The sequence below is a fragment of the Nonomuraea sediminis genome, assembly GCF_018531495.1.
Taxonomy (GTDB): Bacteria; Actinomycetota; Actinomycetes; order Streptosporangiales; family Streptosporangiaceae; genus Nonomuraea; species Nonomuraea sediminis.
In genome coordinates this window covers 1-226,826 of record NZ_JAHDTI010000011.1, presented here as the reverse complement: position 1 = coordinate 226,826, position 226,826 = coordinate 1, and the positions used below count along the sequence as shown (strand labels likewise).

Below are 226,826 nucleotides of genomic sequence, written 5' to 3'. Positions count from 1 at the left end.
CATCCCAGTCACGTACGACAGGTAGCCGGGCACCAGCGGCAGGCAGCACGGCGACACGAACGTGATCGCCCCCGCCGCCAGCGCGATCGGCACCGCGATCAGCAGCGACCCCGAGGTGACCAATTCAGAGACCGGCATCCCTATCTCCTATTATGCTTAGTAGATGCTGAGACTCTATACGCCTGGGGAGACGGGGTGCGAAAGACCCTCGCCGTACTGGCACTGACAGCCGCCTGCGCCGCCCAGCCGGCGGGCGTACAGGTGGCCGCGACCACCGTGTCGTCAAAAGTGCTGCTGCAGGAGGACAGATCGGTCACCCCGTCGTTGCGGGGGGCCGACCTGGAAGGCCGGCCGTTCGACGTGGCCGGGCTGCGCGGCAAGCTGGTCGTTGTCAACTACTGGGGATCGTGGTGCGCGCCATGCCGCAAGGAGACGCCGGACCTGGTGCGGGCGGCCGGGCGGGCGGCGCCGCTGGGGGTGGCCTTCGCCGGGGTCAACATCCGCGACAACAAGGACTCCGCGCGCGCCTTCGCCCGCGAGCTCGGCGTGCCGTACCCGAGCCTGTTCGACCCGGGCATGGCCAGCGCGCTCGGGTTCGGCGCGATGGCGCCGCGAGCGCTGCCCGCCACCTACGTGCTGGACCGGCAGGGGCGGGTGGCGGCGTTCTTCTTCGGCGCGGTCACGGAGCCGAGCCTGATGGCCGTCCTGCGCGGGCTGGCCGGCGATGCGCGCTAGTCGCGCCAGGCGGGCAGGCGGACGACGACCTCGAGCCCGCTCGGCTCGGCGTCCCTGAGCTCGGCCGCGCCGCCGATGCTGTCGAGCAGCGAGGCGGCGATGGCCAGGCCGAGCCCGGAGCCCTCCCGGTCGGCCGAGGTGGAGCCGCGCCAGAAGCGTTCCCAGGCGCGCGCCTTCTCCTCCGCGGACATGCCGGGGCCCTGATCGGCCACGTGGATCGCGGTGCCGTTCGTCCGGACGCGCACGACGCTGCCCGGTGGCGCGTGCTCGATGGCGTTGTCGACCAGCACGTCGAGCACCTGCCCCAGCGCGTCGGGCGCGGAGGAGACCGCGACCTCGGGTCCGCTCACCTCCACCCGCACCTGCCTGACCAGGGCCGCGGGCCGCCAGGCCGCCACCCGTTCGCCGGCCAGCGCGCGCAGCTCCACCCTGACCATCCGGGTGATCCTGCCCTCGGCCTGGGCCAGGCGCAGCAGCGCGTCCAGGATCCCGCCGAAGCGTTCGGCCTCGGCCGCGGCCCTGGCCACCTCGGGGTCGGGGGCGGTCTCCTGCAGGTTCTCCAACCGCAGCCGGAGCGCGGTGAGCGGGTTTCGCAGCTGGTGGGAGGCGTCGGCGGTGAAGTTCTGGTGCGCGCGCAGCACGGTGACCAGCCTGCCCGCCATCGTGTTGAACGCCTGGGCCAGGCTCCGCAGCTCGGCGGGCCCGTCGTCGGCGGGCGCCCGCACCTCGTAGTCGCCGCCCGCGATCGCCTTGGCCGCCCGGTCCAGGCTGCGCACGGGCCGCAGCACCCACCGGGTGAACGGCGCGGCCAGCAACGCCGCGGCCGCCATGCCCAGCAGCAGCGCCGCCACCAGGACGAGCAGCGTCCTGACCGCTCCTGCCCTGACGTCGCCGGTCGGCGAGATCATCACCACCGCGCCGAGCACGCCGGTCTCCGCCGTCACCGGCTCGGCCAGGAACAGCGGCAGCGCCCGCACGTTGATCGGGTAGTCCACGAAGTCGGAGCGATCCCCCTGCAGCGCCCGCCGCAGCCGCTCGGGGTCTGTGATGGTCACGCTGCCCGTGGCGGAGATGATCCGGCCGGTTCTGTCCACGACCGCGATCCGCGCGCCGGTCTGCGCCTGATAGGCGCGCATGTCCCGCTCGAGCGCGCCCCGCTGCCCGCCGGTCGTCAGCACCGGCACCGCCTGTACGGCGAGCCGCGCCGCCTCCCGCAGCCGGGTGTTGGCCAGGTGGTGGAAGTCGTTCATGGTGAAGGTGAACCACAGCGGGATCTCCAGCGCGATCAGCAGCAGCGCCGTGAGCGACATGTAGGTCAGGACCAGGCGGCGCCGCATCGTCAGTCGCCGGGCTCGACCAGCCGGAACCCCACCCCGCGGACCGTCTCGATCCACGCCGGGTCGCCCAGCTTGGCCCTCAGCGAGCCGACGTGGACGTCGAGCGTGCGGGTGGAGCCGAACCAGTTCTCGTCCCACACCGCGTCCATGATCTCCTCGCGGGTCCGCAACGCCCCGTCGTCCTCGGCCAGGAAGGCGAGCAGGTCGAACTCCCTGCGGGTGAGGTCCAGCTCGGCGCCGTCGAGCGTGGCCCTGCGGGTCCTGGTGTCCACCCAGAGCCTGCCCTGCGGCGTCTCACCCTCCCGCGGCTGTTCCGTTCTGGCGGCCCGCCGGGTGACGGCCTGGATCCTGGCCAGCAGTTCGCGGAAGCCGTACGGCTTGACCACGTAGTCGTCGGCGCCGACCTGCAGGCCCATGACCCGATCGATCTCCTCCGAGCGGGCCGTCAGCACGATGATCGGGACCTCGGACATGGCGCGCAGCCTGCGGCAGACCTCGATCCCGTCGAGGTCGGGTAACCCCAGGTCGAGGAGCACCAGGTCCGCCTTGGCCGCCACCAGCGCCGCCGTGCCCGTGGCGACGTGCTCGACGTCGTGGCCGTGCCGCTCCAGCCCCGCTTTGAGCGGCTCCGCCACGTGGGCGTCGTCTTCCACCAACAGGATCCGCACCCCAGACTCCTCAGACAGAAAACTAATTCCCATAGTAGGAAATATCTTGACTGACGCCAAGACTCCCCAGATTTCCGCCAGCTCGGGCTACGCTCCCGGCACTACTATGAAAAATAGTAGTTAGTATCTCCCCATGTCCTACCCCCGCACTCCGGCCGCGTCGCTGCGCGTGATGGAGCTCCGCGACGTCCCGGCCGTGGCCCGCCTGCACGAGGCCGACCTGGCGCAGGGCTTCTTCGTCCAGCTCGGCGAGAGGTTTCTGCGGCGCTACCACCGGACCTTTCTCACCAGTCCCGCCGCGGTCTCGCTGGTCGCGGAGGTCGGCGGCGAACCGGCCGGGTTCCTGGTGGGCTCGACCGACACCGTCGTGCACCACCGGCACGTGATCGAGCTGGACCGCTGGCGGCTGGCCCGCTCGGGCGCGGCCTCGCTGCTCATGCGGCCCGGCCTGACGGCCAGATTCGTCCGCACCCGGGCACAGCGGTACGCCCGCGGCATCCGGCGGGCCTCGATGGAACCGCCCGCCCGGCACGTCCGAACCGGCATCCTCAACCACATCGCGGTACGCGGCGACATGCGCCGCTTGGGCCTCGGGAGTCTCCTGGTGTCCGCCTTCACCGACATCGCCAAGGCCCACGGCGTGGCGGAGCTCCGGCTGCAGACCGCCGCGGACAATCTCGCCGCCCAGTCCTTCTACGCCGACCTCGGCTGGAAGCGGCAGGAGGAGATCCACGACTCGGACGGCCGCCCCTGGGTGCCCTTTGTCCTGAACCTCCGTTGACCACTCACTACGATGAGCAATAGGAGGAGTGGACTATCCTGGGCCTCATGACGCGAGCGCACCGGCTGGGACTCCTGGTCCTGCTGCTGCTCGGCATCGTCACCATGCACGGACTGGGACACATGGGAGCCCACGACGCCGGGACCTCCGTATCCCACATGGCCGCCCCGCAGCTGACCGATCCCGGAGCCGGCGGCCACGAGACCCTGGCGGCGCAGGGGCAGGCCTGGGGCTGGGTGTGCCTGGCGATGCTCGGGATCGCGGTGCTCTGGCGCTTCCTACGGTCATCCGTCGTACTGGTTCCGCCCAGACAGCCGGGCGCGCGGGCCGCCGCGTTCCCGCGCGCGCGGGCGGTGCGCGGACCTCCCGATCGCTCGACCGTGCTGCGGATCTAGAACGGCCCGCTCCGAGCCGTCCATCCACGCATGAGTCAAGCGAGGCACTTCATGAACATCGATCGACGCACCCTGCTCAGGACCGGGGGCGGGCTGCTCGGCACAGCCGTGCTCACGGCCTGCGGCAGCCGTACTCCCTCGGGACCGGCGTTCGTCAGGCCGGACGGACCGCAGGTGCGCGCGGCCGAGCAGGCCAGGCGCCCGGGCACGGTCAGGGACTTCCGGCTGGTCGCCACCGAGAGCGAGGTGGACCTCGGCGGCGTCACCACGCGGACCTGGACGTACGACGGGCGGCTGCCCGGCGCGGAGATCCGCGTCAACGCCGGCGAGGTGATCCGGGCGCGGCTGGCCAACCGGCTTCCCGCCGGGACCACGGTCCACTGGCACGGGCTTGCCCTGCGCAACGACGCCGACGGCGTCCCGGGCGTGACCCAGCAGCCGATCAGCACCGGGTCCGAGTACGTCTACGAGTTCACCGCGCCGGATCCCGGCACGTACTGGTTCCACCCGCACCAGGGAACGCAGCAGGACCGCGGGCTGTACGCGCCACTGATCGTGGAGGACCCGCGTGAGCCTCTCAGCTATGACGCCGAGTGGGTCGTCGTCCTCGACGACTGGCTCGACGGCATCACAGGCGAGCCCGACGAGGTCCTGGCCGAGCTGACCCGCGGGATGGGCGCAATGCCAGGCATGTCTCCGGGCATGTCAGACATGTCGGGGATGCCCGGCATGTCGCCGTCGCCCGGGGCGAGCTCGCCGTCGGGGATGAAGCACATGCTGATGGGCGCGACGAGCCTGCTGCTCGGCGGGGACGCAGGGGACGTCCGCTATCCGCACTTCCTCGTCAACGGCCGCATCCCCACCCGGCTGGCGACCTTCAACGCCAAACCCGGCGCCCGCCTGCGCATCCGGCTCATCAACGCAGGCGGCGACACCGCCTTCCGCGTCGCCCTGGCCGGTCACCGGATGACGGTCACGCACACCGACGGCTTCGCCGTACAGCACAAGCGGACCGACTCGCTGCTGATCGGCATGGGCGAACGCTACGACGTCCTGGTCACGCTCAAGGACGGCGTCTTCCCCCTGGTCGCGCTGGCCGAGGGCAAGCAGGCCGTGGCCCGCGCCCTGATCCGCACCAGCAGGTCGGCCACGGCCCCCGGCCCGGCGGCCCGCCCCCGCGAGCTGGACTCCGACCCCATCACCTACGACGCGCTGCTGCCCCAGGCCCCGGTACGGCTGGCGGACAGGCGCCCCGACAGGACCGTCAGGCTGGAGCTGACCGGCACGATGATGTCCTACAACTGGGCCATCAACGGCAGGAAGTACGACCCCGAGGCGATCACCCCGATCCGCCAGGGCGAGCGGGTCCGCCTGTCCTTCGTCAACCGGACCTCCATGTGGCACCCCATGCACCTGCACGGCCACACCTTCGCCCTGCCGTCGGGCATCAGGAAGGACACCGCGATCGTCCTGCCGAACTCCACCCTGGACGTCGACTTCGACGCCGGCAACCCGGGCATCTGGATGATCCACTGCCACAACGTCTACCACGCGGAATCCGGGATGATGACGCTCCTCGGCTACAGCTGAACGAAGGTCGTCGGTTACAGTGCCTTCAGAATCCGTCGAATGTCCTGGCAACGACGAACTTTTCTGAGGTGAAGGTCATGATCGACCGTACTCGGCTGGCGGAGCTGCTCGACCGGGAGCGGGACCTGTTCCGCCGTCGCAACCCGCGCTCGGCCGCCGCCTACGAGCAGGCCCGCGAGCACCTGTTCGGGGGCGTGCCGATGACCTGGATGAACAAGACGGCGGCCGGGTTCCCGCTCTACCTCGCCGAGGCCCGCGGCGCCCGGGTCACCGACGTCGACGGGCACGAGTACGTCGATCTGTGCCTGGGCGACACCGGGGCCATGGCGGGCCACTCCCCCGAGCCCACCGTCCGGGCGGTGAGCGAGCAGTTCGGCGGGCGTGGCGGTGCGACCGTGATGATGCCGACGGAGGACGCCGCCTGGGTGGGGGCGGAGCTCGCGCGCCGGTTCGGCCTGCCGTACTGGAGCTTCTCACTGACCGCGACCGACGCGAACCGGTGGGCGATCAGGCTCGCGCGCGCGATCACCGGGCGGCCGAAGATCCTGGTCTACAGCTACTGCTACCACGGGTCCGTGGACGAGGTGCTGCTGGTGGTCGATCAGGACGGCGAGCAGGTGTCGCGTGAGGGCAACGTGGGCGCGCCCGTCGATCCGAGGGTCACCACGCGGGTCGTGGAGTTCAACGATCTGGAGGCGCTGGAGCGGGAGCTGGCGCACGGCGACGTGGCGGTCGTGCTGATGGAGCCGGCCCTGACCAACATCGGCATCGTGCTGCCCGAGCCCGGCTACCTGCGCGGCGTGCGGGAGCTGACCCGCGCGTACGGCACGCTGCTGATCAACGACGAGACCCACACCTTCTCCGCAGGCCCCGGCGGGTGCACGCAGGCCTGGGACCTGGATCCCGACATCGTGACGATCGGCAAGGCCATCGGCGGCGGCATCCCCACCGGCGCCTACGGACTGTCCGCTGAGGTCGCGGCGAAGGTCGAGGCGATGCCGGGGCTCGACCTGGTCGACGTGGGCGGCGTCGGCGGCACCCTGGCGGGCAACGCGCTCTCGGTCGCGGCCATGCGCGCCACGCTCGAGCAGGTGCTGACCGACGAGGCGTTCGCCGGCATGATCGAGCTGGCCATCCGCTTCACCCGGGGCGTCCAGGCCGTGATCGACGAGCACCGGCTGCCGTGGTCGGTCACCCAGCTCGGCGCCCGGTCCGAGTACCGCTTCGCCAGCCCCGCCCCCCGCAACGGCGGGGAGTCCAACGCCGTCGCCGACGCCGACCTCGACGACTACCTCCACGCGTACCTGGCCAACCGGGGCGTGCTGCTCACGCCCTTCCACAACATGGCGCTGATGTGCCCTGCCACCACGGCGGCCGACGTCGACCGGCACCACGAGGTCTTCGCCGAGGCCGTGCGGGATCTGGTCGGATGAGGCTGGACGAGATCGACCGGATCCTGCTGCGCGAGCTGCAGCAGGACGGCCGGGCCTCCTACACGGCGCTGTCGGAGGCCACCGGCCTGTCCGCGCCCGCCGTACGTCAGCGGGTGCAGCGGCTGCGGGACGAGGGCGTGGTCCAGATCGTCGGCGTCACGGATCCGATGGCGCTCGGCCTGCCGGTCATGGCCCTGGTCGGCGTGCGGACCGACGGCGACGTCCACGCCGTGGCCGACCGGATCAGCGCCCTGCCAGGCGTCATCTACGTCGTGCTGACCGCGGGTTCCTTCGACCTGTTCGTGGAGATCGTCTGCAAGGAGCCCGCCGAACTGCTGGCCGTGCTCAACGACCACATCAAACGCGTCGAAGGCGTGACCCGCGCCGAGGCCTTCACCTACTTCGGCATCCACACCCACCGCTTCGCCTGGCCCTTGGGCGACTAGCGGCGAACCTCACGCGGGAACACCCGGCAGTTGGTGTGGAGGTACCGGGCGGCTCCGTCGTTGAAGTCGTAGATCGCCACGGTCTGGGTGTCCTCGAGCGGGTCGTCCGAGGGCATCAGGAAATGGGTCTCGCTGACGGGGAGCAGCTCGTAGGTGACGCGTTCCGGTTTGCCGAGGAATCTCGCCTGCATGGGGTCCATGCCGAGGGTGAGCTGGAGCCTGCCGCCATCGGCCGTCACCTCGTAGCGGGCGCCGGGACGTTCGTAGACGCCTTCGTACCTGGACGGGTCCAGGTTCAGGGCCGGGTCGGGGGCCGGCAGGCCGGGGACCGTGGGGGCGCCGTAGCCGGGCAGGATCTCGTTGAAGACCTTCTTGTAGAAGCTCTCTCGCGGCCCTGCGTTGGTCATCATCGTGATGGCGAGGTTGGACTCCGGGAGGATCCGCAGGCGGGCGTTCTGGCCGACCGTGCTGCCGTCGTGGGCGTAGACGGTCTCGCCGTGCCAGTCGCACACGATGAGGCCCAGAGCCCATTGCGGGCCGAACATGTACGGGTCCGGTACGGCGACGCGGGAATGCGTCATCTCGCGGATGGCCTCGGCGGAGACGATCCGCGTGCCGTTGCGCGCCTTGCCGTCGTTGAGGAGGACGTGTGCGAGCTCGAGGACGTCCCCGACCGTGGAGTTGATGTTGCCGCCGGGGCCGAAGGCGCGCGGCAGGTAGCCCAGGGGTGAGACGAACGGGCCCTCGTCGAGGGAGCGGATCAGGTGGCCCGTGGCGGCCCGGTCCTGGTCCACGTCCTCGTGCCGGGTGGTCGTGCCGGCCAGTTCCAGCGGGTCGAAGAGCCGGTCCTTCATGACGTCGTCCCACCGCTTGCCGTCGATCACCTCCATGATGCGGGCGAGGATCGCGTAGCCCAGGGCGGCGCTGTAACCGTGGGTGTGTCCCAGGGCGTGGACCTGGGGCGCACCCGCGATGTTCGCGACCATGCGCTCGCAGACGTCGTCGTCCTCGCCGGCGTCGCCGTACTCCTCCTCTATGCCGTTGGTGTGATTGAGGAGGTGCCGGGGCGTGACCGCGGCGGTGACCTCGGGGTCGGCGACCTTGAAGCCGGGGAGGTAGGTCCGCACCGGCTCGTCCAGGTCGGCTCCGCCCTCGTCGACGAGTTGCATGAAGGCCAGGGCGGTCCAGGTCTTGGTCATGGAGCCGCACTGGTAGACGGTGTCGGTCGTCGCGGGCTCCCCCGTGGAGACGTCCTTGACGCCGACGGCCGTTTCGGTGATCTCTCCGTCGTGCAGGACGCCGATCGCGGCGCTCGGGATCCGGTACTCCGCGAGGAGGTCGGAGATGTCCATGGCTACTTCGGGAGCCCGACGGCGTTGGCGGCGTCCGCTTCGAAGAACTCCGTCGTGGCGAAGGCGCTCGCGTGCCCCTCGAAGAAGCTTCGTACGGCGTCGAGCGAGTCGTGGACGATGACGTTCACCGCCTTGGTGCCGTCGGTGCTCGCCACGGCCAGCTTCCACTTCGCGCCCTTGGGCAGCCGGCCGTGCGCCCCCTTCAGCGAACTCCAGAACCCGTCCTGGTCGGAGACCGCGGAAATCGCCATCACATGCATTGTCGTGCCCTTCCTGCCTTCGCGAACTTTCCGAACGAGTGAAGGCTACGTTGCGTTTTAAATATCGTCAACGACAATTTCTCTCAATAGCGCCATTCACCTGGACTTTTGGTGCAGAAAATTGCAACAGCCTTGTCAGTAAACGCAATTAGGTCGTTGCAATGTACTGTTGGTTAACGCACACTGGGCCACGAGAGGAGGCGAGCCGATGCCTGGAGGCAGGCTGACCCAAGACGATCGCCGGCAGATCGCGGCGTGGCTGTCCGCAGGGCTGGGATACGCCGAGATCGCCCGGCGGCTCGGCAGGCCGACCTCCACGATCAGCCGCGAGGTGGCGCGCAACAGCGGCCCGAGCGGCTATCTGGCGGACCGCGCCCAGCAGGCAGCCGGACGGCGTGCCCGCCGGAGCAGGCCTCGCCAGTCACCGGCCGAGGTGTGGCCGGCCGAGTCGGTGCGCGACTTCGTGGAGAGCTTCGCGACCCTACTGGCCGCGACAGGCCTTCCCCGGATGCCCGCCCGGGTGTTCGTCTGCCTGCTCACCTCCGAGTCGGGCAGCCTCGCGGTCGTCGAGCTGGTGCGCCGGCTCCAGGTCAGCCCGGCGTCGGTGTCCAAGGCCATCGGCTACCTCGAAGCCATGGAGCTGGTCGGACGCCGGTCGGACGGCGGGCGCCGCGAGCGCTACCTCATCGACGACGACGTCTGGGTCCGGGCCTGGCGCGCCGACACCGGCGCCCACGCCCGGCTCGCCGAGGCTGCCCGGCACGGCATCGAACTCTTCGGCCCCGGCACGCCCGCCGGGACCCGGCTCGGCCAGATGGGGCAGTTCTTCGCCCGCGTCAGCCGGCAGATGAACGGCAGCGCCCTCGCCGATTCCGTCGTCCAGGACGCGCTCACGGTCGTGGCCGCCCTCGTCCACGCCGCCCGCCCTCTCTCCGAGGACGACCTCGCCACCGCCCTGGCCTGGCCCGGCGAGCGCACCGCCGAAGCCTTGAACGCGATCGACCGGCACCCCGCCATCGCCGATCCCCTCGCCCTCAAGCGCGCCGAATCCGGCACGTACACCGTCAGCCCAAGGCCGGATCGTCTGAGCAGCGCCCAGCGCAAAGTATTGGAACAAAGCGTTCCGTTCTGATAGAGTGAAGTCAGAAGGAAGACCGCTTCTGCGAAGGGCCACATCATGATCCCCGAGGGCTACACGACCGTCACTCCCTGGATCGTCACCAAGGACACCGCAGCTGTCATCGACTTCATCACGGAGGCGTTCGACGCCGAGGAGCTCAGCCGCGTCGAGGTGGACGGCGTGATCGGCCACGCCGAGGCCCGCATCGGCGACGCCGTCGTGATGCTGTTCGACTCCCCCTTGCCCGTGGAGACCCCGGCCCTTCTCCGCCTCTTCGTCGCCGACGCGGACGAGGTCGTACGGCGTGCCGTACAGGCAGGCGCCGTCGTGGTCACCGAGCCGACCGAGCTGTTCTGGGGCGACAAGGTCGGCCGCGTCCGCGACCCGCTCGGCAACATCTGGTGGATCCAGCAGCGCCTCACCGACCTGACCCCCGAGCAGATCGCAACCCGCGCGGAGGACCCCAAGTACGCCGAGGCGATGACCTACGTCCAGTCCTCCCTCGCAACGGCCCTCCCCGCCTGACCCGAAACAGGCGCATCGCGGCCTTTCTGGCGTACGGCGCGAGACGCCGCTCGTGCACGCTTTCGCGCAGGTGGCCTGCGTGATGTAACCGGCGCTACATTTGCAGGTGTGATGCGGTGGCCGAGCCAGTGATCCAGACGCTGCATGGGACAGCCTTGAAGCGGCGGATGTGGCCGCTGTACGCGGCGGGTTTCACCACCGCGTTCGGCGCGCACGGCATCGCGGCCAACCTCGGCGGTTTCTCGCACGACGCGGTGACCTCGCTGATGGTCCTGGGCGGCCTGCTGGCGCTGTACGACGGGGCCGAGCTCCTGCTCAAGCCGGTCTTCGGCACGCTGGCCGACAGGATCGGCGCACGCCCTGTCATGATCGGCGGGCTGCTCGCCTTCGCCGCCGCCTCGACCGTCTACGTCGTCGCCGACAGCCCCGGCTGGCTGTGGGCGGCCCGCCTGGGTCAGGGCGCCGCCGCCTCGGCCTTCTCCCCCGCCGCCTCCGCCCTGGTCGCCCGCCTCAACCCGGCGGCCACGCACGGCAGGGCGTTCGGCTCGTACGGCTTCTACAAGTCGATCGGCTACACCCTCGGCCCGCTGCTCGGCGGGGTCCTGGTGTGGGCGGGCGGGCTGTGGCTGCTGTTCCTCGTGCTGGCCGTGCTCGGCGTGGCGGTCGCCGCCTGGGCCGTCTTCGAGGTGCCCGCCCTCGCGCCGCTGCCCAAGCAGCGCCAGACCGTCCTCGACCTGGTGCGCCGCCTGGTCGATCCGGTCTTCCTCGGGCCGACCGCGGCGCTGGCCGCGGCGGCCGCGGCGCTGTCGGTCGGCGTCGGGTTCCTGCCCGTCACCGGGGCGGCCGCCGGGCTCGGCACGATCGCCACGGGAGCCGCGGTCTCCGTCTTGGCGGCCAGCGCGGCCCTGGTCCAGCCCTTCGCGGGCCGCGCGCTGGACGCCGGCCGCCTCGCCACCGGCGGCGGCATCCTCACCGGGCTGCTGGTCACCGCGGCAGGTCTCGGCTGCGCCGTACTGCCTGGTCTGGCCGGCCTGCTGTCGGCGGCCGTCCTGATCGGCACGGGGACGGGCCTGATCACGCCTCTCGGCTTCGCCGCGCTGGCCGCCTCGTCGCCCGCGGAGCGCATCGGCCAGACCATGGGCAGCGCCGAACTGGGCCGCGAGCTGGGCGACGCCGGCGGCCCGCTGCTCGTCGCCGCGGTCGCCACGCTGTCCACCCTCGCGTACGGCTACGCCGCCCTCGCGGCCCTGCTCACCTTCGTCCCCCTGCTCGTCCTCGCCCTCCGCCGCCGAACGAAGATCACCGGCTGACGCTCCGAACAACGGAGTGGCCCCTATCAGGGCCACTCCGTCTACACCTGCGACAGGGCGGGGCGTGGAAGCGCGTCAGACCAGGAGTTTCTCCTTGGCTCGCTGGAACTCCTCGTCGTTGAGCACGCCTTTGTCGTGGAGGGAGGCGAGGGCGGCGAGCTGCTCGGCCGGACCTTTCTCCTCCTGCGCCGCGTTGCGGACGTAGGCGCGGAAGTCGGCCTCGTTCTGCCGCGCCCGCTCCACGTCCCGCATGGTCATCGACTTGCCTCTGGCGATCACGTACACGAGCACGCCGAGGAACGGAAGGATGATGACGAAGACGATCCAGGCGGCCTTCGCCCAGCCGTTCAAGTCATCGCTGCGGAAGATGTCGGTGATGATCCTGAAGAGCAGGAAGAACCAGAGAATCCACAGGAAGATGACGAACGTCGTCCAGATGATGTCCAGCAGCGGATAATCGGTCATGGCCACCTCTCGAACTGGAAGGCGGTGCCGCGGCGCCGCATGAAGCCAGCACCCCGGCGCGTTGGTGCCTATGCCACGCCGCGCCTCATCAGAATACGCTGAGCTGCGTAAAAGCCGGTTCACAACTTCTTGGCATTAACAGGGGTCCCCCTGATCGCACAGATCAGAGGGACCCCTGTTATGGCGTGTCAGGCGGGGCGGTTGTACTGCTTGGGAAGCTTCATACCGCGCGTGGCCATGAGGTTCCTGAGGCGGTCGGGGTAGTCGGTGATGATGCCGTCCACGCCGTCGTCGATGAGCTTGTTGAGCGTGGGCTCGTCGTCGATGGTCCAGGGGATGACCTTGATGCCCAGGTCGTGGGCCTCGTCGACCATGGTCTTGGTGACGTAGGGGACGTAGCCGGGGTCGGTCACCTTGCCGTTCTGCGGGAAGCCGTGCACGGGCGAGAAGGCGGCCGCGCCGAACGACTTGACGGCCTTGAGCGGGTCACCGCCGAAGTCGTCGATGTCGATGCCGCCCAGCCACGGCGAGGCGCCCGGCTTGCCGGTCTGCAGGAAGTCGTAGTTGGTCAGCGCCACCAGCGGCAGCTTCGGCTCCAGCTCGCGCATCCGCATCAGCGAGCCCCAGTCGAAGCTCTGGATCGTGACCTGGTTCATGATCTTGGCCTTGCGGATCTCCCCCAGCGTTACCTGCACGAACTGCTCGCGCGGCGCGGTCTCCTGCGGGGCTCCCGCCTCGACCTTGGTCTCCACGTTCAGCATCACCTGGTGCGCCTTGTAGCTGTTGACCAGGTCGAACACCTCGCTCAGCAGCGGCATCCGAGCACCCGGGGCGGCCCGCTGGCCGGGGAACTCGGCCAGGGTCTGCGACCCGCAGTCCATGGTGCGGATCTGGGCGAGGGTGAGCGTGTTGATGAACTTGCCGACGTAGGGGTACTCAGGATCACCCGGTACGGCGGGCGCCGTGTCACGGCACTTGCGGGGGCTGATCTTCCGGTCGTGGGTGACCACGGCCTGGCCGTCCTCGGTGATCTGGACGTCCAGCTCCAGCGTGGACACGCCCAGCTCGAGCGCGTTGGCGAAGCCCGCGAGCGTGCTCTCCACCACCAGGCCCAGCCCGCCGCGGTGTGCCTGCAGGTCGAGCGTGTGCCGGGAGTTGTCGTGGAAGTCGTCGGCGACCGCCGCCGTGGGGGTGGCGGCGACGAGGGCGAGGCCGATCGCCAGCGGTAAGAAGCGCATGTGCAAGTCCTTTCTTAGGACGTACACGTTCCCGCCCCCGCGCGGACAGCAGACGGCCGCCAGCTGATCGAACGGCGAACCTTTCCGGACCGGACCGTAGCCCGGCGACGTCGCTTTCTCATGCGCCTGCTCAACTTAATCAATGGACATGGTCGACAACCAGATCGTGAACATCGCGCTCCCCACCATCCAGCGCGACCTGCACGCCCTGCCCTCGGCGTTGCAGTGGACCGCCACCGGATACACGCTGGCCTTCGCCCTGTCCCTGATCAGCGGCGGCCGGCTGGGCGACCGTTTCGGCCACCGCGCCCTGTTCGTGATCGGCACCGCCGGGTTCGGCGCGGCCTCCCTGGCCGCGGGCGCCGCCCCCGGCATGGCGGTGCTGCTGACCGCCAGGGTGGCGCAGGGCGTCTTCGCCGGCCTGATGGTGCCGCAGGTGCTCTCCTTCATCCACGCCGAGTTCCCCGAGCAGGAGCGGGGGAAGGCGATGGGGTTCTACGGGATGACCTTCCCGCTCGGCGGCCTGGCCGGCCCGCTGCTCGGCGGGTTGCTCACCCAGGCCGACCTGTTCGGCTGGCAGTGGCGCACCATCTTCTTCATCAACGTGCCGATCGCGCTGATCGCCTGCCTCGGAGCCGCGCTCGTCATGCCCGCGCCCCCCGGACCAGGCCGCGGCAGCACCGACCTCGCCGGCGTCCTGGTGCTCGCCGCCGCGTTGCTCGCCCTGCTCTACCCGCTGGTGCAGGGTCGTGAGCTGGGCTGGCCGGCCTGGGCGTTCCTGCTGATGGCCGCCGCGCTCCCGCTGCTGGCCCTGTTCTTCGCGATGCAGCGGAGCCTGGAGCGGCGCGGGCAGGAGCCGTTGATCCGCCCCGGCCTCTTCCGCGGCCGCGCCGTGTCGGTCGGCCTGCTCGTCATGCTGATCTTCTACTGCGGGATGGGCGCGTTCTTCGTCCTGACGCTGCACCTGCAGGACGGCCTGCACTACTCGCCGCTGAAGACCGCCCTGACCATGCTGCCCGCGACGGTGGGCATCGTGGCCGGCAACGGCGTCGGCATGCCGATGGCGCCCAGGCTGGGCCGCAGGCTGCCCATGATCGGCTTGACGGTGTTCCTGCTCGGCACGGCCGCGATGATCGTCGTGGTGACCCGGTTCGGGGCCGGCCTCACTCCCTGGCAGCTGGCCGTCCCCGTCCTGCTGTACGGTGCCGGGCTCGGCCTGGGCGCTTCCTCGCTCATGCTGATCACCCTCACCGGGGCGGGCACGGCCGACACCGGGGCCGTCTCCGGTGTGGTGAACACCGTCATGCAACTCGGCGCGGCCGCGGGGCCCGCCACGGTCGGCACCGTGTTCTTCGCCGGTCTGGCCGCCGGCGGCGACTCCGTGGACGCCACGCGGACCAGCCTGCTCATCGGCCTCGCCCTGTTCGCCGTCGCCCTGCTGGCCTGCTTCCTGCTCCCCCGCGCGACCACGCCGACCCCGGTCGCCGCCCAGGCGGACAGCCGCGCGACCACGAACAGCTGATGCCCACCGGGCCGCGGGTGGCCGGTGTCGGAGACTGGATCTCGTTCGGGATCTCTCCGTCCCGGTGGTCGAGGGCGAGACGTACACGTTCTTCTAGGGAGGAAGCATGCGGTTCCGCGATCAGGTGGTCGCCGTCACGGGCGCCGCCGGTGGCATCGGGCGGGTGCTCGTCGACCGGTTCACCGCCGAGGGCGCGGTCGTCGCGGGGAGCGACATCGCGGGGGCATCCGGGGTGGACGTCACCGATCGCGCCGCGGTCCGCGAGTGGGTGGCGCAGGTCGAGCAGCGTCACGGGCCGATCGACGTGCTGGTCAACAACGCGGCCGTCACCAGGGACGCCGACTTCGTCGACCTGCCTGAGGAGCAGTGGCACCGCGAGATCGACGTCGCGCTCACCGGCGCGTTCCTGTGCGCGCAGGCCGTACTGCCCTCCATGATCGCCCGCGAGCGGGGCGTCATCGTCAACATCTCGTCGGTGAACGCGGTCTCCTACTTCGGCAACGAGGCCTACAGCGCGGCCAAGGCCGGGCTGCTCAGCCTCACGCGCAGCCTCGCGGTCAAGTACGGCAGGCACGGCGTCCGGTGCAACGCGGTGCTGCCCGGCACCATCCGCACGCCGATCTGGGACGAGCGCGTGGCCGTGGCGCCCGACATCCTCGACCGGCTCGCCGACTGGTACCCGCTCGGCCGGGTCGGCACCCCGGACGACGTCGCCTCGGCTGTGCTGTTCCTGGCCTCCGCCGACGCCGCCTGGATCACCGGAGTCGCGCTGCCGGTCGACGGCGGCCTGCTCGCAGGCAACCGGGCGATGACCGAACAGGTGGTGATCGCGTGATGCCAGATGTCGTCGCCGAACCTTTGCCGGTGATCAACAGTCGTAAGAGGGAACGTGACCCCGTTCCCGAAGGAGTCGGCATCCGGTGTCAGGCAGCGCGAACGAGGTGGGTACGTGACATCGGCCCTGCTCGACGGAGACCCTGACCGGATCGGCGACTACTGGCTCGCCGGGCGGCTGGGCGCCGGAGGCCAGGGGCTGGTCTACGAGGCGTACGACCCCGAAGGCCGGCGGGTGGCGGTCAAGGTGCTGCACGGCGACGCCATGGCCGACCCGGAGCTGCGGGTCCGCTTCCGCAAGGAGGCCACCGCCGCCCGTCGCGTCGCCTCGTTCTGCACCGCCCGGGTGCTGGCCGTGGAGCTGGAAGGGGCCCGGCCGTACCTCGTCAGCGAGTACGTCGAGGGGCCCAGCCTGCGGCAGGCGGTCATGGGCGGACGCCGTTTCGCCGGTGACGATCTGCACCGCCTGGCCACCGCGGTGGCCACGGGGCTGGCCGCCATCCACGACGCGGGCGTGATACACCGCGACCTCAAGCCGGACAACGTGCTGCTCGGCCCGGACGGTCCCCGGATCATCGACTTCGGCCTGGCCCGCACCCCCGAGATGTCCCTCACCGCGACCGGTCCCGTGGCGGGCACGCCCGCCTACATGGCGCCGGAGATCCTCACCGGCCGGCGGGCCGACGCGATGGCGGACGTCTTCGCCTGGGGCGCGATCATCGTGTTCGCGTCCGGCGGCGCCGATCCGTTCACCGCGGAGAACCTCGGCGCGGTGATGCACCGGGTGCTGACCACCGACCCCGACCTCGGCGACCTGCCTGACACCCTGCGCCCGCTGGTGGCATCGGCCCTCGCCAAGGACCCCGCGGCCAGGCCGACCGCGCACCGGCTCCTTCTCGGCCTCGTCTCCGGCTTCCACGGGTCCTCGGCCGAACTGCTGGCCGTCGGCAGCGCCGAGGCCGGCCTGCTCGAGGGCGGCGGCGCGGACGACCCGGCGCTCGGCGCGCTGGCGGAGGACGCCTACGGGCTGGTCGATCCCGCGGACCGCGACCTGGTGCCCGACCTGTTCCTGAGGCTGGTGGGCGTCGGCGCCGCGGGCGAGCTCACCCTGCGGCGGCTGCCCGAGGAGGAGTTGCTCGAGGGAAGGACGCCGCGGGAGCAGGCCGCTCTCGACCGCGTCCTGCGGCTGTTCGACTACCTGCTCACCCGCAGGGACGACGGCGACGGCAGCGGCGACCTCCTGCTCGCCCGGCCGGCCCTGGTGCACGCCTGGCCGCGGCTGCGGGACTGGGTGGCCGACGAACGCGAGGGCCTGGCCTCCCACGACGCGATCCGCACGGCGGCCAGGCACTGGGACAGCCACGGGCAGCGCCAAGCCGACCTGCTGCATGGCAGCCGACTGGAGACGGCGCTCGGCTGGGCCGCCACCGGACGCCGCCACCTGGTTCTCAACCTGCTCGAACGCGCCTTCCTCGACGCCTGCGCAACCGCCGCCCGCCACCGCGTCAGACGCCGCGGCATGGTGACCGTCACCCTCGCGGCGCTGCTCGTCCTGGCCCTGACCGGCGGTGTGGTCTCCGTACGGCAGGGCCGTACGGTCGCTGCCCAGCGCGACAGGACGCTCGCCGAACAGGTGGCCGGGCAGGCCGACACCATGCGCCTCACCGAGCCGGTGCGGGCGATGCTGCTGAGCGTGGCCGCCTGGCGGCTCGCACCGCGGCTGAAGACCCGAGCCTCCCTGCACAGCGCCTGGGCACAGCGCCAGCGGGCCGCCTTCACCGACCCTGACACCGGCGGCGAGGTCGTGCACCAGATCAGCAGGGACGGGCGCAGGTTCGTCAGCGTGACACCGTCGGGCGTGAAGGTCTTCGGCCTGCCGGGCGGCAGGCAGATCGGCGGCTGGAGGGACCTGAGGATCGGCGGGGAGAGATTCCTGGGCGCGAGCCTCAGCCCGAACGGCAGGCTTCTCGCGGTGGCCGCCGGGCACACCATCCGGGTGTGGGACATGAGCACCGGCAGGCCCACCGGGGCAGAGCACGCCATCGCCGGCGCGGCGCTGCTCCACCTGTTCCACTCGGTCGAGTGGGTCGACGACGGCCGGTACATCCTGTTGGACGGGACCCACGACGGCGCGCTGTGGGACACGCGGACAGGCGTGACCTGGTCTCCTCCCTTCGCGACGCTGAGCGCGAGCATCGACCCGGCAGGCCACCTGCTGGCCGTCGCCGACGACGAGGGACGCTTCCGTCTGCTGCGGCTTCCCGCGGGCAGCCCTGTCAGCCGATGGCACGACTCCGGCGTCTGCGACGACGGCCACGCGCGCGCGGTCGCCTTCAGCCCTGACGGGCACACGCTGGCCTGCGCGACCACCTCCGACATCTCCCTCGTCGACGTGCGCACCGGCCGCTCACTCCTGCGTGGGGCACCGACACCATCGTGGGACTCCGGCGGCGGCCTGCTCCTGTTCAGCCCTGACGGGCGCTATCTCGTGGCGGGAGGCGACAGCCTCGACCTCATCCGCGTGTCCGACGGCCGGACTCTGCCGGCCGGCAGGACCGCGTTCGACGCGGCCGGCTTCGACGGGACGACCCTGCGCTACCTCGCCGACGACACGGCCGTGAGCCTCGACATCTCCGACCTGGTCAGCCCCGCACGGTTGCCGGGCCTTACCCCCGAGACGGCGGCGTTCAGCCCCGACGGCCGGTTCCTGGCCACCTACCAGCGGGAGCCCCGGTCACTGGCACTCTGGGACGTCGCGACGCGACGCCAGGTGGGCTCCCTGCCGCTGCGGGCCGGCGAGGAGGTCGACCAGCCGGCGTTCAGCGGCGACGGCAGGCTTCTTGCGGCGCTCGACGGCCCGGAGTCCGACACGGTGCGGTTGTGGGACGTCGCCCGCCACGACCAGGTGGCCACGATCACCATCCCCGGAGGCGGTCACGCCAGATCCCTGGCCCTGACCGCGGACGGGTCGTTCCTCGTGATCAACGCCGCCGTATCCCTGGCGCCGGGCAGCCAGGCGGGCCGGTCGCTGGTGTGGGACGTCCACCGGGCCCGCTGGGGCAGGACGATCGACTTCCCCGAGGGCGCCGGCCGCGTCATGTCCCTGCCCGGCAGCCCGATGGGCGCGGTGATGGACGGCGCGACGACCCGCCTGGTCGACGCGTTGAACGGACACCCGGTGAGCCCGCCGCTCGGCCCTGGAGGCCTGACAGGCCGAGCGGAGCTGCTCGCCGTCACCTCCGACGGGATGACGGCGGCCATCGGCGGCCCCCTCGACCAGCTCGCGTTCTGGGATGTCCGCACAGGAAGGCGGCACGGTCCCGTCTTCCGCGCGGCCCCCGGAGTCGACGGCCTGCTGTTCACCCACCGGGGAGACGTGGCGGCCTCGCTCGGCCACGACCGCACCGTACAGCTGTGGGACGTCACGGCCCCCCGCAAACTGGGCGCGGCGGTCACCGGCGAGCAGCAGGACGTCCTCGCGGCCGCCTTCAGCCCCGACGGCTCGATCCTGCGCACCATCGACCAGGCAGGCGTCCTGATGGACATCCCGATCGATCCCGGGCGGGTGGCCGACGCCGTGTGCGCCCGGGCCGGCCGTACCCTGACCGAGCCTGAATGGAGGCATTACCTCCCGGACGTCCCCTACCAGGACCCCTGCCCCGCCCTTGCCCGCTGAGAGTGGTGCCGTTCTGCGCGTCGGGCGCGGAAACGAGGAAGAATCTCAGCGATGAGCATCTCACCCGCCCAGCTGCGCGACCTGGCCAGTCGCGCCGACGCGCTCCGCGCCGAGGCTCGTGCCCTGTACGCGAGCCTGCCCGCAGAATCGCCCGAGCGCGCCCATCTCCAGGCGGCGCACCAGGCGACCGATTGGCTGCAACGGGCAGGCGAGGACCTGCAGCGCGCGGCCGAGGACCTGGCCCGGTTCCGCGCCCTGCAGGAGTGCGGCTTCCCGTGGGGTGTCTGCCCCGAGCACGGCAACACGCTGTCCTTCATGGTCAACGTGACCACGTGCCGGGTGTGCGGCCGTACCTGGGACAACGACCGGCGTAGCCAGAAGTGCCGCGAACCGGTGACGTGGAAGGTGACCGACCCGGTGGGGACGGAGACGCTGATGTGCAACGGGCACGTCCTCGGCGCCCGCGCGGCCACCAACGGCGCCACCTTCACGCGCCTGGACGTCGCGCAGCAGTAGGTCTGTCAGGCTTCGGCCCAGGCCAGGAGGCCGCCGAGGACCGCGATGATCGCGTTGATGGCGACGGTCACCGAGACGCGCAGCATCATGCCCAGGTAACGGAGCAGCATCGCCGCGCCGAGGTTGAACCTGGCGACCGCCCAGAGGGCGACCATGGCGCCGAACTGCGCGATGGAGAACGCGAACGCGGCCCAGTAGACCTGGTCGAGGCGCCGGACGACGGTGTGCAGCGACGAGGCGATCTGCTCGGCCTGGTTCGCGAAGGCCATCCCGTCGTCGACGAACGCGGCGAACCGTTTCTGTGCCGCCGTGCTCGCATCGCCCACCCAGTCGGGGAACAGTGCCTCGCGGATGGCCGGCATCCACTGCTGGAACATCGTCCGCGTCGCGGCCGCGATGCCGTACCAGATGCCGATCGCGTTGTCGATCAGATCGTCCGACATGATGACGGCGTTGGCGGTCCACAGGATGGACGCGGCGGTGGCGGCGATCGTGAAGGACCTGGTCATCCGGAGGACCTCGTCGGTCCGCTGGCTCAGCATGGCGAGCCTGGAGATCTTGTCCTCGGCGGCGGCCTGCTTGTCCAGTGTGGCCAGCACGGCACGGTCCATGCTGTTGCCGAAGTCGTTGAACCTGGACTCCGCCAGGATGGCGTCCTCGGGAGACATCGCACGCCGGAAGAGATCCAGTTCCATGTCCGCGCCCCACACCTTGGTGGCCTGCTCGAGGGCCGTGTCGACCTCGGCGCTCACGGATCTCCCGGCGGCACGCGCCGCGTCCAGCTTCTTCTTCGCCGCCCAGCGCAACCCGTACCGGGCCAGCCAGGACCCGGAGAACATCCCCGTGAGCCAGCCTTCGGCCAGAGATCCGCCCGATGGAGTGGTGCTCGAGACCACCTCGAAGTTGGCGGATTCGGCCGAGACATAGGCCACCGCGTTGCTCCGCAGCGTCTCGGCCATCGTGGCCGCCGACTTGCACAGGGATTCCATCAGGTGGTCGGCGGCGTCGCAGCGGCCGTTGTACCGGGCGCAGGCGGGCGCCCCCACGACCCCCAGCGCCATGGAGGGCAGCCGCCCGTGCTGTTCGAGCACCCTTCGCAGCTCGGTGAGCCGCTCGGACACCAGGTCCATGCCGACCGACATCTTCGCCAAGTGCGTCGCGTTCGTCTGCAGCGATCTGTCGCCCACGCCGTCCCCCGGTGTCTCGTCCCGCCCTAGGGCGCGACAAACTACCCGGTCCATGATCAGCCCAGACCATGCTCCGCCGCCCATGAGGTGACCGGGGGATGAACAGTGCGCGAATCCGACACTCAGTGAAATTTTCCGGTTGTCAGGAAAATTCTTGTGTGAGTATATTGGGGGCATGCAGGAGTCGCGGCGTGAGCGGAAGAAGCGCCTGACCAGACAGCGGATCGTCATGGCGGCGATCAGGCTGTTCGAGGAGCAGGGCTACGAGCAGACCACGATCGGGCAGATCGCGGCGGCGGCGGACGTCGATCCCAAGACGTTCTCCAACTACTTCCGCAGCAAGGACGACGTCCTGTTCGTCGACGCCGAGCGCGACTTCGACGTGCTGCTCGAGGCGATCGCGAGGCGCCGGCCGGAGGAGAGCCCCGGCGAGGTGCTGGGCAGGATGGTCCAGGAGTACGCCGCCTACCGCCGGCCCTTGGTCCCCGACAGGGAGCCCAAGGAGCTGTCGGCCACCTCCCGGCTCATGCTGACCACGCCCGCGCTTCAGGCGAAGGGGCTGTACCTGCTGCTCGAGGCGCAGCAGCGGATCGCCGGCGAGCTGCTGAAGGCGTTCCCCGGCCGGCTCGACCCGATCACCGCGGCCGCGATGACCGGGGCCCTGATCGGCGCCATCCAGCAGGCGACGCTGGCCAGCGTCCAGCTCGGCCGGACGCAGGACGAGATGTGGGAGGCCTCAAGGCGCGCCCTCGACGTCGCCATGCACGGCCTGCTCTCGGTACGGCAGGCCACCGAAGAACCCCTCTGACCAGAAAGGAACCCGCCCATCATGGGGGACAGCCACCGGGAGATCGCCCGCGAAGCGCGACGCGACATGCGGGAAGGCCGCCAGGCGATCGCGGCGCGGCAGCGCGCCCGCCTGGCCGGGATGGTGGCCTACGTCCGCGCCCGCTCGCCGTACTACCGCGAGCTGTACCAGGACCTGCCCGACGACGTGGACGACCCCGCATCGCTCCCGGTCACGAGTAAGAAGTTGCTGATGGCCCGCTTCGACGACTGGGTCACCGACCGCGAGGTGACGCGGGAGCGGGTCCAGGAGTTCGTGGCCGACCCCGACCTCGTGGGGCACCGGTTCCTGGGCAGGTACATGGTCGCGACGACCTCGGGCACGAGCGGTCTGCGCGGCCTGTTCGTGCTGGACGAGCGGAGCATGGCCGTGCACACCGCCGTGGGGTCGCGCGCGAGCGGCGCTCTGGGCGTGGGCGGCGCCCTGCGCGCCCTGGCCCGCGGCGGTCGTACCGCGATCGTGACCGCGCCCGGCGGCCACTTCTCCACCGTCGCCTCGGCGGCCTGGTTCCGCAGGGAGAGGCCCATGATGGGCAGGATCCTGCGGGTCTTCTCGATCAACCAGCCGCTGGCGGACCTGGTCGCCGAGCTCAACCGGTACAACCCCGCCAGCCTGACCGGCTTCCTGAGCATGCTCATGCTGCTGGCGCGGGAGCAGGAGGCCGGACGCCTGCGCATCCACCCGGCGATGGTCATCCCGGGCGGCGAGACGGCGACCCCGGAGTCCCTCGAGCTGCTCACCAGCGCGTTCCGCGCCAAGGTCCGTGCGGCCTACGCCGCCACGGAGTGCGGTTTCCTCAGCTACGGCTGCGGGCAGGGCTGGTACCACGTCAACAGCGACTGGGCCGTGGTCGAACCGGTCGACGCCGACCATCAGCCCGTCCCACCGGGCGAGCCGTCGCACACCGTCCTGGTGAGCAACCTGGCCAACCGGGTCCAGCCGATCCTGCGCTACGACCTCGGCGACAGCGTCGTGCTCCGCCCCGACCCCTGCCCGTGCGGCAGCATCCTTCCCGCCATCCGCGTGCAGGGCCGCGCCGCCGACCTGCTCACCTTCCCCACGGGCGGCGGCATCTCGCCCATGCTGTTCGGCACGCTGCTCGACCGGGCCCCAGGTGTCGAGCGCTTCCAGCTCGTCCAGACCGCGCCCGCCACGCTGCGCGTGCGCCTGCAGACCGCGAACGGCGCCGACGCCGACCGCGTGTGGCAGACGGTGCGGGCGCAGATCACCCACCTGCTCACCGAGCACAAGGTCACCGACGTGACGCTCGAACTCGCCGACGAGGCGCCGCAGCAGTCGCCGGGCGGCAAATTCCGGAGGATCATCCCGCTCGTCAGTCCTTGATCCGTTTCATGGTGAGGTGGGAGTCGACCCGGGAGACCGCGGGCAGCGGCAGGATCTGCTCGCTGAGGAACTTCTCGTAGGCGACCGGATCGGCGACCGCCACGCGGATGTAGTAGTCGGGGCGGCCGAACATGCGACGGAACTCCACGACCTCCTCCAGCGCCGCGATCCGGGATTCGAAGTCCTCCACGGTCTGCAGGTTGTTGACCGCGATCTCCACCGAGACGACCACCTCCATGGCGCGGCCCAGGGCCCCGGGTGAGATCTGGGCCCGGTATCCGGCGATCACACCGGCGTCCTCCAGCCGCTTGACCCTGCGCAGGCACGGCGGGGGCGTCAGTCCGACCCGGCGGGCCAGCTCCACGTTTGGCAACCGGCCATCCTGAGCCAGTTGAAACAATATTTCACGATCTATGTGATCCAGAGTAATTGAATTGCTCATCAGCCCTCCTCACGACAATTCTTGAAACCATATTATGCGTCATACGCACTAAAATTGCCTCGCATGAGTGCAATGCGAGCGGCGGCGGCCGACACCGCCTCGGTGGGGCTGAGCCTGGTCCCCCTCGGGGTCAGCTTCGGCGTGCTGGTGGTGCACACCGGGCTGGCCTGGTGGTGGGCCACGGTGTTCACCGCCGTGATCTACGCGGGGTCGCTGGAGTTCCTGCTGCTCGGCCTGGTCGCCGCGGTGACGCCGCTGGGTCAGATCGCGGTGACGGCGCTGCTGGTGAACCTCAGGCACGTCTTCTACGGCCTGTCGTTCCCGCTGTCCCGGGTCCGGCCCCTCGGCCGCGTCTACGCCACCTTCGCGCTGACCGATGAGGCCTACGCCCTGACCACCGGAGAGGACGCCCGCTCGTGGAGCAGCGCCCGCATCCTGTGGATGCAGGTGCTGTGCCAGGGCTACTGGGTCGGTGGGGCCACGCTCGGCGCGCTCGCCGGATCCCTCGTCCCGGTCACCCTGCACGGGCTGGACTTCGCGCTGACGGCGCTGTTCGTGGTCCTGACGATCGACGCCTGGCGCGCCCAGCGCGACCTGCCCACTCCCCTGCTGGCCGGGGCGAGCTTCGCGGTCGCCGCGCTCCTGGCGCCCGGGCAGCTGCTGCCGGTCGCGATGGGCCTGTTCACCGCGAGCCTGCTCATCAGGTACGGCCTGCGCCGCCGAACCGCCGCACCGCAACCCGCGTCAGCCGGGGAGGGGTGACGATCCCGTGCCCACCCCGCTCTACCTGGCCGCGACCGTGGCCGTCAGCGCCGGCGTCACCTGGGGACTGCGTGCCCTGCCCTTCGCGGTGCTGGCCCCGCTGCGCCGTTCGGAGGTCCTGGGCTACCTCGCCCGCCACATGCCCACCGGCATCATGCTGATCCTCGCCCTGTACACCCTGCGCGACTTCCGCCCCGCCGCGCTGCCGGCCATGGCGCCCACCGTCCTGGCCCTGGCGGCCGCGATCGGGCTGCACCTGAAGACCCGCAACGCCGTGATCAGCGTGCTCGGCGCGACCGCCCTGCACGTGGTGCTGTCGACCGTCTGGCAGGCCTGAGACTCTTTATACGCGCCGAATATACTCTCAGAGTATAGTCCCCTTTCATGAGCGTTCCCCTTGCGCTGCTCGGCCTGCTCGAACGGGAGCCGAGTCACGGCTACGACCTGAAGCGCGACTACGACACCTTCCTCGGTGGAGGCAAGTCCCTGCCCTTCGGGCAGGTGTACTCCACGCTCGCCCGCCTGGCCAGGGACGGCAAGGTCACCGCCGGGCAGAGCGAGCCGGGCGACGGCCCCGACCGCAAGCGCTATGCCATCACCCCGATGGGCACGAGCGAGGTCGAGGCGTGGCTGGCCGAGCCCGTCGCGGCCGAGCCGTACCTGCAGACCGTGCTGTTCACCAAGGTCGTGCTGGCGCTGATGCTGGGCCGCGACGCGGCCGGCTACCTGGACGCCCAGCGCGCGGCGCACCTGCGCCGCATGCGGGAGCTGACCGACGTCAAGCGCGAGGGCGTGCTGATCGAGGTGCTCCTCGCCGACCACGCCCTGTTCCGGCTGGAGGCCGACCTGCGGTGGATCGACGTCACCCAGAGCCGGCTCGGGGCGCTGGCGGCGGCGGTGCGCGACCGATGATCGTCAACGCACTGCTGCGGGCCGAGGGGATCAGCCGCTCCTTCGGCAGCACGCCCGCGCTGCGGGAGGCCAGCCTGTCGGTGACGGCGGGTGAGGTGCTTGCCGTCATGGGGCCGAGCGGCTCGGGCAAGTCGACGCTGCTGCACTGCCTGGCCGGGATCTTCACCCCCGACGGCGGCCAGGTGTGGTTCGACGACCGGCGGCTCGACACGCTGGACGACGGCCGCCGCAGCGAGCTGCGGCGCACCGCGTTCGGTTTCGTCTTCCAGTTCGGCCAGCTGGTGCCCGAGCTGACGGTGGCCGACAACGTGGCCCTTCCGCTGCTGCTCGGCCGTACCAAGCGCAAGGAGGCCTACGCGCGGGCCGCGTCCTGGCTGGAGCGGCTGGAGCTGGACGGGCTGGGCGGCCGCCGTACCGGGGAGCTGTCCGGCGGGCAGGCGCAGCGGGTGGCGATCGCCCGAGCGCTGGTGACGCGGCCGCGGGTCGTCTTCGCCGACGAGCCGACCGGCGCGCTCGACTCGCTCACCGGCGAGCATGTGATGGAGCTGCTGGTGACCCTGGCCCGCGACGAGGGCGCCGCCGTGATCGTGGTGACGCACGACGCCCGGGTGGCCGCCTGCGCCGACCGGGAGATCGTCGTGCGCGACGGCAGGGTGACCGACCCGTACGCCGGCGGGACCGTCCGATGATCCTGCTGGGGCTGCGGCTGTCGCTGCGCAGCGGCAGGGAGACGGCGGCCAGGATGGCGCTGATCGTGGCCGGGGTGGCGACCGGCGTCGCGGTGCTGCTGGCGACGCTGTCGCTGTTCAACGCCTTCCAGTCCGCCGTCGGCCGTCCCTGCTGGGAGTGCACGCGGGGCACGGCGCCCAGCGGCTGGGCGCTGGACCCCAGCGCCGACGGCGCGCTGTGGAACCTCCGCGAGGACTACTACGCGGGCCGGACGATCAAGCGGCTTGACGCGGCCGCGCTCGGCGACCGGGCGCCGGTCATCCCCGGCCTGTCCCGCATGCCGGGCCCGGGCCAGTACTACGTCTCCCCCGCGCTGGCCAGGCTGCTCGACTCGGCGCCGCGCGAGCAGCTCGCCGACCGCTTCCCAGGGACGCGGGCGGGCCTGATCGGCCAGGCCGCGCTGTCCGGGCCGGACGAGCTGGTCGTCGTGGTCGGGCGGACACCGCAGCAGGTCGCCGCCATGATCGGCACCCGGCAGGTCGACACGGTCGCCACCGAGCCCGCGGTCGACGAGAGCGCGGACGTCTACCGGTTCGGCTTCGGCATCGCCGCGATCGGGCTGATCGTCCCGCTGCTGGTGCTGGTGGGCACCGCCACCCGGCTGGCCGCCGCCCGCCGCGAGACGCGCTTCGCCGCGATCAGGCTGGTCGGCGCCACCTCCCGGCAGGTCAACGTGCTGGCCGCGGTGGACGCCGCGCTCGGCGCGCTGCTCGGCGCCCTGGTGGGCGTCGCCGTCTTCCAGCCGGTACGGCCGGCCGTCGCCGGGATCCGGATCACCGGCGCGCGCTTCTTCCCCGAGACCGCCGCCCCGAGCCCGTGGCAGTACGCGGCCGTGCTCGCAGGCGTCCCGCTCGTGGCCGCCTGCGCCGCCCTGTGGTCGCTGCGCCGGGTACGGATCTCGCCGCTCGGCGTGGCCAGGAAGGCGGTCCCGGCGCCGCCGAGGGCGTGGCGGGTGATCCCGCTCCTGGCGGGGCTCGGGCTGTTCGCGGGCCCGGCGTTCAAGAACGGCAAGCCGGAGGCCCTGTGGGCCGACGTGGCTATCGCGCTCATCATGGTGGGGCTGGTGCTGGCGGGGCCGTGGCTGACGATGCTGGCCGCGCGCGTGACCGCCCGGCTGACCCGCGGCGCGGCGACGCTGCTGGCGGCGCAGCGCCTGGCGGCCGACCCGAAGGCCGCCTTCAGGTCGGTGAGCGGGCTGGTGCTCGCGGTGTTCATCGGGACGACGATCGCGGCGCTCGTCCCCGCGGTGGTCGCCGGGCAGCAGGTGGTGGCCGGGGGCGCGCTCAACAACGTGCTGGGCGCCACGCTCTCCCGTCCGGGAATCCCCGGCCTGTCGCCGCGGGCGGGATCGGACCTGCTCGCCCGGCTGCGCGCCTACCCGGGCGTGGACGTGCTGCCGATCTATGCCAGAGCGGACCTGGAGGGCCTCCGCCCGTCGCCCGACGGGCCGCCGCCCGCGACCTCCGTCGTCGAATGCCAGAGCCTGGCCCGCTTCCCCGTGCTCGGCCGGTGCCCCGCGGGCGCGCGGGCCGTGCTGGGCCGCTTCGACCGCCTCGTCGGCGCCGACAACCCCCTCACCATCGACAAGCTCATACCGCTGGCGGGACCCGACAGCCAGTCCGCCTCCGACACCGGGCTCGACCTGATGGCCGTCATGATCCGCACCGGCGACACGGCGACGCTGGAGCGGCTGCGCACCCTGCTGTCCGGCTACACGGCCGGGGCGCCGATGACCTTCGCCGAGGTCGCCCAGGTCAGGGCGGACCTGTACACCCGGGCGGAGAACGTCGCGCTGGCCATGGTCGCGCTCACCCTGGTCGCCGGCGCCTGCAGCCTCGTCGTGGCGGTCGGCGGCGGGCTGGTGGAGCGCAGGCAGCCGTTCACCCTGCTGCGCCTGGCGGGCACGCCCACGCGAACCCTGGCCGCGGTGGTGCTGCTGGAGTCGGCGCTGCCGCTCGTGCTGGCCGCCGTGCTCGCCGCCGGCGCCGGCTTCGCGGTGGCCGAGCCGGTCATCGGCCAGCTCGCGATGAAGGGCGCCTCCCTGGCGATGCCGGGGCCGGTCTACTTCGCGGCAGTCGGCGGCGGCCTGGCCGCCTCCCTGCTGGTGATCCTCACGGCTCTGCCGCTGCTCAGGCGCATGACCGCGCCCGACAACGCGCGTTTCGAATAGGAGTGGCGATGAAGCTGATCGTGATCGTGCTGACCCTGGTGGCCGCCGTCGTCGTGGGCGTGCGCACCGGCGGGCCTGCCCTGGCGGACGACGGCCGCTACTCCGCCCAGATCCGCCGCACCGAGTACGGCCTGCCGCACGTGTCGGCCAAGGACTACGGCGGGCTCGGATTCGGCTACGGGTACGCCTTCGCGCAGGACAACCTGTGCGTGCTGGCCTCGTGGGTGGTGACGCTGCGAGGCGAGCGTTCCAGGTACTTCGGCCCGCAGGCGCGGTCCGACGACCCGGTCCGCCCGGTGGCGAACCTGGTCAGCGACGTCTACTACAAGAGCGTCGACGACTCGGGCGTCGTGCGGCGGCTGCTGGCCCAGCCGCCGCCGCTGGGCCCGAGCGACGAACTGCGCCGCCTCGTCGACGGCTACGCCGCCGGGTACAACCGCTACCTGGAGGAGACCGGGGCGACGAACCTGCCTGATCCCACCTGCCGGGGCAAGGCGTGGGTCGGCCCGATCACCGCCACCGACGTCTGGAACAACCTGCTCGACCTCGACCGCATGGTCAGCAGCTCCCAGTTCAAGGAGCAGATCGTCGGCGAAGCCGCCCCCGAGGGGCCGCAGCGCAAGCCGTCCGCGGGCAGCAACGCCTGGGCGCTCGGCCGCCAGGCCGGCCGCGACGGCCACGGCATGCTGCTGGCCGACCCGCACTTCCCGTGGAACGGGATCCGCCGCTTCTACCAGGTGCAGCTCACCATTCCCGGCGTGCTCGACGTCTCCGGCGCCAGCCTGTACGGCACGCCGGTCGTCCAGATCGGCCACAACGCGGACGTGGCCTGGACCCATACCGTGTCCCACGCCCAGCGTTTCAGCCTCTACCGGCTCCAGCTCGTGGCGGGTGACCGTACCAGCTATCTGGTGGACGGCCACGCGGAGCCGATGGGCCGTCAGGAGGTGCAGGTCACCCTGCAGGACGGCACCGTCGCCGGGCACACGCTGTTCACCTCGCGCTACGGGCCGGTGCTCGCGGCGGGGCACACCGGTGAGGTCGCCTACGCGCTGGCCGACGCCAACGCGGCCAACCTGCGCGCGGCCGACGAGTGGCTGGCGATCGCCAGGGCGCGGAACCTCACCGAGCTGCGCGCGGCGCAGGCCGCCCATCAGGGCATGCCGTTCGTGCACACGCTGGCCACCGACGCCGGCGGGACCGCCTACTTCGCCGACACCTCGATGGTCCCGCACGTGACCGACGACCAGGCGGAGCGCTGCGCCGAGCCCTCCCCGCTCCCGGGACTGGAGGAGTACGTCCTGGACGGGTCGACCTCGGCGTGCCTGTGGGGCAGGGATCGTGACGCCGTCGTGCCCGGGGTCTTCGGTCCTGCGGCCCAGCCGAGGCTGACCCGCGCCGACTACGTGGCCAACTCCAACAACACCGCCTGGATGACGAACCCGTCGGCGCCGCTGACCGGCTACCCGCGCGTGTGGGGCAAGCCGCGCACCGAGCTGGAGCCGCGACCCCGCGTCAGCCTGGACATGATCGCCAGGCGGCTGTCAGGCACCGACGGGCTCGGCGATCCCGGTTTCACGCTGGAGACGCTGCAGGCCACCGTGCGGGCCAAGCGCAACCTCACCTTCGAGCTGATGCGCCGCGACCTGCTGAAGCTGTGCCGTACCGATGAGCTGACCACGTCCGACGGCAAGCAGGTGGACGTGCGCGAGGCCTGCCGGACGCTGGGGAGCTGGGACGGGCGCGCCACCCTGGACGGCCAGGGCGCCATCCTCTGGCGCGAGTTCTTCACCGGGCTGGAGCGTCCCACGAGGCCGGGAGATCCCGTCTTCAGCCCTTGGCGCGTGCCGTTCGACCCCGCGCACCCGCTGACCACCCCTCGGGGGCTCAAGCACGACGATCCGGTCGTACGGCAGGCCCTTGCCGATGCCGTGCTCCGCTTCCAGACCAACCGGATCCCGCCGACCCTCACCCCTGGCCAGGCGCAACGCTACCAGTCGATCCCGATTCCCGGCTGCACCGAGGGGGAGGGCTGCTTCGACAGGGTGCGCATGCGCGGGCCGCTCGGCGCCGACGGGCGCTATCCGGAGGTGGACACGGGTTCCAGCTTCATGATGGCCGTCGAGCTCACCCCCGCGGGTCCCCGGACGCGCACCGTCCTCACCTATTCGCTGTCCGCCAACCCCGCCTCGCCGCACCACACCGACCAGACGTCGCTGTTCTCCCGCGGCCAGTGGGTCACCGAACGGTTCACGCCCGCCGAGATCGCCGCCGACCCCCACGTGAGCGTCACCGAGGTGCACGGGTGAGGAAGTCGAGCAGGATCTGGCGGCTGGTCTGCGAGGTGATGCTGCCGTAGGCGTCGTCGAAGGCGTGTTCCGCGAACGGCAGGACCTCGAGCGTGGTGTCGACGCCGCGGGCGCGCAGCGCGCCGGCGAGAGCCCTGATCGTCGAGGGGCGGACGCCGCGGTCGCGGTCACCCACGACGAGCAGCGTCGGTTGCAGGCCGGGCCCGACCTGCGTGCTGACGGACACCTCGCGGTAGCGCTCGGGGAAGCGCCGCGGCGTCCCGCCGGTGAACATCTCCGCGGCTTCGCGGCTGCGGTCCAGGTCGGCCTGCCACATCTGGACGACGTCGGTGCCGGGGTAGAAGCCGACCACGGACGCCGGGGGCTCAGGGGTGGGTCCGTCGGCGGCTCGCAGGGTGCCGTTCTTCAGGCGGTAGGCGGTGTTCATGGCGAGCGTGCCGCCGGCGGACATGCCTCCCAGGGAGATCCGCGAGGCGTCCAGGCCGTACGCTCCGGCGTGGTCCCGCACCCAGCGCAGCGCGGAGACCAGGTCCTGTGGCGCCTTGTCCCAGGTGTGCCGTTCGGGGGTGGCCAGGCGGTAGTCGACGGCGAAGACGGCGACGCCGTGGTCGGCCAGCCAGCGGCCCGTCCCCCGCAGGTCGCTCTTGTCGAAGGTGTGGAAGCCGCCGGCGTGCGCGAGCACGACGGCGGGCGCCTTCCCTGCCGGGTTCCTGGGCAGGTACACGTCCGCCTTCAACGTCTCGCCGCCGTGGATCGCGTAGGTCTGTGTGGTGTCCGGCACGGTGTCCGGATAGGCGAGCTCGCTGAAGACCTCGCCGAGGGTCAGGCTCGCCCCGGCCTCGCGCGCGGCGGCGACCTGGACGCCGCAGATGACCAGCGCGGCCACGGCCGACAGCGCCGTGATCGCGGCCAGTGCCCGGCCCCAGCGAACCAGGCCGCCGCGCAGGACCGGCACCGACAGGGCGAGTCCGGCCAGCGCGAGGAGCGCCAGGTGCACGGGGAACTGGCCGCCGAGCACCGGGCCGATCACCCCCACCTTCGGGATCGCCGGCAGGTAAGCGCCCAGCATGATCGCCGCGGTCAGGAAGGCCAGCGCGGACGCGAGCAGGGCCACGATGACGAGCGCGGTTCTCTTGACCCAGTGCATGGGTTCTCCTGTGAGCTGGAAGGGACGCGAACGCCTCGACCTTCGCGCCGCCACCCGGTGTCACGCGTCCCCGGGCAGAGCCAACTTCCGGCGTAGCTCCCCCGGGGGACGCCTGCCGACGCCGCGGCCCCCTACCTTCGTGGTGAACGAGGGGGAGCCGCCATGTCCGACAATGACCACGTGTCCGAGCCGTTCCCGCGGAGCCTGCGGGCAGACCTGCTCACCGTGCGGCCGAACCCGATGCCCCCGATGGCCTGGCCCCGCGCCCTTCGGTGGCTTCCGCACGTCCTGGTCGTACTCGGCGCCGCGGCCCTGTCGGCCACCGGGGACGACGACGACGCCAGGGTCCTGGCCGCCGCGCACGCGGCCGCCATCGTGGTGGCGCTGCGCCGGCCCGCCCTGGCGTGGTGGCTCTCGCTGGGATTCGTCGTGGGCATCGCCGCCAGCCATCCGCCGACGCCCGACAACCAGCTGTGGGCATGGCTCGTGCACGCCAGTGTGATCTTCCTGCTCACGCTGCGGGTACGGCCGGCCTCGGCAGCCGTGGCCGCGGGCGTGAGCGCGCTCGTCGCCGTGGCGCTGAAGCTGGCGGGCTGCCCCGTCGGGTCCTGGCAGCTCGTCCTCGGCGCCGTCGCGTCCTTCGCCGTGGCGCTGCTCCTCGGCGCGGTAGGCCGGGGCCGTCGCGAGGACCGGGCCCGCCTCACCGCGCAGATCGCGGCCACGGCGCAGGAGCGGGCCCGCCGTACCGTCCTGGAGGAACGTACGCGCATCGCCCGCGAGCTGCACGACGTGGTCGCCCACCACATGTCGGTCATCTCCATCAAGGCCGAGGCCGCGCCCTACCGCGTCCAGGACCCGCCCGCGGAGCTGGTCGCCGAGTTCGCCGCGATCCGGGCCGGGGCCGTGCAGGGGCTGAACGAGCTCCGGCATCTGCTGGGCGTGCTGCGTTCGGACGCCTCCGGCGACGGCCCGGCCACGGCGCCGCAGCCATCGCTGGCCCAGCTCGACGCGCTGCTGGCGAACGTGCGCGCCGCCGGGCTGACGGTCACCGCCCGCGTCGACGGCACGCCCAGGCCGCTGTCTCCCGGGGTGGAGCTGTCGGCGTACCGGATCGTCCAGGAGGCGCTGAGCAACGTGCTGCGCCACGCGCCCGGGGCCGCGGCCGAGGTCGGCATCGCCTACCGTGGAGCCGCGCTGCGGCTGCGCGTGGCCAACGGGCCTGCGGCACGGACCGCCCGGCCGTCGCCCGGCTCCGGGCACGGCGTCACCGGCATGCGGGAACGCGCCGCCATGCTGGGCGGTGAGCTGGCCGCCGGCCGTACCCCCGACGGCGGCTACGAGATCAGCGCGGTGCTGCCCGCACCGGCCACGGAAGAGGACACCAGCCCATGACGATCCGCGTGATAGTCGCCGACGACCAGGCCATGATCCGGGAAGCCTTCTCGGTCCTGCTCGGCGCGCAGCCCGGCATCGAGGTCGTGGCCACCGCCGTGGACGGCGCCGACGCCGTGTCCCGCGTCGAGGAGCTCGCGCCCGACGTGATCGTGATGGACATCCGGATGCCGGTGCTCAACGGCATCGAGGCCACCCGGCGCATCGCCGGACGCCCTGATTCGGACACCAAGATCCTCGTGCTGACCACCTTCGACCTCGACGAATACGTCTACGAGGCGCTCCGGGCGGGAGCCAGCGGCTTCCTGCTCAAGGACGCCTCCGCCGAGCAGCTCGCCGAGGCCGTCCGCGTGGTCGCCCGCGGCCAGGCGCTCCTGTCACCGGACATCACCAAGCGGCTCATCACCGAGTTCGCCCGGCTCGGCACCACCGCCAGGCCGCCGACCGGCGTGAGCATCGACGCGCTCACCGGCCGGGAGACCGAGGTGCTCGCCCTGGTCGCCCAGGGCCTGTCCAACGCCGAGATCGCCGCGACACTGGTCGTGGCCGAGGAGACCGTCAAGACGCACGTCGGCCGGATCCTGCACAAGCTGCACCTGCGCGACCGCACGCAGGCCGCCGTCTTCGCCTACGAGTCAGGCCTGGTCAGACCCGGTACTCCGCCGCGCTGACCTGGCTCGTGCGCACGGCGACGCCCGCCGCGACGAGGAGCACCGCCACGAAGAGCGGGCCTCTCGGGACCATGGCCAGGTTGTGCAGCAGTCCCGCGATGACGGTGAACTGGGCTGCGGCCAGCCGTACCCATGGGGCGCCGGGTGTTTGCGCGGCCATCAGAAGCAGCACGAGCAGAGCGGGAACGTAGGCGGGGATCTGCTGGTAGTCTGAACCGGTCTGCGTCAGGTAGACGCCCAAGATGTCCACGACGACGAGCAGCGTGGCGGCAGCGCCGAGCGCGAGCGGCAGCCGTGTCTCACCCGCCCGCAGGCGTTGGATCGTACGCGTCAGGAACAGCGCGAGGAACAGCGCGGCGGTCACGAACACCCACAGCCAGCCGGGCTTCTCGCCGGGGTCGTCGATCAGGTCGTGATGGTTCTGGAGATCGACGAAGATCGCCAGGAGCGCGAGTAACGCGCCGGCCAGCCCGATCGCTTTCCAGCGACGCCCCTGTTGGGCCAGGGCCGTCTCCACGAGCACGACCGCCAGGATCAGCGCGCAGGCCACGACCGTGATCGCCAGGTTCCCGATCGGCAGGTTCAGCTCGAAGCTCCGCAGGACTCCCCCGTCGCGGAAATAGGTGGCGAACACCCCCAGGTGGACCGCTGCCAGGCCGGCCGACGCCCCGAGGCTCGCCGCACGCCAGGCGCCTTCCCGCAACAGCCCGACCGCCAGCGAGGCCGCGAACAGGGACCACATCCAGACCGCGGAGTCGCCCGCGACCGGCAACCCCATGCCGGATATCTCGATGGGGCCGATCAGCAACAGCAGCCCTGAGAGCACCGCCAACGCCCGCAGGGTTCGCTTGCCTTGCCCAGGCACTGCCGCCGGGACCTTGGGCGTGCTCGCCGCCGTGGGCTCCGCGGCCGGGCTCGCACCCGAGCGTTCCGCCGCCTGAACGGGCTCCGGGCTCGAGCCGGTGGTGATGGGCGCGTCGGCAGCGGTGTCCGCCTGCTCGCCGCCTGTCGTCACGGCATGGGCGGCTACTTCGGGCACGACGGGGGCAGCAGGTGCGGGCGGAGCCGATGGGGTCCCTGAGGACGGCGGCTGGGTGGGCCGCTCAAGTGCCTTGGCGGCCGCGGCCGACACGCTGCGGCTGTCGTCGCGGGTCAGCTCCTCCAGGGCGAGCCGCGCCGCCAGCGCCAGCCCGGCATGCCTGCTGCGCCGCAACCGGTCGAGTTCCCCGACCGCCCCTGACCTGATCTTGGGTAGCGGGTGGTCGATCGCCTCCTGCAGCTCAGGGGGCAGCGGCGCGGGCCGGTCCACGGGTCTGCTCCGGCGCGCGATGACCAGGTCGCCCTGCACGTCGTACGTCCATTTGCCCGGCGTCTGGTGGGGCGTGGTGGCCCGCACCCTTTCGTAGACGTAGTCGTACAGCTCGTGAATGCCCACGTAGCCGTCCTGGTCGCGGTCGGCCTCCCCCGTCCCGAGCCCCTCCACCAGGGCGCTGGTGAACACCGAGGGGGATGACTCCCGGCTGTCGGCCAGGTCGGGCCCGTCGAAGGCGTACTCCATGGCGTTGGACGCGGTGATCACGACGCGGCCGCGCCCGCCGAACTGCTCCTCGACGTGGACGTCCACTCCGGCCCTGGGGAGCGCGCCGCGGGCGAAGGCGCCCGCGTAGCAGCAGTCGAGCAGCAACACGATCCGGCGGCTCCGGCTACGGCTCATCCGCCGGTTGACGAACTCGGCCGACACGGCCGTCGCGCCGAGCCGGTTGAGCTTGGTGGTGGGGGTGGCGAAGTACAGCTCGCCGCTGTCGTCCTTGACCCCGTGCCCGGAGAAGTGCAGCAGGAGCAGGTCGTCGGGATCGCGGTCGGCGAAGAACTCCTCCACCGCCTCGTTGACGACGGGGGTGGGCTCGTTGACCATCGTCCGTACGGCGAAGCCACCGATGGCCGGGTCGCCGAGCACCCTGGCCAGGGCCTCGGCATCGAGCGCGGGCGCGCGCAGCCGTCTGAGCCCGGGATCCTGGTACTGGTCGCCGGCCACGATCAGCGCGGTCCGCCTGCCCGCCGGCGGCGTCGGCGTGCTCTGCCGCCGCCGCAGCCACACCTCGGTCAGGCGGCGCTGCTCACCGGCGTCGACGCCGGTCAGCTCGAGCACGTCCCCCTCGATCTCGAGCTTGACCGCCCGGCTCCTGTTGCGGGTGAGCCAGGCGGTGACGGCCTCCACGATGGCCGCCAGCAACTCGGTGCCGGCGAGCGCGATCACCAGCCCGCCGACGGTGAACGAAAGGACGGCCCTCGAACCCTCGGGCCCGTGGCCCGCGTCGGACGGTGTCACCAGCACATCGAGCTGCAGCAACTCATCGCGCAGCCGGGCCGTGACCTCGTCCAGCTCCTGCGCGTCGGCGGAGTCGTCCATCACTCGCAGGTGTAACGGAACTGTCTCACTCACCGTGACCGCCTCAAGACAGACCTGGATGGAGTCGACCGCATTCTAAGCACCGGTGCGTCCTGGTGCCATACGACGATCAGGTGGTGCGCAGGAGGGAGACCAGGTCGTCCCAGCGGGACATGAGCAGGCCGAGGGCGGCGCCGAAGACGGCGACGACCGCGGCGAGCGGCGGGTCGAGGGGGCCGCCGGCGAAGGAGGCGGCCAGGCCGGCGAGGGCGACCGCGATGAGGACGAGGTTGCGGGTCACGTGCTGGGCGCCGAGAGGGGTCTCCGAGGGGCCGAAGCAGCGGCAGGGGACGGCGGCGCCCCGCCGGATGACCCTGACGACGGCGAGGGTGAGGCAGGCCAGCAGCCCGGCGGCGAGGGCGAACGCCGCGGTTCCGGCCCAGCGGACGGGGACCGCGGCGAGCACGACGATGGAGGCCTCGGCGACGGCGGTCGCGACCGCGGCCGCCGCGGCCCGGGAGGGGGCCACCACGGACATCGCGTGGATCGACTGGACGAAGGCGCCCCAGGCCTTGCGGCCGGAGATCTTGCCCGCCAGGGCGAGGGCGAAGACCGTCAGCAGGAGCAGTCGGCTCGCCATGTCGACGTACGGCACGGCCGCTATCTACCCACACCCCGACGAATCCGGCAAGATCCCCGAATTGCCCGCGTGATCTCGTTACGCTCGACGGGTCCACAGAGCAAAGGTGGTGGACCGTCGTGCTGATCCGGTTGCTCGGCCCGGTGGAGGTGGAGCGCTCGGGCCAGGCCCACCCCGTGCGGCCGCCGCAGGTCGCGCTTGCCCTCGCCGCGCTGGCCTGGGACGTCGGCCGGGTCGTGCCGGTCGAGTCGCTGCTGGCCCGCGTCTGGGGTGAGCAGGTTCCGCAGGGCGCACGGCGCACCCTGTACACGGTCATCACGCGGATCCGCCGTGACGTGCTGGCGGACGACGGCGCCGTCGTGGGGCGCGTCGGTGGCTACCTGCTCGACGTGGACGAGTCCGCCGTGGACGTGCTGCTGTTCCGTCGCCTGGCCGAGCAGGCGCCGGCCGTACAGGATCCCGCGCCGCCGCTGACGGAGGCGCTGGCGCTGTGGCGGGGCGATCCGCTGACGGGGCTGCCGGGCGAGTGGGCCGAGCGGGCCCGGCAGCGCCTGCGCGACGAGCGCAAGGAGACGCTGCTGCGCTGGGCCCGTACGGTGACCGGCCGCGACGCCGCGGCGGCGGTGGCGGCGCTGTCGCCGCTGGCCGAGGAGTACCCGCTGGACGAGCTGGTGGCCGCCGCGCTGATCGAGGCGCTGCACGCGTGGGGGCGGACCGCCGAGGCGCTGGCGCACTTCGCCCGCGTGCGCGGGACGCTGGCCGAGGAGCTGGGCGTCGAGCCGGGCACCTCGTTGCAGCGCGTCCATCGGACGCTGCTGCGCTCCGGCGACGCGACCGAGGCCTTACGCCTGGTTCCCGCCCAGCTGCCGCTGGGTCTGCGGCACTTCGTCGGGCGAACCCCTGAGCTCGACAGGCTGGCCGCGATCGGGACGGCGACCGGCGCGGTCTGCGCGATCTCCGGGCCGCCCGGGGTGGGCAAGTCGTCGCTGGCGCTGCACTGGGCTCACCTGCACCGCGATCGCTTCCCCGACGGGCAGCTGCACGCCGAGCTCGGCTCGGTCGACGCGTCGGTGGTCCTGCCCCGCTTCCTCGGCGCGCTCGGGGTCCCCGAGGCCCAGGTGCCGGAGGGCGTGGACGCGCAGATCGGGCTCTACCGCAGCGTGCTGGCCTGCCGCCGAGTCCTCGTGATGCTCGACGACGCCCGCGACGCCGCCCAGGTCCGCCCGCTGCTGGCCGCCGCGCCGGGCTGCCTGACGCTGGTCACCAGCCGTTCCGAACTGTCGGGGCTGGCGGTCACGGCGGGCGCGCACCTGGTGCGGCTCGACGTGCTGCCCGACGACGACGCCCGCCGCCTGCTGACGGCGTGGCTCGGCGAGTCGCGTCCCGCGGCGGAACCGCAGGCCACCGCGCGGATCATCGGGCGGTGCGGTCGGCTGCCGCTCGCGCTGGCGATCGTGGCGGCGCAACTGGCGCAGCACGCCCGCCTGCCGCTGGCCGAGGTCGCCGCCGACCTGGAGCGGGCCGGGGCGGATCTGGGGCCGTTCGCCGGTGGCGACCCCGCGATCGACCTGCGCGGGGTGTTCGGGCGGTCCTACCGTGACCTGCCCGCGCCCGCGGCCCTGCTGTTCCGCCGCCTCGGCCTGCACCCGGGCCCGCACGTGCCCCTGCCGGCCGCGGCGAGCCTGGCCGCCGCGCCGCTCGACCGCGCGCGGGAGCTGTCCGCGCACCTCGCCCGCGCCAACCTGGTCGAGCTGCGCCCGCCCGGCCGCCTGCACCTGCACGACTTGCTGCGCGTGTACGCCGCGGAGCAGGCCCGCGCCGCCGACAGCAGGCCGGTACGGCGGGCCGCGACGCGCCGGCTGCTGGACTACTACCTGCACTCGGCCTGCGCCGCGAACGCCATCTGCTACCCGCACCGCGACAACCTGGACCTGGAGCCGCCGGCCCGCGGCACTGCGGTCGAGCGCTTCGCCGGGCAGGAGCAGGCCCTGCGCTGGTACGCCGACGAGTCACCGGCGCTCCCCGCGTTGCTGGCCGAGGCGACCGCGGCCGGTTTCGACCGGCACGCCTGGCAGCTGGCGTGGGCGTTCGCGGAGTTCATGCAGCGCCGCGGCCGCTGGGAGGAGATCGTGCGCGTCCACGAGGTGGCGCTGGAGGCGGCGGCACGGCTCGGCGACCGGCTGGCTCGCGCCCGCTGCCACAACAGCGTCGCCCGCGCCCACGCCAGGCTCGGCCGCGACCGCGAGGCGGTCGAGCACTTCCGGCACGCGATCGAGCTGCACGGGGACCTCGGCGAGCCGATGCTGGAGGCGCACGTCCACCTCGGGCTGACCGTGACGCTGTCGCCACCGGGTGAGGCGCTGGTGCACGCGCTGCGCGCGCTTGAGCTGTTCCGCCAGGCCGGCGACGCGGTCGGTGAGGCGCGGGCGTTGAACAACGCCGGCTGGCTGCGCGCCCAGCTCGGCGACTACGACGCGGCGCTGTCCGACTGCCGCCGGGCCCAGCAGATCCTGGCCGACCTCGGATACGCCCAGGGCGAGGGCCACGCCTGGGACAGCGTGGCGCACGTGCTCGAACTCAAGGGCGACCTCGCGGGCGCGGTGGCGTGCTTCGAGCGGGCGGCGGAGCTGCTGCACGGCTGCGACGACCTGCACGCGGCCGCGGAGACGCTGGTCCGCCTGGGCGAGACGCACCTGCGCGCCGGTGACGTCGCCGCCGCGCGCCAGGCGTGGAAGCAGGCGGTGGAGTACTACGAAGCCGTGGGCGACGCGCGGGCGGACGAGGTCCGCGAACGCGTCGCCGCGGCCCGTTAAGAAATCATTGAGAAACCGATCACACCTCTGCCGCAGGCTGCGACGTGCACCGGGCGGGCGCGGGCCCGCCGGGACGACCGAAAGGAAAGGTTCGATGCGCGTCGTGACCAGAATGGCCGACCGGCTCCTCGAGCTGATCGCGCCGCACACCGTGGCCAGGGCGACCGACTGCGACTGGCAGTGCTGCGGCTATGGCTACGCGAAGTACTGCTGCTACTACCCCAACGGCCACGTCTCGTGCGGCTCCTGCCAGAAGTACTGGCGCTGCTGATCGCGTTCCTGACCGCTGCCCGGGCCCGGGCAGCGGTCACCTTTCTCCCCGGAGGTGTGTTGTGGCCTACTTGATCGCCATCGTGGTCCTCGTCGGCGTCCTGTGCCTGCTCGACCTGGTGCTGACCCTGGGCGTGGTCCGGCGGCTAAAAGAGCACACGAAGCTGGTGGACGCCCTCTACGAGATCGTCGGCACGATGGGCGCTCCTGCCGGTCCCGCCGTTGGCGAGGTCGTCGGCGAGTTCGACGCCGCGACCGTGGACGGGACCCGGGTGACCCGCGACCAGCTGCCCGACCAGGCGGTGGTCGCGTTCTTGTCGCCCGATTGCCGGGGGTGCCGTGAGCAGCTTCCCGCGTTCACCGCCTGGGCAGCCGACCAGGACCGGCCGCGGGTGTTCGTGGTGGTCGACAGCCAGTCGGCGGACACCGCGGAGCTGGTCGCGACGCTGGCGCCGGTCGCGCAGGTGATCGCAGGCGAGGCGGGCGAGCCCGTCGGCAAGGCGTTCGGCGTGCAGACATTCCCCACCTTCTTCCAGGTGGCCGCGGGCGGCAAACTGCTCGCGATGGCACCCGAGATCTCCCGGCTGGCGGCCGGGGCGCCGGCGTGAACGAGCGCCGACCGGAAGGGCTGGCGCGATGCGCGGTCCGTGCCGCCGCGCTGGTGTGGCGGTCGGCGCCGCTCCACGTGCTCGGCTACCTGGCCGTCACCCTGGTGGGCGCCGCCACCCCGATCGCCGTGGCCTGGCTGACCAGAGCCGTCCTGGACGGGATAGCCCAGCGCCAGACCGGCGCACTGCTGGCGCTGGCGGTGACGATCGCGGTGGTGACCACGGCGGCCGCGGCCGCCTCGCATGCCGGGCAGTACCTGCGCGCCGAGGTGGACCGCCGCGCGGCGCTACGCGGCAAGGACGAACTGTTCGCCGCACTCTCCCGCTTCACCGGCCTTTCCCGCTTCGAAAGCCCGGCCTTCCTGGACCGGCTGCGCCTGGCCCAGCAGAGCGCGAGCAACCCCGGCAGACTGGTCGACACCGCGCTGTCAGCGGCCCGCAGCATCGTGACCGTCGCCGGGTTCGTCGCCTCCCTAGCCCTGGTCAACGCCGCGTTCACCGCCCTGGTCGTGCTGTCGGCGCTGCCCGCACTGCTGATCGAACTGCGGCTGTCGCGGCAGCGGGCCGCGATGCTGTGGCGGATCGGCCCGGCCGAACGGCGCGAGATGTTCTACGCCAACCTGATGTCCACCGCCGACGCCGCCAAGGAGATCCGCCTGTTCGACCTCGGCGCGTTCCTGCGGCTGCGGATGCTGGCCGAACTGCGCACCGCCAACACCGCCCGCCGCCGGCTGGACCGGCGCGAACTGCTCATCCAGGCAAGCCTGGCCGGCTCCTCGGCCATCGTGGCCGGCGGCGGCCTGGTCTGGGCGATCGCGGCCGCCGGGCAGGGCCGGCTCAGCGTCGGCGACGTGGCGATGTTCGTGGCCGCCATCGCCGGTGTCCAGGCCGCGCTGACCGGCACGGTGTCGGCCGGGGTGATGGCCTATGAGCACCTGCTGACCTTCCACCACCACCTCACCATCGTCGACGACGAGCCCGACCTGCCCGCGCCGGACCACCCTCGGGCGCTGCCGCCGCTGCGGCGCGGCATCGAGCTGCGCGACGTCTGGTTCCGCTACGGCGACGACCATCCGTGGATCCTGCGCGGCGTGGACCTGTTCATCGCGCACGGGCAGACCGTCGCGCTGGTCGGGCGTAACGGCGCCGGCAAGAGCACGCTGGTCAAGCTGCTGTGCCGCTTCTACGACCCGACCCGCGGCGCGATCGTGTGGGACGGCGTCGACATCCGCCAGGTGCCGCCCGAGACGCTGCGCGCCCGCCTCGGCGCCGTCTTCCAGGACTTCGTGGCCTACGAGCTGACCGCGGCCGACAACATCGCGGTCGGCGACCTGCCCGCCGCCGACGACCCGGCGCGCCTGGAGCGGGCGGCGCGGGAGGCCGGCGTGCACGAGGCCGTCGCCGCCCTGCCGTACGGCTATCGCACCATGCTCAGCCGCGGCTTCGACCCCGAGGAGGAAGGCGAGTCCGGGGTGCTGCTGTCCGGCGGGCAATGGCAGCGGCTGGCGCTGGCCAGGGCGTTCCTGCGCCGCGACCGGGATCTGATGATCCTCGACGAGCCCAGCGCCGGCCTCGACCCCGAAGCCGAGTACGAGGTACACGCCCAGCTCGCCCGGCTACGGTCCGGGCGCACCAGCGTGGTCATCTCCCACCGGCTCGGCGCGGTCCGCGACGCCGACCGGATCGTGGTGCTGGCCGACGGCGTCGTCGCCGAGGCGGGCACACACGCCGCGCTGCTGGCCGAGGGCGGCACCTACGCCCAGCTGTTCACCCGGCAGGCCACCGGCTACCGCGACACCACCGAGCCGACAGCAGCCTCGCGGTGATCGGCGCCCTGATCGCGCTCGCCCTTACGGCTGTGCTCGTCGTCGGGTGGCTGCGCCGGCGCTACCTGGTGGTGACCGTGGACGGGGAGAGCATGCTGCCCACCTACCGGCCGGGCGAGCGCGTGCTCGTCCGGCGCACGCCACCCGATTCCCTGCACACCGGTCAGGTCGTCGTGCTCAGCGGATTCACCCGGCCGGGAGAGCTGCCCGTGCCGGGGCCCCGCTGGATCATCAAGCGCGTCGCCGCCGTCCCCGGCGACCCGATCCCCCGCGAGACGGTGCCCGCCCTGCGGAGTGCCCCTGGGACGCGGGTCCCGGCCGGTCGGCTGGTCGTCCTGGGTGACAATCCAGACCGCTCCCACGACTCCCGCCACGCCGGTTATCTCACGGCGGACCGCCTGTTCGGCGTGGTCCTGCGGAAGGTCGAACAGCGCCGCGTGCCTGGTCAGTGAGGCAGGGCCGCCTGGTCGAAGAGATCGGGCCTGTGCCTGCGCACCCAGTCGCCCATCGGACCGCCTTCCCACAGCGGATCGACGACGCCGAGCGGGATGCCGATCTCGTGCAGCCCCGTCTCAGGGTCGACGGGCACCCGGGTCAGGTGGGTCCACAGCCAGTGCGGGGCACCGGGCGGGATCTCGTAGTAGCCCAAGCCGACCAGGCCGACGCACTGCCTGGCCCCGGTGCGCACGGAGATCCGGTCTCCCCTGGTGACGGTGCGGGGGCTGGGCACCCGGGTCTCCACCACGCCGATGCGTTCGATGTGCCGCCAGGCGAGCTGGACGCGGCCCCCGTAGCCGTCCTTCATCTCCACGCCCTGGATGGAGAACCGCGCGGTCGTGGTCCGGGCGATCCGCCGTCGCCTGTTCAGCCGTGCTCCCGCGACGACCGCCGTGGCGGTGGCTCCCAGCGCGGACACGATCAATCCGACATGCGGGTGGCCGACCAGAACAAGGATCGCGCATAAGGGCATCGACAGCACGAGGGGCACGAGAGACCCGGCCACCGTCGCGAGAGAGAACGCATTCTTCATGCGAAACTCGTCCACGACCCGAGCCTACGCGCCGGGACGGCCGCTCACTTCGAGTCCGCGGCCTGCTTCTTGGCGCGCCATTCGGGGGCGAGGACCGACCAGACCTCCATGTCGTGGCGCTTACCCCGGTAGAAGTAGCTCTCCCTGAGCACGCCGTCCCTGGTCATGCCGAGGCGGCGGGCGACCGCGATGCTCGGCTCGTTGGCCGCCGCGGCCACCCATTCCACGCGGTGGATGCCGCGCTCCTCGATCGCCCAGTCGATGATCACGCGCGCCGCCCTGGTCACCAGGCCCTTGCCCGCGGCCGACGGTTCGAGCCAGCAGCCGGCCTCGGCGCTGCCGCGCTGGATGTCCATCGTCCTGAACAGGACGCCGCCGACCAGCTTGCCGCCGGTCCAGATGCCGCAGATCCGGCCCGTGTCGGTGGCCGCCTTGTCCGCGTACGACCGCAGGTAGGCGCGGCTCGACTCCAGGTCGGTGACGACGTCCGGCAGGCTGATGTACTGGCCGATGAACTCCCGTCCCCGGTCCATGTTGGCCAGGAACTCCTCGGCGTGCCACGGCTCGAGCGGCCGCAGCTCGGCACCGTCGTCACCCAGCGAAATCGCGAACATCATGCCCCTTCATCACGAACCTCAATCAACGCCCCATCCTGCCGTACGCCGAAGATCTGCAGATACCGGGTCACCGCGCCCTTTGCCGGTCGCGCAGGTCACGCCAGCCGATCAGGGTGATCTCCTCCTCCGCCAATGCCCGCCGTACCTCGGGGTCGGTGAAGACGCGCAGCTCCATGGCGCGCTTGGCGTGGTGCGGCATGATGTGCCGCAGCTCGTCGGTGTCCTCGAACGGGTGGATGTAGATCTCGGTCACGCCTGGACGCAGAGCACGGATCAGCTCGATCATCTCGGCCTTGAAGCTTTCGTACGTCTCCCCCTCCTTCTGGTGGAAGGACAGGGTCCAGAGCCGGTCGAGGATCACCACGCCGGCCGCGTCCGCCCTGGCGGCGGCCGCCTCCGCGAAGGGTTCGAGCTCGGGCGGCAGCCCCATGCCGTCCAGCGTGCGCGGCAGCCGGAACGGCAGGCCGTAGGCGGCGCAGACCCCGAGCGCCTCGGTGAGGAAGTCGCGGCCGGTGGCCAGGCCGTACAGGCTGCCCATGTGGTTGTCGGCGTGCGAGGGGTCCAGGCCGAGCGCGATCGCCCGGTCGAGCTGCGCGATCAGCTCGACGCGCACGTCCTCGGGGTCGGCCTGCTCCTCGACGCTCTTGCTGTCGGCGTGGAAGTAGCCGGCCGCGTCGCGCAGCGTCGTGCCCGTGGTCAGCGGGCTCCATCGGTAGCCTTCCCACTCGCTCGTCAGCGTCAGGTGCACGCCCACGTCGTAGCCGCCGCGGCTGGCGGTGGCGATCGCGTCGGGCGCCCACGGGCACGGGGTCATCACGGTGGCCGAGCTGATGGCGCCCGCTTCGAGCAGGGACGTGATGCCGGTGTTGGCAGCGCGGCACATGCCGTAGTCGTCGGCGTTGATGATCAGCTGTCTCATGGGGCGTCTTTAACCCACGAGCGGCATACCTGTAAAGAGGCGTATGTTGATCAACATAGGCTATGTTTACTAGCCATTGGTCTGTCGGACGGCACGCCTGGTTAGATGGGCGGCATGGCCACGCGACGTACCGAGATGACGCGGGAGAGCCGCAGGCTCCTGATGCAGGCCGCCGCCGAGCTCTTCGCCGAGCGGGGATACCGGCAGACGAGCTTCGCCGAGATCGCCGACAAGGCGGGCATCAGCCGCGGCTCCATCCCCTGGCATTTCGGCAACAAGCTGGGCCTGCTCGAAGCGGTCGTCGACGACCAACTCCAGGCGGTCATGGCCGGCTTCACGCTGTCCGGGGAGAAGGGCCTCGACGGGTCGCTGGACCAGGCGCTGGCCTTCATCCGCCTGCCCGCCACGCGCCTGTTCATCACGCTGCTCGCCGAGGCCGCGGAGGTGGACTCCCCGATCCGCGAGCACTACGCGCGGCTGCACGCCACGCTCCGCCTGGGGGTACGGGCCTCGATCTCGGAGGCGGCGCTCCCCCCGGGGACCACGCCGGAGTCGGTCGCGGTCCTGCTGGTGGGAGCCGTCATCGGCGTACACGCCCAGTGGCGGGTCGCACCCGAAGCCGTGGACCTCGACGCCGTCCACGCCACGGCCCACGCCCTGACGACGACACTGCTCGGAAAGCCCTGACGCGTGCGCTCACCAGGCCTTGGCGAGTTCGACGAGGCGGTCTCTGACCAGCGTGACGTGCGGCAGGGGGCGGGTGCCCGCCCGCTGGACCACGAAGGCGGTGTTGATCGGCGGGTCGTCGGGCTCGAGCAGCGCCACCAGGGCACCCGAGGCCAGCTCGGCCGCGCACAGGTAGCGCGGCAGGACGGTGATGCCCACGCCCGCCACCACCGCGGCCATGACCCCGCGCAGGTCGGGGATGACCACGGCGGGCGGCTCCGTCAGCCGGACACCGAAGACATGGCGCCAGTAGCGGCGCAGGATCGGCAGGTCCTCGGCGAAGCTGACCAGCGGCGCCGCGCGCAGCACCGCCTGGTCGCCGCCGAGCGCGGCCCACGAGGGAGCGGCCACCAGCACGAACTCCTCGTCCATGACGGGCTCGGCGAGCAGGGCCCTGCCGCGGGGCCGGATCGACGACAGCACCAGGTCGAACCGCCCGGCGCGCAGGCCCTCGAGCAGTTCCTCGGCCAGCCCGACGCTGACGCGCAGCCGTACGCCCTGCGCCGTCAGCGGGGCCAGCGCCGGCATGACCAGCGTCGCGAGCGCGTCCGCGGGGCCGGCGAGGTGGACGGGCGGCTGCGGCGCGGGCACGCCGGCGTCGCGGCCCAGTACGCCGTCCAGCGCGTCGAGCGGGCCGGCCACCTCGGCCGCCAGGGCGTCCGCCACGGCCGTGGGGGCGACGCCGCGCGGCAGCCGTTCGAACAGCTGCCGGCCGAGCTGCTCTTCGAGGGCCCGGATCTGGGTGGTCACCGTCGGCTGCGACAGCCGCACGAGCTGGGCGGCCGCGGTGAACGAACCGGTCCGGTGCACCGCGAGGAACGTCCGCAGCAGGTCCAGCGAGCCATTGGCATTCTTATCGGCCACACCGCAAGGGTATCGATCGACCCATAGAAATACCTATGTCAGGTAACGGCCCGCCTATTGGACGCCCGGGGTGAGGGCTTCCTACGTTGACGGTGACATCCTGATCTGGGGGGAAACACATGTCGAAGATCCTTTTTGTGGTGACCGGCGCCGACCACTGGACGCTCAAGGACGGCACCAAGCATCCGACCGGCTTCTGGGCCGAGGAGTTCGCCACGCCCTACGAAGCGTTCACCAAGGACGGCCATGAGGTCGTCGTCGCCACGCCAGGCGGCGTCCAGCCGGTGCCCGACCAGGCCAGCCTCACGCCCGAGATCCACCTGCCCGAGATCACACCGATCCGGCTCGAGGACGTACGACCGGCCGACTACGACGCCGTCTTCTATCCCGGCGGCCACGGCCCGATGGAGGACCTGGCCGTCAACGCCGATTCGGGCAGGCTCATCGCCGACACGCTCGCCTCCGGCAAGCCGCTCGGCGTGGTGTGCCACGGCCCGGCCGCGCTGCTGGCCACGCCCCAGGGCACCGTCGCCGGCTACGAGCTGACCGGCTTCACCAACGCCGAGGAACGCATCGGCGGCCTGGCGGACCGGGCCAAGTGGCTGCTGCAGGACCGCCTGGAGGACCTCGGCGCGGACTTCCAGGAGGGAGAGCCGTGGGCGCCGCACGTGGTGGTCGACCGCAACCTGGTCACCGGCCAGAACCCGGCCTCCTCAGGACCGCTGGCCGCCGAGCTGCTCGAGATGCTCGACTGAAGGAGGACTGCCATGCCCGTCTCCAGCCGTGAGTGGCGCCTGATCGCGCGTCCCGTCGGCGAGCCGACGCCCGCCGACTTCGAACTGGCCCAGGTCCAGGTGCCCGATCCGGGCCCAGGGCAGGTGCTCGTCCGCAACACGTGGCTGTCCGTCGACCCCTACATGCGGGGCCGGATGAACGACGTCCCCTCGTACGTGCCGCCGTTCGTCCTCGGCGAGGCGATGACCGGCGGGGCCGTGGGCGAGGTCGTCGCCTCCGAGGCGTCCGAGGTGCCCGTCGGCACGACCGTCCAGCACTTCCAGGGATGGCGCGAGTACGCCCTGGTCGACGCGGACGCCGTCCAGCCCGTCGACACCGGCCTCGCGCCCGCCGAGGCCTTCCTCGGCGTGCTCGGCGGCACCGGGCTGACCGCCTACGCCGGCCTGGTGGAGGTCGCCCCGGTCGAGGACGGCGACGTGGTCTTCGTCTCCGGCGCGGGCGGCGCGGTCGGCTCCATCGCCGGCCAGATCGCCAGGCACCTGGGCGCCAGCAGGGTCATCGGCTCCGCCGGCGGCCCGGAGAAGGTGCGGCGGCTGCTCGACGACTTCGGCTACGACGCCGCCATCGACTACCGCCAGGGCGACCTGCCCGGCCAGCTGGCCGCGGCCGCTCCCGACGGAGTCGACGTGTACTTCGACAACGTCGGCGGCGATCACCTGCAGGCCGCGATCGGCCAGATGAAGCGGTTCGGCCGGATCGCCCTGTGCGGCGCCATCTCCGGCTACAACACCACCTCGCCGCCGCCGGGGCCGGACAACCTGCCGCTGGCCATCGGCAAGCGCCTGACCCTGCGCGGCTTCATCGTCGGCGACCACGTCCACCTGGCTCCCGAGTACATCCAGCAGGCCTCCCGATGGCTGCGGGACGGCGGGCTGCACGCCGAGGAGACCGTGGTCAAGGGCATCGAGCACGCCGTGGACGCCTTCCTGTCGATGATGCGCGGCGCCAACACCGGAAAGATGCTCGTCCAGGTCTAGCGTCGTTGATCACCGCCTGTTCGCACCAGGCCCCGAGGTGTGTGAGGGACGGGGCGGCCCGCTGCGGACCTCACCTGTGGTCGCGCAGGAAAGCGGAGATGTCGGTGCGGGTCGGGTAGTTCCGCAGGGGCGACGTCTCGCCCTGGAGGAAGGCCGTGATGACGGCGGCGGCGCGCTGGTTGTTGTCGTCGAGTCCGTTCCACATGTGGTGCCCGACACCGGGCATGTATTGGGTCCGCTCGATGGCGGGGTCGGCAGCAAGGATGGCGGTCTCCCATTGGCGTACCTGTGACGAGCACTCGGCGATCATCAGCATCGCGGGGGTGCGGGAGCGATTCAGCTCGGAGGCGATGGAGGGTGAGTCCTTGATCGTCTGCATGATGCGGAGGCTCGCGGCGGTGCTGAAGGAGAAGTTCTCCGCGGTGTTCTCGGCAGGGATGCGGCCCGCGTCCCGCGCGCAGTAGGCGGAGGCGGTGTCGCTGCCGAGATCGGCGGCCTTGAACGCGTTGACACCTTCGGCCTGCGTGATCAGGCCGGTGTCGGGCGGGAGGAGCCCGAGTTGGATGAGGCCGAGCGCGACGGCGTACCGGGGGAAGCGGGTCGCCCGCGGTCCGGTCGGGGCCGGTGCGAGGCCACGCGCGGAGGGTCGTCCCTGCTGCCCACTGATCAGCGCGGTGGGGCCGTCCATGGGGCCGGGCTCGGCGATGATCGCCCGGTGCACGTGGAGGGCGACGTCCGGGGTGGCCAGGGCCCGGGTGAGCACGACCGCGCCCGAGGAGAATCCGAGGACGTCGACCGGGCCCTTGTTCAGGCGATCGATGAAGGCGGCGAGGTCGCGTACGGACCGGGAGATCGTGTACTGCTCCATGGGCAGCAGGTCGCTGCGTCCGCCGCCGGGCTGCTCGTAGGCGTACACGTCGTAGCCCTGTCCGGCCAGGAGCCGCAGGAATCGGTGGTCGAGCACGGAGATGGAGCGGACGGGTCCGCCGTGGAGGTACACGAGCGGTGTGGGGTGCCGGGGGGTGCCGTCGGCGGGGGGATAGTGGTAGACGGCGACCCGGCTTCCCGTGCTCAGGCTCCAGTGTCTCGTCGCGACGAATGGCAGGTCGGGCGGATACTGCCGGGTCGTGGGGGCAGTGGGGACGCAGACCGACGCCGTGAGCACGGCGGCGACGATCACCGGCGCGGAGGGCCACAGGCGGCCCGGCCAGGTACGGCCGCGGCCTCGCCACAGTGCGGCGATGATTCCGACTCCGAAGGTGGTCAGCCAGGCGGCGATCCCCGAGCGGGCGCCGTCCGTCAGGACGATCAAGGCGAGGAACAGCCCAGTCAGCCCCACGACGGCGAGCACGGCGAGGATCAGGCGGCCGATGAGGCGGAGGGGAGCGGTGAAAGGCATCGACAGTTTCCAAACGCTGTTTCAAAACGACGTTTGGAAACGCTACCAGCTCGGCTAGGCTGGTCGTCGTGGGAAGGCCGAGAACCAACGACGACACCGTGAAGGACCGCCTCATCGAGTCCGCGACCGAGATGTTCGCGACCCGTCCACGGGAGTCGATCACCGTCCGCGCCCTGGCCGCCGCCGCCGGGACCGCGACCGCCGCGGTCTACTCGCTGTTCGACGGCAAGGACGGGCTGATCGCCGAAGTGCGCGACAGAGCGGTCGCCGGGCTGTCCCAGGAGCTGTCGTCGGTGGCGTCCTCCGATGATCCCCTCGCCGACCTCTACGCGCTCGCGGTCGCGTACCGGCGGTGGGGACGTGAGCACTGCCACCTCTACACGGTGTTGTTCGGCGGCGTGCAGAGCTTCGACCCGTCCGGCGACGTGGGTGCCGCAGATCCCGTCAGGCCGCTCATCGAGGCGATAGATCGCGCTCTGTCGGCTTCCGCGCTCTCGGGCGACGCGACCTCCATCGCGCTCTCACTCTGGGTGACCCTGCACGGGCTGGTGACGCTTGAGCTGGCCGGGGCCCTCGACACCGCCACGGCCGAGACCACGTTCCGCTCGACGATCCCCGCCACGCTCCGCGGCTGGACCGTACACGCCTAGCGACATCTCCGATGGCATGCTGCCAAGGCCGCTTGCCGTACTGACATGTGCAAGCGCCTCAGACAGTCCAGCTGCCCCGAAGAGGGTCTTGACCAATTCAAATGAATGGTCGTTTAATTCGAGTATGGGACGCATTGCGGGCGTCTCCGCTGCCGAGACCCGCGAGCGGCTGCTACAGGCGGCCGCCGAGGTCTTCGCGGAGCGAGGCTATGAGGGCACCCGGGTGGCCGACATCGCGGCCGCCGCGGGTGTGAGCAACGGCGCGCTGTACGCGCACTTCTCCTCCAAGGCCGAGTTGCTAGCGGCCGCGTTGGAGGCGCACGGCAGGCCGGTCCTCGCCGACCTGCTGGCCGCCGATCCGAGCCGGTCGATCATGGACGTGCTGTTCATCGTCGGGCGGTGCCTGCCGCACGGCGACGACGACCACGGCCGGCTCGTCGTGGAGGCCCTGGTGGCGGCCACGCGCGATGAGGAGGTCGCCCGGCGCGTGCGCGGACACTTCGGCGAGAAGGCCGAATGGCTGACCTCGCTGGTGCGCACCGCCCAGGCCGGGGACGAGATCGACCGGACGCTGGCGCCCGACGCGATCGCGCACTTCTGCCTCCTGCTGGCCATGGGCAGCTCACTGGTGACCCAGGACCTGCACCCGGTCGGCGACGAGGGGTGGACGGCCCTGATCGCCCGCGTCCTGTCCGCGCTTGCCCCAACGGAGGCGACGAAACAGTAAGGAAGCAGGCAGTGAAGGTACACATCGATTCCGAACGGTGCCACGGGCACGGCCGCTGCTACGACCTGTCCCCCGGCCTGTTCGCCGAGGACGACGAGGGCTACGGCCAGGTTCTGGGCGACGGGTCCGTGTCGCAGGGCAACGAACCGGCCGCGCGCCGGGCGATGGCCAACTGTCCCGAACGCGCGATCGACCTGGATGGAGTGGCGCGATGACGGTGGACGAGCGTTTCGGCCAGAGCTTCGAGGATGAGCGCGCGAACCGCATGCTCACCGGCTACCGCAACGAGATCAACACCGATCCGGTCGCCGACTGGGCGACCGACTTCTCCCATGTCGACCCCGACTACGCGGCCGACCCCTACCCCATACAGGACGACCTGCGGGGACGCTGTCCCATCGCGCACACCGAGCGGTTCGGCGGCATGTGGTTCCCGACCCGGTACGAGGACGTGACGGCGATCGCCTACGACACCGACCGCTTCACCTCCCGGGCGATCATCGTGGGCAACGTCCGGCCTCCGCACGAACTGGCGCCGATCGGCGGCGCTCCCCCGATCTCCTCCGACCCGCCCTTCCACCACGACGCCCGCAAGCTGCTGCTGCCGGCCTTCACCAAGACCCAGGTCGCCAGGTACGAGCCGTCGACCAGGGCGCTGTGCCACGAGCTGATCGACGCCTTCGAGGGCCGGGACCTGGTGGACGCGGCCCGCGAGTACGCGCAGCTGATCCCGATGCGGGTCATCTCCGACATGCTCGGGTTCCCGCAGGAGGACTGGCCGAAGTTCCGCGAGTTCGTCGAGGGCGCGCTGGAGAGCATCAACGCGCCGCAGGAGGAGCGCATCGAGCGCTTCACCAAGATGTCGGACTACCTGCTCGCCCAGGTCCGCGACCACATCGACAACCCCCGCGACGACCTGACCAGCTACCTGATCAACGCCGAGCTGTACGGGCAGAAGCTGGATCCCGTGCACATCATGGGCACGATGAACCTGCTGCTGATCGCCGGCATCGACACCACATGGAGCGCGATCGGCGCCTCGCTGTGGCACCTGGCCAAGACGCCCGCCGACCGCGAGCGGCTGGTCGCCGAGCCGGAGCTGCTGCCGACGGCGATGGAGGAGTTCCTGCGCGCCTACGCCCCGGTCACGATGGCGCGGCTGGTGCGGGAGGACATGCACTGGCACGGCGTGGACATGAAGGCCGACGACTGGGTCCTGGTCCCCTTCCCCGCAGCCAACCGCGACCCTGAGCAGTTCGAGCGCGCTGACGAGGTCGTCATCGACCGCGAGGTCAACCGGCACGTGGCCTTCGGCCTGGGCATCCACCGGTGCGTCGGCTCCCACCTGGCCCGCATGGAGCTGCGGGTGGCCCTGGAGGCGTGGCTCGAGCGCATCCCGGCCTTCACCCTGGCCGACCCCTCCGAGGTGACCTGGGCGGCCAGCCAGGTCCGCGGCCCCCGGAGCCTGCCGCTGCACATCGGCTGATCACAGCCGCTCACCTTCACGGGTGAGCGGCTGTCTTCATCGGGCGAGGGTGTCGAGGAGCACGTAGAGCGCGTCAAGCACGAGCGTCACCCCGGCGGCCAGCGCGACGGTGAGACTGCCGAAGCGCGAACGACGCCGCTCCGCGCGCAGGTGCAGCAGCGCCTGCCGGTTGAGCGTGTAGAGCGTCAGCGCGGCCACGAACAACGCCCCGTTCATCGGCCCCACGCTCAACAGGGCGGCCAGTACGGCGAGCCCCGACAGCAGCGCCAGCGCCGACTCGAGCAGCTGGGCGGGCACCCTGCGCACCCCGATCCGCCGGTCGGAGGACCACACCCCGAACCGCGAGCACGTCGGCCGCCCCACGCAGCAGCCGGTGAGGAAGCACCCCAGCCTGCCGACAGCCATGCCGTACAGCAGGGCGGGCGCGGTGGTGTCGAAGTAGCCGCCCACGTCGGACCCGCGCAGGAGCAGCAGCGCGGGAGCCGCCACGATCACCCCGAGCACGAACCCCTGGACGGCCCAGCCTTCGGCGATCCGCCGGATGATCCAGCCGTCGCGCGGGCCCTCCTTCCTGCGCAGGATCAGGTACCAGGCCTTGCCTCCGATCACGCCGGCCAGGATGGACAGCAGCGAGACCGACAGCGGGCCGTCCACGCGCACGCCGAGCCTGGTGATCAGCACCGACTGCAGGACCAGCGCGAGGACCGCGCCGAGCAGGACGCAGATCAGCCAGCTGCCGGGCAGCAGCCCCGGCGGCCGGTACAGCGGGGCAAGGCGGGTCCTGACCGGGCCCTGCGGTGCGGGGAGGACCCGCCAGCGCGCCCACGACCAGCCCGCCCTGTGCACCGGAGTCCGCTGCCCGACCAGGTGGGCGCTCACCTCCCACTCCCCCGAGGTGACGCGGTCGACCTTGGAGGTGACGGCCACGGGACCGCTCCCGCCGACGACCTCGACGGTCTCCTCGCGCGAGAAGCGGTCCGTCGGCTGTTCCCTGCCGGTCAGCCCGAGCCGCCGCCCCGACAGCCGCAGCGTGACCCGCCCCGATTCGACCGGTTCGAACCAGTGCGTGATGGCGACGACCTCCTGCAGCTGCTGCTCGAACTCCGCATCGGGCGGTCGTTCCACGGGGGCGGGAGGGAGCACGAGCTCCTTGCGCGGCAACGGCACCGCGTTCGGGGGAAGGTGGAGCGCCCCGGCGAGGGCGCCCTGGGTCGGCTTCTGCTGGCGCCCGCGCGCCTTCTTCTTTGCCACACAGACATACTATGCAACTTAGTAGATAGGTTCGCCGAGTACGGCGCAGAGCCTGGCGACCTCCTCCTCGGTGTTGTAGTAGTGCACGGAAGCGCGTACCAGCTCCCCGAGCCCGCGATCGGTCATGTCCAGCAGCGTCGAGGGCGCGCGTGACACGTTGACGTTGATCGACCGGGCCGTGAGCCGTGCCTTGAGCTCGTCGGCGGGCCTGCCGTCCAGCGTGAAGGTGACGATGCCGCAGCGCTCGGCCCCCTGGTCGCGCACCTGGCAGCCGGGCAGGTCCGACAGCCGTTCCCGCAGGTGGTCCGCCAGGGCGTAGACCCGGTCCCTGATGTCGTCCAGGCCCCAGGCCAGCGCCTCGTCGATGGCCCCGCCCAGGCCGAGGCGGGCGGCCACGCCGTACTCCCAGCTCTCGAAGCGGCGCGCGCCCGGCTGCACCTCGTAGTGGCCCGGCGCGACCCAGCGGGCCGCGTGCAGGTCGAGGAAGGGCGGGTCGAGCCGGTCGAGCGCGGACCGCCGGACGTAGAGCAGGCCCGTGCCGCGCGGGGCGCGCAGGTACTTGCGGCCGGTGGTGGACAGCAGGTCGCAGCCGATGCGCGCGACGTCGACCGGCAGCTGGCCCACCGACTGGCAGGCGTCGAGCAGGTACAGCGCGCCGACCTCGGCCGCGACCTTGCCCACCTCGGCGGCCGGGTTGACCAGGCCGCCGTTGGTGGGGACGTGGGTGAGCGAGATGAGCCTGACCCGCTCGTCGGCCATGTCGCGCAGCGCGTCGACGGAGATCTGGCCGAGGCCGTCGTTGGGCACGACGTCCACGCGCACGCCGTGCCGCTCGGCGACCTGCAGGTAGGCGATGAAGTTGCTGGCGTACTCGGCCTTGCTGGTCAGGATGCGGTCGCCCCGGCGCCAGGGGATCGCGTAGAAGGCCAGGTCCCAGGCGCGGGTGGCGCTGTCGACGAGCGCGATCTCGTCGGGCGAGCAGTTCAGCAGCCTGGCCGCGGAGGAGTAGACCGCGGCGAGACGGTCGGCGGCCCGCGCCGCCGCCTCGTATCCGCCGATGTCCGCTTCCAGCAGTAGATGGTCGACGACCGCGGACAGCACCCCCTGCGAGGGCAGGGACGCCCCCGCGTTGTTGAAATGGGCGACATTTCCGACGCCGGGCGTCGCCTCCCGGGCCTTGGCGACGTCGATCACGAGGCCACCAGCCGCAGGAAGGCCCGCACCCGCGGATGATCCGGCGAGGTGAAGAAGTCCGACGGCGGCCCCTGCGAGATCACCGTGCCGCCGTCCATGAACACCACCCGGTCGGCCACCTCCCGCGCGAACGCGGTCTCGTGCGTGACCACCACCATCGTCATCCCCTCCCGCGCGAGCTCGCGCATCACCTGGAGCACCTCGGCGTGCAGCTCGGGGTCGAGCGCCGAGGTCGGCTCGTCGAACAGGATCACCTCGGGCTCCATGGCCAGCGCCCTGGCGATCGCGACCCGCTGTTTCTGGCCGCCCGACAGCTTGGCCGGGTAGCAGTCGCACTTGTCGGCCAGCCCGACCCTTTCCAGCAGCTCCCTTGCCCTGGCCGCCGCCTCGGCACGCGCGACCCGCCGTACGGACACCGGGCCTTCCATGACGTTCTGCAGCGCGGTCAGGTGCGGGAAGAGGTTGAACTGCTGGAAGACCATGGCGGTACGGCGGCGCAGCTCGCGGACCTGCTTGGCCGGCAGGCGCCCGCCGCAGGCCAGCGAGGTGCCGCAGACGCTGACCGTGCCCGCCTCCGGCTCCTCGAGCAGGTTGAGGCAGCGGATGAGCGTGGTCTTGCCGGAACCCGACGGGCCCATGACCACGACCACCTCGCCCCGCGCGACGTCCAGGTCGACGCCGTTGAGCACCCGCAGGTCGTCGAAGCTCTTGCGCAGCCCGCGAACACTGACGATCATGCGTAGGCCCTCCTCATCCGCTTCTCCAGCACCTGCTGGCCGAGCTGCAGCAGCGTGTTGACCATCCAGTACAGGAGGCCGACCAACAGCAGCGCCTCCATGTAGCGGAAGGTCGAGGTGCCGATGCCCTCGGCCACCCTGGTCAGCTCGACGACGGTGACCGCCGAGGCGAGCGAGGTGTCCTTCATCAGCGCCACGAACCTGCTGCCGACGGCCGGGGTGGCGATCCTGATCGCCTGCGGGAAGATGATCCTGCGCAGGGTCCGCCAGTACGGCATCGCCATCGAGGCGGCCGCCTCCCACTGCCCCTTGTCCACGCCGAGCACCCCCGCACGGAAGTTCTCGCTCAGGTAGGCGGCGCTGAACAGGGTGAAGGCGATGATCGCCGACGGGATGGGGGGAATCTCCAGCCCGAGCTGCGGCAGCCCGAAGTAGACGATCATGATCTGGATGAGCAGCGGCGTGCCGCGGAAGATCGACACGTAGGCGGCGGCCAGCGCCCGCAAGGCGCGGCTGCCCGAGATCCGGGCGAGGGTGACCAGGCCTCCGACGGCGCTGCCGAGGACGAACGAGACCACGCCCAGCATGATCGTGACGCCGAGCCCGGTGAGCAGGTCGGGCAGGAAGTCGGCCAGGAGGTCCATCAGACCCCCTTGAGCTGCTCGGCCATGTCCAGGCCGCCGAGCCACTTCCTGGAGATCGCGGTCAGGGTTCCGTCGGACATCATGTCGCCGAGCGCCTTGTCGACGGCCTGTTTGAAGGCGGTGGATCCCTTGGCGAAGGAGATGCCGTTGACCTCCGACTCCAGCAGCGGGCCCGCCGGCTTGACGGCCAGGCCGTTCTTCTGCGCGAGGAAGGCGCCCTGGAAGCGGGAGACCAGCGCCGCGTCGGCCCGCCCCCTGCCCACCTCGGTCAGGCCGAGGGTCGCGTTGTCGTAGGTCTTGATGTCGGCCTCGGGGATCGACTTCTTGGCGAAGGCGGCCTGGGTGGTCCCGGCGGTGACCGCGACCTTCTTGCCCTTCAGGTCGGCGACGCCGGTGATGGGCGAGCCGTCGGCCACGAAGATGGAGATGCCGTTGACCTCGTAGGGGCGGGAGAAGTCGACCTGCTTCTTCCGTTCGTCGGTGATGGTCTGGCCGGAGATGACCGCGTCGAACCTGCCTGCCTGGACGCCGGCGATGAAGCTCTGGAAGTTCGACGGGACGAACTCCACCTTCGCGATGCCCAGCCGCTTGGCCAGCTCGTTGGCCACGTCCACGTCGTAGCCGGCGGGCTTGCCGTCCTCCAGGAAGTTCCACGGCGGGTTGGCCTGGGTCTGCGCGATGCGGATGACGCCCGCTTCCTTGACTCGTTGCAGGAGGTCGCCCTTCGCCTGGCCGGATCCGCATCCGGCGACCGCGACGACCAGGACGATGAGGAATAGTGGGGAACGGACCATGGCTGGACCCTTCATACCTCTGGGGGGTACTTGCTTCGGCCAACCGTCTCTCCAGCGGACGTTTACGTCAAGTACCCCCAAGGGGTAATTTTCGGGCAAGCCCTATTTAGGCATGTCTGCCGCGATCATGGGTGCAGCTCCTTGACGATTCCGGCGAACTCCGCGGGAAAGTTCGCTCCTCCGGTACGGGTGAGGCCGCCCACCTCGGCGCCACGCACCCAGATCCGGCGCCGCCGTACGGTCAGCGACAGCGTGAGCCCGAGCGTGGCGGCCACCGCGGAGGCCAGCGCGAGCGGCCGGAACGGGTCGTAGGCGATCTGCAGCGTGATCCACTTGCGCAGGCCGGTGAACTGGACGGATCCCACGCCGCCGGGCAGCGCGAGCCGCTCCCCCGGCGCGAGCGGCCGGACGGACCCCATCAGGACCGGCTTCAGCCTGTCGGCGGTGAGCTGGTAGACCGACTGCGGCCTGCCCGAACCCATCCCCAGGTCGCCGGTGAAGGCGGCGTAGACCTGCACCACCGGGTTGGCGGCGCCGGGAAAGACGGAGACACCGTTCAGCTCGGTGGGCAGGAACCTGGCCAGGATGCCCAGTTGCGTGGGCCGGGCGTCGGGCACCTTGATCACGCAGCCGGAGGTGAACGTGCGCAACTGCTCCACCAGGCACGGCACCGGGCCGTCGAAGGCCACCTGGCCGCGGCCGTCGAGCACCTTGAACACCGGCGCGTAGCCATTGCCCAGCAGGTAGGTCATCGTGCCGTTGACGTCGAGCGGCTCGTTGACCTTGAGCGTGAAGTCCCGCGGCGCCGCGCCCGGCCGATCGGTGACCTTGAGCCTGGCAGCGTAGTCGGTCGCCTGCCCCCTCTTGTCGCCCTGGGCGATGTAGGAGACCTCGAACCGGTCGAGCGTGATGGTGAAGGGCTCAAGGCCGCCCACCCGCGTGCCCGGGATGTACCTGTCGAAGCCGGACACGGTGTTGGCGAACTGGTTGCCCTCGACCAGCAGCACGTTGCCGCGGTAGCCGTACGTGCCGCCGAGTCCGAAGGCGATCAGCAGCCCGACCAGCGAGAGGTGGAAGATCAGGTTGCCCGTCTCCCCCGCGCGGCCCTTCTCGGCCGCCAGCCATCCGGGACCCTCGACCACGCGGAACCGCCGCCTCCTGAGGAGCTTCACCGCTCCCGCCAGATCCGCCTCGGCCGCGAGCTCGGCGTGGTGGGGCAGCCTGCCGAGATTGCGCGGCGCCGGCGGCGGTTTCCTCCTGAGCTCTTTGGCGTGCGCCAGCGCGCGCGGGACGAGGCAGCCGATCAGCGACACGAAAAGCAGCAGGTAGACGGCGGCGAACCAGGGGGCCTTGAACACGTCGAACAACCACAGCCGGTCCAGCCACCTGGCGAGCTCCGGGTCGGCGGCGAACCGCTGGGCGACCATCGGGTCCGAAACTCCCCGTTGCGGTACCAGCGAGCCGGGCACCGACGCCAGCGCGAACAGGAACAGCAGCACCAGCGCCGTCCGCATGGACGTCAGCGTGCGCCAGAACCATCTACTAAATGCCATAGTAGATAAAGGTATCGACGAACCCTCAAGGGGTGATTATTGGGTGGCATCCGCTCTTGGGTGGTGGTTAGCCTGAGGGTCCGTCTACTTGTCGAGAGGGTGTTTTATGTTCCTGCCCGCGCCGAGCGTGCCTCGCCGTACCGCGTAACCGTTCGGTCCTGACCGTCGAGGTCGCTCGGCCTGCTCTTGCTGTCATGTACGGATTTCTCAGCAAGGAGCAACCCGGGTGTCCAACACCAACAACACCCTGAAGATCGGCACCTTCACCTGCGTACGGTGCGGTCTTACCGTGTCCGGCTTCGCCGCCGACGGCACGAGGCGTAACCACTGCCCGTCGTGCCTGCACTCCCTGCACGTCACCGACCACGTCGAGGGCGGGCCGAGCGAGTGCCACGGCCGGATGACGCCAATCGCCATCGCGGTGCTGCGCACCGGCGACTGGATGGTCATCCACCGCTGCGTGCGCTGCGACGAGCTCACGTCGAACCCGGTCTGTTCGGACGACAACCAGCTCATTCTCATGCGCATGGCGGTACGGCCGCTGGCCGAGCCGCCGTTCCCGCTCGAAGTGTTCGGCGCGCTGTGATGCCACGTCGAAGCAAGCCACGCAGGCAACGCAAGGACAACCGGACAACCGACTTCCGGTGCGTCGGCTGCCGGCTGCAGGTGTCCATGGACGCGCCGGGCACGGCGCACCGCAACCACTGCCCGAACTGCCTGACCAGCCTGCACGTCGACCGGCGCGTTCCCGGTGACCGCGCCTCGGACTGCCACGGCCGGATGGAGGCACTGGGCATGTCCGTGCGGCCGGACGGCGAGTGGATGATCATCCACGAATGCCTGTCCTGCGGCGAGCTCAGCGCCAACCGCATCGCGGGTGACGACAACGCGCTGGCCGTCCTGCGGCTGGCGCTCAAACCGCTCAGGGACACCAGCATCGCCGGCCGCGCGCTGCTCACCCTGTGAACCGTGGCCCCGGGGACACCCCCGGGGCCACGATAGGGTCCATTCCGGACGTACCACTTCCGGATTGGCGGACGCATGAGTCCAACGGCAAGGGCGCTCGTCGCCCTGGAGGTGATCCAGGCCGTCCCCGGCATCACCGCGGACCGGCTCGCCGGCAAGCTCGGCGTCACCGAGCGGGCCGCCCGCCGCTACGTCGGCATCCTGCGCGAGGCCGGCATCCCGGTCGAGGCCACCCGCGGGCCGTACGGCGGCTACCGGCTCGGCCGCGGCCTGCGGCTCCCGCCGCTGATGTTCAGCGGCGCCGAGGCGCTCGGGCTGGTGATGGCCGTGCTCGACGGCCACCACGACGCGGGCGATCCCACCGACCCGGTCGGCAGCGCGCTCGGCAAGATCGTGCGGGCCCTGCCGGAGCAGGTGGCCGCCCAGGCCGAAGCGGTACGGCGGGCCACCGCGCCCGCCCCCGACCGCGCCGCCGCCCGCCCGGACCCCGCGGCCGCCGCCGCCCTGGTGCAGGCCTCCTCCGACCAGCGGCGGGTGCGCCTGGAGTACCGCTCCGAGGTGGGGACGGAACGCGTCATCGAGGCCGACCCGTGGGCGGTCGTCGTCCGCCACGGCCGGTGGTACCTGCTGTGCCACTCCCACACCTCGAACGCGCGGCGGGCCTACCGGATCGACCGCGTCCACGCTGTGGAGCCGCTGGAGGACACCTTCGTCCCGCCCGTCGGCCTGGACGCCGTCGCCGAGCTCGAGGACCACCTGGCCGTCGGCTGGGAGTACGAGGTCGAGGTCATCATCGACGCGCCCGCCGACACCGTGGCCCGCTGCCTGCCCAGAGCCGCGGGACGGCTCGAACCCGTCGACGCCACAACCACCCGCCTCGTCGGCAGCACCAGCAACCCGGCGTGGTACGCCGAGCAGCTCGCCACCATCCACGCGCCGTTCCGCATCGTCGGCTGCCCCGAACTCCAGCGCGCCGCGCGCGCCCTCGGGCAGCGCCTGCTGGACTCCTGCCCTTGAGCCCTTGAGCCCTTGAGCCCTTGAGCCCTTGAGCCGCGGTACGGCCGGCGCCGGCCGTACCGCGGGTCAGTCGAGCATGGCGGCGGTCACCGCGGGGCCGTGGCGTTCCGCCCAGTCGGCGAGGGCGAAGATCGGGACCAGCAGGTCCCGCCCGGCGGGGGTCAGCCCGTACTCGACGCGGGGCGGCGCCTCGGCGTAGCGGCGGCGTTCGACCAGCGTGAGCCGCTCCATGCGGCGCAGGGTCTGGGTGAGGACCTTCTGGCTGACCCCGCCGATCTGTTTGCGCAGGTCGCCGGGGCGCATCGGGCCGTCGCGGAGCATGTAGACGATCACCGGAAGCCAGCTGCTCGCGAACAGGTCCGTGGCCAGGCGCGCGGGGCAGTCTGCCTCGAACGCGCCGTACGGGGTGAACTCCGGGGCGGTCTGTGCGGGCATGCGGCGATTCTTCCCGTTCCGTTGCGAACCTGGAGGTGCCTTTCGGCCTCCCTACTGTGCTGACCCGAGGCGCGGTGCGGCAAGCCCGCGCGATTTCAGCCAGATGAGGAGTCGGGTCGACGATGCGTGTGGGAATTCTCGGTGCGGGAGCGATGGCGGTGGCGCTCGGCGGCGGCTGGGCGACGGCCGGGCACGAGGTGCTGGTCGGCGCGCGGGATCAGGACAGGGCGGGCAAGGCCGCCGGGAGCATCGGGGCGGGCGCCCGGGCGGGCACGCTGCGCGAGGCGGCCGGGTTCGGCGAGGCGGTGCTGCTGGCCGTTCCCGCGGCCGCGGTGGCGGACGTCCTGGCGGCGTGCGGCGGCGCGCTCGACGGGCGGACGGTCATCGACTGTACCAACGCCTTCCAGCCGGACCAGGCGGCGCCGGGCGGGGTGATGGCGTTCGTGCTGTCGGAGGAGGCGGTCGCGGAGAAGGTGGCCGCGCTGGCGCCGGAGGCGCGCGTGGTGAAGGCGTTCAACCTGTGCGCCGCGGAGGTGTGGGCGGCCTCGGAGGTCCGCCTGTTCGAGGGGCGGCGGCTGGCCGTACCGCTGTGCGGCGACGACGCGGTCGCGCTGGACCTGACCGCCGGGCTGGCCACCGACCTCGGCCTGCACCCGGTGCGCGCCGGCGGGCTGAACCGGGCCAGGTATCTGGAGGCCACCTCGGTGTTCGTGGTCAGCCTCTGGTTCGCCGGTCACGACGCCCGCGCGATGTTCCCGCCGCTGGAGCACACCTTCGCGGAGGCGGACTGACGTTTGGGTGGTTTGCGGCGCTGGGATACTCGATGGCGTGTCTTCGGCTATCCCGGCGAAGCGGCTCGTCAGGCGCGGGCGGCCCGGCTACGACCTCGAGTCGTTGCTGGCCGTCGCCGTGACCGTGTTCAACGAGCGCGGATATGAGGCCACCAGCATGGAGGCGGTGGCCAAGCGGCTCGGCATCACCAAGTCGGCGATCTACCACCATGTCGGCAGCAAGGAAGAGCTGCTCGGGCTGGCCGTCGACCGGGCGCTCGACGGGCTCTTCGAGGCCGCCGACGAGGCGCGGGCCTCGCCGGGGCGGGCGATCGACCGGCTGGAGTCGCTGGTCGACCGCAGCGTGCACGTGCTGGTCGAGCGGCTGCCGTTCGTCACACTGCTGCTGCGGGTCCGCGGCAACACCGAGGTGGAGGTGCGGGCGCTGAACCGCCGGCGCGAGTTCGACCACCTGATCGCCGACCTCATGCGGCAGGCGCAGGAGGAGGGCGACCTGGCCTCCGGGGTGGATCCCGACCTCGGGGCGCGGCTGCTGTTCGGCATGGTCAACTCCCTGATCGAGTGGTACCGCCCGTCGCGCCACATCGACGCCGACGCCCTGGCCGACGCCGTCTGCCGCACCGCCTTCCACGGCCTGCGCGCCTGACCGATCACAACGGCCTTCAGCCGGTCGAGGCGGGGCGGGGGTCCTGCACGGCCGGTTCGGGGACGGGTGGCTTCCGGTGGCGGGCGGCGGCGGGGGTCATGAGGAGGACGAGCAGCCCGCAGCCGGCGACGAGCAGCCAGCCGGGCCGTGACGCCTCAGCGAGACGCGCGGGCGAGACGTCGGCCACGATGCTGCCCGCGACGGCGATGCCGAGCGCCGAGCCGAGCTGGCGGGCCGTGGAGGTGATCCCGGCGGCGACGCCGGCGCGGGCGGGCGGCAGGCCGCTGACCGCGGTGTTGGTGATCGGCGCGTTCGCGAACCCGAACCCGATGCCGACGAGCAGGTAGGCGAGCGCCAGCCACCGGACGTCGGTCTGATCCCCGATGCCCACGAGGCAGAGCCCGCCGGCCGCGATGAACCCCCCGGCGAGCATCAGCGGCGGCCGCGCTCCGAACCGCCCGACGAGGATCCCGGAAAGCGGCGCGCACACGGTCGCCGCGACGGCCATCGGGAGCGTGACGACCCCCACGGCCACCGGGCTCATGCCCCGGGAATGCTGGAGGTAGAGGGTGTTGAGCAGCAAGGTCGCGCTGAGGGCGATGAACACCACGACCGCCCCGACGACGGCGGCGACGAAGGGCGGCCGACGGAACAGCAGCGGATCCACCAGCGGCTCGGCCCGACGCGACTCGACCCACCCGAAGGCGGCCGCGGCCACGGCGACGGCCAGGTAGCCGGTGAGAGCCGCGGGCGAGCCCCACCCGAGATGCGGCCCCTCGATCAGCACCGCGACCGAGCAGCCGACCACGACGATCAGCAGCGACTGACCCGGGCCGTCGAGCCGGCGCGGCCGCTCCGCGCGGGACTCGGGGACGAAGAGCGCGGTCAGCACCAGCGCCACGGCGACGACCGGCACGTTGATCCAGAAGACCGACCGCCAGCCGAGAGCCGAGACGAGAGCGCCGCCCACGAGGGGCCCCGCCGCCATGCTGACGCCGAAGACGGCCGCCCACACGCCGATCGCGCGCGCCCGCTCCTTCGGCTCGGTGATCACGTTGACGACGATCGCGAGCGCCACCGGGCTGAGCATCGACCCGCCGACGCCCTGCACCGCGCGGGCCGCGACCAGCACACCGATGCTCGGCGCGAGCGCGCACGCCACGGACGCGACGGCGAAGACGACCAGCCCGATCCGGAACACGCGTCGCCGTCCGATGCGGTCGGCCAGCGCGCCGGACGAGATCAGCAGGCCGGCCAGCACGATCGTGTAGGCGTCGACCGTCCATTCCAGGCCGCGGGTCCCGACGTGCAGGCCGGCGCCGATCGACGGCAGGCCGACGTTCACGATGGTGGTGTCCAGTCCGACCAGGAACAGGCTCAGGCAGCAGATCGCCAGCACCGTCCAGCGCCTTTCCGCGCCCATGGTCACTCCTTCACAGATGTAGGTGGAATCGGACACCCAATGTCGGGCCTGGGACAGCAGGTCCGGTAGGAAATTTGCAAGAACCGCAAAAGACCGGGGCAAACTAGTAGATATGGACGCAGAACTGGAGCAGACGCTGGCCGCCATCGGGCCGCGGCTGCGCGCACTGCGCCGCGACCGCGGCATGACCCTCGAGGCACTGTCGGCCGCGACCGGCATCTCGGTGAGCGGCCTGTCGCGGATCGAGTCCGGCAAGAGACGCCCGACCCTCGAACTGCTCATCCCGCTCGCGCGGGCACACCGTGTGGCGCTCGATCAGCTCATCGCCGCCCCGTCGACCGGCGACCCGCGGGTTCACCTGACCCCGAAACGGCACCGCCGCAACGGGAGCGCCCTCGTGCCGCTGACGCAGTACCCGGGACGTCTGCAGGTCTTCAAGCAGGTGATCGCGCCCGAGCCGCGCAGGCTCGTCGCCCACACCGGCTACGAATGGCTCTTCGTCCTGGCCGGCGAGCTGCTGCTCGTCCTCGGAGAGCGCGAGCTGACGCTGCGTCCCGGCGAGGTTGCCGAGTTCGACACGGCCCAGCCGCACTGGTTCGGCCCCAGCGGCGACCGCCCCGTCGAGATCCTGCACATCCACGGCCCGCAGGGCGACAAGGCCCGGGTCCGTGCGCACCTCGACTGAGCAGCGTATGAGGCCGTTGCGGGAGCTTCGGACCTCCCTGGGCAGATAAAGGTCTTGTTGCGCCTCTTGACGGCTCCGCAGAAGCGTTGGTGCAATGTCACACCTCACTACAAGCGAGGAGCCGCACATGCGTGCCATCCCTCTGAAGTCTTTCGCGGCGCTCGCCGTCCTTGCTGTCCTGGCGACCGGATGCGGTCAGGGTCTGCTCGGCGGCGGTGACAAGGGAGGCGACAAGGAAGCCCCGATCGTCCTCGGCATGCTGATCCCGCAGTCGGGCAGCGAGGCCGCCATCGGTCCCTATATGAGTAACGCGGCGCAGCTCGCGATCGACGAGATCAACGCCAAGGGCGGCGTGCTCGGACGCAAGCTGGAGCTGAAGACCGCCGACGACGCCTGTGACGCGCAGTCGGCCACGGCCGGCGCCAACAAGCTGGTGACCGAGGGCGTGAACGTCTCGGTGGGCGGCTACTGCTCCGGCGCCACCCTGCCCACGCTGCCGATCTTCGGCAAGTCGAACATCCCGATGATCATCCCGGCGGCCAACTCCCAGGAGCTGGTCGACCAGAAGCTCAAGCACGTCTTCCTGATCAACGGGACCGGCTCCCAGCAGGCGGCCGCGGCCCAGAAGTGGATCGCCAAGCAGGGCGGCACGAAGGTCGCGCTGATGCACGACAACACCAGCTACTCCAAGGACATCGCGCTGCGCACCCAGGCGCTGCTCGGCGCCCAGGCCGTGACCGTCGAGGCGGTGACGCCCAAGGAGAGCGACTACAGCGCCAACATCACCAACGTGCTGGCCAAGAAGCCCGACTTCATCTACTGGACCGGCTACTTCCAGGAGGGCGGGCTCATCATCCGCCAGCTCCGCCAGGCCGGCTACAAGGGCTCGATCATCGTCGGCGACGGTTCGGTCTCGGCGAAGCTGGCCGAGATCGCCGGAGGCGACGCCGCCGAGGGCGTCTACGCCACGATGACCCAGACCCCCGACACCATCGAGGGCGCCCAGGGATGGATCGAGGCGTACAAGAAGAAGTTCAACGCCGCGCCCGGCCCCTACTCCAACCAGGCCTACGACGCCGTACGGCTGGCCGCGGAGGCGATCAAGAACGCGGGCGGCACCGACGGCGCCAAGGTCATCGCCGCGCTCGAGGCGATGGACGGGTTCCAGATGTTCTCCGGGCCGCTGAAGTTCACGCCCGAGCACACGCTGTCCAACGGGGGCTTCCAGATCCTCGTCGTCAAGAACGGCGCCTTCACCCTGCAGGACTCGCTCAAATGACGCAGCTCGTCTGGAACGGCCTGTTCGTCGGATCGTTCTACGCCCTGGTGGCCTTGGGCTACAGCATGGTCTACGGGATCATCAAGCTGCTCAACTTCGCCCACGGCGACCTGTACATGCTCGGCGCGTTCACCGGCTTCGCCGTTCTCGGCGCCGTCGGTGGCGTGCCGCAGGCGATGGCGCTGCCGGTGCTGCTGGCCGTACTCCTGGTCACGATGGGAGTCACCGGCCTGGCCGGGGTGGCGCTCGAGCGGGTCGCCTACCGGCCGCTGCGCCGGGCGCCCCGCCTGTCGCTGCTGATCACCGCGGTGGGCGCGTCCTTCGCCCTGGAGTACGGCATGCGCGCCGGCGCCGGCGCCGACCCGCAGGTCTACCCGGTACGGCTCGGCGGCACGTCGCTGCACGTGCTCGGGGCCACCCTGACGCTGCAGCAGTTGGTGCTGATCGGCGTCGCCGTGCTGCTCATGGCCGGGCTGAACCTGCTGGTCACCAGGACCCGTGAGGGCCGGGCCATGCGGGCCATCGCGCTCGACCCGCGCACCAGTTCGCTGATGGGCATCGACGTGAACGCGGTGATCTCCAGGACCTTCTTCCTCGGCTCGGCCCTGGCCGGGGCCGCCGGGGTGATGGCCGGGGCCTACTACGGGAAGATCGACTTCCTGATGGGCTTCCTGATCGGGCTCAAGGCGTTCACCGCCGCGGTGATCGGCGGCATCGGCAACATGACCGGCACCATGCTGGGCGGCCTGCTGCTCGGGCTGCTGGAGTCGTTCGGCACGTTCTGGCTGGGCGGCGAGTGGCGCGACGTGTTCGCCTTCGGGGTGCTGATCCTGTTCCTGACCGTGCGGCCGACCGGGCTGCTCGGCGAGCGCGTCACGGAGCGCGTATGACGACGACCCAGACCCGCCGCGTCGGCACGGACAAGCCGCCCACGCTGGCCTCGCGGCTGATGAGCAACAGGTGGGCCGGACTGGCCGGTGTGCTGATCGCGGTTCTCGCGCCGTTCGTCATCGCCACGCCGTACGCGCTGTCGGTGATGACCAGCGCTGCCATCTTCGTGATGCTGGCGGCCGGGCTGAACATCGTGGTCGGCTACTGCGGCCTGCTCGACCTGGGGTATGTCGCCTTCTTCGCGGTCGGCGCGTACACCAGCGGGGTGCTGGCCACCAGGCTCCACCTGCCCCTGGTGGCGACCGTGCCCGCGGTGCTGGTGGTCACGGTGATCGCCGGCATCGTCATCGGAGCGCCCACCCTGCGGCTGCGCAGCGACTATCTGGCGATCGTGACCCTCGGCTTCGGCGAGATCATCCGGATCACGGCCAACAACCTGGACGTCACCGGCGGCCCGTCGGGCATCTACGGCATTCCCGGCCTGGCCGGCAATCCGGTGGTCTTCTACTACGTGACCGTGGCCGTCGTCTGCGTGGCCGTGCTCGGCGCGGCGCGGCTGGGCAGGTCCCGGCTGGGCCGGGCCTGGCGGTTCGTCCGCGAGGACGAGGACGCCGCCGAGGCCATGGGGGTGCACACCTACCGGGTCAAGCTCGCCGCCTACATCGCCGGGGCGATCTGGGGCGGCCTGGCCGGGGTGCTGTTCGCCGCCCAGCTGTCGGCGATCTCCCCGACGAGCTTCACGTTCCTGCAGTCCGCGCTGGTCCTGATGGCCGTCGTGCTGGGCGGCATGGGCTCCATCCCCGGCGTCGTCGTCGGCGCCATCGTGATCAGCCTGCTCCCCGAGGTGCTGCGCGACCTGGCCGACTACCGCTTCTTCCTGTTCGGGATCCTGCTCATCGTCGTCATGCTCCTGCGCCCGCAGGGCCTGTGGCCGGCCCGATCGAAGGAGACGGTCAAATGAGCCTGCTGAGTGTCGAGGACCTGCGCCTGTCCTTCGGCGGGCTGGTGGCCATCGACGGGCTGAGCTTCTCGGTGAACGAGGCGGAGATCATCTCCGTCATCGGGCCCAACGGCGCGGGCAAGACCTCGGCCTTCAACTGCACCACCGGCTTCTACAAGCCGACGGCCGGCCGGATCACCTTCAGGGACAGCAGCATCCGCGGGCTGCGGCCCTCGGCCGTGGCCCAGCTCGGCATCTCGCGCACCTTCCAGAATCTGCGCCTGTTCGGCGAGCTGTCGGTGCTGGACAACGTGCGGGCCGGAGCGCATCTGTGGCTCAAGCAGAACATCTTCGACGCGCTGCTGCACACGCCGCGCTACCGCCGCTCTGAACGTGAGTGCACCGAGCAGGCCAACCACTGGCTCGACTTCGTCGGCCTGCGCGGCGACCGGTACGGCGCGGCCCGCAACCTGCCCTACGGCGAGCAGCGCCGTACCGAGATCGCCAGGGCACTGGCACGCCGTCCCGACCTGCTCCTGCTGGACGAGCCCGCGGCCGGGCTCAACCACGCGGAGAAGGCGGAGATGCTCGACCTGATCAGGCGCATCCAGGCCCTGGGCGTCGCCATCGTCCTCATCGAACACGACATGGGGCTGGTCATGGAGGTATCGGAACGCGTGGTCGTGCTCAACTTCGGCCGCAAGATCGCCGACGGCCGTCCCGATGACGTCCGTCGCGACCCTGCCGTCATCGAGGCCTACCTCGGGAGCGACGCCGATGCTTGAGATCCGCGGACTCGATGTCCACTACGACGGCATCCACGCCCTGCGCGGCCTGTCGCTCACCGTCGAACCCGGCGAGATCGTCGCCCTGCTCGGCAACAACGGCGCCGGCAAGACCACCACGCTGTCGGCCGTCTCGGGGCTGGTGCGGTCCAGCGACGGCTTCGTCACCTTCGACGGCAAGGAGGTCACGCGCGACAAGCCGCACCGGATCGCCGCCCGCGGCCTGGTGCACGTCCCTGAGGGGCGCAGGATCTTCAGCACGCTCACCGTCCACGAGAACCTGCAGCTCGGCGGCTACCTGGTCCGCGACCAGGCGGAGATCCGCAGGCGGATCGACCACGTCTACGAGCTGCTGCCCCGGCTGGCCGAGCGGCGCGCCCAGCAGGGCGGCACGCTGTCCGGCGGCGAGCAGCAGATGCTGGCGATCGGCCGGGCCCTGGTCACGGGACCCCGCATGCTGCTCCTGGACGAGCCGTCGATGGGGCTGGCCCCGCTGGTGGTCGCCTCGGTCATGAAGCTCATCGCGGACATCAACCGGGAAGGCGTCTCGGTCCTGCTGGTGGAGCAGAACGCCACCGCCGCGCTGCGGATCGCACACCGGGGATACGTGATCGAGAACGGCACCTGCGTCCTGGACGGCCCCGCCGGCGAGCTCCGCGAGGATCCGCGCGTGGCCGAGGCGTACCTGGGCGGCGTCTGACGCGGCGATGACACCTTCTTGATCGCATCCGGCGATTACCGTCACCGGAAGCCGAGCAGGTCGCCGGAGGACCACGTTCCCGGTGGATGCAGAAGGTGACGCCATGCCCAAATACATGATCCAGGCCACCTACACGGCGGAGGGCCTGAAAGGAGTCCTGCGAGACGGCGGGACCGCGCGACGCCAGGCGGTGGACCGCATGGTGAGCAGCCTCGGCGGCACGGTCGAGCAGATGTACTTCGCGTTCGGGGACAACGACGTCTTCCTCCTGGTCGACCTGCCCAGCAATGCCGACTCGGCCGCCCTGAGCCTCACCGTTTCCGCGGCGGGCGGAGTGCGGACGAAGACCTCGGTGCTCCTGACGACGGAGGAGATCGACGAAGCCGCGAGAAAGCAGGTGGATTACCAGGCCCCTGGCGCGTGACAGCGGCCCCCTTGCCTACTGACCGAATGGTCGGTAGAAAAAGGGGGTCTTCTGCCGTGTTGGAGGGGCTATGTCCGAGGTGTTCCTGGTTGGTGGAGTCCGCACGCCGCAAGGAAACGCTGGCCGGAGGCCGCGCCGACGATCTGGCCGCCCTGGTGGTCCGTGAAGCGGTCGCGCGAAGCGGCGTGCCGGGCACGCCGACAGCGACGCCTTCGCGCTGCGCAGCCACCAGCGCGCCGTCGCGGCCATCGACGCGGGCCGGTTCGAGGCGGAGCTCGTGCCCGTCGGGGACGTGCGCGTCGACGAGGGGCCGCGTCTGATCTCAGCTCCCCGGCGACAACGGGTTCTCAAGCGCCATCCGGGCGCGTTACCATAACTGACCGAATGGACAGTCAGTAATTCGGGAAGGGGCAGCTCCTATGACCGCTCTACGCAGCTACGTATCCGGGGCCTGGCACACGCCCCCGGACGAGGGCGCGCCGGTGCACGACGCGGTGACCGGCGAGCAGATCGCCCGCGTCTCCTCGACCGGCGTGGACTTCGCCGCGGCGCTGGCCTACGGCCGCCGCCAGGGCGCCGAGCTGCGCCGCCTGACCTTCCACCAGCGGGCCGCCCTGCTGAAGGCGCTGGGCTCCCACCTACGCGAGCACCGCGACGAGCTGTACGCGCTCGAGGCCCGCGCCGGCGCGACCAAGGGCGACGCGTGGATCGACGTCGACGGCGGGATCGGCACGCTGCTGTCCTACTCGAGCAAGGGCCGGCGCGAGCTGCCCAACGCGGACACCCTCGTGGAGGGCGAGCCGGAGGTGCTCGGCCGGGGCGGCACGTTCGCCGGCCGCCACCTGCTCACGCCGCTGCGGGGCGTCGCCGTGCAGATCAACGCCTTCAACTTCCCCGTCTGGGGGCCGCTGGAGAAGCTCGCCCCGGCGTTCGTGGCCGGGGTGCCCAGCCTGATCAAGCCCGCGAGCCAGACCGCGTACCTGACCGCGCGGCTGGTGGAGCTGATCGTGGAGTCCGGCATCCTGCCCGAGGGCTCGGTGCAGCTCGTCTGCGGGGACGTGGGCGACCTGTTCGAGCACCTGACCGAGCAGGACCTGGTGGGGTTCACCGGGTCGGCGTCGACCGCGCGCCGGCTGCGGACGCACCCGGCGGTGGTGGAGCGCGCCGTACGGTTCAACGCCGAGGCCGACTCGCTGAACTGCTCGATCCTGGGCCCCGACGGGGACGTCGACCTGTACGCGGCGCAGCTGGTGACCGAGATGACCGCCAAGGCCGGGCAGAAGTGCACGGCGATCCGCCGCGCGTTCGTCCCGCGCGAGCGCCTGGCGGAGGTGACCGAAGCGGTGCGCGCCCGCCTGGAGCAGGTCGTGGTCGGCGCGCCGCTGGCCGAGGGCGTGACGATGGGGCCGCTGGTCAGCCTGCGCCAGCGCGAGGAGGTGCGCGCCGCGGTGAAGGCGCTCGGCGGCGAGCTGCTGTTCGGCGACCTCGACCAGGTGCGGGTGGTGGGCGCGGACGCGCAGGCCGGCGCGTTCATGTCGCCGATCCTGCTGGCGGGCGACCCCGACAGGGCCGAGCCGCACGAGATCGAGGCGTTCGGGCCGGTCAGCATGCTCATGCCGTACGGCTCGGCCGAGCAGGCCGTCGACTACGCCGCCCGGGGACGCGGCAGCCTGGTCGGGTCCATCGTCACCGAGGATCCCGGCTTCGCCCGTGAGGTCGTGCTCGGGCTGGCGCCCTGGCACGGCAGGCTGCTGGTGCTCGACCGGACGGACGCCAAGGAGTCGACCGGCCACGGTTCGCCGCTGCCGATGCTGGTGCACGGCGGTCCCGGCCGCGCGGGCGGCGGCGAGGAGCTGGGAGGCGTGCGGGCGGTCAAGCACCACATGCAGCGCACCGCGCTGCAGGGCTCCCCCGACGTGCTCACGGCCGTGACCGGCGTGTGGACGCCGGGAGCCAGCCGCTCCGAGGACGTGCACCCCTTCCGCAAGAGCCTGGCCGAGCTGCGCATCGGCGACACGGTCACCGCGGGGCCGAGGCGGGTCACCGACGAGGACGTGGCGCACTTCGCCGAGTTCACCGGCGACACCTTCTACGCCCACACCGACGAGGCGGCCGCCGCCGCCAACCCGCTGTTCGGCGGCATCGTGGCGCACGGCTACCTGGTCGTCTCCTTCGCCGCCGGGCTGTTCGTGGCGCCCGAGCCCGGCCCGGTGCTGGCCAACTACGGGCTGGAGAACCTGCGGTTCCTCACCCCGGTCAAGCCGGGCGACGAGCTGACGGTGACGCTGACGGCCAAGCAGATCAGCCCGCGCGAGAACGCCGACTACGGCGAGGTCCGCTGGGACACCGACGTCACCAACCAGAACGGCGAGTCGGTCGCCAAGTACGACGTCCTGACCCTGGTCGCCAAGGAGGCGAGGTGAGCACGTTCGACGAGGTGATCGCGGCGGACCGGCGGGTCGAGCCGCGCGACGACATGCCCGACGGCTACCGGAAGACCATGATCCGGCAGATCGCCCAGCACGCCCACTCCGAGATCATCGGCATGCAGCCCGAGGGCGAGTGGATCACCAGGGCCCCGTCGCTGCGGCGCAAGGCGATCCTGCTGGCCAAGGTCCAGGACGAGGCCGGGCACGGCCTGTACCTGTATTCGGCCGCCGAGACCCTCGGGGTGGACCGCACCGACCTGACCGAGCGGCTCATCAGTGGCCGCCAGAAGTACTCCTCGATCTTCAACTACCCCACGCTCACCTTCGCCGACGTCGGGGTGATCGGCTGGCTGGTGGACGGCGCCGCGATCTGCAACCAGGTGCCGCTGTGCCGCAGCTCCTACGGCCCGTACGCGCGCGCCATGATCCGCATCTGCAAGGAGGAGTCCTTCCACCAGCGCCAGGGCTACGAGCTGCTGATGACCATGATGCGGGGCACCGAGGCGCAGCGCGCCATGGTGCAGGACGCGGTGGACCGCTGGTGGTGGCCGTCGCTGATGATGTTCGGCCCGCCCGACGGCGACTCGCCCAACAGCGCGCAGTCCATGGCGTGGAAGATCAAGCGGCACAGCAACGACGAGCTGCGCCAGCGCTTCGTGGACATGACCGTCCCCCAGGCCGAGCGGCTCGGCGTCACGCTGCCGGATCCCGAGCTGCGCTGGAACCAGGAGCGCGGGCACCACGACTTCGGCACCCCCGACTGGGACGAGCTGCGGCGGGTCATCTCCGGCGGCGGCCCCTGCAACGCCGAGCGGATCGCCCGCCGGCAGGCCGCGCACGAGGAGGGCGCCTGGGTCCGCGAGGCCGCCGAGGCGTACGCGGCCAAGCACGAACGGAGGCGAGTGGCATGACCTGGCCGCTGTACGAGGTGTTCATCCGGGGCAAGCGGGGACTCAACCACGTCCACGTCGGCTCGCTGCACGCGCCCGACGACGAGTCGGCGCTGCACAACGCCCGCGACCTGTACACGCGCCGCAACGAGGGCGTGAGCATCTGGGTCGTCCGCTCGGCCGACATCATCGCCTCCAGCCCGGACGAGAAGGACGCCTTCTTCGAGCCGAGCGGCGACAAGGTCTACCGGCACCCGACCTTCTACGCCATCCCCGACGACGTCCCGCACATCTAGGGAGTGGTGAGGTGAGCTTCGACAACGCCTACGAGGCCCTGGACCAGGACGGCGGCGCCCACTGGGCCTTCGGGACCGGCTTCGCCGACCCGCTGGCGGGCATCCCCGCGCCCCCGGCGGGTCCGGAGCTGGCGGCCCGCTGCCTGGCCCTGGGCGACGACGCGCTGATCATGTCGCACCGCGTCCAGCAGTGGTGCACCCGCGCCCCCGAGCTGGAGGACGAGGTCGCCCTGGCCAACATCGCCCTCGACCTGCTCGGCCAGGCCAGGCTGCTGCTGTCGCGCACCGGCGGGGACGAGGACGCGCTGGCCTTCCTGCGCGATCCCGCCGAGTTCCGCAGCGTCGCCCTGGTCGAGGCCCCCCACGGGGACTTCGCCGACCTGATCGCCCGGCTCCTGGTCTTCTCCACCTGGCGGCTGGCGCTCCTGCGCCGCCTGGCGGACGACGCCGACGAGCTGCTGTCCGCCATCGCGGCCAAGGGCGTCAAGGAGGTCACCTACCACCGCGACTACGCCGCCCGCTGGACGCTGCGGCTCGGTGACGGCACCGACCACTCGCACGCCCGCGCGCAGCAGGCCGTGGACGCCCTGTGGCCGCTGGTCGGCGGGCTGTTCACCGACGACGAGATCGGCCTGGACCCGGCTGCGCTGCGCGCCGAGTTCGACGCCGTCATCGCCGAGGTGCTGCACGCCGCCACCCTGACCGTCCCCGCCGACGCCCCCGGTGAGCCGGTACGGCGGGGCCGCCACGATCCCGCGCTCGCCTCCCTGCTGGAGGAGATGCAGGGCGTCGCCCGAGCACTGCCGGGTGCGACGTGGTGAGGGCCGCGGAGGTCGCGGCGGCAGTCGTGGATCCGGAACTGCCCCAGCTCACGCTCGCCGAGCTGGGCGTGCTCCGCGACGTCAAGGAGGACGCGGGCCGCGTGACCGTGTGGATCACGCCGACGTACACGGCCTGCCCCGCGCTGGGCGCCATGCGCGACGATCTGGTGCGCCGGCTCGGCGAGGCGGGTTACGACGAGGTCGACGTGCGGGTGGCGCTCTCCCCCGCGTGGAGCTCCGACTGGATCAGCGAGTCGGGCCGCCGCAAGCTCGCCGAGGCCGGGATCGCTCCCCCGGGTCCCGCGCCGCACCGCGCGGGGCCGATCCCGCTCACGCTCGGGCCGTCGCGGCGGGCGAACTGCCCGCAGTGCGGCTCGGCCGACACGCTTGAGCTTTCCGAGTTCGGCTCCACGGCCTGCCGCGCGTTGCGCCGCTGCCGCTCATGTGGCGAAACCTTCGACCACTTCAAGGAGATCTGACCATGGGCGCCTCCTCCCACCCGCTGCGCGTGGACGCCGTCGAACGGCTGTGCGCCGACGCCGTCGCCGTGACCTTCGCGATTCCCGACGAGCTGGCCGAGCTGTACGCCTTCCGCCCAGGCCAGTCGCTGACCCTGCGCCGCATCGTGGACGGCAGGGACGAGCGCCGCTCCTACTCCATCTGCTCCCCCGCGGGCGGGTCGCCGCGCGTCGGCGTCCGCGAGGTGCCCGGCGGGCTGTTCTCCGGCTGGCTGACCCGCCAGGTGCGTCCCGGCGACGAGATCGAGGTGCTGCCGCCGAGCGGCTCCTTCACCGCCGAATTGCTGCCCGGCGAACGCCACGTGCTGATCGCGGCGGGCTCGGGGATCACCCCCATCCTGTCGCTGGCCGCCTCGGCGCTGGCCGTACCCGACACCCGGGTGACCCTGCTGTACGGCAACCGCACCAGCCAGAGCGTGATGTTCGCCGACGAGCTCGCCGACCTCAAGGACGCCCATCCCGAGCGGCTCGAGCTGGTCCACGTGCTGTCGCGCGAGCCGCGCGACGCCGAGCTGTTCAGCGGCCGGCTCGACGCCGACCGGCTGGCCACGCTGGTCCGGCGGCTGATCCCGGTCGAGGAGGTCGACCACTGGTGGCTGTGCGGCCCGCACGGCATGGTCGTCGACGGCATGGCGGTGCTGGCCGAGCTGGGCGTCCCGCGCGAGCGCGTGCACCGCGAGCTGTTCTACGTCGAGGAGGAGCCGCCCCCGCCGCACACCCACGCCGAACCGGCGAGCGGGAGTCCCGCCGCCACGGTCACGCTGGTCCTGGACGGGCGCAAGAGCGTGGTGGAGCTGCCCGCCGGCACCACCGTCCTGGACGGGGCGCAACGGGTGCGGCCCGACCTGCCCTTCGCCTGCAAGGGCGGCGTGTGCGGCACGTGCAGGGCCAGGGTCGTGGACGGCGAGGTGCGCATGCGGCGCAACTTCGCGCTCGACCCGGCCGAGCTGGAGGCCGGATTCGTCCTCACCTGCCAGTCCGAACCCGTCTCCGGCACCGTCACGGTCGACTACGACGCGTAGCCGTACTCCCGCCGAGCAGCATGTCGTCGTTCGACTCGTCGAAGATGAGATGCGTGCGGGTGCTCAGCACCCCGGGGATGGAGTGCAGGTCGTTGAGCACCAGGTCGCGCAGCTCGCCCTGACCGGCCACCCGGACCAGGGCGAGCACGTCGAAGTCCCCGCCGATCAGGGCGAAGTTCAGTATGCCGGATACTTCACGCAGCCTTGCGCTCACCTCGCGCCAGGAGTTCTGCTCGATGCGCAGCGTCACGTACGCCGACGTGGTCAGCCCGATCATGGCCGGATCCAGCCGCACGGAGAACCCGCGCACCACGCCGTCGGTGATGAGCCTGTCGAGCCTGCTGTAGGCGCTCGCGCGGGAGATGTGCAGGCGCTCGGCCAGCGACCTGACCGACAGGCGGGCGTCCCTGGACAGCTCGGTGATGATCTTCCGGTCGACGTCGTCGAGCTCGACGGTCACTTGGCCTTCCCTCTTCATGAAATCAGTCCATTCGTCTGGCATTTCACAATATGTCTAGACATATAGCAGCTCAGGGCGGACTGTATCTGACAAACAGCCACGAGAGGAGGCATGCCGTGGTGGCGAAACCCGGAACCGAGCTTCTGCCCTCAGCACTGCCCGTGCAGCTCGTCGACGAGCACGGCGACCGCGCCCCCAGATCCAGGGCCCAGGGGTACGGCATGCCGCCGGCCGAGGCGCTGCTGGCCGCGCACCGGGCCCTGGTGATCGGCCGCCGCTTCGACCGGCAGGCCACCAGCCTGGTCAAGCAGGGCCGGCTGGCGGTCTACCCGTCCTCGCACGGCCAGGAGGCCAGCCAGGTCGGCGCGGTGCTCGCCGTACGCGGCACGGATTGGGTGTTCCCCACCTACCGCGAGAGCGTCGCCCTGGTGACGCGCGGCATCGACCCGGTCGAGGTGCTGACGCTGCTGCGCGGCGACTGGCACTGCGGCTACGACCCGCGCGCCCACCGCACCGCTCCCCAGTGCACGCCGCTGGCCACCCAGTCCCTGCACGCCGTCGGCGCCGCCTACGCCGCCCGCGCCCGCGGCCTGGACGAGGTCGCGCTGGCCTTCCTCGGCGACGGCGCCACCAGCGAGGGCGACTTCCACGAGGCGATGAACTTCGCCGCCGTCTTCCAGGCCCCGGTCGTCTTCTTCGTGCAGAACAACGGGTACGCCATCTCGGTGCCGCTGGCCCGCCAGAGCGCCGCCCCCTCGCTGGCGCACAAGGCCGTCGGGTACGGCGTGCCGGGTGTGAGCGTGGACGGCAACGACGTGGCAGCCGTGCTCGCCGTGGTCGGCAAGGCCGTGGAACGCGCCAGGAGCGGCGGCGGCCCCACGCTCGTCGAGGCGCACACCTACCGCATCGAGGCCCACACCAACGCCGACGACGCCACCCGCTACCGGCCCGACGGCGAGGTCGCCGCCTGGCTGGAACGCGACCCGCTGGACCGCATCACCGCCTACCTGCGCGCCGCCGGGCTCCTGACCTCCGTGGAGGAGATCGACGCCGAGGCCGAGGCGGTCGCCGCCGACCTGCGCGCCCGCCTGTCCGGCGAGCCGGCGGTCGCCCCCGAGGATCTGTTCGCCCACGTCTACGCCGCCCCCACCCCCCAGCTGCGAGAGCAGGCCGCGCGACTGCTGGCCGAACTCGGTGAGGAGGACCGGTGACCACCGTCACCTTCGCCCAGGCCGTCAACGCCGCGCTCGCCGACGCCATCGAGGCCGACGAGAGCGTCCTGGTCTTCGGCGAGGACGTCGGGCCGCTGGGCGGCGTCTTCCGCGTCACCGACGGGCTCACCGCCAAGTACGGCGAGCAGCGCTGCTTCGACACCCCGCTCGCCGAGTCGGGGATCGTGGGGATGGCCGTCGGCATGGCCATGAACGGGCTGCGCCCGGTCGTGGAGATGCAGTTCGACGCGTTCGCCTATCCGGCCTTCGAGCAGATCGCCAGCCACGTCGCCAAGATGCGCAACCGCACCCGCGGCGCGCTCACCCTGCCCATGGTGATCCGCGTCCCCTACGCGGGCGGCATCGGCGGCGTCGAGCACCACAGCGACTCCTCCGAGGCCTACTACGCGCACACGCCCGGCCTGACGGTCGTGGCCCCCGCCACGCCCTCCGACGCCTACAGCCTGCTCCGCGAGGCCGTCGACTCCCCCGACCCGGTCGTGTTCCTGGAGCCCAAGCGGCTCTACTGGAGCAAGGAGGAGGTCACACTGCCGGTGCGCACCGCACCCTTCGGCACGGCCGCCGTCCGCAGGGCGGGCCAGGACGCCACGCTGGTCGCCTACGGACCTGCGGTGCCCGTCGCGCTGGAGGCCGCGCAGGCCGCCGCCGCGGAGGGCTGGTCTCTCGAGGTCGTCGACCTGCGCACCATCGTGCCTTTCGACGAGGCCACCGTGTTCGCCAGCGTCCGCAAGACGGGCCGTGCCGTGGTCGTCGCCGAGGCGCAGGGCTTCGCCAGCGTCTCCTCCGAGATCGCCGCCCGCATCGGGGAACGCTGCTTCCACTCCCTCGAGGCGCCCGTGCGCCGCGTCACCGGGCTGGACATCCCCTACCCGCCGCCCAAGCTCGAGCACCATCACCTGCCCAGCGTCGACCGCGTCCTGGACGCCGTCGCCACCCTGCAGTGGGAGGACGCGTGACCACCAGCCAGTTCACCCTGCCGGACCTGGGCGAGGGCCTCACGGAGGCGGAGATCGTCCGCTGGCTGGTCAAGGTCGGCGACCAGGTCACGGTCGACCAGCCCATCGTCGAGGTCGAAACCGCCAAGGCCACGGTCGAACTCCCCACCCCCTACGCCGGCGTCGTCACCGCCCAGCCGGCGGCCGAGGGCGACGTCGTGGCCGTGGGCGCGCCCATCATCACCATCACCGACGCGGCAGCGGCCCGCTACATCGAGGAGGAGCGCGCGGGATCCGGCAACGTCCTGGTCGGCTACGGCACCAGCGCCACCGGCCGCGCCCGGCGCGTCCCCCGCCGCCCCGCCACCGCGGGCACCGGCAAGCCGCTGGTCATCTCCCCGGTCGTCCGTCGCCTGGCCCGCGAGAACGCCGTCGACCTCACCACTCTCACCGGCAGCGCCCCCGGCGGCGTCATCACCCGGGCCGACGTCACCAATGCCATCACCGCCTCCCAGGCGACCCTGCCCGAGGAACCCGCTCCCCAGGCGAGCGCACCGCTCCCGCTGCCGGTCCTCGAGCGCATCCCGCTGCGAGGCGCCCGCAGGGCCGCCGCCGAGCTGTTCACGCGCAGCCGCCGTGAGATCCCCGAAGCCACGACCTGGGTCGACGTCGACGCCACCGAACTCGTCCAGCTCCGCCGGACGCTCAACGCCAAGCGACCCATCGGCCTGCTGGCCCTCATTGCCCGCTTCGTCATCGCCGGGCTGGCCCGGCACCCCGTCCTCAACAGCCGGGTGGACACCGAAGCAGGCGAGATCCTCGTCCTGGACGGCGTCAACCTCGGCTTCGCCGCCCAGACGGACCACGGCCTGGTCGTCCCCGTCATCAAGGACGCGCACAGACTCAGCGCCGCGGCCCTCCACGACGAGCTGACCCGCCTGACGGCCGCCGCCCGCGACGGCGCCCTGACCCCGGCCGACCTCACCGGGGGCACCTTCACCCTCAACAACTACGGGGTCTTCGGCGTGGACGGCGCCGCCCCCATCATCAACCACCCGGAAACCGCCATCCTCGGCCTGGGCCGCATCATCGACCGCCCCTGGGCCGTCGACGGCACCCTGGCGGTCCGCAAGATCGCCCAGCTCTCCTTCGCCTTCGACCACCGGGTCTGCGACGGCGGCACCGCGGCCTCCTTCCTCCGCTTCATGGCCGACTCCATCGAGGACCCCCAGCAAGCCCTGACCACGCTGTAGCCGAGGCAGAGCGAGACGACTCGAGCCAATGGTGAATCCTTTTGGGGGGTGATGCCCTCTTATGGGGTGATGGCCATGTTTGGAAGGAAGATGTGGAATGACCTCGCGCCGACGACAAGGACGCCGACGTGGCTGAGTGGGCGAGCACGCAGCTGATCGAGGCCGCGCAGGCCGGTGATCGCGAGTCGATCACCGCGGTGGTCCACGGTGCCCACACCCACGTGCGGCGCTTCGCCGAGCACCTGTGCGCGTCCCCGCAGGATGCCGAGGACGCCGCGCAGGAGGCGCTGATCATCCTCTACCGGAAGATCGGCACGCTGCGGGCAACGGGCGCGCTGGCCTCCTGGATGTTCAGGATCGTCAAGAACGAGTGCCTGCGCCGCACCCGGCTGCTGCTCGACGGCGGTCACGAGGACGTCGCCAGTCTGGTGACGTCGGCAGAGGACGAGGTCATCCGCCGGCTGGAAGCCGAGTTCGTCGCGCAGGCGATCAGGGAGCTGCCTGAGGTTCAGCGCAGAGTGCTGATCCTGCGGGACATCCTGGGCTATCCGGGGCGAAGGGTCGCCGAGATGCTCGGCCTGAGCACCGCCGCGATGAAGTCCCAGCTCCACCGGGCCCGCAGCGCGGTCCGGCTCAGCCTGACCCGCCCTTCCTGAGCAGGCCGCGTTTCCACACCCAGTTCGAAGGGGAGCTTCGCCATGCTTGAAAACGGATCGCCCATGCCCGACGTGGTGCTCGAGGACACCGAGGGCCGGACCGTCCGCCTGTCCGAATACCGGGGAGATCATGCCGTGCTGGTCTACTTCATGCGGTCGGCGTCATGCCCGGTCTGCAACCAGCACATCAAGGACCTCGTCCGGCGCCGCGACGAGCTCGCGGCCGACAACGTCAAGATCCTCGTCGCGGTTCCGGAGGACCGCCAGGAGGCGGCCGCGTGGAAGGACAAGCGTCAGATCCCGTTCCGCGTGCTCGTCGGCCGCCGCGGCACCCCGCACGAGATGGTCGGCCTGAGCAGGAAGGCCTTCGGCTCGATGCAGCAGTCGGGCAGCATCCTCGTCGACGCGGCCGGCATCGTCCGCCACGCCCACGGCGCCACCATGCCCACCGGCGCCTACGACAAGAAGGGGATCACCGCCGCCGTGCAGGCTCTCCGCTCCCGCGTATGAGACCGCGGCCCAGGGTGCGGTCCAGGGCGATTCGGGTGAGCCAGCCGAGGGCCGCGGTGAAAAGCGGAGGCCAGACAATCGGGCCGAAGCTGTAGCCGACCGCCACTACCAGGGGGATCCAGAGACGGTGGACCGCCTGGTAGGGCAGGCCCGGCGGGCGGATCCCCGCCAGCCTGGACGCGTCGGGGAGGGCGAAGAACAGCAGCGCGGCGGCGGTGGTCGGCAGGCCGTACTTGACGCTCTCGAAGACCGCGAAGGCGGCCAGGAACAGGGCGAGCGCTCCCCAGGCGACACGTCTGGCGATCTCGGTCTTCACCCACGACAGCGTAGGGGAACATGCGGCTGGTTCAGTTGTCGCGGTGGGCGGACAGGTGGAGCGCGAGGCGGGTCCTGTCGCGTAGGCCGAGCTTGCGCAGGATGCTGGAGACGTGGTTCTTCACCGTGCCCTCGGTGATGACCAGGCGGGCGGCGATCTCCCTGTTGGACGCCCCGGCCCCGACCAGCCGGGCGACCTCCTGCTCGCGCGCCGACAGCCGCTCGCCGCCGGGGACCGGGCGGCCGCGCCGCACGTCGGCCACCAGCCGCGCGGCGACCGGCGGGTCGAGCACGACCTCGCCGCGGTGGGCCTTGCCGATGGCGTCGACCAGTTCCTGCGGTGAGCAGTCCTTGAGCAGGTATCCGCGGGCGCCGGCGCGCAGCGCGCCGAAGATGTACTCGTCCTCGTCGAAGGTGCTGAGCACGATCGCCGCCACCTCGGGATGCTCCGCCGTCAAACGGGCGATCAGCTCCACCCCGTCCATCCCCGGCATCCTGGCGTCGACCAGCGCCACGTCGGGACGGCACGCGGGCACCCGCCGCAGCGCCTCGTGCCCGTCGGCCGCCTCGCCGGCCACCTCGATCCCGTCCTCGATCTCCAGCAGCTTGCGCAGCCCCTGCCGCATCAGGATCTGGTCGTCCACCAGCAGCACCCGGATCATGACCGCGCCACCGGCAGCTCGGCCCGCACCTCGAACCCGCCGCCCGCCGCGTTCCCCGCGTGCACGGCGCCGCCCAGCGCCTTGGCCCGCTCGTCCAGCGAGGCGAGCCCGAAGCCCGGCCCGCCTCCTGCCGAGCCCCTGCCGTCGTCGCCGACCACCAGCACCACCTTGTCACGGTCGAAGGTGAGCCTGCCGTGCACGCGGGAGGCGCAGGCGTGGCGCAGCGCGTTGGTCAGTCCCTCCTGCAGCGTCCGGTACAGCACCAGCTCCGCGTCGGGGTCGAGTCGGCGCTCGGTGCCCTCCACCTCGAAGCTGACCTGCACGCCTGTGCCGTCGAACGAGCCCGCCAGGCGTTCCAACGCGGCGCTGCCGATGTGCCCGTCCAGTGCCAGCGGGCGCAGCGCCCTGACCCAGCGTCTGGCCTCGGCCATGGCTTCGGCGGTCAGCTGTTTGGCCTGCCGTACCTCGTCCCAGGCGTCGGAGGGGCGCAGGTCGCGGAAGCGTTCGGCGTTCTCCAGGCCCATCTTGATCACGGTGAGGTGGTGCCCGATGGAGTCGTGCATGTCCCTGGCCATGCGGGCGCGTTCCTCGGCCACGGCCAGTTCGCGGACGCGGTCGAGCAGGCCCTGCGCCTCCTCGCGGCGGCGGCGCGCCTCCAGCACCGCAGAGGCCATCCCCAGGACGAACGCTCCGAGGAAGGTGATGGGCACGAGCTGCGCCACGGCGTCGCCCCATCCCCGGCCCGGCGGCACCAGCGCCAGCGGGAAGGTGGCGGCCAGGACGATCCCGAGGACCGTGGCGGCGACCCGCATGCCGTACAGGAAGGGCCAGGTTGGCGATGGAGATCAGGATGATCGGCCCATGCGTCCCTCCCGACCCGGTCAGCCCCAGCGTGATCGCGGCGAGCAGGAACGGGACGGCCAGAAGCTTGCGCCTGCCCGCGGCGGGGTTCCACGGCAGCAGCAGCCAGAGAGCCGCGACGAGCACCATGTCGACGGCGAACGCCACGGTGAAGATCGGCAGCTTCTCCCTGGTCAGGCCGTCGACCGCGGTGGCGGCGAACACCACCCAGAACACCACGTCGAACAGCACGGGGCGGGCGGGGTCGCGCAGGAGGGCCATGCTTGGCACCCTACGGCGATCTTCAGGTCACGGACATCCCGCTCGGGTCACCATGACTTTGGTCATGCCGGGTTCTATCCCGGGCTCGATGTGCGCGCGGGTCGATCTTCGTAGCGTTCCGGGGTATGAAATCCACGTTGATCTCCGCGATCGTTACGGTCGCCGGGCTGTTCGCGTCGATCATCTGCGGGAGCCTGCCCGCCTCGCTCCTGTTCGAGCGCACCAACCTGGTGCGGGAGCCGCTGGCCGCACTCGGCGTCACGTCCCTGGCCGTCCTGCTCGTCTGGCTGGTCAGGCGCTACCTCGCCCACCGCCCCTGGCAGGGCCTGCACCTCACCCGCTCCTGGTCCGCGCTGCCCAAGGCGCTGCTCGGCCTGGGCGCGGCCATGGCCGCGGTCATCGCGGCCAACGCCCTCTCGGCGGCCCTCGGGGTCGCCACGTGGCCACCGGCTCCGGAGCCGTCGAAGCTGCTGGCGCTCCCGCTGGTCATCGCGACCATCGTCCTCGGCCAGGCCTTCCCCGAGGAGCTCTGGTTCCGCGGCCACCTCTTCGACATGCTGTCGGAGCGCTTCTCTCCCCGGGCGGTCCTCGTGATCAGCTCGGTGGCCTTCGGCTCCATCCACATCTTCTCCCAGAGCTCGGCCCAGGGCCTCGCGGAAAGGCTCATCTTCGTCGCGCAGGCCATGACCCTCGGCCTCGCCTGCGGTGCTGCCCGGTCCCGCACCGGCACGCTGTGGGCGGCGATCGGCTTCCACACCGGGTTCCACATCGGGTACCGGCTGCTTCCCGTCCAGCCGACCAACTTCGGCGTGCAGCTCGTCATCCTGGCCGCCACCACGACCGTGGTCGCCCTCCTCTTCCTCCTCAAGCGCCGCGCACCGAGTCCGATCTCACTGACACATATGTGAACATTGTCGGCTTGTCATACATCCAAGCTCCTGTGACTCTTGTGACGGGTGATCCGGCGCGGATCGGTGGGTACTGGCTGGCCGGGCGATTGGGCGCGGGCGGCCAGGGGGTCGTGTACGAGGGCTACGACGCGGCCGGGCACCGGGTGGCGATCAAGATGTTGCACGGCGCCGACGTGGGGTTGCTCGAGCGTGAGGTCATCGCGGCGCGCCGCGTGTCGTCCTTCTGCACGGCCGGGCTCATCGACGCCGATCTCACCGGGCCCAGGCCGTACCTGGTCAGCGAGTACGTCGAAGGGCCCAGCCTGGGGCAGGCCGTACGGGAGGGCAGGGCCTTCGACGGCGGCGAGCTGCACCGGCTGGCGACCGGCGTCGCGACCGCGCTGACCGCGATCCACGACGCGGGCGTGATCCACCGGGACATGAAGCCGGACAACGTGCTGCTGGGGCCCGACGGCCCGCGGGTGATCGACTTCGGGCTGGCGCGGACGCTGGAGATGTCGCTGACCGCGACCGGCCTGATCTCCGGGACACCCACCTACATGGCGCCGGAGGTGTTCACCGGCGAGCGGGCGGGGGCGCCCGCGGACGTGTTCGCCTGGGGCGGGATCGTGCTGTTCGCCGCGACCGGCAGGGACCCGTTCAAGGCCGAGACGCTCGGCGCGGTCATGCACCAGGTGATGTCGGTCGAGCCGGATCTGACCGTCCTGCCGGAGTCGCTGCGCCAGCTGGTGCACGCCGCGCTGCGCAAGGACCCGCTGAGCCGCCCCACCGCGCGCGCCCTGCTGCTCGCGCTGATCAGCGGCGACGGGCACCTCGACACCGCGCGCCTGCTCGAGGAGGGCAGCCGCGCCTCGCAGCTGAACACGCAGGGGCACGATCCCGGCCTCGGCCCGCTGGCCGAGGAGGCCTACGGCATGCTCGGCCCCGCCGACCGCGAGCTGGCCGCGCAGGTGTTCCTGCGGCTGGTCACGGTCGACGACGAGGGCGACATCGCCGTACGGCGGGCCAGGCTGAGCGAGTTCGCCGAGGCCGAGGGCGTGCTGCGGGTGTTCGGCTACCTGCTGGAGACCAGCGGCGAGGAGGTACGGCTGGCCAGGCCCGCGTTACCGCACGCCTGGCCCCGGTTCCGCCGCTGGATCGAGACGAACAGGGACGGCCTGGCCGCCCACCGCGACATCCTGACCGCGGCACGCCGCTGGGACGACGGCGGCAGGCGCGACGGCGACCTGTACGCCGGCCGGTCGCTGGAGCACGCCCTGCAGTGGGCCGCCACCGCCCGCCGGGACATCACCTTGGCCAGGGTGGAGCGCGACTTCCTCGACGCGGGCGCGGCGCTGGGACGGCGCAGGGCGCGCAGGAACCGGCTGGTGTCGGTGAGCCTGGCGGCGTTACTCGTGGTCGCGCTGGCCGCGACCGGGGTGGCGATCTGGCAGGGCAAGCTGGCCAACGACCGGTTCCGCGTCTCGGAGGCGGCCAGGATCGCGGCGGCGGCCGGCACCGTCAGGGCCACGGACCCGCGCCTGGGCGCCCTGCTCAGCGTGGCGGCCTGGCGGCTCGATCCGACCCCCGAGACGCGCAAGGCGATGAACGACTCCCTGGCCCAGCGCGAGACCGCGATGTTCCACGACCCGTCCACCGATCCGGGCACGATCCGCACGCTCAGCGCCGACGGCCGGACGCTGGTCAGCGTCAGCGGCGGCGAGGCCCGTTTCTGGGACGTGGTGACCGGGCGCCAGTCCGGCACGGTGAAGCTGCAGGTCAAAGGCTCGCCGCTGGACGTGACGCTCAGCCCGTCCGGCGCGCTGCTCGCGGTCCTGACGAACCGGGAGGTGCGCACCTGGGACGTGAGGACGGGCAGGCAGGGCCGGGTCTGGCCGCTGCGCAAGCCGATCGCGGGCGATCAGACCGACGTGGTGGCCGTCAGGTTCGGCACGGTCGACCGCTACGTGGTGCTGCAGCAGGACAGCGACTTCACGCTCTGGGACCTGCGGACCGGCGGGACCACTCCGATGGGCGGCTTCTGGAACGGCGCGATGACCCCCGACGGGTCCGCCGTCTACATGCACTACCGGGACAACGACACGATCGGCAGGTTCGCGCTGCCCGGCATGAAGGTCACCGCGTCCAGGCGGACACAGGAGCCGTGCAAGAGCTGTGCCGATCCGCTGGCGGTGACCAAGAAGGGTTTGGTGCTCGAGGTGCTGCCACGAGGGCGGCTCGGGCTGAGCGGGAAGGACCCGTTCCTGGACGGGACGTTGATAGACGTCGGTCCACACCAGTGGAACCAGGGCCGGGTGGTGCTCAGCCCGGACGAGAAGCTGCTCGCCTCGGCCACGGAGAAGCAGATCCAGGTGTGGGGCGACGGGGTGCTGCTCGCCACGCTCACCATGGCGACCTCGTCGGATTCCATCGATTCGGTGGCCGAGTCCATGTGGCCCCAGCCGAGATTCGACTCCGGCGGGAAGGTGCTGCGCTACCTGAGCGAGGACCGGGTGTTCTCCCTGGACGTGTCGGCGCTGTCCGCCCCCGCCCATCCCGACATCACCACGGAGGCGGTCAGCCCTGACGGCACGCGGAGCGTGGTGGTGAAGAGTGAGGACTCGGCCGACTACGCCTACTTCGACAGCGGCGGACGCCGTCACCTGCTGCTGGGCGGATCCGAGGAGACGATCTCCATCAACGGAATCGAGTTCAGCCCCGACGGCAGGCAGTTCGGGATCAGCACCTTCGAGATCTCCGAGAACGGGCCCAAGGACGTCCAGAACACGACCCGGCTGCGCATCCACGATGCCACCACCAGGAAGGAGATCAAGCAGCTCCCGTTCGACGGCACCGCCTGGTTGCGGCGTTTCAGCCCCGACGGCGGCAAGGTTGCGATGATCCTCGAGACGTCGGACGACTCATCCAAGGTCACGCTCCAACTGTGGGACTGGCGGGCGGGCCGCGCCCTGTGGTCGGTCAAGACCCGAGGCCTGGCGGACGTGGTCTTCAACCGCGACGGGACCAGGATGGCGGTGCTCGGCGAGCAGCCCGCGCTGCTTGACGCCGCGACGGGGAAACCCTCCGGCGCCGGTTTCCAGGGCACCGGCCGGGTGACCAAGCTGGTCCACGCCGCCTTCACGGGGTCGGGGGAGCTGGTCACCGCCGACAACCACGGGCGGCTCACCGTCTGGAACCGTCAGGGCTCGCCCAGGCTCGTCGTCAACGGCCCGACAGGCGCTCCCGACGAACTGGCTGTCTCACCGGTGGAGGACCTGGCCGCCGTCGTGGGCTCCGACGGCCGGGTTCGTCTCTACGACCTGGCGCTCGGCCGGCCGGTCGGCGCGCTGCCCGCCGAGCGGGGCTCCGTCCGGCTCGCCGCCTTCACCGCCAACGGTACCCGGCTGCTCACCTTCGACGATCTCGGAGGGCGCCACGAGCACCTCGTCACGCCGTCCGCCGTGGCCGACGCGCTGTGCCGGCGCTTCGCGCGCCCCCTCAGTGAGCAGGAGTGGTCCGCCAATGTGCCCGACCTGCCCGCGGTGGAGGTCTGCGCGTGATCCCCAGCCATCAGGTCATGGAGTCCAGCGACGCGCGCACCTGGGCGAGCAGTTCGGGCGGCAGCGGGGCGTAGCCGAGCAGCGACAGGTTGGACTGGCCCGCGTTCCCGGCGGCGTAGCCCAGGAAGCCGCGCAGCAGCGGAGGCGAGCCCTTCGAGCAGACGATCTCGTAGGTGAGCATCACCATCGGGTACGCCCCCGGCTTCTTCACCGAGGAGTCGAGCTTGACCGCCAGGTCACCGCCCGTGCCGACGACCCGGGCGCCGGCCACGCTCGCGCTCGCGCTCTCCGGCGACAGCTCGACGTACTCGCCGGCGGCGTTCTTCACCTTCGCCATGCGCAGCTGGGCCGCGCTGGCGTAGCCGTACTCCACGTAGCCGATCGAGTGGTCGCTGGTCTTCACCGCGTCCGTCATCTGGGCCGACCCCACGACACCCTCGCCTCCGGGCGCGAGCCACGTCGTCGAGGGCTTGTACGGCCAGCCGCCCACCTGCCGGAGGAAGCGGGTCAGGTTCTTGCTCGTGCCGGAGTCGTCGATCCGGTGGAAGACCCTGATGCCGGCGTGGGGCAGGTTGGCGCCGGGGTTGTCGTGGGCGATCGCGTGGTCGTCCCACCTGGTGATCTTCCCGCTGAAGACGCCGGTGATGGTGCCGGGAGACAGCTTCAGATCGGGCATGTCCAGGTTGTAGACCAACGCGATCGGGCTCACCACCATGGGCAGGTGGAACGCCCGGCCGGCGCACCGCTTGTCGGCCTGCAGCCGCTGCTCGGAGCTCATCACGAAGTCGGAGCCCGCGAAGGTGGCGTGACCCCGGATGAAGTTGCGCACGCCTTCACCCGAGCCGACGGGCTGGTACACGATGTTCGCCCCGGGGACGATCCTGGCGAACCCCGCCCGCCAGGCGTCGATCGCGCTGAGTTGTGCCGTCGAGCCCGAGCCGATGATCGTCGCGGCCTGCCCCGGCAGTGGGGACGCGCTCCGCTCCTCGACGGTGCCGCACGCGGCCAGCGCGACTGCCACCAGCAGGGCAGCCGCGCCGGCCGCAGTCGCGTTTCCCACATCTCAGACGCTATGAACGCGCGGTGATGAGTTCCCGCATCTACCGGCAAAGCAGACAAGAAGGAACGGTCCCCAACCGGTCAAGTCACCGGCGTCAGGCTCGAGCTCAGGCGGCTTCGAAGACGCCGGCAGTTGATGCATTGACGCGCGCTCCTCGGGCTGAAGCCCGGGGATTCTGGCCTGTGCCGCTGCCGTTCATGCGTGGTTGCCGACGATGATCAAGCGGTAGTCGGCTCTGCGAAGAGCGGCGAGCGCTGGCCGGACATCGGCGTAGAGGTCTGCCTCCTCGATGCGTTCGCCGAGCCCGGCGGCTTCGCGTGCGGCGTACTCGGCCTCGAGATCGATCCCCGGTCGAAGAAGTCGGAGAGCGTCAGCGTTGTCACGGCCTTGAGCGACGACGATCGCGGACAGGGTATGTCTGGGGACGTCGAGCCAGTCGGCCCAAGATGCCCAATAGCGGTCGTCGCGCAGAATGGTCTCGCCCACGTCGAAGGCGACGGCCCTAAAGCCTATGGGTCAGTGCGGCTGCCTACCGGACGCCTGGAAATGAAGTGCCCTGGGGCAGGGTCCACTGAGGCATGGTGCGTGACCATCCTCGCCAGGGAAACCTTCATCGGGTCGCTGTCAGGTCGCGCAGGCGCGCTACGCGCCCGCCTCCTGGGTGGGCACCAGACGGGCGGCGGTCCAGGTGGGTAACGGGCGGGCTCGTGAAAGGACGTCTGAGCGAAGCGAAGGCATTCAGGGGTCGAGCTTCAGCTCGACCGGGAGGACGCGCGAGCGGAGCGAGCACCTTGGAGCAGGGTGGGGTCCAGATGGACTACAGGGTAGCCACGACAACGGGTGGGTCTCAGAAGAACGTCTGAGCGAAGCGAAGGCCTTTTGTGGGCAGGGCCCAGCGCGAAGGTGACGATCACCGAGCCCGCCATGCCAGTGATCATGGATAGGAACAGCGGCGGCGCGTGCCCGCACGCCCTGGGTGATCAGCGCAGGTCGCAGAGCGGCAGGGTGCCCTCGGCGGTGGCGCAGGGGCGGAAGCCCGACTCGGTGAGGTGGCCCCTGGCCAGCGGGTGATTGTGCGCGAAGGCGAGGAAATCGGCGGCGAGCGAGCCCGGCTGCGGCTTGGCGCGCGTGTAGAGGTATTCGACGGTCCAGAACGGGTAGCCGGACTCGACGGCGGTCGAGGCGTCGAAGGCGCGCCCGTCCAGCGTGAGCGCGGTGATGGTGCCGGCCCTGCGGGCCTCGGCCAGCGACTGCGCGTCGGCGTAGCCGATCGCCCCCGGGGTGGTGCTGACCTGCTGGATGACCTTGGCGTTGTCGCCGCGCTCGCACCGGATGATCGGCACACCAGCGTTGCGGTCCCTGGTCAGGCATTCGCTGGAGGACAGCACGTTCTCGCCGGTGCCGAGCACGCGCTGCTCGTACAGTTGCCTGGTGCCGGAATCGCCGCCGCGGCTGACGATCCTGATCGGCAGCGGGTCTCCGCCGCGGATCCGCCGCCAGTCGTTGACCGCGCCGCTGTTGATCCGCTGCAGGTCCTTCACGCTCAGCGTGGTGACGCCCACGCCGCTGTTGACCACCACGTAGTAGACGACGATCGCCAGTTTCTCCGCGTACAGGTTGGCGTAGTCCCTGCTCCTCCCGTCCGAAAGCGCCACCAGGTCGCCGGAGCCCGCCGTGGCCACGTCGCGGACGCCGCCGAGCGAGCCGTTGGCGTTGGTGGTGATCGTGGCGTCCCCGCAGGCTTTCATGTACTCCTCGGCGACGGCGCGCATGGCGTCCATGAACACGCTCGACCCCTCGATCCGCAGCGTCCCCGAGGCGCAGGCGACCGTCTTGTCCCTGGGCTGGGCGAGCTGGCTGAGCACGAGCAGCGCGGTGAGCACAATGACCAGGGCGCCGCTGACCCGGGGCAGCGTGACGCGCCGCGTCCGGCCCTCGTCCTTGATCATGCCGGTGTCCCTGAGCTTGCCGGTGTGCTCGACGACCTTGGTGATCTCCTCGCCGGTCGGGTCCTCCTCGCGCAGCACCACGACCAGCTTGGCGCGCTGTCCCCGCTTGAGCGCCAGGTCCTCCATGCGGACCCCGTGCCAGGCGGGTTCGGGGTTGTCCTGCTGCGCCTGGCCGCCGAGCAGCCAGCGGGCCATCCGCTCCCCCAACCGGCCGCGCACGGTCTGCAGGCTGTCGGGCGATGGCCTGTTGGCGGTGGTGAAGAAGCGCAGCCCGTTGCGCAGCCGGGTGCGCAGGTGATCGGTGGTGGCCTCGGACACGCGGGCGTTCCACACGACCCGGCCGCCGAAGGTGAACGACAGCGGCCTGTCGAAGTCGTCATCGTCGATGTCGTAGCTGCCGCTGTTGCGGATGCGGATGACGACGATGCTCATCCGCTCGAGCAGCGTGGTGAGCCGGCGCAGCTGCGGCGGGTCCGATTCGGCGGGCTCGTACTTCTCGGGGCCCAGCCCGATCTTGGAGTTGTACAGCACGCGGAAGCTGATCCGCTTACGCCGCACCAGCAGCCGGTCGACGAATGGCGTGACCAGCAACAGGATGATCCCGAACAGGACCGGACCGACTCCCCCGAGAAAATCGACCAGCTCCCCCAGCAGCTGTAACGCAGCCACCTCTCAATTCTCCCGGTATCCCAACAAACCAAGGCGATAACCGCGGATCATTCACACGGAATTCAGCCCCCGGACACGTGAAGCCGAGCTGAAGCCACACCTACGTAGCGTCTGCGTGACATCGGCAACATCGTGCAAGACGAGCATTGAGGAATCGTCTCGACCCTTTCCCCGGTGGAGGGGACAGCCTGCATCGCCTGTTACGACGTGCTCGACCTGACGCCCATCAACTCCATCGTCCTGAACCGTCCGTGACCGCCGTGCACGGCTAGGAGGAGGTGGCCGGGCGGGCGCGGACGTGCATGCGTTCGCCCTGGCTGCCGAACAGGGTCAGGATCTCCACCGGCCGGGGGTCCGCGCTGGTGAAGGCGTGCGGGACGTGGGTGTCGAACTCGGCCGCTTCACCGGGCGTGAGCACGACCTCCTTGTCGGCCAGCATGAGCCTCAGCCGGCCGGACATCACGTAGAGCCAGTCGTAGCCCTCGTGCACGCGCAGCTCGCCGATGGGCTCCTGCGGGATGATCATCTTGTATGCCTGGATGCCGCCGAGCCGCCGGGTCAGCGGGATGATCGTCCTGCCGTTGCGCTTCAAGGGCCGCAGGTGGACCCGCGGGTCGCCCGTCTCCGGCGCGCCGACCAGCTCGTCGAGCGGCACGCCGTACGCCTTGGCCAGGGGCAGCAGCAGCTCCAGCGTCGGCCTGCGCAGCCCGGACTCCAGCCGCGACAGCGTGCTGACCGAGATCCCGGTCGTCTCGCTCAGCTGGTTCAGCGTGGTTCCCGCGGCCACCCGCAGCGCCCGCAGCCGCGGCCCGACCGCCGTCAGCACGTCCTCGAATTCGTCGTCCACCTTGCCAAGGTAGCAAAACCGCCTTGCCAATCTACACGAACTGCTCCTTACGCGCCGTGACATGGCCGTCGTGGCTATGACACGGCGCGCGGGAGGAAGGTGACCGGGATCAGAACGCCGCGAAGCGGTGCAGGCGTTCGCCGATCCTGTAGTAGAGGTTGCCGTAGGAGTCCGTGGCCAGGCCGTCCATGCCGCCGGCCGTCAGCAGCACGGTCATCGCCTTGGTCGCCTTGTCGATCTTGAAGAGCTGGTCGCCGATCGAGCCGTAGACGCTCGCCGGGTCCTGCTTGATCGTCACCAGGTTCGCGTCGCGCCAGGCGCGCGCCGTGTCCTTCGTGTAGTCGACGGTGAACAGTTGCTTCACCGTGGGCCACGTGTCCGAGGCCGGGTCGTACACGAACAGCCAGCCCTCGGCGAAGCCCCAGATCTTGCCGTCCACCTCGGCGACGGCGGTGATCGCCTGGCGGTTGACGATGGCGGCGGGCAGCGGGTGCGGCGTCACCGCGTCCGTGGCGGGGTCGTAGTCGAACAGCGTGGCCGAGGCGCCGGGCGCCAGGACCGGGGTGACGCCGAGCGCGCCGCGGGTCGAGGTGCCGCCGTAGACCTTGCCGCCCGAGTAGGCGAGCGAGACCACGGCCTGGTCGCGCACCACGCACAGGGTCCTGCCCGCGCTGCCGGGTTTCCAGATGTTGAGCGCGCCGCTGCGCTTGCCGTACTTGGGGACCGTGCCCATGTAGATCGTGCCGTCGGGCGATCCCGCCAGGGCGTAGGGGCGGTCCTGCGGGGGCGGGTCGTCGCCGTCGGCGCAGTCGTCGGCCTTGTTCCCCGCGTGGCCGCCCTCGTAGAGCTTCGTGGGCGGCCACGGGCCCGCCGGGTCGTACTGGTAGAGCCTGGCCGAGGGGTAGGTGCCGAAGTAGAGCTTGCCGTTGATGGTCTTCATGCTGTCGGTCTGGGTCAGGCCGGCGAGCGTCTCCCTGTCGGGCCGGGTGTCGTCGGCGTCGCCGCGGAGCGGGTCGTAGATGCCGGTGCCGCCGGTCAGGTAGCCGCCGGTGTAGATCTTGCCGTCGGGTCCCGCGCCGAGCGCGTTGATCGCCGCGGGCAGCACCGGCGTGCCCTGCACGAGGTGGGTGGTCGCCTGGCCGGTCGCGGGCGTGTACTTGAAGATCTTGGTGCCCTCGGGGGACGCGCCCAGGCCGACGAGCGTGCCGCCGACCCAGCCGTAGCCGGTGACGTCGAGGCCGGGCTGGACCGTGGTCTGCTGCCAGGTCCTGGCGGCCAGGTCGTAGGAGCACAGGTAGCCGTCCCTGACGAACCACACCTTGCCGTCGCGGGCGTCGGAGATGTGCAGGTCGACGTCGGTGATCGTGGCGTCGGTGGTGGCGCGGTAGGTGCCGTCGGCGTTCTTGATCACGTTCAGGACGAGCAGCGTGCGGTCGACCCAGGCGAACAGCCGCCCGCCCGTCCAGGTGACACCGCCGACCATGGAGTTGACCGCGTACGCCGGGGGCAGCAGGTCGGAGCGGTCGCCGGTCACGTTGTCGAACCTGATGAGCGCGGCGTTGGTTCCGACGCCCAGGTAGCTGGCGTTGGCGACGGGGTCGTGCGCGATGCTGCGCACGTACTCCACGGTCCCCCACACCGGGGACGCGATCGAGGTGAACTTCCCGTTGTCGTACTTGAAGTACTGGCCGCCGTTGTAGCTGCCGCCGTAGATCTTGCCGTTGGCGCCCGGCGCCAGGCCGAAGATGACGGAGTAGCCGCCCTCGGCCCTGCCCAGGTCGGTCACCGCCGACTGGCCGGGGACGTAGCTGTAGAGCTTGGAGTTGGGATAGGTGCCCAGGTAGACGGTGCCTTCGGTGGACGTGGTCGCGGCCCAGCCGCCCACGGTGGGCGAGCTTGCCGTGTCGGGGATCGTGATCTTCTTCGTCACCGTCTCACTGGCCACGTCGATGACGGCCAGCTGCGGGTTGGTGTCGGCGGTTCCCGTGTACAGGCCGTAGGCCTGGTCGCCGGCGAACGTGGTGGCGTTCGGCACCGAGCTCTCCAGCTGCACGCCGAGGTCGGTGTCGGCCTTGGAGATCAGGATGTCGTCCCAGTAGGCCGTGCCCTGGTTGCCGACGCCGGAGTAGACGAGCGCCGAGACCGACGTCGTCCCGACCGGTGCGGTCCCGGCGGCCTGCACGTCCGTCCAGCCGCCGGTGGGTCCCGCGACGTGGGTGTAACCGCTGCCCAGCACCTGCCCCGACGAGCCGTGGAAGCGGACGTAGAGGTCGGCGCTCCCGGTGTCCACCCAGACCTTGGCGTAGACCACGTAGCGGGTGTTCGCGGTGGCGGCCAGGCCAGGTGTGCTCTCCAGTCCGTAGGCCTTGCCGTCGTCGGCGTCGGCGATCCGGGCGCTGGTCCGGCCCTGCCAGGTGACGGCCGCCGTGCCGCCTGGACTGTGCGAGCTGGTCCAGCCGGACAGACCCTGGTCGAACCCGCCGTTCGCGATCTTCAGGTCTGCCGCCAGCACCGGGATGGCCGGTACGGCGAGCAGCGCGAGAACCAGGGCGAGGGCTAACGGGATCCGCATGAGGCACCTCCAATCGATTTTGGCCCAGACCGTAACTTTTCAATCGTCGAGAGTCAACGGAACTTTATTATTTCGGACCCGTCCGAAATCTATAGGAGCTTGGACGGAACATCGTGCCGCCCGTCATTCCGGGTAACGGTTGAAGAACGAACGGTGGCCGGTGCCCGACTGGTGTACCACGATGGGACCGTGACAGGGATATCCCTCATACGCCGCCCTCGCGTGCGCAAGGGGCCCTATGCGGCTCGGGCCGTGACCGAGCTGCGTTCCTGGCCCGCGTTAGCGGCTCGCGACAGGCGCGGCGGCGTCACCTTCTCCGTCGACGGCACCGAGATCCTGCGCCTGGCCGGCGACGACCGCGTCCAGCTCCGGCTCACCATCCCGGCCATCGACCGGCTCCAGCCCCTGCTGGAGGCCTCCGGCCAGGTCAGCGCCTGCGCCGACAAGGCGTGGGTGGCGATGAAGATCGAGGCCGAGCCCGACCTCGATCTGCTGCTGACGCTGACCAGCGTCGCCATCAAGGCCAACACCACCTGAGCCGCACGCTCACGAGTGGTGCCCGGGGCGCAGGCGGGAGCGGGCGTCCCGGGTCCAGGAGCCCAGCACCATGAGCGTCTTGGTGCCCGTGACGTTGCCCGTCCTGCGCAGGTGGTCGATGACCTGCTGCAGGTGATCCAGGTCCCGCACCCTGACCCGGACCAGCGCGTCCGGGTCGCCGGCGATGGTGAAGACCGCCTGCACCTCCGCGACCTCGGTGGCGGTCCTGACGATCTCGCTGACCGGGGTCGTGCCCGCGTACCGCAGCTCGGTGAAGGCCTCGATCCCCCAGCCCAGCTTGGCGTAGTCGATCTCCACGGTGAACCCGGTGATCACACCGATCTCCTTGAGCCGGTCCACGCGCCGCTTGACCGCCGCCACCGACAACCCGATCTCACCGGCCATCTCGGAGAACGTCCTGCGCCCGTCGTCGCGCAGCAACGACAGGATCCGGTGGTCAAGGTCATCGATGTCGGGCATGGGAGAACTCCTCGTGTCGGCGAACCAGACACTAGCGAAATGCCCCGTTGCCGCAAAGAGTTTGCGTCTTTGTCATGATTTCTCGTCACATACTTGCGTTCAACCGGGCAGGCTTGTTCTCCTGAGATCCCCCCAACCAGGAGGTCCAGGTGAGCGTGTCGCTCGATGACAGGTATACGGCCGTCGACGGCAGAGTGCTGATCTCCGGCATCCAGGCACTGGTCCGGCTCACGCTGGAGCAGCGCCGCCTGGACCAGGAGCGCGGGCTGAACACCCGCGTGTTCGTCTCCGGCTACCCGGGCTCCCCGCTGGCCGGCGTCGACCTCGAGATGCGCCGCGCCGGCCGGTATCTCGACGAGGCGGGCGTCGTGCTCAAGCCCGGACTCAACGAGGAGCTGGCCGCCACCGCCGTCGCGGGCACCCAGCTGCTCGGCAGGCTCCCCGGCCACCGCCACGACGGCGTGACCGGCTTCTGGTACGGCAAGGCCCCCGGCCTCGACCGCGCCGCCGACGCCATCCGCCACGGCAACATGGCAGGCACGGCCGCGCTCGGCGGCGCGGTCGCCTGGATCGGCGACGACCCCGGCAGCAAGTCCTCGACCGTGCCGAGCGCGAGCGAGCAGATGTGCCAGAGCATGTACATGCCGCTGCTCGCGCCCTCCTCGGTCGCCGAGATCATCGAGTACGGCCTGCACGCCGTCGCCCTGTCGCGCCGCAGCGGCCTCTGGGTGGGGCTGAAGATCGTGGCCGACATCGCCGACGCCTCGGCCACCGTCGACCTGGCCGCGCTGCGCGAGTCCATCCCCGCGCCCGACCACGCCGAACGCGAGCTCTCCCCCGCCCTGGTCGGCCCCGCGTCGCTCGATGCGGAGCACGACGTGCTCACCCGCCGCCTGGAGCTGGCCCGCGCCTACGCCCACGAGCACGGCCTCAACCGCGTCACCTTCGAACCGCGCCACCCCACCCTCGGCATCGTGGCCTCCGGAATGTCCTACGCCGTGCTGCGGCGTGCTCTGTCGGATCTGGGGCTGGACGAGCCCGCGATGGAGGAGCTCGGGATCCGGCTGATCAAGCTCGGCATGCCGTACCCGCTGAGCAACGAGGCCATCGCGGCGATGACCGGCGACCTGAAGCGCGTGCTGGTCGTCGAGGACAAGGTGCCGTTCCTGGAGGGTCAGCTCAAGCAGGCCCTGTACGGCAGGCCGGACGTGCCCGACGTGATCGGCAGGGAGCTGCTGCCCGCCCGGGGAACGCTGGGCGCCGACGACGTGGCCAAGGCGCTGGCCGCGCTGCTGCCGATCGAGGCCAAGCCGCGGCGCAGGCGCGTCTCGCTGCCGCTGGTCGCGGCCCGCACGCCGTACTTCTGTTCGGGCTGCCCGCACAACCTCTCCACCCGCACCGACGACAGCACGCTGGTCGGCGTCGGCATCGGCTGCCACGCCATGATCGCGCTGGACGGCGCGGGGCGCGGCAACCAGGTCGGCATCACGCAGATGGGCGGCGAGGGCGCGCAGTGGATCGGGCTGTCGCCGTTCACCGAGGACCGGCACTTCGTGCAGAACCTGGGCGACGGCACCTTCCACCACTCCGGCTCGCTGGCCATCAGGGCCGCCGTGGCCGCCGGGGTGACGATGACCTACAAGCTGCTCTACAACGACGCGGTCGCCATGACCGGCGGCCAGCCCGCCGAGGGCCGGCTCGACGTGGCGGCGCTCACCCGGTCGCTGGCTCTGGAAGGCGTGCGCCGCATCATCGTCACCACGCCCGAGCCCGGGGACTACCGCGGCGTCCGGCTGGCGGAGATCGCCACGGTCCGGCACCGCGACGACCTGGCCGAGGCCGAGCGCGAGCTGGCCGCGGTCGACGGCGTGACCGTGCTCGTGCACGACGACCGGTGCGCCGCCGAGGAGCGCCGCCTGCGCAAGCGCGGCAAGCTGCCCACCCCTACCGCGAAGGTCGTGGTGAACGAGCGGGTCTGCGAGGGCTGCGGCGATTGCGGCACCGCCTCCACCTGCCTGTCCGTGCAGCCGGTCGAGACTGAGTTCGGCCGCAAGACCCGCATCCACCAGCCCTCGTGCAACTCCGACCTGAGCTGCCTGAAGGGCGACTGCCCCTCGTTCCTGCTGGTCGAGCCGGGCGTACGGCGGGCCAGGGCGGTCCCGGAGCTGCCGGTGACCCTGGTCGAGCCGGTCAGGCCCGACGAGGCGCTGATCCGGATGCCCGGCATCGGCGGCACCGGCGTCGTCACGGTCTCGCAGATCCTGCAGATGGCGGCCCACCTCGACGGGCTGCACGCCGCCGGGCTCGAGCAGACCGGGCTGGCCCAGAAGGGCGGGCCCGTCGTCAGCGACGTGCGCATCTCCAAGGACCCGATCACCGCCTCCGTGCGCGCCACGAACGGGACCGCGGACGCGCTGATCGGGTTCGACCTGCTCGGCGCGGCCGCCGAGGCCAACCTGGCCGTCGCCTCGCCGTCGCGCACGGTCGCGGTGGTGAGCACCGGCCTGGTGCCGACCGCCGCCATGGTCACCGGCCGCTCCGCGACGGGCACCCCCTCGGGCGCGCTGGACCGGATCGAGTCGGCGACCCGCGACCAGCTCTTCGTGGACGCGCACGCGCTGTCCGAGGCGCTGTTCGACGACCACATGCCGGCCAACATGGTGCTGGTGGGCGCCGCCTACCAGTTCGGGTGCGTGCCGGTCTCCGCCGAGGCGATCGAGCGGGCCGTCCAGCTCAACGGGGCCTCCGTCGAGCGGAACCTGGCCGCGTTCCGCTGGGGGCGTGCCGCGGTCGTGGACCTCGACGCCGTCATGCGGGCCGCGGGGCTGACCCCGCAGGTGAGCGACTCCTTCGACGACGTGGTCGCGACGCGGACCGCCGACCTGACCGGCTTCCAGAACCTCGCCTACGCCGAGAGCTACGCCTCCGACGTGCGGCGGGTCGCGTCGCTCGCCATCGAGAAGGCGGGTGAGGAGGCCGGGTCGCGGATCGCGCTGGCCTACGCCAAGGGGCTGCACAAGCTGATGGCCTACAAGGACGAGTACGAGGTGGCGCGGCTCCACCTCGACCCGGCCGAGAAGGAGCGGCGCGAGCGGGACTTCGGCCCCGACGCCGTCGTGTCGGTGCTGCTGCACCCGCCGGTGCTGCGCGCCCTCGGCATGAAGCGCAAGATCCGGCTGCGGCGCTCGGCCGGCGTGCTGTTCCGCGGGCTGCGGGCGGCCCGCGGGCTGCGCGGGACGTCGCTGGACGTCTTCGGGTACGCCAAGGTCCGCAGGGTCGAGCGGGCCCTGATCGCCGAGTACCGTGCGCTGGTGGCCGACGCCCTGACCAGGCTCGAGGCGTCCACCGCCGACACGGTGACGTCGATCGCGGAGCTCCCCGAGCTCGTCCGCGGGTACGAGGACATCAAGCTGGCCCGGGTCGAGGAGTTCCGCACCCGCGCCGCGGCGCTGAAGGACTCGCTGCACACCTGAGTACCCCCAACCCACCTGGGCCACCTCCGTCCCGACGCCGCCCACGGCGCTGACACCAACCCACCGCCGTACAACGGTCAGGCGCCCGATCACGGCGACCGGTGGGCGGCGCCGGGACGATCCCGGAGGCCGTTGCGGCGGGGCACCGTCCCCGACTCGCCGGCAGCGCCGGTCGCGGGCCCTCAGCCGGAGTACGGCGGGCGGCCGGTGGCCGTGGCTCGCCGTACAGTCCTCGAAGAGACCGCTACCGAGTCGTGGCCTGGTACCAGTCGAGGATCTGCTCGCCGGTTCGGAAGGCGACGTCGTCGTGGGCGCGGATGTGCTGCAGGGCCTGCTCGAAGTACTTCAAGCGGTGCGGCGCGCCCATGATGTACGGGTGCACGACCAGCGCCATGACGCGGGCCGAGTCGGCCGAGTCGCGGTAGAGCTGGTCGAACTGGTCGGCCGCCCGCTGGAAGTACTCGCGGGCCGGATGGTGCTGGATCAGCATCATCGCCACGTCGTTGCACTCCTGGGTGTAGGGGATGTTGACGATCGGCGAGGTCCTGGTGGCCAGCTCGACGGGCTGGTCGTCGAGCACCCAGTCGCAGACGTACTCGTAGCCCTCCTCGACCAGGATGTCGGGAGTCTCCCAGGTCTCGGTGAGCCCGGGCCCGAGCCAGCCGCGCGGCCTGACGCCGGTGGCGAGCTCGATCGCCTCGGTCGTGGCCTTGATGTCGGCCCGCTCGTCGTCGACCTTCTGCATGTTCTTCTGGGTGAAGCCGTGGCCGATGAACTCCCAGCCGCGGTCTCTGGCGGCCTGGGCGATCTGCGGGTAGTGCGTGATGGCCTGGCCATTGATCGCCAGCGTGGCCGTCACGCCCTGCCGGTCGAGCGCCTGGAGCATGCGCCAGAAGCCGACGCGGTTGCCGTACTCGTGCCAGGCCCAGTTGGGCACGTCGGGAGCGGGGATGCCGCCGGCGGGCGGGGTGAGCACGGTGCGCGGCATCGGGTCGGTGTCGGACCAGGTTTCCACGTTGACGATGACCCACACCACCATGCGCTGCCCCTCGGGCAGCAGCAGCGGTGCACGGCCCGCGATGGGGTCGTAGTCAAGCCGTTCGCTGGGACGCAAGGTCTTCTCCTTCGACGATGGTGACCGTCAGGGTGGGCAGGCCGGTGATCTCGACCTGGATGCGGTCGCCGGGGTTCACCGCCGCGACGCCCGCGGGGGTGCCGGTGTAGATGAGGTCGCCGGGCATGAGCCGGTAGGAATGCGACAGGTGGCTGATGATCTCCTCGACGTTCCAGATCATCAGGCCCAGGTCGGTGTGCTGGCGCGGCTCCCCGTTGACGCTGAGCCGCAGCTCACCGGCGGGAGGCCGGAGGCCGGGCAAGATCGGGCCGCAGGGCGCCGAGTGGTCGAACGACTTGCCGGCCTCCCACGGGTGCGCCCGGTCGCGGCACTCGCGCTGCCGGTCGCGCCTGGTCAGGTCGATGCCCGCGGCGTAGCCGTACACGTGATCCGCGGCCTGCTCGGGGCGGACGGCGAAGGCGGGCGCGCCGATGGCGACGACCAGTTCGCCCTCGAAGTGGAGGTCGCCGGTCATGGGCGGATAGGGCACGCCGGACCCGTCGGGGACCACGGCGTCGGCCGGCTTCTGGAAGAAGAACGGGTCGTCGCGCTCGTCGCCTTCGCGCATCTCCCTGATGTGGTCGAGGTAGTTGCGCCCGACGCAGTACACGCGGCGGACGGGGAAGGCTTCGGTCGTGCCGCTCACGGGGAGCGCGACCTGGGTGGGTTGCCAGAGCATCAGAGGTCCTCGGAGGTGACGGTCTTGCTGAACAGGTGGGGGCGGAGGGCCAGGGCGAGCAGGGCGCCGAGCAGTGAGACGCCGCCGATCTGGATCAGGCCCGCCGTCACCCAGCCGCCGAGGGAGATCAGGCTGCTGAACAGCAGGCCCGCCACGCCCGCGGCGACGTAGATGCAGGTGACGAAGAGTCCGGCCGCGCGGCTGACGATCTCGCCGGAGGCGGACTTGACCAGGTAGCCGGCCGTGGCGACGTACAGGCCGCTGCTGGCGAACAGCCCGAACAGGAACGAGAACGTGCCCTGCCAGGCGGTCGAGCCGGGACCGAGGAACAGCGCGCACGCGCACACCGCCACGCCCACGTTCAGCGCGGGCAGCACGATCCTGGGGCTGAACCGGTCGGCCAGGTAGCCGCCGACCGGCGAGGCGAAGGCCGCCAGCCCGGACAGCCCGATGACGAACCCGGCTCCGCCCGGGGTGAAGCCGAGCTGGCCACGCAGGTAGCTGGCGTACATGCCGATGTAGGCGAAGTCGGCCAGGCCGAACAGCGCGGTGATGGCCGCCAGCACCATCGGGTTGTGCGAGAGCAGCCGCGGCGCGCCGCCCACGTTGCGGGTCGCGCTCTCCGCCGGGTCGATCTCGGTCAGTCCCGGCGACACCAGCGCCAGGATGGCCAGCGCCAGCGCGACGCCGATCGCGCCGAAGGCGAGCATCGGGGCGCGCCAGGTGCCGTAGGACTCGAGGAAGCCGCTGCCCAGGGCGGGGCCGATGATCGAACCGGCCGCGAAGGCCATGTTGACGCTGCCGATCGCCACGCCGCGGCGGGCCGGGAAGGCGCTCGAGGCCACCGCGATGATCATGGCGAGCTGCAGCGCCTCGCCGACGCCGGACAGCACCCGCCACACCAGCATGTCGGCGAACCCGATCGACACCGTGGTCAGCGCCGTCGCCAGGGAGAACAGCAGGGTGCCCGCGACGATCGTGCGCTTGCGCCCGAGCGTCCGCTGGAGGAAACCGGCGGGAAGCCCCGCCAGCCCCATCCCGATGGCGAACACGGTGGACTGCAACCCTGCGGCCTCGAGGCTGAAGCCGTACTCGGCACGGACCTCGACGAGCAGGACGGGGAAGACCATGCGGTCCATCGCGTTGACCGCGTAGGCCAGCAGGAGCAGGCCGAACATCGCGACCGCGAGCTTGGGTGCGAGCGTTGGTCTGGACGGGGGTGAGAAGGGAACGGGGGTGGTGGTCATGGCAGACTCCCTTCGCCTGCGTCGGTTGGCGACTGTGGCCAGTCGCCGGCTGCCGCGGCTCTGCTCAGGAGGGCGTCGCGGCGGATCGTGGCCATGCGGACGGGGTCCTGCTCGTCGTCGGCGAGCAGGAGCCTGCCGTGCCGCTTGAGGATGCGACCGTCGGCGATGACGGTGTCGATGTTGTCGATCTGGCCCGTGTAGACGAGCGCCTCGACCGGGTCTCCCGAGGGGAGCAGGTTGACGTCGGTGGCGCGCAGGACCACGACGTCCGCGCGTTTGCCGGGGGTGATCGAGCCGACGCGGTCGTCGAGCCCGAGGTCCCTGGCGCCGTCGAGCGTGGCCATCCGGAGGAGGCGGCGTGGCGTGACCGCGGCTGAGCCGGTGCGGGCGGCCTCCACCGAGATGATCGCGCGCAGGTGGCCGAGAATGTCGGCGCTGGTCGGCATCGCCAGCGTGTCCAGCGAGAGCGACACCCGCACGCCCGCCTCCAGCAGCTCGGTGACCAGCGGGAAGCCCATGGTCCGCAGCTCGGTCATCGGGCTCAGCGACACGCGGGTGCGGGTGCGCGCCAGCGCCTCGATGTCGCGAGCGCCGGCGTGCACGGCGTGGATGACCTGCACGTCCTCGCCCAGCAGGCCGAGCTCCTCCAGCCGGGTCAGGCCGCACTCGCGGCAGCCCTCCTCGCGCAGGCACCGGTCGCAGTGCATGGTGATCGGCATGCCCAGCTCGCGGGCCGCCGCCCACTCCCGCTCGTACACCTCGGGCGGCGTCCGGTACGGCCCGCGCAGCGCGACCCCGAAGTCCAGCCGCCCGTCGAGCCGGTCGGCGGGCCAGCGCTCGCGGAGCCTGGCCAGGTCGTCCAGGTCGTTCGTGCTCGTGGCGGGCGCGGAGTCGGGCGGGCCGTAGGAGAAGCGCCCGCGCAGCCCCGAGTCGAGGTGGGCGCGGATGTTGGCGTCGGCGTCCTGCGGGCCGCGGACGTTGTGGTCGAAGTTGTGCACCGTGGTGATGCCGCCGCTGACGGCCTCCGCCAGCCCGAACCGGGCGGCCCAGTAGAAGTCGTCCAGCTCGAAGTGGGGCGCGAGCGCCCGCTTGACCGTGAAGTAGTCGGCCCCCGGCCGATCCCCCACCGTGCCCCGCAGCAGCGAGTTCCACAAGTGCCAGTGCGTGTCCACGAACCCCGGCAGCGTCACCGTGCCGGTCGCGTCGACCACCTCCACGCCGTCGGCTTCGAGCTCGCCGTACGGCCTGCCGCCCCCGCCACCCGCGTGCCCGCCGCCCGGCTCGCGCTCGCCGTACGAGCTCGGGCCGTGCGGCGTGACGGCGGCGATCAGGCCGTCGCGGATGAGGACGTCGGCGCTCGGGAGATCGCCGAGCTCGGGGTCCATCGAGATCAGGTGGGTCCCCGCGAGGAGGAGGTCGGATCGTGGGCGCATCGTCACCCCAGGTGGTGCGGACTTCGGTTGCGTCTAAGTATGCATTGCATGCAATGCATGTCAAGGGCGGCTTGCATGCAGCGTATACTCGACGCATGCCCGATTCCCAGCCAGGCAGTGCCCACGCGGTCTACACAGCCCTGCGCCACCGCTTCTCCGACGGCGAATACGCGCCCGGCCAGCGGTTGACCGAGGCGGCGCTGGCCTCCGACCTGGGGGTGAGCCGCACTCCCGTGCGCGAGGCGATCGGCAGGCTGCTGGCCGAGGGGCTGGTCATCCCCGCCGCCCGCGGCGTCGCCGTCGCCGCACTGAGTCCCCTCGAGGCGGCGCACCTGTTCGTGCTGCGCGCCGAGCTCGAGTCCCTGGCCGCCGGCCTGGCCGCCGAGCGCCAGGCGGCGGGCCAGCTGGCCCCCGCCGAGGTGGACGCCCTCGACAAGGCGGTCGACCAGGTCGAGAAGGCGGTGCGCACCCGCGACGCCCGCGCCTCCGCCCGGGCCAACCTCGCCCTCCACCGCGCCATCGGCTCCGCCGCGGGCAACCCCTTCCTGGAGGACACGCTCCACCGGGTGTGGGACCGCATCGCCGTGACCACCGTCGCCAACCTGGACGACCCGCACTGGGCGGGCGCGATCACCGACCAGCACCGCGCGATCGTGACCGCCATCCGGCGCGGCGACGCCAAGGCCGCCAGATCCGCCGCCAAGTCCCACATCGAGGCCGCCGCCCGCGCCTACAAACCCGCCCCCTAGCCACCCCACGACCAGGATCGATCAGTACGGCACCCCGCGCCCGCCGTCGAGCACCACAGCGTCAGCGCGACGGCGCCCAGCACGGCGGGCACCGGCGCAGCCAGCATGACTACGGCAGCGTCACTACGGCAGCGCCCAGCGCGGCAGGCGCCACCGCGCCAGCCTTAACACAGCGGTGCCCGGCACGGCAGGCATCACCGCCGCCAGTGTTACTACGGCAGCGTCACTACGGCAGCGCCCAGCGCGGCGGCACCATCTCGGCAGCGCTGGCACCCTCCGCCCGCGCAGCCAGGGGGCCCAGGGTGGGGAAGATCTCCCGCAAGAGGCGACCAGCACGCGGAGAACTCCTCGCCCGTAAGGCGCCAGCACGCGGGGACACGCTGCGCATGGGCGCAGGCGCGGGGGCGCAGGCGCGGGGGCACGACGCCCTCGTCCAGGGCCTCACCGGGAGTATTGCGCAGCTCCGGGCGGCTAGCAGGCCGACCCGCCGCCTGGCAGCGACATCGCTCCCTGGTCGGCGAAGGCTCCGGTTGAGGATGCATCGGATGCGCGGCGGGCCGAAGTCCCGCGATCCGCTGGAGGAAGCCGGAAAGCGGAGCTTACGGGGTGGGATCGGCGGGCTGTGACGGCCAGGTGCGGAGGGCGGTGTCGAGGGTGTCCAGGATCCGGGTCCAGGACGCGTCGGCGGCACGCGGGTGGTGGCGGAACCCGCCCGAGAGCTCCAGGCTCACGAAGCCGTGGAAGGCGCTGCCGAGCAGCCGGACCGCGTCGGTCTGGTCGGGCTCGGCCAGCGAGTAGCCGCGCAGGATCGCCCGCATCATGTCCGAATGCCTGCGGGCCGCGCTCGCCCGCGCGGTCTCCGGGTCGAGCTCGATCTGCGCCGCCGCGTACCTGCCCGGATGCTCCCTGGCATAGTCACGGTAGGCGTCGGCGAAGGCGACCAGCGCGTCCTTGCCCGCCCGCCCCGCCAGCGCCGCCGCGGCCCGGTCGGCGAGCTCGGCCAGCGCCAGTACGGCCACCCGCACCCGCAGCTCGTGGGCGTTCCTGATGTGGGAGTACAGGCTCGCGTCCTTCACGCCGAACCTGCGCGCGACCTCCGAGACCGTCACGCTGTCCAGCCCCACCTCGTCGGCCAGCTCGGCCGCCGCCTCGGCCAGCCGCTCGACGGTCACCCCGGCGCGCGCCATGGAAACATCCCCTTACCTAGGACTCCTAGGAATATACATAATAGTTTGCGGTTCGCCTATGACGAACATAGCTTGATAGCTATGAGAGCAATCACCGAGGGCGAGATCCGCGCCAGTTTCGTCAACTGCACCAAGGGCGAGGCCAAACGCCTCGCCGTACCCAGGGATCTGGCCACCCGGCCATGGGACGACCTGGATTTCCTCGGCTGGCAGGACCTCGCCTCACCCGGCCGCGCCTACCTGATCGCCGAGCATGACGACCGGCTGGTCGGCGTGGCGCTGCGACGGACCCCGCCGCGTGCCGAACTCGCACGACGAAGCATGTGCTCCCTCTGCCTGACCACCCACACCGGCGACGGCGTGTCGCTGATGACCGCCCGCCGCTCCGCGGGCAACAGCGACTCCGTGGGCGCCTACATCTGCACCGACCTGGCCTGCTCGCTCTACCTGCGCGGCAAGAAGGACGCAGGGCCGGGCGGGAGGATGCACGAGTCGCTCACGCTCGAGGAGAAGATCGGCAGGACCGAGGTCAACGTGGCCGAGTTCCTGCGGAAGGTGAGATCGTCATCCTGATGTCGTGCTCCGCCCAGAGGACGAACCGCTCGACCGGTACGACGGGGTGGTCCTCGACCGGCGCGAAGGTGAAGCGCTTGAGCAGCACGGCGAGCACGAGCTGCGCCTCCAGCGTGGCCAGCGAGGCGCCCTCGCAGCTGCGCGGCCCGAAGCCAAAGGGCAGGTAGGCCAGCCGCGGCCGACCCGCCACCTGGGAGGGATCGAACCGCGAGGGGTCGAAGCGCGAAGGGTCCGGCCAGATGCGGGGATTCATGTGGATCGCCCAGATGGGCACGAAGATCGTGGTCCCCGCGGGGATCTCGTGGCCGGCGAGCTCGAGCGGCTCGGTGGTCTCCCTGGCGCCGTAGGGGCCGGGCGGGTAGCGGCGCATCGACTCCTTGAGCGCCAGATCGAGCTCACGCAGCGCGGCCAGATCGGCGTACCCGGGCACGTCGGGCACCCCCGCCAGCTCCGCCCGGATGCGCGCCACGACCTCCGGATGGGACGCCAGCAGGTAGAGCGTCCACGAGATGGCCACCCCGGTCGTGTGATGGGCGGCCAGCATCATCGACAGCACGCTGTCGCGCACCCGCGCGGGCGGCTCCCCCGCCTCGGCGAGCAGCGTGATCAGGTCGGGCCTGTCCGACGGCCGCCGCTCGGACAGCACCGTGTCGACCGCGCTCCGCAGGAACGCCAGGCCCTCCTCTGCCCTGCCCTCCTGGTACGGCAGGCCGTACAGCTTGCCGAGGTATTCCGACAGCACCTCCTCGAAGGCCCGGACGACGCGCCCGGCGAGGTCACCGGAGTCCATGTCCATGCCCAGCGCGTACTGGCAGATCATGCGCAGCGACAGCTCGCTGAGCTCCTTCTGCAGAGCGACCGGCCCGGGCGCGGCGGCCGCCCAGCGGTCGGCCAGGTCGGTGGCCAGGCGCGCGAAGGCGTCGTAGTGCGCCTCGTGCGAGCGGCGTCCGGCCAGCGCCGACAGCACCACCCTGCGCCAGGGCGTGTGCTCCTCGGCGGGCATGACCTGCAGGTTGCCCGTCTCGAAGAGCGGGGAGAGGAACTCGAACAGCTTCTCAGGCCGCTTGTTCACCCGCGCGACGCGCTCGAGCAGGACGGGGTCGGCGACGGACACCAGGCGGGAGCCGGGCAAGCGGAACTCGGCCACGTCGCCGTAGTCGCGGTGCAGGGCGAGCTGAAAGGCGTGCAGGCCTCCGGCGGCGGCGATGTCGTCGAGGTTGTCGCCCGCGGCGGACGGCGGTGGGCCCGGGATCGGCATGAAGATCACCCTCCTCCAGAGTCCCACACGCCGCTCTGGAAGCCAATCCCGGTGTTTCCGCACAGGCGGAATGTCGGTGCGTCCGAGGGCGTGCCCGCCGCAGACTCGGCCATACCTGATCCGCGGTGCACCTGCCCGCGGACGAATGTCCAGACAGGAGACAACAGATGAGCGACATGCGGCGCAACCGGTGGCGCGTCGCCACCGCGGCGGCTGCCGCGCTGGCGGCGGGCGCGCTGCTGGCGGGCAATGTCGGCACGGCCGAGGCGGTGCCGCCGGAGGTGGTCAGCCGGTGGGACAACGACGTCCTGCACGCCAACTCCATCGGCGCCTCGGCGGTGCTGGGGCTTCCCTCGGGCGGGCCGTACACGATCACCGCGAAGCTCTCCGCCGAGAACCTGGGCGCGACAGCGATCCAGAACTACGCGTGCCAGCTCAGCGCGGAGGAAGGCGCCGACACCGACTCCACGTCGGTCACGCTGGCGCCCAACAGCCGGCAGGCGATGGTCGTGCACGTGGTCCACAACTTCACCGGCACCAGGCAGTTCATCTTCGCCTGCACCAAGCCGGCGGGCAGCCCGCAGGTGCGGATCACGCAGCTGAAGATCACCGCGATCAAGGTCAACGCGCTGGACAACCAGCCCATCGCCATCGGCTGACGCACCACGGCCTCGGCCGCACCTGAGGCCCTTTACAAAGTAGATTCCATGGGTTCCGGCGGCTTGCGCGAGAGCAGCTCGACCAGCCCGAGCACGAGCAGCGTCAGTACGGCGAGCAGCAACACCACCTTGCCCGTCGGGTGGTCCCAGAACACGAAGACCAGGGCCGCGACCGCGACCACGCCCGCCCGGACGGGACCGCGGTAGCGGTAGAGCCACAGCCCGAAGCGCCCGGTGTTGACCTTGCCGCCGATGTGCCCGCTCAGGAACCGGCGGGTGGCCACCGCGGTGGTCGAGGGTCCTGTGAAGAACGCGCCGACGGCGATCACCACGCCGAGCACCAGTATCGTGCGCAGCCCCTGACGCAGGAAGCGGACCAGGGTGTCGTAGACGGTGGCGGCGGCCGCGGTGTTGAGGCCGTGCGCGGCCGCCGAATTGAGATAGGCGGCTCTGACCAGCAGGAGCCCCGCCGCGAGCACCAGCATGCCGACCGCGATCCCGACGCCGGTGCCCAGCACCGCCCTGCGGTGGTTCCTGGCGATATAGATGCCCAGGGCCAGCAGGATCAGCGTCAGGATGGGCAGCGCCCACTGCAGCGCGAGCAGCCAGCTGTAGAGGGTCTGCCACCTGACCAGGTCGGGCGACTGGAACAGCTCGAAGGTGGGGTGGAGCTCGGGGATGGACGCGGCGATGCCCAGCCCGGAGGCGACCAGTTTCTGCTTGACCTTGTCGATGATCGGCCCGAGGTCGACACTGACGGTGTTGCCGGTGACCTTGAGCACCGCGCTGCCCTGGCCGGACAGAACCGCGTTGAGCTGGGTGTGCGCGACGCGGTTGGCGTCGACCCACACGCTCTGGAACTGGTCGCTCGCCACCACCTTGCCGACGGCGTCGCGGACGAACCCCTGCACCCCGCCGTTGATCGCCCCGGAAAGCCCGTCGACCTTCTCCCCGATCTTGGGCGGCAGCGCGCCGCCGAGCCTCTTCACCAGGGAGGGGACGTCGAGCGCCTTCATGACGGCGGCGGTGACCCGGTCGGTGGCCGCGGCCTGCACGGTGGGGTCGCTGGCGAGCGGCGTGACGTTCTCCACGTAGCGGGCGGTGTCGGCGACCTGGTTGGCCGCCCAGTAGGCCACCCCCGACACCGGCAGCAGCACGCACCCCAGCGTGATCAGTACCGCGGACACCCAGGCGCGCCAGCGCCCCTTCGCGCGGCGTTCGCGCAGCGCGGCCATCTCGCCGCGCAGCCGCTCCAGCTCCGCCCGTTCCTCACCGCTCAGCTCATCGGACACTCGCCTCGCCCATCCCCCGAAGTCCTGAACGGGACGTTCCCGGCTTATGGCGATGTGTACGGCAAGCGTTGGCCAAGCTATCCCAGCGTCTTCGTGGGGAAGCCCGCTACGCGGATCGCGGCATCAGCCCTCCAGCTCGCGCGCGACCTCGGCCCGGTAGGCGCGCAGCTCGCCCAGGAGCCGCCCCTGCTCGCCCGGGTCGAGCGCGGCCAGCGCCTCCTGCAGCGCAAGCGCCCTGTCCACCAGCGACAGCGCCTCCTGCGCGGTGGGGACGCTGTCGGCCAGCGCCATGAGCACGCTGATCAGCTCGGGCAGCAGCCCCTGCTCCCCCGCGGCCAGCGGCTCGAGCAGTTCGAGCGCCGTGCGCAGATGCGGGACGGCGGACTCCCGATCGCCCAGGTCGAGCAGGCAGTAGCCCAGGTTCTGCTCGACCTCGATCCGCTCGAGCTCCAGCATCGGGTTCGCGACCTGGGCGAACAGCGAGGCGGACTCGCTGAGCACGGGCAGGGCCTCCCGCGGGCGCTCCAGCTCCATCAGGCAGAAGCCGAGCTGCCGCTCCGCGCTGGCCAGCATCGGGGCCGCGTCGGCCCCGAAGGCCCTGAAGAGCTCGACCGACTCGGCGACCATGGCGGCCGCGGCCTCCAGATCGCCCTCCTGAGCCAGCTCGGCCCCGCGCACGCACAACGCCTGTGCGAGCTGGAACTCCAGCCCGGGTACGGCGCGCAGCGAGGTCACGGCCTCGACGGTCAGCTCGCCGGCCGGCTCGCCGAGCTGCGTCAGCGCGAACAGCCGCACGCTCAGCGCGGTCGCGTACGACCCGGCCAGCACGGCGGACGCCTGCGGGGTCCCCGCGCCCAGCACGCGCAGCATCTCGATGCCCTCGGCCGCTCCCTCCGCGGCGGCGGCCGCGTCCCCCAGCCCCAGCCGGGCCTGGGCCAGCAAGACCACGGCGGAGGCGTGCGGGAGGGCGAAGGCGAGCATCGGATCCGCCGAACCGAACAACTCGGCGGCCCTGGCCAGCGCGGCGACCGCCTCGTCCAGCCGCGCCAGCTGCAACAACGCGGTGCCGCGGACGAAATGGACCTGGGCCGTGGCCACCCTGCCCGCGGCATGCTCGCCGGGCGACGGCATCGCCAGCGACCGATCCGCGGACTCCAACGCCAGGTCCGGCCTGCCGAGCAGCACGTGACAGCTGGCCATGGCCGTCAGCGCGGCGGCGACCAGCGGCTGGGCGAAGACGTTGCCCGAGGCGATGCGTTCCGCCTCGGCCAGCCGTTCGAGCGCCTCCTGCGGGCGGCCCAGTTCGTTCAGGCTGACCCCCTCGCAGAAGTAGGAGCGCGCCATGATGCCGGCCACCAGCGGATTGTCGTGCGGATGGTGGCCCAGGACCTGGCGCGCGGCCACGGCGGGCTCGATGGCCTCGGCGACGCTTCCCGCCATCATGCGGCTCAGCCCGAGGGTGGTCATCGCCTCGGCCAGGATGACGTCGATGCCCGCCGTGGTGAGCGACGGGTCGATGAGCAGGTCGATGGCCTGTTCTGCCAGGGGCACCGCCTCCTGCGGGCGTAGGTTCGCCTGGAGCGCCGCGGCCAGCATCGCCAGGCCGATGCCGCGGTCGGTCCTGACCACGCTGTCGGTGTCGGCGAGGTCGTCGATGGCCTCCAGCGCCTCACGAGCGCGTTCGATGCCCTCCTCGGGGCGCTGCAGGTGCATGGCCCACTGGCTCATGGTCGTCAGTCCCCAGCTGAGCAGCGTGGGCTCGTCCATGTCGTGGGCTCGGTAGAGCTCCACGGCTCTGGCGGCCAGGTCGTAGCCTTCCTGGATGCGGCCGACGGTGCCGACCGAGTTGCTCAGCACCACCAGCGCCTGAGCGTGGTCCTTCATCCGCTCGGGCCGGGATCGCGCGAGGGCCGCGGTGATCTCGACGGCCTGCTCGGCCATGTCGAGGGTGGCGGCGGGGCCGCCGGTGGCGGTGACCAGGGTGCCCAGCATGGTCAGGGCCAGCGCGTGCCCCTCGAGTTCGTGCGGGTCGGACCTGCTCAGCTCGGCGAACAGCTCGGCCGAGTCGCGCAGGACCGGCAGGGCCTCGTCGGGGCTGCCCAGCTCCGCCAGGTAGGTGCCCAGGGCCAGCTCGGCGTTGGCCAGCATGCTCCGCTCGTCGAGCTGCCGGTAGAGCGGCACGACCCGTCGCAGCGCGGCGACGGCCTCGGCCGGGCGCCCTGCCTCGACCTGGAGGTCGGCCAGCTGCTCCAGCGCATCGGCCAGGCCCATCGTGGGCAGATCCGCGTGGCAGTCGACCGACTCGGCCGTGTTCGCCAGGGCCGCCTCCAGGTTTCCCACGCGGTGGTGGGCCTTGCCGAGCAGGCGCAGGCCGAGGGCCAGCCGTTCGCGCAGGTCGGGGTTGGCGTGGATGAAGCGGCGCAGCAACGCCACGCTCTCGGCCGCGGGGACGACCGCGACCTCGAGCTCGCCCAGGTTGGTCAGCACCTCCGACACCGCCCGCAGGACCTCGGCGAAGTCCTCGGCCGCGTACAGCGCCTGGTTCCTGGCCAGGCGGGGCGCGAGCAGCGGCATCAGGGCGTTGCGGAGCACGTCGGGGGTGTGCTCGGCCAGGCCAGGGCACAGCCGCCCGGCCAGCAGCAGCATCGAGCCGTACCGGTCGCGGGTGTCAGGGCTCGCGCCGGTGAGCGGCCGGTAGCCGTCGCGCACGGCGGGCAGCGGCCTGTCGACCCGCAGGTCCCGCTCGAGGTGGCCGAACGCCTCGCTCACCGTGTCGAGCAGGTGGTGTCCCCTGCCGTCCAGGTAGACGTTGAGGGCCTGCCGGTAGACGCGCACCGCGGTGCGCTGGTCGCCGCGGTCGGCGCGGAAGGAGGCGAGGTTGAGCAGCGGGTCGAGCTCGCCCGACGCGGCCGCGTCGATCAGCAGCCCGTCCGCCCGTTCCGGGTCCAGGCCCCGCATGGCCAGGCAGGTGCCCAGGTTGTAGCGGGCCCGCGCCAGCCGTACCGCGTCCAACCGCTCCGCCAGCGCCAGCGCGCGTTCGGCCGCGTCCTGGGCGGCCGGCAGTTCGTTGCACGCGGCGCGGTAGGCGGCCAGGTCGGTGAGCGCGTCGGCCAGCTCGGCCCCCGCCAGCGAGCCGTTGGAGACCGCCAGTTCGGTGATCGAGCAGCGCAGCCTGGCCAGCGCGCCGGACGGCGGCACGGGCGGGCGCGGCACCCTGGCCGCCGCCTCGGCCAGCTCCGCTCCGGGGGAGAGCAGCAGCGCCGCCTCGAGCAGGCCGGGCAGCTGCGAGTACGGCTCGGCCGCCGCCGTGTCCACCAGCTCGTCCAGCCGGGCGACGAGCAGCCCGCGCAGGGCCTCCTGCGCGTTGGCGCGCTGCGGCGCCGCCAGCCGGAGCACGTCGAACAGCTGCGCCAGATGGGCGCCCGTGCACGCCGGATGGTCGTGCACCGCCAGCACCAGGCGGGCCAGCTCCGGAGTGGTGTCGAGCAGCTGCTCGGCGACCGGGTCGGGCTTGAGCGGCGCCAGCGCGGGCTCGCCGGGGAACACCTCGGCGAGCCAGCCGGAGATGCGCCTGCGCCGGCCCTGCTCGCTGCCTTCCAGCCCGGGCAGGGCCGCGAGCAGGTCGGCCGCCTCCTCGCGGGTCGGCGCCGTCAGCGTGACCAGCGCCGCCGCCTGCTGCACGTCCTCCTCACCCAGGTCCGCGATGTGGTGCGCGGGCAGCCGCCCCTCCCATCTGCGCCACTCCCTGTCCAGGAAGTCCTGCAGCAGCGCCTGCGGCGTGCGCCGCACCTCGCCGCTCAACACGGCCAGATGCACCAGCAGCGGGCTGGTCTCCGGCAGCCCCTCGTACGGCATGCCGCCGCCGAAGGCCCGCGCGGCCGCTTCGGCGTGCCGCCGCACGTCCTCGGGGCCGAGACCGCCGTCGCCGAGCGCGATGGTGGTCCTGGTCGACCTGCGCAGCAGGCCGTCGGTGTCGCGGTTCAGCTTGCGCCACCAGGTCACCTCGTCGGCGGCGGGCGAGCGGTCGACCAGCAGCAGCCGCAGCCTCGGCCCGCGCACCCGCGAACCGAGCCGCTTGATCAGCGCGATGACCGGGTCGGTGAGCCTGTCGGGGTAGTCGGCGACCAGCAGCGTCGGCCACACCAGCTCGACGCGCACGCCCGAGGTGAGGTCGGCGGTCAGTCCCCGCGCGTCGGCGAACCCGGCCGACCAGCCCCGGCCGGCCATCTCCACGCAGAGCTGGGCGCCCAGCCTGGTCTTGCCCGCGCCGCCCGCGCCCGACACGGTGGCCGCGCTGAACAGGCCCGACCCGGCGCACCAGGCGACCAGGTCGTGCAGCTCACGCTCGCGGCCGACGAAGGCGACCCGGCCGTGCCTGGCCTGGATCAGCTGGTAGTCGGGGGCGTCGGCGGCCGGCGGCAGGTACGGGGGTTCCAGGTAGCGGCCGTTGTCCAGCTCGGTGACGGTGCCCCTGTCCTCGACGTCCTCCACCTCCACCGCGCCCACCAGGCGCGCGAACGCCTCCTCCTCCAGCAGGCGCCTGACCGGCAGGGCGTGCAGGCGGGCGCTGCCGTACATCACCGGGTCGGCGATCACCACGCCGAGCTGCACCCGCCCGGGGCCGAACACGGCCGCGCCGGACATGCCGCGCCAGCCCGACTCGCCGGCCAGCGGCTTGGCGGACACGACGTCGATGTCGTAGCGCTGCGCGCGTTCGGTGCTGATCGTGCCCGTCATGGTCTCGATCGGGCGGGACCCGTCGGGCTCCGCCTGTGCCTTGGGGTAACCACACGCCGTGCACGGCACGCCAAGACCTTTGACCCTGCCCCAGCGCAGCGCCCCCTTGTCTGGCGCGTCCCGCCACGGCGCCGTGGAGACCCTGACCAGGGCGGCGTCGAGCATGCCGTCCGTGCCGCGCCAGGCCACCTCGGCCGTCATCCAGCCGTCGTCGCCCTGCCGCCTGACCTGGCACGCCGGGCCGTCCGCCAGGACGTGCGCGGCCGTCAGCACCAGATCGTCGCCGATCGCGTAACCGGAGCCGTAGCCGCCGTCCGCGTAGACCTCGACAACTCGCCCTGAGCGCTCAGTCACCCCTACATCTTCGGGCGTAATCGGCCGCGCGCAATGAGTATGCCCCTACTCAATCGTGATCTCCTGGGTTACGTTGCCCGGCATGAGGCTTGTCTCCGCGCTCACCGCCCTTTCCGCTGCCTGCCTGCTCGCCGCGCCGCTTCCCGCGCACGCGGCCACGCCGTCGCCGCGCTGGCAGCTCACCGACACCGGCGTCACCGCGCGCTTCCGCGGGCTGGCGCCGGTCAGCAGGGACGTGGTGTGGGCCGCGGGGACGTCGGGGACCGTGCTGCGGACCGCCGACGGCGGACGCAGCTGGCAGAACGTCTCACCGCCCGGGGCGGAGGCGCTGCAGTTCCGCGACGTGGAGGCCTTCTCGCCGCGGAGCGCGGTGGTGCTGTCGGTGGGCGACGGCGGCGACTCGCGGATCTACCGGACCGAGGACGCCGGCCGTACCTGGAGCGAGGCCTTCAGTAACGACGAGCCCGCGGCCTTCTACGACTGCCTCTCCTTCTTCGACCGTCGCCACGGCCTGGCCGTGAGCGACCCCGTCGACGGGCGCTTCCGGCTGCTGTCGACCTCAGACGGCGGGCGGAGCTGGCAGGTGCTGCCGTCGGCCGGGATGCCCGACGCGCTGCCCGGTGAGGCGGCGTTCGCGGCCAGCGGCCAGTGCCTGGTGACCTCGGGGCGGGAGGCTTGGCTGGCGACCGGGGGCGCGGAGCGCTCACGCGTCTTCCGCTCCGCCGACCGCGGGCTGACCTGGACGGTCACCGACACGCCCATCCCCGCCGCGGACCCGGCCAAGGGCGTCTTCGCGCTGGCCTTCCGCGATCCGCGCCACGGCGTCGCGGTCGGCGGCGACTACCGGCCAGGCCAGGCCTCTCCCTCCGCCGGGGCGACCACGTCGGACGGCGGAGCCACGTGGCAGCCGTCGACGGCGCCGCCGCCCGCGTACCGGTCGGGGGTGGCGTGGCTGCCCTTCGCCGCCGTCGCCGTCGGGCCTACCGGCAGCGACATCACCTTCACGGGTGGGCGCGAGTGGCGCACCTTCGATTCCGGGTCCTTCGACACGGTGTCGTGCACGCGGGACCTCGCCTGCTGGGCCTCCGGCGAGCAGGGCCGCATCGCCCGCCTCACCTTCGACCACCCCTGACCCCACCCGCGGTCGCGATCTCTGAATGTGTACGGCTACCTGACGCCGCGTGGGCGGAACTGGATGCTGATGCGCGGGCCCGTGGGGCGCGACAGCTTGGGGATGGCGTGCTCCCAGGTGCGCTGGCAGCTGCCGCCCATGACGATGAGGTCGCCGTGGCCGAGCTCGCGACGGATCGACGGCCCGCCCCCGCGGGGCCGTAGCAGCAGCGGGCGCGGCGTGCCCACCGACACGATGGCCACCATCGTGTCCTCGGTGCTGCCGCGTCCGATCGTGTCGCCGTGCCACGCGACGCTGTCGCGGCCGTCGCGGTAGAGGCACAGGCCCGCCGTACGGAAAGGCTCACCGAGCTCGGCCGCGTAGTGCTCGTTGAGCAGCCGCCGCGCCTCCTCGAGCGCGGGATGCGGCAGCGGCTCGCCCTCGTCGTAGAAGCACAGCAGCCGCGGCACGTCGACCACCCGGTCGTACATCCGCCGCCGCTCGGCCCGCCACGGCACCTCATCGAGCAGCCGATCGAACAGCGCGTCGGCGCCGGCCATCCACTCCGGCCTGACGTCGATCCAGGCACCGCCGGACAGGTCCGTCCGCCGCACCGACTCCCCAAGCCCGCGCGGCCACGGCTCCTCGTCCAGCCCCAGCAATGATGCTTGGAATACAGCCGTCATACCCGCGATCCTAGCGCATCTTTCAAACACCTTTTCGAGCTTCATTTTGCCGGAGGCCCGTGCCAGTGTGTGAGTTGGCGTGGACCTCATACCCGCACCGTGAGGTTGCGGCCCACAGCACAACCACGACGAAGGAGCACGCCATGCTCACCACCCAGTACGTGCCGGGATCCGTCTGCATGATCGACTACGGCAGCCCAGACGTCCCGGCCACCGCCGCGTTCTACTCGGGCACGCTCGGCTGGAGCCATCACCCGGTCGGAGAGGGTTACGGCTTCTTCGAGGTCGACGGCAAGCAGGTCGCCGGGCTCGGCCGGCTCACCGAGGAGGGCGCCACCCCCGCCTGGATGGTCTACTTCCACACCGCCGACACCGACGCCACGGCCAAGGCCGTCGAGCAGGCCGGCGGCACCGTGCGCGTCCCGCCGGAGGACGTCATGACCGAGGGGCGCACCGCCCAGTTCACCGACCCGGCGGGCGCGGAGTTCGCGGTCTGGCAGCCGGGCGACTTCCGCGGCCTCGGCATGGTCACCGAGCCCGGCTCGCTGGGGTGGGTGGAGCTCTACGTCGCGGACCCGGCCGCCATCCAGGCCTTCTACCGCTCGGTCTTCGTCTGGCGCATCGAGGACATGCCGATGGGCGACCTGTCCTATCCCGTCATCTCCCCCGCCGAGGGCGACGAGCAGTCAGGACAGGGCGGCATCGTCCAGCTCCAGCCCGGCGACCGCGCGCACTGGCTGCCGTACTTCGAGGTCCCCGACTGCGACGCCGCGGCGGCCCGCGCCCAGGACCTCGGCGGCACGGTCCGCGTCCCGGCGGGCGACATCGAGGGCGTCGGCCGCATGGCCTTCCTCTCCGACCCCCACGGCGCCCCCTTCGCCATCATCACCAGCACAACCCCCTGATCCCGTACGGCAAGCCACCCCCGCCCCGTGGGCGCGCACGTAATCCCACCCGCGCCCACAGCCCGGACCCCGCCGCACTACCGTGGCGGGGTTCGGTAGGCGCGAACTCACTAACGCGCGGCCGGCCGTACAGCATCGTGCCCACACGACTCACACGCGCGGTCATGTGCGTTCGTCGTCCGGTCGCGCAAGGACCTCGCTCACCAGAAGCGGCTGCGACTCCGACACGGTCACCGAGACCCACACCTACGACGACGGAGACCGGCTGGCCGACTCCGGATACACCGACGACGCCCAGGGACGCACCACCGCGACGCCTACCGGGCTGACGATCGACCGCGCGACTCATGCCCGCACAACTCGCGCCCAGGCGGCTCATGGGCGCGAGTCATGGCCGCGCGGCTCATGCCCGCGCGACGCAGGGGCGCAGCTCATGCGTGCACGACTCACGCGCGCGAGGTCATGGGCGCACGACTCGTGCCCACGCGGCTCGTGGGCGCGAATCATGGGCGCGCGACTCATGCCCGCACAACTCGCGCCCAGGCGGCTCGTGGGCGCGAGTCATGGGTGCGCGGCTCATGCCCCGCGACTCAGGGGCGCGACTCACGCGTGCGCGACTCACGCGCACGAGGTCATGGGCGCACAACTTGTGCCCACGCGGCTCATGGGCGCGGCTCGTGCCCGCGCGGCTCGCGCCTGCGCGGGCTGTGCGTGTGTGAGTATGTCTGTGAACTTGTCAGTCCGACGTGGGTGGTGCCGGCTCGGCCGAGGGCGCGCCCTGCCGCGATGAGTTCCGGCCGGGTCGCGGGTCTGTACTGGTGACCGTCGTAGAAGGTCTTACGACGCCCGGTGCGAGACACCACGGAGAACACCATGACGACCACACCGAATAACCCGACCACCGCACTACCCGGCCGCCCGCCCATCGTCGACCTGGCCACCTGGCAGGCCGCCCGCGACGAGCTCCTGGTCCGCGAGAAGGCCCACACCCGCGAGGGCGACGCCATCGCCACGGCCCGCCGCCGGCTGCCGATGGTGGAGTTCGACGGGACGGTCGAGGTCGTCGGACCCGACGGCCCGGTCCCGTTCCTGGACCTGTTCCAGGGCCGCGACGAGCTCGTGGTCTACAAGCACATGTGGTACGACGGCGCGCCGCACCAGGGGCAGTGCGAGGGCTGCACCACCACGGCCTGGCACCTGAAGGACGCCGTCTACCTCAACGCCCGCGGCGTCTCCTTCGCCATCCTGACCACGGGCCCATGGGACGAGGTGGCCTCCTACGTCGAGTTCATGGGCTACACCCAGCCCTGGTACTCGGTGCGAGACGTGGACGCGCCGGTCGGCGGCCCCATGGGGCACCTCACCTGCTTCCTGCGCGACGGCGACCGCGTGTTCCTCACCTACTCCACGACGGGCCGCGGCAACGAGCCGGCCAACGGGTCCTTCGCCCTGCTCGACATGACGCCCTACGGCCGCGGCGAGACGTGGGAGGACAACCCCGAGGGCTGGCCCGAGGGACGCGGCCCATGTTGGTACTGGCGCTCGGACGCGAACGGGAACGCCACCTGGGGCCCGACCAGCCGCCCCGTCGCGCAGTGGACCCGCCCCGGCGCAACCTCCGTGGAAACCCTCGGCCGACACGACCACCACCACTGACACCTTCGCCGACGGCCCCGGCAAAGGTGTTCGGCGCCAGGCGGAACCTCCGGACGACGCCAGAGTCCGCCCACACCTCCGGACGATGCGAGAGTCCGCCCGCGCCTCCGGCCGGCGAACGGTTCACCCGGAAGATGAAGAGCTCCTGGGAGGAGAGTCGTTGCCCAGGCCAGCCTCGCCTACCAGGCAGCACGACACGGGCAGCACGGTGTGGACAGCACGGCGTGGGCGGGCGTGGGAACGGGGGCCGAATCGGTGCGGAGGTCGACGCCGCGCGGGGGCCAGGTGGGGTGAGTGGGGAGCGGTGAGGGGTTGGCGTGTAACGTCTTGGGTATGTTTTGGCGTTACATGGTTGGGGCGGTGACGGCTCGGACCGGGGATGAGATGTCGGGGCCTGCGTTGCTGATCGCGGGGTTGGCCGTTACCGGGTCGCCGGTGGTGGCGTCGTGGCTGTTGGCTGGGTTGACCGTGTCGTCGGCGGTGGGCGGGATCGTGTTGGGGGCCGTACTTGACCGGGTGCGGCGGCCGGGGCGGGCGTTGGCCTGGTGCCTGGGGGGTTATGCGGTCGGGTTGGGGGTGATTCTGGCGGGGCTGGGGCGTGTGCCTGCGGCGGTGCTGGTCGGGGTGGCGGTGGTGGCGGGGTTGCTGGGGCCCGCGCTGACCGGCGGGTGGACGGCGCAGGTGCCGCAGGTGGCGCCTGGGGCGCGGCTGGCCAGGGCCAATGCGCTCGATTCGATGAGTTACAACCTGGCCGGGCTCGCGGGGCCCGCGCTGGCGGGGTTGGCGGCGACGGCGGTGGGCGCTTACGGCGCGGTGGGGATCTCGGTGGGTCTGGTGTTGCTTGCCGTACTGCCTGCTTGGACGTTGCCCGTCAACCCGCGGCCGAGGGCGGCGGCCGTGCGAGTGCGGGATCTGACCGAGGGGGTGCGGGCGATCCTGGTGAGCCGGGCGCTGCTGCGGACCACGGTGGCGTCGATGGTGTCCTTCGCGGGGATGGCCATGCTGGTGGTGTCGGCGCCCGTGCTGGGGATCCGGTTCGGGGCCGGGGCCGGGTTCGGCGGGTTGCTGCTTGCGGTGGTGGCGTTGTTCGCGCTGGCGGCGAACGGGCTGCTGGCAGGTCCGCTGCGACGCCTGGCCGGGCGCCCGGACGCGGTGCTGGTGGGTTCGACGCTGGTGCTCGGCTTGGGCCTGGCGATCACTGCCGTGGCGGGAGCGACCGCGGCGGTGACGACTGCGGCGGGTGCCGGCTCGGTGGGTGGTGGCTGGTGGGGTGTGGGGTGGGCTGTGGTGGGGGTTGTGGTGGTGGGGGTTGCCTCGGGGCCTCAGTTGACGGCGGTGATGGCCGTTCGGCATCGGGAGGCGCCTGAGCAGGCGCGGGGGCAGGTGTTCACCACTGGGGCGAGTTTGAAGATCACGTCGTTCGCGGTGGGGTCGGCGGTGGCGGGACCGCTGGTGGCGTGGTCGCCGCCGTGGGCGCTGGTGACCGGGGCGGTGCTCCAGGTGGTCGCCATCGCGGCGTTCTGGCTGCTGTCGCCCGGCGGGCCGTCCCGCAACACGGCGGAGGCGGTCGAGCGCGCGGGCAGGATGGGTTAACGAGGGCAGGATGCGCGCTCGAGCAGCACAAGCGCACGGGCGTCGCGGGCGGACGCGCGGGTCGGGCGAGCGCGCGGGTGGGGAGTAGGGGTGGGGTTAGGTGGGGGTGCGGGCGCGGTGGGCGGCTACGCGTTCGCGGGTGGCGCAGCGGGGGGTGCAGTAGCGTTGCGGGCTGCCGCCTCCGAGGTCGAGGTACGGCTTGCGGCAGCCGGCCGAGGCGCAGAGGCCGCCGGGCACGCGCTGGTGTTCGGCCAGCAGGACGGACAGCGCGAGCGCCGAGGAGGACAGGAACCACTCCCCCCAGGGCGCCTCGTCGGAGCTGTCGGCGTGCAGGTGCCAGGCGGTGCCCTCGTGGCTGGTCAGCCGCGGCGGGTGGGCGAGCATCCGGTTGAGCAGCGAGGCGGCGCCGGACACGGAGGAGGCGCCGAAGACCTCCTCGAGCCTGACGGCCGCCGAGCGCAGGTCCTCCACGTCGGAGGAGGTCAGCACGGGGGACGGTTCGCCGTGGGAGCGCAGGACGCGGGCGACCGACCCGGGCGTGGGCGTGGCGTGCAGCAGCTCCACGCAGAGGTCGACGGCCCGCCGCGCCATGTCCTTGGTCGAGTGGACTCGCACAGAGTGAACCGGCACAAGGGCAGCGTACGCGGCGGGCCGTACGGCGGGACCTCAACCCCCGCAGGCGGCGAAGACGAACGTGTCCTTCAGGAAGGAGTACTTGTCCCTGACCTTGACCGCACCGGTCTCGGTGTCGATCTGGACGATCGTCATCTTGGTCGCCTTGTTCTCCGGGTACTGGGCCAGGTGCAGCGTGACCTGCGTGTCACCGGTCCAGTCGATCATGAACAGGTCCCCGGCGGGCAGCTTGATGCTCCTGCGCGCCGTCACCTGCTCGCTGTCCATGTCGTAGAGCACGAGCTGCTTCTTCCCGCTCATCACGACGCTCGCCACGGTCTTGCCGTCGCCCGACAGCGCCTCGGGGGCGTTGGCGGAGATGATCTGCGGCGGCGTGTTGCGCAGCTGCTGCTGGCCGTGGTCGTCGTAGACGGCCAGGTCGGTCACCGACTCGTCGCCCTCGGCGCTGGTGAGCACCTCGTCGCCGTCGGCGCTGAAGCCCATCAGTGTCTCGGCGCCGGGCACGGTGCCCAGCCGCTCACCGCTGGCGGTGTCGAAGATCCGGGTCGGCTTGGGCTTGTCGCCGCCGATGACGACCGCCAGCTTGGCGCCGTCGTCGGACAGCTGCAGCGTCACGTTGTACTGCGCGACCCGCGGCACGGAGTTCTTGGCCAGCAGCTTGACCCCGCCGCCAAGGGTCCGTACGGCCAGCCGCCCCGACGTGGTGAAGTACGCCAGGCGCTGCCCGTTGCCGCTGACGGCGATCGGGGCGGCCTGCCACACCGAGGACTTGCCGTTGGCCTCCAGCGCGACGGTCTGGGCGTCGGGCAGCGAGCTCATCATGCCGCTGTGCATGACCAGCCGCCATTTGCCGCACGGCTTCATCTCGCCGTCCTTGGAGGCCTTGCACCCCTTGATCGAGGCGTAGCGGATGCTGTCGTGGCCATGGTGGGGCGCGGCCTGTGCGGCCGTGGGCGCGGCCAGCAGTCCTGCGACGCCTGCCGCGACGGCCGCGGCGATCTTGAGCTTCATGTCCTTCACTCCCCGGCCGTGAAGTAGGTGTACCTGTGCTTGCTGATGGAGAACTTGTCGGCCTGGGTCACGTGGCCGCTCTCCGGGTCGACGGTGAGCACCCGTACCACCGCCGGCTTCCCGTCGTCGCCGCTGGAGACGATGGCCCGCAGCTGGCCGTCGGCCGTCCAGTAGGCGCGGTACGGCGTGCTGCCCGGCTTGAGCGCCAGGTCGACGCCCTGCGTCAGGTCGCCGGTCTCGACGTCGTACATGCGCAGCCGCGGCGGCTTGTTCCTGTCGGTGTTGCCGGAGACGAACACCGCGACGGTCTTGCCGTCGGCGGCGAGCGCGTCGGCGGCGGCGTTGGCCACGACCTGCGGCGGCGTCTTCTTGATCGTGGTGCCGTCGAGCCGGTGCACGATGATCTGCGCGGTGTTGTCCGTCGGGTAGCGCATGGCCAGCACCTCGTCGCCGTCGGCGCTGAAGCCGACCGGCCCCTCGGCGCCGGGTAGCTTGACCGTCTTGCCCGTGGCCACCGTGTACACCAGGGTGGGCAGCGTGCGCCCGTCCTCGGTGGAGTCCACCAGCACCCGGTCCCCCGCCGGTGACACGTACAGCACGATCGAGTCGGTGCCGCGCGCGGTCAGCGCCTTGGGCAGCGCGGTGGCCGCTCCCCCAGCGGCCTTCCGCACGACCAGGCGGTGGTCGCTCGCGCGCTCGTAGACGATCGTGCCGCCGTCGGCGCTGACGGCGAACATGCCGTTGTCGTAGATCTTGTTGCCCTTGACGTCGACCCTGGTGGCCGAGGCGTCGCGGACCTCGCGCTTGCTGCCGTCGCGCATGAGCAGCTGCCAGTGCCCGCACGGGTAGCTGGTGTCGTCCTTCTTGTTGGTGCAGGACTTGATCCAGGCGGCCCGCACGGTGGCTGGGCCGCTCTGGGCGTCGGCGGCGCTGGGTGCCAGCCCCAGCCCGCCGATGACCGCCGTCGCCAGGAGCGCGGCGGCCGCTGAGGTGTGCCTCATCGGTGTGTTCCTTTCACTCACACCGTTAGACCCGTGCCTGCCGTGACCGGTTGATCACAGGTCGGCCACGATGCGGGCGAATTCCGGTCATCACCCCTAGCCGAGCTCGGCGAGGTCCTCCGCGGTCAGCTTGAGCGCGCCGGCGGCGAGGTTCTCCTCCAGGTGGGCCAGGGAGCCGGTGCCGGGGATCAGCAGGATGTTCGGGGAGCGGGCGAGCAGCCAGGCCAGGGCCACCTGCGGCACGGTCGCGCCGTGGCGGGCGGCGACGGCCTCCAGGTGCCGGGCGGTGAGCGGCTGGAAGCCGCCGACGGGGAAGTAGGGCACGTACGCGATGCCCGCCTCGGCGCAGACGTCGACGATCGGATCGTCGTCGCGCCGGGACACGTTGTAGAGGTTCTGCACGCAGGCGATCGGCGCGATCGCGCGGGCCTGGGCCAGCTCTTCCGCGGTCACGTTGGAGACGCCGAGGTGGCGGATCAGGCCCTCCTCGCGCAGCGCGAGCAGCGTTTCCAGCGACGCGGCCAGGGACGCCTGGGACCGGTCGAGGTCGCCCATCCGCAGGTTGACCACGTCGAGGCGGTCGACGCCGAGCGAGCGGAGGTTCGCCTCCACGCCGCGGCGCAGGCCGTCGGGGGTGAGGCCGTTCTTCCCCTCGGCGGGCAGGGCGATGTCGGAGCCCTCGACCAGCGCCCCGACCTTGGTCACGATCACCAGGTCGTCCGGGTAGGGGTGCAGCGCCTGCCTGATCAGCTCGTTGGCCGCCACCCCGCCGCGGGAGTAGTAGTTGGAGGTGTCGATGTGGTTGACGCCGAGTTCAACGGCGCGGCGCAGGATGGCCAGCGCCGTGTCGTGTGCCGGCGCCTCGCCGCGCGGCCAGCCGGTCAGCTTCATCGCGCCGTAGCCGATCCTGGCGACGTTCAGGTCGCCGCCCAAGGCCCATCGTTCGTTCGTCACGATCACCCACCCTAGAGCTCAGGGAAGCGGGCGGCGGCCGGGGAAGCCCAGCTCCGTGCGGTGGTACCAGCCGAGCTCGGTCTCGCCCTCGACCCAGCACAGCCGCACCGACACCCCGTCGAGGACGGACGGGAAGTCGACCAGGACGGGGGCGATGCCCTTGACCTCGATGCCCTGGCCGATCCAACTGCTGAGCGTCTCCTCGATGCGGGCCTCGATCGCCTTCATCTCGGCCAGGCCGCCGAGCGCGGAAGAGCCCTCGTTCTCCCGGTCGTAGGCGATCTCGGCCAGGTCGGCGCGGGCGGCGATCAGCTCGCGGGCGTCCTCGATGACCGCGGGCAGGAGCGCACGCGCCTCGTCGAGCGTGAAGATCCGGTCCATGACGGCACGTTAGCGGTTCGGGTCGTAGGCGTGGATGAGGAGCCGTTCCGCGTCGTCGAGATAGGCCTCGAGGAAGGGGGCCGCCTCCTCGGCGCGCCCGGCCTCGAGCAGCTCGAGCAGGGCGCGGTTGCGCTCGACGAAGGGCTCGTGCAGCAGGCGCGGGTTCTCCATGACGTGGAAGACCAGGCGCAGCTCGGCGAGCAGCTGCCGCATCGCCTCGTCCAGGCGCGGGCTGCCGTTGGCCGCGACCAGCGCCTGGTGGAAGCGGATGTTGGCGGTGCCGACGCCCTGCCAGTCGTCGCCGGCGGCGGCCTGCTCGGCCTCGGCCACCGCCCTGCGGAGCCTGCCCAGCGCCTCCTCGGGCACCTTCCTGCGTACGGCGGCGCCCTCGATCACCCGGCGCACCCGGTACAGGTCGCGCACGTCGTCGGCCGACAGCTTCCTGACGAACACGCCGCGGTTGAGCCGGTGCTCCAGCAGCTGCTCGTGGCCCAGCAGGCGGAACGCCTCGCGCAGCGTGTTGCGCGAGACCTCGAGCACCTTGGCGATGGCCTCCTCCGACAGCTGCTGCCCCGGCTTGAAGAAGCCCTCCATGATGCGGTCGCGCAGGATGTCGGCCACGCGCTCGGCGGTGCTCGTCCGGCCGAGGCGTGACCGGTCGTGCTGCAGGTCCGCGACGACGTTGTCCACGCCTCAAAGGAATCATCCAACAAACCTCTTGTCGAATTGTTCAACAATATCTACGTTGGTGGGACACCCCCTTCCATAAGGAGCGATGGGATGTCAGGCTCCCCCACGCAGACCCGGCGGGTGATCCTCGCCAGCCTGATCGGCACGTCGCTGGAGTGGTACGACTTCTTCCTCTACACCACGGCCGCGACGCTGGTCTTCGGCAAGCTGTTCTTCCCGACGTTCGACCCGCTCAACGCCACGCTGCTGGCGCTGACCACCAACGCGGTGGCCTTCGTCGCCAGGCCCCTCGGCGGCATCGTCTTCGGCCACTTCGGCGACCGGTCGGGGCGCAAGACCGTGCTGGTCGTGACGCTGCTCGTGATGGGTTTGTCCACCTTCCTCATCGGCCTGCTGCCCGGATACGCCTCCATCGGCGTGGCCGCGCCGGTCCTGCTCGCCGTACTCAGGTTCGTCCAGGGCCTCGGCCTGGGCGGCGAGTGGGGCGGCGCGGTCATCATGTCGCTGGAGCACGGCGACGAGCGGCGGCGCGGCTTCAACGCCAGCTGGCCGCAGGTCGGCGTGCCCGCGGGCTACGTGCTGGCCACCGGGCTGCTGACGATCATGTCGTTCGCGCAGTCGGACTCGGCGTTCCTGTCGTGGGGCTGGCGGATCCCGTTCCTGCTGTCGGGCGTGCTCGTGCTGGTCGGGCTCTGGGTGCGGCTGCGCGTCACCGAGTCGCCGCTGTTCGCCGAGCTGCCGCGGAAGTCCAGGATGCCGCTGCTGGAGGTGCTGCGCACGCACCCGCGGGCGCTGCTGTCGGCCTTCGCCGCGCGCATCGGCGTGGACGTGGCCTTCTACACCTTCACCGCCTACATCCTCGTCTACGTCACCACCTCGCTGAAGCTGCCCCGCTCGTTCGGGCTGAACGCGGTGCTGATCGGCTCGGCGCTGCAGCTGGTGCTGATCCCGCTGTTCGGGGTGCTGTCGGACAGGGTGGGCAGGCGGCCCGTCTACCTGGCCGGGGTGATCGGCGCGGCCATCTGGGTGTTCGCCTTCTTCCCGCTGCTCGACACGAAGTCGTTCCCGATGATCGCGCTGGCCGCTATCGTCGCGCTGATCGCGCACGCCGCGATGTACGGCCCGCAGGCCGCCTTCATCGCCGAGCTGTTCAGCACCCGCCTGCGCTACAGCGGCGCGTCGATGGGCTACCAGGTGGCCGGCATCGTGGGCGGCGCGCTGGCGCCGATCATCGCGCTGAAGCTGTTCTCCATCTACGGCACCACGCTGGCGGTGTCGGTGTACGTGGTGGTCGCGCTGGCGGTCACCGCCCTGGGGCTGGCCATCGCGCCGGAGACCCGCGACGTCGATCTCGCCGCGGAGCCCTTTTCCGTCCGGGACTGATCCCGGCAGACCCGCGAAAGGATGGCGGGCGGCGGCTGCCACCGCCGCCCGTCCGGGAGGCATCCATGCGCATCACGTTAATGATCATCGCGGCGATCGTCGCGATCCCCCTGCTGATCGGGGGCGTCCGAGGGCTCGAGAGCGCCGACGCCGGAGTGGTCGCCGTCGTGCGTGACGGGGGTCCGCTCGACGACAACCGGGTCCGCCAGGTCATCGACCCCGGCTCGGGCCTGGAGTGGACCGGGATGTGGTCGTCTATCCACCGGTATCCCGCCCAGCAGCGCTTCTACACGATCACCGCCGATCCCAAGCGTGCCAGCCGGCTGGGTGTGGACGTGGTGACCGTACCGAGCAGTGACGGGGTGAACCTGGGCATCGAGGGCACCCTGTACTTCACGCTCAACCTCGACCACGAGACTCTCAAGCGCTTCGACGACAAGTACGGCACGCGCACCTTCCGCTCGCAGAACGACGAGTCGCTGTACGCCTGGGACGGCGACGACGGCTGGTCGGCCTTCTTCGGGCAGGCGGTCCGCCCGGTGATCGACAACGCGCTGCGCACCGAGATCGGCGCGATGCGCTGCAACGAGCTGATGCCGTCCTGCTCGCTGCTGCAGAGCGCCTCGCTCAAGCCGCTCGACAGCAACACCAACATCGCCAGGGTGCAGAACGCGGTCAACACCGCGCTGGCCCGCGACCTGCCGCAGACGCTGGGCGGCGACTTCCTGACCGGGATGCACTTCACGCTGGCCAAGGTGTCGTTGCCCGCCGAGGTGCAGCAGGCGGTCGACAGGTCGCTGGCCGCCAGCGCGGCCGTGTCCGAGGCCCAGGCGAAGGTCGCCCAGGCCAGGGCGGAGGCGGACGCCAACCGCGCCCGCCAGGACGGCTACGACAAGTGCCCGGCGTGCGCCGAGATCGACAAGCTGCGCTCGCTCCCCCAGGGCATCACGGTGTACGCCCCGGGGAACCCGCAGTCGGTGGTCATCCCTTCGAAGTGATCATCGTGGCGCCCGCCGTACGCCATCTGCCCTTGAAGGCGACCATGGAGGCCAGGAAGACCGCCTGGCCCACCAGGCCGACGAGCAGCCAGGTGTGCCAGCCGCCCACGACCACGACGCGGGGTGCGACGACGAGCAGGACCACGATCATGACGCGGACCACCATGCCCCAGATGCCCAGCGCCGCGCCCTGCAGGCGGGAGTCGACGTCCTCGGCGTTCTCGGAGAAGTTGGCCATCCACGGAACGTAGGCGACGCCCATGAACAGGAACAGGAAGGCGTAGACGAGCGTGACGTGGGCGGAGGAGACCTCGGTGCCGATGATCGCGATGTAGTAGGCCAGCATCCCGATCGTGAGGACCGTGCCCACGGCCGTGAACGGCTTGCGCAGCTGGAGCCTGTCGGTGACCCGGCCGACCACGATCACCGCCAGCGCGTTGAGCACCAGCCCGAGCGCCACGATGCCGTTGGCCTGGGCGGTGGTGACCTTGAAGGCGTCGGTCAGGATGGTCTGGCCGAAGATGGCGAAGGTCCAGTAGAGGATCTGCCATCCGGTGTTGCCGAAGACGTGCGCCCACAGGTGCGGGTGTTTGAAGAGCTCCCTGACCTTGCCAGGGTCGATCTTCTCCTCGGCGCTGACCTCCGATTCGGCCTGCATGACCTGGGCGCGCAGCGCGGCGGACGGTTCGGCGATCTGCCAGATGATCACGGCGCAGAGCACCAGCGAGACGATGCCCATGATGATCGCCTGCGACTGCCAGCGGTTGCCGAACATCGGCAGTGTGACGCTGGCGATCAGCGAGGCCAGGAACGAGGCGCCGACCGGGCCCCAGGTCCAGAAGGCGAAGGCCTGTGCGCGGCCCAGGCGCGGGGAGAAGTCACGCACCAGCGAGGCGGTGATCGTGATCCCGGCGCCCTCGATGAACAGCATGAGGCAGCGGACGGCGAACAGGCCGCCGCTGGTGCTCACGGTGGCCAGCAGGAAGTTGCAGGCCGCGGTGACGGTGAGGGTGGGGACGAGGATCGTCACGCGGCCCCAGCGGTCCGACAGGATGCCGCCGAATGCCGCCGACAGGCCGCCCACCAGCACGGAGGTGGCCGCGATCAGGCCGTAGACCGTGAGCGACATGCTCAGGTCCTTCAGCAGCAGGGGAAGGATCGTGGCGATCGTGGTCTCGAAGTTGGCCACCAGGCTGGCCAGGACGGCGACGGCCAGCAGGCGGATCCGGCGACTACCGACCGGGTACACGCTCAGTTCGCGGACATAGAACGGCTTCATGCCCATCCTCCGGGGACGGTCCTTGATTGTCGCTCTAGAACGCGTTTCTAGTTGCTCCACACTCGCCGCTTTTATGCGGGTATGTCAACGTCTTCCGGCATCACGATGTGATCTCGGCCACACCCGGCGCGTTGTGATTGAATCGCCGCCGATTCCTCGAACACCGCATCGCGAATACGCATAAACTGCGCGCCTGTGAGCCTGCCTGTACGTCAACGTTCCCCCAGGCCCGGCGGCGGTCGCCACCGGGCACCGGTGCCCACGTCCCTGCCGCCGGACGCGCCCATGCTCGTCCTGGCCGCGCCGGGCAGCGTCGAGGGAGTGGCCGCCGAGATCGCCGCCGTCGTCCGGGTCGATAACCCGCAGATCGAGGTCCGGTTGTCAAGCTTGGCCGAGCTGGCCGGGACTCTGCCCGCCGGCCGGGACGCCGTCGTGGTCCCGCTGGTGACCTGGGCGGACCCGATGGTCATGGCGGAGATAGGCAAGGCCGTGGCCGCCAGCGGCTCCGGCGCGGTGGTGACCGAGCCGCTCGGGCCGCACCCGCTGCTCGCGGAGGCGCTGCACATCAGGCTGGCCGAACGCGGCCTGGCCAGGGCCGACAGGGTCCGCCTGCTGAACGTCTCCAGCCCCGTCGACGCCGTCATCCTCGGTACGGCCGGCGGCGAGCAGGCCGTCGGCGCCGTCCAGCCCACCGCCGTGCTGCTGGCCTCCCGGCTCACGCTGCCCGTCGTGGCGGCCTCGCTCGACAGCGAGCCGGGCGTCGCCGTGGCGGCACAGCGCCTGCGCGCCGCGGGCGCGCAACGCCTGGCCATCGCCCCCTGCCTGATCGGCCACGAGGCGCCCGAGGGCATCGTGGCCGAGGCGGCCGCCTCGATCGACGCGGGGCACGCCGAACCCCTCGGCGCGCACGGCGCGATCGCAGAACTTGTCGCGCGAGCTTACGGCAGTCAACTGGCGACTTGACATCTCTTGTAGAGATCGCTGAAGTAGCGTTACCTTCTGCCCATGCGTAGCGTCCACGTCAACGGTTCCCGCCTCGGCCTCCGCGACGTCACCGAGGCGGACGTGGCCGCGCTGCACGCCGTCTACGGCGACCCGGCCGTCACCGAGCACATGCCCTTCGCCCCGCGCACGCTCGACGAGGTCGACCGGATCATCCGTGACGCCATGGAGGCGGCGCGCGCCGACCCGCGCCGCCTCTACGTGCTCGCGGTCACCGACGCCGGCTTCGGCGACGTGATCGGCGTCGCCCGGCTGCACATCGAGGCCGATCATCCGCACAGCGCCGAGATCGGCCTCGGCCTGCGGCCCGACCAGTGGGGCCGCGGCATCGGCACCGACCTCATCAAGCTGCTGCTGTCGTTCGGCTTCCGGCAGGTGGGCCTGCACCGCATCTGGGGCGCCCGCTCACCTGCCAACCTCCCTGCCCAGCTCGCGATGCTCACGGCGGGCATGGTCGAGGAAGGCCGCATCCGCCACCACGTCCTCACCCCCGCGGGCTGGCGCGACTCCATCGTGCACAGCGCCATCGCCGACGACTGGGTCTCCTACTAAAGGCGCGCGTGCGAGGTGATGTCCGCACTGAAGTCGTCGATCATGGTGGCGGTGACCGTGGGGCGGCACTGGCCGATCGCCTCGAGGTAGTCGGTGGTGCTGGCGCCGGCGGGGACGTCGAGGGCGCGCGGGGTGGCGAAGTCGCGCTCGAAGGCCGTCTGCGCCGCCGTACGGGCCGCGTGCTCGATGTCGGCGGGGGTGAACAGCTCGCTCGCCTCGACCAGCGTGTCCAGGTCCACGTCGGCGCGGCCGTCGGAGTAGCGGGCCCAGATCGCCCGGCGGGCGACGGCGTCTGGGGTGCCGATCGGGACCACGTAGTCGAAGCGGCCGGGCCGCAGGAACGCCGGGTCGAGCGAGCTGATGGAGTTGGTGGCGCACACCAGCAGCCGCTCGTCCCGCTCGCGGAAACCGGGGATCAGCTTGAGCAGCTCGTTGGTGATGCTGTGGCTGCCCGCCTCCGGGCGCTCTCCCCTGACCGCGGCGATCTCCTCGACCTCGTCGATGAACACCAGCACCCGCTCGAGCTCGGCGATCCGCCCGAACGCGGTCCGCAGCGCCGCCGCCAGGTTGCCGTCGTCGGCCAGCCTGGAGGGCAGCAGCTCGACGAACGGCCAGCCGAGCCGTGAGGCGATCGCCCTGGCGAAGGTGGTCTTGCCGGTGCCGGGCGGGCCGAACAGGGCGATGGCCCGCGGCGGGCGCACGCCGTGCCGGGCGGCGCGCTCGGGCTCGGCCAGCGGCAGCACGATGCGCCGCTCGATCAGGTCCTTCTCCACCTCCATGCCGGCGACCTTGTCCCACAGGTCGCCGGGCAGCAGCCGCCCGCCCAGCTCGGCGAGCAGGGCGCCGCCGGCGACGGCGGGCTCGGTCTTCTCGAAGTAGGCCACGGCAGGCCGCCGGGTGTAGCCGGCGTTCACCAGGCCCTCGCCGAGCAGTTCCTCCTCGGGCAGTACGTAGGCGATGCGCCGCACCCGCGCGTCCACCAGCCGCCGCTCCAGTTCTCTCAGCAGCGCGCTGGCCAGCCCGCGCCCCCGCCAGGCTCCGGCGATCGCGATCCGCATCACCCAGGCCCGCTCGCCGGTCACCTGCGCGAGCGCGGCGCCGATCGGCGTGCCCCGGTGCACGGCCACCACGGCGGGTTGGCGCGAGGTCAGCGCGCCGATGCACTCGGCCAGCGAGAACACCGACTCCTGCCCGAGCCCGGCGGTCGTGTCGATCAGATGGACGACGGCCGCCAGGTCGTCCTCACGGTAGTCGTGGATGAGCCAGTTCACCGTTACCGTCTCCTCGCCTCAGGGACTTTGGACGGTAGACGAGATAGAGCAGACAGTCCCGCACCGATGCGGACAAATCTCAAGCAGAAGTCTGTACGGCCCGCAGTAGAGACATTGACGCCCGCCTCATACGGCGCGACAATTCCTAACAGCGTTAGGAGAACCGATGCGCGATAGGAAAGCCGAACGCCATCAGAGCACTCGGGCGGAGATCCTCGCCGTGGCGTGGAAGCTGGCCGCGACCGAGGGCCTGGCCGGCCTGACGCTGCGCGACGTAGCCCGCGAGGTGGGGATGCGGGCTCCGTCGCTGTACTCCTACTTCGCCGCCAAGCACGCGATCTACGACGCGATGTTCGCCCAGGGCTGCCGGGAGTACCTCGAGGGGCACGCCAAACTGTGCTTCACCGGCGACCCGCTGACCGACATCAAGATCGGGATGCGGTTCTTCGTCGGGTTCTGCACCGCCAACCCGGTCCGCTACCAGCTGCTCTTCCAGCGGACGATCCCCGGCTTCGAGCCGACGCCCGAGACGTTCGCGCTGTCCGTGGCGGGGCTCGGCAAGATGCGCGACAAGCTGGCCGAGTTCGGCATCACCGATCCGGCCGCACTGGATCTGCTGACGGCCATCGGCACGGGCCTGACCGACCAGCAGATCTCCAACGACCCCGGCGGGGACCGCTGGACCCGCCTGGTCGACGAGGCCATGGAGATGTACTACGCGCACATCTCCGATCGCCTGAAGGCGAGTGATCAAGGATGACCTTCACCAGGGAGCAGGCCGCCATGCTGATGGCGGCGGAGAACGCCCGGTTCGTCGAGGTGGCGCGCGCGCTCAGCGCCGAGGACTGGTCCAAGCCCACCGGCTGCCCGGCGTGGGACGTGCGGGCGATGGCCGGGCACGTGCTGGGCATGATGGAGTTCACCACGTCGGTCAGGGAGTTCGTCCACGTGGTCCGCACCGGCGGCAAGGTCGCGGGCGACCGGCCGGTGATCGACGGCATGACCGAGGTCCAGGTGGCCGAGCGCGCCCACCTGTCCACCGCCGACCTGCTCGAACGGCTGGCGGACGCGGCACCGCGGGGCGCCAGGTCACGGCGCCGCCTGCCGGCTCCGCTGCGGATGATGCCGATGCCGCAGGAGGTCGACGGGGTGCGCGAGACGTGGCGCCTGGGCTACCTCTTCGACACGATCCTGACGCGCGACACCTGGATGCACCGGGTGGACGTCTGCCGGGCGACCGGCCACGAGCTTCTGCTCACCGCCGATCACGACGGGTTGATCGTGGCCGACGTCGTCGAGGAATGGGCCCGTCGGCACGGTCGGCCGTACCGGCTGGTGCTCCAGGGGACGGCGGGCGGCAAGTTCGGCACGTCCGGGGAGGAGCACGTGCTGGACGCCGTGGAGTTCTGCCGGATCCTGTCGGGGAGGGGCACGGGCGAGGGGCTGCTCAGCCGGCACGTCCCGTTCTGACCCAGCCCTTCAGCACCTCCTCGGCCACCTGGCGCGGCTCGTGCGTGCTCTGGACCACGTAGTCCTCGACGCCGGCCCGCTCTAGGACGCGCTCGAGCTCGCCCGAACGGCCGAGGTGCCAGCGCAGCCCCTCGCCGTCGCCGTCGTGCCTGCGCCTCAGCCGGCTGCGCACCTCCTCCAGCGGGGCGCGCAGCCAGCAGACGCTCAGCGGGACGCCCAGCGCCTGCTCGTAGGCGCGCCGCTCGTCCGCCGACTCGATCACGCCCGCCAGGACGAGCCTGGTCACGCCGGTGTCGAGGAAGTTGGCGGCCACGGCCCGCAGGTTGCTCACCGTGATCGCCGAGTTGAACGGGTCGCCCTCCGGCTTCGGCCAGGACCGCCGCAGCCAGTCGACGTCGATGACGGCGTTGGGCACGCCCTCCTCGGCCAGCAGGTCACCTGCCGTCTCGGCGACGGTGGTCTTCCCGACCCCCACGGTCCCGTTGATCAGCAGCGCCCACGACATCCGCCGATCCTACCGACGTTCAAGGGGAGGCCAGGTCCCGGTGGATTGTCGGTGGCGGGCCCTACGATGAGCCTCCTCACGGAGGGATACTTGCTCATGCTCGACTCGCTGATCGTGCCGCTGTTCGTCACCACCGACCTGCCGCCCGAGGCCGACCTGGCCGAGTTCGGCAGCCTGCTGGCCGAGACCGCCCGCACGCTCGGCTTCGACGCGTTCCTCGCGGGCAAGGTCTTCTGGCTCGACCGGCCCATCCTCCCCCGCCAGCGCCCGGCCGCCGACATCGAGCTCCGCTTCGCCGGCATGCTCGGCTACCTGGCGGCCTCGGGCGCCGGCCACACGCCCGCCTCGGTCGTCGCGGACGTCCGCGCGGCCATCGCGGCCGCCGTCCGGTCCCGCTACGGCGACGTGGGCGCGCCACCCGCCGTCTTCGCCATCCGCGACCGCGACGTCCGCGAACGCACCCCCGACGACGCCCTCTACGTCGACACCCGCGACGCCACCCCCGACCTCATCACCGCCACCCGCGTCTATCTCTGATTCTTTCTGCTGTACGGCAAGCCGCCCCTCCGCCGCCCGGGTCTACCTCTGGTTCTCCCTGCTGTACGGCAAGCCGCCCCTCCCCCACCCGCCGCACTTCGGCCGGGCCCTGTCCAGGGAGACGCTCCTCCGGCGGAGGTGGTCACCCGCCGCTACGACGCACCCCACCCACGTCCCCGGGCCCGGTGACCCGCCGTACAAACGCGCCGATGACCGCCGTACACCGTCTCGCCGACCCGGCGCGGTGGGCGTTTCCGTTGTGCGGTGCGGGTTGGTTGCTCGCCGTACGGGGGTAGGTGTGCGGCGTATAGTCGGGTCGGTAGAGACCTCCCCCCGTGAGGCCGCGGTGCGTGCCGCGCCGGAAACGAGGGGTTATGGCTCACGTCGCGGTGGCGTTGACCGTCAACGGCGTCTACCAGCAGCTCGACCTTGACTCCCGGGTGACCCTGCTGGACGCGTTGCGCGACGGGCTGGGGCTGACCGGCACCAAGAAGGGATGCGACCAGGGCGCCTGCGGCGCGTGCACCGTGATGGCCGACGGCAAGCGGATCCTGTCGTGCCTGACGCTGGCCGCGCAGTGCGAGGGCAGGGCGATCACCACCGTCGAGGGTCTCGCGCCCGACGGCATCCCGCATCCGGTGCAGGAGGCCTTCGTCCGCCACGACGCCTTCCAGTGCGGCTACTGCACCTCCGGGCAGATCATGTCGGCGGTGTGCCTGCTGGCGGAGGGCCGAGCGGGATCCGACGCGGACATCCGCGAGTTCATGAGCGGCAACCTGTGCCGGTGCGGCGCCTATCCCAACATCGTCGCGGCGATCCGCGAGGTGTCGGCGGCGGGTGGCGGCCATGCGTGAGTTCGAGTACGTCAGGGCGGGCGAGATAGGCCAGGCCGTGGCGGCGGTGAGCGCCGACCCGGCAGCGTCCTATCTGGCCGGCGGCACGACCCAGCTGGACCTGATGAAGGACGGCGTCCTGGCGCCCGACCGGCTGGTCGACATCACCCGGCTGCCGCTCGGCGGCATCACCCGCGACGGCGACGTGCTGCGGGTGGGCGCGCTGACCACGATGGAGGAACTGGCCGCCGACCCCACGGTCGCCGGACGCCTGCCGTTCCTGCGTGAGGCGCTGCTGCTCGGCGCGTCGGTGCAGCTGCGGAACATGGCGACGATCGGCGGGAACCTGTTGCAGCGCACCCGCTGCCGCTACTTCCGCGACCCGGCCGTCCCCGCGTGCAACAAGCGGCGCCGCGGCTCCGGGTGTGCCGCGGTGCAGGGGGTCGCCAGGATGCACGCGATCCTGGGCGCGAGCGAGCACTGCATCGCGTTGCACGCCTCCGACATGGCGGTGCCGCTGATGGCGCTGGACGCGGTCGTGCACCTGCGCGGACCCGACGGAGAGCGCTCGATCCCGCTGACGGAGTTCTACCGGATTCCAGGGGACACCCCGGACGTGGAGAACGTGCTCAGGCACGGCGAGCTGATCACCGCCGTGGAGATCCCGCTGCTCGCGCCGGACGCGCGCTCCACCTATCTCAAGGTCCGCGACAGGGTCTCCTACGAGTTCGCGCTCACCTCCGCGGCGGTGGCCGTACGGCTCGACGGCGGCGTGATCGGCGAGGCGCGGGTCGCCCTCGGCGGCGTCGGCACGATTCCCTGGCGCGCTCCCGAGGCCGAGCAGGTCCTGCGCGGGGCGCCCGCGAGCCCGGAGGTCTTCGCCGCGGCGGCCGAGGCCGCCATCGCGGACCCGTTCACCGTGCCGGGCACCGCCTTCAAGGTCGAACTGGCCAAACGCACCTTGGTGCGCGCCCTGCGGACCGTCGCCGGAGGTGCGTCATGACCACCGTCGAGCAGATCGGCCTGGTCGGTGAGGGGGTGGATCGTGTCGACGGCCCGCTGAAGGTCACCGGCGCCGCGGACTACCCCAACGACTTCAGCTACCCCGACCTGGCGCACGCCGCGCTCGTGCGCAGCACCGTGGCCGCCGGGCGGATCACCCGGCTCGACATCAGCGCCGCCCAGACCTCCCCCGGCGTGCTGGCGGTCATCACCCATCGGAACGCGCCCGTGCTGGGACGCGCGCCCGACACGTTCCTGTCGGCCCCGCCGACGCCGTTGCAGGACGACAGGATCCACTACCACGGCCAGTACGTGGCGATGGTGGTGGCGGGCACCGCCGAGGAGGCGACGGCCGCGGCCCGGCTGATCGAGGCGGACTACGAGAAGACCGAGCCCATCCTGGATATCCACGACCCCAGGGCGGAGCTGATCACCGACCCGTGGGGGCTGGACGCCAGTCGCGGTGACGCCGAGGCCGCCCTGGCCTCGGCCGAGGTGCGGTTCGAGGCGACCTACACCACGGCGGGCAACGCCAACAGCCCCATGGGGCTGTTCACGACCGTGGCCGCCTGGGACGGCGACGCCCTCACCGTCCACGACTCCACGCAGTGGCCCGGCAGCCTGCGCACGGCGCTCGCGCGGGTGTTCGCCGTCCCGGAGAGCGGGGTGCGGGTGCTCGCGCCGTTCGTCGGCGGCGGGTTCGGCGCGGGGCTGCGCACGTGGCCGCACGTCATCCTGGCGGCGCTGGCCGCGCGCACGGTGGGGCGGCCGGTCAAGCTCGTGCTGACCCGCCCGGAGATGTTCACCGGCATCGGCCACCGCACGGAAACGGTGCAGCGCCTCAGGATCGGCGCCACCCGCGACGGACGGCTGGTGGCGCTCGACCACGAGAGCACCACGACGCTGCAGATGGAGGGGAACAACCTCGAACCGTGCGCGACCGTCTCGGAGTCCGCCTACGCCTGCCCCAACGTCTCCACGCGTGACCGGCAGGTCCGGCTGAACATCACCTGGTGCAACTCGATGCGCGCGCCCGGCGACGCCCAGGGCAACTTCGCGCTCGAGTCGGCCATGGACGAGCTGTCCTACACGCTCGGCATCGACCCGATCGAGCTGCGGCTGCGCAACTACGCCGACGTCCACCCGCAACTGGGCCTGCCGTGGTCGAGCAACGCCCTGCGCGAGTGCTACGAGGTCGGCGCCGACCTGTTCGGCTGGTCGCGCCGCCGGCCCGAGCCCGGCTCGATGCGCGACGGCGACTGGCTGATCGGGTACGGCATGGCCGGCGTCTCCTTCTTCTGGTACCAGGCGCCGTGTACGGCGAGCGCGACGCTCCGCAAGGACGGGACGGCCCTGGTGCGCAGCGCGGTGACCGACATCGGGACAGGCACCTGGACGGTGATGACCCAGCTGTCAGCCGAGCTCCTCGGGCTGGACCTGGAACGCGTCACCTTCGAGCTCGGCGACAGCGACCTGCCGCCGGGAGCGCAGGCGGGCGGCTCCGGACTGACGGCCGGCCTGGGCAACGCGGTCCACGCCGCCTGCCGCAACCTGGTGCAGGCGTTCCTGGACACCGTCCGCGACGATCCCACCTCGCCGCTGGCGGGATGCGCCCTCGACGAGGTCGGAGTCGACGGCGGCAGGATCCACCGCACCGGGTCGCCGGAGCGCGGGGAGTCCTACACCGACATCCTCGCCGCGCACGGGCTCGCGGAGCTGACCGCCGACGGCGCCAGCACCCCGAACGACCCGCAGGAGCTGGGCCTGGCGCCCGCGGGGCCCTTCGGCGCGCGGTTCGTGGAGGTGCGGGTCGACCCGGAGCTCGGGCTGCTGCGGTTGGCCAGGGTCGTCTCGGCGATCGACGCCGGCCGGATACTGAACGAGAAGACGGCCACCAGCCAGATCATCGGCGGCACGGTCGGCGGCATCGGGATGGCCATGTTCGAGGAGATCGTCACCGATCCCGGGTCCGGGCGCATCACCAACGCCACGTTCGGCGACTACCTGATCCCGGTCAACGCCGACGTTCCCGACATGCAGGTGGTCTTCGTCGGCCGGCCCGACAGGTTCAACCCGATCGGGGTCAAGGGGGTCGGCGAGATCGGCCTCGTCGGCATCGGCGCCGCCATCGCCAACGCCGTCCACCACGCCACGGGCCGACGCATCCGCTCCCTGCCCATCACGATCGACCGGCTCCTCTGACCACCCGCCGTGCACCACCTCGCCGACCCGGCGCGGGCTGGATCGGCGAGGTGGTGGGTGGTTCAAGGGAGGGGGGTGAGCTCCAGGTAGGAGACGGCGGGCATGGGGAGGTCGAACTCGAGGGGTTCGCCGGGGGCGAGGTTTCTGGGGGGTTCGAGTTCGTCGAGGGTGTTGGCCGCGTGGAGGGCGGGCCACTGGCCGGCGGCGGGCCAGTCGGCCTGGTCGCTCATCGCGTCCCAGACGGGCTTGATGTTGGAGTGGGTCTCGTCGATGCGGTGGTGGGTGACGCGGTAGGCGCCGTCGACGGTCAGGGAGATCCGCCGGTTCAGTTCGGGGGCGCCGGAGGCCTGGGACTGGTTGAGGGTGCCGTTCCAGAGGAGGATGCCGAGGCGGCCGTCCGGATGGCGGGTCGCCCAGGCTTCCACGCCGGCGACGTCGCCCGACAGTTCGGTCACCAGCTCCGTCGCGCCGAGGCGGCCGGCCAGGGTGAGGGCGTGGAAGCGGGGCTTGCGCAGGTTGCCGACCGTGAGGAGGCCGAAGCCGCCGTGGAAGAGCCTGGGCGGGCGGCCGAGCTCCTCGAAGTGGTCGGAGGCCACCCAGTGCGACAGCGCCTCGACCCGCCCTGCGGCCGACTTCATGCCGTGCAGGAGGAAGGTGGCGCCGAAGACGCCGTCGCCGATGCCGTGGAAGTGGGTGGGGGTGGGTCCCCATTCGGTCCACCAGATGGGCGTGCCGGGCATGCCGTACCGCTCGAGCGTGGGACGCCAGTCGAGCGGCGCGTTGCCGTAGGTGTGGGTGGAGACGAAGTCGAGCGCGGCGCCCGACTCGGCGATGTGCGCGAGGAGTTCCTCCATCCAGCCGTTGGCCGCCGACGCGGGGCCGCCGACGCGCAGGCGCGGGTGGACGTTCTTCACGGCGGCGGAGGTGACGTCGTAGAGGAGGAAGTAGTCGGCCGGGGTGCCGGACCAGAACACCGCGAGGTTGGCCTCGTTCCACACCTCGAAGGACCAGTGGTCGATGAGCTCCTGGATGCCGTACCGGTCCACCAGGTGCTCGACCAGGGCCCTGACCAGGTCGCTCCACGCCTCGAAGTCCTTGGGCGGTGAGATGATCGCCTCGTAGGCGAAGACGGTCTTGGCGGGGTCGGCGGCCAGGTCGCGCGGCATGAAGCCGAGCTCCACGACCGGCCGCAGCCCGAGGCCCACGACGGTGTCGTAGACCTGGTCGACCTTGGTGAAGTCGTAGACCGCCTTGCCGTCGACCTCCCGGTAGACGCCCAGGTCGTCGCAGAGGATGCCGTGGGCGCGCACGGTCTCGACGCCGAACTCGTCCCGCATGATCCGCAGCGCCTCGGTGAGCTCGGCGCCGATGGGCCGCCCGCCTGTCTCCTCCCGCGACAGCAGGTACGACAGGTGCTCCGATCCGATCATGTAGGACCACGGCCGGTGCACGGGTCCGGACTCCTCCCCGGAAACCCTCACCGAGACCGCGCCCGACGAGTCCGACGCGGAGGCGGTGACCGCGGCGGACAACGGCCCCGCGACGTCCATCGCCGCGATCGCCGCCACCGCGTAGGAACCCCCCGGCCCGGTGTCGACGAACCGGCACGAGGGCACCGCGGGCACGTCCACGTCCCGCTGCGTGATCGGTGACCCGTCGCGGTGCACCAGGTAGCCGATGGCGCCGGGCACCGGTTCCCAGGTCAGCGTCACGCACCCGCCCCCGGGCTCGGCGCGCAGACCCGCGGGCGCGGTCAGCGCGACCTCGGCGGCGGGCGACACATCCCCGGAGGCCTGGTTGATCCGTGCCTGCCAGTCGCGGCGTGCGGCGTCAGCCGTACTCATCAATGAGCTTCCCATTCCTCGATTTCCATGACGGGTCGCAGCTTCGCCTCGACGTCGGAGCTGCCGAAATAGCGGTGCAGGTTGTCCCCGGCCAGCACGTTGCCCAGCGCGGCCATGACCATCCCCTGGTCGAGCGCGAGATACCACTTCGACACCGCCCCCGAGCGGACCGCGACGGAGTCGTAGAAGCCGCCGGGCCCGTAGGCCCCCAGGTTCGAGCGGATCTTCGCCAGGTTCTCCAGCGCCTGCTTCCTCGCGTACGGCAGGGCCAGGAAGGAGGCGTGGGGAGTCACCACCCCGTCGCCGTAGGAGGCCGGGTCGGGCTGGGCCGGGCGGCAGCCCTCGTAGCCGGGATCGGTGGTGGTGCGCTCCTCGTCGGAGGTGTAGCCGTCGGACTGCATGCCGAGCGGGTCCACGCCGTACTCGCGGTAGCCGCCGCGCGGGTCGTTGGCGGGCGAGAAGCCCCAGTAGCCGTATCCGGCCTCGTCGAGGCCGTGCGCGATCTGGGCCTTGACGAACACCGGGTGGTTGCGGCCCCACGACCTGGGCGCCCAGCGGGCCTCGGGGACCACCAGGTCGGGCATGAGTTCCTCGAACATGGAGCCGCCCCAGTTGGGGACGTACCGCATGCCGCGGTAGCCGTAGGTGCCCTCCCAGACCTTGATGCCCAGGTACTCCTTCCACGAGCCGACCGGCTTCTGATCCTGCCACGCCCAATCACAGGCGTTATCAGGAAATGTCCGATAAAGGCCGTAGTAGTGCTCCTTCGGGAGCTGGCCCAGGGCGATGCCGATGTAGGTGCCGATCCGGGTCTCGCTCGGCGAGCCGTAGGTGTGGCAGGTGGAGTAGACCGTGGTCCCCGTCCCCGCGTAGTCGGTGGGGATCGAGCACCCGGCGGGCTTGACCGGCCAGAACCCGCCGCGCAACAGCCCGGTGCCCGCGTCGGGCCTGGCCGCGGCGTCGTAGTAGGCCTTGAAGTTCATCGAGCCGAGCAGCTTCCCCGCGCGCGGGGCGTAGCCGGGCATGGCGTTGCGGACCATCATCAGGGAGGCCGCCAGCCATCCGTTGTCGACGCTGGAGGCGAACAGGTCGACCGGATTACCGTTGTCCGGCCAGGTGCGGACCAGTTGGAGGGTGGCCGGGTCGTACCAGTTGTAGTACTGCCCGGTGGGCGCGTCGCGCTCCATCCGCTCCAGCGCGGCCAGCACCTTCCCGACCCGCTCCCGGGCGTCGGACGGGCGGATGAGCCCGAGGTCGCGGGCGGTGAGCGTGCTCCAGACGTAGGCGGCGATGTTGGTGGGCGAGGTGACCTTGGCACGGGTCCTCAGGTCTCCGGTGACCTTGTCGGCGGGGATGCCGGTGGCCGGCTCGACCATGGCCGCCATGGACCGCCACGTGTCGGCGGCATAGCCGTACAGCGTGGAATTTCCCGAAATATCGGTGGTTGTCAGGGTTAAGGCGAGCAGGCCGGAGATCACGCGCATGGGGGATGCTCCTCACTTGATGCCGGTGGTGGCGATGCCCTGGACGAAGAAGCGCTGCAGGAAGACGAAGAGGAACAGGATCGGCGCGATCACCACGACCGACCCGGCGACCAGCAGGTTGTAGTGGGTGCCCTCGTGACCGTTGAGGATGTTGAGCGCGACGGGCAGCGTGTACATGTCCTCGCTCTGGGCCACCACGGCGGGCCAGAGGAAGTTGTTCCACGCGCCCAGGAAGGTGATCAGCCCGAGCGTGGCCAGCGCGGGCCCGCACAGCGGCAGGATGATCCTGAAGAAGATCCGGAACTCCCGCGCGCCGTCGACCCTGGCCGCCTGGATGAGCTCGTCGGGCAGGTCGGAGATGAACTGCCGCATCATGAACACGCCGAGCGGCCCGACCATGGTCGGCAGGATGATCCCGAGGAAGGTGTTGACCATCCCCAGCTTCGCGATCAGCACGAACTGCGGGGTCATCACCACGATCCCCGGGATCGCCAGCTGGATCAGCACCAGCGCGAAGGCCGCGTTCTTGCCGCGGAAGGGCAGCTTGGCGAAGGCGTAGCCGACCATCGAGCAGAACAGCAGGTTGCTGCCCACCAGCACCAGCGCGACGATCAGGCTGTTGAGGAAGGCGTGGCCGATGTTGACCCGCTGGAACAGCTCGGCGAAGTTGTCCAGCGTGAACGTGCTCGGCCACAGCGTCGGCGGGTCGCGCCTGATCTCCGACTCGGGCTTGACCGAGCTGAGCGCCGTCCACAGGAACGGCCCGGCGACCAGCAGCAGCCCCGCGCTCAGCCCCGTGTAGACGGCCGCCCGCTGGCGGCGGGTCCGCTTCACGCGCTCCTCCTTCCGAGCCTGAGCTGCAGTACGGCGAGCGCCACGATCACCACGAACAGCAGGCTCGACGCGGCGCCCGCGTAGCCGTAGTTGCCGACTCCGAACTGGTCGAAGATGGCCAGCGAGGCCGACAGCGTGGAGTTCAGCGGCCCGCCCTTGGTCATGACCAGCGGCTCCTCCATGAACTGCATGAAGCCCACCGAGCTGTAGACCGTGCAGAACAGCAGCACGGGCCTGATGGACGGCACGGTCACGGCGGTGAAGCGCGCCCACCGCCCGGCGCCGTCCACCTCGGCCGCCTCATACAGCTCCCGCGGGATCGACTGCAGCGCGGCAAGCAGCACGACCATGTTGAAGCCGAAGCTGCGCCAGGCGGTCATCACGATGATCGACGGCAGCGCCGTGCTCTCGCTCTGCAGCCAGTCGTAGCCGCCGCTGCCGACGATGCCGAGCAGCCGGTTGACCAGCCCGGCCTCGGGCTCGAGCAGGAACTTCCAGGCCACCGCGATGCCGATGATGCTGGTGATGTTGGGCAGGTAGTAGCCGAGCCGGAAGAACGCGGCGGGCAGCCGCGCGATGCCCGAGTTCAGCATCACCGCCGCGCCCAGCCCCAGCCCGATCGTCAGCGGCAGCGCCGTCACCACGAACACCACGGTGTTGAGCGCCGCCCGCCGCATCGCGCCGTCGTGCATCAGGCGCAGGTAGTTCTCCACCCCGACCAGGTTCACACCGAGCGGGTCGGTGACGTCCGTGCTGCGCATGTCGGTGAAGCTCATCCCGATCCCGACCAGCAGCGGGCCGAGATAGAACACCACGAACATCACCACGAACGGCAGCACGAAGATCCAGCCGATCCGCAGGTTGCCGCGCGACACTACAGACCGGTGCCGATCGCGCTCGCCTGCGCCTGGATCGCCTTGGCCGTCTGCTCGGGCGTCGACCTGCCCTTGGCCAGCTTCTCCAGCTCGGTCTCGATGACCTTGGCCACCTGCTCCCAGGTCGGGAACGGCGGCGGCGTCTTGGCGTCCTTCAGCTGCTCGCCGAACACCTTCAGCTGCCTGTCCGCGCTCAGCTCGGGCTCCTGCCAAGCCGACTGTACGGCGGGCAGCGATTTGACCGTGGTGTACCACTTGGCCTGCACCTTGGGCTCGGTCAGCCACTGCAGGAACTTCCAGGCGGCGTCCCTGTTCCCGGCCTTCTTGAACACCACCAGGTCGGACCCGCCGACGAAGCTGGTGGCGCTGACCGGGCCCTTCGGGTAGGGCGCGACGTCGAACTTGTCCTTGAAGCCCGCGCCGCCGTCGTTGTCGAGCACGCCGACCATCCATGGCCCTGAGACGAAGCCGCCGACCTCGCCCTTGATGAAGGTCTGCGGGAAGGCGCCGTCGGGGGTGTCGTTGGGGGCGAGCTTCTCGGTGAACAGGGAGGCGTACTGCTTGAGCGCGGTAACGGCTTGCGGCGTGTCGAAGGTGTAGGCGCCGTCCTTGACGATCTCGCCGCCCGCCTGCCAGATCAGCGGCAGCAGCTCCTGCCAGGATCCGGCGGTGTAGCCCTGGTTGAAGCCCTTCTTGGCGCCGCCCTTGTCCTGCAGGGCCTTGATGAACGTCTTCCACTCCGCCCACGTCGCCGGAGGTTTGACGCCCGCCTTCTCGGCCTGGTCGGTGCGGTAGTACAGGACGCGGGTCTCGACGTACCAGGGGATGCCCCAGGCCGTGCCGTTCACGTCGACGGTCTGCCAGGCGCCGGGGAAGAACGCGGCGCGGTCGAAGAGATTGCCGGGCGTCGGGTCGAGCGCGCCGGTCTTGGAGAACTCGCCGGCCCAGGTGGAGCCGATCATGCTGACGTCCGGGGTGGCGTTGCCCGCGATCGCGGAGGTGATCTTGTCGTGCGCGACGTCCCAGCCCATCGTGGCCACGTTGATCTTGACGCCGGGGTTGGCGGCCTCGAAGTCCTTGGCGAACGCGCCGAGCGCCTTGCCCTCCTCGCCGATCGCCCAGACGCTGACCTCGCCGGAGACCTTGCCGGTCGTGACGTCCTTGGCCTGCTCCGGCGCCTTGTCGGCGCTCCTTCCGCAGGCGCTCACGACCAGGGCCAGCGCGAGCAGGCCCACCGCGGTGGTCTTCATGGGGATTCCTCCTGGGGGTGTTTACCGCAACTGGCACGGATCACCAGTTCGGTGGACAGCACGAGGTTCTTGGGGGTGTCGCGGACACCGGTGATCAGCTCGTCGAGGGCGCGGGCGGCCCGTGCTCCCAGTTCGCGCATGGGCTGGCGGATGGTGGTCAGCGCCGGGCGGGCGTGGCGGGCGGCCATGATGTCGTCCCATCCGGTCACCGCCAGGTCATCGGGTACGGCCAGGCCGAGCTCCTCGGCCGCCAGCAGCGCGCCCAGGGCGACCTCGTCGTCGGAGCAGACAAGGACCTGGGGCCTCCGGGTTCCTACGTTGCCCGCCGTACCTTGCCCGGATGCCGTCGGTCCGGCGTGGCCTGCCGTACCTTTTCGGGATTTAAGGAGCTTTAGTGCGGCGTCGTAGCCGCACTCGACCGTGTACTCGGCCGTGGGGACGGCCTCGATCGCGCTGCCGAGGACCGAGCGGACGCCCTGCCAGCGCTCGTCGACGTCGTCGCCGGTGACCATGGGGGCGCCGAGGAAGGCGAAGCGCTCGTAGCCGTGGCCCAGCAGGTGGCGGGCGAGCCTCGTCGCGCTCCCCGTGTTCTCGCTGCGCAGCGTGTCGGCCCCGGCCAGCGGCTCGCGGGAGACGAACACCAGGCGCATGCCCACCTGCACCAGCTCGGCGACCAGGGGGTCGGGCGCGGTGTGCCCGAAGATCAGCATGCCGTCGACGCGGCCGGCCAGGTCCTTGATCAGGTCGTTGACGTTGGAGCGGCCCTTGGTCGACAGGATCACCACCGAGCGGCCCAGCTCCGAGGCGACCTCCTCGTAGCCGAGCAGGACCTCGGTGTAGTAGGGGCCGGCGAGGTTGGGGAAGACGATGCCGTTGGCGGCGTGCCGGCCCTCGGCCAGGCTCACGCCCAGGCGGCTCGGGGTGAAGTTGAGCTCCTCGACCGCCTTCATGACCTTCTCGCGCGTCTTGGCCGCCACGGGTCCGGTGCCGCGCAGCGCCCTGGACACGGTCGCGATCGAGACGCCGGCCCGCTGGGCCACCTCGTAGATGGTCACGTCCATCGGCTACTCCCTGTTTTCTGTAAGCGCTTCCACTCCTCGATGTGTAAGCGCTTACAGAAAGGCAGTGTGCCAGGCTCGTTAAGTTCTCGTACAGACCCCGGCGAGTAACGGTGAGGTCACACCGGTGCGGGGTACCAGCCTTCACATGCTCTACGGCAAAGAACACGTCCAGCGATACCGCGAGACGGACGGCGAAGAGGGCCACGACTGGCGCGGCACGACCGTCCTCCTGCTGACCACCACGGGCCGCAAGTCGGGCCGCCCGTACACGACACCGCTCATCTACCAGCGCCACGGCGACGACTACGTCATCGTGGCCTCCAAGGGCGGGGCCCCGGAGGACCCGGACTGGTACCTCAACCTGAAGGACGACCCCGAGGTCGAGGTCCAGGTCCGCGGCCAGCGCTTCCAGGCCCACTCCCGCACGGCGACGTCGGAGGAGAGGCGCGACCTCTGGCCCCTGATGACCAATACCTGGCCCAGCTACAACGACTACCAACGCAAGACCACCCGCGAAATCCCAGTAGTAGTCCTCGAACCCCGCACCTAACTCCACCCCTCCCCCCACCTCCGCATGGTCCGCGTGTCAGTTGCGCAACCGTTCGGCGCGAGCGGCGACGCCGGGCGGGGTGGGAAGCCTCCCAAGCGCACCGGGCAAGACGCCGCACACCCCCAGCGAACGATCGCAACCCACCGCCGCGACTGCCCCGCGCCGGGTCGGCGAGACGGTGTACGGCGGTGGTCGGCGCGCCGTACGGCGACCGACCCACCACGCGCCGGGTCGGCGAGACGATGTACGGCGGTCACCGGCGCGCCGTACGGCGGGCATCCGAACCGATGGGCTGCCAGGTAGGGCGTCACGCGATGCGGCCAGGCCCCGGGGCGCGCATCGGGGCGGCGGGGTTATGTGGGCCCTTCGAGTCAAGTGGGTAGAGGCATCCGCGGGTTCCCGCGAGGGCGGGTAAAGGGACGTCAAAGCCATGCTCTAGCGTGATCGCCATGAAGGCGGCTCGGTATCTGTGCCGGCTGGCTTGGGCGCAGAAGGGCCGGGTCGCGCTGGGCGCGACGCTGGGAACCCTCTGGATGGCGGGCCTGACGCTCCCGCCGTACCTGCTGTCCAGGGCGATCGACGACGACCTGGCGCCCGGCTGGGTGCTGGCGCTGCTCGGCGCGGGCCTGGTCAACGCCTGGCTGGCGATGTTGCGGCACCGCACGATGACCAAGATCAGGATGGACGCCAACTTCCGCACCGTGCGCGCCCTGGTCGAGCAGATCAACAAGCTGGGCGCCGACCTGCCCAAGCGCGCTTCGACGGGCGATGTGGTGACGATCGGCATCGGCGACGTCATCGCCATCGCCGCCTCGCTGACGGTGACCGGCCCCGGCGTGGGCGCGGTGATCAGCTACGGCGTGGTGGCGGCGTTGCTGCTGCGGGTCTCCGTGGTGCTGGCCGTGGTGGTGCTGCTGGGCGTGCCGCTGCTGGCGATCCTGCTCGGCCCGCTGCTCGGGCGGCTGATGAAGGTGCAGAACGGCTACCGCGAGGCCCAGGGCAGGCTGACCACCCGCCTGGTCGACCTGATCGAGGGGCTGCGGGTGCTCAACGCCTTCGGCGGCAAGGGCACCTACGCCGAGCGGTACCGTGCCGACTCGGCGAGCCTGCGCGAGCAGGGCTACCGGGTGGCGTCGCTGACGAGCTGGATCGGCGCGCTGGGCACCGGATTGCCCGCCCTGTTCCTGGCCGCCGTCACCTGGCTGGGCGCCCGGCTGGCCGCCGAGGGGGCGATCACGGTGGGCGAACTGGTCGGGGTGTACGGGTACATCGCCGTGCTGGTGGTGCCGGTCTCCTTCTTCATCGAGGGCAGCTTCCAGATCAGCCACGGCCTGGTCGCCGCCCGCCAGGTCACCCGCTTCCTCGCGCTGCGCGCCGAGGAGCGACTGCGCGCCGCGGAGCCCGCCGGTCTTGAGGTCGCGCCGGGGAGCCTGGTGGGGCTGGTCAGCGCCCGGCCCGAGGAGAGCGTGGCGCTGCTCGAAGGGCTGGGCGGGTTCGACGGCACCTCCCTGATCGCCGACCACGACGCCGCCCTGTTCGCGGGCACGCTGCGCGAGGTCCTCCAGGGCCGGGGCGAGGCGGACGACGAGGCCGTCCATCGGGCCGTGCACGTCGCCGCGGCGCAGGACGTGGTCGCCGGGCTGAGCCACGGGCTCGACTCGATGATCGAACCCGGTGGCCGCAACCTGTCGGGTGGCCAGCTTCAGCGGGTGCGCCTGGCCCGGGCGCTGCTGGCCGAGCCCGAGGTGCTGCTGGCCGTGGAGCCCACCTCCGCACTGGACGCGCACACCGAGTCCCTCCTCGCGGGGCGGCTCCGTACGGCACGCGCCGGCCGTACGACGGTCGTGGCCACCACCTCGTCGCTGCTGCTCGCCCAGGCCGACCAGGTGCTGTTCATCGAGGACGGGCGGGTGGCCGTCTGCGGCACCCACCGCGAGCTGATGGAGTCCACCCCCGCCTACCGATCGGTGCTCGCATGAACCGCGACCTGCCCGTCGCCGACCGCCGGCAGGTACGGCGGGCCGCCCTGCGCCTGGCCATGCGCGACGTGCCGGGCTTCACCGCGACGCTGCTGCTCAACAGCCTGGCGGCGGCCGCCGCGCTGGTCAGCCCGTGGTTGCTGGGCCGCATCGTCGACGCCGTCAGCGCCGGAGGCACGGTCGACCTGCTCGCCGCGATCGCCGTGGGCGCGGCGCTGGCCCAGCTGGTCCTGTCCAGGTACGCCGAGAAGATCGGCACCCGCTTCAGCGAGCGGGTCCAGGAACACATCCGCGCCGAACTCCTGGACCGCGTGCTGGCCCTGCCCGCCGCCACGGTCGAGCACATCCGCACCGGCGACCTGACCGCCCGCGGAACCACCGACGTGGCCGTCGTCGGCCGCACCCTGCGCGACGCCGCCCCCGCGATCCTCGTCTCGAGCCTGCAGGCGCTCTTCCTGATCGTCGCCGTCTTCCTGGTAGACCCGGTCCTGGGCGCCTGCGGCCTGCTCGCGCTTGCAGGCATCGTGGCCGCCTCCCGCTGGTACCTTCGCCGCGCCCGCCCCGCCTACCTGGAGGAAGGCGCCGCCCGTTCGGAGCTGGCCGAGCACCTGGCCGCCAACACCGCGGGCGCCCGTACCATCGAGGCCCTGGGCCTGCAGGCCAAGCGCACGCGGGCGGCGGAACGGGTGATCGAGCGCAGCCGGGTCGCCCAGCTGCGGACCCTCTTCCTGCGCAGCGTGCTCTGGCCCTCGGTGGAGGTCTCCTCGCTCCTGCCGCCCGTGCTGGTGCTGCTGCTCGGCGGGGTGCTCCTGGACCGCGGCCAGGTCACGCTGGGCGCGGTCGTCACCTGCGTGCTCTACCTGCGCCAGCTCGGCCAGCCGATCGAGACGATCCTGATCTGGCTGGAGCAGCTGCAGAGCAGCGGCGCCTCCTTCGCCAGGATCGAGGGCCTCGCGACGCCCGCGCGGGAGGAGGTCGCCGCCGCGGCGCCGCAGGGCGACCGCATCGAGGCGCGCGGCGTGCACTTCGCCTACGAAGGCGGCGACGACGTGGTGACCGGCGTCGATCTGACCGTACGGCCCGGCGAGCGCCTGGCCGTCGTCGGCCCCTCGGGAGCCGGCAAGTCCACCCTGGGCAAGCTGCTGGCCGGCATCGACCGCCCCCGCCTGGGCACGGTCACCGTCGGCTCGGTGCCCGTCGCCGACCTCTCCCCCGCCCAGCTCCGCGAGCACGTCGTCCTGGTCACCCAGGAACAGCACCTGTTCCTCGGCACTGTCCGCGACAACCTGCTGCTGGCAGATCCGACGGCCGGCGACGACCGCCTGAGCAAGGCGCTGGCGGCGGTCGGCGCCGACTGGGTCGCCTCGCTCGACGACGAGCTGGGGTCCCAGTCGTCCGGCGCCACCCTCGGCCCGGACCGGGTCCAGCAGCTCGCCCTGGCCAGGGTCATCCTGGCCGACCCGCACACCGTCATCCTCGACGAGGCCACCGCCATGCTCGACCCCGGTACGGCCAGGCGCGCCGAACGCTCGCTCGCCGCCGTCCTGGAGGGGCGGACCGTCATCGCGATCGTCCACCGCCTGCACACGGCCCGCGACGCCGACCGGGTGGTGGTCATGGACAGCGGCCGGGTGGTGGAGGTCGGAGCCCACGACGAGCTGGTCACGGCGGGCGGGGTGTACGAGGCGCTGTGGAGGTCGTGGCACGGCTCGCGGAGCGTCGCCGAACACGACTCTCCGCCGCGCTGACTGGTGAAGCCGGGAGACGGTCAGACCTCGGCGCCGGAGAATCGGGAGCCGGCCTTCCCATGACCCCGCTCAACTTCGAACAGTCGTTATGGGGCGGCGGGGATGACCGTGGTGACGACCTTGCGGACGGTGGTGGTTTCGGGGGTTGGGGCCGCGCGGTCGGCGTAGAGCAGGTGGGCGGCGCCGATCAACGTGGGCGCGAGTGTGTCGACGTCCGCGTCCGCCGGGATGCGTCCCAGGTCACGTTCGGCCGCCAGGTAGGAGGCGATCATCGCGGCGGCCTCGGTCATGAGCGGGACCCCGGTCGGCCTGGCCTGCCGTAGCCGGGCGCGCAGTTCGTCGCGGAAGATGACGAGGCTGACGATCGCCACGGCGACCGGCCCGAACAGGTCCATCAGCGCGCGGGTGAGGTTGTCGGCGACCGTACCGGTGCCGGCGGACCGGCGCAGGGCGGCGGACTGGCCGTCGATCCTGGCGATGCGGTCGAGCACGAGGTCGGCGAGGAAGGCGTCGAAGTCGGCGAAGTGCCGGTGCAGGACGCCCTTGGCGACGCCCGCCTCGGCAGTGACCGCCCGGCTGGTCAGCGCGTTGGGGCCGTCCCTGAGCAGGACGCGTTCTGCGGCGTCGAACAGTTGCTCACGCGGTTCGCGGATGTGTACTCCTGTTGGCACTGCGCATTCCTCGCTCGGCGGAACCCGATTGACAGTGGGCACTTGCCCACTAAAGTGGGCGCATGACCACTATACCGTCGCGTTCCTCCGGGAACGAGCCGCACAAGGCCAGGCAGATGGCCGAATCCTTCGGCGTGGACGCCGAGCGCTACGACCGGACCCGCCAGCCGTACCCCGACGCCATGGTGCGGCGGATCGCCGCCGCCAGCCCGGGCCCTGACCTCCTCGACGTGGGCGCCGGCACCGGCATAGCGGCCCGGCAGTTCGAGGCGGCCGGCTGCAAGGTGCTGGGCGTCGAGCCCGACGAGCGGATGGCCGGCTTCGCGCGTCGCGGCGGACTCGAGGTCGAGGTGGCGACGTTCGAGGCCTGGGACCCGGCCGGCCGTACCTTCGACGCGGTCATCGCCGCCACGGCCTGGCACTGGGTGGACCCGGTCGCGGGGGCGGCCAAGGCGGCCCAGGTGCTGCGCCCCGGCGGCCGGCTGGCGGCGTTCTGGCACGTGTTCGAGACCCCGCCCGCCGTGATGGAGGCCTTCGCCGCCGTCTACCGGCGGCTGCTCCCCGACTCGCCGTTCAAGGCCCCGCAGTCGAAGTCGGCCATGGACGGCTACCAGCCGATCCTCACCAAGGCCGCCGAAGGCATCCGCGAGGCGGGCGGCTTCACCGAACCGGAGCAGTGGCACTTCGACTGGGAACGCACCTACACCCGAGACGAGTGGCTGGACCAGATGCCCACCTCCGGCATCCTCACCCAGCTCCCACCGGACAAACTCTCGGAGATCCTGCAGGCCACCGGCACGGCCATCGACGCCATGGGCGGCACCTTCACCATGCCCTACACCACAGTGGTCCTCACCACCACCACCTGACCCACCCCTCGACCCACCGCCCTCCCCGCGCCGCCGTACAACAGCCGTCTACGCACCGGTACGGCAAGCACCCCAAGCGCCCCTGCATGGCGGGCACCCCAGCACGTCGCCCGCACCTCCGTGCCGGGACGGCGAGACGATCCACGGCGGTCATCGGCGCGCCCGTACGGCGAGCACCCCAACAACACCCCACGACGGCCAACGCACCACACGACCGGAACGCCCACCGCGCGCCGGAACGGCGAGACGATGCGCGGGCGTTGTCGGCGCGCCCTTACGGCGGGCAACCCGGTCCCGCGCAACGACCAACCCCAGCACACCGCACAACACGAACGCCCACCCCACGCACCCCACCCCGGGACGGCCAGACGATGTGCGGCCGTAGTCAGCGTGGCCGTACGGCGGGCGACTCAAGAACGCCGCGCAATGGCCAGCGCGCCGCATGACCGGAAGGCTCACCCCGCGCCGGGGCGGCGAGACGGTGTGTGGGCGTTGTCGGCGCGCTTGTACGGCGGACCGCTGGGGGCCCGGGAGGTGGGTGAGGGGCGGCGCGTGGCGGTGGGTGGCCGGTGCTGCTGGAGGAGCGTCTTCCTGGACAGGGGCCAGCCGTAGTGCGGCGGGTGGCGGAGGGGGTGGCTTGCCGTACGGAAGGGGCGTCTTCTGCGGGCGTATGGCAGGGACGTCTTCAGCGGCTGTGGGGATCGGTGCGTGAGGCGGCTGGCGTGGGCGTTCAGGTGGGTCTCTGGGGCTTGGGACGCGGTGGAGGGGGTGGGGTTGGTAGAACTCGGGGTATGCGGGTTGTGGTGTTGGCCGATACGCATGGGCCGCGGCGGTGGAAGGGGTGTCCGGCGGCGGTTGCGGAGCTGTTGCGGGGGGCCGACCTGATTTTGCATGCGGGGGACGTGTGTGTGCCGGGCGTGATCGAGGAGCTGCGGCGGTTCGCGCCTGTGCTGGTTGTGCAGGGTAATAATGACGTGCCTGAGCTGGGGGCGCCGGAGACGGTGGAGGTGGAGCTCGAAGGGCTGCGCGTTGCGATGATCCACGACAGTGGGCCTGCCAAGGGGCGGCTGGAGCGGATGCGGCGGCGGTTTCCTGCGGCTGAGCTGGTGGTTTTCGGGCATTCGCACATTCCGATGGATGAGGCGGGTCCAGGGTTGCGGATCTTCAATCCGGGGTCGCCGACGGATCGCCGGCGCCAGCCGTACGGGACCGTGGGGGTGTTGCGCATCGAGGACGGCCGTCTCACCGAGCACGCCATCATCCCCGTCACCTAGACCTCAGCCACAGGCAGACCATCAGGTCGGCGCCACAAGGGCTTGGTGGCCCTGGTCAACCTGCTCACCTCGACCCGGCGGTCCAGGCCGGAGATCGCGCCGCGGAGAGCCCACCGATCTGCTGTCTCGCCCACGACGAGACCGTCTTCGGCGAGGACGAGGACATCGACGGCCACGACGTGGTGATCTTCGTCGAAGTCAACGTCGGCCAGCTTCGTCCAAGCGCTCGGCCCGCCAGACCCAGGGGCCCGTCCTGCCGGACCCAAGCGGCCAGCCCGCCGGACCTAAGCCCTCGGCCCGCTAGCCCCAACCGATCAGCCCCCGGGCCCAAGCGCTCAGCCTCCGGCCCACGCGCTCGGTCTGCCGGGCCTAGGGGCTCGCTCCTTCTTACGCCGGGGCTCCGGTTGCGGTCGCTCGCCGCAAGGTTGCTCGCCATGAGAGCTGTAGGAGAGGGACGGCTGTGCCGGGGGTGAGGCGGCGGGCGGCGGGGCGAGCGGGTGGGTCATGATGGGGGCATGAGTCGGGAGCATCATTATCGGGCGACGGTTACGTGGACCGGGAATCTGGGTGAGGGGACCTCGGGGTATCGGGCTTACAGTCGCGATCACGAGGTGTCCGGTGAGGGGAAGCCGGTTCTGCCGGGTACGTCGGATCCTGCCTTCCGTGGGGATCCGGGGCGGTGGAATCCGGAGGAGTTGCTGGTCGCGTCCTTGGCGCAGTGTCACATGCTCTGGTTCCTGCACCTGTGTTCCACCAAGGGGATCGTCGTCGAGGAGTACGTCGACAATCCCGAGGGGACGATGGTCGAGGGAGGCGACGGGGGCGGGCGGTTCTCGACCGTGACGTTGCGGCCGGTGGTGACGATTTCGGATCCGGCGAAGGTGGAGACCGCGGTGGCGTTGCACGAGCGGGCGCACGAGCTGTGCTTCATCGCCAACTCGGTGAACTTCCCCGTCAAGCACGAGCCGCAGGTCCATGCGCGGGCGCAGGGCTGAGGAGCCGGGCGCGCCCCGCGCGGCGCGTAACGACTACTGGGGTGTGGTGCTCGAGGCGCCCTCCGCGATGGAGCTGGCCCGGTTCTACGCCGACCTGCTCGGGTGGGAGATCGCCAAGCAGGAGCCGGACTTCGTAGCCGTCTCGCCTCCCGACGGGGTGGCGTACCTGGCCTTTCAGACGGCAGAGGGGTATGTGCCGCCGGTGTGGCCGTCCGCCGACGGGCGGCAGCGGATCACCATGCATCTGGACTTCGAGGTCGTGGACCTGGAGGCGGCGGTGGTTGACGCCGTCTCGCGTGGCGCCAGGGAGGCGGAGTTCCAACCGCAGGACGGCCTGCGGGTGATGCTCGACCCGGCCGGGCACCCGTTCTGCCTCTACACGAGCTAGCCGGAACGCTCCACACGAGCTAGCCGGAACGCGAACCAGGGGGTGGTTCGTTGTCCTGTTATGGCTGACATCCCTTACGACCGGAAAGAGCAGCTGAAGCAGATCGAGAGCGGCCTGCTGCCGGGCGAGCAGATCATCGCCGTCTACGACGCGATCGGGGCGGGCACCGGCTTCCTCGGGCTGACCGACCGGCGGGTGATCGTGCAGGACAAGTCGTTCGTGGGCAAGCGCATCGCGATCACCAGCATCCCCTACAGCAAGATCTCCGCGGTGAGCGTGGTGAGCAACAAGTCGTTCGCGGGCGGGTTCTTCTCGTCGGGCGCGATCGCCATCCACGTCGGGACGCACACCTACGAGGTGGACTTCCGCGGGGACAACAAGGCGCATCACGTCCACAACGTCATACTTCACTACATTTCGCAGACCTGACCGTTCTCGCTAGGAGCGTTCCCGCTCGCGCTGACCTATCCTGCGGGTGATCTCTCGCGGAGGGGGCAGGCTGGTGCGATCGGGGACTGCGCGACTCCTGGGTACGGCAAGCCTGGCAACCCTCCTCATCGCCGGCTGCTCCCACTCCCCCGGCGTCCCCGAGAGCAGCCGATCCGGCGAAACCCCAGCCACCGCCACGCTGGGCGGAACCCCCAGCGGCGGCGACGACACGACAGCCGAGCCCGGAGCGACAGCGACAACCCGGACAGGGGCGACAGGTACAGCGACAACCGGGCCAGAGGCGACCGGCGTCGCGACAACCGAGCCGGGAGCAACCGGCACAGCGACAGCCCAGCCCGGAGCGACCCGTACGCTCGCGCCCATCCCCATGGTGGGTCCGGGAGTACAGGCCGTGCCCGCACGCCCCGCCTCGTGCGCCCAGCCCAGCCCCAAGGTGGACGACCTCCACCCCGCCACGGTGAAGTCCGCGTGGAAGCGCGTGGCCACCGACACGGGCAGCGGCAGCCTGGACCACCTGGCCGTGGGCGCCGACGGCACCGTGTGGGCGACGAGGACCACGCGCCGCACGGTCGCCGGCGCCGTCGAGACCCGTTTCGACGGCCTGCGACGCTGGGACGGCAAGCGCTGGACCGCGTTCCCGCTCCCGAACGTGCAGGTGACCGCCCTGGGTGCCGCCTCCGCCGAGCAGGCGTGGGTGTTCGGCCTGGCCGCGGGGCAGCCCGGCCTGGTGGGATCGTTCCAGCACGGCGTGTGGGCGTCGCTGCAACTGGCCGGTCAACTGGCCACCAGCATCGGCACGGCCGGCACCGCCACCCGCGCGGGCTGGACCGTCAACGGCACCACAGCCCTGCACTGGAACGGCTCCACCTGGCAGTACTACGAGCTCCCCGCCCCCGCCGGGGCCGTCGGCGGCGAGGGCTCGGCCGTGTGGACGGTCAGCGGTCCCATCATGCCGCCCGGCCCGGCGGCCCGGTGGGACGGCACTGCCTGGCAGCAGATCGGGGTGCCCAGGCTCGCCGTACCGAGGAAGTCCGACTCCCCCAGGCCGCGCCTCACCGGCGTGGTGGTGCTCGGGCCGCGGGACGTGTGGGCGGTCGGCGGCGTGTCGTGGCTGGTCCCCGGCAGATCCAGCCCCCAGGACGAACCCCTGGAACGCCGCCGCCCCGTCGCCCTGCACTGGAACGGCACGTCGTGGCGATGCCTGTGGGGCCGCCTCGGCACCACCTTCACCCAGGCCGAGCCCGACGGCCACGGCGGCATGTGGGTCCTCGACTCCACCGCGTCCCGCCTGCTCCACCTCTCACGCGCCGGCCGCTGGACCGCCCACCCCATCCCCGGCACGATCACCGCCCTCGCCCACGGCGCCTCCCGAACCTACGCCGCCGCCTCCACCCCGCATCCGACGCTGTGGCGTGCTTCTTAAGTCCTGTACGGCCTACGCTCCTGAATTCTTTGTACGGCCTGCGCTTCAGGCGGGCCCTCGACCTGTGCCTCTCACGGGCCCTCTGAAGCTTGTACGACCTGTGCCTTTTACGGGCCCTCTGAAGCTTGTACGGCGAGCCTCCGCAACCGGCCGCCCGCCGTACTCCGGCTGAGGGCCCGCGACCGGCGCTTCCGGCGAGTCGGTGCCACTCACCCGCCGTCACGCGCCTCGTTCTCCGGGCACCACGGTCCCCCCGACTCACCGCACAGGGCGCCGGACAACCGCCATACACCGACTCGCCGACCCCGGCGCGGGAACCCCCGGAAACCCCGCACGCCACGGTCCCCGGACCCGCCGTATGAGGCGCCGGACAACCGCCATGCACCGACTCGCCGACCCCGGCGCGGAAACCCGGAGAGACCCTGCACGCCACGGTCCCCCGGGCCCGCCGTACAACGCGCCGGACAACCACCCCGCACCATCTCGCCGACCCCGACGCGGGAACCCTGAAGAGACCCGCACGCCACGGTCCACCGGGCTCGCCGTACAAGGCGCCGGACAACCACCACACACCATCTCGCCGACCCCGGCGCGGGAAACCCTGGACGCCACAGCCAGCGGCTGGCACGCCGTATGGGGTCAGGTCAGGGAGCGGTAGAGGGTCATGGTGCGTTCGGCGATGTGGGGCCAGGAGAAGTGGTCGATGGCGCGGGCCCGTCCCGCGCGGCCCATCGCGCGGGCCCTGGCCGGGTCGCCGAGCAGTTCGTTGACCCGCGCGGCCAGGTCGGCGGCGAAGAGCTCGGGATCGTGGGGCTCGCCGTCGGCCCCCTGGGAGATGGGCACGAGCAGCCCGGTCTCGCCGTCGGCCACCACCTCGGGGATGCCGCCGGTGGCCGTGGCGACCACCGCGGTCTCGCAGGCCATCGCCTCCAGGTTGACGATGCCCATCGGCTCGTAGACCGACGGGCACACGAACACGGTGGCGTGCGTGAGCAGCTGGATGACCTCCGGCTTGGGCAGCATCTCGGAGATCCAGAACACGCCGTCGCGATCGAGCCCGCGCACCAGCCCGCTCACCTCCTCCGCGATCTCCGGCGTGTCGGGCGCCCCCGCGCACAGCACGAGCTGCGCGTCCGCCGCGAAGGACCGCGCCGCGTGCAGGAGGTGGACGAGGCCCTTCTGCCGGGTGATGCGCCCGACGAAGATCACGTACGGCCGGCCGGGATCGATCCCGTGTTTCTCCAGCACGTCGACCCCGGGATCGGGCGCGTACTGGGCGGTGTCGATGCCGTTGTGAATGACGTTGACCTTGGCGGGCGGGATCTCGGGGTAGGCCGCGAGCACGTCACGCCGCATCCCTTCCGACACCGCGATGACCGCGTCGGCGGAGGCCAGCGCGGTGCGCTCGGCCCACGACGACAGCGTGTACCCGCCGCCCAGCTGTTCGGCCTTCCACGGCCGCAGCGGCTCGAGGCTGTGCGTGGTGACGACGTGCGGCGTGCCGTACAGCATCTTGGCGACGTGACCGGCGAAGTTGGCGTACCAGGTGTGGGAGTGGACGACGTCGGCGCCGTCGCAGGCGGCGGCCATCTCCAGGTCGACCCCGAGCACCTGCAGCGCCGCGTTGGCGGCCTCGAGCCCGCCGGGGACGCGGTAGGCGGACACGCCGGGCTCCTCGCGGTCGCCGCCGAAGCAGCGGACCCGCACGTCGGCCAGCTTCCGCAGTTCCCTGGCCAGGTATTCGACGTGGACGCCGGCGCCTCCGTACACCTCGGGCGGATACTCCCGGCTCAGCAGATCAACGCGCATGCCCCTGACCTTACGCGGCCGGGATGCCGGCCAGATCGGTGAACACGCTCTTGCCCTGCGCGCGAGCCTGCTCGACCATGGCGTCGGCCCCGGCGGAGGGCCCGCCGATGCGCAGGACCGCGTCGCAGCGTTCGAGCAGCCGCTCGGCGATCGGGTGGAAGATCCGGTCGAAGGGGCCGTCGCCGACCCGGCTGGAGCCCGCCAGCTCGATCAGCGGCAGCGCCAGCGCCTCGCCGGTGACGGGCAGGTGGCCGGCGTCGAAGAGCTCCAGGGCGGCCGCGTTCATGGCATGCACGTTGGCGGCCAGCTTGGCCGGGTCGTCGCCGGTGCCGGAGCGGTAGGGGCCTGCCACGAGGATCATCAAGGCGTTTCTCCCTGCTATGCGTGAACGAGGTGGACTCCCGCGTCGGACAACGCGGTCAGGGTGTCGAGGGCCGCCTGGCCGTCGGCTCCCGGGTCGGTGACGAGTGTGTGGACCGCGTCGAGGCCGGCCACCCTGGCGAAGGCGCGCACGCCCAGCTTGCTGCTGTCGGCCACCGCGATCGTGCAGTCGGAGCGGCGCAGCGCGGCCCGCTTGACGGCGGCGTCGTCGGGGTCGAACTCCGTCCATCCGGCGGTGGCGTGGACAGCGCCGATCGACAGCAGGTAGGTGTCGAAGCAGAGCGAGTCCAGCGCCTGCAGCGCGAGGTAGCCGACGAGGCTCCGCTCCCCCGGCCTGGACTCGCCGCCGAGCACCAGCAGCCGGATGCCGGGCTGGTCGGCCAGGCGGGCGGCGGCCTGCAGCCCGAGCGCGACCACGGTGAGCGGAGCACGCTCGACCAGGTGGCCCGCCAGGCTCGCCATCGTGGTGCCCGCGTCAAGCAGGACCGTCTGCCCTGGCTCGATGAGCTCGGCGGCCCTGGCGCCCAGGCGGTCCTTCGTAGCGGTCTGCCATTGCTCGCGGGCGGCGAACCCGGCCGCCTCCACGGGCGGGCCGAGCGCGACGGCGCCGCCCCTGACCCGCTTGACCAGGCCCTGGGCCTGCAGCTCGTCGAGGTCGCGGCGGACGGTCATCTCCGACACGCCAAGCCGCTCCGCCAGCTCGGCCAGCGTGGTCTGCCCCGCGCCGCGCACGAGCCGCAGCGTCAGGTCTCTCCGGTCCGCAACCGCCATGCCGTCATTCTTACATATCCATTGTTAGATGTGTGAGATTCATGTTAGGTAGAGGGGTGATGCGAACGGTCTTGCTGGGGTTCGCGCTCTTCGGGGTGTTCTGGGGAGCTTGGGGGGCGGCGCTTCCTGCGGTGCAGGAGCGGGCCCAGGTGGGCGACGCGGCGTTCGGCGGCGCGCTGCTGCTGATCGGGGCGGGGGCGCTGGCCTCGATGCGGGTGACGGGGCTGCTGTTCGACCGGCTCGGGCCGTGGGTGGCGCCCATCGTGGTGGCCTGTTTCGGGGTGTGCGCGGCGGTGACCGGGTTCGCGTCGTCGGCCGTCGCGCTGTCCGTCTCGCTGTTCCTGCTCGGCGCGCTGTCGGGGGCGTTCGACGTGGTGATCAACACGGCCGCGGTCCGGTACGAGGCGGTGCGCGGGCGACCGCTGATGGGCGCGGCGCACGCGGCGTTCTCGGCCGCGGTCGTGGTCGCGAGCGCCCTGACAGGGCTCGCGCGCGGGGCCGGCGCGGGCACTCCGGCGATCTTCGCGGTCGTCGGCGTCGTCATCTGCCTGCTCGCCATACCCGCCCGCGCCCTGGCCATCCCCGAACCCACGACGCATCATCCGCCCGAGGACGCCCACGTGCGGGCACGCGGCGCGGGCTGGGCCAGGTGGTGGCCGTTGGCGGTGTTCGGAGGGATGTGCGCGCTGGCCAACCTGGTCGAGAACGCGCAGCAGAGCTGGAGCGCCCGGCAACTGGAGGTCACGCTGCACGCGCCGCCGCAGATCAGCGGCCTCGGCCCGTCGGTGTTCGCGCTGGCCACGGTGAGCGCGCGACTGGCGAGCCAGTTCCTGGCGGGCAGGGGCGTCTCGCCGCGGGCCACGCTCATGACGGGGGCGCTGCTGGCCGCCGTGGGCACCGCGGTCACGGCGCTGGCGCCAGGGCCGGTCGTGTGCCTGGCGGGAGTGGCGATCGCGGGCCTCGGGACCGGGGTGTGCGCTCCCACGATCATCGGCGTCGCCGGGAGCGGCGTGCCCGCGGCCCAGCGGGGCGCGACGGTGTCCACCGTGATGACGATCGCCTACCTGGGTTTCGCCGCGGGCCCCGCCCTGGTCGGCCTGATCGCCGACCGTCTGGGCCTGCGCGAGGCCCTGACCGCCATGGCAGGCGCCGCCGCGATCCTCGCCGTCGCCGCCGCGGCCATGCCCACCCGGGCACGCCCGACGCCGAAGGCACCCGAGCCCGCCCAGATCTCCGAAACCTCTGGAACCGGCGAGAGCACCGGCGGTTGTTGACAGGTTCAACAACCTTGGTCAGAGGTTCGGCGGCTCAATGGGAGCCCTCCCAGCGATGCGACCTGCGCAAATTCCGGAGGTCCGATAATTGTCCTTTTGGAGCCCTTGACGTGAAGTTGCCAGGCTGCTTGACTCCGTTCTGATCAACCGCTCGGAACCAAATTTCAGAAGGGGGTGACGATGCGCGCTCTCCTAAACTCGGGGAATGGGTCAGTGGCCGAACTCGCCCCGCCCGAGACCCCTGTGAGTGGGAGCTCGACGCGCGCGACCAGCAGAAACACGCTCTGAATCCATATGCCTGCACGGCGTCACAAGCGCATTCCAGGCATTCCCCATTCGCATTCCCGGAAAATGCGAATTCACCATTCTGCAATCTCAGAAATGAGGGATTCATGCGTATCTTCAAGGAAATCAGCGACCGTATGGTCGCGATGCTCGTGCCGAATGTCAAGGCCGCCGCCGGCTGCGCGCCGGACTGCTTCAACCAGTGGAAGGGCTCGGGCATCTGCTACGTCCGGACCTGCTGCTACACCGGCGCCTGCACGGTCTCCTGCGGCACGTGGAGGAAGTGCTAGCCGATCGGCTCCGCAGGCCGGGCCGGCGCTGCGGAGTGCCGCCCGGCCTGCTCCCCCTCATCCTGGTGGCCCGCCCGTGATCCATCTCGCCGTCGCCGCGGGCTTTCTCATCGCCGCGGTCTTCCTGACCTCCGCCTTCTCCAAGGTCCGCAGCAAGCGGCAGTTCGAGCTCTTCACGTCCTCGGCCGTCGAGCTCGGCCTCCCCTCCTTCATCCCGCCCCGGCTCGGCGCCGCGGCGCTCGTGGCCGCGGAGGCGGCCGTCCCCCTGCTGCTGCTCACCTTTCCCGTCGCGGGGTTCTGCCTGGCCGTGGCGCTGCTCGCGGCCTTCATCACCGGGATCGTCCGCGTCCACCGTGCGGGCGAGCGGGTGGCGTGCCGCTGCTTCGGCGACTCCCGCACGCCCCTGGGACCCCGGCACGTCGTGCGCAACGCGCTGCTCATCGCGGTGGCGCTCGCAGGCGCGCTGACGGCCTCTTCCTCCGCGGAAGGCACCAACCCCGCCTTCGTGATCGCCTCCGCGGGAGTGGGGCTGATCGGCTCGGTGGTCTTCATCCTGTTCGACGACATCAGCGACCTGTTCGCGATGAGGAGATTGTGATGGTGTACGCCCTCTGGGCGGCCGTATGCGTCATCGGCCTGCTGTCCCTGCTCACCCTGGTGCTGACGGTCGGCGTCATCCGCAGACTGCGCGAACACACCGAACGGCTCGACGGCCTGTACGAGCGGACCGGCACGCCCGCGCCGGGTCTCCAGGCCGGCGAGGTGGCCGACGACTTCGAGGCCACGACCGGTGACGGCGAGACGCTGTCGGGCGCCTCGCTGGGCGAGCGGACGCTCATCGGCTTCTTCTCCCCCTCCTGCAAGCCGTGCAAGGAGCTGGCGCCCAAGTTCGTGGAGCTGGCCGCGGGCATGTCCCGCGACGAGGTGATTGCGGTGATCGCCGGGTTCCCCGACGAGATGGGCGACATGCGGGACCTGCTCAGCCCTGTCGCCAAGGTCGTCGCCGACGACGCGGACGGCGGGCCGCTGGCCAAGGCGTTCGGCGTGGAGGCCTTCCCCAGGGTGTTCCTGGTCGACGAGGACAGGAAGGTGCTGGCCGCGGGCCACACGCTGGACGCCCTCGACGGAGTCCTCGCCCCCGCGCATGGCTGAGCGACCCTGGCCGCGTGCGCTGGCCGCGGTGGCCGGCCTGGCCTGGCGCAGCGCACCCGGCACGGTGGCGGTCTACGTGGCCGCCACCCTGGTCCAGGCCCTGATCCCGGTGGCCACCACCTGGTTCACCAAGGCGCTGCTCGACACGCTGACCGGCGCTCGCGGCTCGGTGCTCGCGGCCGCGCTCGGGCTGGCGGCCTGCGGTCTGGCCGCGGGCCTGCTGCCCGGCCTGTCCACCTACGCCAACTCCGCGCTGGGCAGGTCGGTCGGGACGCGCGCCACCGACCGCCTGTTCGCGGCGACCGAGCGGTTCGTCGGGCTGCGGCGCTTCGAGGACCCCGACTTCCTGGACCGGCTGCGCCTGGGCCAGCAGGCCACGGTCACCTGCCACGGGCTGGTCGGCTCGGTGTTCGAGACCGGGCGGGCCGCGCTGACCGTCGCGGGCTTCCTCGCCGCCCTGACCGTGATCAACCCGTGGATGACGGTGGTCGTGCTGGCCGCGCTCGCGCCGACGCTCGCCGTACAGCTGCGCCTGGCCAGGCAGCGGACGGCGATGATGTGGCAGACCAGCCCCGCGCAGCGCCGCGAGTTCTTCTACGGCGAGCTGCTGACCGGCGCGGAGGCCGCCAAGGAGATCAGGCTCTTCGGCATCGGGGCCTTCCTGCGCGGGCGGATGATGAGCGAGCGCGGGCGGGTCAACGCCGCGCAACGCCGCATGGACCTGCGCCAGCTCACCATGAACGGCACGCTCGAACTGCTCACCGCGCTGATCGCGGGCGGCGGCCTGGTGTGGGCGGGCCTGGCCGCGCGCGACGGCGCGCTCAGCGTGGGCGACGTGGTGATGTTCGCGGGCGCGGTGGCCGGGGCCCAGCTGGGGCTCAACACGCTGGTGCAGACGATCGCGCAGATCGCGCAGAACCTGCTGCTGTTCGGCCACTACCTCGACGTCGTCGAGGCCGCCCCCGACCTGCCCGTGGCGCGCGCCGCGACCCCGCTGCCCGCGCTGCGGCGCGGCATCGAGCTGCGCGACGTGTGGTTCCGCTACAGCGACGAGCATCCCTGGATCCTGCGCGGCGTCGACCTGTTCATCCCGTACGGCGGGGCCGTCGCGCTGGTCGGGCTCAACGGGGCGGGCAAGAGCACCCTGGTCAAGCTGCTGTGCCGCTTCTACGACCCGACCAGGGGCGCGATCCTGTGGGACGGCGTCGACCTGCGCGAGGCGGACCCGGCCGAGCTGCGCGCCAGGGTGAGCGCGGTCTTCCAGGACCACATGGCCTACGACCTGTCGGCCGCCGAGAACGTCGGGCTGGGCGACCTGCGCCGCATCGGCGACAGGCAGGCGGTGGAGGATGCGGCGCGGCAGGCGGGCGTCCACGAGCGGCTCGCCTCGCTGCCGCAGGGCTACGAGACGCTGCTGACCCGCGTGTTCTTCGGGATGTCCGAGGAGGACGAGGACGAGCGGGCCTCGGGCGTGGTGCTGTCGGGCGGGCAGTGGCAGCGGGTGGCGATCGCCAGGGCGATGCTGCGCGAGGCGCCGGAGCTGATGATCCTGGACGAGCCGAGCTCGGGCCTGGATCCGGAGGCCGAGTACGACATCCACACCCGGATGCGCGACAGCAGGGCCGGCCGTACGAGCCTGCTCATCTCGCACCGGCTCAACACGGTCAGGGACGCCGACCTGGTGGTCGTGCTGGAGGAGGGCCGGGTGGCCGAGCAGGGGCGGCACGAGGAGCTGATGGAGCTCCAGGGCGCCTATGCCAGACTGTTCACCCTGCAGTCCACCGGCTACGTCACGGAGAGCCCAGTATGAAGAGTGCTGCATGAGGGCCGAGGTCGTGCTCGGCATCGGGGTGGTGGCGCTGGCCGCCGTGGCCGGGGCGGTGGTGTTGCTGCGCCGGCGGCTCCTGGTGGTCACGGTCTTCGGCCTGAGCATGCAGCCCACGCTGCGCGCGGGCGAGCGGCTGCTGGCCAGGCGCGGCATGGGGACGACCGGCGACATCGTCGTGGTGCGCAACCCCAAGGCCGACCCGCCGCTGCTGGTCAAGAGGCTGGCCGCCGGGCCGGGCGAGGAGTTGCCCGAGGTGCTCGGCGGCGGTGTGGTGCCCGAGGGCAAGGTGGCGGTGCTCGGCGACAATCCGCGCCACAGCCTCGACTCCCGACACTTCGGCCTGCTGCCCGTGACGGACGTGGTGGGAGTGGCGTTGCGGCGGCTCGGTGGGGGCGCACTGCCATCGGCCGTCCCCGTTGATGATGTTTTACCGGAATCGGGGTAGCTTCTGGACATGAAGTCGCCACATGTCCTCGCCGTTGTCCTCGCAGGTGGAGAAGGCAAGCGGCTGATGCCGCTGACGGCCGACAGGGCCAAGCCCGCCGTGCCGTTCGGGGGCATCTATCGCCTGATCGACTTCGTCCTGTCGAACCTGGCCAACGGCGACTATCTGAAGATCGTCGTGCTGACGCAGTACAAGAACCACAGCCTCGACCGGCACGTGTCGCGCACCTGGCGGCTGTCGGCGATGCTGGGCAACTACGTGACGCCGGTGCCCGCGCAGCAGCGGCTGGGGCCGCGCTGGTTCTCCGGGTCGGCCGACGCGCTGTTCCAGAACCTGAACCTGATCTACGACGAGATGCCGGAACACGTGATCGTCTTCGGCGCCGACCACATCTACCGGATGGATCCGCGGCAGATGGTCGAGCAGCACGAGAGCACGGGCGCCGATGTCACGGTGGCGGCGATCCGCCAGCCGCTGTCGCTGGCCGACCAGTTCGGCGTGATCGAGACCGACCCGGCGGGGCGGCGCATCGTGGCCTTCAGAGAGAAGCCGAAGGACGCGGTGGGCCTGGCCGACTCGCCCGACGAGGTGTACGCCTCGATGGGTAACTACGTGTTCAGGACGCAGTCGATGATCGACGCCCTGCGAGAGGACGCGCTGGATCCCACCAGCAAGCACGACCTGGGCGGCAACATCATCCCGATGCTGGTCAAGTCGGGCGGCGCGGAGGTGTACGACTTCGCCAACAACGTGGTGCCCGGCTCCAGCGAGCGCGACCGCGGCTACTGGCGTGACGTGGGGACCCTGGACGCCTACTACGAGGCGCACATGGACCTGATCTCGGCGCACCCGATCTTCAACCTCTACAACGACAAGTGGCCGATCTTCACCGGCCACGACCCGCTGCCGCCGGCCAAGTTCGTGCACAACGAAGGCGACCGGGTGGGCCGGGCGCTGGACTCGCTGGTCTCGCCCGGCGTGATCGTCTCGGGCGGCACGGCGAACCGGTCGATCCTGTCGCCCAGGGTGGTGCTGCACTCGCACTCGCTGGTCGAGGACTCGGTGCTGATGGACAACGTCAAGGTGGGCCGGGGCGCCGTCATCCGCAAGGCGATCATCGACAAGAACGTGGTGATCCCCGACGGCGCCAGGATCGGCTTCGACCTGGAGCACGACCGCACCCGCTTCGCGGTGACGCGCGCCGGGGTGGTCGTCATCGGCAAGAACGAGATCATCGACCGCTAGCCGAGCCAGACCACGCCGCCGCCGTCCACCAGGAGGGTGTCGCCCGTCCTGGTGAGCCCGTCGGCCATGGGCAGGTGCGCCGTCGCGGTCCCGGGGTCGAGTCCGAGGGCGTCCCAGTCCACGTCGAGCCGGACCTCGACCGGCCCGTCGTGCCAGCTGCCCAGCGCCACGAGCGCGCCCCGGTCGCCCCGGTAGGTGGTGGCGAGGATGCCGGGGTGGCCGGTGCGGACGGGCGCCCGCGGCGACCAGTACCCCAGCATCTCCGCCCGGGTCACGTCGTAGGTGTCGAACAGCCGCCACATCGGCCGCGGATCCGAGCCGTCGTAGAGCCGGTTGGTCATCCCGTGGACCAGCCCCCGCCAGGGATGCCCGCCGCCCTCCAGCATCTCCCCCATCACGCCGAACGGGATCCCGGACATCTCGACGAGCCAGTAGTCGGGCGTGGCCGCGTAGTCGAAGTACTCGCCGAACCACAGCCGGTCCACGTACGGCAGGTGCTCCAGGTAGAGGTTGGCGCTGGAGGCGAACCCGTCGCGCTCGTTGAACTGGTTGGCCGAGTGCAGGTCGATCAGCGGCTCCTCGACCTGGTCGAGCACCCGGCGCACCCGCTTGGTCACCTCGCGGTCGAACCCCAGGTCGTCCAGGTACAGCCCGTCGATCCCGGTGTGGCGCACCAGCCAGGCCAGCCCCTCGACGTAGTAGTTGTGCCAGCGCGACTGCCCCGAGGTGATCAGCGAGGAGTCGTCGGTGGCGGTGGAGAACCAGGCGGGCAGCCGCCCCTCCCCCACGTGCTCGCGCGACCAGGAGCAGCCGCCGCCCGGCCCTTCGGCCAGCACCTCCTCGCCCAGGCCGAGCAGCGCCCACAGCTCCGGAGCCCGGGTGCTGATCTCCCTGACCGTGTAGTAGAGCTTGCCACGCAGCCCGTGCTCGTGCAGCGAGCCGACGTACTCCTTCAGCCGGTCCGCGGCCAGGAACGGGTAGTTGATGTAGGGGTTGACCTCGGTGGCGTGGTGGGTGTTCACCACGGTGGCCCCGGTCGCCGCGATCTCGTCCGCCGGGCGGTAGCCGTGGAAGTAGCGCTGACGGAAGTGGGCCGCGGTGTCGATCGGCTTGCCGGGGGTGAGCGTGAGCCGCACGTCGAAGCGGAGCCGCTCCCCCGCGCCGATCCTGCGCGGCCCGCCGTAGCAGACCAGGGTGTCGCCGGCGGTCCTGATGCCGCCCCTGCCGTCGTTGTGCCAGGAGCGGGGCAGGACGAGCGGCCGCTGGTGGTAGAAGTTCGTGTTCAGCGGCCGCCGGTAGCGCTCGTCGCTCAGGCGCACCTGGACGCCGGCGTTGACCGCGCCGAGCCAGATGGCGTCCTGGTTGCGGCCTTGGTCCCAGTGCCAGTCGAGGTCCCCGCCGCGCGCGCCGCCCTGCTCGCCCAGCCCCATCCGGTACGGCAGGACCCGATGGGCCAGCGTGAGCCGGGCGTCGTCCAGATCGGCGTCGTCCTGCGAGGAGAGCTCGAGCCGGTAGTCGAGGGTGCCGTCGAACTCGAACCTGCCCTCCAGGTCCAGGGTCAGCGGGCCGGAACGCCAGCGCGACACCCAGGTGACGCGAGCCTGCCCGCGGTGGGTGATCCGCCAGCCGTCGCTCTCCCAGGCGGTCCCCGGGATCTCGAAGGTCACCGGCGCGGCGAGCAGTTCGGTGGGGTGGTGGCCGACGGCGGTCACCTCGGGCGTGAAGTACGAGGTGAGCGCCGCGGGCAGCCCGTCAGGGCCGAGGGTGACCGTGCGGCCGAGCACGCCGAGCACCGGCCCTTCGACGGTGATCGGGGTGAAGGGCCGCGGCACGGTGTCGTCGTCGGCCAGGCGCGAGTTCAGCCAGCGCAGCCGCGACAGCCGTGCCGGGTCGTCGTCGCCCGCGTCGGGCCGGACGACGTCGGAGACCTCCACCGTGAAGCCGACCGTGCGGGACGGCTCGCCGTCGGCGTCGACCGTCACCGAGAAGGGTCCCGGCGCGGCGGGCAGCCCGCACCACAGGGCGTGCACCGTCTCGGCGGGCACGTCGAGCCTGCGGGTGAAGGGCTCGCCGAGGTAGTCCAGGCCGCCGAGCGTGAAGCAGGTGAAGCCGGGCGCGTCCGAGGCGAGGCGGACGTCGCTCAGGGGGCACGAGCCGTACACGCCGATCTGGAAGACCAGGTATTCGCCCTGGTCGGCGGTCAGCCTGACGGGGCCAGGGCCGCGTTCGAGCAGGCGGGCGGGCAGGTGGCGCATGCGGATCGGGTTCTCGCGGCTCTCGCCGAAGGCCACGAAGCCGTCCTGGGCGGGGGCGGGACGTTCCATGTCGGTGTAGCGGTCGTGTTCGGTCCTGGCCTCGTAGGCGACCACCTCGCCCTGGGCGACGTCTCCCGAGATCTCGGGCGCGGGACCGGTGAGGTAGTCGTGCTCCGGATACGAGGGCTTCGTGGCGTTGACGTAGGGCGCGTAGTAGAGCAGGTAGCGCCCGGGGCCGTGGACCGGGGCGAAGACGTACGAGCCGTCCACCAGGAAGGCGTGCCCGGCCTCCGCCCCTGACGGCGTGGTCACCAGGCCCACCCCGTGATGCCCCTGCGGCGCCACCCACGGCACCGCGACCGACACCCAGACCGCGCCCGCGGGCGCCTCGACCACGACGCGATGGTTGCCGAGCTCAGCGGGCTCCCATCCGGACACCACCTCGATCACCGTACCCATAGGCAACGAGGTTAACGAAATATCTGGCCGATACTGCCCAGATCACGCATTTATCACGCACTATTGACCGCTTCTGCCCAGTTAATGCAAGCTTCCTGGATAAATCCCCCAGCGCTTGGAGGTGGGGCGTTGACGGCAGAAGTCACGACGGCCGCCCAGGTTGTGCAGGAGCGGCCCGCCGGACGGACCCGAGGACGCTGGCGCCGTGACCGCACGCTGCTGTTCCTCTGCTTACCGGGCGTGCTCTACTTCGTCCTGTTCTTCTATGTGCCGCTGCTCGGCAACGTGGTCGCCTTCCAGGACTACGCCCCGTTCCTCGGCTTCACCGGCAGCCAGTTCATCGGGCTGGACAACTTCACCGAGATGCTCTCCGACGCCGATTTCTGGTCCGCGCTCGGCAACACGCTGGAGATCACCACGCTCCAGCTGATCCTGTACTTCCCCGCTCCGATCGCGCTGGCCGTACTGCTGCACGGCATGCTCGGCAACCGGCTGAAGAAGTTCGTCCAGACCGTGGTCTACCTGCCGCACTTCATGTCGTGGGTGATCGTGGTGGCGATGTTCCAGCAGGTGCTCGGCGGTGCTGGCGCGCTCAACATGTTCCTGCGCCAGCACGACCTCGGCGTCCTGAGCATCATGAACAACCCCGACACCTTCTCCCTGCTGATCACCTCCGAGGTGGTCTGGAAGGACTGCGGCTGGGGCACGATCATGTTCCTCGCAGCGCTGGTGGCGGTGGACCAGAACCTGTACGAGGCGGCCGCGGTCGACGGCGCGGGGCGCTGGCGGCGGCTGTGGCACATCACGCTGCCCGGCATCCGCCCGGTGATCCTGATGCTGTTCATCCTGCGCCTGGGCGACATCCTGTCGGTCGGCTTCGAGCAGTTGCTGCTGCAGCGCGACTTCGTCGGCCCGCACACCGCCGAGGTCCTGGACACCTACGTCTACTACCACGGCGTCATCGACGGCGACTGGGGCGTCAGCACCGCCGCGGGGCTGATGAAGGGCCTCATCGGCGCCGCGCTGATGCTCGCCGCGAACAAACTCGCGCACCGCTTCGGCGAGCAGGGGGTCTACCGATGAGGAACCCGTTCGCGCTGCCCTCGATGCCGCCGTGGATGGAGCGACCCACCGCGCTCGGCCGCGCCACCAAGGGCCTGGCGCTGGCGATCATCTGCGCGCTCGTGCTCTACCCGTTCGTGCTGGCCATCGGCACCAGCCTGGCCCCAGCCGACGAGCTGATCAAGCACGGCGGCTGGGTGCTCCTGCCCGACAGGCCCACGCTGGAGGCCTACCGGGTGCTGCTGTCAGGCGGCGTGGTCACCCGCGCCGCGGTGGTCACGGTGGGGATCACGGTGTGCGGCACCGCGATCAGCATGGTCGCCACGATCATGCTGGCGTACGGCCTGAGCCGCTCGGGATCGGCCGGGAGCAAGCCCATCCTGCTCATGATCCTGGGCACGTTCCTGTTCACCCCGGGCATCATCCCCGGCTACCTCATGGTCAAGCAGCTCGGGCTGCTGGACACCTACGGCGCGCTGATCCTGCCCGTGGCGCTCAACGCCTTCAACGTGATCGTGGTCCGCCAGTTCTTCATGAACGTGCCCGGCGAGCTGCTCGACGCCGCCCGCATGGACGGCGCCGGAGACCTGACGATCCTGCGCAAGGTGATCCTGCCGCTGTCCAAGGCGGTGATCGCGGTCGTCGGCCTGTTCTACGCGGTCGGCTACTGGAACGCGTTCTTCAACGCGATGCTCTACGTCCAGTCCGACAAGTACCCGCTGCAGATGATCCTGCGCTCCTACATCATCGAGGCCGGTCAGATGAACGGCGGCGACCTCGGCCTGGCCAAGCTGCCGCCCGACCAGGCGATCAAGATGGCGGTCCTGGTGATCGCGGTGGGCCCGATCATCTGCGTCTACCCCTTCCTGCAGAAGTACTTCGTCAAGGGCGTCCTCACCGGCGCGATCAAGGGTTAAGGAGACACCCCCCATGGACCGACGTGCCTTCCTCGGTTTGGCAGGTCTGACCGCGCTCGGCGCGCTGACCGGCTGCTCCACCAGCGGCGGCGCCGGCAAGAGCGCCGCCGACGGCGGGGTCGGCTCGCTGAAGATGCCCACCTACGTGCCCTTCGCCGGTCCCAAGCCGGACTTCCCCGGCAACGCCAAGGGACTGGACCCCGGCTACCTGAGCTTCCCCGCCAGCCCGGTCAAGTCGGTGAAGGCCACGCCCGGCGACGGCAGCACGATCACCGGCCTTACCTACGCCGACGGCCCCATCCCGCCGCCCATGGACTCCAACGCCTACTGGCAGGAGGCCAACAAGCGGCTCGGCGTCACCTTCCAGCTGGAGACCGGCAACGACGACGGCTACCCGACCAAGTTCAACGCGCTGGTGGCCGGCGGCGACATCAAGGACCTGATGTGGGTGGCGCCCAACCAGGGCATCACCAAGATCGCCCAGCTGGCGGAGGCCAAGTTCGCCGACCTGACCCCGTACCTGTCGGGCGACGCGGTCAAGGCGTACCCGAACCTGGCCAACCTGCCGGAGATGACGTGGCTGGCGGCCATCATGAACGGCAAGATCTGGGGCGTGCCCGTCGCCTACAGCGCCTTCGGCCAGGTGTGGGTGGGCAACAAGAAGTCGTGGGAGGCGGTCGGCGGCTTCGGCGCCAAGAACCTGGAGGAGTTCTTCGGCAAGTGTCAGCAGCTCACCGACGCCAAGGGCGGCAAGTGGGCGCTGGAGTCGGCCTACGTCAACGCGGTGGCGCAGATCAACCAGTTCTTCCGCGGCGCCAACACCTGGCGGCTGGAGAACGGCAAGCTCACGCACATGTTCGAGACCCAGGAGTACGCCTCGGCGATCGAGTTCGCCAACCGGCTGTTCAAGGCCGGGGTGTTCTACCCCGACCCGAAGGTCACCGACATCGACTCCAAGCTGGCCAACGGCACCGTCGCGGCCGCGGTCAAGTCGGGCGCCGGCTGGGTGGGCACCCCTGCCACGCCCGGCTACGGCACCGCCTGGGAGATGGAGGCGCTGATCCCGTTCGGGCACGACGGCGGCAAGGGCGTGCACCAGCTGGCCGCCGGGTCGGTCGGCTTCACCGGGATCAGCAACAAGCACGACGAGAAGAAGGTGAAGATGCTGCTCGGCGTGCTGGACTACCTGGCCGCGCCGTTCGGCAGCGAGGAGTGGCTGTTCCTCAACTTCGGCGTCGAGGGCGCCCAGTACACCAAGGGGCAGGGCGGTGAGCCGAAGAAGACCAAGACGGGTGAGAGCGAGCTGTACTTCAGCGGGAGCCTGAAGTTCATCGCGCAGGGCCCCGAGTACCTCTACTACCCGGGTCTGAACGACACCACCAAGCAGATCTACGACGCCCAGCAGCAGTTCCTGGAGATCGCCCAGCCGCGCCCGCACAACGGCCACTACTCCGAGACCGCCATCGACAAGGGCCAGGCGATCACCTCGGAGTTCTACAGGGTGGTGGAGGACCTGGTGACCGGCCGCCAGCCGGTGTCGGCGCTCAAGGGCGCCATCGACAAGTTCCGCAGCAGCGGCGGCGACAAGATGCGTAAGGAGTACGAGGAGTCGATCGCCAAGGGGCACTGATCACAGGCCGCCCCACCGCGTCACGATCAGGTATTCCAGCACGTTCAGCGCCACGATGAGGGCGGCCAGCAGCGACAGCGCGGCCAGGGCGGGCAGCAGCGGGGTGACGGGCAGCAGCACCAGCACCACCGCCGCCGCCCCCAGCCGGGTCTTGGCCCACGCGCGGAACATCCGCCACCTGGTGTAGCCGAAGGTGGCCAGGTAGAGGGCGCACCCGCCGTACAGCAGGCCCGCGGTCGGCAGCGGCGTGAGGGCCGACGGGTGCGCCACCACCTCGGCCATGCCGGAGGCCATCGTGACGATGCCGGCGATGAAGGCCAGGTGGCCGTAGGACAGGACCGGCCGGATGATCTCGGTCTGCACCGCGGCCGTGCGCAGCGCGTGCAGGATGGCGCTGGCCGCGTAGTGGTAGTACACCCACCACAGGCCACAGGCCAGCACGAACGCGGCCGTGACCGCGGCGACCATGCCCGCGCTCAGGTGCGGCGCGGTCGCCGCGGGCATCCCTGTGGCCACGATCGACTCGCCCAGCGCGATGATCAGGAACAGGCCGAAGCGTTCCGGCAGGTGCTCGGGGTGGAAGCGGACGCCCTGCAGGCGGCCGCGGGCGATGCGCGGCGCCGAGACGTCCACCAGCGCGGCCAGCGCCCACACCGCGACCCGGGCGGGCATGTCCAGGAAACCGCCGACCAGCAGCAGCGGCCCGCTGACGAACGCCGCGATGCTGAAGGCCCGCAGCGTCAGCGGCTGCCCGCGGAAGACCAGGTACGCCAGGATCAGCCGGGCCGCGTAGTAGGAGGCACCGAACAGCACGCCCCGCTCGCCGTAGGCCTGCGGGACCGCCAGCGCCATGAACAGCGCGCACAGGCCGGTGACGAAGATGCCGATCCGTTCGAAGGGGGTGTCGACGTCGGTGGTGTTGGCGTGGATGCTGGTGCCGACCCACGCCCAGTAGATCGGCACGAAGATCACCAGCGCGCGGCCGAGGCCCGCCCAGGTGTGGTCGGCGTGCAGCAGCGCCGACACCTCGGTGATGGCGAAGACGAAGACCAGGTCGAAGAAGAGCTCCGCCCAGGTCACCCGCTTCTCCTTGACCTCGGGCACACTCATGCGGCACTCCGTGGGGGTGGGGGTGAGGCCCCCAGGCTAGCGCGATCAAGACCGGGGCGACGGCGGCGAGGGCCGCCGGATCTTCAGCGGTTCACGCGGAGCGGGGCGCCACGGTGGTGGGCGCCGTAGACGACGCCGACCAGGACCGCCGTCTCGTCGCCGTCGTTGCGCCAGCTGTGCATGACGCCGTTGGTGACCACCCAGTCGCCCGGCGCCAGCCGTACCTCGCGGTCCTCGAGCACCAGCACCGACTCGCCCGACAGCTGCATGATCACGTCGACGGTGGCGGTGGCGTGCATGGTCGAGGCCCCCGGGACGGTGCCGTAGGCGCCGGGCGGGTTGGGGTCGCCGACCATCGGGTGGGTGTCGTGGTCGATATAGGCGCGGAAGGCCGCGGCCATCTCGGCGGGGTCGGCGGTGGGAAACAGGTCGTCGGGGTTGAAGCGCGGCGGCAGCGTGAACATGGTCACGTGGCAGCCGCCCGGAGAGGGCGCGAGCGGCCCGCCGAACGGCGGGGGCGCGCCGTCATCGGGGAAGGTGGGGGCCGCGTCAGCCGCCCAGATCGACCACTTCTGCCCGGCGTCGGGCGCGAACGGCGGCACCTCTCCGTCGCTGACGACCACGGCCTTGCCGTCGGGGTCGTGCCCGGTGACCACCCGTCGGATGCGCATGTGTTCAGCCTTTCTGCTGAAGGACGAGATTCAGTGCCCGTACGGCCAGCTCGTGCGGATCGCCGCCGTGCTCGGCCCAGTGCGTGAGCGCGGTGGTGACCGCGGCCAGGCAGGCGCCGACGGCTACCCGCACCTCGAGGGGATCCTCGGCGGGGAGCGCGGCCACGACGGCCTCGGTCGTGCGGTGGTGGTTCTCCCAGCGGCGGGCCCGCAGGGCGGAGGCCGTCAGGCCGATCCGCAGCCGGGCCAGCATGAGCTCGCGCTCGCCCGGCGACGTGGCGGCCAGGCCGTCCGCCAGCACGGCGGCGACCCGCCGGATGAGCGGCTCGCCGGCAGGACCGGCGGCGATCCGCTCGGCCAGCACCGGGTCGTACTCGTCGGCGAGGACCAGGTCCTCCTTGGTCGGGAAGTGGCGGAAGACGGTCATCGACGACACGCCCGCCGCCTCCGCCACGTCTCCCACGGTCGTCTGGTCGAAGCCGCGCTCGGCGAACAACCGCAGCGCGTGCTCCTGGATGGAGCGGTAGGTCTCGGCCTTGCGCCGATCCCGCAGGCTTGGCATGTGTGAGAAACTAACATCATGTTAGTCACTAACACAACTAGGCTTCGAAATATGCGGATCATGGAGGCGCAGGCGGTGGCGCGGGCGTGGGTGGCGGAGCAGGACGGGCTGGAGGGCGCCTACCTGAGCGGGTCGACCACGTGGCTGCCCGCGGACGCGGAGCTGGGCGTGGGCTCCGACGTCGACATCATGGTGGTGACCGGCCGGGAGCGGCCCAAGCTCGGCAAGTTCCGCCGCGACGGCGTGCTGCTCGAGGTCAGCTACGTGACCTGGGAGCAGCTGGCCACGCCGGAGCGGGTGCTGGCCGACTACCACCTGGCGGGCGGGCTGCGGACGAACACGATCCTGACCGACCCGTCAGGGCGGCTCACCGCGCTGCAGGCCGAGGTGGAGCGGCACTACGCCGAGCCGGAGTGGGTGCGGCGCAGGTGCGCGGAGATCGAACGCCGCATCGCCGACGGCCTGGGCCGGGTCGACTCGGACGAGCAGGTGATGGGGTGGCTGTTCCTGACCGGGGTCACCACGCACGTGCTGCTGACGGCCGCGCTGCGCAACCCGACCGTGCGGCTGCGCTACGTGTCCGTGCGCGAGCTGCTGCTCGAACGCGGCCTGCCCGAGGCCCATGAGGAGCTGCTCGCGGTGCTGGGCGCCGCCCACCTGACCCCGGAGCGCGTCACCGGGCACCTGGCCACGATGACACGGGCCTTCGACCTGGCCGCCGCGGTGGAGGCGCCGCCGTACCCCTTCGCCTCCGACATCACCCCCGAGGCGCGGCCGATCGCCGTGGACGGCGCTCACGCGCTGGTCGAGCGGGGGCTGCATCGGGAGGCGATGTTCTGGATCGCGGCCACCCACGCGCGCTGCGCGACGATCCTCGGCGCGCCCGCCCCCGGCTACCGGGAGCTGCTCGCCGACCTGGGGGCCGCCTCGCCCGTCGCCAGGGCGCGGGACACGCTGGCGTTCCTGCCGCGGCTGCGCGAGCTCAAGGAGCTGATCCTGGCAGGCTGAGCAGCCGTTCGACCAGCGCTTTCGCGTGCTCGTGGCCGACCGGGCGGCTGAAGAAGATCGCGTGGTAGTACAGCGGCGCGATCACCACCTCCATCAGCTCGAGCAGCGTCGGCGGATCCTCGCCGCGCCCGGCCGCCCTTTCGAGCATGTTCTGCAGGCTCACGGCGCGCTGGATCAGGTATGTCCCGCCCTCGGGGCCGCGCGAGCCGACCATGGCCGCGCGCAGATACAGGCTGCCCAGCGGCCCCGCCACGTCGTCGGCGACCTGCAGCGCGTAGGCCTCCAGGTCGCCGCGGAGCGTGCCGGTGTCGGGCACCGGGGAGCCGTGCGCCAGCTTCTCTGTCACGACGTCGTCGATCAGTGCGTTCAGCGTGCCCCAGCGCCGGTAGAGCGTGGCCTGGTGCACGCCCGACCGTTCGGCGACCTTGGGCAGGCTCAGGTCGTCCCAGTCCTCCTCGCGCAGCAGGTCGAGCACCGCCTCGTGGACGGCGGCCCTGACCTTGGCGCTGCGGCCACCGGGCCTGCGTGCGGGTTCCATGAACACAGCTTAACGCGAAGCCCCTTGCGTTTAGTCTTAGCCCGAGCTACCTTGAAGCGAAATTCTTCGCGTTAAGGAGTTCCCATGCGTCCCATCGTCTTCGACAAGGACCCGTCGTTCTGGTACGAGACCCTGCGTTCGTTCGGCCACATCGCCTACGGCGGCGCCGACTTCGGTGAGGTGGTCACCACCGCGCAGCGCATCACCGAGGGCGACTACGACAGCTGGCACGACGAGTGGCTGGCCACCGCCGACCGGGTGGCGGGCGAGGTCGGCCTGCTCGACCGGATCGGCGCGCGCGACGCCTGGCTGCGGGCCTCGAACTACTACCGCTCGGCCGAGTTCTTCCTGCACGGCGACCCGTCCGACCCCAGGATCGACGCCGCCTACGCCCGCCAGGTGGCCTGCTTCAGGAAATACGCCGAGATGACGGGCATCGAGCCGGTCGAGATCCCCTATGAGGACACCGCGCTGCCCGGCTACCTCTACCGGGGCACGAACGGCGCCACGGTCGTCATGCACAACGGCTTCGACGGCAGCGCCGAGGAGATGCACTTCTTCGGCGCGGCGGCCCTGCACGAGCGCGGCTACAACGTGCTGACCTTCGACGGGCCCGGCCAGCCCGGTGCGATGCGCCGGGGCCTGCACTTCCGGCCCGACTGGGAGCAGGTCGTGACCCCGGTGCTCGACTTCCTGCTCGGCCTGCCGTACGTCGATCCGGAGAAGGTGGCGCTGCTGGGGGCGAGCATGGGCGGGCTGCTCGCGCCGCGGGCGGCGGCCTTCGAGCCGCGGGTGAAGGCGCTGATCGCCTTCGACGGCGTCTACGACATGGGCGCGCTCGTCACCGAGCACTTCGGCGGCGACAGGGAGGCGGCCAGGCAGGCGCTGAAGGACCCGGCGGCCGACGGCTTCATCAGGGAGATGATGGCGCAGAACCCGATCGTGCGGTGGGCGGTCACGCACGGCACCTGGGCGACCGGCACGACTCCGTCCGGCTACATGCTGGCGATGCTCGACTACCACCTGGGCGACGGGATCGCCGAGCGGATCGCCTGCCCGACGCTGGTGTGCTGCGCGCCGGACGACTTCTCCTTCCAGGGCCAGCCCGAGGCCCTGTTCGAGCACCTGACCTGCGACAAGACCATGATCGAGTTCAGTGCCGCGGAGGGCGGGGACGCGCACTGCCAGTTGGGCGCCCAGCGCCTGGCCATGGCCCGCATCGCCGCCTGGCTGGAGAGGACGTTCCGGTGAAGAAGTTCCTGCCCGTGATGCTGCTGGACATCGGCCCCGCCGTCGTCGCCTACTACCTGGCGCGCGCGCTGGGCGCGAGCGAGTACGCCGCGCTGCTGGTCGCGACCGGCGTGGGCGGGGCCAGGGTGGTGTGGGTGGCGCTCGTGCGCCGCAGGCTGGACGGCTTCGCCGCCATGACCGCGGTGTTCTTCGCGGTCGACCTGGTGCCCGCCTTACTGACCGGGGACGCGCGGATCGTGCTGGCCACCAAGCCGCTCAGCACCGCGGTCATCGCGCTGGTGCTGGCAGGCACCTGGCTGACCGGGCGGCCCGCGGCCTTCGGACTGGCCAAGCGCTTCGGCGCCGAGGACGAGGCCACCGCCGCCCGGTGGGACGTGCTGTACCAGAACGACGCCGCGTTCCGGCGGATCTACGTGGTGATGACGCTGACCTGGGCCGCCGGCCTGCTGGCCGAGGTGGCGGTCCGCGTGGTGCTCACGTTCGTGCTGTCGGTGGACGTCATGACGGGCCTGTCGACGGTGCTGCAGATCGTCACGCTCACCCTGCTCGGCGTCTGGAGCGCCTGGTACGGCCGGCGGGGCGAGCTGGCGGCTACTTCTTGACCTGGGCGATCAACATCTCCCAGCGGGTACCAGTGAGAATCCGTTGAGTTTCAGTGCATGCGGAAGTCGTACCGCTCGGGCAGCGGATGCTCCCGGCGGATCCGCTCGGCGATCTCCGGGGTCACCGGGCCGTCGCCCGCGAGGCGGCGCTCGTGGTAGCCGAACCAGATGGTGTCCAGGGACACCTCGCCCTCGCGCAGGTTGTGCACCTCGATCCCCTCGGCGAGCAGCCCCGAGGCCCGCCCGAGATCGCCGGTGACCAGAGCGGCCTGGGCCTCCTGTAGGCGGATCCGGCCGAGCGCCCGCTGGTCCTGATCGAGGGCGTCGACGAGGGCGAGCGCCTCGGTGGAGCGTTCCTCGGCCAGCAGCGCGGCCAGCGTCTCGATGGTCAGCTCGGCCAGCCGCGGCGCCCGGGTGTGCGCCTCGAGCAGCAGGTCAGCGGCGCCGCCGTCGGCGGTCTTCGCCAGGCAGCGCAGCGCCCAAGGCGTCCTGCTCAGGCTGAGCGACTCCTCCCACGCCCGCCGCGCGCCCGGGGTGTCGCCGTCGGCGTGGCGGAGCAGCCCCAGGTGGTAGCGGGCGTGCCAGTCGGCGGGATGGGACTCGAGCAGCTCCCGCCAGCCCGATCCGGTGATCGGGGCGGCGGGCGGGTCGCAGACGGGCAGCCGGCCGGAGGCGGCCAGCTCCAGCCAGGGCCGCTGTTCCTCGCCCACCTCGCCGAACGGCAGGCCGGGCACCTCGGGCAGCCCGCCCGCGGCCACCTCGAGGGCGCCCCAGCCCGAACCCACCGCCAGCCGCTCCGGCTCCGACAGCACCTGCTCGGCCTCGAGCGCGGCGCGCGGGACCATCCGGTCGAGGGCCTCGGCCACGCTCTTGCGCGCCTCGTCCCACGAACCGTGCACCATCGACGGGTCCGCCTCCAGCAGGCCGTACGCCTCCACCCACGACCAGGTCGTGCGGCCGGGCATCGGGATGTGCTCCAGCTGGGTGCGGGCCAGCCCCGCCTGGATCTCCAGGTAACGCGACGACGGGCCGCTCAGCCACTCCTGCCAGCGCCGCCCGCCCGGCCCCGTCCCCCAGTGGAACAGCTTGCGGCCGCGCAGCCGCCGCGTGGACGTCTGCACCAGCCCTGCGCCCGAGGCGTCCAGCGCCGCGATCCACGGCCGCTCGCCCGCGGGGATCTCGAAGAAGAAGTCGGCCGCCGCCGCCACCCGGTCGGTGTAGCTGCGGTCGACGCCGTCCAGTTCGGGGAAGTCGACCAGGTGCAGCCGCCCGGTGTAGTCGAAGTGGTGCGCCTGCGCCGCCGGGGCCACCACCCGCACGTCCGCCGCCTCCGGCACCGCGATGTTCGACCACCAGTACACCGGGGTCTCGGCATCGGACAGGTTCCTGATCGACGGGCGTACGAACAGCACCGGCGAGCCCTCCGGCAGCCAGGCGTCGATCGACACGACCAGGCGCCGCATCCGCTCGAACTCGAACAGCCGCAGCACCGGCGTCCCGTCCTGCGCGCTCAGCCGTACGGCGTGCAGGGGAGAGCAGGTCAGCGGCCAGTGGCCGGTCGCGCCGAGGTTCCACTCCACTCCCCCGGCCAGCCAGGCGTCGCGCAGCGCCAGGTTGGCCGGTTGCAGGATCGGGTTGCGGTGCAGCAGTTCCCTGCCGGTGGGGCGGTGCACGAGCGACCACAGCCGCCCGCCGTACCCGGGCAGGAACGTGGCGCGCAGGTGCTCGTTCTCGAGCACCACCACGGGCAGGTCGCGCTCCTCGCGCGCGCGGTCGTAGCCGTCCTGCATCGTGTAGGGCAGCAGGCTGTACGGCTGGCCGTACCTCATCTGCGCGGTCATCTCGGCGTCGGCGCCGGCCTCCTCGCGCCTGACCTGCGTGCCGTGCAGGATCGGCAGCAGGCCGGCGCGCGGCGGCGCGGCGGCGGGAATCCGCAGGGTGTCGAGCCGGAGGGTGCTGGTCATGAGGGTCCCCGAGTGTTCAGTTGGTCAGCAGGTCGACAGCTGGTGGGCGCCGATGTCCGGCGGGCAGGCGGCAGGGATCGGGCCGCCGAAGTAGTCCCTACCCCCGTTGCCGTCGATCGATCGGCCCGCCTGGAGCGCGGGCGAGCCGGGCTGCAGCCTGAAGGCGGACGTCAGCAGCGGGTCGCCGGTGACGGTGCCGACGGCTCCCGCGGGAGCCGGGGCGCCGTGCACGAGGTTGTTCTCCAGCACGTAGCCGCCGGACCTGAGCTGGAAGGAGGCCGTGCCCGAGCCGGTCTTGAGCACGAGGTTGTTGGCGAAGCTCACGTTGCGCCGGGTGGTGTTGTTCTCGTTGACGACCGTCTGGGAGACGCCGTCGCCGATGACGAACGTGTTGTTGTAGACCGCGGCGCTCTCGATGGCGCCCGAGCAGTTCTCGATGCCGCGGTAGTGGTCGTCGACGCTCAGGTTGTAGCGCAGCACCGCGCCGCGGATCGCGCCCGAGGCGTTGCACAGCAGCGCGAAGCCGCCGGCGTTGTCGTGGCTGTGGTTGTACTGGAAGATCGCGCCGAAGGCGTTCTCGTCCACGTCGAAGGCCATGCCGTCGCGGGTCGTCTCGCCGCCGGACACCTCGTTGAACTGGATGAGCACGTTGTCGGAGTTGTGCGTCCAGAGCCCGGCGCTGTAGCCCTGGGAGCGGCGCTGGAAGCCGTCCACCCTGTTGTGCTCGGCCACGGCCCCGGCCACGCTGCCCAGCACGATGCCGTCGCCGCCCACGTCGGTGACGGTGTTGCCGGTCACCCTGACGCCCGTCCACGGCTGGTAGGGGCCGGGTTCCTTGCCCCAGCCCGAGCGGTTCCAGCTGGAGAACAGGAAGATGCCGGACCGGTCCGCCCTGGTCACGGTGTTGCCGGTGATCTGGACGTCGTCGAAGATCGTGGGGGTGGTGTTGCCCTCGACCCACATGGTGATGCCGGCCGAGCCGTACTCGTCCTTGGTGTCGTCGCCGTTGACGTCGTGCACGTCCAGGCCGGACAGCACGATGTGGCGCAGCGTGCCGGCGTCGCGCGCGCTGACGCGCACGCCGCGCCGCTTGCCCGCCGTGGCGCCGGTGTTGGTGATCTCCAGGTTGCGGATCTCCCACTGCTGCTGGTTGTGCAGCATGACGGCGTCCTGGGCGCCGCCGCCCTGGATGCGCGGCTTGGCGCCCTGCCCGTAGGCGTCCACGACGATCGGGCTGCCCGCGGCGCCGGACCCCTTGGGGGCGAGCGTGCCGGTGCAGGCGCTGCCGCGCTTGAACAGCACGCGGTCGCCGGGCTTCAGATCGAGCTTGCCGACCTGGTCGAGGCTGTTCAGCGGGCGCTGGAGGGTGCCCTTGGGGGCCTTCGTGGATTGGCAGTTCACGTAGTAGGTGTTCGACTGCGCGGACGCGGTGAGGCCGGTCGCGGCCAGGCCGACGACGATTAAGGTCTTGATCACGTTATTTCCCGATTCCCACGGTCATGCCCTGGATGATGCGAGTGCCGAGCCAGGAGAACAGGGCGACCATGGGCGCCAGGATGATGCAGATCCCGGCGAACATGGTGCCCCAGTCACGGCCCGCGTACTGCTGCAGGCCGACGAAGTTGACCAGCGCCACCGGCAGGGTGACCTTGTCGTCGCTGGTCATCAGCGCGATCGCGAAGAGCGTCTCGTTCCACGCGCCGATGAACTGCAGCAGGAACGCGGTGATCAGCCCGCCCCTGGCCACCGGCAGCACGACCTTGACGAAGGCCCGCAGCCCGCTGGCGCCGTCGATGGCGGCCGCCTCCTCGAGCACCTCGGGTATCCCGGCGAAGAAGCCGGTCAGGAGGTAGACGGTGAACGGCATGGCCAGGCCGATGTAGACGATCGTCAGGCCGAGGAAGCTGTCGGTCAGCTCGACGGCGGCCAGCCCCACGAACAGCGGCACCAGCAGCACCTGGCCCGGCACCCCGAGCCCGAGCGCGAACGTCATGGTCAGCGCGTTGGAGGTGCGGGTGCGCCGGCGGGCGAGCGCGTAGGCCGCGGGCGCGGCTACCGCCACCGCGATCAGCGACGACACCGTGGCCACGCCGACGCTGTTGAGCGCGGCGCTGCTGAAGCCGCCGTCGGCCCAGGCCTTGCCCCAGTTGCCCGCCTGCGGCGGCACCGGCAGGCCGAACGGCTGCTCGAAGATGGACCTGGTGTCGCGGATCGAGGTGAGGAAGATCCAGGCCAGCAGCGCCAGGTCGGCCGCGACCAGGATCCAGACGATGGCGTGCCCGACGCGCTTCACAGCCTCACCCGCTCCCTGCGCATCAGGCGCCGCAGGATGACCACGAACACGCCGACCATGACCAGGCTGACCACCGCCGCGGCGGAGGCCAGGCCCAGCTTGGGCACCGAGCTGCCGGGGAAGGCGGAGAAGTAGACGTACATCGCCGTCGTCCAGGTCTGGATGGGCGCGTTGCTGACGGTGGAGCCGCCGCCGAACAGCAGCACGATCTCGAACACCTTCACCGAGCTGACCGTCCACAGCACCGCGCAGACGCTCACGACCTCCCACGACATCGGCAGCGTGATGTGGCGGAAGCGCTGCCAGGCGTTGGCGCCCTCAAGCTCGGCCGCCTCGTACAGGTAGGTCGGGATCTGGTCGACGGCGGCCATGATGATCGTGGTGTAGTAGCCGGTCGCGGTCCACACGATCGCCGCGATGATCATCGCGGGCAGGTTGTCGACCGACAGCCACTTGGGCACCGCGTCGATGCCCACCAGCCGCAGCAGCGCGTTGACCGGCCCGTTCGGCCCGAACAGGAAGCCCGCCGCGATGCCGAACACCAGCGCGTTGACCAGGCACGGGAAGAACAGCACCGAGCGGGCGAACATCTTGCCCGCCATCTCGCGCAGCGCCAGCGTCAGGGCGAAGCTCACCGCGAACGTGGCCACCCCGCCGACCACCAGAATCTTGATCGTGTTGACGACGGCGTAGTGGAAGGACTGGTCGTCGAGCAGCGTGCGGTAGTTGTCCAGGCCGCGCCACCGCATGACGCCCATGCCGTCCCACTTGTACAGGCTGGTCCAGGCCGCGAAGACGATCGGCGCCAGGAACAGCAGGCCGTAGAAGGCCAGGGCCGGGCCGACGAACGGCCAGAACAGCCGGTTGGCCTGCCGCTCGAGCGGACCCCCGCGGGCGATGCGCGCCCGCGAGGGTGCGGCGAGTGTGCTGACCGCCACTAGCCGTTGGCCTTCCAGTAGGCGATCTGGCCCTGCTTGGCCTTGGCCACGAACTGCTCGGCCGTCGCCTTGCCCAGCCACAGGTCGGCGAAGGCGGGGAAGAGCGACTTGTCCAGGTAGTCACCCGCGACGCCGTCCAGCGGCAGGCGGCTGGGGTTGGCGCTCAGCAGCTTCTGCGCGTCGGCCAGCTCCTCGGGGGCGGGGATGTCCTCGCGCGGGGTGATGTTCTTGGCCTCGGTGGAGATGCCCGACAGGTTGTCCTTCTTCAGGAAGTAGGCGATGAACTTCTGCGCGGGCTCGGGGTGCTTGGCCTTCTTCGGGATGGCGAAGCCGAGCGGGATGATGTCGATCTCGGTGTTGCCGCCCTTGGTGGTGGGCACGGCGAACTCGCCCACCTTGAAGCCGGCAGCCAGGTTCTTGGAAGCCTCGCTCGGCACCCAGGTGCCGTCCAGGTGGAAGGCGGCCTTGCCGGTGGCCCAGCTGGTCTGCTGCGCCGGGTACTTGCTGGCGTCGTAGCCCTTGAGCAGGTAGCCGCCCTTGACGAACTGCTCGATGCGCTTGGCCGACTCCAGCACGCCCGGCTGGTCCCAGGCGGCGCCGGTCTTGTCCTGATAGATCTTGCCCAGCGTGCCCGGCCCGTTGTCACGCACCAGCAGGTAGTCGAGCAGCAGGAAGTTGGTCCAGGTGTTGTCGCCGTCGGAGGCCACGCACGCCTTGGCCTCGGCCTTCAGCGTGTCGCACAGCTTGACGAAGTCGTCCCACGTGGCCGGGGTCGTGGCCAGGTCGGCGTCGGCCTTGTTGTAGTAGTACGTGGCCGAGTTGAGCACGTAGGGGACGATCCAGCGGGTGACGCCGTCGGGGTCCTTCGGCATCGCGTCGAGGTACTTGGCCGGGATGACGTCGGCGACCTTCTTGCCCTCGCCCGGGACCTCGCTGTTGTAGACGGGGGTCAGGTCGGCGGCCTGGCCGGTCGAGGCGAGCAGCGAGCTGATCACGTCGAAGCCGTTCTCCACCAGGTCGGGCGCCTTGTTGGCGGCGATGGCCGGGCCGATCTTGGTCCGGATGTCGCGGCCCTGCCACTCGACGTCGACCTTGGTGCCGGTCTCCTTGCTGAACTTGTCGATCGCGGCCTTGATGACCTTGGCCTGGGGCTCGTTCTCCTTCCACATCGACCAGTACGTGAACTCGCCGCCGCTGCTCTTGCTGTCGCTCCCGCTGCCGCCGCCGCAGGCGGTAAGAGCGAGCGCCCCGGCCGCCAGCACGGCGGTCACCTTCGGTCCGCGCATGTCGCCACACCTTTCACCTTGAACAGGTCTGGCCGGAACCATAGGCCGCGCCAAAAGGCCGTACAAGGCAGTCTGTGCAACGCTTTGATCTCATCATGCATAAAGCGACGATTTCTGCGCACAAAGATGCAAGCTTCTGCAGAGAATGCGGGAAAAGTGACATGACGGATGTACGCGGCGGAAAACCGGCTGCCCGGTCGCGGTGCCGCGGGCTAGCGTCGAGAGGTGAACACGATCACCTGGCGCCGGGTCGTGCCCGGCGACTTCCCGCTGCTGCGTTCATGGCTGGAGCAGCCGCACGTGGCACGGTGGTGGAACCACGAGACGTCCCCCGAGGCGGTGGAGCGCGACTTCGGCCCCGCCGCGCGGGGCGAGGAGCCGTCGGAGGACCTGCTCGCGCTGGTGGGCGGCGAGCCGGTCGGGCTCGTGCAGCGTTCGCGGCTGGCGGACTACCCCGACTACCTGGCCGAGATCTCGGCCATCGTCCCCGTGCCGCCCGGCACGGTCACGATCGACTACCTCATCGGCGCCGCCGAACGGACCGGGCAAGGCCTCGGCCCGCTGCTGATCGGCGCCATGCTGGACAGGACCTGGCGCGACCACCCCGACGCGCCCTGCGTCCTGGTGCCGGTCTCGGCCGCCAACCGTCCGTCCTGGCGAGCGCTGGAGAAGGCGGGCCTGCGCCGCGTCGCCACCGGCGACCTCGAACCCGACAACCCCGTCGACGACCGCGCCCACCACCTCTACCGCGTCGACCGCCCGGCCTGAGCGCCCGTCATTGAGCGCCGGCCGAGTTCCTGTCGCGCTGGGGCGTGCTCGGGGCGCTGATCGCCAGGCGGGCGGCGCGGAGGCCGGGGGCAAGGGCGAAGGTGATGATGATCGAGGCGGCCGCCATCACGACGATCGCCGTCGCGGGCGAGGTGAACTGCGCCACCGAGCCCGCGGCCGCCGCGGCGACGCCCTGCATGGTCAGCATGCCCGCGGTGTGCAACCCCAGCGCCTGACCGCTCAGCTTCTCCGGGGTCAGCCGCATCAGCTTCTCCTGCTGCACGAGGCTGGCACCGTACCCGACCGCCGACACCGCGACCAGCACCGCCGCGAGCTGTATCGCCGGTCTCGCCACGAAGACCAGGTACGGCGAGGCCAGCAGGAGCAGCAGCGGCACCCCGAGCCGGACCCGCCGGTGCGCGGGCACGAAGCGCCCGAGCAGCACGTCACCGACCAGCATGCCCAGCGCCGCGCACGCGAGCAGCAGACCCGCGTGATCGGGCGTGTAGGACACGAACAGCGACTCGCACCCCACGACGAGCCCGTTCGGCAGCCAGAGCGCCAGGTAGAGGGTCCGGCGCGGCCGGTCGGCCCACAGCCTGCGGTTGGTGCGCCACGTCTCGCCCACCGACAGCCGGCCCTGGGCCCGCGGCGCCCTCCGGCTCAGCCCGAACCTGGCCGTGCCCGCCGCCACCAGGTACAGCAGCGCGGCGACGACCAGCGTGCCGCGCGGCGACAGGGTGGCCACCAGCACCCCGCCCACCGCGAACCCGGCGATCTGCGTCATGCCCGTCGACATGTTGAGCACGGACCTGCCCAGCAGGTAGCCGTCCTTGGACAGGATCTCGTTCAGCAGGCCGTACCGCACTCCCCCGCCGGGCGAGGACACCAGCCCCAGCACGAGCAGCACGGCGAACGACGCCCAGACCGGCATCCCCGGCACGGCCTGCAGTCCGGTGCCGGCGGCGAAGGCCAGCGCCATCCCGGTCATCGCGGCCCGCGGCGGCAGCCGGTCGGCCGCGGACAGCAGCGTCGTCGCGCCGACCACCTGGACGAGCGCCGGGCCGAACATCGCCAGCGCGGACAGCAGCGGCGAGCCGGTCGCGGTGTAGATCAGCGTGCCCAGGGCGAGCCCGCTCACCGTCTGGGCGGTCACGGAGGCTCCCGATGACAGGAACAGCGGGGTGAACTCCGGGGTTCTGAAGAGCTCGCCGTAGGTGCGCATGGGGGTGAGTTTCGAACGGGCTCGCGCCCGGGCGTTACTCTTTCGCCGTGTCGCGAAAGGTCGCCTGGAGGTGGGTTCGGTGGGGTGGTGGGTGATCAATGCGGACACGCTGGCGGGCGGGCGGTTCGTCGTGTCGGCGCTGGCCGAGGTGACGGCGAGCCTGAAGCTGCTCGACTCGGCGGATGCCGCCGATCCGGGTGAGCGGGCCTGGCTCGAGGCGCACCTGCCCGCCTACCGGGAGCGGGTGGCCGGCGATCCTGTCACCGGGCTGATGGTGCGGATCGGGCTCGGGCGCGGCTGGAACGCGGACTTCCTGACGCCGGCGCCCGACGGGGAGGCGCCCTTCGAGGTCGAGGTGGAGCGGGTCAGGCAGACCGCGCCGGACGACGCGGTGGCGCACATGGAGGTGTCGATGGGCGGGCCGCTGCCCGCCGTACTGCGCAGGAAGGACCTGCCCGAGCGGGCCGCGCGGATCATGGAATGGGTGTGGCGGGAGACGGTGCTGCCGTACTGGCCGAGGCGCAGGCGCATCCTGGAGGCGGACATCGTCGCGCGCACGGCCCAGCTCGGGCAGCGCGGCTGGGCGGCGGCGCTCGACTCCATGCGGCCAGGGATGCGCTGGCTCGGCTCCGGGCGGCTGCAGATCAACGCCCACGACTACCCGCCGCGCGACCTGTCCGGCGCCCGGCTCTTCTTCGTCCCCGTCACCCCCGGCCGCATGTGGGTCTCCTGGGAGGAACCGCACCGCTACGCGATCGTCTACCCCTGCTCGGGAACCCTCACCGACCACCAGCAGGTCCCGGCGCCCCTCGGCCGCCTCCTGGGCCACGCCCGGGCAGGCGTCCTCGTCCTCCTGGACACCCCCAAGAGCACCACCCAACTGGTCGCGCTCACCGGCCAGGCCCTGGGTTCGGTCGGCCGCCATCTCAAGGTGCTCATGGAAGCGGGCCTGATCCAACGCCGCCGGGCAGGCCGCTCAGTCCTCTACTACCGAACCCCCGCGGGCCAGGTCCTCATCGACGCGAATGGGCAAGGTTTTCCCCAGTGACCGCGTGCTGGATCGGCGGCGGCCTCGGCGATCTCTAGGGTGTGCGCGTGCCTGAGTTCTCCAGAGGGTTGCGGCTGCTGGTCGGCCTGGCCTCCGCGGCCGTGGTGCTGCTGGGGCTGAAGCAGGTCAACGAGATCGCGGCGCCGGCCTTTCTCGCGCTGGTGCTGACGATCGCGGTGGGCCCGCTGCGGACCCGGCTGGAGCGGCGGCGCGCGCCCGGCTGGGTGCTGTTCGCCGTCCCGCTGGCCGTCGTGCTGATCGTGTTGCTGATCTTCGCGCTGGCGCTGGTGATTGGGGTGGCGCAGCTGGTCAAGCTCATCCCCCAATACGCCCCCCAGTACCAGGAGCTGCTGTCCTCGATCGGGCAGCAACTGGCCAAGCTGGGCGTCACTTCGGCCCAGGCCCAGCAGGCGCTCAGCAAGCTGGACCCCAGCAAGCTGCTGTCCGCCGCGCAAGGCCTGCTGGGGGGACTGGCGGGAGTGATCACCGAGGTGATCCTGATCGTGCTGCTGCTGTACACGATGAGCCTGGACGCGGTGTTCCTGCAGCGGGCCGTCAGAAGGCTGCGCGGCTCCAGGCCGCACCTGGTGGGCGCGCTGTCGAACTTCGCCGGCGACACCATCAACTACCTGGTGGTCTCGACGGTGTTCGGGCTGATCGTGGCCGTGCTGGACGGAGTCGCGCTGGCGATACTGAGCGTGCCGCTGCCGGTGCTGTGGGGGATGCTGGCGTTCATCACGAACTACATCCCCAACGTCGGCTTCGTCATCGGCCTGCTCCCGCCGGCGCTGCTGGCCCTGCTCGACTCGGGCGTGGGCACGATGATCTGGGTGATCGTCATCTACTGCGTGCTGAACTTCATCATCCAGTCGGTCATCCAGCCCAGGTTCGTCGGCCAGTCTGCAGGACTGACGACCACGCTCACGATCCTGTCGCTGCTGGTGTGGACGTGGACGCTGGGCGCGCTCGGCGCGATCCTGGCGGTCCCGCTGAGCGCGTTCGTGCGGGCGATCCTCGTCGACGCCGATCCCGCCACGGTCTGGGCCTCGCCGCTCATCGCCGGGCAGGAACGGCGCTAGCCCGGCCCGCGAAGCACAGGAACGCGGTCTGCGGGTCCGCCCCGGCGGGGGCCGGGACGCTCGGGTCGAAGGCGCCGGTGGCCTGCAGCCCTTCGTAGTGCGGCAGCAGGGCCTCGTGGGTGCGGATCACCGCCTCCTCGTCGAGCCGCTCGTCGCCGCCGACGGCGCGGGCCAGGTCCCAGGTGTGCACGAGCACCTCCAGCGAGCCGATCACGTCGACGGCCCGCTCGACCGGCACCATGCCCATCGGACCCGGCACCGTCCTGGCCGCCAGCTCGGGGTCGCCCAGCATCGCGACCATGTCGTCGCGGCAGCGCGCGAACGCCGCGGCCAGGTCGGCGCCCGGCTCCACGGCCGGCGTGCCGTCCATCCCCGACACGCCCACCCCGTCGGCCGCGACCGGCGGCCGGCCGGTGACGAAGGCGAGGATGCCGCGGTGGCCGTTGATGACGTGCGCGACCACGTCGCGGGCCGTCCAGCCGCGGCACGGGCTGACCGCGTCCCAGCGGTCGGCCGGGGTGGCCCTGATCCTGTCGAGTAGCTGGCCGGCGAGCTCGGCGTACGTCTCGGCGACGGTCGGCATCGGTGGCACCTCACTAACGCGTAGGAATTTTCCTACATGTTAGTACTGCTTTACGCTGTAGTCGTACCGGCACGGCAGCGGATGCTCGGCGCGCACCCGTTCGGCGCCTGTCGGGTTGAGCCGCTCGTGGTAGTCCCACCACAGGTCGTCCAGCGTGTCCTCGCCCTCGCGCAGGTCGTCGACGACGAGCCCGGTGTCCAGCACCCGCCTGGCCCTGGCCAGGTCGTCGCTGTCGAGCGCGGCGCGGCATTCCAGCAGCCGGATCCTGCCGTGCCAGCGGTCCTTGGGTCCGAGCCGGTCGATCAGCGCCAGCGCCTGCGCGGTCCGTCCGGCGGCCAGCAGTGCGTGCAGGGCCTCGATGGTCAGCGGCCGCAGCCGGGGCGACAGCGCGTGCGCCCGCGCGTACAGGTCGGCCGCCCGTTCCGGGTCCGGCTCGAGTACGGCCAGGTTGCGTAGCGCCCAGGCGTTCTCCGCGCACTCGAGCGAGCGCTCCCACGCCACCCGCGCTCCCTCGCGGTCGCCGGCGTGGTAGAGGTTCACCCCCAGGTGGAACTGCGTGAACCAGGTCTTGTCCGCCGCCTCGAGCAGCGCCCGCCACTCGGGCCCGACGGTGTAGGAGGACGGCGGCAGCACCGGCGCCGGGGTCGGGATCGACCCCTTGCGCACCAGCGACAGCCACGACTGCTGGTCGCGGCCGATCGTCTCGTCGCCGAAGGGCGTGGCGGTCAGGTTGAGCGCCCTGCTGCGCCGCTTGGCCAGCGCCCTGCGCTCCAGCGCGCCCCATCCGCTGCCGACGTGCACGATCTCCTCGGGTACTGCACGCGCCAGCTCCACCGCCTGGTCGTGCTCGGCCAGAAGCGTGGCCGCGGGCAGCAGGGCCTCTATGGCGCCCGCGACGTGGTCGGTGGCCTCGGACCAGGGGCCGTGGACGAGCGCGGGATCCGCGTGGAGCAGACCGTACGCCTCGGTCCAGGCGAACGACGAGCGGGCGGCCAGCCGGACGTGCTCGAGCTGCGTGCGGGCCAGGCCGGCCTGGATCTCGGTGTAGGGGCGGCCGGGGCCCGACAGCCAGTCCTGCCAGTTGCGGCCGGCGTCGGTGGTGCCCCAGCGGAAGTGCTTGCGGCCACGCAACTGCTCGGTCGAGGTCTGGACGAGCCCGGCGCCGGCGGCGTCCAGCGCGGCGATCCACGGGCGCGAGGCGCGCGGCAGCTCGTAAAAGAAGTCGGTGGCGGGACCGCCGCGGCCGGGGTAGGACTGGTCGGTGTCGCGCCAGTCGGGCACCGGGACGCGGCGCAGCCGGCCGTCGTAGGAGAAGTGGTAGGCCTGCCGGGCGGGGGCGAGCACGCGCGTGTCCTCCTCCTGCGGCACCGCGGCGTTCGACCACCAGTAGACGGCGGAGTCCTCGGCGAACGGGTTGACGATCCTGACGTGCACGAGCAGCACCGGCGAGCCGGGCGGCAGCCAGGCGTCGAGCTGGTAGACCAGGCGCCGCATCCGCTCCCACTCGTACATCCGCAGCACCGGCACCCCGTCGGGCCTGGTCAGGCGGGCGGCGTGGATCGGGGCGCAGGCCAGCGCGGTGTGGCCGAACGTGCCCAGGTTCCACTCCACTCCCCCGGCGAACCAGGCGTTGCGCAGTCCCAGGTTGGCCAGCTGCAGGAAGGGCGGCTTGTGCAGCAGCTCCCTGCCGGTCTCCAGGTGCACCAGGGAACGCAGCCGCCCGCCGTACTCCAGCAGGAACTCCGCGCGCAGCACGCCGTTGTCCAGCACCGCGGTCCGCAGCTCGCGCTCCTCGCGCTCGCGGCCGTAGCCGTCCTGGAAGGTGTACGGCAGCAGCGAGTCGACGTGCCCGTAGGCGAGCTGGGCGGCCATCTCCGCGTCGGCGGCGGCGAGCTCGAGGCCACCGCGCGGGTCAGGGAGCGTGCGCAGCGGCGGGAGCGGGTTCTCCGGGCCCACCGGCGAGACCGGTATCGTGATCGAGGACAGCTGGAACTGGGTCACATTCTCCTCGACAGTTGTCCGCGGCTTTCCGCACAAATTAGCACTTTGTCATGATGGGGCCCGTGAACCGGTACGAACGCTGGAACGTCCTGCTCGAGCTCGTGGCCGAGGCCGGGCAGCTCGACGTCGTCGAGACCGCGGAGAAGCTCGGCGTGTCGACGGCCACCATCAGGCGCGACTTCGACGAGCTGGCCGCGCAGCAGCTGCTGACCAGGACCAGGGGCGGCGCGACCGCGCACAGCGTGTCCTACGACCTGCCGCTGCGCTACAAGGTCGCCCAGCACGCGCCGGAGAAGCAGCGCATCGCCGCCGCCGCGGCGGCTCTGGTGCCCGCGGGCTCGACGGTGGCGCTGAACGGCGGCACCACCACGACCGAGGTGGCCAGGGCGCTGGCTTCCCGCGCCGACCCCGGGCCCGGCGGGCGCGGCCCCGCGCTGACCGTGGTGACCAACGCGCTCAACATCGCCCACGAGCTGGTCGTCCGGCCGCACATCCACGTCGTCACGACCGGCGGCTCGGCCCGCGCGCAGTCCTACGAGCTGGTGGGGCCGGTCGCCACCGGGATGCTGGAGCAGGTGGCGCTGGACGTGGCGGTGCTCGGCGTGGACGCGATCGACGTGGAGCACGGCGCCAGCGCCCACCACGAGGGCGAGGCGGCGATCAACCGGCTGATGGCCGCCAGGGCGCGGGAGGTGATCGTGGTGGCCGACGGCTCCAAGCTGGGCAAGCAGGCCTTCGCCAGGATCTGCCCGATCGGCTCGGTCTCGGTACTGGTCACCGACACCAGCGCACCCGCCGAGCAGGCGACCCGCTTCTCCGACGCCGGAGTACGGGTCATCAGGGCCTGACCTCACCAGGACGTTTCGCCGCGAGCACTCGCGTCGGACGGCGCCTATGCCGGTTGGGTCGGAGCGGTGTTGAGCCCCGGCCGGGCTGGCGTGGGCCGCGCCCGGGGCAATGGGCCGGATCCAGCCGGGGGGCGCCATTCCCGCCGGACAGACCATGAGCCCGCGGCCGTTTTGAACCGCACTGAAACGGTAACGGGCTGATCGTCTGGGGTGCCACGCATTTATCTCAGAGCCGGCCGGACAGGTGGCCCAATTTGAGGCCGAGGTGGAGGGTGAGCCGGTCCGTGCCGCTGCGGAGGCTGACGCCGCCTATCTCCTCGATGCGCGACAGGCGGTGGTAGAGAGTCGTGCGGTGGACCTGGAGGTGTTCGGCGGTGGCCTTGGCGTCGCCCGCGAGGTCCAGGTAGACCTCCAGGGTTTCGAGCAGCCGGTGCTCGGCCAGGCGGGTGAGCGCGGGATGCAGGAGGTCGAGGCCGGACTCGTCGACCTTCAGCTCGACGAGCAGGCGGTAGATGCCCAGGCCCGACCAGGTGACCATGCCCTCGCGGGCGAGCACCTGCCCGACCCGCACCGCCTGGAGCGCCTGCCGGTACGACACGTGGGTCGCGGCGGCCGAAGCCACCTCGTCGCCGATGCCGACCCGGAACAGGCCGGTGTCGCGGCCGTACTCCGCGCCGATCCTGGCGGCCAGGTCCTCGGTGCGGACTCCACGCCCGCAGGTCACCACGAGGATGGCGTGGTCGGGGCGCACCAGGTGGAGGCTCCGCCGCTGCGGCACCAGCCGTCTGGCCGTGGCCAGCGCCAGGTCGGCCCTGCCCGCCCTGTCGCCGTCGCCCGCCGGCAGGGTCGTGTCCAGGACCAGTACCTGCGCGGCCGAATCGATCTCCATCAGGGCGTCCTCGGCCAGGCCGCTGAGCGCCTGCGTCCTGATCGCATGGTCCTCGTCGAGCAGGTCGCGGATCAGCTCCCGCTCCCTGGCGCGCTGCAGGTCGGACACCAGGCCGTCGCGGTACATGATGTCCGCGGCCTCTCGCGCGCCGTGCTCGGCGTAGCGCAGCTCGCCGGGAGTGAGCGACTCGTCGGCGTCGATGATCCACAGGTAGCCCAGGTGCAGCCTGTGGAAGCGGATGGGCACGCACACCCTGCTGAGCATGCCGAGCCCGGGATTGCCCGGCACCCGGCGCCAGCCCGTCGCGCGCTGCACGTCGTGGTCGTGCGCCCACGCGATCGCCTCCGGGTTGGCCTGCCGGTGCAGGATGGAGGCCAGCCGCTGCTCGTCCACCGCGCCGTAGTGCGGGCTGTAGGACTGCAGCCGCATCCGCGGATCGTCGATGGCGACCGACCGGGCCAGCCTCTCGCCGATCCGATCGGTCAGTTTCTGCAGATCACCCACACGTCCTGTTTGTACCATTTTCCGATGGCATGTGTCGCTCTAGGAACTCCAACAGGCGGACGCACTGATCGGCGACCGCCAGGTGGTGCCGGACACCGTGCCCCTCCTCCGGATAGATCACCAGTGTGCTCGGCCTGCCCCGCTCGACCAACGCACGATGGAACATCGCCGCCTGCTCCGGCGGGGTCGCCAGATCGTGGGCCCCGGCCATCAGCATGATCGGGGTGTCGACGTGGTCCGCCCGGTAGAGGGGACTGCGGGTCCGGTAGTCCGAGCCGGGGTCGAGCGGGTCGCCGTTCAGGCAGAACGCGTCAAATCCCGGCAGGTTGGAGGTGTGGTGCTGGCTGACCCAGTCGGTGACCGGCGAGCGGGCCACGGCCGCGGCGAAGCGGTCCGAGGTCGCCACCAGCCAGGCCGCCATGAAGCCGCCGTAGCTGTTGCCCGTCACGCCGACCCGCTCGCCGTCGGCCAGCCCCGCGGCGACGAGCGCGTCGACGCCGCTGAGGATGTCGGCCGCGTCGACGCCGCCCATGTCGCGCAGCCCCGCGATCGCGAAGTCCTGGCCGCGGCCCGCGCTCCCGCGCATGTTGACATGCAGTACGGCGTAGCCGCGCCCGACCAGCAGCGGCGTGTGGGCGTAGTGCATCGACCACTCGTTGCGCCAGGCCCACACCGGCCCGCCGTGCACGTACACCACCAGGGCGAACGGCCCGTCGCCCGGCGGCAGCGCCAGCAGCCCCTCCACCGACTGCCCGTCGGGCGCCCGCCAGCGGACCGGCCGCAGGGTGCCCGCGAGGTCGAGCAGGTGGGCGCTGCCCTGGTTGGCCAGGTCGAGCACGGTCTCGGCGGCGCCGTCGCGGATCACCGCGAGAGCCGGTGGCAGGTCGTAGCCGTGGACGACCGCGGCGACGGTCTCTCCGCCCGCGCCCGCGGCGGGCAGCAGCGGCCCGCAGGTCCGCGCCGACTCCCACAGCACCCGGGTCTCGCCGGTGGCTAGGGAGTGGGTGCCGATCACGGTCTCCAGCCCGCGCAGCCCGGCGAACAGCACCCGGTCGTCGTCGAGCCAGGACTGGTCGGACACGTCCACGCCGGCGGTGTCCACTTCCTGGGGGTGGCCGCCGTCCGGGATGACGACGAGCCGCCCGGTGTAGAGGCCGCGGTCGCTCATCGCGCCGGTCACCACGGACACGTGCCCGCCGCCCGGAGCCCCGGCGGGCAGGCCCAGCTGCCGGTCGGCGCCCAGCGGGACGGAGGACACCGATCCGTCCCGCGTGTGCAGGAACGTCAGGTCCGCGGCGTACCAGGCCGACTCGCCCGGGTGGCCGGAGGTGACGCAGACCAGCCGGTCGGGCCCCGCCCAGGCGGCCTGCCAGACGTTCAGCTCGCCCGGCAGGCACCGGGTGGTGCCGCGGGTGGGATCCAGGATCCAGACCCGGCGCCGGCCGGTGACCGGCTCCCCCTCGCTGACCTCGGGCGCCCAGCCGGGGCGCTCGGCGCCCAGGGGGATGCGGCCGGACCCTGCGACGTCGGTCAGTTCCGCACCGGGCTCGGCTCCGCCGACGAGCAGCCTCTCGCCGTCCGGCGACCAGGCGAGGTACTCCGCCACGCCGGGGATCGCCGCTCGGAAGGCCGCGCCGGGGAAGCGGCCTTCGACCTCGACGCCGCCCTCGCCGGCGAGCCAGGCCAGCCGGCCGCCGGGTGACCAGCAGGGCTGGCGGCTCTCCTCCGGCCCGTCGCGCAGGACGACGCTGCCGTCGCGCAGGTCGAGGAGCGCGACGCGGCGTACCGGGTCCTGGTCGACCGCGACGGGGACGTGCGCGGTGAAGGCGATCCTGCCGCCGTCCGGCGAGACCGCGACGTCGCAGGCGTCGGCGATCGTGCCGAGCGCGGGCTCGCGAGTCCGCAGGAAGAACGCGGAGACGTAGTCGTGGACGCTCATCGGCGGGCCGGCATCGCGCGCAGGACGGACTCCTCGGTGGACAGGCCCGCCGTGTCGAACCGGCGGGGTTCGTAGGGGGCGGGGTCGAGCCAGGAGCTTCCGCCCTCCAGTGCCAGATCGGCCATCAGGCGGCCGAGCGCGGGCCCGTGCGTCACGCCCGCCTCGTTGTCCCCGGCGAGCACCTGCAGCCCCGGCACCAGCGGACCGGCGTAGAAGCGCCGGTCGGGGGTCATGCACGGCACGCCCTGCAGCCACCAGCCGATGGAGGTGTCGTGGCCGGGGACGAGGCCGGCGAGCTTGGGCGCCAGCTCGCCGACCAGCCGGTGCACCAGTTCCTCGCGCCGGGGCTGGCCGCTGTCTCCCAGCGTGCCGCCCAGCTCGAACAGCGGGGCGTACCCGTCGCCGTTGCCGTAGGTGAGGCCGCCCCGGTGCTCGCGAAGCCACAGCCCGTACAGGTCCGGCACCATGATCGTGGGCATGCCGGACGGGACGCCGGACGGCGGTGAGATCACCCGGGTGGCGACCATGCGCAGCAGCGGAAGGTGCGCCTCCAGCGGCGCGAGCAGGGTGTTCGTCCACGCGCCGCAGGCCAGGATCACGGTGCCGGCCCGCAGGTCTCCCGCCTGGGTGCGGACCCCGGTCACGGCGCCGTCCGAGGTGAGCAGTTCCGTGACGCGGGTCCTGACGAGGATCCGGCCGCCGCGCTCCTCGACCAGCGCGGCCAGCGCCCTGGTCGCGCGGCCCGCGCTGATCTGGATGCCGCCCGGGTGCAGGACGCCGCCCAGCAGCCCGTCCTGGCTCACCACGCCGCCGGTGACGTCGGCCACCATGGCAGGGGTGAGCGTGCGGGTGCCCTTGGGCGCGAAGGGGTGCCGGGCGATGGGCTCCACCCAGCGCCGCCACCCGTCCTCGGTGGTGGCCAGGTAGAGGTTGCCGTTGGGCCGGTAGTCGAAGTCGCGGTCGAGGGCGCCGTAGAAGTCCAGCCCGTAGCGCTGCATCGCCAGTTCCTGCTCGGTCAGGAAGTGCGCGTACCCGGCGGCCCACAGGCCGACGAATCCCGCGCCGGCGCCCGAGGTGGCGGAGGCGGGCGTGTCAGCCTCGACCACGGTCACGCGCGCGCCGCGTTCCAGCAGGTGAGCGGCGGTGGCCAGGCCGAGCACGCCCGCGCCCACGATCACGACGTCGTTCATCGGTGTCCCCCTACAGTCCGGCGGCGGCGAGCAGGTCGGCGTAGGCCTGGTGGAATCCGGCGACGGAGGGTTCGTCCCCCGACAGCGGGCCCGGCTGGAAGAACCTGGAGCGCACGCCCAGTTGCGTCCGCTCGCACAGCGCCCAGTCCTGCACGTTGGTCTGGTCCCAGACCTTGATGAGGTTGTCCAGGTCGTAGTGGCGTCCCTCCTCGGCTCCCGCGCGCACCAGCCACGTCATCGTCACCTCGGTCCGATCGATGGCGAGCGGGCGCTCGCGCAGGACCACGGCGTAGTCGGGGCAGCACACGACGGCGAAGGTCGGCTTCATGTGCAGGGCCGCGGTGTACGGCTCGCGGCCCGCGCCGAAGGCGCCCATCGGGAGGGAGCATGCGGCGTCGCCGTCCACGGTGAGCGAGACGGCTCCCTTGCGCAGGGGTAGCGGGGTGACCTGGACGCGCCGGTCGGCGCTCCGGTAGACACCCTCGATGCCGCCGGAGGTCAGGTCGAAGGTCCGCATCAGCTCGGGATGGTTGGCGCTGCAGTGGTAGCACTCCTGCGCGTTCTCCCAGACGATCTTCCAGTTGGCCGCGACGTCATAGGTGATCGTGTGCGCCACGCTCGCCTCGGCCAGGTCGAAGGGGAGGATCAGCTGCTCGGCGGGAGCCAGCAGCGACGACAGCGGCGCCGGGTCCTGCGCCAGATTCACGAAGACGAGCCCCTGCCAGGTCTCCACGGCCACGCGGGCCAGGGGGTAGGCCGTCCGGTCGAACCCGGGCGGCATCTTGGGCGCGCCGCGCATGCTGCCGTCCATCTCGTAGGCCCACTGGTGGTACGGGCAGGCCAGGATCCTGGCCTGCCCGCACCCGGGATCGACGAGCCTTGCGCCGCGGTGCCTGCACACGTTGGCGTACGCGCTCAGCCCGCTGCGGCTCCTGGCGACGATGACGCTCTCGTCCCCGACCTCGACCGTGAGGTAGTCGCCGACGGCGGGCAGCTGCGATTCGTGCCCGGCGAGCAGCCAGCTGGTCTGGAAGATCGCCTCGACTTCGCGCTCGTACAGCTCCTGTGAGGTGTACAGCTCGCGGGGAATGCCGATCCCGCGCGCGATCTGCCCGCGCATCACCACGCTCGCTCTGGTCATGTTTCCCTCCAGCCGTTCAGAAAGGTGCCGACGATCGCCAGGTGCACGTCGTCGAAGAAGGTGTGGCCCTTGCCGTTCAGGGTGATCCACTCGCTTCCCGGGATCCCGCCGGCGAGCGCCCGGTTGATCGCGTCATCGGACATGTCGTCGCCGCCGTGCAGGATCAGAGTGGGGGCGGTGATCTCGTGGAGCCGGTCGTCGACGTCCCAGTCGCGCAGCGCGGCGGTGGCGAACCACACGTGCGGCCCCCACAGCCCGGCGCCCGCCGGGCCGAGGTCCAGCGTCTCCTCGTCCCCCAGGTAGTCGCGCACCACGGCGCGGAAGCGCGGATCGCGGTGGTCGAGCAGCACGTCGGCGGTGATGGCGGCGACCGCCTCCGTCAGCGGGTACCGCTGGAGGAGCTGGCCGAGGAAGGTCGCGGTGATCCTGGCGGAGCTGGAGGCGGTGTTGGACAGCACGAGCCGGTTCACCCGTTCCGGGTGGTCGAGCGTGTACTGCAGGGCCAGCATGCCGCCAAAGGAGTGGCCGAACAGGTCCAGGCGGTCCACGTCCAGCTGGGCGCGGATCGCCTCGACGTCGGCCACCGCCCGCTCCAGGCTCCACGGGTAGTCGCCGGGAGGGGCCTGCGAGCCGCCGGTCGCCAGCTGGTCGTAGGTCACCACCCGCCGATCGGGTCCTGCCAGCCGGTGCAGCGGGGCCAGGTAGGCGCCGCCGTCGCCGCCCGGGCCGCCGTGCAGGCCCAGCAGCACGCCGGCGCCCTCGCCGGTGGTCCATGCGTTGAGTTCGTAACCGTCCGCGCTCTTCACGATCCTCCAACCATCAGCTCGCGCGGGAGCGACGACAGCAGCCGCGCCCCCTGGTCGTCGAAGACGACCGTGTCGACCATCGCCAGGTAGGCGCAGCTCTCGAAATTGGTCACCAGCCCGGGCTCGATGACGGCGTCGGTGTCGTCGTCGCAGGACCAGAGGAACTCGCCCACCCAGTCGGGCGGGAAGGAGACGCCCAGCTCGTAGCCGCCGGCCCAGCCCTCGACGCCGGCGTCGGCGAAGTACTCGCGCAGGGCCTTGTTCAGCTCGCGGAACGGCCGGCCCGGCCGCGCGGTGGCGGTCAGCACGTCGTGCGCGCCCGCCACGATCACGGCCAGGGCGGCCAGCTCCGCCGGAGGCTCGCCGAGGACGAAGGGCCTGGTCGCCCTGGCGTGGTAGCGGTGCACCGCGGCGGCCGCGTCCAGGTGGAAGTGGTCGCCCGGCCGCAGCGCGCGCCGGGTGCTGACGCCGTGCAGCATCGGCATCGCCGGGCCCGCGGCGACCGTCTCGTGCATCGCGGACGGCTCGCCTCCCGCGGCGATCATCCCGGCCATGTAGACGCTCCACGCCTCGAGCTCGGTCATCCCCGCTCTGACGTGCCGGTGCAGCTCGCGGGTGCCGGCGTCGGCGGCCGCCTGTGCCCGCTCGACGAGCGCGATCTCGGCGGGCGACTTGAGGCGGCGCGCCAGCCGTACGGTGCCGGTGGCGTCCACGACGCGGTGGCCCCGCGCCTTGAGCGCCTCCTCCACGGCGCCGAGCGTGGCCGGGTTGGGCACGCTGCTCCACCGCTCGACGCCCACGGTCTCGTGGCCGCGCAGCAGCGTGGCGAGGGTGTGGGTGTACTCCTCCAGCGTCACGGTGTCGGAGACGCCGTGGAAGTCCTCCACGCAGGAGGTGAGCCGGACGAGCTGCTCGTGCGACTCCGACTCGATCATGAGCAGGCCGTCCGCGGTGACCAGCGTGCACTGCGCGGGCGGGAAGGCGGTCCCGGAATGCGAGCGGTACCAGCGGCCGTCGTAGCCGTCCAGCCAGCACATGCCGTCCGGCGAGGAGAGCACCAGAGCGTCGATGCCCTCCCCGGCCATCCGCGCGCGCAGCGCCGCCAGCCGCCCGGAGTACTCCTCGCGGTCGAACGGCAGCTCACGTGGGCGGTCGGCCAGCCGTTCCTCCTCCGCCCTGATGAAGTCCGCAAAGGTGGTCACGGCCGCTCCCTCAACGTCGGCGCGGCCGCGATCAGCCGCTGGGTGTACGGGTGGGCGGGTGCGCGGATCACGTCGGCGACCTGGCCGGTCTCGCACAGCACGCCCCGTTCGAGGACGGCCACGCGATCGGCCGCCACGGCCACCACCCCGAGATCGTGGGTGATGAGCAGCATGGCCAGGTCGAGCTCGTCGCGCAGGTCGGCGAGCAGCTCGAGGATCGCCGCCTGCACCGAGACATCCAGGGCCGAGGTGACCTCGTCGCAGATCAGCACCTCCGGCCCGGCGGCGAGCGCCCTGGCGATGGCCACGCGCTGGCGCTCTCCGCCGGACAGCTGGTCCGGGTACAGGCCGGCGGTGCGGCGCGGCAGCCGTACCAGATCGAGCAGGTCGAGGGCCTCGGCCCGGGCGGCGTCGCGCGAGCGGCCGCGCAGCACCCGGGCGGGCCTGGCCACCTCGTCGGCCACCCGGCGGCGCGGGTTGAGCGATTCGTGCGGGTTCTGGAAGACGTACTGGATGCGGCGGCGCTGCTCGGCCGACCTGTCGCGGGCCCGGGCGGCCAGCGGCACGCCGTCCAGGGTGATCGTGCCGGCGTCCGGCCGGTGCAGGCCCGCCAGGCAGCGCGCGATAGTGGTCTTGCCGCTGCCGGACTGCCCGACCAGGGCCAGGCATTCGCCCGCGGACAGTTCGAAGGACACGCCGTCGGCCGCGACCACCGTCCGCCCGCGGCCGTGCCCCGCGCGCAGACCCTGTACGGCGAGCAGCCCCCGCCGCGCGGTCGGTGCCGCCGCGTGCGGCGCGCCGAGCTCGATCGGAGGAGTCCGGTCCGCATGCCGGCACAGGACCTGGTGAACCGGAGAGACCAGGACAGGCGCGGGCTTGGCGGTGTCGCACTCAGGGGTCCGCTGCGCGCAGCGGGGAGCGAAGGAGCAGCCGGTGGGCCGGTCCTCGACGCCGACGGCGGTTCCCTGCATCGGGGTGAGCCTGCGCGGACTGGCGTGGTCCGGGATCGACTGGACCAGTCCCCGCGTGTACGGGTGGCGCGGGCGGGCGAGCAGCTCGGCCGCGGGCCCCTGCTCCACGACGGCGCCCGCGTACATGACCGCGATCCTGTCCGCGATCTGGGAGACGACCGCGAGGTCGTGCGAGACGTACACGACCGCCGCGCCCAGCTCGTCCTTGAGCCTGCGGATCTCCCCCAGGATCCCGGCCTGGGTGATGACGTCCAGGCCGGTCGTCGGCTCGTCCATGACGATGAGCGGCGGCTGCCCGGCCAGCGCCATCGCGATGGTGACCCGCTGCTGCTGGCCGCCGGACAGCTGGTGCGGGAAGCGCCGCGCGGCCGTCTCCGGCAGGTCGACCGCCTGGAGGATGTCCGCCGTCCGCGCCCGGGGCGCGACGTCCAGGATGGCGGCGCCGATCCTCAGCGCCGGGTTGAGCGCGCGGGCCGCGTCCTGCGGGACGAAGGACACCAGGTCCCCGCGCACGCGGCGGCGCGCGGACTCCTCGAGGCGGAGGAGGGGCCGGTCGGACACGGTCACGTCGCCGGCGGTGATGGCGGTGCCCGGCCTGGCGTAGCCGAGCAGCGCCAGCGCCGTGGTGCTCTTGCCGCTGCCCGACTCTCCGACGAGGCCGAGCACCTCGCCCTGCGCGAGCCTCAGGTCGAGCCCTTCGATCACCGGGGTGCCGGAGTCCAGCTCGACCCGCAGGCCTGTCACGTCGAGGATCATCGGCCGTCTCCCGCCAGGGCGTCGCTCACCAGGTTGATCGCGACGGTCAGCACGCCGAGCATGAACGCCGGCGCCAGCACCGCCATCGGGTTGAGCTCGAGGTGCATGCCCGCCCTGTTCTCGGCGACCATCAGGCCCCAGTCGGCGGCGGGGGGCTGCAGGCCGAGCCCGAGGAAGTTGACGCTCGCGATGAGCAGGACGGACCAGGTGAAGCGCAGGCCGAGGTCTGCGGAGATGGGCCGGGTGATGTTCGGCAGGATCTCCCTGGCGATGACGGCGGCGGCCCGCTCGCCCCGCAGCACCGCCGCCTCGACGTAGCCGCGCGTCGCCTGTTCCAGTGCGGCGGTCCTGACGATCCTGGCGACGGCCGGCAGCTGGATCACGGCGGTGGCGATCACGACCGAGGCGATGCCGCGGCCGAACGCGGTGGCGAACAGCAGCAGGAACACCAGCGAGGGGAAGGACAGGAGCACGTCCACGCCGCGCATGAGCACGCCATCCGGCCATGAGCCGAAATATCCGGAAACGAGGCCGATGATGATCCCGCCCAGGTAGGCCAGCACGGTCGCGGCGCCCGCGTACAGGAGCACGCTCTGCCCGCCCGACAGCACGCGGGCCAGGACGTCCCTGCCGAGGAAGTCCGTACCCAGGAAGCCGGTGGCCGAGCTGAACGGCGGGCCGACCGTTCGCGTCGGGCTGCCCGCCAGGAACGGCCCCGAGATGGCCAGCAGCACGATCAGGCCCGTCAGCGCGGTTCCGATCCGCCGGGTCATGACGTCGTCCGCAGCTTGGGAACCACGAGCATGACCAGCAGGTCGGCCAGGATGGCCAGGCCCACGTACGCGCAGGCCAGCACCATCGTTATCGATCTGACCTCGGTGTTGTCGTGAATGATCACCGCGTCAACCAACTCCTTGCCGATGCCGGGGTAGCCGAACATGGCCTCCACCACGAGCAATCCGCCGACGAGGTACTGCGCGATCAGCGCGAGCACCTGGATGCCGGGCCCGAGCGCGTTGCGCAGCGCGTAGCGCCGGACCACGCGTGCCTCGGGGATCCCGTTGAGCCGCGCCGCCGCCACGAACTCGGCCTTCAGCGCGTCGAGCATGCCGGCCCTGATCATGCGCGCAGCCGCGCCCACCGTGACGCCGAGCACCGTGAGCACCGGCAGGACGAGCAGGGCAGGCTCGTCCCACGGCGCCGCGCCGGGTTCGATGAGGGACACCGGCGGCAGCACGTCCAGCCAGGTGAAGAACACCCCGAGCAGCAGGGCACCCAGGACGAACTCCGGGAGTGCGGAAGGGACGAGCGTGAGCGTCGAGAGCAGGTGATCCTGCCAGCGGCCCGCCTTCAGCCCGACGTAGCCGCCGAGCACCACCGAGGCCAGCACGATCAGCGCGAAGGACACCACGGCCAGCGTCAGCGAGTTGGCCAGCTTGCCGCTGATCTGCTCCCAAACGCCGACGGGCTCGCCGGAGACGTACCCGGTCACCGAGCGGCCCAGGTCGCCGTGGAGCAGGCCGCCCATCCAGTCGGCGTACTGGACGAGCAGCGGCCGGTCCAGCCCCATGTCGTGGTGCAGCGCCGACAGGGCCTCCTTGGTGGCGTTCCTGCCGAGCAGGGCCGAGGCCGCGTCACCGGGCAGGACCGAGGTGGCCACGAACACCAGGACCGACAGCACGGCGAGCGTGGCCAGGCCCGCGGCGCATCGCCGCAGCGCGTACCTCATGTCGTCACGTAGCTCTCGACGAGGCTGCCCGGCAGGCCGAGGCTCATGTACCTGCTGGGGGTGATCCCGCCGACCCTGGCGGACACGGCGTCGACGTTGTCGGCCGACCCCCACCAGATGTAGCCGCCGTTGTCCCACTGCTCCTGCTGGATCGCGCGCCAGGCGCGGGCGGCCTGGCCGGGGTCCGCGGCCGCGACCGCCTGCTGGTAGAGGCCGGCGGTCCGCTCGTCGTTCCAGTGGGTCTCGTTCCCCGCCCCGTCGGGCAGGACGGCGAACTGGTAGAAGCCCGCCAGGCTCGTCATCCCCGACCAGAACGTCTGGCCGAACGGCCGTCTCAGATACTGCACGGTGGGGTCGAAGTACGAGGCGGAGTCCACCTGGACGACCTCGATCGTGACACCCGCGTCCTTGACCTGTTCGGCGAACAGCGTGGCCGCCTCGACCATCCCCGGCGCGGCCGCGGCGGTCTCCAGCGTGAGGGTGAGCCCGGCGCCGTGGCCCGCGGCGCTCAGCAGCTCCTTGGCCTTGCCGACGTCCCGCCCGCGCTGGGGCAGGCCGCTGTCGAAGTACGGCAGGCCGGATCCGAACACGTCGTTGCCGACCGCGCCGAACCCGTACAGGGCCACGTCGACCAGTTGCCGCCGGTCGGCCAGCAGGCGCAGCGCCTGCCTGACGCGCACGTCGTCGAAGGGCTTGGCGTCGACCGCCATGTAGAAGCCGTGGGCGGCGGGGCTGGGGCTGTTCAGCAGCCGGATGGCGCCGCTCTTCTGATAGGCCCTGGCCTGCGGGTACGGCATCTGGCACACCACGTCGATCTGTCCGCCGAGCAGCGCGTTGACCCGCGCGGTCTCGTCGTCGATGGAGGAGATGACCAGCTCGTCGAGGTAGGGCCTGCCCGGGCTCCAGTACCGGGGGTTGCGGCGGCACACGCTGCGCTGGCCGGGGGTGAAGGAGTCGAACACGAACGGCCCGGTGCCCACCGGCCTGCCGAACGTCGTCACCCCGTCCTGGATGATCGAGTTCCCGGCGATCGTGCGCGGGAGGTCGAGATCCGGGCTCTTCAACGCGACGACGACGGTCGTGGCGTCCTGCTTGGCGGTCTTCTTCAGGTCGACGTTCGCCATCGAGGAGGCGAGCGGGTTGTCCGGCTCCGACAGCCAGCGCAGGGAGTGGATCACGTCGTCGGCGGTGAAGGGCTTGCCGTCGTGCCAGGTGACGCCGGGCCGCAGGGCGAACGTCCAGCGGGTCGCGGTGGGGTCGTGGTGCCAGGCGGTGGCCAGCGAGGGCCGCAGGGACAGGTCCGGCGCGATCTCGACCAGCGGGTTGAAGACGGCGGCCGCCCTGGCCAGGTTGATCATGGCGCTGGTGGTGGTGGACGGGTTGAACGATTCGGACTTGCCCGCGCCCAGCATCCCGATGCGCAGGGTTCCGCCGCGCCGCGGCGCGCCCACCGGGCCGATCGTGGAACGCTGCCGGCAGGCGGTGAGCAGCCCCGCCGTGCCGAGCAGGATGCCGGAGTTCTTCAGCAGTGCGCGCCGGTTCATGTCAGCTCCCGGATTCCGAGGCGGTAGAGCGCCGGGGCGTCGGCGGCCAGCCCCGGCCGTCCTGGGGAGAAGGGCTCGACGGCGTACGGCGTGCCGCCCTCGGTCACCAAGTCGGCCAGCGCGCGGCCGATCAGGGTGGCGAACTTGCCTGCGTGCCCGGCGCCCACGGCGACGAACACTCTGGGGTTGCCGGGCAGCGCGCCGATGACCAGCTCGCGGTCCCTGGGCAGGTCGTACACGCAGGTCTTGGCGAGGGCGAGCTCGCCCGCCCAGGCGGGCAGGATCTCCCGCACGAAGGCGCGGACGAACTCGGTCTCCGCGGGATCGGGGATGTGGCCGCGCGTTTCGGGGGTGACGAACTTGCCCGTCATGTCCCTGGCCACCTTGACGGCCCGCTCACCGTACACGGGGATGCCGTAGATCTCGTGGTCGGCGTGCCAGATCCAGATCGGGAAGCGGTCCGGGGTGAACCTGGCGGCGTCGTCGACCGTGAAGTACTGGACCTGCTCCTGGGTGAGCTCCAGGGGGAAGGGGCTGCCGAGCCTGTCCAGCAGGCCGCCCGCCCACGAGCCCGCGCACATCACCAGCGCCCCGGCGGCGAACGTCCCGCGCGAGGTGTGCACGACGACGCCGTCGTCGCCGGACTCCACGTCGTGGACCAGGCACTCCTCCAGCACCTGCGCCCCCTGCCGGGTCGCGAGCCGCAGGTGCGCGGCGGTGGCCGCGCGGATGTCGATCAGGCCGCCCTCGGCCTGGTAGAGCGCCACCGTGTCGTCGGGAACGTGCCAATCCGGCCAGCGCCTGCGCAGCTCCGCCGCGCCGAACTCCTCGTACGGCAGGCCCGCCGCATCCATGGAGCGGCCGTAGAGCCTCATGACGTCGTGACCGGCGCTGCCCTCACGGGCCAGGTCCAGCCCGCCCGACCGGATGAGCAGCCGCTCCCCGGCGCGCGCCTCGACCTCCCCCCACAACCGGTAGGCGGACGGCGTCAGCGCGGTGTAGATCGGCGAATGGTAGGCATGCCTGATGATGCGGGAGTGATCGTCAGAAGACCCCCACGGGTGACCGGCTGCGAACTGCTCGCACACCAGGGTCCTGCCGCGCCCCGCGGCGCTCAGCCAGTAGGCTGCGGCTGCCCCGAGGGCGCCCGCCCCGATCACAATGTGGTCATACCGGACGACTGACATGCCGGTAGCGTGCCGCTCACGCCCCGCTCACTGCATCCTGTAACTGTCGAAAGTTACCCCCGCCGCACGCGACATCGAGTCAGGTACGATACCGGCACCCCTGCCGATGCAAGACCTCAGGTGAATGGCTCGCACCGCGAACAGAGGGCGATGTCCCATGGGATTGTTCTGGCGGATTGACCACCATGGCTCCTCAGCGCGACCGCTCCACGATGCCCTGTTCGAGGTTTACGGCAACCGCGGGACCAGGTCATTCCTGGTGGACCCCGGTGACCGGGATGGCGCTGAGGCCGCGATAGGCCTCCTGATGGAAGCCGAGGACGTCCGGATGCTGACGGTCTGGGACGTTCCCAGGCGGCACGAACCGTTGCGCGGCCGGCCCGCCGAAGAGATCCAAGGGATTCTCCTCGCGTCGGGAGCACGCGTTGTCGCTTTTACTTTCGCGCACCCCTTGACCGCCGGATCCATCTGGTGGGAACCGAGGCAGCCTGACCTCGACGATGATTTCGTGCGTGCCAGGATCCGGGACAGTTTCGCCTTGGTCGATTTCGTGGTCACCGACGAGGTCGCTCAAGCTCAGCAAGGGATACCGGGCAGGCTCAAAAGCTTCGTGGTCGCGCAACTATCACGGCCTCGCATTCTGCTCAAAGCGCTCTCGACACCACGTGTCGAGAGATTCTGCGAGGCGGAAGGCTGGCGAACAATTGGGCAGACCCAAGGTTTCCTGGGCCTGCCCAACGCTTTCACCGTCTACTCCAGGGATGCGGCCACCTGGGTCATCGAATAATCGCTACTTTGTCGTCTGCAATTTCGCTTTCAACTGTTGAAGTTCATCACATCGGATCTTGGACGAATTCGGTGATCTTCGCGCGATCTTTTCAGTAAGGTGTGAGGCCCTTACATTCCGGTCGGGTGGAGGTCGTAGGTGCGACAGTTCCGGGTGTGTGTGGTTTCCGCTGCTCTGGGGCTGGCTGCGTTGGCGCAGCCGGTGCCTCACGGTGCGGCGTACGCTTCTACGGGGGCCAAGGCGGTGAGTTATCCCGCGTGGACTTACGGCATGAAGGTGTGGCCTTTCGACATTCTCAATCCGGGCGACACCGAGGCGTCGATCCGGGAACGGCTCGACACGGCGAAGGCAAAGGGGGCCAACACCGTCATCTTCTACCTCGAGGAGGAGCAGATGTACGCGTCGTTCGTGGACGAGGCCGGGTTCCAGAACATGCTCGGCAAGATCCGGTACCTGCTGGCGCAGGCTCATACGCGGGGGCTCAAGGCGGTCTGCTATCTGAACGGGGCCGAGGTGCTGACCCGGGACGCGGTGGACGCCGACGGGCGGCCGACAGGTAAGCCGACGCTGGCCGGCACGCATCCCGACTGGCTGCAGCAGGACATCACCGGCAGGAAGATGTCGTTCACCACCAGGACGCGGGTCGACTGGGTTCCGCCGAAGGCGGCCGACGACTGGGCCTCGCCGTACAGCGGGTGGCGGGACTTCTTCAAGGGGCGGCTGGTCTCGCTCGGGCAGGCGGGGCTCGACGGCGTCTACATCGACTCGACCAGCGTGGCGGGGACGGCCTTCGGGAACTTCTGGGCCTCGTCCGATCCGGGGTTCGCCAAGGCGTTCAAGCAGGCCTACGGGCTGGACGTGCCGCAGAAGGTCGACTGGAACTCCCCTGCCTGGCGCAGGTTCGTCTACTTCCGGCACCAGGCCGTCCGCGACTTCCTGGCCGACCTGGCCGGCACCGCGCGGGCGCACGGCGTGACGCCGTTCTTCGAGATGTCCTCGCTGGACAACCTGACCGGCACCGAGATGGGCAACGACAACCAGTTCACCATCGGCGGCGGCATCGCCGTGTCACCGGAGGTCGAGCCGAACTATCTCGCGGGCAAGTTCAAGGAGGCCTTCCGCGCGGCCAAGGCGAGCCGGGACGCCGACCAGAGCTTCCCGCTGTGGTTCCTCGGCTGGCCGGCGAACACCGCCCAGGCCCGGCGCGAGTACGCCATGACCGTGGCGCTGTCCGGCAACTACTACCCGACGGCCGACAGCCCCTATCCCGCGAACGCCTTCGGTTTCCTCGACACCCTGCGGCCGATCCTCGACCGGCGGGTGCCCTACGCCACGGCCTCGCTGCTGTACCCGATGCGCAGCAAGGACTTCACCTACAGCACCTCCGCGGCGCTCAAGGCGTACGGCGACGCCTTCACCGCCCTGGCGCGCAGGCACGTGCCGTTCAGGATCGTCCCCCAGGACGGGATGACCGCCGCCGACCTGGCCGGCACCGTGGTCCTGGGCGGGGCGCAGTCGATGAGCGACCAGGAGTACGCCTTGGTCGCCCCGAAGACCGTCGCCCTGGTCGGCGCGGACAACGCCACTAAGGACACCTGGTTCGAGCCGAAGGCCCGCTCGTTCCCCACGACAGTGCCCGTCACGGGCATCGAGCAGGGGCTGCCCTTCTCCGTGTCGGCCCCGGACAGCTCCTTCATCGAGTACTACACGGACAAGAACGACCCGAACCACTTCTACCTGTTCGCCTACAACGACACCCCGTCGGGCACGATCACCCTCAACCGCCCCCAGGGCCTGAACGCGAAGATCTACAGACTCGACCAGGCGGCCACCACCCAGAATGGAGCCACGATCACGTCCACCATCGCCGCCAACGAGTACCTCACCGTGCTCGACGTGACCCTCACCGGGGAGGGGCGGGGATGACGGCGAGCTCGCAGGCGTAGGAGTCCGCGGGCGCGGCCAGCAACCAGACGATCATGGCGGCGAGGCTGTCCGGCTGGATGCAGGCCGCGGGGTCGTAGGGGCGCCCGAAGGAGGCTCGGATGTCGCGCAGGTGGTCGGTGGCCGTGGCCGCCGGGTAGACGGTGGTGACGCGGACGCCGTGCGGCTCCTCCTCCTCGCGCAGGGAGTCGGCCAGCTCGCGCAGCGCGGTCTTGCTGCCGACGAAGGCCGACCAGCGCGGTACGGCCCGCATCCCGGGCGAGGCGTTGACGAAGACGACGTGACCCCGGGAGCGGCGCAGGGCGGGCAGCGCCAGGCGGGTGATCTCGGCCGCGGAGGCCAGGTTCACCGCCAGGGTCCTGTTCCAGAGCTCGACGGGTGCGTCCGCCACGGGGGCCACGTGGGCGGTCCCCGCGCAGTGGATCAGCGCGTCCAGCTCGCCGAGGGCGCCGAGGGCGGCGGCCAGGGTCTCCGGCCGCGACAGGTCCGCCTCGATCCGGCGGGCCGAGCCGGGCAGCCGCTCAAGGCTCCTGCCGAGGGCGGTCACCCGGTGGCCCGCCGCCTCCAGGGCGGACACCACCGCCGAGCCGATCCCGCCTGCCGCCCCCGTCACCAGTAAGTCGCCCATGGCGGAAAAGGTTAGGTGACGCGGTGGCGGGCGCGGAAGCCGGCGGCCTTGGCCCGGTTGCCGCATTCGAGCATGTCGCACCAGCGCCTGGACGTGGCCCTGGAGGTGTCGACGAACAGGCGGGTGCACTGGTCGGCCATGCACTGCTTGATCCGGGCGCGGTCGGGTCCGCCGAGGAGTTCGACGGCGGCCCTGGCCACGGTCGACAGGGCGGCGGGCAGCGGGCCCAGGCGCTCGACGCCCTCCGGAGCGGCCAGCCGTACCTGGGCGGGAGGGGTGGCGGCGAAGGCGTTGACCGTGTCGCGGTCGGACGGCTCGGCTTCGTCCGTCGCCAGGCGGTAGATCGCCTCGCGGAGCGTCGTGGCGGCGGTGAGGTCGGCGGCGCCAGCGGGCGGGGTGGAGGTGAGCAGGCCGGCCTCGACGACCCAGCGCGACAGCGCCTCGGGGCCGTCGAGCAGGTCCGTACGGTCGGTACGGCGGTGCTGGACGGTGCCCGCGAGGTCGAGGGCGACGTTGCCGCTGACGAAAGTGAATCGGCTCACACTCACATGCTAACCCCTTTGACAGGTTATGCCGACCATGACATAACCGGACATGTGCTGACAGAGACCCGTGCGAGAAGCGTGGCGGTGCCCGGGCTGTTCGTGGTGATGTGGAGCAGCGCGTTCATCGCCGGGATCATCGGGGTGGGCGCCGGGACGCCGCTGCTGCTGACGTTCGTGCGGTTCGCGGCGGCGGGGCTGCTGCTGGGCGGTTTCGCGCTGGCCACCAGGGCCGCCTGGCCGCGCGGGCGGGCGCTGGCGCACGTGGTGGTGTCCGGCGTGCTGATCCAGGCGGTGCAGTTCAGCGCCTTCTACACCGCGATGTCCCTGCATATGCCGGCCGCGGTGGTGGCGCTGGTGCAGGGGCTGAGCCCGGTCGTGATCGCGCTGGTGGCGGGGCGGACACTGGGCGAGCGGGTGGCGCCGTGGCAGTGGGCCGGGTTCGGGCTGGGCGCGCTCGGCGTGGCCCTCGCGGTGGCCGACCGGGTGAGCTTCTCCCTCGGCGGGCTGCTGCTGTGCGTGGTGGGGTTGCTCGGGCAGAGCCTGGGCACCGTCTACCAGAAGCGCTTCGCCGCCGACATGGACGTGCGGACGGGCACGGCCACGCAGTTCCTGGTCAGCGCGCCGCTGGTGGGCGTGGCGTCGCTGCTGTTCGAGACGCCGCGGGTGAACGACTGGGCCGGGTTCTCCGCGGCGGCGGGCTGGCTGGTGCTCGTCAACTCGATCGGGGCGTTCCTGCTGCTCAACACGATGCTGAGGAACGCGCCCGCGAGCCGGGTCAGCACGCTGTTCTTCCTGACGCCGTCGGTGACCGCGGTGATGGCCTGGCTGCTGGTCGGCCAGGCGCTGCATCCACTGGCCGTCGCCGGGCTGGTCGTGGGCGGCCTGGGCGTGCTGCTGGCCAACCGGCGCGGCTAGGGCGTCTCGACGCGGTAGCGGGGCAGGGCGTCGGGGTGGTTCTCCCTGAGGTACTTGACCAGGTGCTCGCGCACGTCGCACTTGAGGTCCCAGGCCGAGGCCGAGTCGGCGGCGCTCATCAGCGCCCGCAGCTCGACCAGCCCGTTGTCCAGCACGTCGGTCACCTGCAGCGTCCAGTCCTTCTGGTCCCACAGCGGGTTGGTCTGAATGAAGGAGTACAGCTCCTCCCGCACCCGCTCGACCGGCACCTGCCAGTCGACCTTCAGCAGCACCACGGCCAGCACCTGGCTGCCACGGCGGGTCCAGTTCTCGAAGGGGTTCGTGGTGAAGTACGACACCGGCAGCACCAGCCGCCGCTCGTCCCACAGCCGCAGCACGACGTAGGTGAGCGTGAGCTCCTCGATGCGGCCCCACTCCTTGTTGACCACGACCACGTCGTCGAGCCGGAGCGCGTCGCTGAAGGCCAGTTGCAGCCCGGCCAGCATGTTGCCCAGCGTCGACTGGGCGGCGATGCCGACCACGGCGCCGGCGATGCCGGCCGAGGCCAGCAGCCCGGCGCCGAGCGCGCGCACCTCGGGGAAGGAGAACAGGATCACGCCGAGCGCCACCACGACGATCACCGCGGTGGCGACCCGGCGCAACAGCCCGATCTGGGTCATGATCCGCCGGGCCCTGCGGTTGCGATCGCCCTCGATGAGGGTCAGACGGTCCAGGATGACGTCCGTGACCGCGTAGGCGGCCTGCGTCACCAGCCAGGTCACCGCGGCGATCATGAGCAGGCCGACGATGCGGTCGGCCCAGGCGCCGAACGGCACCTCGACCGCCACCACCGACAGGATCGCGACCGTGAACCCCGGCCACGTGCAGTGCTCCACCAGGTGCCTGGCCAGGCTCCACTTCCTGCCCGCCCTGGCCAGTAGCCGCCTCGCCAGCTCTACCAGCGCGACCGCCGCGGCAAGAGAGACAGCGAGGATGGGCCACTCCACGTTCACGCCCCCAATGGTTAAAAGGTCTCGTCAAAGGTCACATTGCCCTCAACTGCCACCTGATACGCAGAGACACGCCGTTCGAAGAAATTGGCCAGCTCCTGCACGTCCTGGAGTTCCATGAAGCCGAACGGGTTGGCCGTGCCGTACCTGCGCGCGAATCCGAGCCTGGCCAGGCGCTGGTCCGCGACGTACTCCAGGTACTGGCGCATCTGGGCGGCGCTCATGCCGGGCATGCCGTCGCCGCACAGGTCGCGGGCGAAGGCCAGCTCGGCCGCGACCGCCTCCTCCAGCATCTCGACGACCTGCTTCTCCAGGTCGGCGTCGAACAGCGCCGGCTCCTCCGCGCGCACGGTGTCGACGACGCTGAAGGCGAACTCCATGTGCATGGACTCGTCGCGGAACACCCAGTTCGTCCCGGTGGCCAGCCCGCTCAGCAGGCCACGCGAGCGGAACCAGTACACGTAGGCGAAGGCGCCGTAGAAGAACAGGCCCTCGATGCAGGCGGCGAAGCAGATCAGGTTGAGCAGGAAGGTCCGCCTGTCGTCCCTGGTCTCGAGCCGGTTCAGGGCGCCGAGCGAGTCGATCCACTTGAAGCAGAACTCGGCCTTGTCGCGGATCGAGGGGATGTGCTCGACCGCGGCGAAGGCCTTGACCCGCTCGTCGGGGTCGGGCAGGTAGGTGTCGAGCAGCGTCAGGTAGAACTGCACGTGCACGGCTTCCTCGAACAGCTGCCTGGACAGGTACAGCCGCGCTTCGGGGGCGTTGACGTGCTGGTAGAGGTTGAGCACCAGGTTGTTGGCCACGATGGAGTCGCCGGTGGCGAAGAAGGCGACGAGGCGGTTGATCAGGTGGCGTTCCTGCGGCGTCATCTTGGCCAGGTCGGCCAGGTCGGTGTGCAGGTCCACCTCCTCGACCGTCCAGGTGTTCCTGATCGCGGCGCGGTAGCGCTCGTAGAAGTCCGGATACCGCATCGGGCGGAGCGTCAGGTCCATCCCAGGGTCCAAAAGCATTACTGACACGCCTCGCAGGTCTCGGGGTTCTCAAGGGAGCAGGCGATCGCCTCGGCCGCAGTGGTGGCGGCGGTGGTGGTGACCGTGGTCTGGGCGATCCGGGTCGCCGGGCGGGAGCGCAGGTAGTAGGTGGTCTTCAGGCCCTGCTTCCACGCGTAGGCGTACATCGACGACAGCTTGCCGATGGTGGGGCTGGCCATGAACAGGTTCAGCGACTGTCCCTGGTCGATGTACGGCTGGCGCGCCGCGGCCAGGTCGATCAGCGCCTTCTGCGGCAGTTCCCAGGCCGTGCGGTAGAGCGTCCTGAGGTCGGCGGGGATGCCGGGGACGTCCTGCACGGACCCGTCGGCGCGCTTGATGTCGTCCCGCATCCGCTGCGTCCACAGGCCACGGGCCTGCAGGTCGGCCACCAGGTACCGGTTGACCTGGAGGAACTCGCCCGACAGCGTCTCACGCTTGAAGACGTTGGACACCTGGGGTTCGATGCACTCGTAGCAGCCCGCGATCGAGGCGATGGTGGCCGTGGGAGCGACGGCGATCATCAGGGAGTTGCGCAGCCCGTTGGCGGCGATCTTGGCCCTGACCGCGTCCCAGCGCGGGCCGTCCGCCGCGCCGTAGTGGTCGGGATGCAGGACGCCGTCGAAGGCCCGCGTGTCGGCGTAGGAGGGGTGCCGTCCGCGCTCGGCCGCCAGGTCGGCCGAGGTGTCGTAGGCGGCCAGCGCGATCTCCTCGGCGATCCTGGTCGACAGCGCCAGGGCCTCGGGCGAGTCGAAGGGCAGCCGCAGCGTGAAGAACACGTCCGCCAGCCCCATCAGGCCCAGCCCGATGGGCCGCCAGCGCAGGTTGGCCGCCCGCGCCTCGGGCGTGGGGTAGAAGCCCAGGTCGATCGTCCTGTCCAGGAAGCGCACCGCGGTCCTGACGGTCCGGCCGAGCCGCGCCCAGTCCAGGCCGCCCTCGTCCAGGTGCGCGGCCAGGTTGATCGAGCCCAGGTTGCACACCGCGGTCTCGCCGTCGCTGGTGACCTCGAGGATCTCGGTGCACAGGTTCGACAGGTGGATGACGTTCTCGGGGCGGGCGGTCTGGTTGGAGGTGCGGTTGGCGGCGTCCTTGAACGTCATCCAGCCGTTGCCGGTCTGCGCCAGGGTCCGCATCATCCGGCCGTACAGGGTGCGCGCGGGGATCTGCCGGACGTGGCGGCCCTCCGCCTCGTAGGCGCGGTAGGCGGCCGTGAAGGCCTCGCCGTACAGGTCGGTCAGGTCGGGGACGGTCTTGGGGTCGAACAGCGACCACGGCTCGTCGGCCTCGACGCGGCGCATGAACTCGTCGGGCACCCAGTTGGCCAGGTTCAGGTTGTGCGTACGGCGGGCCTCCTCGCCGGTGTTGTCGCGCAGCTCGAGGAACTCCTCGATGTCGGCGTGCCAGGTCTCCAGGTAGACGCAGGCCGCGCCCTTGCGCCTGCCGCCCTGGTTGACGGCGGCCACCGAGGAGTCGAGCGTGCGCAGCCACGGCACGATGCCGTTGGAGTGGCCGTTGGTGCCGCGGATCAGCGAGCCGCGCGAGCGGACCCTGGTCCAGGAGATCCCGATCCCCCCGGCGTACTTGGAGAGCCTGGCCACCTGGCCGTAGCGGTCGTAGATCGACTCGAGCTCGTCGCGCGGCGAGTCGAGCAGGAAGCAGGACGACAGCTGCGGCCTGCGCGCGCCGGAGTTGAACAGCGTGGGCGAGGAGGGCAGGTAGGACAGCGTCGACATCAGCGCGTACAGCTCCGCGGCCTCGGCGACGGTCTCGGAAAGCCCGCAGGCCACCCGCAGGAGGAAATGCTGCGGCCGCTCGAGCACCTTGCGCGTCTCGGGGTGGCGCAGCAGGTAGCGGTCGTAGACGGTGCGCAACCCGAAGTACTCGAACCGGTCGTCGGCCTCGGCCGAGATCAGCGCGTCAAGCTCGGCCGCGTGGGTGGCGACGAAGGCGGCCAGCGCGTCCTGGATCAACCCCGCCGCGTGGGTCGCCGCGATCGACTCGGAGAACGAGGCCACCCCGGCCTCCTCCGCGATCTCCTCGGCGAGCAACCGGGCGGCCACCCTGGAGTTCGCCGGGTCGGCGATCACCTTGGCTGCCGCCTCCTCGATGGCCAGCCGCCGATCCACCTCAACGATCTGCGTCAACTGCTCTCCTCGTGAACGATCACCGCGAGAGCGCACGAGAGCACGGCGGCACAGGGGTAGCCCTGCCGCGACGCCCCCGGGCCCTCCCGCGAGGCCCTGGACAACTACGTCGCGGGCAGGTCTTCGGGCTCGCGGGCATGGTCATTCCTACTGGCCGTCGCTTCCCAGAGCTCACTCCAGTGCTTGTGACGGCGGTCGTTCCCGCTCACCGCTGCGGGGCAGCCCCGGAATCGCACCGGGTTCCCTTTCACTCCGCCCTCTCGGGCGAACCAGCGACAGGAGGGATCCTACATCTAGTGGCCGTTCCCGCAACTACCCCAGCATGTTGTGTTCGTCGTGTCGAGAAGGCCCAGATCACCGAGCACGGCGCGGGTGCGGTCGATCTCCGAGGCCAGCCACGCCGCGAAGTCGCCGCCGCTCAGCGGCAGCGGCCTCCAGCCCCCGGTACGGCAGGCCTCCAGCCACGTCGCCGAGGCGCTCACGTCGTCGCACATCCGCAGCGCCAGGACCCTGGCGCCCTCCGCCATACGCGGCGGGCCAATCGCGGCGCACCAGTTGGCGAAGTCGACCCGCACCCCGCATTCGAGCAGGCTGGGCGCGTCCACCTCGTCGACCCGGTGCGCCGAGGAGACGGCGAGCACCCTGACCCGCTCCTGGTCGATGCGCGGCCGCCACTCGGCCAGCGTTCCGGCCGCGGCCGCCACCTTACCGCCAAGCAGCGCGGCGCCCGCCTCCTCACCCCCCGGGTAGCCGGTGTAGTCCAGTTGCCGGGTGTCGGCGCCGAGCCCCTTGGCGATCAGCCCGAACAGCAGGTGGTCGGGCCCGCCGAGCGGGCCGCCCGCCACCGGCGTCAGCTCCGGCTCGGCGATCAGCTGCTCGGCCAGGTCGCCGAACTCGCGGTAGCGGGAGTTCGAGGGCACCACCACGACCTCGACGTCGCCGGTGAGCCTGGCCAGCGGGGTGGCGGTGTCGATCGTGGCCAGCCCCCGGTGCAGCTCGCCGGCCGCCAGCGCGGTCAGCCCGGTGACGGTGATCGCGGTCGCGGCTCCCTGGGCGGCCACCGGGTATCCGGCGCGGCGGGCGGCCTGGATCAGGCACGCGGCCACGGGGGCCCAGCTCTCGCCGCCCGCGACGACGGAGAACGCGCCGCTCGCCGTACCGCTCTGGGCGGTGGCGCAGCCGGCCAGGCAGGCGGCGGCGCCCAGGCCCAGCGCCAGGAAGTCCCTCCTCCGCATGCCGCCCCCCATCGTCACTAGAGGTTATTGACAGAACACATCAAGTTACACATGCATGCGGGGTTATATGTGGAATTTCGGGGTTTAGGGGGAATTGTTGCTCGATGGGAATTCGATGGATGTCTCGTTATCCTGTCGCGGCCCCGGCTTTGCGTGTGACAATTCTGAGCGGAATTGGTCAGCGATCCAGTAAAGGAGCGGCATGCCGATCCGGCTCACGGGACTGGGCGGGCTGATGCCGCCGCCCGTGTGGCAGGAGCTGCGCAGCCAGGGGCCGCTCGGGCATCGCGAGGCCGGGCGGGTGCTGATGCGTCAGGGCGATCCGGCCGACCACGTGCTCGCCCTGGTCGACGGCAGGGTGAAGGTGTCCCAGGTGGAGCCGGACGGGATCGACCTGACGATCGCCGTGCGGCATCCGGGCGAGGTGCTGGGCGACATCGCGGTGCTGCGCGGGGGCGGGCGGTCGGCCACGGTGACCTGCGTCGACCCGTGCCAGGTCCATATCATCCCAGGACCCGCTTTTGAACGATTTGTCGCGAAAAACAGCCTTTCAATGTTGATTATTCGACACACGCTCGATCGGCTGCACGAGGCGGAACGATATCGGGCCGAACTCACCGCGCTTCCGCTTTCCCGGCGGCTCTGCCATGCGCTGCTGCGGGTGGCCGAGCCCGACGGGACGGGCGGCGCGGTGGTGGACGCGGGCATCTCGCAGGAGGAGTTCGGGCGCATGATCCGCGCCTCGCGCAACGCGGTGGGCCAGGTGCTCGCCCGGTTGCGCCGCCTCGGCGCCGTCGACACGACCAGGAACCGCATCACGATCAAGGACCTCGCCCTGCTGCGGGCCTGCGCCACCGATGACTTCCCCGCTTCCTGACGCCGGGAGAGGTCCCGGCGCCGTGCACGACCATGTCCGCAGGCCGGATGAGCGAGGCGCAGATCACAGGCGCTGTGCACACGGGTGGGCATTCGCGCGGGAGGGGGCGCAGCACTGTTGGGCGTGCAGGCAGAGCGTCGGGGAGGCGTGAGATGAGCGAATCCGCACCAGGGCCGCGGTTCAGCCGTGATCTGCCGCCCTACCGGGCGTTGGTGGCCGTGGACCTCGAACGGTTCTCCACGCACCCCAGCAGCCGGCTTCCCGTCCTGAGCGAGGCCGTGCCTCGGGTGCTCGAGGACGCGATGCGGCTGGCCGGGCTCGACTGGGCGCAGCGGCGCTTCCCGCAGGACGCCGGGGACGGATACGTGTTCGGGCTGCCGCCCGAGCTGCTGCCCAAGGTGCTGCATCCCTTCCTGCCCTTGCTGCAGCGGGTGCTCGAGGAGCGCGAGCCGCCGCGGCTGCGGATGCGCGTGGCCGTGCATCTGGGCGCCCTGCCCGACAGCGGGGGCGACGCGCTGGGCGACGGGGTGGGCAAGGCGATGAACGACGTGCACCGGCTGCTGGACAGCGCCCCCGTCAGGGAGGCGCTGGCCAGGACCGATCCCGAGGTCACGCTGGTGGCGGCGATCGTGTCGCGCCGGGTCTACGCCGACGTGGTGGAGGCCGGGTACACCGCGCTGCGGCACGGCGAGCTGACGCCGGTGCGGGCCCAGGTCAAGCACTTCGACGAGGAGGCCTGGCTGTACGTCCCTGTCCCCTCGGGCGCCGCTCTGCGCGGCGGGCTGGTCGAGGTTCCGGCGACGGCCGACCGTGACCAGGACGCGGGTACGGCGGGCGGCCGCGGCCACGGAGCCGTGCCGGTGCCGCGCGGAGAGCTGGCGACCGCCAGGGACGAGCGGCAGCTCGGCGTGGCCAAGGCCGTGGAACTGCTCCAGGCCCGCCACCTGGCCGTCCTGCCGGGAGGATCGCGCGCGACCGGGCTGCGCCTGCTCGACGGCCTGTCCGACGAGACGGGCGTCAGCGTCCTGGAGGTGGTCAAACGCTGGCAGCGGCCCGCCGTGGCGAACCTGCCACTGGAACCGGGATGCGGCTACCTGCTCAACCTCAACTCCCCCGCCACCGACCACGCCGACTCGGCCTTCGCCGAGGACCTGCGCACCCACGTGGCCCGGCTCATCGACGTGGGCGCCTACCTGGTGGTCACCGTACGGGCGGAGCTGTGGCGCGAGTGCCGGGCGCTGCTCGAGTCGTACTCGATCGAGCTGACGGAGCCGCCGGGCAGGAGGGAGCCGCGCGGCACGCTGTTCCTGCGCGTGCACGGGCCCGACGGCGAGGGCTACCCGCTCTCGCTCGGCGGCCGCGACGAGGTGACCGTGGGCCGTCCCGACCAGGCGGTCGCGCATCCCGACATCGCCGTCGACTCCGACTGGGTCAGCCGCGACCACTGCCGCCTGCGATCCCGCGAGGGCAGGTGGTGGCTTGAGCGGCGCGGCAAGAACGCCCCCTGGCTGCTCCGCCGCGGCTCGGCCGAACCCGAGCCTGTCGAGGAGCGCGCCCAGCTGCGCCACGGCGACGTGATCCGCCTGCGCGTCCGGCCCGGCGACGACGGGCTCCCCCGGCACTGGTCGGTGGAGTTCCACGACCCCCAGCACACCGAGACCTCTCCCCAGGAGATCCAACCATGACCCGTACTTCCCGTGCCTTCGCCGTCTCCGGCGTGATCGCCGTGGCCGTCGTGGCGGTGGCGGTCCCGCTCGGGCTGTTCCACTGGATACCGTTCGTGGGCGACCTGCTCCAGCGCGGCGGCGCCGCGGGCACGATCGCCACGCTGATCCTGACCGCGACCCTCTGGGTGGCCTGCTTCTGCCTGGCCAGGCTGGGCTCAGCGACCGGCGAGCGGGCCTCGCTCGTCCAGATCCGCGGGCTGCGGACCGATGGCCGGGCCGCCGCGCGCAGCATCCAGGACGAGGTGTCCTACCTGCGGCGTTCCGCCCAGATCAGCGGGCGGGTGGCCGAGCGGCTGTCCGCGCTCGGCGACGGCGCCGCCGCGGCCGCCCGGTCCGAGCTGGACCACGCCCGCACCGACGTGTCCTACGCGCCTGCCAGGGCGCTGGTGTGGGCGCTGCCCGCGCTCGGGTTCCTGGGCACGGCGGCCGAGATGGCCAGGGCCGTCGGGCAGCTCAGCCAGGCCATCAGCACCTCGAGCACGTTCACCGACCTGCAGCGGGTGCTCACCTCGCAGGTGATCACGCCGCTGTCGGCGGCGTTCACCGTGACGCTGTTCGCGCTGGGCGCCACGGTCGTCGCACATCTGCTGCTGAGCTGGACCAACGCCCGCGAGCAGCGGGTACTGCTCGAGCTGGAGGAGGTCGTGCTCGCCATCCTGGAGGGTCACCGGCAGCCCGCCGCGCCCGCCGCCGCCGCGCTGTTCGACGGCCAGGTGGCGCAGCTGTCCGCCCAGTTGAGCTCGACGAGCGAGGCCGTGCGCACCTCCGGCCTGGCCGCGATCGTCGAGCAGTTGCGGACGGTGGACCGGCGGCTGGTGGACATCCACGCCGAGCTGGGCCGCGACTTTGTGATCACCAAGCAGGGAGCGGTGCGATGACGGCCGGCCCGATCGCGGCGCCGTTCCGCTGGAAGCGGCGGCACGGCGACGAGCACCCGGTCGAGCTCCGCTTCGTCGACCTGCTGCTGATCATCGTGGCGGCGCTGATGTTCGTGGCCGTGATGCTGGTGGTGACGACCGCGCTCAGCCCCAAGACCGGGGGCGGCGGCCAGCCCGACACGCAGCTGCGGGTGGCCACGGAGAAGGCACCCGCCGCCCTGGTCGCCCAGCCCTACAGCCTCACGCTGGCGGTCCTCGGCGGCGACGGCCCCTACCGGTGGACGCTGGCCGACGGCACCCGCATGCCTTCCGGGCTCGCCCTCGCCGGCGACGGCCGCATCACCGGCACGCCCCGCCAGACCGGCATCTCCCAGGCGACGGTCCAGGTGGCCGACGCCGTGGGCGACACGGCCAAGCGGGTGCTCGCCTTCGCCGTGGTGCCCTCGGGCGGCGGCACCGTCGCCGCGTCTCCGCAGATCACCGGGAAGGTGCTGCTGCTGGAGTGGGAGGCGGGCAGCGGCTACCGCTACCAGTTCCAGGGCCAGGCGGGCAGCCCGCCGTACAGCTGGAAACTCGACGGTGCCCTGCCCGCGGGCGTGCAGTTCGTACGGCAGGCCGGGGTGCTGGCGGGCACGCCCGAGGAGGCGGGCATCGCGACGTTCACCGTCACGATGACCGACGCGCAGGGCAAGGCCGACAGCAAGCAGGTGCGGCTGCAGGTGCGCGAGGCGCCCGAGTCGTGGTTCTGGACCGTCCTGGGGTGGTTGAAGACCATCATCACCTGGATCGGATACCTGCTGGTCTTCCTCACCTTCCTCACGATCGTGTTCGGCTCGGCGCCCTCGGCGGGGACGCCCGGATTGATCCACATCTTCAGGAGGCGCTGATGGGGCTGGCCGCGGGCATGGTGCTGCCGACGGGCGAGCGGGTCGTCGAGGTACGGCGGGGCGGGTTCGCCGAGATCGGCGTGCTGGAGGACGAGTTCGAGGGCCGCAAGATCGTCAAAAGGATCGGCGACGACGTGCTGGCCCGGGTGGGCGAGCCGGTCGCCACCGCGTTCTTCAACGAGTGCAGGACCGCCGTGGCCAAGCTGCGCGGCGCGCCGTACACCGCGCCCGCCCTGCTGGCGCTGCGCAGCCTGGGCGAGCTCGGGCCGGTGATGTTCATCGGCTACGTCGACGGCCCGTCGCTGCGGGAGCTGGTGGCGCGCGGCGGGCGGCAGTCGCTGTGCCAGAGCGTGCGGATGGGTGGCCAGATCGCCGCGGCCATCGCCTTCGCGCACGACCACGACGTCCGCCACCGCGACCTCAAGCCCAGCAACATCCTGCTGACCAGGGGCAACGACATCCAGGTGATCGACTGGGGCCTGTCGAGGGCGCACGACGAGGCGGGGCTGACCGCGGGCGTGGTGGAGTACCTGTCGCCGCAGCGCCGCATCGACCCGCTGCTCGACCTCGCCGATGACGACGTCTACGCGCTGGGCGTGATCCTCTACGAGTGCCTGACCGGCGGCTACCCGCGCGAGCCCGTCCAGGCTCCAGCCGTGCTCAGGGTCATGGAGGCCGAGCATCCACTCGCCCCTGGAAGGTTGCTCGACCTGCTGCTCGCCATGCTGGACGGGAACGCCCCGGCTCGGCCGTCGATGGCGCAGGTGTGCGAGGTGCTGACCGACCCCGACCTGACCGAGGACGTGCGCGCCCGCGAGGTCGAGCGGGTCCACTGCCGCGCCTGCGGCTACGTGGCCGGCGCCAGGAACGCGCGCTGCCCGGTGTGCGGGGCGCCGATGGTGGAGCGGGTGGCGCTGCCGCCCAGGCCGGGCATGGTGCGGGTGCCGCCGGGCGTGTTCACCCACGGCACGAGCCCGGACCAGGCGGCCAACGCGCTGCTGGCCGAGGGCATGGGCAGCGAGCAGCGGCTGGTGGGCCAGCTCGCGCCGAAGGACGACCCGCCGCGGCAGGTGTTCTGCCCGGGGTTCGACATCGACGTCACGCCCGTCACCAACGCCGCCTACGCCGAGTTCGTCGACGCCACCAACTACCCGATGCCCGAGGGCCTGCTGGCGGGCCGCTCCGGGCTGCCCGACCACCCGGTCGTGCACGTGACCTGGCGTGACGCGCTCTGCTACGCGCTGTGGGCGGGCAAGCGGCTGCCCAGGTCGCTGGAGTGGGAGAAGGCGGCACGCGGCGACAAGGACGACCGGATGTACCCGTGGGGCGAGGTGTGGCAGCCCGACCGGTGCAACCACGCCCGCATGCCGGGCACCACCTACCGCTACACCAGCCCGGTCGACGCTTTCACCGAGGGCGAGTGCGACGGCCGCTCGCCGTACGGCGTGGCCGACATGGCGGGCAACGTCAGCGAGTGGATCGCCGACGGGCCCGAGGGGCGGCGGGCCGTGTGCGGGGGCGGGTGGAGCGACCCGGTGGGCATCCACGGGGTGGTGTCGCTGAGGATCCCGGCCGAGATCGACTACCACGGGCCCGCCACCGGGTTCCGTTGCGCGGTGGACATCGTCTACCAGGAGCGCACGATCGATGAGTGAGGAGATCGCCTGGCGGCTGCTCGGCCACGTGTCGGACGCGACAGGCAAGGTCGACGCCAAGGCCGCGTTCGCGCTGACGCTGCAGAGCGCGGTGCTGGCGGCGGTCGTGGCGCTGTCGCCGCCACCGTCGTGGGAGTACTGGGCGGGCGTGGCGCTGCTGGCCGCCTCGGTGGCGCTGTCGGTCTACTCGGTGATGCCCCGCATCGGGGTCTGGCGACGCCGGCCGCGTGACTTCGTCTACTTCGGCCACCTGCGCCGCTGGGATCCGCGTGACCTGCGAAACGCGCTGGAGGCGGCCGACGCGGTCGACGCGCTGTGCCGCCAGGCGGTCACGCTGAGCCGGATCGCCTGGCGCAAGCATCTGCTCGTCGGCCTGTCGCTGTGGCTGGCCGCAGCCGGGGCCGCGCTGGTGGCGGCCCCGGCCCTGCTCACTCGACTGTGACGCTCTTGGCGAGGTTGCGCGGCTTGTCGACGTCGCGGCCCAGCGCCACGGCGGCGTGGTAGGCCAGCAGCTGCAGCGGGATCGTCAGCAGGATGGGGTCCAGCTCGATCTCGTTCTTCGGCACCACGATCACGTCCTCGGCCAGCTTGGCGTCGGGCTCGCGGTGGCCGACCATGAGCACGTTGCCGCCGCGGGCGCGGATCTCGCCCAGCGTGGTCAAGTTCTTGTCGAGCAGTTCGTCGTCGGGGACGATCGCCACGGTCGGCATCTCGGGGCCGATCAGCGCCAGCGGCCCATGCTTGAGCTCGCTGGCCGGGTAGGCCTCGGCGTGCACGTAGGAGATCTCCTTGAGCTTCTGCGCGCCCTCGCGGGCCACCGGGTAACCGCGGACCCGGCCGACGAACATCATGCTGGGGTACTTGGCGTAGCGGCGGGCCAGCTCGGCGATCTTGTCGTTCTGGCCGAGGATCTCCTCGATCTGGTCGGGCAGCCTGCGCAGCCCCTCGCAGATGCGCCGCCCGTCGGCCGGCGACAGGTCGTGGACCCGGCCGAAGTGCAGCGCCAGCAGCGCGAAGGCCAGCGCGGTCGAGGTGAACGCCTTGGTCGAGGCCACCGACACCTCGGGCCCGGCGTGCAGGTAGACGCCGCCGTCCACCTCGCGGGCGATGGCGCTGCCGACGGCGTTGACGATGCCGATGACGCGGCCGCCCTTGCGCTTGAGCTCCTGGACGGCGGCCAGCGTGTCGTAGGTCTCGCCGGACTGGCTGATCGCGACGTACAGCGTGTCGGGGTCGACGACGGGGTTGCGGTAGCGGAACTCGCTGGCGGGCTCGGCGTCGGCGGGGATGCGGGCCAGCTCCTCGATGAGCTGTGCGCCGATCTGCCCGGAGTAGTAGGCGGAACCGCAGCCGATGATCTTCACCCGGCGGAAGGAGCGGGTCTGCCGGGCGTCCATGTTCAGGCCGCCCAGGTGGGCGATGTGGAAGCGCTCGTCGAGGCGGCCGCGCAGGGTGCGCGCCACGGTCTCGGGCTGCTCGGAGATCTCCTTGAGCAGGTAGTGCTCGTAGCCGCCGGTGTCGTAGTGTCCCGCGTCCCAGTCCACGGTCAGCGGCTGCTTGGCGGTCTCGCGGGCGTCGCTGGCGAAGGTGTGGAAGCCGTCGGCCTTCAGTACGGCCAGCTCGCCGTCCTCCAGGTGGACCACCTGCCGGGTGTAGCGGACCAGGGCGGCCACGTCGGAAGCGGCGAACATCTCCTTCTCGCCGATCCCGAGCACGATCGGGCTGCCGTTGCGTGCCACGACGACCTCGCCGGGGCGCTGGGCGTCCACCACGGCGATGCCGTAGGTGCCGACGACGCTCTTGAGCGCCTTCCTGACCGCCTCCTCCAGGGAGTCGGTCTCCTCGACGGTGCGGGCGATGAGGTGGGCGAGCACCTCGGTGTCGGTCTCGGAGACGAACACGGCGCCGTCGGCCACCAGCCTGGCGCGCAGCTCGTCGGCGTTCTCGATGATGCCGTTGTGCACGACCGCGACGCGCTCGTCGCTGGACAGGTGCGGGTGCGCGTTGGCGTCGCTGGGCACGCCGTGCGTGGCCCAGCGGGTGTGGCCGATGCCCAGGCTCCCCTTGAACCTGGCAGGTACGACCGCCGCCAGATCGGCGACCCTGCCCTTGACCTTGCGGACCTTGAGCCCCTTGTTGGACACCACGACTCCGGCCGAGTCGTATCCGCGGTACTCGAGCCGTTGCAGGCCTTCGAGCAGGATGGGCGCCGCGTCCTTCGGCCCCACGTACGCCACGATTCCGCACATACTCGGTCCTCCCCTATCCGTAGACGATCCTGCGCAGCTGACGCAGCGACAGGTCAGGAGCCGCGACCCGGCGGTGTCGCAGCTCCAGCGCAACCCTGGGGAAGATCTCGTCGTTGGTGAGGCCACGGGTCTTCAGTTCGCCATGGCGTCGCCGTACGAAATCCTCGGTGCGCTCGGAGAAGTAGGCCAACACGTCGGCCACCACCCGGTCGGCCTCTCCTGGGCGCAGTGAACTGGTCCGCGCGAGGTGCGCGACGAGGTCCTCGTAGGGGTGCACGACGAGGAAGGTACCCATCAGAGGGCCATGAGGCCAACATCTTGCCCGGAATCGGGCAAGATTTAGCGTTCCCATCCCTTGGCGAAGCGGTGGCAGGCGAACGCGGCGGCTCCTGCGCCGAGAGCGAACAGGACCCCCGCCCCTGCCGCCGTGCCTGCCGCGTCGCCGCGCGCCGCCGACTGGAGCATGGTGGTCGCCCAGTAGCCGGGCGAGATCGGCGCGATCGCCTGCGCCCAGGCGGGCATCATCGCGATCGGGACCAGCGCACCGCCGAGCGCCGAGACCGTCAGCGCGCCCACGTTGCACAGCGTGGTGAGCTCTCCCTGGCTGCGGACCACGCCGGCGATGGCCGTACCCGCGCCGAGCAGCGCGAAGCACCAGGCCAGGACCGCCACCACCAGCAGGGCGGGCGAGCCGTCGACGCGCAGGCCGATCACCAGCACGCCGTAGCCGAGCAGGACGGCCTGCTGGAAGGCCAGCAGGGCGAAGACGGGCAGCGCCTTGCCGAGCAGCAGTTCGGGGACGCGGGCGCGGGTGGCGCGGACGCGGTCCCAGGTGTGCCAGACGCGCTCGGTGAGCGAGGCGGTGGCCACGTCGGCCATCGACAGCACCGAGAACATGACCAGCAGGCCCGAGACGACCTGGGCGGGGTCGCGCAGCATGGTCTTGAAGATCAGCATGAGCACCATGGGCATGACCAGGTAGCTGATCAGGTGGGCCGGGTCACGCATCCGCAGCAGAGCGTTGTGCCTGGTCAGGACCGCGATGCGGTGCAGGGACTCACGCGGCACGGGACAGCTCCCTGTAGAGGTCGTCGAGCGAGGGCTGGCGGATGTCGACACCGCGCGCCGGCGTGTCGAGGTCGCGCAGCAGCTCGGCCAGGGTGGCGGTGGGGTTGTTCGTGGTGACGGCCAGCTCCCGGTCGTCGAGGGTGACCCTGACCTCGCCCGGCAGGCCCTTGAGCAGGTCGGCGCCGGTGCCGCGGGCGATCACCCGGCCGTTCCTGACGACGGCGATCGTGGCGCCCAGCTCGGTCAGCTCGGGCAGGTAGTGGGTGGTGTAGACGACGGTGGCGCCCTGGTCGGCCCTCCTGCGTACGGCGGACAGGAGGGCGGCTCGGGTCTCGGGGTCGGCGCCCACCGTGGGCTCGTCGAGGAGGAGGACGTCGGGGTCGGCGATCAGGGCGGTGGCGGCATGGGTGCGGCGTTGCTGGCCGCCGGACAGCCTGCTCACCCTTCTGTCGAGGACGTCCGTCAGCCGCAGCTCCTCGGCCGTCTGCTCGATCTTCGGGGTCTTTCTCTTGAGGCCTGCCAGGCCCGCGAACAGCTGGAGGGTCTCCCTCACCGTCAGCGTCGGGTACAGGGCCAGCTGCTGGGGGGCAACGGCCATGCCGCCTTTGGTCCGGATATTTCCGGCGTCGGGGGATATGAGGCGTGCGGCGATCTCAAAGAAGGTCGTCTTGCCCGCTCCGTTGTGGCCGACCAGGCCCGCGATCTCTCCAGGCCGCACCTCGAGGTCGAAGCCGTCCAGGGCGGTGACCTGGCCGTATCGCTTGACGAGGCCTATGGCTTCGAGCATGTCCCCTCCTCCTCAGTCTACGATGTAGACTGCTCTACACCGTAGACTGTGAGAGTGCGGAAACTCAAGACCGAACGGCAACCGGAGATCCTCGACGCCGCCCTGGCGATCGCCGACGAACGCGGGCTGGACGCGCTGTCCATGCGCGCGGTCGCCGAACGCATCGGCGTCACGCCCATGGCCCTGTACGGCTACTTCCGCAACAAGGACGAACTCCTGGACGGCCTCGTCGGCCGCCTCCTCAACCAACTCCCCACCCCACCCACCTCAGCCGCCCCCGCGATTTCACCCCCTTCCACGAACTCCACCGCCAGCCCCACCCCGGACTCCCCTGCCGACCCCACCACGGGCCTTGCCGATGGGCCTTCGACGTCGTCCTCGGCAGGGTCTTCCATGGGTTCTCCCCTGGCTTCGTCCGTGGGTTCTTCCGGAGGTACGGAGGGGTGGGAGGAGGGGTTGTGGCGGCTCGCGTGGCGGGTTCGGGAAGTGGCGCGGGCGCATCCGGCGGTGTTCCCGCTGCTGCTGGCGCGCACGTCCGTCACGGCCGAGGGGGTGCGGGTGGTCGACCTGGTCTACCAGGCGCTGCTGGACGCCGGGGTGCCGGACTCGGAGGTGCCCAGGATCGAGCGGCTGGTCAGCACGTTCGTGATGGGATTCGCCCTGTCGGAGGTCAACGGACGCTTCGCCGCACCGGACGCGCGGAAGGGTCGCGGACGGGACCTGCCGGCACACCGGCGGCTCGCCCCGTACCTCGACACGCCGGTGGACTGGGATGCCGAGTTTGCGGCTGACCTGCGCGATCTCATCCGTATCGTCCGCCCCGCCTGACTCACCCCTTTCAGGGAATGGTTACTGTAAGTATCCTTCCTGTCGCAAAGGGTGGGGGTCGTCATGCTGCACTGGATCGCCGTCTCGCTCGCCGCCGCCGCGGTCGCCGCCCCCGCCCCACGCCAGGCCGACTTCGCCGCCGCAGCCAAGCAGTACGGTGTCCCGCTCAGCGTCCTCCTCGGCGTCTCCTACCTCGAATCCCGCTGGGACGCCCACTCCGGCCAACCCAGCACCTCCTCCGGCTACGGCCCCATGCACCTAATCTCCCTCCCCACCCACCACCCCAACACCCCCTCAACGAGCACCGCCTCCACCCTTCCCACCAGCACCACGCCCCCCTCCGACATCTCTTCCGCCAACACCGCCTCCACACCCTCCGACGCCCCTTCCACCAGCACCGCGCCCCCCCCCCACGACGCCCCC

General features: G+C 71.4%; 212 protein-coding genes, 2 pseudogenes and 1 riboswitch (1 of these 215 running past the window's edge). Of the genes and pseudogenes, 117 read left to right on the top strand and 97 right to left on the bottom strand.

The features are described 5' to 3' along the window. Positions 1-138, bottom strand: the 5' end (the start) of a protein-coding gene (locus tag KIK09_RS38580) for a cytochrome c biogenesis CcdA family protein (RefSeq protein WP_214324426.1). Its footprint begins 597 nt before the window's first position; 138 of the gene's 735 nt are visible here — the first part of the coding sequence; its start codon is at positions 136-138; the stop codon falls past the left edge of the window. A 57-nt stretch (positions 139-195) separates the two neighbouring features. Between KIK09_RS38580 and KIK09_RS38575 the strand changes: the two genes are divergently transcribed. Next, complete coding sequence (locus KIK09_RS38575; protein WP_214324425.1) at positions 196-735, top strand: TlpA family protein disulfide reductase; 540 nt, start codon at positions 196-198, stop codon at positions 733-735. Here the strand turns inward: KIK09_RS38575 and KIK09_RS38570 are convergent. Then, entirely contained in the window at positions 732-2,072 is a 1,341-nt protein-coding gene (locus KIK09_RS38570; RefSeq protein ID WP_214324424.1) for a sensor histidine kinase, read from the bottom strand. The genes KIK09_RS38575 and KIK09_RS38570 overlap by 4 nt on opposite strands. 2 nt (positions 2,073-2,074) lie before the next feature. Next, a complete protein-coding gene (locus KIK09_RS38565) occupies positions 2,075-2,740 on the bottom strand; it encodes a response regulator transcription factor (protein ID WP_308164569.1) in 666 nt (221 codons plus the stop codon). A 133-nt stretch (positions 2,741-2,873) separates the two neighbouring features. Between KIK09_RS38565 and KIK09_RS38560 the strand changes: the two genes are divergently transcribed. From KIK09_RS38560 to KIK09_RS38540, 5 genes are all read left to right on the top strand, one after another. Beyond that, a complete protein-coding gene (locus KIK09_RS38560) occupies positions 2,874-3,521 on the top strand; it encodes a GNAT family N-acetyltransferase (RefSeq protein ID WP_214324422.1) in 648 nt (215 codons plus the stop codon). Between the two features lie 47 nt (positions 3,522-3,568). After that, positions 3,569-3,916, top strand: coding sequence for a DUF6153 family protein (locus KIK09_RS38555; RefSeq protein ID WP_214324421.1), 348 nt, complete (start codon positions 3,569-3,571; stop codon positions 3,914-3,916). 51 nt (positions 3,917-3,967) lie between these two features. Then, complete coding sequence (locus tag KIK09_RS38550) at positions 3,968-5,506, top strand: multicopper oxidase family protein (protein ID WP_214324420.1); 1,539 nt, start codon at positions 3,968-3,970, stop codon at positions 5,504-5,506. A 77-nt stretch (positions 5,507-5,583) separates the two neighbouring features. Beyond that, positions 5,584-6,939, top strand: coding sequence for an aspartate aminotransferase family protein (locus tag KIK09_RS38545; RefSeq protein ID WP_214324419.1), 1,356 nt, complete (start codon positions 5,584-5,586; stop codon positions 6,937-6,939). After that, positions 6,936-7,385: an Lrp/AsnC family transcriptional regulator gene (locus KIK09_RS38540; protein WP_214324418.1), complete on the top strand. Its 450-nt coding sequence runs from the start codon at positions 6,936-6,938 to the stop codon at positions 7,383-7,385. Before KIK09_RS38545 ends, KIK09_RS38540 begins: the two co-directional genes overlap by 4 nt. On the opposite strand, the gene KIK09_RS38535 is transcribed toward KIK09_RS38540, so the two are convergent. Further along, complete coding sequence (locus tag KIK09_RS38535) at positions 7,382-8,737, bottom strand: serine hydrolase (protein WP_214324417.1); 1,356 nt, start codon at positions 8,735-8,737, stop codon at positions 7,382-7,384. The two genes, KIK09_RS38540 and KIK09_RS38535, sit on opposite strands and share 4 nt — an antisense overlap. Before the next feature lie 2 nt (positions 8,738-8,739). Continuing rightward, positions 8,740-8,988 (bottom strand): hypothetical protein, encoded by a 249-nt coding sequence (locus tag KIK09_RS38530; protein WP_214324416.1) that lies wholly within the window; start codon positions 8,986-8,988, stop codon positions 8,740-8,742. Between the two features lie 217 nt (positions 8,989-9,205). Here KIK09_RS38530 and KIK09_RS38525 point away from each other — a divergent pair, with 217 nt between their 5' ends. The 3 genes from KIK09_RS38525 (at position 9,206) to KIK09_RS38515 (ending at position 11,952) form a co-directional block, all read left to right on the top strand. Next, positions 9,206-10,129, top strand: coding sequence for a GbsR/MarR family transcriptional regulator (locus tag KIK09_RS38525; RefSeq protein WP_214324415.1), 924 nt, complete (start codon positions 9,206-9,208; stop codon positions 10,127-10,129). Positions 10,130-10,174: 45 nt separating this feature from the next. Next, positions 10,175-10,642 (top strand): VOC family protein, encoded by a 468-nt coding sequence (locus tag KIK09_RS38520; RefSeq protein ID WP_214324414.1) that lies wholly within the window; start codon positions 10,175-10,177, stop codon positions 10,640-10,642. 116 nt (positions 10,643-10,758) lie between these two features. Next, positions 10,759-11,952: an MFS transporter gene (locus KIK09_RS38515; protein ID WP_214324413.1), complete on the top strand. Its 1,194-nt coding sequence runs from the start codon at positions 10,759-10,761 to the stop codon at positions 11,950-11,952. Positions 11,953-12,027: 75 nt separating this feature from the next. Here KIK09_RS38515 and KIK09_RS38510 read toward each other — a convergent pair whose 3' ends face one another. Both KIK09_RS38510 and KIK09_RS38505 read right to left on the bottom strand, forming a co-directional pair. Further along, positions 12,028-12,417: an SHOCT domain-containing protein gene (locus tag KIK09_RS38510; RefSeq protein ID WP_214324412.1), complete on the bottom strand. Its 390-nt coding sequence runs from the start codon at positions 12,415-12,417 to the stop codon at positions 12,028-12,030. Positions 12,418-12,605: 188 nt separating this feature from the next. After that, positions 12,606-13,655, bottom strand: a complete 1,050-nt coding sequence (locus KIK09_RS38505) for a glycerophosphodiester phosphodiesterase (protein ID WP_214324411.1) — start codon at positions 13,653-13,655, stop codon at positions 12,606-12,608. A 142-nt stretch (positions 13,656-13,797) separates the two neighbouring features. Here KIK09_RS38505 and KIK09_RS38500 point away from each other — a divergent pair, with 142 nt between their 5' ends. The 4 genes from KIK09_RS38500 (at position 13,798) to KIK09_RS38485 (ending at position 20,203) form a co-directional block, all read left to right on the top strand. Next, positions 13,798-15,177 carry an MFS transporter gene (locus tag KIK09_RS38500; protein WP_214324410.1) on the top strand — a complete coding sequence of 460 codons (1,380 nt, stop codon included), beginning with the start codon at positions 13,798-13,800 and terminating at the stop codon, positions 15,175-15,177. Positions 15,178-15,283: 106 nt separating this feature from the next. Then, on the top strand, positions 15,284-16,012 hold the full coding sequence (locus tag KIK09_RS38495) for an SDR family oxidoreductase (RefSeq protein ID WP_214324409.1): 729 nt from the start codon (positions 15,284-15,286) through the stop codon (positions 16,010-16,012). Positions 16,013-16,126: 114 nt separating this feature from the next. Next, complete coding sequence (locus KIK09_RS38490) at positions 16,127-19,687, top strand: WD40 repeat domain-containing serine/threonine protein kinase (protein WP_214324408.1); 3,561 nt, start codon at positions 16,127-16,129, stop codon at positions 19,685-19,687. A gap of 51 nt (positions 19,688-19,738) precedes the next feature. Continuing rightward, entirely contained in the window at positions 19,739-20,203 is a 465-nt protein-coding gene (locus tag KIK09_RS38485) for a hypothetical protein (RefSeq protein ID WP_214324407.1), read from the top strand. A 5-nt stretch (positions 20,204-20,208) separates the two neighbouring features. Here the strand turns inward: KIK09_RS38485 and KIK09_RS38480 are convergent, their stop codons facing one another. Then, entirely contained in the window at positions 20,209-21,390 is a 1,182-nt protein-coding gene (locus KIK09_RS38480) for a hypothetical protein (RefSeq protein ID WP_214324406.1), read from the bottom strand. Between the two features lie 175 nt (positions 21,391-21,565). On the opposite strand from KIK09_RS38480, the gene KIK09_RS38475 reads away from it, so the two are divergent. Both KIK09_RS38475 and KIK09_RS38470 read left to right on the top strand, forming a co-directional pair. Further along, on the top strand, positions 21,566-22,198 hold the full coding sequence (locus KIK09_RS38475) for a TetR/AcrR family transcriptional regulator (RefSeq protein WP_214324405.1): 633 nt from the start codon (positions 21,566-21,568) through the stop codon (positions 22,196-22,198). A 21-nt stretch (positions 22,199-22,219) separates the two neighbouring features. Further along, on the top strand, positions 22,220-23,581 hold the full coding sequence (locus tag KIK09_RS38470; protein ID WP_214324404.1) for a phenylacetate--CoA ligase family protein: 1,362 nt from the start codon (positions 22,220-22,222) through the stop codon (positions 23,579-23,581). Here KIK09_RS38470 and KIK09_RS38465 read toward each other — a convergent pair. Then, positions 23,571-24,023 (bottom strand): Lrp/AsnC family transcriptional regulator, encoded by a 453-nt coding sequence (locus tag KIK09_RS38465; protein ID WP_214324403.1) that lies wholly within the window; start codon positions 24,021-24,023, stop codon positions 23,571-23,573. The genes KIK09_RS38470 and KIK09_RS38465 overlap by 11 nt on opposite strands. Before the next feature lie 63 nt (positions 24,024-24,086). Between KIK09_RS38465 and KIK09_RS38460 the strand changes: the two genes are divergently transcribed. Genes KIK09_RS38460 through KIK09_RS38435 form a run of 6 tightly spaced genes read left to right on the top strand, consistent with a single transcriptional unit; the run spans position 24,087 to position 30,905 of the window. After that, a complete protein-coding gene (locus tag KIK09_RS38460; protein ID WP_214324402.1) occupies positions 24,087-24,785 on the top strand; it encodes an AzlC family ABC transporter permease in 699 nt (232 codons plus the stop codon). A 7-nt stretch (positions 24,786-24,792) separates the two neighbouring features. Then, positions 24,793-25,122, top strand: coding sequence for a branched-chain amino acid transporter permease (locus KIK09_RS38455; RefSeq protein ID WP_214324401.1), 330 nt, complete (start codon positions 24,793-24,795; stop codon positions 25,120-25,122). Between the two features lie 47 nt (positions 25,123-25,169). Beyond that, on the top strand, positions 25,170-25,697 hold the full coding sequence (locus tag KIK09_RS38450) for a PadR family transcriptional regulator (RefSeq protein WP_214324400.1): 528 nt from the start codon (positions 25,170-25,172) through the stop codon (positions 25,695-25,697). Then, positions 25,694-26,386 (top strand): ABC transporter ATP-binding protein, encoded by a 693-nt coding sequence (locus KIK09_RS38445; RefSeq protein WP_214324399.1) that lies wholly within the window; start codon positions 25,694-25,696, stop codon positions 26,384-26,386. Before KIK09_RS38450 ends, KIK09_RS38445 begins: the two co-directional genes overlap by 4 nt. Further along, entirely contained in the window at positions 26,383-28,596 is a 2,214-nt protein-coding gene (locus tag KIK09_RS38440; RefSeq protein WP_214324398.1) for an FtsX-like permease family protein, read from the top strand. The genes KIK09_RS38445 and KIK09_RS38440 overlap by 4 nt, the downstream gene beginning before the upstream one ends. 8 nt (positions 28,597-28,604) lie before the next feature. Further along, entirely contained in the window at positions 28,605-30,905 is a 2,301-nt protein-coding gene (locus tag KIK09_RS38435; protein WP_214324397.1) for a penicillin acylase family protein, read from the top strand. Here the strand turns inward: KIK09_RS38435 and KIK09_RS38430 are convergent. Further along, positions 30,886-32,052 (bottom strand): alpha/beta hydrolase, encoded by a 1,167-nt coding sequence (locus KIK09_RS38430; RefSeq protein WP_214324396.1) that lies wholly within the window; start codon positions 32,050-32,052, stop codon positions 30,886-30,888. The genes KIK09_RS38435 and KIK09_RS38430 overlap by 20 nt on opposite strands. Before the next feature lie 162 nt (positions 32,053-32,214). On the opposite strand from KIK09_RS38430, the gene KIK09_RS38425 reads away from it, so the two are divergent. Both KIK09_RS38425 and KIK09_RS38420 read left to right on the top strand, forming a co-directional pair. After that, entirely contained in the window at positions 32,215-33,444 is a 1,230-nt protein-coding gene (locus tag KIK09_RS38425) for a sensor histidine kinase (RefSeq protein WP_214324395.1), read from the top strand. Then, positions 33,441-34,115: a response regulator gene (locus KIK09_RS38420; protein ID WP_214324394.1), complete on the top strand. Its 675-nt coding sequence runs from the start codon at positions 33,441-33,443 to the stop codon at positions 34,113-34,115. The genes KIK09_RS38425 and KIK09_RS38420 overlap by 4 nt, the downstream gene beginning before the upstream one ends. On the opposite strand, the gene KIK09_RS38415 is transcribed toward KIK09_RS38420, so the two are convergent. Further along, positions 34,090-36,525 carry a caspase, EACC1-associated type gene (locus KIK09_RS38415; protein WP_214324393.1) on the bottom strand — a complete coding sequence of 812 codons (2,436 nt, stop codon included), beginning with the start codon at positions 36,523-36,525 and terminating at the stop codon, positions 34,090-34,092. The two genes, KIK09_RS38420 and KIK09_RS38415, sit on opposite strands and share 26 nt — an antisense overlap. A gap of 109 nt (positions 36,526-36,634) precedes the next feature. Continuing rightward, positions 36,635-37,159, bottom strand: a complete 525-nt coding sequence (locus KIK09_RS38410) for a MauE/DoxX family redox-associated membrane protein (RefSeq protein WP_214324392.1) — start codon at positions 37,157-37,159, stop codon at positions 36,635-36,637. A 104-nt stretch (positions 37,160-37,263) separates the two neighbouring features. On the opposite strand from KIK09_RS38410, the gene KIK09_RS38405 reads away from it, so the two are divergent. The 5 genes from KIK09_RS38405 (at position 37,264) to KIK09_RS38385 (ending at position 43,113) form a co-directional block, all read left to right on the top strand. Then, complete coding sequence (locus KIK09_RS38405) at positions 37,264-39,957, top strand: ATP-binding protein (RefSeq protein ID WP_214324391.1); 2,694 nt, start codon at positions 37,264-37,266, stop codon at positions 39,955-39,957. 103 nt (positions 39,958-40,060) lie between these two features. Then, the gene (locus KIK09_RS38400) at positions 40,061-40,228 is read left to right on the top strand and encodes a hypothetical protein (RefSeq protein ID WP_214324390.1); all 168 of its coding nucleotides are present in this window, start codon (positions 40,061-40,063) and stop codon (positions 40,226-40,228) included. Positions 40,229-40,289: 61 nt separating this feature from the next. Further along, positions 40,290-40,835, top strand: a complete 546-nt coding sequence (locus KIK09_RS38395; protein ID WP_214324389.1) for a thioredoxin domain-containing protein — start codon at positions 40,290-40,292, stop codon at positions 40,833-40,835. After that, complete coding sequence (locus tag KIK09_RS38390; RefSeq protein ID WP_214324388.1) at positions 40,832-42,661, top strand: ABC transporter ATP-binding protein; 1,830 nt, start codon at positions 40,832-40,834, stop codon at positions 42,659-42,661. Before KIK09_RS38395 ends, KIK09_RS38390 begins: the two co-directional genes overlap by 4 nt. Then, positions 42,658-43,113 (top strand): S26 family signal peptidase, encoded by a 456-nt coding sequence (locus KIK09_RS38385; RefSeq protein WP_214324387.1) that lies wholly within the window; start codon positions 42,658-42,660, stop codon positions 43,111-43,113. The genes KIK09_RS38390 and KIK09_RS38385 overlap by 4 nt, the downstream gene beginning before the upstream one ends. Here KIK09_RS38385 and KIK09_RS38380 read toward each other — a convergent pair. From KIK09_RS38380 to KIK09_RS38370, 3 genes are all read right to left on the bottom strand, one after another. Continuing rightward, positions 43,107-43,706, bottom strand: a complete 600-nt coding sequence (locus tag KIK09_RS38380; RefSeq protein WP_214324386.1) for a hypothetical protein — start codon at positions 43,704-43,706, stop codon at positions 43,107-43,109. The genes KIK09_RS38385 and KIK09_RS38380 overlap by 7 nt on opposite strands. 29 nt (positions 43,707-43,735) lie before the next feature. Beyond that, a complete protein-coding gene (locus KIK09_RS38375; RefSeq protein WP_214324686.1) occupies positions 43,736-44,305 on the bottom strand; it encodes a GNAT family N-acetyltransferase in 570 nt (189 codons plus the stop codon). Between the two features lie 70 nt (positions 44,306-44,375). Further along, entirely contained in the window at positions 44,376-45,227 is an 852-nt protein-coding gene (locus KIK09_RS38370; RefSeq protein ID WP_214324385.1) for a polysaccharide deacetylase family protein, read from the bottom strand. Between the two features lie 114 nt (positions 45,228-45,341). Between KIK09_RS38370 and KIK09_RS38365 the strand changes: the two genes are divergently transcribed. Continuing rightward, complete coding sequence (locus tag KIK09_RS38365; protein WP_214324384.1) at positions 45,342-45,914, top strand: TetR/AcrR family transcriptional regulator; 573 nt, start codon at positions 45,342-45,344, stop codon at positions 45,912-45,914. A 9-nt stretch (positions 45,915-45,923) separates the two neighbouring features. Here the strand turns inward: KIK09_RS38365 and KIK09_RS38360 are convergent, their stop codons facing one another. Beyond that, the gene (locus KIK09_RS38360) at positions 45,924-46,817 is read right to left on the bottom strand and encodes a LysR family transcriptional regulator (RefSeq protein WP_214324383.1); all 894 of its coding nucleotides are present in this window, start codon (positions 46,815-46,817) and stop codon (positions 45,924-45,926) included. A gap of 119 nt (positions 46,818-46,936) precedes the next feature. Here KIK09_RS38360 and KIK09_RS38355 point away from each other — a divergent pair, with 119 nt between their 5' ends. Next, positions 46,937-47,572 carry a type 1 glutamine amidotransferase domain-containing protein gene (locus KIK09_RS38355; RefSeq protein WP_214324382.1) on the top strand — a complete coding sequence of 212 codons (636 nt, stop codon included), beginning with the start codon at positions 46,937-46,939 and terminating at the stop codon, positions 47,570-47,572. A 12-nt stretch (positions 47,573-47,584) separates the two neighbouring features. Beyond that, positions 47,585-48,589 carry an NADP-dependent oxidoreductase gene (locus KIK09_RS38350; RefSeq protein ID WP_214324381.1) on the top strand — a complete coding sequence of 335 codons (1,005 nt, stop codon included), beginning with the start codon at positions 47,585-47,587 and terminating at the stop codon, positions 48,587-48,589. A gap of 70 nt (positions 48,590-48,659) precedes the next feature. Here the strand turns inward: KIK09_RS38350 and KIK09_RS38345 are convergent, their stop codons facing one another. Continuing rightward, a complete protein-coding gene (locus tag KIK09_RS38345; protein ID WP_214324380.1) occupies positions 48,660-49,988 on the bottom strand; it encodes an alpha/beta hydrolase in 1,329 nt (442 codons plus the stop codon). A gap of 68 nt (positions 49,989-50,056) precedes the next feature. On the opposite strand from KIK09_RS38345, the gene KIK09_RS38340 reads away from it, so the two are divergent. The 4 genes from KIK09_RS38340 to KIK09_RS59550 all read left to right on the top strand — a co-directional run bounded on the left by KIK09_RS38340 (position 50,057) and on the right by KIK09_RS59550 (position 52,851). Next, positions 50,057-50,638, top strand: coding sequence for a TetR-like C-terminal domain-containing protein (locus KIK09_RS38340; RefSeq protein ID WP_214324379.1), 582 nt, complete (start codon positions 50,057-50,059; stop codon positions 50,636-50,638). Positions 50,639-50,762: 124 nt separating this feature from the next. Continuing rightward, positions 50,763-51,365 carry a TetR family transcriptional regulator gene (locus KIK09_RS38335; RefSeq protein ID WP_214324378.1) on the top strand — a complete coding sequence of 201 codons (603 nt, stop codon included), beginning with the start codon at positions 50,763-50,765 and terminating at the stop codon, positions 51,363-51,365. An 11-nt stretch (positions 51,366-51,376) separates the two neighbouring features. Beyond that, the gene (locus KIK09_RS38330) at positions 51,377-51,580 is read left to right on the top strand and encodes a ferredoxin (RefSeq protein ID WP_214324377.1); all 204 of its coding nucleotides are present in this window, start codon (positions 51,377-51,379) and stop codon (positions 51,578-51,580) included. Beyond that, positions 51,577-52,851 carry a cytochrome P450 gene (locus tag KIK09_RS59550; protein WP_214324376.1) on the top strand — a complete coding sequence of 425 codons (1,275 nt, stop codon included), beginning with the start codon at positions 51,577-51,579 and terminating at the stop codon, positions 52,849-52,851. Before KIK09_RS38330 ends, KIK09_RS59550 begins: the two co-directional genes overlap by 4 nt. Before the next feature lie 36 nt (positions 52,852-52,887). Here KIK09_RS59550 and KIK09_RS38320 read toward each other — a convergent pair whose 3' ends face one another. The 6 genes from KIK09_RS38320 to resB form a co-directional block, all read right to left on the bottom strand. Then, a complete protein-coding gene (locus KIK09_RS38320; RefSeq protein ID WP_214324375.1) occupies positions 52,888-54,102 on the bottom strand; it encodes a prolipoprotein diacylglyceryl transferase family protein in 1,215 nt (404 codons plus the stop codon). Positions 54,103-54,120: 18 nt separating this feature from the next. Next, positions 54,121-55,296 (bottom strand): aminotransferase class V-fold PLP-dependent enzyme, encoded by a 1,176-nt coding sequence (locus KIK09_RS38315; protein WP_214324374.1) that lies wholly within the window; start codon positions 55,294-55,296, stop codon positions 54,121-54,123. Further along, a complete protein-coding gene (locus KIK09_RS38310) occupies positions 55,293-56,033 on the bottom strand; it encodes an amino acid ABC transporter ATP-binding protein (protein WP_250574450.1) in 741 nt (246 codons plus the stop codon). Before KIK09_RS38310 ends, KIK09_RS38315 begins: the two co-directional genes overlap by 4 nt. Further along, positions 56,030-56,677: an amino acid ABC transporter permease gene (locus tag KIK09_RS38305; protein WP_214324373.1), complete on the bottom strand. Its 648-nt coding sequence runs from the start codon at positions 56,675-56,677 to the stop codon at positions 56,030-56,032. The genes KIK09_RS38310 and KIK09_RS38305 overlap by 4 nt, the downstream gene beginning before the upstream one ends. Next, positions 56,677-57,471 carry a transporter substrate-binding domain-containing protein gene (locus KIK09_RS38300; protein WP_214324372.1) on the bottom strand — a complete coding sequence of 265 codons (795 nt, stop codon included), beginning with the start codon at positions 57,469-57,471 and terminating at the stop codon, positions 56,677-56,679. Before KIK09_RS38300 ends, KIK09_RS38305 begins: the two co-directional genes overlap by 1 nt. 125 nt (positions 57,472-57,596) lie before the next feature. Then, entirely contained in the window at positions 57,597-59,024 is a 1,428-nt protein-coding gene (gene resB, locus KIK09_RS38295; protein ID WP_214324371.1) for a cytochrome c biogenesis protein ResB, read from the bottom strand. A gap of 226 nt (positions 59,025-59,250) precedes the next feature. Between resB and KIK09_RS38290 the strand changes: the two genes are divergently transcribed. From KIK09_RS38290 to KIK09_RS38280, 3 genes are all read left to right on the top strand, one after another. Next, entirely contained in the window at positions 59,251-59,610 is a 360-nt protein-coding gene (locus KIK09_RS38290; RefSeq protein ID WP_214324370.1) for an RNHCP domain-containing protein, read from the top strand. Continuing rightward, entirely contained in the window at positions 59,610-59,990 is a 381-nt protein-coding gene (locus KIK09_RS38285; RefSeq protein WP_214324369.1) for an RNHCP domain-containing protein, read from the top strand. The genes KIK09_RS38290 and KIK09_RS38285 overlap by 1 nt, the downstream gene beginning before the upstream one ends. Positions 59,991-60,065: 75 nt before the next feature. Beyond that, positions 60,066-61,007, top strand: a complete 942-nt coding sequence (locus KIK09_RS38280) for a helix-turn-helix transcriptional regulator (protein ID WP_214324368.1) — start codon at positions 60,066-60,068, stop codon at positions 61,005-61,007. Positions 61,008-61,073: 66 nt separating this feature from the next. Here KIK09_RS38280 and KIK09_RS38275 read toward each other — a convergent pair whose 3' ends face one another. Further along, complete coding sequence (locus KIK09_RS38275; RefSeq protein ID WP_214324367.1) at positions 61,074-61,442, bottom strand: winged helix-turn-helix transcriptional regulator; 369 nt, start codon at positions 61,440-61,442, stop codon at positions 61,074-61,076. A 122-nt stretch (positions 61,443-61,564) separates the two neighbouring features. Between KIK09_RS38275 and KIK09_RS38270 the strand changes: the two genes are divergently transcribed. Together KIK09_RS38270 and KIK09_RS38265 are read left to right on the top strand one after the other, a co-directional pair. Then, the gene (locus KIK09_RS38270; protein ID WP_214324366.1) at positions 61,565-62,233 is read left to right on the top strand and encodes an NADPH-dependent F420 reductase; all 669 of its coding nucleotides are present in this window, start codon (positions 61,565-61,567) and stop codon (positions 62,231-62,233) included. A gap of 37 nt (positions 62,234-62,270) precedes the next feature. After that, positions 62,271-62,879, top strand: a complete 609-nt coding sequence (locus KIK09_RS38265; protein ID WP_308164568.1) for a TetR-type transcription factor C-terminal domain-containing protein — start codon at positions 62,271-62,273, stop codon at positions 62,877-62,879. A gap of 16 nt (positions 62,880-62,895) precedes the next feature. Here the strand turns inward: KIK09_RS38265 and KIK09_RS38260 are convergent, their stop codons facing one another. Next, positions 62,896-64,302, bottom strand: a complete 1,407-nt coding sequence (locus KIK09_RS38260; RefSeq protein WP_250574449.1) for an MFS transporter — start codon at positions 64,300-64,302, stop codon at positions 62,896-62,898. Positions 64,303-64,414: 112 nt separating this feature from the next. Between KIK09_RS38260 and KIK09_RS38255 the strand changes: the two genes are divergently transcribed. The 14 genes and pseudogenes from KIK09_RS38255 (at position 64,415) to paaE (ending at position 75,982) form a co-directional block, all read left to right on the top strand. Beyond that, positions 64,415-64,987, top strand: a complete 573-nt coding sequence (locus KIK09_RS38255) for an XRE family transcriptional regulator (protein ID WP_214324365.1) — start codon at positions 64,415-64,417, stop codon at positions 64,985-64,987. Between the two features lie 127 nt (positions 64,988-65,114). Next, positions 65,115-66,266: a branched-chain amino acid ABC transporter substrate-binding protein gene (locus tag KIK09_RS38250; protein WP_214324364.1), complete on the top strand. Its 1,152-nt coding sequence runs from the start codon at positions 65,115-65,117 to the stop codon at positions 66,264-66,266. Then, positions 66,263-67,156: a branched-chain amino acid ABC transporter permease gene (locus KIK09_RS38245; protein ID WP_214324363.1), complete on the top strand. Its 894-nt coding sequence runs from the start codon at positions 66,263-66,265 to the stop codon at positions 67,154-67,156. The genes KIK09_RS38250 and KIK09_RS38245 overlap by 4 nt, the downstream gene beginning before the upstream one ends. Beyond that, positions 67,153-68,118, top strand: a complete 966-nt coding sequence (locus tag KIK09_RS38240; RefSeq protein WP_214324362.1) for a branched-chain amino acid ABC transporter permease — start codon at positions 67,153-67,155, stop codon at positions 68,116-68,118. The genes KIK09_RS38245 and KIK09_RS38240 overlap by 4 nt, the downstream gene beginning before the upstream one ends. Then, a complete protein-coding gene (locus KIK09_RS38235; RefSeq protein WP_214324361.1) occupies positions 68,115-68,882 on the top strand; it encodes an ABC transporter ATP-binding protein in 768 nt (255 codons plus the stop codon). Before KIK09_RS38240 ends, KIK09_RS38235 begins: the two co-directional genes overlap by 4 nt. Next, positions 68,875-69,582: an ABC transporter ATP-binding protein gene (locus tag KIK09_RS38230; RefSeq protein ID WP_214324360.1), complete on the top strand. Its 708-nt coding sequence runs from the start codon at positions 68,875-68,877 to the stop codon at positions 69,580-69,582. The genes KIK09_RS38235 and KIK09_RS38230 overlap by 8 nt, the downstream gene beginning before the upstream one ends. Positions 69,583-69,685: 103 nt before the next feature. Beyond that, positions 69,686-70,006: a GYD domain-containing protein gene (locus KIK09_RS38225; RefSeq protein WP_214324359.1), complete on the top strand. Its 321-nt coding sequence runs from the start codon at positions 69,686-69,688 to the stop codon at positions 70,004-70,006. A gap of 208 nt (positions 70,007-70,214) precedes the next feature. Next, positions 70,215-70,382, top strand: a pseudogene (locus KIK09_RS59545) (thiolase family protein); the annotation flags it as partial. A gap of 43 nt (positions 70,383-70,425) precedes the next feature. Further along, the gene (gene paaZ, locus KIK09_RS38215; RefSeq protein ID WP_214324358.1) at positions 70,426-72,429 is read left to right on the top strand and encodes a phenylacetic acid degradation bifunctional protein PaaZ; all 2,004 of its coding nucleotides are present in this window, start codon (positions 70,426-70,428) and stop codon (positions 72,427-72,429) included. After that, positions 72,426-73,346, top strand: a complete 921-nt coding sequence (gene paaA, locus KIK09_RS38210) for a 1,2-phenylacetyl-CoA epoxidase subunit PaaA (RefSeq protein ID WP_214324357.1) — start codon at positions 72,426-72,428, stop codon at positions 73,344-73,346. The genes paaZ and paaA overlap by 4 nt, the downstream gene beginning before the upstream one ends. Beyond that, the gene (paaB, locus tag KIK09_RS38205) at positions 73,343-73,621 is read left to right on the top strand and encodes a 1,2-phenylacetyl-CoA epoxidase subunit PaaB (RefSeq protein WP_214324356.1); all 279 of its coding nucleotides are present in this window, start codon (positions 73,343-73,345) and stop codon (positions 73,619-73,621) included. Before paaA ends, paaB begins: the two co-directional genes overlap by 4 nt. An 11-nt stretch (positions 73,622-73,632) precedes the next feature. Beyond that, the gene (gene paaC / locus KIK09_RS38200; RefSeq protein WP_214324355.1) at positions 73,633-74,442 is read left to right on the top strand and encodes a 1,2-phenylacetyl-CoA epoxidase subunit PaaC; all 810 of its coding nucleotides are present in this window, start codon (positions 73,633-73,635) and stop codon (positions 74,440-74,442) included. Then, on the top strand, positions 74,439-74,921 hold the full coding sequence (gene paaD, locus KIK09_RS38195; protein WP_308164565.1) for a 1,2-phenylacetyl-CoA epoxidase subunit PaaD: 483 nt from the start codon (positions 74,439-74,441) through the stop codon (positions 74,919-74,921). Before paaC ends, paaD begins: the two co-directional genes overlap by 4 nt. Before the next feature lie 2 nt (positions 74,922-74,923). Beyond that, positions 74,924-75,982 carry a 1,2-phenylacetyl-CoA epoxidase subunit PaaE gene (paaE, locus tag KIK09_RS38190; protein ID WP_250574448.1) on the top strand — a complete coding sequence of 353 codons (1,059 nt, stop codon included), beginning with the start codon at positions 74,924-74,926 and terminating at the stop codon, positions 75,980-75,982. Here paaE and KIK09_RS38185 read toward each other — a convergent pair. Continuing rightward, positions 75,960-76,442, bottom strand: coding sequence for an Lrp/AsnC family transcriptional regulator (locus KIK09_RS38185; protein ID WP_214324352.1), 483 nt, complete (start codon positions 76,440-76,442; stop codon positions 75,960-75,962). The genes paaE and KIK09_RS38185 overlap by 23 nt on opposite strands. 119 nt (positions 76,443-76,561) lie before the next feature. Between KIK09_RS38185 and KIK09_RS38180 the strand changes: the two genes are divergently transcribed. From KIK09_RS38180 to KIK09_RS38160, 5 genes are all read left to right on the top strand, one after another. Then, positions 76,562-77,653 (top strand): thiamine pyrophosphate-dependent enzyme, encoded by a 1,092-nt coding sequence (locus KIK09_RS38180; protein ID WP_372455734.1) that lies wholly within the window; start codon positions 76,562-76,564, stop codon positions 77,651-77,653. After that, on the top strand, positions 77,650-78,630 hold the full coding sequence (locus tag KIK09_RS38175) for an alpha-ketoacid dehydrogenase subunit beta (protein WP_214324350.1): 981 nt from the start codon (positions 77,650-77,652) through the stop codon (positions 78,628-78,630). The genes KIK09_RS38180 and KIK09_RS38175 overlap by 4 nt, the downstream gene beginning before the upstream one ends. Beyond that, a complete protein-coding gene (locus tag KIK09_RS38170; RefSeq protein WP_214324349.1) occupies positions 78,627-79,862 on the top strand; it encodes a dihydrolipoamide acetyltransferase family protein in 1,236 nt (411 codons plus the stop codon). The genes KIK09_RS38175 and KIK09_RS38170 overlap by 4 nt, the downstream gene beginning before the upstream one ends. Before the next feature lie 128 nt (positions 79,863-79,990). Further along, complete coding sequence (locus KIK09_RS38165; protein WP_214324348.1) at positions 79,991-80,518, top strand: RNA polymerase sigma factor; 528 nt, start codon at positions 79,991-79,993, stop codon at positions 80,516-80,518. A gap of 42 nt (positions 80,519-80,560) precedes the next feature. Then, positions 80,561-81,028, top strand: coding sequence for a peroxiredoxin family protein (locus KIK09_RS38160; protein WP_214324347.1), 468 nt, complete (start codon positions 80,561-80,563; stop codon positions 81,026-81,028). On the opposite strand, the gene KIK09_RS38155 is transcribed toward KIK09_RS38160, so the two are convergent. From KIK09_RS38155 to KIK09_RS38145, 3 genes are read right to left on the bottom strand one after another with little or no spacing between them, the layout of a single operon-like run. Continuing rightward, positions 80,991-81,344 carry a DUF4260 family protein gene (locus KIK09_RS38155; protein ID WP_214324346.1) on the bottom strand — a complete coding sequence of 118 codons (354 nt, stop codon included), beginning with the start codon at positions 81,342-81,344 and terminating at the stop codon, positions 80,991-80,993. The two genes, KIK09_RS38160 and KIK09_RS38155, sit on opposite strands and share 38 nt — an antisense overlap. A gap of 31 nt (positions 81,345-81,375) precedes the next feature. Further along, the gene (locus KIK09_RS38150) at positions 81,376-82,005 is read right to left on the bottom strand and encodes a response regulator (RefSeq protein ID WP_214324345.1); all 630 of its coding nucleotides are present in this window, start codon (positions 82,003-82,005) and stop codon (positions 81,376-81,378) included. Beyond that, complete coding sequence (locus tag KIK09_RS38145; protein WP_214324344.1) at positions 82,002-82,817, bottom strand: sensor histidine kinase; 816 nt, start codon at positions 82,815-82,817, stop codon at positions 82,002-82,004. Before KIK09_RS38145 ends, KIK09_RS38150 begins: the two co-directional genes overlap by 4 nt. Positions 82,818-83,252: 435 nt before the next feature. Here KIK09_RS38145 and KIK09_RS38140 point away from each other — a divergent pair, with 435 nt between their 5' ends. Next, positions 83,253-84,035, top strand: coding sequence for a CPBP family intramembrane glutamic endopeptidase (locus KIK09_RS38140; RefSeq protein WP_214324343.1), 783 nt, complete (start codon positions 83,253-83,255; stop codon positions 84,033-84,035). 32 nt (positions 84,036-84,067) lie between these two features. Continuing rightward, the gene (locus KIK09_RS38135; protein ID WP_214324342.1) at positions 84,068-87,577 is read left to right on the top strand and encodes a WD40 repeat domain-containing serine/threonine protein kinase; all 3,510 of its coding nucleotides are present in this window, start codon (positions 84,068-84,070) and stop codon (positions 87,575-87,577) included. A gap of 10 nt (positions 87,578-87,587) precedes the next feature. On the opposite strand, the gene pstS is transcribed toward KIK09_RS38135, so the two are convergent. The 5 genes from pstS to KIK09_RS38110 all read right to left on the bottom strand — a co-directional run bounded on the left by pstS (position 87,588) and on the right by KIK09_RS38110 (position 94,674). Then, entirely contained in the window at positions 87,588-88,637 is a 1,050-nt protein-coding gene (gene pstS, locus KIK09_RS38130; protein ID WP_214324341.1) for a phosphate ABC transporter substrate-binding protein PstS, read from the bottom strand. 195 nt (positions 88,638-88,832) lie between these two features. Further along, positions 88,833-89,123, bottom strand: coding sequence for a hypothetical protein (locus KIK09_RS38125; protein ID WP_214324340.1), 291 nt, complete (start codon positions 89,121-89,123; stop codon positions 88,833-88,835). Between the two features lie 494 nt (positions 89,124-89,617). After that, positions 89,618-91,255 carry a PstS family phosphate ABC transporter substrate-binding protein gene (locus tag KIK09_RS60255; protein ID WP_214324339.1) on the bottom strand — a complete coding sequence of 546 codons (1,638 nt, stop codon included), beginning with the start codon at positions 91,253-91,255 and terminating at the stop codon, positions 89,618-89,620. 268 nt (positions 91,256-91,523) lie between these two features. Further along, entirely contained in the window at positions 91,524-92,102 is a 579-nt protein-coding gene (locus KIK09_RS38115; RefSeq protein ID WP_214324338.1) for a helix-turn-helix domain-containing protein, read from the bottom strand. Positions 92,103-92,211: 109 nt separating this feature from the next. Beyond that, a complete protein-coding gene (locus KIK09_RS38110; protein WP_214324337.1) occupies positions 92,212-94,674 on the bottom strand; it encodes a ligand-binding sensor domain-containing protein in 2,463 nt (820 codons plus the stop codon). 252 nt (positions 94,675-94,926) lie between these two features. On the opposite strand from KIK09_RS38110, the gene KIK09_RS59540 reads away from it, so the two are divergent. After that, positions 94,927-95,211 carry a luciferase domain-containing protein gene (locus tag KIK09_RS59540; protein ID WP_214324336.1) on the top strand — a complete coding sequence of 95 codons (285 nt, stop codon included), beginning with the start codon at positions 94,927-94,929 and terminating at the stop codon, positions 95,209-95,211. 9 nt (positions 95,212-95,220) lie between these two features. Here KIK09_RS59540 and KIK09_RS38100 read toward each other — a convergent pair whose 3' ends face one another. Continuing rightward, the gene (locus KIK09_RS38100; protein WP_214324335.1) at positions 95,221-95,691 is read right to left on the bottom strand and encodes an Lrp/AsnC family transcriptional regulator; all 471 of its coding nucleotides are present in this window, start codon (positions 95,689-95,691) and stop codon (positions 95,221-95,223) included. Positions 95,692-95,840: 149 nt separating this feature from the next. Between KIK09_RS38100 and KIK09_RS38095 the strand changes: the two genes are divergently transcribed. Continuing rightward, positions 95,841-99,164: an indolepyruvate ferredoxin oxidoreductase family protein gene (locus tag KIK09_RS38095; RefSeq protein ID WP_214324334.1), complete on the top strand. Its 3,324-nt coding sequence runs from the start codon at positions 95,841-95,843 to the stop codon at positions 99,162-99,164. A 244-nt stretch (positions 99,165-99,408) separates the two neighbouring features. On the opposite strand, the gene KIK09_RS38090 is transcribed toward KIK09_RS38095, so the two are convergent. From KIK09_RS38090 to KIK09_RS38075, 4 genes are read right to left on the bottom strand one after another with little or no spacing between them, the layout of a single operon-like run. Beyond that, positions 99,409-100,278, bottom strand: a complete 870-nt coding sequence (locus KIK09_RS38090) for a polysaccharide deacetylase family protein (RefSeq protein WP_214324333.1) — start codon at positions 100,276-100,278, stop codon at positions 99,409-99,411. After that, entirely contained in the window at positions 100,256-100,957 is a 702-nt protein-coding gene (locus KIK09_RS38085) for a fumarylacetoacetate hydrolase family protein (protein ID WP_214324332.1), read from the bottom strand. Before KIK09_RS38085 ends, KIK09_RS38090 begins: the two co-directional genes overlap by 23 nt. Beyond that, complete coding sequence (locus KIK09_RS38080) at positions 100,957-102,204, bottom strand: MFS transporter (protein WP_214324331.1); 1,248 nt, start codon at positions 102,202-102,204, stop codon at positions 100,957-100,959. The genes KIK09_RS38085 and KIK09_RS38080 overlap by 1 nt, the downstream gene beginning before the upstream one ends. Then, complete coding sequence (locus KIK09_RS38075; RefSeq protein WP_214324330.1) at positions 102,201-103,637, bottom strand: amidohydrolase family protein; 1,437 nt, start codon at positions 103,635-103,637, stop codon at positions 102,201-102,203. The genes KIK09_RS38080 and KIK09_RS38075 overlap by 4 nt, the downstream gene beginning before the upstream one ends. A 95-nt stretch (positions 103,638-103,732) precedes the next feature. Here KIK09_RS38075 and KIK09_RS38070 point away from each other — a divergent pair, with 95 nt between their 5' ends. Further along, positions 103,733-104,386, top strand: coding sequence for a GntR family transcriptional regulator (locus KIK09_RS38070; RefSeq protein ID WP_214324329.1), 654 nt, complete (start codon positions 103,733-103,735; stop codon positions 104,384-104,386). Between the two features lie 599 nt (positions 104,387-104,985). Here KIK09_RS38070 and KIK09_RS38065 read toward each other — a convergent pair. Then, positions 104,986-105,573 (bottom strand): TetR-like C-terminal domain-containing protein, encoded by a 588-nt coding sequence (locus KIK09_RS38065; protein ID WP_214324328.1) that lies wholly within the window; start codon positions 105,571-105,573, stop codon positions 104,986-104,988. 81 nt (positions 105,574-105,654) lie between these two features. On the opposite strand from KIK09_RS38065, the gene KIK09_RS38060 reads away from it, so the two are divergent. Beyond that, the gene (locus KIK09_RS38060) at positions 105,655-106,146 is read left to right on the top strand and encodes an FBP domain-containing protein (protein WP_214324327.1); all 492 of its coding nucleotides are present in this window, start codon (positions 105,655-105,657) and stop codon (positions 106,144-106,146) included. On the opposite strand, the gene KIK09_RS38055 is transcribed toward KIK09_RS38060, so the two are convergent. Continuing rightward, positions 106,103-107,404 carry a cytochrome P450 gene (locus KIK09_RS38055; protein ID WP_214324326.1) on the bottom strand — a complete coding sequence of 434 codons (1,302 nt, stop codon included), beginning with the start codon at positions 107,402-107,404 and terminating at the stop codon, positions 106,103-106,105. The genes KIK09_RS38060 and KIK09_RS38055 overlap by 44 nt on opposite strands. Positions 107,405-107,571: 167 nt before the next feature. On the opposite strand from KIK09_RS38055, the gene KIK09_RS38050 reads away from it, so the two are divergent. Beyond that, positions 107,572-108,063 carry a hypothetical protein gene (locus KIK09_RS38050; RefSeq protein ID WP_214324325.1) on the top strand — a complete coding sequence of 164 codons (492 nt, stop codon included), beginning with the start codon at positions 107,572-107,574 and terminating at the stop codon, positions 108,061-108,063. A gap of 32 nt (positions 108,064-108,095) precedes the next feature. Here the strand turns inward: KIK09_RS38050 and KIK09_RS38045 are convergent, their stop codons facing one another. Together KIK09_RS38045 and KIK09_RS38040 are read right to left on the bottom strand one after the other, a co-directional pair. Further along, on the bottom strand, positions 108,096-109,355 hold the full coding sequence (locus KIK09_RS38045) for a hypothetical protein (protein ID WP_214324324.1): 1,260 nt from the start codon (positions 109,353-109,355) through the stop codon (positions 108,096-108,098). A 123-nt stretch (positions 109,356-109,478) separates the two neighbouring features. After that, positions 109,479-114,446: a trypsin-like peptidase domain-containing protein gene (locus tag KIK09_RS38040; RefSeq protein ID WP_214324323.1), complete on the bottom strand. Its 4,968-nt coding sequence runs from the start codon at positions 114,444-114,446 to the stop codon at positions 109,479-109,481. An 82-nt stretch (positions 114,447-114,528) separates the two neighbouring features. On the opposite strand from KIK09_RS38040, the gene KIK09_RS38035 reads away from it, so the two are divergent. Beyond that, positions 114,529-115,578, top strand: coding sequence for a WD40/YVTN/BNR-like repeat-containing protein (locus tag KIK09_RS38035; protein ID WP_214324322.1), 1,050 nt, complete (start codon positions 114,529-114,531; stop codon positions 115,576-115,578). A 35-nt stretch (positions 115,579-115,613) separates the two neighbouring features. On the opposite strand, the gene KIK09_RS38030 is transcribed toward KIK09_RS38035, so the two are convergent. Further along, positions 115,614-116,243 (bottom strand): alpha-ketoglutarate-dependent dioxygenase AlkB, encoded by a 630-nt coding sequence (locus tag KIK09_RS38030; RefSeq protein ID WP_214324321.1) that lies wholly within the window; start codon positions 116,241-116,243, stop codon positions 115,614-115,616. A 143-nt stretch (positions 116,244-116,386) separates the two neighbouring features. Here KIK09_RS38030 and KIK09_RS38025 point away from each other — a divergent pair, with 143 nt between their 5' ends. From KIK09_RS38025 to KIK09_RS38015, 3 genes are all read left to right on the top strand, one after another. Further along, complete coding sequence (locus KIK09_RS38025; RefSeq protein WP_214324320.1) at positions 116,387-117,148, top strand: VOC family protein; 762 nt, start codon at positions 116,387-116,389, stop codon at positions 117,146-117,148. Positions 117,149-118,021: 873 nt separating this feature from the next. After that, positions 118,022-118,804 carry a DUF899 domain-containing protein gene (locus KIK09_RS38020; protein WP_214324319.1) on the top strand — a complete coding sequence of 261 codons (783 nt, stop codon included), beginning with the start codon at positions 118,022-118,024 and terminating at the stop codon, positions 118,802-118,804. Positions 118,805-119,164: 360 nt separating this feature from the next. Further along, entirely contained in the window at positions 119,165-120,397 is a 1,233-nt protein-coding gene (locus tag KIK09_RS38015) for an MFS transporter (protein ID WP_214324318.1), read from the top strand. 96 nt (positions 120,398-120,493) lie between these two features. Here KIK09_RS38015 and KIK09_RS38010 read toward each other — a convergent pair whose 3' ends face one another. The 6 genes from KIK09_RS38010 to KIK09_RS37985 all read right to left on the bottom strand — a co-directional run bounded on the left by KIK09_RS38010 (position 120,494) and on the right by KIK09_RS37985 (position 125,067). Next, positions 120,494-121,027 (bottom strand): CGNR zinc finger domain-containing protein, encoded by a 534-nt coding sequence (locus KIK09_RS38010; protein WP_308164560.1) that lies wholly within the window; start codon positions 121,025-121,027, stop codon positions 120,494-120,496. A 36-nt stretch (positions 121,028-121,063) separates the two neighbouring features. Then, positions 121,064-122,041 (bottom strand): WD40 repeat domain-containing protein, encoded by a 978-nt coding sequence (locus KIK09_RS38005; RefSeq protein ID WP_214324317.1) that lies wholly within the window; start codon positions 122,039-122,041, stop codon positions 121,064-121,066. Positions 122,042-122,046: 5 nt separating this feature from the next. Next, the gene (locus KIK09_RS38000; protein ID WP_214324316.1) at positions 122,047-123,042 is read right to left on the bottom strand and encodes a hypothetical protein; all 996 of its coding nucleotides are present in this window, start codon (positions 123,040-123,042) and stop codon (positions 122,047-122,049) included. A 96-nt stretch (positions 123,043-123,138) separates the two neighbouring features. Further along, the gene (locus KIK09_RS37995; protein WP_214324315.1) at positions 123,139-123,996 is read right to left on the bottom strand and encodes an oxidoreductase; all 858 of its coding nucleotides are present in this window, start codon (positions 123,994-123,996) and stop codon (positions 123,139-123,141) included. 18 nt (positions 123,997-124,014) lie between these two features. Continuing rightward, the gene (locus tag KIK09_RS37990) at positions 124,015-124,377 is read right to left on the bottom strand and encodes a DUF2203 domain-containing protein (RefSeq protein ID WP_214324314.1); all 363 of its coding nucleotides are present in this window, start codon (positions 124,375-124,377) and stop codon (positions 124,015-124,017) included. A 9-nt stretch (positions 124,378-124,386) separates the two neighbouring features. Next, complete coding sequence (locus KIK09_RS37985) at positions 124,387-125,067, bottom strand: GntR family transcriptional regulator (RefSeq protein ID WP_214324313.1); 681 nt, start codon at positions 125,065-125,067, stop codon at positions 124,387-124,389. Between the two features lie 90 nt (positions 125,068-125,157). Here KIK09_RS37985 and KIK09_RS37980 point away from each other — a divergent pair, with 90 nt between their 5' ends. Beyond that, on the top strand, positions 125,158-126,450 hold the full coding sequence (locus KIK09_RS37980; RefSeq protein WP_214324312.1) for an MFS transporter: 1,293 nt from the start codon (positions 125,158-125,160) through the stop codon (positions 126,448-126,450). Positions 126,451-126,515: 65 nt separating this feature from the next. Beyond that, the gene (locus tag KIK09_RS37975; RefSeq protein ID WP_214324311.1) at positions 126,516-127,448 is read left to right on the top strand and encodes an SPFH domain-containing protein; all 933 of its coding nucleotides are present in this window, start codon (positions 126,516-126,518) and stop codon (positions 127,446-127,448) included. On the opposite strand, the gene KIK09_RS37970 is transcribed toward KIK09_RS37975, so the two are convergent. Further along, positions 127,432-128,727: an MFS transporter gene (locus KIK09_RS37970; protein WP_214324310.1), complete on the bottom strand. Its 1,296-nt coding sequence runs from the start codon at positions 128,725-128,727 to the stop codon at positions 127,432-127,434. The genes KIK09_RS37975 and KIK09_RS37970 overlap by 17 nt on opposite strands. Positions 128,728-128,982: 255 nt before the next feature. On the opposite strand from KIK09_RS37970, the gene KIK09_RS37965 reads away from it, so the two are divergent. Both KIK09_RS37965 and KIK09_RS37960 read left to right on the top strand, forming a co-directional pair. Further along, positions 128,983-129,690: a sirohydrochlorin chelatase gene (locus KIK09_RS37965; RefSeq protein WP_308164559.1), complete on the top strand. Its 708-nt coding sequence runs from the start codon at positions 128,983-128,985 to the stop codon at positions 129,688-129,690. Between the two features lie 42 nt (positions 129,691-129,732). Continuing rightward, the gene (locus KIK09_RS37960) at positions 129,733-130,281 is read left to right on the top strand and encodes a GNAT family N-acetyltransferase (RefSeq protein ID WP_214324309.1); all 549 of its coding nucleotides are present in this window, start codon (positions 129,733-129,735) and stop codon (positions 130,279-130,281) included. Here KIK09_RS37960 and KIK09_RS37955 read toward each other — a convergent pair. Further along, on the bottom strand, positions 130,278-131,552 hold the full coding sequence (locus KIK09_RS37955; protein WP_214324308.1) for an ATP-binding protein: 1,275 nt from the start codon (positions 131,550-131,552) through the stop codon (positions 130,278-130,280). The genes KIK09_RS37960 and KIK09_RS37955 overlap by 4 nt on opposite strands. A gap of 166 nt (positions 131,553-131,718) precedes the next feature. On the opposite strand from KIK09_RS37955, the gene KIK09_RS37950 reads away from it, so the two are divergent. Both KIK09_RS37950 and KIK09_RS37945 read left to right on the top strand, forming a co-directional pair. Next, positions 131,719-132,312, top strand: coding sequence for a TetR/AcrR family transcriptional regulator (locus KIK09_RS37950; protein ID WP_214324307.1), 594 nt, complete (start codon positions 131,719-131,721; stop codon positions 132,310-132,312). After that, positions 132,309-133,022 (top strand): maleylpyruvate isomerase family mycothiol-dependent enzyme, encoded by a 714-nt coding sequence (locus tag KIK09_RS37945; protein WP_214324306.1) that lies wholly within the window; start codon positions 132,309-132,311, stop codon positions 133,020-133,022. The genes KIK09_RS37950 and KIK09_RS37945 overlap by 4 nt, the downstream gene beginning before the upstream one ends. On the opposite strand, the gene KIK09_RS37940 is transcribed toward KIK09_RS37945, so the two are convergent. Further along, positions 133,000-133,527 (bottom strand): AAA family ATPase, encoded by a 528-nt coding sequence (locus KIK09_RS37940; protein WP_214324305.1) that lies wholly within the window; start codon positions 133,525-133,527, stop codon positions 133,000-133,002. The two genes, KIK09_RS37945 and KIK09_RS37940, sit on opposite strands and share 23 nt — an antisense overlap. Positions 133,528-133,623: 96 nt before the next feature. On the opposite strand from KIK09_RS37940, the gene KIK09_RS37935 reads away from it, so the two are divergent. The 4 genes from KIK09_RS37935 (at position 133,624) to KIK09_RS37920 (ending at position 138,101) form a co-directional block, all read left to right on the top strand. Continuing rightward, positions 133,624-134,064 (top strand): hypothetical protein, encoded by a 441-nt coding sequence (locus KIK09_RS37935; protein WP_214324304.1) that lies wholly within the window; start codon positions 133,624-133,626, stop codon positions 134,062-134,064. A gap of 374 nt (positions 134,065-134,438) precedes the next feature. After that, a complete protein-coding gene (locus KIK09_RS37930) occupies positions 134,439-134,918 on the top strand; it encodes a (2Fe-2S)-binding protein (protein WP_214324303.1) in 480 nt (159 codons plus the stop codon). Further along, positions 134,911-135,900, top strand: coding sequence for an FAD binding domain-containing protein (locus KIK09_RS37925; RefSeq protein WP_214324302.1), 990 nt, complete (start codon positions 134,911-134,913; stop codon positions 135,898-135,900). Before KIK09_RS37930 ends, KIK09_RS37925 begins: the two co-directional genes overlap by 8 nt. Further along, positions 135,897-138,101, top strand: coding sequence for a xanthine dehydrogenase family protein molybdopterin-binding subunit (locus KIK09_RS37920; RefSeq protein WP_214324301.1), 2,205 nt, complete (start codon positions 135,897-135,899; stop codon positions 138,099-138,101). Before KIK09_RS37925 ends, KIK09_RS37920 begins: the two co-directional genes overlap by 4 nt. 62 nt (positions 138,102-138,163) lie before the next feature. On the opposite strand, the gene KIK09_RS37915 is transcribed toward KIK09_RS37920, so the two are convergent. Genes KIK09_RS37915 through KIK09_RS37890 form a run of 6 tightly spaced genes read right to left on the bottom strand, consistent with a single transcriptional unit; the run spans position 138,164 to position 145,449 of the window. Further along, positions 138,164-139,945, bottom strand: coding sequence for a GH39 family glycosyl hydrolase (locus KIK09_RS37915; protein ID WP_214324300.1), 1,782 nt, complete (start codon positions 139,943-139,945; stop codon positions 138,164-138,166). Continuing rightward, positions 139,945-141,429 carry a glucoamylase family protein gene (locus KIK09_RS37910; protein WP_214324299.1) on the bottom strand — a complete coding sequence of 495 codons (1,485 nt, stop codon included), beginning with the start codon at positions 141,427-141,429 and terminating at the stop codon, positions 139,945-139,947. The genes KIK09_RS37915 and KIK09_RS37910 overlap by 1 nt, the downstream gene beginning before the upstream one ends. Positions 141,430-141,441: 12 nt before the next feature. After that, positions 141,442-142,263, bottom strand: a complete 822-nt coding sequence (locus tag KIK09_RS37905; RefSeq protein ID WP_214324298.1) for a carbohydrate ABC transporter permease — start codon at positions 142,261-142,263, stop codon at positions 141,442-141,444. After that, complete coding sequence (locus KIK09_RS37900; RefSeq protein WP_214324297.1) at positions 142,260-143,138, bottom strand: carbohydrate ABC transporter permease; 879 nt, start codon at positions 143,136-143,138, stop codon at positions 142,260-142,262. The genes KIK09_RS37905 and KIK09_RS37900 overlap by 4 nt, the downstream gene beginning before the upstream one ends. Continuing rightward, entirely contained in the window at positions 143,138-144,388 is a 1,251-nt protein-coding gene (locus KIK09_RS37895; RefSeq protein ID WP_214324296.1) for an extracellular solute-binding protein, read from the bottom strand. The genes KIK09_RS37900 and KIK09_RS37895 overlap by 1 nt, the downstream gene beginning before the upstream one ends. Then, complete coding sequence (locus tag KIK09_RS37890; RefSeq protein ID WP_214324295.1) at positions 144,385-145,449, bottom strand: LacI family DNA-binding transcriptional regulator; 1,065 nt, start codon at positions 145,447-145,449, stop codon at positions 144,385-144,387. Before KIK09_RS37890 ends, KIK09_RS37895 begins: the two co-directional genes overlap by 4 nt. A 145-nt stretch (positions 145,450-145,594) precedes the next feature. Between KIK09_RS37890 and KIK09_RS37885 the strand changes: the two genes are divergently transcribed. The 3 genes from KIK09_RS37885 (at position 145,595) to KIK09_RS37875 (ending at position 149,726) form a co-directional block, all read left to right on the top strand. After that, complete coding sequence (locus tag KIK09_RS37885) at positions 145,595-145,999, top strand: nitroreductase family deazaflavin-dependent oxidoreductase (protein ID WP_214324294.1); 405 nt, start codon at positions 145,595-145,597, stop codon at positions 145,997-145,999. A gap of 449 nt (positions 146,000-146,448) precedes the next feature. After that, complete coding sequence (locus tag KIK09_RS37880; protein WP_214324293.1) at positions 146,449-147,978, top strand: ABC transporter transmembrane domain-containing protein; 1,530 nt, start codon at positions 146,449-146,451, stop codon at positions 147,976-147,978. After that, a complete protein-coding gene (locus KIK09_RS37875; RefSeq protein WP_214324292.1) occupies positions 147,975-149,726 on the top strand; it encodes an ABC transporter ATP-binding protein in 1,752 nt (583 codons plus the stop codon). Before KIK09_RS37880 ends, KIK09_RS37875 begins: the two co-directional genes overlap by 4 nt. 86 nt (positions 149,727-149,812) lie before the next feature. Here KIK09_RS37875 and KIK09_RS37870 read toward each other — a convergent pair whose 3' ends face one another. Continuing rightward, on the bottom strand, positions 149,813-150,397 hold the full coding sequence (locus KIK09_RS37870; protein WP_214324291.1) for a TetR/AcrR family transcriptional regulator: 585 nt from the start codon (positions 150,395-150,397) through the stop codon (positions 149,813-149,815). A gap of 62 nt (positions 150,398-150,459) precedes the next feature. Between KIK09_RS37870 and KIK09_RS37865 the strand changes: the two genes are divergently transcribed. From KIK09_RS37865 to KIK09_RS37840, 6 genes are all read left to right on the top strand, one after another. Continuing rightward, on the top strand, positions 150,460-151,266 hold the full coding sequence (locus tag KIK09_RS37865) for a class I SAM-dependent methyltransferase (protein WP_250574445.1): 807 nt from the start codon (positions 150,460-150,462) through the stop codon (positions 151,264-151,266). A gap of 791 nt (positions 151,267-152,057) precedes the next feature. Continuing rightward, positions 152,058-152,540: a metallophosphoesterase family protein gene (locus tag KIK09_RS37860; protein ID WP_214324290.1), complete on the top strand. Its 483-nt coding sequence runs from the start codon at positions 152,058-152,060 to the stop codon at positions 152,538-152,540. 515 nt (positions 152,541-153,055) lie between these two features. After that, positions 153,056-153,535 (top strand): OsmC family protein, encoded by a 480-nt coding sequence (locus KIK09_RS59535; RefSeq protein ID WP_214324289.1) that lies wholly within the window; start codon positions 153,056-153,058, stop codon positions 153,533-153,535. Then, positions 153,516-153,923 carry a VOC family protein gene (locus KIK09_RS37850; RefSeq protein ID WP_214324288.1) on the top strand — a complete coding sequence of 136 codons (408 nt, stop codon included), beginning with the start codon at positions 153,516-153,518 and terminating at the stop codon, positions 153,921-153,923. Before KIK09_RS59535 ends, KIK09_RS37850 begins: the two co-directional genes overlap by 20 nt. A gap of 60 nt (positions 153,924-153,983) precedes the next feature. Further along, on the top strand, positions 153,984-154,352 hold the full coding sequence (locus tag KIK09_RS37845; RefSeq protein WP_214324287.1) for a PH domain-containing protein: 369 nt from the start codon (positions 153,984-153,986) through the stop codon (positions 154,350-154,352). Between the two features lie 412 nt (positions 154,353-154,764). Beyond that, the gene (locus tag KIK09_RS37840) at positions 154,765-155,796 is read left to right on the top strand and encodes a hypothetical protein (RefSeq protein WP_214324286.1); all 1,032 of its coding nucleotides are present in this window, start codon (positions 154,765-154,767) and stop codon (positions 155,794-155,796) included. 639 nt (positions 155,797-156,435) lie between these two features. Here the strand turns inward: KIK09_RS37840 and glgA are convergent. The 3 genes from glgA to KIK09_RS37825 are packed head-to-tail and all read right to left on the bottom strand — an operon-like array spanning position 156,436 to position 158,757. After that, positions 156,436-157,605, bottom strand: coding sequence for a glycogen synthase (glgA, locus tag KIK09_RS37835; protein ID WP_214324285.1), 1,170 nt, complete (start codon positions 157,603-157,605; stop codon positions 156,436-156,438). 10 nt (positions 157,606-157,615) lie between these two features. Further along, complete coding sequence (locus tag KIK09_RS37830) at positions 157,616-157,969, bottom strand: hypothetical protein (RefSeq protein ID WP_214324284.1); 354 nt, start codon at positions 157,967-157,969, stop codon at positions 157,616-157,618. Positions 157,970-157,983: 14 nt separating this feature from the next. Next, positions 157,984-158,757, bottom strand: coding sequence for a DeoR/GlpR family DNA-binding transcription regulator (locus KIK09_RS37825; RefSeq protein ID WP_214324283.1), 774 nt, complete (start codon positions 158,755-158,757; stop codon positions 157,984-157,986). A 59-nt stretch (positions 158,758-158,816) separates the two neighbouring features. Here KIK09_RS37825 and KIK09_RS37820 point away from each other — a divergent pair, with 59 nt between their 5' ends. The 7 genes from KIK09_RS37820 to glgC all read left to right on the top strand — a co-directional run bounded on the left by KIK09_RS37820 (position 158,817) and on the right by glgC (position 165,276). Then, complete coding sequence (locus KIK09_RS37820; RefSeq protein ID WP_214324282.1) at positions 158,817-160,031, top strand: MFS transporter; 1,215 nt, start codon at positions 158,817-158,819, stop codon at positions 160,029-160,031. A 392-nt stretch (positions 160,032-160,423) separates the two neighbouring features. Continuing rightward, the gene (locus KIK09_RS37815; protein WP_214324281.1) at positions 160,424-160,606 is read left to right on the top strand and encodes a hypothetical protein; all 183 of its coding nucleotides are present in this window, start codon (positions 160,424-160,426) and stop codon (positions 160,604-160,606) included. A gap of 76 nt (positions 160,607-160,682) precedes the next feature. Continuing rightward, entirely contained in the window at positions 160,683-161,204 is a 522-nt protein-coding gene (locus KIK09_RS37810; protein ID WP_214324280.1) for a MauE/DoxX family redox-associated membrane protein, read from the top strand. Then, complete coding sequence (locus KIK09_RS37805) at positions 161,204-161,758, top strand: TlpA family protein disulfide reductase (RefSeq protein ID WP_214324279.1); 555 nt, start codon at positions 161,204-161,206, stop codon at positions 161,756-161,758. The genes KIK09_RS37810 and KIK09_RS37805 overlap by 1 nt, the downstream gene beginning before the upstream one ends. Then, the gene (locus KIK09_RS37800) at positions 161,751-163,568 is read left to right on the top strand and encodes an ABC transporter ATP-binding protein (RefSeq protein ID WP_214324278.1); all 1,818 of its coding nucleotides are present in this window, start codon (positions 161,751-161,753) and stop codon (positions 163,566-163,568) included. The genes KIK09_RS37805 and KIK09_RS37800 overlap by 8 nt, the downstream gene beginning before the upstream one ends. Positions 163,569-163,578: 10 nt before the next feature. After that, the gene (locus tag KIK09_RS37795; protein WP_214324277.1) at positions 163,579-164,031 is read left to right on the top strand and encodes a S26 family signal peptidase; all 453 of its coding nucleotides are present in this window, start codon (positions 163,579-163,581) and stop codon (positions 164,029-164,031) included. Between the two features lie 9 nt (positions 164,032-164,040). Then, positions 164,041-165,276: a glucose-1-phosphate adenylyltransferase gene (gene glgC, locus KIK09_RS37790; RefSeq protein ID WP_214324276.1), complete on the top strand. Its 1,236-nt coding sequence runs from the start codon at positions 164,041-164,043 to the stop codon at positions 165,274-165,276. Here glgC and KIK09_RS37785 read toward each other — a convergent pair. Next, positions 165,273-167,990 (bottom strand): glycoside hydrolase domain-containing protein, encoded by a 2,718-nt coding sequence (locus KIK09_RS37785; RefSeq protein WP_214324275.1) that lies wholly within the window; start codon positions 167,988-167,990, stop codon positions 165,273-165,275. The genes glgC and KIK09_RS37785 overlap by 4 nt on opposite strands. 129 nt (positions 167,991-168,119) lie before the next feature. Here KIK09_RS37785 and KIK09_RS37780 point away from each other — a divergent pair, with 129 nt between their 5' ends. From KIK09_RS37780 to KIK09_RS37770, 3 genes are read left to right on the top strand one after another with little or no spacing between them, the layout of a single operon-like run. Next, entirely contained in the window at positions 168,120-169,073 is a 954-nt protein-coding gene (locus KIK09_RS37780; protein WP_250574443.1) for an ABC transporter permease, read from the top strand. Continuing rightward, positions 169,070-169,969, top strand: coding sequence for a carbohydrate ABC transporter permease (locus KIK09_RS37775; protein ID WP_214324273.1), 900 nt, complete (start codon positions 169,070-169,072; stop codon positions 169,967-169,969). Before KIK09_RS37780 ends, KIK09_RS37775 begins: the two co-directional genes overlap by 4 nt. Positions 169,970-169,982: 13 nt before the next feature. Next, positions 169,983-171,599 (top strand): extracellular solute-binding protein, encoded by a 1,617-nt coding sequence (locus KIK09_RS37770; protein WP_214324272.1) that lies wholly within the window; start codon positions 169,983-169,985, stop codon positions 171,597-171,599. On the opposite strand, the gene KIK09_RS37765 is transcribed toward KIK09_RS37770, so the two are convergent. From KIK09_RS37765 to KIK09_RS37755, 3 genes are all read right to left on the bottom strand, one after another. Beyond that, on the bottom strand, positions 171,600-172,709 hold the full coding sequence (locus KIK09_RS37765; protein ID WP_214324271.1) for a low temperature requirement protein A: 1,110 nt from the start codon (positions 172,707-172,709) through the stop codon (positions 171,600-171,602). Between the two features lie 83 nt (positions 172,710-172,792). Beyond that, complete coding sequence (locus KIK09_RS37760; protein ID WP_214324270.1) at positions 172,793-173,380, bottom strand: cupin domain-containing protein; 588 nt, start codon at positions 173,378-173,380, stop codon at positions 172,793-172,795. Between the two features lie 4 nt (positions 173,381-173,384). Next, on the bottom strand, positions 173,385-173,942 hold the full coding sequence (locus KIK09_RS37755; protein WP_214324269.1) for a TetR/AcrR family transcriptional regulator: 558 nt from the start codon (positions 173,940-173,942) through the stop codon (positions 173,385-173,387). A gap of 51 nt (positions 173,943-173,993) precedes the next feature. Here KIK09_RS37755 and KIK09_RS37750 point away from each other — a divergent pair, with 51 nt between their 5' ends. Continuing rightward, on the top strand, positions 173,994-174,950 hold the full coding sequence (locus tag KIK09_RS37750) for a hypothetical protein (protein ID WP_214324268.1): 957 nt from the start codon (positions 173,994-173,996) through the stop codon (positions 174,948-174,950). Here KIK09_RS37750 and KIK09_RS37745 read toward each other — a convergent pair. Next, entirely contained in the window at positions 174,925-175,488 is a 564-nt protein-coding gene (locus tag KIK09_RS37745; RefSeq protein WP_214324267.1) for a TetR/AcrR family transcriptional regulator, read from the bottom strand. The two genes, KIK09_RS37750 and KIK09_RS37745, sit on opposite strands and share 26 nt — an antisense overlap. Before the next feature lie 84 nt (positions 175,489-175,572). On the opposite strand from KIK09_RS37745, the gene KIK09_RS37740 reads away from it, so the two are divergent. Beyond that, complete coding sequence (locus tag KIK09_RS37740; RefSeq protein ID WP_214324266.1) at positions 175,573-176,739, top strand: alpha/beta hydrolase family protein; 1,167 nt, start codon at positions 175,573-175,575, stop codon at positions 176,737-176,739. Further along, complete coding sequence (locus KIK09_RS37735) at positions 176,736-177,341, top strand: VC0807 family protein (RefSeq protein WP_214324265.1); 606 nt, start codon at positions 176,736-176,738, stop codon at positions 177,339-177,341. The genes KIK09_RS37740 and KIK09_RS37735 overlap by 4 nt, the downstream gene beginning before the upstream one ends. Positions 177,342-177,391: 50 nt before the next feature. Here the strand turns inward: KIK09_RS37735 and KIK09_RS37730 are convergent, their stop codons facing one another. From KIK09_RS37730 to KIK09_RS37710, 5 genes are read right to left on the bottom strand one after another with little or no spacing between them, the layout of a single operon-like run. After that, on the bottom strand, positions 177,392-179,305 hold the full coding sequence (locus KIK09_RS37730) for a DUF5107 domain-containing protein (protein ID WP_214324264.1): 1,914 nt from the start codon (positions 179,303-179,305) through the stop codon (positions 177,392-177,394). A gap of 24 nt (positions 179,306-179,329) precedes the next feature. Further along, positions 179,330-180,781: a right-handed parallel beta-helix repeat-containing protein gene (locus tag KIK09_RS60250; RefSeq protein WP_214324263.1), complete on the bottom strand. Its 1,452-nt coding sequence runs from the start codon at positions 180,779-180,781 to the stop codon at positions 179,330-179,332. A 1-nt stretch (position 180,782) separates the two neighbouring features. Next, complete coding sequence (locus KIK09_RS58285) at positions 180,783-181,598, bottom strand: carbohydrate ABC transporter permease (RefSeq protein ID WP_214324262.1); 816 nt, start codon at positions 181,596-181,598, stop codon at positions 180,783-180,785. Further along, entirely contained in the window at positions 181,595-182,536 is a 942-nt protein-coding gene (locus KIK09_RS58280) for a carbohydrate ABC transporter permease (protein WP_308164555.1), read from the bottom strand. The genes KIK09_RS58285 and KIK09_RS58280 overlap by 4 nt, the downstream gene beginning before the upstream one ends. Then, on the bottom strand, positions 182,536-183,822 hold the full coding sequence (locus KIK09_RS37710; RefSeq protein ID WP_214324261.1) for an ABC transporter substrate-binding protein: 1,287 nt from the start codon (positions 183,820-183,822) through the stop codon (positions 182,536-182,538). Before KIK09_RS37710 ends, KIK09_RS58280 begins: the two co-directional genes overlap by 1 nt. A 225-nt stretch (positions 183,823-184,047) precedes the next feature. Between KIK09_RS37710 and KIK09_RS37705 the strand changes: the two genes are divergently transcribed. Next, positions 184,048-184,590: a GNAT family N-acetyltransferase gene (locus KIK09_RS37705; protein ID WP_214324260.1), complete on the top strand. Its 543-nt coding sequence runs from the start codon at positions 184,048-184,050 to the stop codon at positions 184,588-184,590. A gap of 7 nt (positions 184,591-184,597) precedes the next feature. Here the strand turns inward: KIK09_RS37705 and KIK09_RS37700 are convergent, their stop codons facing one another. Further along, positions 184,598-185,815: an MFS transporter gene (locus tag KIK09_RS37700; protein WP_214324259.1), complete on the bottom strand. Its 1,218-nt coding sequence runs from the start codon at positions 185,813-185,815 to the stop codon at positions 184,598-184,600. 79 nt (positions 185,816-185,894) lie between these two features. On the opposite strand from KIK09_RS37700, the gene KIK09_RS37695 reads away from it, so the two are divergent. After that, the gene (locus tag KIK09_RS37695; RefSeq protein WP_214324258.1) at positions 185,895-186,863 is read left to right on the top strand and encodes an ArsR/SmtB family transcription factor; all 969 of its coding nucleotides are present in this window, start codon (positions 185,895-185,897) and stop codon (positions 186,861-186,863) included. A 47-nt stretch (positions 186,864-186,910) separates the two neighbouring features. After that, positions 186,911-187,942: an AI-2E family transporter gene (locus KIK09_RS37690; RefSeq protein WP_308164552.1), complete on the top strand. Its 1,032-nt coding sequence runs from the start codon at positions 186,911-186,913 to the stop codon at positions 187,940-187,942. Here the strand turns inward: KIK09_RS37690 and KIK09_RS37685 are convergent. Together KIK09_RS37685 and KIK09_RS37680 are read right to left on the bottom strand one after the other, a co-directional pair. Further along, positions 187,917-188,525, bottom strand: a complete 609-nt coding sequence (locus KIK09_RS37685) for a TIGR03086 family metal-binding protein (RefSeq protein WP_214324256.1) — start codon at positions 188,523-188,525, stop codon at positions 187,917-187,919. The two genes, KIK09_RS37690 and KIK09_RS37685, sit on opposite strands and share 26 nt — an antisense overlap. 39 nt (positions 188,526-188,564) lie before the next feature. Further along, the gene (locus KIK09_RS37680) at positions 188,565-190,526 is read right to left on the bottom strand and encodes a DUF5107 domain-containing protein (protein ID WP_214324255.1); all 1,962 of its coding nucleotides are present in this window, start codon (positions 190,524-190,526) and stop codon (positions 188,565-188,567) included. A gap of 62 nt (positions 190,527-190,588) precedes the next feature. Here KIK09_RS37680 and KIK09_RS37675 point away from each other — a divergent pair, with 62 nt between their 5' ends. Next, positions 190,589-191,374 carry a DeoR/GlpR family DNA-binding transcription regulator gene (locus tag KIK09_RS37675; RefSeq protein ID WP_214324254.1) on the top strand — a complete coding sequence of 262 codons (786 nt, stop codon included), beginning with the start codon at positions 190,589-190,591 and terminating at the stop codon, positions 191,372-191,374. A gap of 226 nt (positions 191,375-191,600) precedes the next feature. Here KIK09_RS37675 and KIK09_RS37670 read toward each other — a convergent pair whose 3' ends face one another. From KIK09_RS37670 to solA, 11 genes are read right to left on the bottom strand one after another with little or no spacing between them, the layout of a single operon-like run. Continuing rightward, entirely contained in the window at positions 191,601-192,767 is a 1,167-nt protein-coding gene (locus KIK09_RS37670; RefSeq protein ID WP_214324253.1) for a PucR family transcriptional regulator, read from the bottom strand. Then, a complete protein-coding gene (locus KIK09_RS37665; RefSeq protein ID WP_214324252.1) occupies positions 192,760-194,706 on the bottom strand; it encodes a S9 family peptidase in 1,947 nt (648 codons plus the stop codon). The genes KIK09_RS37670 and KIK09_RS37665 overlap by 8 nt, the downstream gene beginning before the upstream one ends. Continuing rightward, complete coding sequence (locus tag KIK09_RS37660) at positions 194,703-195,896, bottom strand: NAD(P)/FAD-dependent oxidoreductase (protein WP_214324251.1); 1,194 nt, start codon at positions 195,894-195,896, stop codon at positions 194,703-194,705. Before KIK09_RS37660 ends, KIK09_RS37665 begins: the two co-directional genes overlap by 4 nt. A gap of 10 nt (positions 195,897-195,906) precedes the next feature. Continuing rightward, positions 195,907-197,037: an aromatic ring-hydroxylating oxygenase subunit alpha gene (locus tag KIK09_RS37655; RefSeq protein ID WP_214324250.1), complete on the bottom strand. Its 1,131-nt coding sequence runs from the start codon at positions 197,035-197,037 to the stop codon at positions 195,907-195,909. Further along, positions 197,034-197,843: an alpha/beta fold hydrolase gene (locus KIK09_RS37650; protein WP_214324249.1), complete on the bottom strand. Its 810-nt coding sequence runs from the start codon at positions 197,841-197,843 to the stop codon at positions 197,034-197,036. The genes KIK09_RS37655 and KIK09_RS37650 overlap by 4 nt, the downstream gene beginning before the upstream one ends. Continuing rightward, the gene (locus KIK09_RS37645; protein WP_214324248.1) at positions 197,840-199,045 is read right to left on the bottom strand and encodes a M24 family metallopeptidase; all 1,206 of its coding nucleotides are present in this window, start codon (positions 199,043-199,045) and stop codon (positions 197,840-197,842) included. Before KIK09_RS37645 ends, KIK09_RS37650 begins: the two co-directional genes overlap by 4 nt. After that, positions 199,042-200,772 carry an ABC transporter ATP-binding protein gene (locus tag KIK09_RS37640; protein ID WP_214324247.1) on the bottom strand — a complete coding sequence of 577 codons (1,731 nt, stop codon included), beginning with the start codon at positions 200,770-200,772 and terminating at the stop codon, positions 199,042-199,044. The genes KIK09_RS37645 and KIK09_RS37640 overlap by 4 nt, the downstream gene beginning before the upstream one ends. Beyond that, a complete protein-coding gene (locus tag KIK09_RS37635) occupies positions 200,769-201,545 on the bottom strand; it encodes an ABC transporter permease (protein ID WP_214324246.1) in 777 nt (258 codons plus the stop codon). Before KIK09_RS37635 ends, KIK09_RS37640 begins: the two co-directional genes overlap by 4 nt. Then, a complete protein-coding gene (locus KIK09_RS37630; protein WP_214324245.1) occupies positions 201,542-202,501 on the bottom strand; it encodes an ABC transporter permease in 960 nt (319 codons plus the stop codon). The genes KIK09_RS37635 and KIK09_RS37630 overlap by 4 nt, the downstream gene beginning before the upstream one ends. After that, on the bottom strand, positions 202,498-204,045 hold the full coding sequence (locus KIK09_RS37625) for an ABC transporter substrate-binding protein (RefSeq protein ID WP_214324244.1): 1,548 nt from the start codon (positions 204,043-204,045) through the stop codon (positions 202,498-202,500). Before KIK09_RS37625 ends, KIK09_RS37630 begins: the two co-directional genes overlap by 4 nt. Next, the gene (gene solA, locus KIK09_RS37620) at positions 204,042-205,232 is read right to left on the bottom strand and encodes an N-methyl-L-tryptophan oxidase (protein WP_214324243.1); all 1,191 of its coding nucleotides are present in this window, start codon (positions 205,230-205,232) and stop codon (positions 204,042-204,044) included. The genes KIK09_RS37625 and solA overlap by 4 nt, the downstream gene beginning before the upstream one ends. A 157-nt stretch (positions 205,233-205,389) precedes the next feature. Here solA and KIK09_RS37615 point away from each other — a divergent pair, with 157 nt between their 5' ends. Together KIK09_RS37615 and KIK09_RS37610 are read left to right on the top strand one after the other, a co-directional pair. Then, a complete protein-coding gene (locus KIK09_RS37615; RefSeq protein WP_214324242.1) occupies positions 205,390-206,019 on the top strand; it encodes a hypothetical protein in 630 nt (209 codons plus the stop codon). A gap of 270 nt (positions 206,020-206,289) precedes the next feature. Beyond that, positions 206,290-207,945 (top strand): hypothetical protein, encoded by a 1,656-nt coding sequence (locus KIK09_RS37610; protein ID WP_214324241.1) that lies wholly within the window; start codon positions 206,290-206,292, stop codon positions 207,943-207,945. On the opposite strand, the gene KIK09_RS37605 is transcribed toward KIK09_RS37610, so the two are convergent. Continuing rightward, positions 207,923-208,591, bottom strand: coding sequence for an SDR family NAD(P)-dependent oxidoreductase (locus KIK09_RS37605; RefSeq protein WP_214324240.1), 669 nt, complete (start codon positions 208,589-208,591; stop codon positions 207,923-207,925). The genes KIK09_RS37610 and KIK09_RS37605 overlap by 23 nt on opposite strands. 11 nt (positions 208,592-208,602) lie before the next feature. Further along, positions 208,603-209,133, bottom strand: coding sequence for a CGNR zinc finger domain-containing protein (locus KIK09_RS37600; protein WP_214324239.1), 531 nt, complete (start codon positions 209,131-209,133; stop codon positions 208,603-208,605). Between the two features lie 54 nt (positions 209,134-209,187). On the opposite strand from KIK09_RS37600, the gene KIK09_RS37595 reads away from it, so the two are divergent. Then, positions 209,188-210,051: a DMT family transporter gene (locus KIK09_RS37595; protein ID WP_308164551.1), complete on the top strand. Its 864-nt coding sequence runs from the start codon at positions 209,188-209,190 to the stop codon at positions 210,049-210,051. Here KIK09_RS37595 and KIK09_RS37590 read toward each other — a convergent pair. The 4 genes from KIK09_RS37590 to KIK09_RS37575 form a co-directional block, all read right to left on the bottom strand. Further along, complete coding sequence (locus KIK09_RS37590) at positions 210,048-211,043, bottom strand: mechanosensitive ion channel family protein (RefSeq protein ID WP_308164550.1); 996 nt, start codon at positions 211,041-211,043, stop codon at positions 210,048-210,050. The genes KIK09_RS37595 and KIK09_RS37590 overlap by 4 nt on opposite strands. An 11-nt stretch (positions 211,044-211,054) precedes the next feature. After that, positions 211,055-212,032 (bottom strand): ribonucleotide-diphosphate reductase subunit beta, encoded by a 978-nt coding sequence (locus KIK09_RS37585; RefSeq protein ID WP_250574442.1) that lies wholly within the window; start codon positions 212,030-212,032, stop codon positions 211,055-211,057. A 17-nt stretch (positions 212,033-212,049) separates the two neighbouring features. Continuing rightward, positions 212,050-214,212, bottom strand: coding sequence for a ribonucleoside-diphosphate reductase subunit alpha (locus KIK09_RS37580; protein ID WP_214324236.1), 2,163 nt, complete (start codon positions 214,210-214,212; stop codon positions 212,050-212,052). Between the two features lie 97 nt (positions 214,213-214,309). Further along, a riboswitch (cobalamin riboswitch) is annotated at positions 214,310-214,501 on the bottom strand. Positions 214,502-214,505: 4 nt separating this feature from the next. Continuing rightward, a complete protein-coding gene (locus tag KIK09_RS37575) occupies positions 214,506-215,447 on the bottom strand; it encodes a Bug family tripartite tricarboxylate transporter substrate binding protein (RefSeq protein ID WP_214324235.1) in 942 nt (313 codons plus the stop codon). Between the two features lie 202 nt (positions 215,448-215,649). Between KIK09_RS37575 and KIK09_RS37570 the strand changes: the two genes are divergently transcribed. The 6 genes from KIK09_RS37570 to KIK09_RS37545 all read left to right on the top strand — a co-directional run bounded on the left by KIK09_RS37570 (position 215,650) and on the right by KIK09_RS37545 (position 221,913). Further along, on the top strand, positions 215,650-216,324 hold the full coding sequence (locus tag KIK09_RS37570; RefSeq protein WP_214324234.1) for a Crp/Fnr family transcriptional regulator: 675 nt from the start codon (positions 215,650-215,652) through the stop codon (positions 216,322-216,324). Between the two features lie 152 nt (positions 216,325-216,476). Beyond that, positions 216,477-218,009: an FHA domain-containing protein gene (locus KIK09_RS37565; RefSeq protein WP_214324233.1), complete on the top strand. Its 1,533-nt coding sequence runs from the start codon at positions 216,477-216,479 to the stop codon at positions 218,007-218,009. Further along, on the top strand, positions 218,006-218,929 hold the full coding sequence (locus KIK09_RS37560) for a MotA/TolQ/ExbB proton channel family protein (protein WP_214324232.1): 924 nt from the start codon (positions 218,006-218,008) through the stop codon (positions 218,927-218,929). The genes KIK09_RS37565 and KIK09_RS37560 overlap by 4 nt, the downstream gene beginning before the upstream one ends. Then, entirely contained in the window at positions 218,926-219,816 is an 891-nt protein-coding gene (locus KIK09_RS37555; protein WP_214324231.1) for an Ig domain-containing protein, read from the top strand. Before KIK09_RS37560 ends, KIK09_RS37555 begins: the two co-directional genes overlap by 4 nt. Next, complete coding sequence (locus KIK09_RS37550; RefSeq protein ID WP_214324230.1) at positions 219,816-221,471, top strand: SUMF1/EgtB/PvdO family nonheme iron enzyme; 1,656 nt, start codon at positions 219,816-219,818, stop codon at positions 221,469-221,471. Before KIK09_RS37555 ends, KIK09_RS37550 begins: the two co-directional genes overlap by 1 nt. Then, positions 221,464-221,913 carry a Pycsar system effector family protein gene (locus KIK09_RS37545; RefSeq protein ID WP_214324229.1) on the top strand — a complete coding sequence of 150 codons (450 nt, stop codon included), beginning with the start codon at positions 221,464-221,466 and terminating at the stop codon, positions 221,911-221,913. The genes KIK09_RS37550 and KIK09_RS37545 overlap by 8 nt, the downstream gene beginning before the upstream one ends. Here the strand turns inward: KIK09_RS37545 and glmS are convergent. The 4 genes from glmS to KIK09_RS37525 are packed head-to-tail and all read right to left on the bottom strand — an operon-like array spanning position 221,900 to position 225,575. Next, positions 221,900-223,720 carry a glutamine--fructose-6-phosphate transaminase (isomerizing) gene (gene glmS, locus KIK09_RS37540; RefSeq protein ID WP_214324228.1) on the bottom strand — a complete coding sequence of 607 codons (1,821 nt, stop codon included), beginning with the start codon at positions 223,718-223,720 and terminating at the stop codon, positions 221,900-221,902. The two genes, KIK09_RS37545 and glmS, sit on opposite strands and share 14 nt — an antisense overlap. A 13-nt stretch (positions 223,721-223,733) precedes the next feature. Next, entirely contained in the window at positions 223,734-224,015 is a 282-nt protein-coding gene (locus KIK09_RS37535; protein WP_214324227.1) for a hypothetical protein, read from the bottom strand. Positions 224,016-224,059: 44 nt separating this feature from the next. Then, the gene (locus KIK09_RS37530; protein ID WP_214324226.1) at positions 224,060-224,788 is read right to left on the bottom strand and encodes an ABC transporter permease; all 729 of its coding nucleotides are present in this window, start codon (positions 224,786-224,788) and stop codon (positions 224,060-224,062) included. Then, positions 224,778-225,575, bottom strand: a complete 798-nt coding sequence (locus tag KIK09_RS37525) for an ABC transporter ATP-binding protein (protein WP_214324225.1) — start codon at positions 225,573-225,575, stop codon at positions 224,778-224,780. The genes KIK09_RS37530 and KIK09_RS37525 overlap by 11 nt, the downstream gene beginning before the upstream one ends. 54 nt (positions 225,576-225,629) lie before the next feature. Here KIK09_RS37525 and KIK09_RS60245 point away from each other — a divergent pair, with 54 nt between their 5' ends. Both KIK09_RS60245 and KIK09_RS37515 read left to right on the top strand, forming a co-directional pair. Beyond that, positions 225,630-226,403, top strand: coding sequence for a TetR/AcrR family transcriptional regulator (locus KIK09_RS60245; RefSeq protein WP_214324224.1), 774 nt, complete (start codon positions 225,630-225,632; stop codon positions 226,401-226,403). 63 nt (positions 226,404-226,466) lie between these two features. Then, positions 226,467-226,826: pseudogene (locus KIK09_RS37515) on the top strand (N-acetylmuramoyl-L-alanine amidase); the annotation flags it as partial.

Coding starts and splice junctions, on each gene's coding strand:
- glgC (WP_214324276.1), top strand. CDS start 164,041: ATGAAGTCGCCACATGTCCTCGCCGTTGTCCTCGCAGGTGGAGAAGGC.
- KIK09_RS37880 (WP_214324293.1), top strand. CDS start 146,449: ATGAAGGCGGCTCGGTATCTGTGCCGGCTGGCTTGGGCGCAGAAGGGC.
- KIK09_RS59535 (WP_214324289.1), top strand. CDS start 153,056: ATGAGTCGGGAGCATCATTATCGGGCGACGGTTACGTGGACCGGGAAT.
- KIK09_RS38025 (WP_214324320.1), top strand. CDS start 116,387: ATGCTCACCACCCAGTACGTGCCGGGATCCGTCTGCATGATCGACTAC.
- KIK09_RS38375 (WP_214324686.1), bottom strand. CDS start 44,305: ATGTTCGCGATTTCGCTGGGTGACGACGGTGCCGAGCTGCGGCCGCTC.
- KIK09_RS38110 (WP_214324337.1), bottom strand. CDS start 94,674: ATGCGGATCCCGTTAGCCCTCGCCCTGGTTCTCGCGCTGCTCGCCGTA.
- KIK09_RS37565 (WP_214324233.1), top strand. CDS start 216,477: ATGAGCGAATCCGCACCAGGGCCGCGGTTCAGCCGTGATCTGCCGCCC.
- KIK09_RS37570 (WP_214324234.1), top strand. CDS start 215,650: ATGCCGATCCGGCTCACGGGACTGGGCGGGCTGATGCCGCCGCCCGTG.
- KIK09_RS37555 (WP_214324231.1), top strand. CDS start 218,926: ATGACGGCCGGCCCGATCGCGGCGCCGTTCCGCTGGAAGCGGCGGCAC.
- KIK09_RS37850 (WP_214324288.1), top strand. CDS start 153,516: ATGCGCGGGCGCAGGGCTGAGGAGCCGGGCGCGCCCCGCGCGGCGCGT.
- KIK09_RS38425 (WP_214324395.1), top strand. CDS start 32,215: ATGTCCGACAATGACCACGTGTCCGAGCCGTTCCCGCGGAGCCTGCGG.
- KIK09_RS38430 (WP_214324396.1), bottom strand. CDS start 32,052: ATGCACTGGGTCAAGAGAACCGCGCTCGTCATCGTGGCCCTGCTCGCG.
- KIK09_RS38145 (WP_214324344.1), bottom strand. CDS start 82,817: ATGCGGGTCGCCGCCACGGTCCTCGGGATCGTCCTGGCCGCCACCTTC.
- KIK09_RS37935 (WP_214324304.1), top strand. CDS start 133,624: ATGCTCGACTCGCTGATCGTGCCGCTGTTCGTCACCACCGACCTGCCG.
- KIK09_RS38065 (WP_214324328.1), bottom strand. CDS start 105,573: ATGGCGCGCGCCGGGGTGACCGTCGAGCGGCTGGCCGAGGCGGCGGCC.
- KIK09_RS38085 (WP_214324332.1), bottom strand. CDS start 100,957: ATGCTCTGGCAACCCACCCAGGTCGCGCTCCCCGTGAGCGGCACGACC.
- KIK09_RS38030 (WP_214324321.1), bottom strand. CDS start 116,243: ATGACGGCTGTATTCCAAGCATCATTGCTGGGGCTGGACGAGGAGCCG.
- KIK09_RS37805 (WP_214324279.1), top strand. CDS start 161,204: ATGGTGTACGCCCTCTGGGCGGCCGTATGCGTCATCGGCCTGCTGTCC.
- KIK09_RS37655 (WP_214324250.1), bottom strand. CDS start 197,037: ATGACCAGAGCGAGCGTGGTGATGCGCGGGCAGATCGCGCGCGGGATC.
- KIK09_RS37990 (WP_214324314.1), bottom strand. CDS start 124,377: ATGGACCGGATCTTCACGCTCGACGAGGCGCGTGCGCTCCTGCCCGCG.
- KIK09_RS37945 (WP_214324306.1), top strand. CDS start 132,309: ATGACCTTCACCAGGGAGCAGGCCGCCATGCTGATGGCGGCGGAGAAC.
- KIK09_RS38365 (WP_214324384.1), top strand. CDS start 45,342: ATGGCCACGCGACGTACCGAGATGACGCGGGAGAGCCGCAGGCTCCTG.
- KIK09_RS38370 (WP_214324385.1), bottom strand. CDS start 45,227: ATGAGACAGCTGATCATCAACGCCGACGACTACGGCATGTGCCGCGCT.
- KIK09_RS37660 (WP_214324251.1), bottom strand. CDS start 195,896: ATGAACGACGTCGTGATCGTGGGCGCGGGCGTGCTCGGCCTGGCCACC.
- KIK09_RS38240 (WP_214324362.1), top strand. CDS start 67,153: ATGACGACGACCCAGACCCGCCGCGTCGGCACGGACAAGCCGCCCACG.
- KIK09_RS37875 (WP_214324292.1), top strand. CDS start 147,975: ATGAACCGCGACCTGCCCGTCGCCGACCGCCGGCAGGTACGGCGGGCC.
- KIK09_RS37730 (WP_214324264.1), bottom strand. CDS start 179,305: ATGACCAGCACCCTCCGGCTCGACACCCTGCGGATTCCCGCCGCCGCG.
- KIK09_RS38505 (WP_214324411.1), bottom strand. CDS start 13,655: ATGCGCTTCTTACCGCTGGCGATCGGCCTCGCCCTCGTCGCCGCCACC.
- glmS (WP_214324228.1), bottom strand. CDS start 223,720: ATGTGCGGAATCGTGGCGTACGTGGGGCCGAAGGACGCGGCGCCCATC.
- KIK09_RS38440 (WP_214324398.1), top strand. CDS start 26,383: ATGATCCTGCTGGGGCTGCGGCTGTCGCTGCGCAGCGGCAGGGAGACG.
- KIK09_RS37575 (WP_214324235.1), bottom strand. CDS start 215,447: ATGCGGAGGAGGGACTTCCTGGCGCTGGGCCTGGGCGCCGCCGCCTGC.
- KIK09_RS37775 (WP_214324273.1), top strand. CDS start 169,070: ATGAGGAACCCGTTCGCGCTGCCCTCGATGCCGCCGTGGATGGAGCGA.
- KIK09_RS38080 (WP_214324331.1), bottom strand. CDS start 102,204: ATGACCACCACCCCCGTTCCCTTCTCACCCCCGTCCAGACCAACGCTC.
- KIK09_RS38550 (WP_214324420.1), top strand. CDS start 3,968: ATGAACATCGATCGACGCACCCTGCTCAGGACCGGGGGCGGGCTGCTC.
- KIK09_RS38450 (WP_214324400.1), top strand. CDS start 25,170: ATGAGCGTTCCCCTTGCGCTGCTCGGCCTGCTCGAACGGGAGCCGAGT.
- KIK09_RS37585 (WP_250574442.1), bottom strand. CDS start 212,032: ATGGACCTGACGCTCCGCCCGATGCGGTATCCGGACTTCTACGAGCGC.
- glgA (WP_214324285.1), bottom strand. CDS start 157,605: ATGCGCGTTGATCTGCTGAGCCGGGAGTATCCGCCCGAGGTGTACGGA.
- KIK09_RS38560 (WP_214324422.1), top strand. CDS start 2,874: ATGTCCTACCCCCGCACTCCGGCCGCGTCGCTGCGCGTGATGGAGCTC.
- KIK09_RS38545 (WP_214324419.1), top strand. CDS start 5,584: ATGATCGACCGTACTCGGCTGGCGGAGCTGCTCGACCGGGAGCGGGAC.
- KIK09_RS38500 (WP_214324410.1), top strand. CDS start 13,798: ATGGACATGGTCGACAACCAGATCGTGAACATCGCGCTCCCCACCATC.
- KIK09_RS38000 (WP_214324316.1), bottom strand. CDS start 123,042: ATGAGGCACACCTCAGCGGCCGCCGCGCTCCTGGCGACGGCGGTCATC.
- KIK09_RS38245 (WP_214324363.1), top strand. CDS start 66,263: ATGACGCAGCTCGTCTGGAACGGCCTGTTCGTCGGATCGTTCTACGCC.
- KIK09_RS37980 (WP_214324312.1), top strand. CDS start 125,158: ATGTCAGGCTCCCCCACGCAGACCCGGCGGGTGATCCTCGCCAGCCTG.
- KIK09_RS37625 (WP_214324244.1), bottom strand. CDS start 204,045: ATGAACCGGCGCGCACTGCTGAAGAACTCCGGCATCCTGCTCGGCACG.
- KIK09_RS38495 (WP_214324409.1), top strand. CDS start 15,284: ATGCGGTTCCGCGATCAGGTGGTCGCCGTCACGGGCGCCGCCGGTGGC.
- KIK09_RS37960 (WP_214324309.1), top strand. CDS start 129,733: ATGCGTAGCGTCCACGTCAACGGTTCCCGCCTCGGCCTCCGCGACGTC.
- KIK09_RS38055 (WP_214324326.1), bottom strand. CDS start 107,404: ATGCCGATCCCGGGCCCACCGCCGTCCGCCGCGGGCGACAACCTCGAC.
- KIK09_RS38235 (WP_214324361.1), top strand. CDS start 68,115: ATGAGCCTGCTGAGTGTCGAGGACCTGCGCCTGTCCTTCGGCGGGCTG.
- KIK09_RS59550 (WP_214324376.1), top strand. CDS start 51,577: ATGACGGTGGACGAGCGTTTCGGCCAGAGCTTCGAGGATGAGCGCGCG.
- KIK09_RS37815 (WP_214324281.1), top strand. CDS start 160,424: ATGCGTATCTTCAAGGAAATCAGCGACCGTATGGTCGCGATGCTCGTG.
- KIK09_RS38460 (WP_214324402.1), top strand. CDS start 24,087: ATGAGTGCAATGCGAGCGGCGGCGGCCGACACCGCCTCGGTGGGGCTG.
- KIK09_RS37795 (WP_214324277.1), top strand. CDS start 163,579: ATGAGGGCCGAGGTCGTGCTCGGCATCGGGGTGGTGGCGCTGGCCGCC.
- KIK09_RS38335 (WP_214324378.1), top strand. CDS start 50,763: ATGGGACGCATTGCGGGCGTCTCCGCTGCCGAGACCCGCGAGCGGCTG.
- KIK09_RS38535 (WP_214324417.1), bottom strand. CDS start 8,737: ATGGACATCTCCGACCTCCTCGCGGAGTACCGGATCCCGAGCGCCGCG.
- KIK09_RS38300 (WP_214324372.1), bottom strand. CDS start 57,471: ATGGTCCGTTCCCCACTATTCCTCATCGTCCTGGTCGTCGCGGTCGCC.
- KIK09_RS38285 (WP_214324369.1), top strand. CDS start 59,610: ATGCCACGTCGAAGCAAGCCACGCAGGCAACGCAAGGACAACCGGACA.
- KIK09_RS38050 (WP_214324325.1), top strand. CDS start 107,572: ATGAGCGACATGCGGCGCAACCGGTGGCGCGTCGCCACCGCGGCGGCT.
- KIK09_RS37925 (WP_214324302.1), top strand. CDS start 134,911: ATGCGTGAGTTCGAGTACGTCAGGGCGGGCGAGATAGGCCAGGCCGTG.
- KIK09_RS38020 (WP_214324319.1), top strand. CDS start 118,022: ATGACGACCACACCGAATAACCCGACCACCGCACTACCCGGCCGCCCG.
- KIK09_RS37950 (WP_214324307.1), top strand. CDS start 131,719: ATGCGCGATAGGAAAGCCGAACGCCATCAGAGCACTCGGGCGGAGATC.
- KIK09_RS37760 (WP_214324270.1), bottom strand. CDS start 173,380: ATGCGCATCCGACGGGTGGTCACCGGGCACGACCCCGACGGCAAGGCC.
- KIK09_RS38310 (WP_250574450.1), bottom strand. CDS start 56,033: ATGATCGTCAGTGTTCGCGGGCTGCGCAAGAGCTTCGACGACCTGCGG.
- KIK09_RS37635 (WP_214324246.1), bottom strand. CDS start 201,545: ATGACCCGGCGGATCGGAACCGCGCTGACGGGCCTGATCGTGCTGCTG.
- KIK09_RS38275 (WP_214324367.1), bottom strand. CDS start 61,442: ATGCCCGCACAGACCGCCCCGGAGTTCACCCCGTACGGCGCGTTCGAG.
- KIK09_RS37845 (WP_214324287.1), top strand. CDS start 153,984: ATGGCTGACATCCCTTACGACCGGAAAGAGCAGCTGAAGCAGATCGAG.
- KIK09_RS37820 (WP_214324282.1), top strand. CDS start 158,817: ATGCGAACGGTCTTGCTGGGGTTCGCGCTCTTCGGGGTGTTCTGGGGA.
- KIK09_RS38345 (WP_214324380.1), bottom strand. CDS start 49,988: ATGCCTTTCACCGCTCCCCTCCGCCTCATCGGCCGCCTGATCCTCGCC.
- KIK09_RS38280 (WP_214324368.1), top strand. CDS start 60,066: ATGAGTCCAACGGCAAGGGCGCTCGTCGCCCTGGAGGTGATCCAGGCC.
- KIK09_RS37710 (WP_214324261.1), bottom strand. CDS start 183,822: ATGCGCGGACCGAAGGTGACCGCCGTGCTGGCGGCCGGGGCGCTCGCT.
- KIK09_RS38250 (WP_214324364.1), top strand. CDS start 65,115: ATGCGTGCCATCCCTCTGAAGTCTTTCGCGGCGCTCGCCGTCCTTGCT.
- KIK09_RS38485 (WP_214324407.1), top strand. CDS start 19,739: ATGAGCATCTCACCCGCCCAGCTGCGCGACCTGGCCAGTCGCGCCGAC.
- KIK09_RS38140 (WP_214324343.1), top strand. CDS start 83,253: ATGAAATCCACGTTGATCTCCGCGATCGTTACGGTCGCCGGGCTGTTC.
- KIK09_RS38270 (WP_214324366.1), top strand. CDS start 61,565: ATGCGTGTGGGAATTCTCGGTGCGGGAGCGATGGCGGTGGCGCTCGGC.
- KIK09_RS37740 (WP_214324266.1), top strand. CDS start 175,573: ATGCGTCCCATCGTCTTCGACAAGGACCCGTCGTTCTGGTACGAGACC.
- solA (WP_214324243.1), bottom strand. CDS start 205,232: ATGTCAGTCGTCCGGTATGACCACATTGTGATCGGGGCGGGCGCCCTC.
- KIK09_RS38510 (WP_214324412.1), bottom strand. CDS start 12,417: ATGACCGATTATCCGCTGCTGGACATCATCTGGACGACGTTCGTCATC.
- KIK09_RS37610 (WP_214324241.1), top strand. CDS start 206,290: ATGAAGGTGTGGCCTTTCGACATTCTCAATCCGGGCGACACCGAGGCG.
- KIK09_RS37800 (WP_214324278.1), top strand. CDS start 161,751: ATGGCTGAGCGACCCTGGCCGCGTGCGCTGGCCGCGGTGGCCGGCCTG.
- KIK09_RS37895 (WP_214324296.1), bottom strand. CDS start 144,388: ATGAAGACCACCGCGGTGGGCCTGCTCGCGCTGGCCCTGGTCGTGAGC.
- KIK09_RS37615 (WP_214324242.1), top strand. CDS start 205,390: ATGGGATTGTTCTGGCGGATTGACCACCATGGCTCCTCAGCGCGACCG.
- KIK09_RS37785 (WP_214324275.1), bottom strand. CDS start 167,990: ATGGGTACGGTGATCGAGGTGGTGTCCGGATGGGAGCCCGCTGAGCTC.
- KIK09_RS37930 (WP_214324303.1), top strand. CDS start 134,439: ATGGCTCACGTCGCGGTGGCGTTGACCGTCAACGGCGTCTACCAGCAG.
- KIK09_RS38230 (WP_214324360.1), top strand. CDS start 68,875: ATGCTTGAGATCCGCGGACTCGATGTCCACTACGACGGCATCCACGCC.
- KIK09_RS38150 (WP_214324345.1), bottom strand. CDS start 82,005: ATGATCCGGGTGCTGCTGGTGGACGACCAGATCCTGATGCGGCAGGGG.
- KIK09_RS38060 (WP_214324327.1), top strand. CDS start 105,655: ATGAGAGCAATCACCGAGGGCGAGATCCGCGCCAGTTTCGTCAACTGC.
- KIK09_RS37975 (WP_214324311.1), top strand. CDS start 126,516: ATGCGCATCACGTTAATGATCATCGCGGCGATCGTCGCGATCCCCCTG.
- KIK09_RS37940 (WP_214324305.1), bottom strand. CDS start 133,527: ATGTCGTGGGCGCTGCTGATCAACGGGACCGTGGGGGTCGGGAAGACC.
- resB (WP_214324371.1), bottom strand. CDS start 59,024: ATGGCATTTAGTAGATGGTTCTGGCGCACGCTGACGTCCATGCGGACG.
- KIK09_RS38005 (WP_214324317.1), bottom strand. CDS start 122,041: ATGAAGCTCAAGATCGCCGCGGCCGTCGCGGCAGGCGTCGCAGGACTG.
- KIK09_RS38540 (WP_214324418.1), top strand. CDS start 6,936: ATGAGGCTGGACGAGATCGACCGGATCCTGCTGCGCGAGCTGCAGCAG.
- KIK09_RS38415 (WP_214324393.1), bottom strand. CDS start 36,525: ATGGACGACTCCGCCGACGCGCAGGAGCTGGACGAGGTCACGGCCCGG.
- KIK09_RS38475 (WP_214324405.1), top strand. CDS start 21,566: ATGCAGGAGTCGCGGCGTGAGCGGAAGAAGCGCCTGACCAGACAGCGG.
- KIK09_RS38355 (WP_214324382.1), top strand. CDS start 46,937: ATGTCGAAGATCCTTTTTGTGGTGACCGGCGCCGACCACTGGACGCTC.
- KIK09_RS37685 (WP_214324256.1), bottom strand. CDS start 188,525: ATGCCGACCGTCGCCGAGACGTACGCCGAGCTCGCCGGCCAGCTACTC.
- KIK09_RS37885 (WP_214324294.1), top strand. CDS start 145,595: ATGCTCTACGGCAAAGAACACGTCCAGCGATACCGCGAGACGGACGGC.
- KIK09_RS37745 (WP_214324267.1), bottom strand. CDS start 175,488: ATGGAACCCGCACGCAGGCCCGGTGGCCGCAGCGCCAAGGTCAGGGCC.
- KIK09_RS37970 (WP_214324310.1), bottom strand. CDS start 128,727: ATGAAGCCGTTCTATGTCCGCGAACTGAGCGTGTACCCGGTCGGTAGT.
- KIK09_RS37755 (WP_214324269.1), bottom strand. CDS start 173,942: ATGCCAAGCCTGCGGGATCGGCGCAAGGCCGAGACCTACCGCTCCATC.
- KIK09_RS38075 (WP_214324330.1), bottom strand. CDS start 103,637: ATGCGCCCACGATCCGACCTCCTCCTCGCGGGGACCCACCTGATCTCG.
- KIK09_RS38520 (WP_214324414.1), top strand. CDS start 10,175: ATGATCCCCGAGGGCTACACGACCGTCACTCCCTGGATCGTCACCAAG.
- KIK09_RS37770 (WP_214324272.1), top strand. CDS start 169,983: ATGGACCGACGTGCCTTCCTCGGTTTGGCAGGTCTGACCGCGCTCGGC.
- KIK09_RS38445 (WP_214324399.1), top strand. CDS start 25,694: ATGATCGTCAACGCACTGCTGCGGGCCGAGGGGATCAGCCGCTCCTTC.
- KIK09_RS38555 (WP_214324421.1), top strand. CDS start 3,569: ATGACGCGAGCGCACCGGCTGGGACTCCTGGTCCTGCTGCTGCTCGGC.
- KIK09_RS38470 (WP_214324404.1), top strand. CDS start 22,220: ATGGGGGACAGCCACCGGGAGATCGCCCGCGAAGCGCGACGCGACATG.
- KIK09_RS38420 (WP_214324394.1), top strand. CDS start 33,441: ATGACGATCCGCGTGATAGTCGCCGACGACCAGGCCATGATCCGGGAA.
- KIK09_RS38035 (WP_214324322.1), top strand. CDS start 114,529: ATGAGGCTTGTCTCCGCGCTCACCGCCCTTTCCGCTGCCTGCCTGCTC.
- KIK09_RS38530 (WP_214324416.1), bottom strand. CDS start 8,988: ATGGCGATTTCCGCGGTCTCCGACCAGGACGGGTTCTGGAGTTCGCTG.
- KIK09_RS37535 (WP_214324227.1), bottom strand. CDS start 224,015: ATGGGTACCTTCCTCGTCGTGCACCCCTACGAGGACCTCGTCGCGCAC.
- paaZ (WP_214324358.1), top strand. CDS start 70,426: ATGACCGCTCTACGCAGCTACGTATCCGGGGCCTGGCACACGCCCCCG.
- KIK09_RS37865 (WP_250574445.1), top strand. CDS start 150,460: ATGACCACTATACCGTCGCGTTCCTCCGGGAACGAGCCGCACAAGGCC.
- KIK09_RS38305 (WP_214324373.1), bottom strand. CDS start 56,677: ATGGACCTCCTGGCCGACTTCCTGCCCGACCTGCTCACCGGGCTCGGC.
- KIK09_RS38100 (WP_214324335.1), bottom strand. CDS start 95,691: ATGCCCGACATCGATGACCTTGACCACCGGATCCTGTCGTTGCTGCGC.
- KIK09_RS38570 (WP_214324424.1), bottom strand. CDS start 2,072: ATGCGGCGCCGCCTGGTCCTGACCTACATGTCGCTCACGGCGCTGCTG.
- KIK09_RS37550 (WP_214324230.1), top strand. CDS start 219,816: ATGGGGCTGGCCGCGGGCATGGTGCTGCCGACGGGCGAGCGGGTCGTC.
- KIK09_RS37665 (WP_214324252.1), bottom strand. CDS start 194,706: ATGAGCGTCCACGACTACGTCTCCGCGTTCTTCCTGCGGACTCGCGAG.
- paaE (WP_250574448.1), top strand. CDS start 74,924: ATGGGCGCCTCCTCCCACCCGCTGCGCGTGGACGCCGTCGAACGGCTG.
- KIK09_RS38160 (WP_214324347.1), top strand. CDS start 80,561: ATGCTTGAAAACGGATCGCCCATGCCCGACGTGGTGCTCGAGGACACC.
- KIK09_RS37545 (WP_214324229.1), top strand. CDS start 221,464: ATGAGTGAGGAGATCGCCTGGCGGCTGCTCGGCCACGTGTCGGACGCG.
- KIK09_RS37915 (WP_214324300.1), bottom strand. CDS start 139,945: ATGAGTACGGCTGACGCCGCACGCCGCGACTGGCAGGCACGGATCAAC.
- KIK09_RS37825 (WP_214324283.1), bottom strand. CDS start 158,757: ATGGCGGTTGCGGACCGGAGAGACCTGACGCTGCGGCTCGTGCGCGGC.
- KIK09_RS37910 (WP_214324299.1), bottom strand. CDS start 141,429: ATGCGCGTGATCTCCGGCCTGCTCGCCTTAACCCTGACAACCACCGAT.
- KIK09_RS38465 (WP_214324403.1), bottom strand. CDS start 24,023: ATGAGCAATTCAATTACTCTGGATCACATAGATCGTGAAATATTGTTT.
- KIK09_RS37525 (WP_214324225.1), bottom strand. CDS start 225,575: ATGCTCGAAGCCATAGGCCTCGTCAAGCGATACGGCCAGGTCACCGCC.
- KIK09_RS38435 (WP_214324397.1), top strand. CDS start 28,605: ATGAAGCTGATCGTGATCGTGCTGACCCTGGTGGCCGCCGTCGTCGTG.
- KIK09_RS38350 (WP_214324381.1), top strand. CDS start 47,585: ATGCCCGTCTCCAGCCGTGAGTGGCGCCTGATCGCGCGTCCCGTCGGC.
- KIK09_RS37750 (WP_214324268.1), top strand. CDS start 173,994: ATGCGGATCATGGAGGCGCAGGCGGTGGCGCGGGCGTGGGTGGCGGAG.
- KIK09_RS37765 (WP_214324271.1), bottom strand. CDS start 172,709: ATGAGTGTGCCCGAGGTCAAGGAGAAGCGGGTGACCTGGGCGGAGCTC.
- paaB (WP_214324356.1), top strand. CDS start 73,343: ATGACCTGGCCGCTGTACGAGGTGTTCATCCGGGGCAAGCGGGGACTC.
- KIK09_RS37605 (WP_214324240.1), bottom strand. CDS start 208,591: ATGGGCGACTTACTGGTGACGGGGGCGGCAGGCGGGATCGGCTCGGCG.
- KIK09_RS37560 (WP_214324232.1), top strand. CDS start 218,006: ATGACCCGTACTTCCCGTGCCTTCGCCGTCTCCGGCGTGATCGCCGTG.
- KIK09_RS37700 (WP_214324259.1), bottom strand. CDS start 185,815: ATGCGCACCTACGGCGAGCTCTTCAGAACCCCGGAGTTCACCCCGCTG.
- KIK09_RS38260 (WP_250574449.1), bottom strand. CDS start 64,302: ATGGGCGCGGAAAGGCGCTGGACGGTGCTGGCGATCTGCTGCCTGAGC.
- KIK09_RS37920 (WP_214324301.1), top strand. CDS start 135,897: ATGACCACCGTCGAGCAGATCGGCCTGGTCGGTGAGGGGGTGGATCGT.
- KIK09_RS37890 (WP_214324295.1), bottom strand. CDS start 145,449: ATGGACGTGACCATCTACGAGGTGGCCCAGCGGGCCGGCGTCTCGATC.
- KIK09_RS38070 (WP_214324329.1), top strand. CDS start 103,733: ATGCCCGATTCCCAGCCAGGCAGTGCCCACGCGGTCTACACAGCCCTG.
- KIK09_RS37630 (WP_214324245.1), bottom strand. CDS start 202,501: ATGAGGTACGCGCTGCGGCGATGCGCCGCGGGCCTGGCCACGCTCGCC.
- KIK09_RS38525 (WP_214324415.1), top strand. CDS start 9,206: ATGCCTGGAGGCAGGCTGACCCAAGACGATCGCCGGCAGATCGCGGCG.
- KIK09_RS38255 (WP_214324365.1), top strand. CDS start 64,415: ATGGACGCAGAACTGGAGCAGACGCTGGCCGCCATCGGGCCGCGGCTG.
- KIK09_RS37640 (WP_214324247.1), bottom strand. CDS start 200,772: ATGATCCTCGACGTGACAGGCCTGCGGGTCGAGCTGGACTCCGGCACC.
- KIK09_RS37860 (WP_214324290.1), top strand. CDS start 152,058: ATGCGGGTTGTGGTGTTGGCCGATACGCATGGGCCGCGGCGGTGGAAG.
- KIK09_RS38225 (WP_214324359.1), top strand. CDS start 69,686: ATGCCCAAATACATGATCCAGGCCACCTACACGGCGGAGGGCCTGAAA.